This window comes from Jannaschia marina (assembly GCF_013404595.1).
Taxonomy (GTDB): domain Bacteria; phylum Pseudomonadota; class Alphaproteobacteria; order Rhodobacterales; family Rhodobacteraceae; genus Jannaschia; species Jannaschia marina.
Window position 1 is genome coordinate 1 of record NZ_JABVAX010000004.1, and the last position, 222675, is coordinate 222675.

At 67.8% G+C, this 222675-nt stretch carries 224 protein-coding genes, 4 tRNA genes and 1 other RNA gene (1 of these 229 only partly in view); 123 read left to right on the top strand and 106 right to left on the bottom strand.

Features of this window, described 5'->3' with window-relative positions:
* Positions 1-119: 119 nt before the first annotated feature.
* Entirely contained in the window at positions 120-344 is a 225-nt protein-coding gene (locus tag HSX43_RS08695) for a methylated-DNA--[protein]-cysteine S-methyltransferase (RefSeq protein ID WP_179379738.1), read from the bottom strand.
* Positions 345-635: 291 nt separating this feature from the next.
* Here HSX43_RS08695 and HSX43_RS08700 point away from each other — a divergent pair, with 291 nt between their 5' ends.
* The gene (locus HSX43_RS08700; RefSeq protein WP_179380027.1) at positions 636-3167 is read left to right on the top strand and encodes a penicillin-binding protein 1A; all 2532 of its coding nucleotides are present in this window, start codon (positions 636-638) and stop codon (positions 3165-3167) included.
* 126 nt (positions 3168-3293) lie between these two features.
* A complete protein-coding gene (prfB, locus tag HSX43_RS08705; protein ID WP_179379739.1) occupies positions 3294-4418 on the top strand; it encodes a peptide chain release factor 2 in 1125 nt (374 codons plus the stop codon).
* Positions 4419-4514: 96 nt separating this feature from the next.
* Here prfB and ccmB read toward each other — a convergent pair whose 3' ends face one another.
* The 3 genes from ccmB to HSX43_RS08720 form a co-directional block, all read right to left on the bottom strand.
* Positions 4515-5171 (bottom strand): heme exporter protein CcmB, encoded by a 657-nt coding sequence (gene ccmB, locus HSX43_RS08710; RefSeq protein ID WP_179379740.1) that lies wholly within the window; start codon positions 5169-5171, stop codon positions 4515-4517.
* Between the two features lie 148 nt (positions 5172-5319).
* Positions 5320-5943, bottom strand: a complete 624-nt coding sequence (gene ccmA / locus HSX43_RS08715; protein ID WP_179379741.1) for a heme ABC exporter ATP-binding protein CcmA — start codon at positions 5941-5943, stop codon at positions 5320-5322.
* 64 nt (positions 5944-6007) lie between these two features.
* A complete protein-coding gene (locus HSX43_RS08720) occupies positions 6008-7039 on the bottom strand; it encodes a DMP19 family protein (RefSeq protein ID WP_179379742.1) in 1032 nt (343 codons plus the stop codon).
* A gap of 170 nt (positions 7040-7209) precedes the next feature.
* Between HSX43_RS08720 and acnA the strand changes: the two genes are divergently transcribed.
* From acnA to HSX43_RS19635, 6 genes are all read left to right on the top strand, one after another.
* On the top strand, positions 7210-10002 hold the full coding sequence (gene acnA, locus HSX43_RS08725) for an aconitate hydratase AcnA (protein WP_179379743.1): 2793 nt from the start codon (positions 7210-7212) through the stop codon (positions 10000-10002).
* Between the two features lie 222 nt (positions 10003-10224).
* Positions 10225-10674, top strand: coding sequence for a methyltransferase family protein (locus HSX43_RS08730; RefSeq protein WP_179379744.1), 450 nt, complete (start codon positions 10225-10227; stop codon positions 10672-10674).
* Between the two features lie 82 nt (positions 10675-10756).
* The gene (locus HSX43_RS08735; protein ID WP_179379745.1) at positions 10757-11443 is read left to right on the top strand and encodes a DUF1223 domain-containing protein; all 687 of its coding nucleotides are present in this window, start codon (positions 10757-10759) and stop codon (positions 11441-11443) included.
* A 49-nt stretch (positions 11444-11492) separates the two neighbouring features.
* Positions 11493-12185 (top strand): HAD family hydrolase, encoded by a 693-nt coding sequence (locus HSX43_RS08740; protein WP_179379746.1) that lies wholly within the window; start codon positions 11493-11495, stop codon positions 12183-12185.
* Between the two features lie 82 nt (positions 12186-12267).
* Positions 12268-12855: a heme NO-binding domain-containing protein gene (locus HSX43_RS08745; protein WP_179379747.1), complete on the top strand. Its 588-nt coding sequence runs from the start codon at positions 12268-12270 to the stop codon at positions 12853-12855.
* Positions 12852-13853 (top strand): GGDEF domain-containing protein, encoded by a 1002-nt coding sequence (locus HSX43_RS19635; RefSeq protein ID WP_179379748.1) that lies wholly within the window; start codon positions 12852-12854, stop codon positions 13851-13853. The genes HSX43_RS08745 and HSX43_RS19635 overlap by 4 nt, the downstream gene beginning before the upstream one ends.
* 123 nt (positions 13854-13976) lie before the next feature.
* On the opposite strand, the gene HSX43_RS08755 is transcribed toward HSX43_RS19635, so the two are convergent.
* The 6 genes from HSX43_RS08755 to HSX43_RS08780 form a co-directional block, all read right to left on the bottom strand.
* Positions 13977-14051: transfer RNA gene (locus HSX43_RS08755), tRNA-Glu, on the bottom strand.
* A gap of 216 nt (positions 14052-14267) precedes the next feature.
* Entirely contained in the window at positions 14268-16028 is a 1761-nt protein-coding gene (gene recJ / locus HSX43_RS08760; RefSeq protein WP_179379749.1) for a single-stranded-DNA-specific exonuclease RecJ, read from the bottom strand.
* A 51-nt stretch (positions 16029-16079) separates the two neighbouring features.
* Positions 16080-17039, bottom strand: coding sequence for a class II fructose-bisphosphatase (gene glpX / locus HSX43_RS08765; protein ID WP_179379750.1), 960 nt, complete (start codon positions 17037-17039; stop codon positions 16080-16082).
* 75 nt (positions 17040-17114) lie between these two features.
* Entirely contained in the window at positions 17115-18170 is a 1056-nt protein-coding gene (gene mgrA / locus HSX43_RS08770; RefSeq protein WP_179379751.1) for an L-glyceraldehyde 3-phosphate reductase, read from the bottom strand.
* Between the two features lie 22 nt (positions 18171-18192).
* On the bottom strand, positions 18193-19485 hold the full coding sequence (locus HSX43_RS08775; RefSeq protein ID WP_179379752.1) for a homoserine dehydrogenase: 1293 nt from the start codon (positions 19483-19485) through the stop codon (positions 18193-18195).
* Between the two features lie 67 nt (positions 19486-19552).
* The gene (locus tag HSX43_RS08780) at positions 19553-19852 is read right to left on the bottom strand and encodes a hypothetical protein (protein WP_179379753.1); all 300 of its coding nucleotides are present in this window, start codon (positions 19850-19852) and stop codon (positions 19553-19555) included.
* 95 nt (positions 19853-19947) lie between these two features.
* Here HSX43_RS08780 and HSX43_RS08785 point away from each other — a divergent pair, with 95 nt between their 5' ends.
* A complete protein-coding gene (locus HSX43_RS08785; protein ID WP_179379754.1) occupies positions 19948-20550 on the top strand; it encodes a TetR/AcrR family transcriptional regulator in 603 nt (200 codons plus the stop codon).
* Positions 20551-20554: 4 nt separating this feature from the next.
* Here HSX43_RS08785 and efp read toward each other — a convergent pair whose 3' ends face one another.
* Entirely contained in the window at positions 20555-21118 is a 564-nt protein-coding gene (gene efp, locus HSX43_RS08790; RefSeq protein ID WP_179379755.1) for an elongation factor P, read from the bottom strand.
* 334 nt (positions 21119-21452) lie between these two features.
* Between efp and HSX43_RS08795 the strand changes: the two genes are divergently transcribed.
* The gene (locus HSX43_RS08795) at positions 21453-21782 is read left to right on the top strand and encodes a DUF6280 family protein (protein WP_179379756.1); all 330 of its coding nucleotides are present in this window, start codon (positions 21453-21455) and stop codon (positions 21780-21782) included.
* Positions 21783-21858: 76 nt separating this feature from the next.
* Here the strand turns inward: HSX43_RS08795 and HSX43_RS08800 are convergent, their stop codons facing one another.
* The 3 genes from HSX43_RS08800 to HSX43_RS08810 all read right to left on the bottom strand — a co-directional run bounded on the left by HSX43_RS08800 (position 21859) and on the right by HSX43_RS08810 (position 24713).
* The gene (locus HSX43_RS08800; protein WP_179379757.1) at positions 21859-22548 is read right to left on the bottom strand and encodes a hypothetical protein; all 690 of its coding nucleotides are present in this window, start codon (positions 22546-22548) and stop codon (positions 21859-21861) included.
* Positions 22549-22665: 117 nt separating this feature from the next.
* Positions 22666-24063 (bottom strand): TolC family outer membrane protein, encoded by a 1398-nt coding sequence (locus HSX43_RS08805; RefSeq protein WP_328795224.1) that lies wholly within the window; start codon positions 24061-24063, stop codon positions 22666-22668.
* Entirely contained in the window at positions 24060-24713 is a 654-nt protein-coding gene (locus HSX43_RS08810) for a protein-L-isoaspartate O-methyltransferase family protein (RefSeq protein ID WP_179379758.1), read from the bottom strand. The genes HSX43_RS08805 and HSX43_RS08810 overlap by 4 nt, the downstream gene beginning before the upstream one ends.
* A 139-nt stretch (positions 24714-24852) precedes the next feature.
* Between HSX43_RS08810 and HSX43_RS08815 the strand changes: the two genes are divergently transcribed.
* Positions 24853-24926 (top strand) — tRNA-Cys (locus tag HSX43_RS08815).
* 74 nt (positions 24927-25000) lie between these two features.
* On the opposite strand, the gene HSX43_RS08820 is transcribed toward HSX43_RS08815, so the two are convergent.
* The 11 genes from HSX43_RS08820 to HSX43_RS08870 form a co-directional block, all read right to left on the bottom strand.
* Complete coding sequence (locus HSX43_RS08820) at positions 25001-26050, bottom strand: tyrosine-type recombinase/integrase (RefSeq protein ID WP_235962593.1); 1050 nt, start codon at positions 26048-26050, stop codon at positions 25001-25003.
* Between the two features lie 177 nt (positions 26051-26227).
* Positions 26228-26980, bottom strand: coding sequence for a hypothetical protein (locus HSX43_RS08825; protein ID WP_179379759.1), 753 nt, complete (start codon positions 26978-26980; stop codon positions 26228-26230).
* An 87-nt stretch (positions 26981-27067) separates the two neighbouring features.
* A complete protein-coding gene (locus HSX43_RS08830; protein ID WP_179379760.1) occupies positions 27068-27523 on the bottom strand; it encodes a hypothetical protein in 456 nt (151 codons plus the stop codon).
* 538 nt (positions 27524-28061) lie between these two features.
* A complete protein-coding gene (locus HSX43_RS08835) occupies positions 28062-29120 on the bottom strand; it encodes a phage portal protein (protein WP_179379761.1) in 1059 nt (352 codons plus the stop codon).
* Between the two features lie 2 nt (positions 29121-29122).
* Complete coding sequence (locus HSX43_RS08840) at positions 29123-29680, bottom strand: hypothetical protein (protein WP_179379762.1); 558 nt, start codon at positions 29678-29680, stop codon at positions 29123-29125.
* On the bottom strand, positions 29671-30294 hold the full coding sequence (locus HSX43_RS08845) for an HK97 family phage prohead protease (RefSeq protein WP_179379763.1): 624 nt from the start codon (positions 30292-30294) through the stop codon (positions 29671-29673). Before HSX43_RS08845 ends, HSX43_RS08840 begins: the two co-directional genes overlap by 10 nt.
* Positions 30294-31547: a phage major capsid protein gene (locus HSX43_RS08850; protein WP_179379764.1), complete on the bottom strand. Its 1254-nt coding sequence runs from the start codon at positions 31545-31547 to the stop codon at positions 30294-30296. The genes HSX43_RS08845 and HSX43_RS08850 overlap by 1 nt, the downstream gene beginning before the upstream one ends.
* Before the next feature lie 11 nt (positions 31548-31558).
* Complete coding sequence (locus HSX43_RS08855) at positions 31559-31879, bottom strand: HNH endonuclease (protein WP_179379765.1); 321 nt, start codon at positions 31877-31879, stop codon at positions 31559-31561.
* Positions 31870-33402, bottom strand: a complete 1533-nt coding sequence (locus tag HSX43_RS08860) for a terminase large subunit domain-containing protein (RefSeq protein ID WP_179379766.1) — start codon at positions 33400-33402, stop codon at positions 31870-31872. Before HSX43_RS08860 ends, HSX43_RS08855 begins: the two co-directional genes overlap by 10 nt.
* A gap of 216 nt (positions 33403-33618) precedes the next feature.
* A complete protein-coding gene (locus HSX43_RS08865; RefSeq protein ID WP_179379767.1) occupies positions 33619-34689 on the bottom strand; it encodes a helicase RepA family protein in 1071 nt (356 codons plus the stop codon).
* Positions 34686-35486, bottom strand: a complete 801-nt coding sequence (locus HSX43_RS08870) for a bifunctional DNA primase/polymerase (RefSeq protein ID WP_179379768.1) — start codon at positions 35484-35486, stop codon at positions 34686-34688. Before HSX43_RS08870 ends, HSX43_RS08865 begins: the two co-directional genes overlap by 4 nt.
* A 377-nt stretch (positions 35487-35863) precedes the next feature.
* On the opposite strand from HSX43_RS08870, the gene HSX43_RS08875 reads away from it, so the two are divergent.
* On the top strand, positions 35864-37540 hold the full coding sequence (locus HSX43_RS08875; RefSeq protein ID WP_179379769.1) for a DUF6538 domain-containing protein: 1677 nt from the start codon (positions 35864-35866) through the stop codon (positions 37538-37540).
* 81 nt (positions 37541-37621) lie between these two features.
* On the opposite strand, the gene HSX43_RS08880 is transcribed toward HSX43_RS08875, so the two are convergent.
* From HSX43_RS08880 to HSX43_RS08895, 4 genes are all read right to left on the bottom strand, one after another.
* Entirely contained in the window at positions 37622-40618 is a 2997-nt protein-coding gene (locus tag HSX43_RS08880; RefSeq protein WP_208454544.1) for a type I restriction endonuclease subunit R, read from the bottom strand.
* Positions 40615-41574, bottom strand: coding sequence for a restriction endonuclease subunit S (locus HSX43_RS08885; RefSeq protein ID WP_179379770.1), 960 nt, complete (start codon positions 41572-41574; stop codon positions 40615-40617). The genes HSX43_RS08880 and HSX43_RS08885 overlap by 4 nt, the downstream gene beginning before the upstream one ends.
* A gap of 326 nt (positions 41575-41900) precedes the next feature.
* A complete protein-coding gene (locus HSX43_RS08890; protein ID WP_179379771.1) occupies positions 41901-43919 on the bottom strand; it encodes a type I restriction-modification system subunit M in 2019 nt (672 codons plus the stop codon).
* A gap of 58 nt (positions 43920-43977) precedes the next feature.
* Entirely contained in the window at positions 43978-44397 is a 420-nt protein-coding gene (locus HSX43_RS08895) for a helix-turn-helix domain-containing protein (RefSeq protein ID WP_179379772.1), read from the bottom strand.
* Positions 44398-44512: 115 nt separating this feature from the next.
* Here HSX43_RS08895 and HSX43_RS08900 point away from each other — a divergent pair, with 115 nt between their 5' ends.
* The 3 genes from HSX43_RS08900 to HSX43_RS08910 all read left to right on the top strand — a co-directional run bounded on the left by HSX43_RS08900 (position 44513) and on the right by HSX43_RS08910 (position 46071).
* On the top strand, positions 44513-44752 hold the full coding sequence (locus tag HSX43_RS08900; protein WP_179379773.1) for a hypothetical protein: 240 nt from the start codon (positions 44513-44515) through the stop codon (positions 44750-44752).
* Entirely contained in the window at positions 44749-45069 is a 321-nt protein-coding gene (locus HSX43_RS08905; RefSeq protein ID WP_179379774.1) for a hypothetical protein, read from the top strand. Before HSX43_RS08900 ends, HSX43_RS08905 begins: the two co-directional genes overlap by 4 nt.
* A 630-nt stretch (positions 45070-45699) precedes the next feature.
* Complete coding sequence (locus HSX43_RS08910) at positions 45700-46071, top strand: hypothetical protein (protein ID WP_179379775.1); 372 nt, start codon at positions 45700-45702, stop codon at positions 46069-46071.
* A 6-nt stretch (positions 46072-46077) separates the two neighbouring features.
* Here HSX43_RS08910 and HSX43_RS08915 read toward each other — a convergent pair whose 3' ends face one another.
* On the bottom strand, positions 46078-46242 hold the full coding sequence (locus HSX43_RS08915; RefSeq protein WP_179379776.1) for a hypothetical protein: 165 nt from the start codon (positions 46240-46242) through the stop codon (positions 46078-46080).
* Between the two features lie 273 nt (positions 46243-46515).
* Here HSX43_RS08915 and HSX43_RS20015 point away from each other — a divergent pair, with 273 nt between their 5' ends.
* Positions 46516-47517 carry a recombinase family protein gene (locus HSX43_RS20015; RefSeq protein WP_407929368.1) on the top strand — a complete coding sequence of 334 codons (1002 nt, stop codon included), beginning with the start codon at positions 46516-46518 and terminating at the stop codon, positions 47515-47517.
* A gap of 8 nt (positions 47518-47525) precedes the next feature.
* Here the strand turns inward: HSX43_RS20015 and HSX43_RS08925 are convergent, their stop codons facing one another.
* Both HSX43_RS08925 and HSX43_RS08930 read right to left on the bottom strand, forming a co-directional pair.
* A complete protein-coding gene (locus tag HSX43_RS08925; RefSeq protein WP_179379778.1) occupies positions 47526-48086 on the bottom strand; it encodes a recombinase family protein in 561 nt (186 codons plus the stop codon).
* A 161-nt stretch (positions 48087-48247) separates the two neighbouring features.
* Positions 48248-49954, bottom strand: a complete 1707-nt coding sequence (locus HSX43_RS08930; protein ID WP_179379779.1) for a retron Ec67 family RNA-directed DNA polymerase/endonuclease — start codon at positions 49952-49954, stop codon at positions 48248-48250.
* Positions 49955-50614: 660 nt separating this feature from the next.
* Between HSX43_RS08930 and fabF the strand changes: the two genes are divergently transcribed.
* Together fabF and mltG are read left to right on the top strand one after the other, a co-directional pair.
* Positions 50615-51871: a beta-ketoacyl-ACP synthase II gene (gene fabF, locus HSX43_RS08935; RefSeq protein WP_179380031.1), complete on the top strand. Its 1257-nt coding sequence runs from the start codon at positions 50615-50617 to the stop codon at positions 51869-51871.
* 20 nt (positions 51872-51891) lie between these two features.
* Complete coding sequence (gene mltG, locus HSX43_RS08940; RefSeq protein WP_179379780.1) at positions 51892-53064, top strand: endolytic transglycosylase MltG; 1173 nt, start codon at positions 51892-51894, stop codon at positions 53062-53064.
* Between the two features lie 67 nt (positions 53065-53131).
* Here mltG and HSX43_RS08945 read toward each other — a convergent pair whose 3' ends face one another.
* Positions 53132-53833 (bottom strand): DUF1236 domain-containing protein, encoded by a 702-nt coding sequence (locus tag HSX43_RS08945; RefSeq protein WP_179379781.1) that lies wholly within the window; start codon positions 53831-53833, stop codon positions 53132-53134.
* 225 nt (positions 53834-54058) lie between these two features.
* Between HSX43_RS08945 and HSX43_RS19645 the strand changes: the two genes are divergently transcribed.
* From HSX43_RS19645 to cysE, 18 genes are all read left to right on the top strand, one after another.
* Positions 54059-54526, top strand: a complete 468-nt coding sequence (locus HSX43_RS19645; protein WP_235962595.1) for a hypothetical protein — start codon at positions 54059-54061, stop codon at positions 54524-54526.
* Positions 54471-55793 (top strand): DNA-packaging protein, encoded by a 1323-nt coding sequence (locus tag HSX43_RS08950; RefSeq protein WP_235962596.1) that lies wholly within the window; start codon positions 54471-54473, stop codon positions 55791-55793. Before HSX43_RS19645 ends, HSX43_RS08950 begins: the two co-directional genes overlap by 56 nt.
* 73 nt (positions 55794-55866) lie before the next feature.
* Positions 55867-57018 (top strand): phage portal protein, encoded by a 1152-nt coding sequence (locus HSX43_RS08955; RefSeq protein ID WP_179379783.1) that lies wholly within the window; start codon positions 55867-55869, stop codon positions 57016-57018.
* Positions 57015-57248 (top strand): GTA head formation protein, RCAP_rcc01685 family, encoded by a 234-nt coding sequence (locus HSX43_RS08960; RefSeq protein WP_179379784.1) that lies wholly within the window; start codon positions 57015-57017, stop codon positions 57246-57248. Before HSX43_RS08955 ends, HSX43_RS08960 begins: the two co-directional genes overlap by 4 nt.
* An 11-nt stretch (positions 57249-57259) precedes the next feature.
* Complete coding sequence (locus HSX43_RS08965; RefSeq protein WP_179379785.1) at positions 57260-57787, top strand: HK97 family phage prohead protease; 528 nt, start codon at positions 57260-57262, stop codon at positions 57785-57787.
* Positions 57788-57816: 29 nt separating this feature from the next.
* Positions 57817-58962 (top strand): phage major capsid protein, encoded by a 1146-nt coding sequence (locus tag HSX43_RS08970; protein ID WP_179379786.1) that lies wholly within the window; start codon positions 57817-57819, stop codon positions 58960-58962.
* Between the two features lie 151 nt (positions 58963-59113).
* A complete protein-coding gene (locus HSX43_RS08975; RefSeq protein ID WP_179379787.1) occupies positions 59114-59692 on the top strand; it encodes a head-tail connector protein in 579 nt (192 codons plus the stop codon).
* Positions 59692-60033, top strand: a complete 342-nt coding sequence (locus HSX43_RS08980; RefSeq protein ID WP_179379788.1) for a phage head completion protein — start codon at positions 59692-59694, stop codon at positions 60031-60033. The genes HSX43_RS08975 and HSX43_RS08980 overlap by 1 nt, the downstream gene beginning before the upstream one ends.
* Positions 60030-60443 (top strand): DUF3168 domain-containing protein, encoded by a 414-nt coding sequence (locus HSX43_RS08985; protein ID WP_179379789.1) that lies wholly within the window; start codon positions 60030-60032, stop codon positions 60441-60443. Before HSX43_RS08980 ends, HSX43_RS08985 begins: the two co-directional genes overlap by 4 nt.
* A gap of 24 nt (positions 60444-60467) precedes the next feature.
* The gene (locus HSX43_RS08990) at positions 60468-60881 is read left to right on the top strand and encodes a phage major tail protein, TP901-1 family (protein WP_179379790.1); all 414 of its coding nucleotides are present in this window, start codon (positions 60468-60470) and stop codon (positions 60879-60881) included.
* Positions 60881-61204, top strand: a complete 324-nt coding sequence (locus HSX43_RS08995; RefSeq protein ID WP_179379791.1) for a gene transfer agent family protein — start codon at positions 60881-60883, stop codon at positions 61202-61204. Before HSX43_RS08990 ends, HSX43_RS08995 begins: the two co-directional genes overlap by 1 nt.
* Positions 61201-61416, top strand: coding sequence for a rcc01693 family protein (locus HSX43_RS09000; RefSeq protein WP_179379792.1), 216 nt, complete (start codon positions 61201-61203; stop codon positions 61414-61416). Before HSX43_RS08995 ends, HSX43_RS09000 begins: the two co-directional genes overlap by 4 nt.
* Positions 61409-62059, top strand: coding sequence for a phage tail tape measure protein (locus HSX43_RS09005; protein WP_179379793.1), 651 nt, complete (start codon positions 61409-61411; stop codon positions 62057-62059). The genes HSX43_RS09000 and HSX43_RS09005 overlap by 8 nt, the downstream gene beginning before the upstream one ends.
* A 10-nt stretch (positions 62060-62069) precedes the next feature.
* A complete protein-coding gene (locus HSX43_RS09010) occupies positions 62070-62702 on the top strand; it encodes a DUF2460 domain-containing protein (protein ID WP_179379794.1) in 633 nt (210 codons plus the stop codon).
* Positions 62699-63568 carry a DUF2163 domain-containing protein gene (locus HSX43_RS09015; protein ID WP_179379795.1) on the top strand — a complete coding sequence of 290 codons (870 nt, stop codon included), beginning with the start codon at positions 62699-62701 and terminating at the stop codon, positions 63566-63568. The genes HSX43_RS09010 and HSX43_RS09015 overlap by 4 nt, the downstream gene beginning before the upstream one ends.
* A complete protein-coding gene (locus HSX43_RS09020; RefSeq protein ID WP_179379796.1) occupies positions 63565-64011 on the top strand; it encodes a C40 family peptidase in 447 nt (148 codons plus the stop codon). Before HSX43_RS09015 ends, HSX43_RS09020 begins: the two co-directional genes overlap by 4 nt.
* A gap of 3 nt (positions 64012-64014) precedes the next feature.
* On the top strand, positions 64015-67929 hold the full coding sequence (locus tag HSX43_RS09025; protein ID WP_179379797.1) for a baseplate multidomain protein megatron: 3915 nt from the start codon (positions 64015-64017) through the stop codon (positions 67927-67929).
* A gap of 64 nt (positions 67930-67993) precedes the next feature.
* Positions 67994-68812 (top strand): serine O-acetyltransferase, encoded by an 819-nt coding sequence (gene cysE, locus HSX43_RS09030; protein ID WP_179379798.1) that lies wholly within the window; start codon positions 67994-67996, stop codon positions 68810-68812.
* 70 nt (positions 68813-68882) lie between these two features.
* Here the strand turns inward: cysE and HSX43_RS09035 are convergent, their stop codons facing one another.
* The 10 genes from HSX43_RS09035 to HSX43_RS09080 form a co-directional block, all read right to left on the bottom strand.
* Positions 68883-70226, bottom strand: coding sequence for a pyruvate dehydrogenase complex dihydrolipoamide acetyltransferase (locus HSX43_RS09035; RefSeq protein ID WP_179379799.1), 1344 nt, complete (start codon positions 70224-70226; stop codon positions 68883-68885).
* Between the two features lie 11 nt (positions 70227-70237).
* Positions 70238-71632 carry a pyruvate dehydrogenase complex E1 component subunit beta gene (locus HSX43_RS09040; RefSeq protein WP_179379800.1) on the bottom strand — a complete coding sequence of 465 codons (1395 nt, stop codon included), beginning with the start codon at positions 71630-71632 and terminating at the stop codon, positions 70238-70240.
* The gene (gene pdhA, locus HSX43_RS09045; RefSeq protein WP_179379801.1) at positions 71632-72651 is read right to left on the bottom strand and encodes a pyruvate dehydrogenase (acetyl-transferring) E1 component subunit alpha; all 1020 of its coding nucleotides are present in this window, start codon (positions 72649-72651) and stop codon (positions 71632-71634) included. Before pdhA ends, HSX43_RS09040 begins: the two co-directional genes overlap by 1 nt.
* Before the next feature lie 143 nt (positions 72652-72794).
* The gene (locus tag HSX43_RS09050) at positions 72795-73097 is read right to left on the bottom strand and encodes a septum formation initiator family protein (protein ID WP_179379802.1); all 303 of its coding nucleotides are present in this window, start codon (positions 73095-73097) and stop codon (positions 72795-72797) included.
* Between the two features lie 105 nt (positions 73098-73202).
* The gene (locus tag HSX43_RS09055) at positions 73203-74096 is read right to left on the bottom strand and encodes a fructose bisphosphate aldolase (protein ID WP_179379803.1); all 894 of its coding nucleotides are present in this window, start codon (positions 74094-74096) and stop codon (positions 73203-73205) included.
* 83 nt (positions 74097-74179) lie between these two features.
* On the bottom strand, positions 74180-75727 hold the full coding sequence (locus HSX43_RS09060) for a hypothetical protein (protein ID WP_179379804.1): 1548 nt from the start codon (positions 75725-75727) through the stop codon (positions 74180-74182).
* 353 nt (positions 75728-76080) lie between these two features.
* Positions 76081-77262, bottom strand: a complete 1182-nt coding sequence (locus HSX43_RS09065) for a phosphoglycerate kinase (protein ID WP_179379805.1) — start codon at positions 77260-77262, stop codon at positions 76081-76083.
* 138 nt (positions 77263-77400) lie between these two features.
* Entirely contained in the window at positions 77401-78399 is a 999-nt protein-coding gene (gap, locus tag HSX43_RS09070) for a type I glyceraldehyde-3-phosphate dehydrogenase (RefSeq protein WP_179379806.1), read from the bottom strand.
* A 170-nt stretch (positions 78400-78569) separates the two neighbouring features.
* Positions 78570-78713: a hypothetical protein gene (locus HSX43_RS09075; protein WP_179379807.1), complete on the bottom strand. Its 144-nt coding sequence runs from the start codon at positions 78711-78713 to the stop codon at positions 78570-78572.
* Positions 78714-78803: 90 nt separating this feature from the next.
* Positions 78804-79436: a TetR/AcrR family transcriptional regulator gene (locus HSX43_RS09080; protein WP_179379808.1), complete on the bottom strand. Its 633-nt coding sequence runs from the start codon at positions 79434-79436 to the stop codon at positions 78804-78806.
* A 78-nt stretch (positions 79437-79514) separates the two neighbouring features.
* Here HSX43_RS09080 and HSX43_RS09085 point away from each other — a divergent pair, with 78 nt between their 5' ends.
* From HSX43_RS09085 to HSX43_RS09095, 3 genes are read left to right on the top strand one after another with little or no spacing between them, the layout of a single operon-like run.
* Positions 79515-79799, top strand: coding sequence for a DUF3817 domain-containing protein (locus tag HSX43_RS09085; RefSeq protein WP_179379809.1), 285 nt, complete (start codon positions 79515-79517; stop codon positions 79797-79799).
* Positions 79799-80194 (top strand): CopD family protein, encoded by a 396-nt coding sequence (locus HSX43_RS09090; RefSeq protein WP_179379810.1) that lies wholly within the window; start codon positions 79799-79801, stop codon positions 80192-80194. Before HSX43_RS09085 ends, HSX43_RS09090 begins: the two co-directional genes overlap by 1 nt.
* A gap of 46 nt (positions 80195-80240) precedes the next feature.
* Positions 80241-81149 carry an acyl-CoA desaturase gene (locus HSX43_RS09095; RefSeq protein WP_179379811.1) on the top strand — a complete coding sequence of 303 codons (909 nt, stop codon included), beginning with the start codon at positions 80241-80243 and terminating at the stop codon, positions 81147-81149.
* A gap of 112 nt (positions 81150-81261) precedes the next feature.
* Here the strand turns inward: HSX43_RS09095 and gap (HSX43_RS09100) are convergent, their stop codons facing one another.
* Positions 81262-82260 (bottom strand): type I glyceraldehyde-3-phosphate dehydrogenase, encoded by a 999-nt coding sequence (gene gap / locus HSX43_RS09100; protein WP_179379812.1) that lies wholly within the window; start codon positions 82258-82260, stop codon positions 81262-81264.
* Positions 82261-82463: 203 nt separating this feature from the next.
* Between gap (HSX43_RS09100) and HSX43_RS09105 the strand changes: the two genes are divergently transcribed.
* A complete protein-coding gene (locus HSX43_RS09105; protein ID WP_179379813.1) occupies positions 82464-83417 on the top strand; it encodes a DUF808 domain-containing protein in 954 nt (317 codons plus the stop codon).
* A 114-nt stretch (positions 83418-83531) separates the two neighbouring features.
* Positions 83532-84074 (top strand): superoxide dismutase family protein, encoded by a 543-nt coding sequence (locus tag HSX43_RS09110; protein ID WP_179379814.1) that lies wholly within the window; start codon positions 83532-83534, stop codon positions 84072-84074.
* Between the two features lie 7 nt (positions 84075-84081).
* Here the strand turns inward: HSX43_RS09110 and HSX43_RS09115 are convergent, their stop codons facing one another.
* Positions 84082-85272, bottom strand: a complete 1191-nt coding sequence (locus HSX43_RS09115; protein WP_179379815.1) for an oxidoreductase — start codon at positions 85270-85272, stop codon at positions 84082-84084.
* Between the two features lies 1 nt (position 85273).
* Positions 85274-87304, bottom strand: a complete 2031-nt coding sequence (gene tkt / locus HSX43_RS09120) for a transketolase (protein WP_179379816.1) — start codon at positions 87302-87304, stop codon at positions 85274-85276.
* 133 nt (positions 87305-87437) lie between these two features.
* On the opposite strand from tkt, the gene HSX43_RS09125 reads away from it, so the two are divergent.
* The gene (locus tag HSX43_RS09125; RefSeq protein WP_179379817.1) at positions 87438-87830 is read left to right on the top strand and encodes a hypothetical protein; all 393 of its coding nucleotides are present in this window, start codon (positions 87438-87440) and stop codon (positions 87828-87830) included.
* Positions 87823-88236: a cell division protein ZapA gene (locus HSX43_RS09130; protein WP_179379818.1), complete on the top strand. Its 414-nt coding sequence runs from the start codon at positions 87823-87825 to the stop codon at positions 88234-88236. The genes HSX43_RS09125 and HSX43_RS09130 overlap by 8 nt, the downstream gene beginning before the upstream one ends.
* 179 nt (positions 88237-88415) lie before the next feature.
* Here HSX43_RS09130 and HSX43_RS09135 read toward each other — a convergent pair whose 3' ends face one another.
* Positions 88416-89075: an SDR family NAD(P)-dependent oxidoreductase gene (locus tag HSX43_RS09135; protein ID WP_179379819.1), complete on the bottom strand. Its 660-nt coding sequence runs from the start codon at positions 89073-89075 to the stop codon at positions 88416-88418.
* 98 nt (positions 89076-89173) lie between these two features.
* Here HSX43_RS09135 and HSX43_RS09140 point away from each other — a divergent pair, with 98 nt between their 5' ends.
* Positions 89174-89749: a biotin transporter BioY gene (locus HSX43_RS09140; RefSeq protein ID WP_179379820.1), complete on the top strand. Its 576-nt coding sequence runs from the start codon at positions 89174-89176 to the stop codon at positions 89747-89749.
* A gap of 17 nt (positions 89750-89766) precedes the next feature.
* Here the strand turns inward: HSX43_RS09140 and HSX43_RS09145 are convergent, their stop codons facing one another.
* From HSX43_RS09145 to pyrC, 11 genes are all read right to left on the bottom strand, one after another.
* Positions 89767-90222, bottom strand: a complete 456-nt coding sequence (locus HSX43_RS09145; protein WP_179379821.1) for a DUF1284 domain-containing protein — start codon at positions 90220-90222, stop codon at positions 89767-89769.
* A gap of 54 nt (positions 90223-90276) precedes the next feature.
* Positions 90277-91752, bottom strand: coding sequence for an amidophosphoribosyltransferase (gene purF / locus HSX43_RS09150; RefSeq protein WP_179379822.1), 1476 nt, complete (start codon positions 91750-91752; stop codon positions 90277-90279).
* Between the two features lie 88 nt (positions 91753-91840).
* Positions 91841-92431: a CvpA family protein gene (locus HSX43_RS09155; protein WP_179379823.1), complete on the bottom strand. Its 591-nt coding sequence runs from the start codon at positions 92429-92431 to the stop codon at positions 91841-91843.
* 27 nt (positions 92432-92458) lie between these two features.
* A complete protein-coding gene (radA, locus tag HSX43_RS09160; protein WP_179379824.1) occupies positions 92459-93826 on the bottom strand; it encodes a DNA repair protein RadA in 1368 nt (455 codons plus the stop codon).
* A 688-nt stretch (positions 93827-94514) separates the two neighbouring features.
* Complete coding sequence (locus HSX43_RS09165; RefSeq protein ID WP_179379825.1) at positions 94515-95267, bottom strand: DNA repair protein; 753 nt, start codon at positions 95265-95267, stop codon at positions 94515-94517.
* A 213-nt stretch (positions 95268-95480) separates the two neighbouring features.
* The gene (gene alr / locus HSX43_RS09170; RefSeq protein WP_179379826.1) at positions 95481-96530 is read right to left on the bottom strand and encodes an alanine racemase; all 1050 of its coding nucleotides are present in this window, start codon (positions 96528-96530) and stop codon (positions 95481-95483) included.
* Between the two features lie 34 nt (positions 96531-96564).
* On the bottom strand, positions 96565-96963 hold the full coding sequence (locus HSX43_RS09175; RefSeq protein WP_179379827.1) for a RidA family protein: 399 nt from the start codon (positions 96961-96963) through the stop codon (positions 96565-96567).
* Positions 96953-98428: a replicative DNA helicase gene (locus HSX43_RS09180; protein WP_407929373.1), complete on the bottom strand. Its 1476-nt coding sequence runs from the start codon at positions 98426-98428 to the stop codon at positions 96953-96955. The genes HSX43_RS09175 and HSX43_RS09180 overlap by 11 nt, the downstream gene beginning before the upstream one ends.
* A gap of 184 nt (positions 98429-98612) precedes the next feature.
* On the bottom strand, positions 98613-99062 hold the full coding sequence (locus HSX43_RS09185; RefSeq protein ID WP_179379829.1) for a hypothetical protein: 450 nt from the start codon (positions 99060-99062) through the stop codon (positions 98613-98615).
* Between the two features lie 51 nt (positions 99063-99113).
* Positions 99114-99791, bottom strand: coding sequence for an orotate phosphoribosyltransferase (locus tag HSX43_RS09190; RefSeq protein WP_179379830.1), 678 nt, complete (start codon positions 99789-99791; stop codon positions 99114-99116).
* A gap of 75 nt (positions 99792-99866) precedes the next feature.
* Complete coding sequence (gene pyrC, locus HSX43_RS09195) at positions 99867-100883, bottom strand: dihydroorotase (RefSeq protein ID WP_179379831.1); 1017 nt, start codon at positions 100881-100883, stop codon at positions 99867-99869.
* A gap of 54 nt (positions 100884-100937) precedes the next feature.
* On the opposite strand from pyrC, the gene HSX43_RS09200 reads away from it, so the two are divergent.
* From HSX43_RS09200 to HSX43_RS09275, 16 genes are all read left to right on the top strand, one after another.
* Positions 100938-101738 (top strand): urease accessory protein UreD, encoded by an 801-nt coding sequence (locus tag HSX43_RS09200; protein WP_179379832.1) that lies wholly within the window; start codon positions 100938-100940, stop codon positions 101736-101738.
* 8 nt (positions 101739-101746) lie between these two features.
* Positions 101747-102067 (top strand): urease subunit gamma, encoded by a 321-nt coding sequence (locus tag HSX43_RS09205; RefSeq protein WP_179379833.1) that lies wholly within the window; start codon positions 101747-101749, stop codon positions 102065-102067.
* Positions 102064-102369: an urease subunit beta gene (locus HSX43_RS09210; protein WP_179379834.1), complete on the top strand. Its 306-nt coding sequence runs from the start codon at positions 102064-102066 to the stop codon at positions 102367-102369. Before HSX43_RS09205 ends, HSX43_RS09210 begins: the two co-directional genes overlap by 4 nt.
* 4 nt (positions 102370-102373) lie before the next feature.
* A complete protein-coding gene (locus HSX43_RS09215) occupies positions 102374-102652 on the top strand; it encodes an antifreeze protein (protein WP_179379835.1) in 279 nt (92 codons plus the stop codon).
* Positions 102653-102785: 133 nt separating this feature from the next.
* Positions 102786-103601, top strand: a complete 816-nt coding sequence (locus HSX43_RS09220) for a cyclase family protein (RefSeq protein WP_179379836.1) — start codon at positions 102786-102788, stop codon at positions 103599-103601.
* A 218-nt stretch (positions 103602-103819) separates the two neighbouring features.
* Positions 103820-104140 carry a hypothetical protein gene (locus HSX43_RS09225; RefSeq protein ID WP_179379837.1) on the top strand — a complete coding sequence of 107 codons (321 nt, stop codon included), beginning with the start codon at positions 103820-103822 and terminating at the stop codon, positions 104138-104140.
* Positions 104141-104383: 243 nt separating this feature from the next.
* Positions 104384-104881: a ClbS/DfsB family four-helix bundle protein gene (locus HSX43_RS09230; protein WP_179379838.1), complete on the top strand. Its 498-nt coding sequence runs from the start codon at positions 104384-104386 to the stop codon at positions 104879-104881.
* Between the two features lie 96 nt (positions 104882-104977).
* Positions 104978-106687 (top strand): urease subunit alpha, encoded by a 1710-nt coding sequence (gene ureC / locus HSX43_RS09235; protein ID WP_179379839.1) that lies wholly within the window; start codon positions 104978-104980, stop codon positions 106685-106687.
* A 20-nt stretch (positions 106688-106707) separates the two neighbouring features.
* On the top strand, positions 106708-107298 hold the full coding sequence (locus HSX43_RS09240) for a hypothetical protein (RefSeq protein ID WP_179379840.1): 591 nt from the start codon (positions 106708-106710) through the stop codon (positions 107296-107298).
* Positions 107295-107729, top strand: a complete 435-nt coding sequence (locus HSX43_RS09245) for an urease accessory protein UreE (RefSeq protein WP_179379841.1) — start codon at positions 107295-107297, stop codon at positions 107727-107729. Before HSX43_RS09240 ends, HSX43_RS09245 begins: the two co-directional genes overlap by 4 nt.
* Positions 107719-108336 carry an urease accessory protein UreF gene (locus tag HSX43_RS09250; RefSeq protein ID WP_179379842.1) on the top strand — a complete coding sequence of 206 codons (618 nt, stop codon included), beginning with the start codon at positions 107719-107721 and terminating at the stop codon, positions 108334-108336. Before HSX43_RS09245 ends, HSX43_RS09250 begins: the two co-directional genes overlap by 11 nt.
* Positions 108333-108707 (top strand): carboxymuconolactone decarboxylase family protein, encoded by a 375-nt coding sequence (locus tag HSX43_RS09255; protein ID WP_179379843.1) that lies wholly within the window; start codon positions 108333-108335, stop codon positions 108705-108707. Before HSX43_RS09250 ends, HSX43_RS09255 begins: the two co-directional genes overlap by 4 nt.
* Positions 108704-109333 (top strand): urease accessory protein UreG, encoded by a 630-nt coding sequence (gene ureG / locus HSX43_RS09260; RefSeq protein WP_179379844.1) that lies wholly within the window; start codon positions 108704-108706, stop codon positions 109331-109333. Before HSX43_RS09255 ends, ureG begins: the two co-directional genes overlap by 4 nt.
* An 84-nt stretch (positions 109334-109417) precedes the next feature.
* On the top strand, positions 109418-109816 hold the full coding sequence (locus tag HSX43_RS09265; RefSeq protein WP_179379845.1) for a VOC family protein: 399 nt from the start codon (positions 109418-109420) through the stop codon (positions 109814-109816).
* Positions 109817-109819: 3 nt separating this feature from the next.
* Positions 109820-110533 carry a helix-turn-helix transcriptional regulator gene (locus tag HSX43_RS09270; protein ID WP_179379846.1) on the top strand — a complete coding sequence of 238 codons (714 nt, stop codon included), beginning with the start codon at positions 109820-109822 and terminating at the stop codon, positions 110531-110533.
* Positions 110534-110633: 100 nt separating this feature from the next.
* The gene (locus HSX43_RS09275) at positions 110634-110813 is read left to right on the top strand and encodes a hypothetical protein (RefSeq protein WP_179379847.1); all 180 of its coding nucleotides are present in this window, start codon (positions 110634-110636) and stop codon (positions 110811-110813) included.
* A 127-nt stretch (positions 110814-110940) separates the two neighbouring features.
* Here the strand turns inward: HSX43_RS09275 and HSX43_RS09280 are convergent, their stop codons facing one another.
* From HSX43_RS09280 to HSX43_RS09320, 9 genes are all read right to left on the bottom strand, one after another.
* A complete protein-coding gene (locus HSX43_RS09280) occupies positions 110941-111726 on the bottom strand; it encodes a TatD family hydrolase (RefSeq protein WP_179379848.1) in 786 nt (261 codons plus the stop codon).
* Between the two features lie 37 nt (positions 111727-111763).
* Positions 111764-112825, bottom strand: coding sequence for a DNA polymerase III subunit delta' (locus tag HSX43_RS09285; protein ID WP_179379849.1), 1062 nt, complete (start codon positions 112823-112825; stop codon positions 111764-111766).
* Entirely contained in the window at positions 112822-113418 is a 597-nt protein-coding gene (gene tmk / locus HSX43_RS09290; protein ID WP_179379850.1) for a dTMP kinase, read from the bottom strand. The genes HSX43_RS09285 and tmk overlap by 4 nt, the downstream gene beginning before the upstream one ends.
* 50 nt (positions 113419-113468) lie before the next feature.
* Complete coding sequence (locus HSX43_RS09295) at positions 113469-114638, bottom strand: D-alanyl-D-alanine carboxypeptidase family protein (protein ID WP_179379851.1); 1170 nt, start codon at positions 114636-114638, stop codon at positions 113469-113471.
* Positions 114639-114681: 43 nt separating this feature from the next.
* Positions 114682-115809 carry an SPOR domain-containing protein gene (locus HSX43_RS09300; protein WP_328795241.1) on the bottom strand — a complete coding sequence of 376 codons (1128 nt, stop codon included), beginning with the start codon at positions 115807-115809 and terminating at the stop codon, positions 114682-114684.
* Positions 115810-115911: 102 nt separating this feature from the next.
* On the bottom strand, positions 115912-117132 hold the full coding sequence (locus HSX43_RS09305; RefSeq protein WP_179379852.1) for an FAD-binding domain-containing protein: 1221 nt from the start codon (positions 117130-117132) through the stop codon (positions 115912-115914).
* Between the two features lie 173 nt (positions 117133-117305).
* The gene (locus tag HSX43_RS09310; RefSeq protein ID WP_179379853.1) at positions 117306-118094 is read right to left on the bottom strand and encodes a helix-turn-helix transcriptional regulator; all 789 of its coding nucleotides are present in this window, start codon (positions 118092-118094) and stop codon (positions 117306-117308) included.
* Positions 118095-118277: 183 nt separating this feature from the next.
* Positions 118278-119549 (bottom strand): ATP-dependent Clp protease ATP-binding subunit ClpX, encoded by a 1272-nt coding sequence (gene clpX / locus HSX43_RS09315; RefSeq protein ID WP_179379854.1) that lies wholly within the window; start codon positions 119547-119549, stop codon positions 118278-118280.
* Positions 119550-119784: 235 nt separating this feature from the next.
* Positions 119785-120420 (bottom strand): ATP-dependent Clp protease proteolytic subunit, encoded by a 636-nt coding sequence (locus HSX43_RS09320; RefSeq protein WP_179379855.1) that lies wholly within the window; start codon positions 120418-120420, stop codon positions 119785-119787.
* Between the two features lie 186 nt (positions 120421-120606).
* Here HSX43_RS09320 and HSX43_RS09325 point away from each other — a divergent pair, with 186 nt between their 5' ends.
* Positions 120607-121326 (top strand): ArsR/SmtB family transcription factor, encoded by a 720-nt coding sequence (locus HSX43_RS09325; RefSeq protein ID WP_179379856.1) that lies wholly within the window; start codon positions 120607-120609, stop codon positions 121324-121326.
* 32 nt (positions 121327-121358) lie between these two features.
* On the opposite strand, the gene HSX43_RS09330 is transcribed toward HSX43_RS09325, so the two are convergent.
* The 3 genes from HSX43_RS09330 to HSX43_RS09340 form a co-directional block, all read right to left on the bottom strand.
* A complete protein-coding gene (locus HSX43_RS09330) occupies positions 121359-122348 on the bottom strand; it encodes a hypothetical protein (RefSeq protein ID WP_179379857.1) in 990 nt (329 codons plus the stop codon).
* On the bottom strand, positions 122345-125548 hold the full coding sequence (locus tag HSX43_RS09335; protein WP_179379858.1) for a valine--tRNA ligase: 3204 nt from the start codon (positions 125546-125548) through the stop codon (positions 122345-122347). The genes HSX43_RS09330 and HSX43_RS09335 overlap by 4 nt, the downstream gene beginning before the upstream one ends.
* A 76-nt stretch (positions 125549-125624) precedes the next feature.
* Positions 125625-126047 (bottom strand): abscisic acid-deficient protein Aba4 family protein, encoded by a 423-nt coding sequence (locus HSX43_RS09340; RefSeq protein ID WP_179379859.1) that lies wholly within the window; start codon positions 126045-126047, stop codon positions 125625-125627.
* A 156-nt stretch (positions 126048-126203) separates the two neighbouring features.
* Between HSX43_RS09340 and HSX43_RS09345 the strand changes: the two genes are divergently transcribed.
* The 3 genes from HSX43_RS09345 to HSX43_RS09355 all read left to right on the top strand — a co-directional run bounded on the left by HSX43_RS09345 (position 126204) and on the right by HSX43_RS09355 (position 130530).
* Positions 126204-128522, top strand: a complete 2319-nt coding sequence (locus HSX43_RS09345; RefSeq protein WP_179379860.1) for a xanthine dehydrogenase family protein molybdopterin-binding subunit — start codon at positions 126204-126206, stop codon at positions 128520-128522.
* The gene (locus HSX43_RS09350) at positions 128522-129613 is read left to right on the top strand and encodes a DUF2235 domain-containing protein (RefSeq protein WP_179379861.1); all 1092 of its coding nucleotides are present in this window, start codon (positions 128522-128524) and stop codon (positions 129611-129613) included. Before HSX43_RS09345 ends, HSX43_RS09350 begins: the two co-directional genes overlap by 1 nt.
* Before the next feature lie 167 nt (positions 129614-129780).
* A complete protein-coding gene (locus HSX43_RS09355; protein WP_179379862.1) occupies positions 129781-130530 on the top strand; it encodes an HAD-IA family hydrolase in 750 nt (249 codons plus the stop codon).
* Between the two features lie 10 nt (positions 130531-130540).
* Here HSX43_RS09355 and HSX43_RS09360 read toward each other — a convergent pair whose 3' ends face one another.
* The 7 genes from HSX43_RS09360 to HSX43_RS09390 all read right to left on the bottom strand — a co-directional run bounded on the left by HSX43_RS09360 (position 130541) and on the right by HSX43_RS09390 (position 136320).
* Positions 130541-131122, bottom strand: a complete 582-nt coding sequence (locus HSX43_RS09360; RefSeq protein WP_179379863.1) for a hypothetical protein — start codon at positions 131120-131122, stop codon at positions 130541-130543.
* Complete coding sequence (locus HSX43_RS09365) at positions 131115-131798, bottom strand: lysozyme inhibitor LprI family protein (RefSeq protein ID WP_179379864.1); 684 nt, start codon at positions 131796-131798, stop codon at positions 131115-131117. Before HSX43_RS09365 ends, HSX43_RS09360 begins: the two co-directional genes overlap by 8 nt.
* Before the next feature lie 91 nt (positions 131799-131889).
* Positions 131890-133203 carry an HlyC/CorC family transporter gene (locus tag HSX43_RS09370; RefSeq protein WP_179379865.1) on the bottom strand — a complete coding sequence of 438 codons (1314 nt, stop codon included), beginning with the start codon at positions 133201-133203 and terminating at the stop codon, positions 131890-131892.
* Positions 133204-133245: 42 nt separating this feature from the next.
* A complete protein-coding gene (locus tag HSX43_RS09375) occupies positions 133246-133695 on the bottom strand; it encodes a YtoQ family protein (RefSeq protein ID WP_179379866.1) in 450 nt (149 codons plus the stop codon).
* 39 nt (positions 133696-133734) lie between these two features.
* On the bottom strand, positions 133735-134658 hold the full coding sequence (locus HSX43_RS09380) for a site-specific tyrosine recombinase XerD (protein ID WP_179379867.1): 924 nt from the start codon (positions 134656-134658) through the stop codon (positions 133735-133737).
* Positions 134655-136163 carry a hypothetical protein gene (locus HSX43_RS09385; RefSeq protein ID WP_179379868.1) on the bottom strand — a complete coding sequence of 503 codons (1509 nt, stop codon included), beginning with the start codon at positions 136161-136163 and terminating at the stop codon, positions 134655-134657. Before HSX43_RS09385 ends, HSX43_RS09380 begins: the two co-directional genes overlap by 4 nt.
* Entirely contained in the window at positions 136150-136320 is a 171-nt protein-coding gene (locus HSX43_RS09390) for a hypothetical protein (RefSeq protein ID WP_179379869.1), read from the bottom strand. The genes HSX43_RS09385 and HSX43_RS09390 overlap by 14 nt, the downstream gene beginning before the upstream one ends.
* A 56-nt stretch (positions 136321-136376) precedes the next feature.
* Here HSX43_RS09390 and HSX43_RS09395 point away from each other — a divergent pair, with 56 nt between their 5' ends.
* Together HSX43_RS09395 and aroB are read left to right on the top strand one after the other, a co-directional pair.
* A complete protein-coding gene (locus HSX43_RS09395) occupies positions 136377-136967 on the top strand; it encodes a shikimate kinase (protein WP_407929369.1) in 591 nt (196 codons plus the stop codon).
* A 7-nt stretch (positions 136968-136974) separates the two neighbouring features.
* Positions 136975-138069: a 3-dehydroquinate synthase gene (aroB, locus tag HSX43_RS09400; protein WP_179379870.1), complete on the top strand. Its 1095-nt coding sequence runs from the start codon at positions 136975-136977 to the stop codon at positions 138067-138069.
* A 99-nt stretch (positions 138070-138168) separates the two neighbouring features.
* Here aroB and HSX43_RS09405 read toward each other — a convergent pair whose 3' ends face one another.
* The 5 genes from HSX43_RS09405 to HSX43_RS09425 all read right to left on the bottom strand — a co-directional run bounded on the left by HSX43_RS09405 (position 138169) and on the right by HSX43_RS09425 (position 140789).
* Positions 138169-138396 carry an N-(5'-phosphoribosyl)anthranilate isomerase gene (locus HSX43_RS09405; RefSeq protein ID WP_179379871.1) on the bottom strand — a complete coding sequence of 76 codons (228 nt, stop codon included), beginning with the start codon at positions 138394-138396 and terminating at the stop codon, positions 138169-138171.
* 22 nt (positions 138397-138418) lie between these two features.
* Positions 138419-138649, bottom strand: coding sequence for a ribbon-helix-helix domain-containing protein (locus HSX43_RS09410; RefSeq protein WP_179379872.1), 231 nt, complete (start codon positions 138647-138649; stop codon positions 138419-138421).
* Positions 138646-138822 carry a DUF4169 family protein gene (locus HSX43_RS09415; protein WP_179379873.1) on the bottom strand — a complete coding sequence of 59 codons (177 nt, stop codon included), beginning with the start codon at positions 138820-138822 and terminating at the stop codon, positions 138646-138648. The genes HSX43_RS09410 and HSX43_RS09415 overlap by 4 nt, the downstream gene beginning before the upstream one ends.
* Positions 138819-140210, bottom strand: coding sequence for a class II fumarate hydratase (gene fumC, locus HSX43_RS09420; RefSeq protein WP_179379874.1), 1392 nt, complete (start codon positions 140208-140210; stop codon positions 138819-138821). The genes HSX43_RS09415 and fumC overlap by 4 nt, the downstream gene beginning before the upstream one ends.
* A 90-nt stretch (positions 140211-140300) precedes the next feature.
* Positions 140301-140789: an SspB family protein gene (locus tag HSX43_RS09425; protein ID WP_179379875.1), complete on the bottom strand. Its 489-nt coding sequence runs from the start codon at positions 140787-140789 to the stop codon at positions 140301-140303.
* Positions 140790-140897: 108 nt separating this feature from the next.
* Between HSX43_RS09425 and HSX43_RS09430 the strand changes: the two genes are divergently transcribed.
* Together HSX43_RS09430 and HSX43_RS09435 are read left to right on the top strand one after the other, a co-directional pair.
* Complete coding sequence (locus tag HSX43_RS09430; protein ID WP_179379876.1) at positions 140898-142247, top strand: DUF4910 domain-containing protein; 1350 nt, start codon at positions 140898-140900, stop codon at positions 142245-142247.
* Positions 142244-143062, top strand: coding sequence for a formyltransferase family protein (locus HSX43_RS09435; protein ID WP_179379877.1), 819 nt, complete (start codon positions 142244-142246; stop codon positions 143060-143062). Before HSX43_RS09430 ends, HSX43_RS09435 begins: the two co-directional genes overlap by 4 nt.
* A 54-nt stretch (positions 143063-143116) precedes the next feature.
* On the opposite strand, the gene ssrA is transcribed toward HSX43_RS09435, so the two are convergent.
* The 3 genes from ssrA to HSX43_RS09450 form a co-directional block, all read right to left on the bottom strand.
* Positions 143117-143465: a transfer-messenger RNA gene (gene ssrA / locus HSX43_RS09440) on the bottom strand.
* Between the two features lie 169 nt (positions 143466-143634).
* Positions 143635-144672, bottom strand: coding sequence for an ABC transporter substrate-binding protein (locus tag HSX43_RS09445; RefSeq protein WP_179379878.1), 1038 nt, complete (start codon positions 144670-144672; stop codon positions 143635-143637).
* A 55-nt stretch (positions 144673-144727) separates the two neighbouring features.
* Entirely contained in the window at positions 144728-145453 is a 726-nt protein-coding gene (locus HSX43_RS09450; protein ID WP_407929370.1) for a FadR/GntR family transcriptional regulator, read from the bottom strand.
* A 75-nt stretch (positions 145454-145528) separates the two neighbouring features.
* On the opposite strand from HSX43_RS09450, the gene HSX43_RS09455 reads away from it, so the two are divergent.
* From HSX43_RS09455 to HSX43_RS09555, 21 genes are all read left to right on the top strand, one after another.
* A complete protein-coding gene (locus HSX43_RS09455) occupies positions 145529-146239 on the top strand; it encodes a DUF2182 domain-containing protein (RefSeq protein WP_235962598.1) in 711 nt (236 codons plus the stop codon).
* Positions 146236-146922 (top strand): DUF1326 domain-containing protein, encoded by a 687-nt coding sequence (locus HSX43_RS09460; RefSeq protein WP_179379879.1) that lies wholly within the window; start codon positions 146236-146238, stop codon positions 146920-146922. The genes HSX43_RS09455 and HSX43_RS09460 overlap by 4 nt, the downstream gene beginning before the upstream one ends.
* Positions 146919-147422, top strand: coding sequence for a DinB family protein (locus HSX43_RS09465; protein WP_179379880.1), 504 nt, complete (start codon positions 146919-146921; stop codon positions 147420-147422). The genes HSX43_RS09460 and HSX43_RS09465 overlap by 4 nt, the downstream gene beginning before the upstream one ends.
* Complete coding sequence (locus HSX43_RS09470; RefSeq protein ID WP_179379881.1) at positions 147419-148498, top strand: dimethylsulfoniopropionate demethylase; 1080 nt, start codon at positions 147419-147421, stop codon at positions 148496-148498. Before HSX43_RS09465 ends, HSX43_RS09470 begins: the two co-directional genes overlap by 4 nt.
* Positions 148499-148512: 14 nt before the next feature.
* Positions 148513-149496, top strand: a complete 984-nt coding sequence (gene acuI / locus HSX43_RS09475; RefSeq protein WP_179379882.1) for an acryloyl-CoA reductase — start codon at positions 148513-148515, stop codon at positions 149494-149496.
* 66 nt (positions 149497-149562) lie between these two features.
* Positions 149563-151680: a hydantoinase/oxoprolinase family protein gene (locus HSX43_RS09480; protein ID WP_179379883.1), complete on the top strand. Its 2118-nt coding sequence runs from the start codon at positions 149563-149565 to the stop codon at positions 151678-151680.
* Positions 151677-153362, top strand: a complete 1686-nt coding sequence (locus HSX43_RS09485; RefSeq protein ID WP_179379884.1) for a hydantoinase B/oxoprolinase family protein — start codon at positions 151677-151679, stop codon at positions 153360-153362. Before HSX43_RS09480 ends, HSX43_RS09485 begins: the two co-directional genes overlap by 4 nt.
* Before the next feature lie 57 nt (positions 153363-153419).
* On the top strand, positions 153420-154805 hold the full coding sequence (locus HSX43_RS09490; protein WP_179379885.1) for a cryptochrome/photolyase family protein: 1386 nt from the start codon (positions 153420-153422) through the stop codon (positions 154803-154805).
* A gap of 67 nt (positions 154806-154872) precedes the next feature.
* On the top strand, positions 154873-156084 hold the full coding sequence (locus HSX43_RS09495) for an SAM-dependent methyltransferase (RefSeq protein WP_179379886.1): 1212 nt from the start codon (positions 154873-154875) through the stop codon (positions 156082-156084).
* The gene (locus HSX43_RS09500; RefSeq protein WP_179379887.1) at positions 156084-156545 is read left to right on the top strand and encodes a TrgA family protein; all 462 of its coding nucleotides are present in this window, start codon (positions 156084-156086) and stop codon (positions 156543-156545) included. The genes HSX43_RS09495 and HSX43_RS09500 overlap by 1 nt, the downstream gene beginning before the upstream one ends.
* 16 nt (positions 156546-156561) lie before the next feature.
* Positions 156562-157677, top strand: a complete 1116-nt coding sequence (locus HSX43_RS09505) for an NUDIX domain-containing protein (RefSeq protein ID WP_179379888.1) — start codon at positions 156562-156564, stop codon at positions 157675-157677.
* A gap of 53 nt (positions 157678-157730) precedes the next feature.
* Positions 157731-158756, top strand: a complete 1026-nt coding sequence (locus HSX43_RS09510) for a cysteine synthase A (RefSeq protein ID WP_179379889.1) — start codon at positions 157731-157733, stop codon at positions 158754-158756.
* Positions 158753-161104, top strand: a complete 2352-nt coding sequence (locus HSX43_RS09515; RefSeq protein WP_179379890.1) for a mechanosensitive ion channel family protein — start codon at positions 158753-158755, stop codon at positions 161102-161104. The genes HSX43_RS09510 and HSX43_RS09515 overlap by 4 nt, the downstream gene beginning before the upstream one ends.
* Positions 161101-161817 carry an alanyl-tRNA editing protein gene (locus tag HSX43_RS09520; protein WP_179379891.1) on the top strand — a complete coding sequence of 239 codons (717 nt, stop codon included), beginning with the start codon at positions 161101-161103 and terminating at the stop codon, positions 161815-161817. The genes HSX43_RS09515 and HSX43_RS09520 overlap by 4 nt, the downstream gene beginning before the upstream one ends.
* 159 nt (positions 161818-161976) lie before the next feature.
* Entirely contained in the window at positions 161977-162918 is a 942-nt protein-coding gene (locus tag HSX43_RS09525; RefSeq protein ID WP_407929374.1) for a LacI family DNA-binding transcriptional regulator, read from the top strand.
* Complete coding sequence (locus HSX43_RS09530) at positions 162915-163934, top strand: extracellular solute-binding protein (RefSeq protein WP_179379893.1); 1020 nt, start codon at positions 162915-162917, stop codon at positions 163932-163934. The genes HSX43_RS09525 and HSX43_RS09530 overlap by 4 nt, the downstream gene beginning before the upstream one ends.
* Before the next feature lie 42 nt (positions 163935-163976).
* A complete protein-coding gene (locus HSX43_RS09535; protein WP_179379894.1) occupies positions 163977-164801 on the top strand; it encodes an ABC transporter permease in 825 nt (274 codons plus the stop codon).
* Positions 164802-164808: 7 nt separating this feature from the next.
* Entirely contained in the window at positions 164809-165585 is a 777-nt protein-coding gene (locus HSX43_RS09540; RefSeq protein ID WP_179379895.1) for an ABC transporter permease, read from the top strand.
* A complete protein-coding gene (locus HSX43_RS09545) occupies positions 165578-166591 on the top strand; it encodes an ABC transporter ATP-binding protein (RefSeq protein ID WP_179379896.1) in 1014 nt (337 codons plus the stop codon). The genes HSX43_RS09540 and HSX43_RS09545 overlap by 8 nt, the downstream gene beginning before the upstream one ends.
* Positions 166588-167493: a nucleoside hydrolase gene (locus tag HSX43_RS09550; RefSeq protein ID WP_179379897.1), complete on the top strand. Its 906-nt coding sequence runs from the start codon at positions 166588-166590 to the stop codon at positions 167491-167493. Before HSX43_RS09545 ends, HSX43_RS09550 begins: the two co-directional genes overlap by 4 nt.
* Positions 167483-169249, top strand: a complete 1767-nt coding sequence (locus HSX43_RS09555; protein WP_179379898.1) for an adenine deaminase — start codon at positions 167483-167485, stop codon at positions 169247-169249. The genes HSX43_RS09550 and HSX43_RS09555 overlap by 11 nt, the downstream gene beginning before the upstream one ends.
* 45 nt (positions 169250-169294) lie before the next feature.
* On the opposite strand, the gene HSX43_RS09560 is transcribed toward HSX43_RS09555, so the two are convergent.
* Positions 169295-169384, bottom strand: a tRNA-Ser gene (locus HSX43_RS09560).
* A 97-nt stretch (positions 169385-169481) separates the two neighbouring features.
* Here HSX43_RS09560 and HSX43_RS09565 point away from each other — a divergent pair.
* The 6 genes from HSX43_RS09565 to HSX43_RS09590 all read left to right on the top strand — a co-directional run bounded on the left by HSX43_RS09565 (position 169482) and on the right by HSX43_RS09590 (position 175879).
* A complete protein-coding gene (locus HSX43_RS09565; protein WP_179379899.1) occupies positions 169482-170474 on the top strand; it encodes an ArsJ-associated glyceraldehyde-3-phosphate dehydrogenase in 993 nt (330 codons plus the stop codon).
* Positions 170471-171673: an organoarsenical effux MFS transporter ArsJ gene (gene arsJ / locus HSX43_RS09570; protein ID WP_328795248.1), complete on the top strand. Its 1203-nt coding sequence runs from the start codon at positions 170471-170473 to the stop codon at positions 171671-171673. Before HSX43_RS09565 ends, arsJ begins: the two co-directional genes overlap by 4 nt.
* Positions 171674-171767: 94 nt before the next feature.
* Positions 171768-172370 carry a CDP-alcohol phosphatidyltransferase family protein gene (locus tag HSX43_RS09575; RefSeq protein ID WP_179379900.1) on the top strand — a complete coding sequence of 201 codons (603 nt, stop codon included), beginning with the start codon at positions 171768-171770 and terminating at the stop codon, positions 172368-172370.
* Positions 172371-172380: 10 nt separating this feature from the next.
* Positions 172381-173583, top strand: a complete 1203-nt coding sequence (locus tag HSX43_RS09580; RefSeq protein WP_179379901.1) for an ABC transporter substrate-binding protein — start codon at positions 172381-172383, stop codon at positions 173581-173583.
* A gap of 9 nt (positions 173584-173592) precedes the next feature.
* Positions 173593-175251, top strand: a complete 1659-nt coding sequence (locus HSX43_RS09585) for an ABC transporter permease (RefSeq protein ID WP_179379902.1) — start codon at positions 173593-173595, stop codon at positions 175249-175251.
* Entirely contained in the window at positions 175244-175879 is a 636-nt protein-coding gene (locus HSX43_RS09590) for an ATP-binding cassette domain-containing protein (RefSeq protein WP_179379903.1), read from the top strand. The genes HSX43_RS09585 and HSX43_RS09590 overlap by 8 nt, the downstream gene beginning before the upstream one ends.
* 74 nt (positions 175880-175953) lie before the next feature.
* On the opposite strand, the gene HSX43_RS09595 is transcribed toward HSX43_RS09590, so the two are convergent.
* The 5 genes from HSX43_RS09595 to HSX43_RS09615 all read right to left on the bottom strand — a co-directional run bounded on the left by HSX43_RS09595 (position 175954) and on the right by HSX43_RS09615 (position 180471).
* Positions 175954-177960 (bottom strand): ASKHA domain-containing protein, encoded by a 2007-nt coding sequence (locus HSX43_RS09595; RefSeq protein WP_179379904.1) that lies wholly within the window; start codon positions 177958-177960, stop codon positions 175954-175956.
* A gap of 70 nt (positions 177961-178030) precedes the next feature.
* Positions 178031-178261 (bottom strand): N-(5'-phosphoribosyl)anthranilate isomerase, encoded by a 231-nt coding sequence (locus tag HSX43_RS09600; protein ID WP_179379905.1) that lies wholly within the window; start codon positions 178259-178261, stop codon positions 178031-178033.
* Between the two features lie 34 nt (positions 178262-178295).
* Positions 178296-179282: a methyltetrahydrofolate cobalamin methyltransferase gene (locus HSX43_RS09605; protein ID WP_179379906.1), complete on the bottom strand. Its 987-nt coding sequence runs from the start codon at positions 179280-179282 to the stop codon at positions 178296-178298.
* Positions 179279-180178: a methylenetetrahydrofolate reductase gene (locus tag HSX43_RS09610; protein WP_179379907.1), complete on the bottom strand. Its 900-nt coding sequence runs from the start codon at positions 180176-180178 to the stop codon at positions 179279-179281. Before HSX43_RS09610 ends, HSX43_RS09605 begins: the two co-directional genes overlap by 4 nt.
* A complete protein-coding gene (locus tag HSX43_RS09615) occupies positions 180175-180471 on the bottom strand; it encodes a virulence factor (RefSeq protein WP_179379908.1) in 297 nt (98 codons plus the stop codon). The genes HSX43_RS09610 and HSX43_RS09615 overlap by 4 nt, the downstream gene beginning before the upstream one ends.
* 223 nt (positions 180472-180694) lie before the next feature.
* On the opposite strand from HSX43_RS09615, the gene HSX43_RS09620 reads away from it, so the two are divergent.
* Positions 180695-181861: a Ppx/GppA phosphatase family protein gene (locus HSX43_RS09620; RefSeq protein ID WP_407929371.1), complete on the top strand. Its 1167-nt coding sequence runs from the start codon at positions 180695-180697 to the stop codon at positions 181859-181861.
* A 103-nt stretch (positions 181862-181964) separates the two neighbouring features.
* Positions 181965-182705 (top strand): RlmE family RNA methyltransferase, encoded by a 741-nt coding sequence (locus tag HSX43_RS09625; RefSeq protein ID WP_179379909.1) that lies wholly within the window; start codon positions 181965-181967, stop codon positions 182703-182705.
* 110 nt (positions 182706-182815) lie between these two features.
* Here the strand turns inward: HSX43_RS09625 and HSX43_RS09630 are convergent, their stop codons facing one another.
* Genes HSX43_RS09630 through HSX43_RS09640 form a run of 3 tightly spaced genes read right to left on the bottom strand, consistent with a single transcriptional unit; the run spans position 182816 to position 184288 of the window.
* A complete protein-coding gene (locus HSX43_RS09630) occupies positions 182816-183064 on the bottom strand; it encodes a hypothetical protein (RefSeq protein ID WP_179379910.1) in 249 nt (82 codons plus the stop codon).
* A gap of 55 nt (positions 183065-183119) precedes the next feature.
* Complete coding sequence (locus tag HSX43_RS09635; protein ID WP_179379911.1) at positions 183120-183536, bottom strand: MAPEG family protein; 417 nt, start codon at positions 183534-183536, stop codon at positions 183120-183122.
* Complete coding sequence (locus tag HSX43_RS09640) at positions 183533-184288, bottom strand: ArsR/SmtB family transcription factor (protein WP_179379912.1); 756 nt, start codon at positions 184286-184288, stop codon at positions 183533-183535. The genes HSX43_RS09635 and HSX43_RS09640 overlap by 4 nt, the downstream gene beginning before the upstream one ends.
* A 144-nt stretch (positions 184289-184432) precedes the next feature.
* Between HSX43_RS09640 and HSX43_RS09645 the strand changes: the two genes are divergently transcribed.
* Positions 184433-185176: an alpha/beta hydrolase gene (locus HSX43_RS09645; protein WP_179379913.1), complete on the top strand. Its 744-nt coding sequence runs from the start codon at positions 184433-184435 to the stop codon at positions 185174-185176.
* A 45-nt stretch (positions 185177-185221) separates the two neighbouring features.
* Entirely contained in the window at positions 185222-186211 is a 990-nt protein-coding gene (locus tag HSX43_RS09650) for an alpha/beta hydrolase (RefSeq protein ID WP_179379914.1), read from the top strand.
* 3 nt (positions 186212-186214) lie between these two features.
* On the opposite strand, the gene HSX43_RS09655 is transcribed toward HSX43_RS09650, so the two are convergent.
* On the bottom strand, positions 186215-186787 hold the full coding sequence (locus HSX43_RS09655; RefSeq protein WP_179379915.1) for an exopolysaccharide biosynthesis protein: 573 nt from the start codon (positions 186785-186787) through the stop codon (positions 186215-186217).
* Positions 186788-186904: 117 nt separating this feature from the next.
* Here HSX43_RS09655 and HSX43_RS09660 point away from each other — a divergent pair, with 117 nt between their 5' ends.
* From HSX43_RS09660 to HSX43_RS09695, 8 genes are all read left to right on the top strand, one after another.
* Positions 186905-187660 carry an SDR family NAD(P)-dependent oxidoreductase gene (locus HSX43_RS09660; protein WP_179379916.1) on the top strand — a complete coding sequence of 252 codons (756 nt, stop codon included), beginning with the start codon at positions 186905-186907 and terminating at the stop codon, positions 187658-187660.
* The gene (locus HSX43_RS09665) at positions 187645-188679 is read left to right on the top strand and encodes a LacI family DNA-binding transcriptional regulator (protein ID WP_235962599.1); all 1035 of its coding nucleotides are present in this window, start codon (positions 187645-187647) and stop codon (positions 188677-188679) included. Before HSX43_RS09660 ends, HSX43_RS09665 begins: the two co-directional genes overlap by 16 nt.
* Complete coding sequence (locus HSX43_RS09670) at positions 188676-189659, top strand: nuclear transport factor 2 family protein (protein ID WP_179379917.1); 984 nt, start codon at positions 188676-188678, stop codon at positions 189657-189659. Before HSX43_RS09665 ends, HSX43_RS09670 begins: the two co-directional genes overlap by 4 nt.
* 32 nt (positions 189660-189691) lie before the next feature.
* The gene (locus tag HSX43_RS09675) at positions 189692-190186 is read left to right on the top strand and encodes a hypothetical protein (protein ID WP_179379918.1); all 495 of its coding nucleotides are present in this window, start codon (positions 189692-189694) and stop codon (positions 190184-190186) included.
* Positions 190187-190206: 20 nt separating this feature from the next.
* On the top strand, positions 190207-191163 hold the full coding sequence (locus HSX43_RS09680; protein WP_179379919.1) for a cupin domain-containing protein: 957 nt from the start codon (positions 190207-190209) through the stop codon (positions 191161-191163).
* A 105-nt stretch (positions 191164-191268) separates the two neighbouring features.
* Positions 191269-192474: a hypothetical protein gene (locus HSX43_RS09685; protein WP_179379920.1), complete on the top strand. Its 1206-nt coding sequence runs from the start codon at positions 191269-191271 to the stop codon at positions 192472-192474.
* 87 nt (positions 192475-192561) lie between these two features.
* Positions 192562-193395, top strand: coding sequence for an AraC family transcriptional regulator (locus HSX43_RS09690; protein WP_179379921.1), 834 nt, complete (start codon positions 192562-192564; stop codon positions 193393-193395).
* A gap of 80 nt (positions 193396-193475) precedes the next feature.
* Positions 193476-194606: a cobalamin-independent methionine synthase II family protein gene (locus tag HSX43_RS09695; RefSeq protein ID WP_179379922.1), complete on the top strand. Its 1131-nt coding sequence runs from the start codon at positions 193476-193478 to the stop codon at positions 194604-194606.
* A 15-nt stretch (positions 194607-194621) separates the two neighbouring features.
* On the opposite strand, the gene HSX43_RS09700 is transcribed toward HSX43_RS09695, so the two are convergent.
* Positions 194622-195068 (bottom strand): hypothetical protein, encoded by a 447-nt coding sequence (locus tag HSX43_RS09700; RefSeq protein ID WP_179379923.1) that lies wholly within the window; start codon positions 195066-195068, stop codon positions 194622-194624.
* Positions 195069-195185: 117 nt separating this feature from the next.
* Here HSX43_RS09700 and HSX43_RS09705 point away from each other — a divergent pair, with 117 nt between their 5' ends.
* Positions 195186-195611, top strand: a complete 426-nt coding sequence (locus HSX43_RS09705) for a SufE family protein (protein WP_179379924.1) — start codon at positions 195186-195188, stop codon at positions 195609-195611.
* Positions 195612-195680: 69 nt separating this feature from the next.
* Here the strand turns inward: HSX43_RS09705 and HSX43_RS09710 are convergent, their stop codons facing one another.
* Entirely contained in the window at positions 195681-196694 is a 1014-nt protein-coding gene (locus HSX43_RS09710) for an alpha/beta hydrolase family protein (protein ID WP_179379925.1), read from the bottom strand.
* A gap of 140 nt (positions 196695-196834) precedes the next feature.
* Between HSX43_RS09710 and HSX43_RS09715 the strand changes: the two genes are divergently transcribed.
* Positions 196835-197839, top strand: coding sequence for an AraC family transcriptional regulator (locus HSX43_RS09715; protein ID WP_179379926.1), 1005 nt, complete (start codon positions 196835-196837; stop codon positions 197837-197839).
* Positions 197840-198158: 319 nt separating this feature from the next.
* On the opposite strand, the gene HSX43_RS09720 is transcribed toward HSX43_RS09715, so the two are convergent.
* Positions 198159-199058 (bottom strand): LysR family transcriptional regulator, encoded by a 900-nt coding sequence (locus HSX43_RS09720; RefSeq protein ID WP_179379927.1) that lies wholly within the window; start codon positions 199056-199058, stop codon positions 198159-198161.
* 130 nt (positions 199059-199188) lie between these two features.
* On the opposite strand from HSX43_RS09720, the gene HSX43_RS09725 reads away from it, so the two are divergent.
* Complete coding sequence (locus HSX43_RS09725; protein WP_235962600.1) at positions 199189-202590, top strand: indolepyruvate ferredoxin oxidoreductase family protein; 3402 nt, start codon at positions 199189-199191, stop codon at positions 202588-202590.
* 3 nt (positions 202591-202593) lie between these two features.
* Here the strand turns inward: HSX43_RS09725 and HSX43_RS09730 are convergent, their stop codons facing one another.
* Complete coding sequence (locus HSX43_RS09730) at positions 202594-202809, bottom strand: sulfurtransferase TusA family protein (RefSeq protein ID WP_179379929.1); 216 nt, start codon at positions 202807-202809, stop codon at positions 202594-202596.
* A gap of 87 nt (positions 202810-202896) precedes the next feature.
* Between HSX43_RS09730 and HSX43_RS09735 the strand changes: the two genes are divergently transcribed.
* Both HSX43_RS09735 and HSX43_RS09740 read left to right on the top strand, forming a co-directional pair.
* Positions 202897-204129, top strand: coding sequence for a hypothetical protein (locus tag HSX43_RS09735; protein WP_179379930.1), 1233 nt, complete (start codon positions 202897-202899; stop codon positions 204127-204129).
* Entirely contained in the window at positions 204126-205466 is a 1341-nt protein-coding gene (locus tag HSX43_RS09740) for a cytochrome P450 (RefSeq protein WP_179379931.1), read from the top strand. The genes HSX43_RS09735 and HSX43_RS09740 overlap by 4 nt, the downstream gene beginning before the upstream one ends.
* Before the next feature lie 39 nt (positions 205467-205505).
* On the opposite strand, the gene gpt is transcribed toward HSX43_RS09740, so the two are convergent.
* From gpt to fabI, 4 genes are all read right to left on the bottom strand, one after another.
* A complete protein-coding gene (gene gpt / locus HSX43_RS09745) occupies positions 205506-206012 on the bottom strand; it encodes a xanthine phosphoribosyltransferase (RefSeq protein ID WP_179379932.1) in 507 nt (168 codons plus the stop codon).
* A 66-nt stretch (positions 206013-206078) separates the two neighbouring features.
* Positions 206079-206693 carry a LysE family translocator gene (locus HSX43_RS09750; protein WP_328795253.1) on the bottom strand — a complete coding sequence of 205 codons (615 nt, stop codon included), beginning with the start codon at positions 206691-206693 and terminating at the stop codon, positions 206079-206081.
* Entirely contained in the window at positions 206690-207232 is a 543-nt protein-coding gene (locus HSX43_RS09755; protein WP_179379933.1) for a hypothetical protein, read from the bottom strand. Before HSX43_RS09755 ends, HSX43_RS09750 begins: the two co-directional genes overlap by 4 nt.
* Positions 207229-208044, bottom strand: a complete 816-nt coding sequence (gene fabI / locus HSX43_RS09760; protein WP_179379934.1) for an enoyl-ACP reductase FabI — start codon at positions 208042-208044, stop codon at positions 207229-207231. The genes HSX43_RS09755 and fabI overlap by 4 nt, the downstream gene beginning before the upstream one ends.
* An 81-nt stretch (positions 208045-208125) precedes the next feature.
* Between fabI and pdxH the strand changes: the two genes are divergently transcribed.
* From pdxH to HSX43_RS09785, 5 genes are all read left to right on the top strand, one after another.
* The gene (pdxH, locus tag HSX43_RS09765) at positions 208126-208743 is read left to right on the top strand and encodes a pyridoxamine 5'-phosphate oxidase (protein WP_179379935.1); all 618 of its coding nucleotides are present in this window, start codon (positions 208126-208128) and stop codon (positions 208741-208743) included.
* Between the two features lie 205 nt (positions 208744-208948).
* Positions 208949-209470, top strand: a complete 522-nt coding sequence (locus tag HSX43_RS09770; RefSeq protein WP_179379936.1) for a cold-shock protein — start codon at positions 208949-208951, stop codon at positions 209468-209470.
* Positions 209467-209955: a DUF192 domain-containing protein gene (locus HSX43_RS09775; RefSeq protein ID WP_208454546.1), complete on the top strand. Its 489-nt coding sequence runs from the start codon at positions 209467-209469 to the stop codon at positions 209953-209955. Before HSX43_RS09770 ends, HSX43_RS09775 begins: the two co-directional genes overlap by 4 nt.
* A gap of 255 nt (positions 209956-210210) precedes the next feature.
* Positions 210211-210287, top strand: a tRNA-Pro gene (locus HSX43_RS09780).
* A gap of 915 nt (positions 210288-211202) precedes the next feature.
* The gene (locus HSX43_RS09785) at positions 211203-214874 is read left to right on the top strand and encodes a vitamin B12-dependent ribonucleotide reductase (protein WP_179379937.1); all 3672 of its coding nucleotides are present in this window, start codon (positions 211203-211205) and stop codon (positions 214872-214874) included.
* Positions 214875-215219: 345 nt separating this feature from the next.
* On the opposite strand, the gene HSX43_RS09790 is transcribed toward HSX43_RS09785, so the two are convergent.
* From HSX43_RS09790 to miaA, 3 genes are read right to left on the bottom strand one after another with little or no spacing between them, the layout of a single operon-like run.
* Positions 215220-216065 (bottom strand): DUF1206 domain-containing protein, encoded by an 846-nt coding sequence (locus HSX43_RS09790; protein WP_235962601.1) that lies wholly within the window; start codon positions 216063-216065, stop codon positions 215220-215222.
* Between the two features lie 57 nt (positions 216066-216122).
* On the bottom strand, positions 216123-216965 hold the full coding sequence (locus HSX43_RS09795; protein ID WP_179379938.1) for a helix-turn-helix domain-containing protein: 843 nt from the start codon (positions 216963-216965) through the stop codon (positions 216123-216125).
* A gap of 32 nt (positions 216966-216997) precedes the next feature.
* Positions 216998-217888, bottom strand: coding sequence for a tRNA (adenosine(37)-N6)-dimethylallyltransferase MiaA (gene miaA, locus HSX43_RS09800; protein ID WP_179379939.1), 891 nt, complete (start codon positions 217886-217888; stop codon positions 216998-217000).
* Positions 217889-217998: 110 nt separating this feature from the next.
* Here miaA and pyrH point away from each other — a divergent pair, with 110 nt between their 5' ends.
* The 6 genes from pyrH to dxr all read left to right on the top strand — a co-directional run.
* The gene (pyrH, locus tag HSX43_RS09805) at positions 217999-218733 is read left to right on the top strand and encodes a UMP kinase (RefSeq protein ID WP_179379940.1); all 735 of its coding nucleotides are present in this window, start codon (positions 217999-218001) and stop codon (positions 218731-218733) included.
* Positions 218730-219548, top strand: coding sequence for a hypothetical protein (locus HSX43_RS09810; protein WP_179379941.1), 819 nt, complete (start codon positions 218730-218732; stop codon positions 219546-219548). The genes pyrH and HSX43_RS09810 overlap by 4 nt, the downstream gene beginning before the upstream one ends.
* Before the next feature lie 95 nt (positions 219549-219643).
* Complete coding sequence (frr, locus tag HSX43_RS09815; protein WP_179379942.1) at positions 219644-220201, top strand: ribosome recycling factor; 558 nt, start codon at positions 219644-219646, stop codon at positions 220199-220201.
* A gap of 59 nt (positions 220202-220260) precedes the next feature.
* Complete coding sequence (gene uppS, locus HSX43_RS09820) at positions 220261-220992, top strand: polyprenyl diphosphate synthase (RefSeq protein ID WP_179379943.1); 732 nt, start codon at positions 220261-220263, stop codon at positions 220990-220992.
* Entirely contained in the window at positions 220989-221861 is an 873-nt protein-coding gene (locus HSX43_RS09825; RefSeq protein WP_328795256.1) for a phosphatidate cytidylyltransferase, read from the top strand. The genes uppS and HSX43_RS09825 overlap by 4 nt, the downstream gene beginning before the upstream one ends.
* Positions 221861-222675, top strand: partial view of a 1-deoxy-D-xylulose-5-phosphate reductoisomerase gene (gene dxr / locus HSX43_RS09830; protein WP_179379944.1) — the 5' portion only. The gene runs 349 nt beyond the window's last position; the window shows 815 of its 1164 coding nt (coding positions 1-815); it begins with the start codon at positions 221861-221863; its stop codon lies beyond the right edge, outside the window. The genes HSX43_RS09825 and dxr overlap by 1 nt, the downstream gene beginning before the upstream one ends.

Consider the following 222675-nt stretch of genomic DNA (forward strand, 5'->3'; position numbering starts at 1 on the left):
TCGACGGACAACCACCGGACGTGGTCTACCGCGCCGGCACGACGATCATGCAACCCGACCAGGAGGCCCAGAGAGTAGCTTAGAAAACGCCAGATCCTGTCCAAGGATCGGGGAGCACCTCAGAGTGCCAGGTCGAACGATTGCAGGCGCCCCTCGAAATAGGCGTCGAGCTGAGTGCGAACGGCGTCGAACAGGCCCTCGTCGTGGACCCATTCGGTCCGCGGCCCGAAGGCCTTGTGCCCGCCGGGGAAGCTGAGGAAGTGCAGCGCCATGCCGTCGCCCGCAAGCAGGAGACGACCCACGGGGCTGTCGTGATAGCCATAGGCGAGCGGAGTATCGGTCATGTCGATTGGTCGCACGTTCCGCAGCGGCGGCAAAGGGCCGATCGGCGCGCGGCGGCCTTTACGTTCCACGCCGGCTCGGCCATGTGCTGCACCGGGATTGCACGAAGCGTGTTTTGACGGGCTTCGGTCGAAGACGTATATATCGAGGCAGTAGAAGGGGTGCAGGCCCCGTCGGGCGCGCACCTTCCGGGCGAGCCCCGAGGACGACATGAGGCAGGTCCGACCATGACCATCAGGACGACCCTAAAGGCGGCCGCGGCCGCGCTCGGCAAGACCTTCCACGGGACGGGGATGTTCATCCTCTCCACGATCGGGGGGCTGTTCTCGGCGGTGACGCTGGGCGTGATCGCGGCGGCGATCTGTATCGGCGGTGTGCTCTGGATGTATGGCCGCGACCTGCCCAACCATGAGCAGCTGGCCCAGTACACCCCGCCCACGATCAGCCGGATCTACTCGGGCGAGGGGCGGCTGATGGACGAATTCGCGCGCGAGCGCCGGCTCTTCGCCCCGGCCGAGGAAATCCCCGATCTCGTCAAGCAGGCCTTCATCTCGGCCGAAGACAAGAACTTCTACCAGCATGCCGGCTACGATCCGATCGGCATGGTCTCGGCCGCCGTCGATGCGGCGCGGGGCGGGCGTCTGCGCGGGGCCTCGACGATCACGCAGCAGGTGATGAAGAACTTCCTTCTGTCCTCCGATCGCAGCGCCGAGCGGAAGGTGAAGGAGATCATCCTCGCCTCCCGCGTGGAGGAGGCGCTCTCGAAGGAGGATATCCTCGAACTCTATCTCAACGAGATCTTCCTCGGGCAAAATTCCTATGGCGTGGCCGCCGCGGCCCAGACCTATTTCAACAAGACCCTGCCGGAGCTCACGCTCGAAGAGGCGGCGTATCTCGCGATCCTGCCGAAAGCGCCGTCGCGCTATCATCCCGTCCACCAGGCGGAGCGCGCGATCGAGCGCCGCAACTTCGTCCTGCGCGAGATGTGGGAGAACGGCTACATCACCCGCGCCGAGATGCAGGAGTCGCAGCAGAAGCCGCTCCTGACCGTGCAATCGGGCCACTACCAGCCCTTCCGCGCGGCGCTGCCGGACCGTGATTACTTCACCGACGAGATCCGCCGCCAGCTGACCCGCGACTTCGGCGAGGAGGAGTTCTTCACGCAAGGCTTCACCGTGCGGGCGACGGTCGACGCCAACATGCAGGACATCGCCGCCCGCGCCCTGCGCCGTGCGCTGGAGCAATACGATCGCGGCGCGGGCGTCTGGCGCGGCACGGGCGAGACGATCCCGGTGGAGACGCTCGACGACGAGGTCGCCTGGCGCGACGCGCTGCGCGGCGTCAGCGTCTCGCGCGACATCGACCTCGGCAACCGCTGGTTCCCGGCGGTCGTGATGGAGGTCGCGGATCAGTCGCTGACCCTCGGCGTCGAGGACGTGGACGACCGCGTGAGCGTACCGCGCGAGGACATCCAGTGGATGCGCGGCGACTTTTTCGACAACTTCGAGCCGGGTGACGTCGTGCACGTCCGCCGGATGACGAACGACGACGACAATTCGCTCATCCGCTGGTCCCTGCGGCAGGTGCCCGAGGTGCAGGGCGGCTTCATGGCGATGGACGTCAACACCGGCCGCGTCATCGCGATGCAGGGTGGCTTCAGCTATCAGCATTCGGTCTTCAACCGCGCCACGCAGGCGACGCGCCAGCCGGGGTCGAGCTTCAAGCCTTTCGTCTACGCCGCGGCGCTCGACTCGGGCTATCTGCCGAACACCATCGTCGTCGACGCCCCGATCGAGATCCGCGCGGGCGACGGTACGATCTGGCGACCGAAGAATGCCTCCAACCGCTTCTACGGCCCGTCGCCCCTGCGCACGGGGATCGAACGGTCGCGCAACCTGATGACGATCCGCCTCGCGCAGGACGTGGGCATGGGCACCGTGGCGAGCTACGCCGAGCGTTTCGGCGTCTACGACAGCATGGACGAGCTTCTCGCCAATTCGCTCGGCTCTCAGGAATCCACGCTCTACAAGATGGTCGCCGCCTACGCGATGTTCGCCAACGGCGGCGAGCGGGTGGAGCCGACCCTCGTGGACCGCATCCAGGACCGCTACGGCCGCACCGTCTACAAGCACGACCAGCGCAGCTGCGCCGACTGCGAGCAGTTCGCCACGCTCTCCGACGGCTACGGCCCCCGGATCGTCTCCAACCGCGAGCGGGTGATGGACCCGATCACCGCCTACCAGCTGACCAGCATGATGACCGGCGTCGTCGACCGTGGCACGGCTTCGCGGACGGTCAACCTGCCGGTGCCGATCGCCGGCAAGACGGGCACGACCAACGACGCGAAGGACGTGTGGTTCGTCGGCTTCTCCTCGACGATCGTGGCGGGCTGCTACATCGGCTACGACCGCCCGCGCAGCCTGGGCCGGGGGGCCTCGGGCGGCGGCATGTGCGGTCCGGTCTTCAACGAGTTCATGACCGAGGCGATCAAGGAGTACGGCGGCGGGCCCTTCGAGGTGCCGCCGGGCGGTTATTTCGTCAAGATCGACCGCTTCACCGGCGCGCGCCTGCCCGACAACGCCACCGGCGACCACGTCGTTGCCGAGTACTTCCGTGAGGGCGAGGACGGCTTCGGCGGCATCGGCGGGGGCACGGTCATCGACGGCGGCTTCGCTATGGCCGGCGACCTGCCGCTCTTCGGGCGGGGCGAAAGCGACGACGCGCCCGGCTCCACGTCGACCGAGGTGCAGACCTCGACGGGCCGCAAGGTGGTCGTGCCGGGCCGGGCGAGCTTCGGCTCGCTTTCCTCGGGCGGACTCTACTAGGCCCCTCCCGGGGCCTCTTCCTGCCGAAAATACTCAGGGGTGCGGCGCGGCTGCGGCCGCGCCCGTGGCTTGCCGCCTCCGGGGCCAGGGTTTAGGTGAGGCGCAACGCAGTCCCCGGAGCCCTCGATGCGCGCAGAAGTCCAGAACAACGTCGAAGCCATCCAGAAGTCGGTCGCGCTCCTGAAGCGGCGCGTCGACTGGGAGACGGCTTCGCATCGCCTCGAGGAATTCAACGCGATGATCGAGGACCCGACCCTCTGGGACGACCCGGCCCGCGCGCAGAAGCTGATGCGCGACCGTCAGGCCCTGATGGATGCCGTTGAGGGGATCGAAACGCTGGAGCGGGAGACCTCCGACAACGTCGAGATGATCGAACTGGGCGAGATGGAAGAGGATGCCGACGTCGTCTCCGAGGCCGAGGCCGCCATCGCCAAGCTGGTGGAGACCGCTGCGGAGAAGGAGCTGGAGGCGCTTCTGGATGGGGAGGCGGACGGCAACGACACCTTCCTCGAGATCAATTCGGGCGCCGGCGGCACCGAAAGCTGCGACTGGGCTTCGATGCTGGCGCGGATGTACGTCCGCTGGGCCGAGAAGCGCGGCTACGAGGTGGAGTTGCAGTCACGCTCGGCGGGCGAGGAAGCGGGCATCAAGTCGGCCGCCTACAAGATCAGCGGCAAGAATGCCTATGGCTGGCTCAAGTCGGAATCGGGCGTGCACCGTCTGGTGCGCATCTCGCCCTACGACTCGAGCGCGCGGCGGCACACCTCCTTCAGCTCGGTCTGGGTCTACCCGGTGGTGGACGACAACATCGAAATCGAGGTGAACCCCTCGGACATCCGCATCGACACCTATCGCTCCTCCGGCGCGGGCGGGCAGCACGTCAACACCACCGACTCGGCCGTGCGCATCACCCACGAGCCGACGGGCATCGTCGTGACGTCGTCGGAGAAGTCGCAGCACCAGAACCGCGACATCGCCATGAAGGCGCTGAAGTCGCGGCTCTACCAGATGGAGCTCGACCGCCGGAACGCCGCGATCAACGAGGCGCACGAGGCCAAGGGCGACGCGGGCTGGGGTAACCAGATCCGCTCCTACGTGCTGCAGCCCTACCAGATGGTGAAGGATCTGCGCACGGGCTTCGAGACGTCGGACACCGGCGGCATCCTCGACGGCGACCTCGACGGGATCATGGCGAGCGTGCTGGCCTCCGACGCCTCGGGCAAGAGCCGCGCGGACATGGGCGAGGACTGACCGGGGGGAGAGACGGTCATGGTCGGGCCTGACCCGACCATCTCGCTGAGAAGGAGATCCTCGGGGCGCGTCCAAGGATGACAGGACCACAGGTTCCTAGCGAAGATTGATCCTCAGTGCCGCCGCGCTCGCGAACGGGAGCAGCGCGAAGCATCCGAGCGTGATCGCGGCCAACACGGCGAGCGGCGTCCCCACCGGGAGCCCCTCGGCTCCGCGTCGCACGACCTCCGCGCCGAAGACGAGCGTCGGAATGTAGAGCGGCAGCACCAGCAGCGACAAGAGGAGCGAGCCGCGCTTCAGCCCGACCGTCAACGCCGCGCCGAAGGTGCCGAGCCAGGAGAGCGCGGGCGTCCCGATCAGGAGCGACAGGACGAGCCAGGGCAGCGCGGTCGTCGGCAGGAAGAACAGCAGCGACAGCGCGGGCGCGACCACCGTGAGCGGCAGGCCCGTCGTCAGCCAATGCGCGAGCGCCTTCACCGTCGCCACGCCCTCGAGCGGAATAGGGGCCGTGGCGAGCAGGTCGAGCGATCCGTCCTCGAGGTCGAGCGCGAAGATGCGGTCGAGCGAGAGGAGGCAGGCGAGCAGCGCGCCGAGCCAGAGGATGCCGGGGCCGATGGGGGCGAGGCGGTCGGTCTCCGGCCCCACGCCCAAGGGCACGAGCGTGGCGAGGATCAGGAAGAAGGCGAGGCCGAGACCGAAGCCGCCGCCCGCCCGCGTGGCAAGCCTGAGGTCGCGCAGAAGAAGGGCGATCATCGGGTGCCTCCGCCGGCGGCGCGCGCGGCCAGCGGCGTGCCCGCGTGATCCGTTGCGCCCGCAGACGCGCGCTCCGCTCTTTGCCGCCCCGCGCGTCGGGCGTGTGCCGCCGCGTCTCGGGCCTCCGGGGCCACCGCCCGCCGGTCCCTCATTCGACGGCCTCCGCGAAGGGGTCCGATGTCGCGGCGGGTTCCTGCCGCGCGGCTGCGAAACGCGAGACGTCGAGCGCGCGGGTCTCGGGCAGGCCGAGGTCGATATGGGTGGCGAGCACGGCCATTCCGCCCGCCGCGAGATGCCCGGCGACGACCTGCCCGAAGCGCGCGACGGTCTCCGTGTCGAGCGAGACCGTCGGTTCGTCGAGTAGCCAGACGGGCCGCCCGGTGAGCGGGAGGCGCGCCAGCGAGGTGCGCCGTTTCTGCCCGGCCGAGAGATCTGCGGCGCGGCGGTGGAGGAGCGGGCCGAGGTCGAAGGCGCCGACCGCCGGGCCGATGTCTGCCGTGCCGAAGATGCGCGCCCAGAAGGCCAGGTTCTCGGCCACGGTAAGCTGCCCCTTCAGCCCGTCGGCGTGCGCCACGTAGGCGCAGGTCTCGGGGTCGACCGCGCCCTCGACCGGGGGCGTGAGCCCAGCGAGCGTGCGCAGGAGCGTCGTCTTGCCGGAGCCGTTCGGGCCGCGCAGAACCAGGGCTTCGCCGGGCGCGAGCGCGAAGGAGACACCGCGCAGGACGGTGACTTGGCCGCGGCGGCAGGCGAGATCAGTGACGGCGTAGGTCATGGAGCCGGGTTTAGACGCCCCGAAAGGGAAAGGGGAGACCGGATCGGCCGGGGCCCTCCGCCGCTCACTCGGGCCAGTAGCCGTCCCGTCGAAGCGCGTCGAAGACGGCATCGTAGAGCGCGGCGTCGTCCATGATCCAGGTCGGCTGCGCCAGCGCTTCGTCCCGTGACGCGGACAGGCCTGCGATCGCCTCCCGGCGCGCCTCGGTCTCTTCGGGGTAGGGCGCGCCGATGATCGCCATCGCGGCGGCGAGGTCATCGGCCTGCGCATGAAGGCCGAGGGCGCGCAAGGCCGCTTCGAAGAGGCGCGCGTCATCGCCCGTGCTGTTGAAGAAGTACTGATGGGAAGAGCCGTTGCCCGCTTCGAGGATGAACCGCCCGGCCAGAACCGCGTGCCGGACCATCGCAGGCTGGGCGAGAAGGGCGCGTCTTGGATCGTCGGTCGCGTGGAGGCAGGTTTCTACCAGTGCCGTCACATGGAGGAAGCGGTCCATGTCCGGCGTGGCGGCGCGCAGGCTCTCGATCTCGGCGCGGAACTGCGGGTCTTTTCGAACGAGCGCCTCCGTCCGCGCCTCGATCGCGGGCAGGGCGCGCATGAAGCGCTCCGAGGCGGCGCGCAGCGGGCGATCGACCGCTGGATAGACCGTTCCGCGGCCGTCGCTCCATTGAGCGTAGCGTTCGGCGGGCGACACGTTCCACACCGGAAAGGCGGCCCGCGCGGCGCGGAACGCGTGGGCGGCCTCGGTCAGGGTCTGACGCTCCAGCACCTCGAGGTAGGTGTCGAAGAGGGGGGCGGCATCCGACATGGTGACGCGGAAGAGGGGCAACGTTCCGATCGTCTGCCACCGCAGCAGCGCCAGCAGGGAGGCGTCGCGACGCGCCGGCGTCATCTCGCGCAGCTGTGGCAGGATGCGCTCGTCCAGCGGTGTCTCAAAATCTGCGTCTCCGTTCCCGTCGAAGGCGTATTCGATCCGGATCGCCATGGTCTGAAGGGCCCCGGACATCGGCAGGCGCAGCGTGCCGGGCGCGATGCAATCGGCGGCGTGCGCGGGCAGGGGGGCGAGGAGCGCGGTGGCGACGATCAGCGGCTTGAACATGACCGTCAAGCTATTGGGCATGGTGCGCGGCTGTCCATCCCGGTCCGGACCGGAGTGACACGTCCTGCGACAACGTCCCGTACACGGTATGCGACGGTATACCCTTGATCCCGTCGGGCGCATGGGGCATGACGCGGGCAATTCCCAGCCACATGCCCGGAGGCCCTCCCATGACCGTCGTCGTCGGAACCGATACCGCAAAGACCCGCCGCACCCTCAGCGTCGGAAGCCAGTCCGTCAGCTATTACTCGATCGCCGCCGCGACCGACGCGGGCCTCGGCGATTTCTCGAAGCTGCCGGCGGCGCTCAAGGTCGTGCTCGAGAACATGCTGCGCTTCGAAGACGATGGCCGCACGGTCTCGACCGACGACATCAAGGCCTTCGCCGAATGGGCCGAGAAGGGCGGCAAGAACCCGCGCGAGATCGCCTATCGCCCGGCCCGCGTGCTGATGCAGGACTTCACCGGCGTTCCGGCCGTCGTCGACCTGGCCGCCATGCGCGACGGGATCAAGGCGCTCGGCGGTGACGCGCAGAAGATCAACCCGCTCAACCCCGTGGACCTCGTGATCGACCACTCGGTCATGATCGACGAATTCGGCAACCCCCGCGCGTTCCAGATGAACGTGGATCGCGAATACGAGCGCAACATGGAACGCTACCAGTTCCTGAAGTGGGGTCAGACCGCGTTCGACAACTTCCGCGTGGTGCCGCCGGGCACCGGCATCTGCCACCAGGTCAACCTCGAATACCTCGCGCAGACCGTCTGGACCGACGAGGACCAGAACGGCGATACCGTGGCCTATCCCGACACGCTCGTGGGCACCGACAGCCACACCACCATGGTCAACGGCGCGGCCGTCCTCGGCTGGGGTGTGGGCGGGATCGAGGCCGAGGCTGCGATGCTGGGCCAGCCGATCTCCATGCTGATCCCCGAGGTCGTGGGTTTCGAGCTGACGGGTGCCATGGTCGAGGGCACGACGGGTACCGACCTCGTGCTCAAGGTCGTGGAGATGCTGCGCGAGAAGGGCGTCGTCGGCAAGTTCGTGGAATTCTATGGGCCCGGCCTCGACAACCTGCCGCTGGCCGACCGGGCGACGATCGCCAACATGGCTCCGGAATACGGCGCGACTTGCGGCTTCTTCCCGATCGACGACGAGACGCTGCGCTACCTGCGCAACACCGGCCGTGCCGAGGACCGCGTGGCGCTGGTCGAGGCCTATGCCAAGGAGAACGGCTTCTGGCGCGATGCCGACTACGCGCCGGTCTATACCGATACGCTCTCGCTCGACATGGGTACGATCGTCCCCGCGATTTCGGGGCCGAAGCGGCCGCAGGACTACATCGCGCTCGATCAGGCGGCCTCGGCCTTCGGCGACTACGTGAAGGGCGTGCGCGCGGGCGAGGATGCCTCCGACACGGCGGAGGTCCGCTGGGAGGGCGAGGGCGGCGCGCCCGAGCCGATGGACATCCCCGGAGACGAAGGCAGCCACAAGCGCGGCTTCGTCGCCGGCGGCGAGGCCGACCGCGCGCAGATGCACGACGGCTCCATCGTGATCGCCTCGATCACCTCCTGCACCAATACGTCGAACCCCTACGTGATGATCGGCGCGGGCCTCGTGGCGCGCAAGGCGCGCGAACTCGGCCTGAACCGCAAGCCTTGGGTCAAGACCTCGCTCGCTCCCGGATCGCAGGTCGTCAGCGCCTATCTGGAGGCCGCGGGCCTGCAGGACGACCTGGATGCGATCGGCTTCAACCTCGTGGGCTACGGCTGCACGACCTGCATCGGCAACTCCGGCCCGCTCGCACCCGAAATCTCGAAGTGCATCAACGACAACGACCTGATCGCCACGTCGGTCCTTTCGGGCAACCGCAACTTCGAGGGCCGCATCAGCCCCGACGTGCGCGCCAACTATCTCGCCTCGCCGCCCCTCGTCGTGGCCTACGCGCTCGTCGGCGACATGAACGTGGACATCGCCACAGCCCCGCTCGGGCAGGACAAGGACGGCAACGACGTCTTCCTGAAGGACGTCTGGCCCACGGCCAAGGAAGTCGCGGAGCTGGTCGAGAAGACCGTGACGCGCGAGGCCTTCCAGGAGAAATACGCCGACGTCTTCAAGGGCGACGAGAAGTGGCAGGCGGTCGAGACCGTCGAGGCCGAGACCTACGACTGGCCCGCCGCCTCGACCTACGTGCAGAACCCGCCCTACTTCCAGGACATGGACCCAAAGCCGGGTCAGATCGAGGACATCAAGGGGGCCCGCGTCCTGGCCGTTCTCGGCGACATGATCACCACCGACCACATCTCCCCCGCCGGCTCGTTCAAGGAAAGCTCGCCCGCGGGGCAGTATCTCAAGGAGCGGCAGGTGCCGGTGCGGGAGTTCAACTCCTACGGCTCGCGCCGCGGCAACCATGAGGTGATGATGCGCGGCACCTTCGCCAACATCCGCATCCGCAACGAGATGCTCGACGGTGTCGAGGGCGGCTACACCAAGGGGCCCGACGGCGAGAAGACCTCGATCTTCGAGGCCGCCATGGCCTGGCAGGAGAAGGGCGTCCCGCTCGTCGTCTTCGGCGGCGAGCAGTACGGGGCCGGATCGAGCCGTGACTGGGCGGCCAAGGGAACAGCGCTTCTGGGCGTCCGTGCCGTGATTGCCGAGAACTTCGAGCGTATCCACCGCTCCAACCTCGTCGGCATGGGCGTCATCCCCTTCGAGTTCACCGGCGGCGACACGCGCACGAGCCTGGGACTCACGGGCGAGGAAGAGGTGACGATCGAGGGCCTCGGCGACGTGAAGCCGCTGCAGGAGTTGCCGGCGACGATCAAGATGGCCGACGGCACCGAGCAGACGGTGACGCTGAAGTGCCGGATCGATACGGAAGTCGAGATCGACTACATCAAGAATGGCGGCGTGCTGCACTACGTCCTGCGCAACCTCGCCGCCGGCCCCGTCGCCGCCGAGTGATCGGCGCGGACTTTGGACCAGACCCTTTGTCGCGGGGCCCTTCGGGGCCCCGCATCGCGTTCGGGGAACGTCGGACCGCTGCAACCGGCGATTTGACGCAAGGCATCCGCATCTCCCGGCCGCCGCGCGCCGGGACCGGATTGCGCGGCCAGAGTTTTCCGTGAAAACTCTGGTGAAAGACTTTTCGGCGAAAAGTCTTTCACCCCAGCGGAGGCGTAGACGATGCTCAAGGGCTTTCCGGACCTCCCGCCGATTTGGCTCCTGGCGACAATGGCCGTCTCCTGGGCGATCGGGCGCGCCGTTCCGCATCTGGATCCCGGCGCGCCGGGGCGCTGGATCGGTGCCGCGCTCGTGGCGGCCGGGCTGGGGCTCATCCTCTGGTCCGCGCTCTTCTTCCTGCGCCACCGCACCCCGATCGAGCCGCATCATACGCCGACCGCGCTCATCACCGGGGGCCCCTACCGGCTGACGCGCAACCCGATCTACCTCGCGCTCGTCCTGATCGCCGCCGGATTCGCCCTGCGGCAGGGCAGCGCCCTGGCGCTCCTGCCGGTTCCGGCGCTCTTCCTCGTCCTCGACCGGCGTTTCGCGGCCGTCGAGGAGGCCGGGCTGCGGGCGGCCTTCGGTGCGGCGGGGGAGGCTTATATCGCGCGGAGCCGGCGCTGGCTGTGACCGAATGCTTCACCCAAGGGTGATTGGAATGCACCGGAGACCGGCGTTAGGTAGGTGCGACCCAATCCCGGAGCGGCCGACCATGCCCAAGACGCCCGTCAAGATCCCCTGTCTCGCCCTCTGCGCGCTTGCCGTCGCCGGCCCGGCCGCCGCGGACCCCGTGGTCGTCGAGCTCTATACGTCGCAGGGCTGCTCGTCCTGCCCGCCGGCCGATGCCATGCTGGGCGAGCTGGCCGCGCGGGACGACGTGATCGCCCTGTCGCTGCATGTGGACTACTGGGACTGGATCGGCTGGAAGGACACGTTCGCCGACCCGGCCCACAGCGAACGGCAGCTGCGCTACGCCGAGGCCGCGGGGTCGAACGTGCGCTACACGCCGCAGTTCGTCATCGGTGGAACGGACCGGGTGGCCGGCCCCTCGGCGATGGACCTCCTCGAAATGATCCAGGCCCACGAGGGCGCGACCGGCGACGTGCTCTCGGTCTCCGGCGAGGTCGTCACGGTGGGCGAGACCAGGACCGAGGGACAGTTGATCGTCGTCGACTACATGCCCGAGGCGACCGTCACCGTCCTCCATGGCGAGAACGCCGGCCGCTCGATCACCTACCACAACGTCGTCCAAGGCTGGACGATGCTCCAGACGCTCGACGGCGCGGCGACGGAGGTAACGGTGGCCGGGCCCGAGGAGGGCTACCGCCGCGTCGTCCTCGCCCAGAGCGTCGTCGGCGGCAAGCCCGGGCCGATGCTCGGTGCCGTCCGCCTCGACTGACGCGCGACCGGCTGGACGCGCGCCGGCGATCGCGCCACGGTGCGCCCGGATGGTACGCGCGATTCTCTTCGACAAGGACGGCACGCTTACGGACTTCCGCGCCACGTGGGAGGCCTGGATGGCCGGCTTCATCCACGAACTCGCCGATGCCAGCGGCACCGCGCCAGCCGAGATCGCCGACGTCTACGGCTTCGACCTCGCCACCAACACGATCCCGCCCCATGCGCCCTTCGTCACCGCTCCGGGCGAGGCGATCACCGCTTCGGTCGCTCGCGCGATCGGGTGGACGGCCGGAGGGCTCGACCGCTGGATCGCGCCGCGCGTCCGGCGGGTCGAGCAGGTGCCCGTCGTCGGCGGGGTCGAGACCCTGGCGCGCCTGTCCGCGGCCGGGCTGACGCTCGGCGTGCTCACCAACGCCGACGTCGCCGAGGCGGAGCGGCACCTGAGCCATATGGGAGCGCTTCCCCATGTGGCGCGGATCATCGGCTGCGACAGCGGCTTCGGCGCCAAGCCGGATCCCCGCGGTGCGGCCGATTTCGCCGCCGGGATCGGGCTCGACCCCGGCGATGTGCTGCTCGTCGGCGATGGCATGACCGACATGGCGGCCGCCAAGGGGGCGGGTCTGAGGTCTATCGGCGTGTTGACCGGCACTCTGGGTCACGCCGATCTCGCACCCCATGCCGAGGCCGTTCTGCCGGATCTGACGCATCTGCCGGACTATCTCGGTCTCGCGCGCGGCTAGCGCTGGCGCATTTACCGCCTGTTCAGACATTTCTGCTTCAACGCGGGGGATAGTGTCCTCCGCGGGGTATCCGGTGCACGGAATGATCTGCAAGTCTCTCGAAGGGTTCGTCATCGACCAGTGCGGCTCCGACGCCTGGGCGGAGGTCCGTCACGACCTCCCGGTGCCGGAGACCGGGTTCGAGGCGCTGCGCAGCTACGACGACGCGCTCTCGCAGGATGTGTTCGCCCGCGCCTGCGCCGCCACCGACCGCAGCCACGACGCGCTGCTCGAGGATCTGGGTCACTGGATCTGCGTGCACCCCCCGCTCGAGCCCGTCCGCCGGCTCATGCGGTTCTCGGGCACGGGTTTCGTGGATTTTCTCTACGCGCTCGACGAGGTTCCCAGCCGGATCCGTATCGCGCTGCCGGGGCTCGAGGTGCCAGACTTCCACCTGCTGCAGCTCGATCCGGGCGTCTTCCGCATCCGCCTGCACTGGCACGTCCCGGGGGGGGGCGCCTTCCTGACCGGAGTACTCCGGGCCATGGCGGACGACTACGGCACCCTCGCGCTGATCGAGCGGGCGGATTGCACGCGGGAGGATGGCGGCTGGCACGAGACGCTGCATGTCTCGATCTTCGATCAGGCCCATCAGGAGCCGCGGGAATTCCGGCTGGGGGCGAGCGGGTGAGCGCGGTGGCGATGTCGCCGGTCGAGATCGGACGGCTTCTCCCGATGATGCTGGTCTTCGACGGGACGGGTCTGATCGACGCGGTCGGGCCGACGATCGAGAAGATCGCACCCGGGCTCGTCGGCCGGTCCCTCGGCGACGCGGTGCGCTGCATCCACCCCGCCATCGAGGGCCGTGCGGGGGCTTTCCGGGCAGAGGCGGGGCGACGATTGCGCGTCGAACTGCCGGGGGAGATGCGGGTGGCCGACGGCGCGGTGCGGACGGTTTTTCGCGGCGTCGTGACGTCGCTGCCGAACGGAGGCGGGCTGCTCGATCTCGCGCTCGGAGCCGATCCGATGCCGGCACTCCGGCGGCACGGGCTCACGGCCCGCGACTTCGGGGTGATCGACCCGATCGTCGACTATCTCTATCTGATCGAGGCGCATGGCCTGCTTCTGTCGGAGTTCGAGCGCCTCAGCCAGCGGCTGGACCAGGCGCGTGCGGCGGCGGAGGCGGCGGCGGTCACCGACAAGCTCACGGGCCTGCACAACCGGCGCGCGATGGACGCCTACCTTCTGCGCCTGTCCCGGCAACGCGGCAGATCCTTCGGACTGATGCAGCTCGATCTCGACTACTTCAAATCGGTCAACGACACGCTGGGCCATGCTGCCGGCGATCGCGTCCTCGAGGAGGTCGCCGTCATCCTGCGCGAGGAGGTGCGGGCGGGCGACATGGTCGCGCGGATGGGGGGCGACGAATTCATGCTCGTCTTCGAGGATTGCACCGATGCCGACCTGCTTCTCGCCATCGCCGAGCGGATGATCGCACGCCTCGAACGGCCGATCGACTGGGAGGGGCACGATTGCCGGATTTCGGGCAGCTTCGGCATCACGCTCTCGGACTACTACGATGTCCCCGACCCCGCCCGCCTCCTGTCGGACGTCGATGCGGCACTCTACGAGGCCAAGCGCAGCGGCCGCGCGCGTGCCACATTGGTGCGGCCCGACAAGGCGGCGTGAGCGGAGCGGATCCCGGAACTTGTGAGCGGTGTCGCCGCAATGGTCGCAGGGTCGAGAGCGCCCTGCGCCGGAGCGGAGAACCGTCTGATTTTCTTGAAATTGTCCGAAAAAGAAACGCCAGCGTGGCAGCCCGTAGGGGAATCGAACCCCTCTTTCCAGGTTGAAAACCTGGCGTCCTAACCGATAGACGAACGGGCCACTGCGCTGGCGTGAGCGGTGTTTAGGCGAGGCGTTCTGGGCCCGCAAGCGGAATCTTGTCGCAAGCGGTGCCGTTTTTCGCTTTCACGAGCCGTAGCCGTTTTCGCGCTGCGGTCGCTCTCTTGCACGGGTCATCGTCGGGCCCGACCCGACGATCTCCTGCCGCGGATGCTCACGGCACCTGGCGTCGGGAGACCGAGACAGCCGCGTCCGGCTTCAGTCGTCCGACTCGGAAACCACGGCGACATCCTCCAGTTTCAGCTGGACGTCCTCGCGCCCCTGCCAGCGGTTGAGCTCCAGCCGTCCGGCGACATGCAGCGGGCCACCGGCGGCGCGCGTGACGGCATCTGCGATACCCGAGCTCGTGGCACGGAACGCGATGGCGTCGAGCCGGCCCGGACCGCCGCCCGTGAGCGTCACCTTGAGGTGTCCGTCGCCGACCGGGCGGGCGTGGGCGACGCGCAGGTCGGGAAAGGCGAAGCGGGGGGCGGAGGCCCCCTGGCCGAAGGGGCCGGCCTGCTCCAGCTGCGCGATCAGCTCCCGCGTCGCGGCGCGCGGCATCAGCGTCGCGTCGAGGCGCAGGTCGCGTGGTCCGGCTTCCGCCGCCCCCTGCCGCTCCAGGAGTTCCGAGAGGCGGACCATGGCAGGCTCGATCCGGTCGGCCGCGACCGTCAGCCCCGCGGCCATCCTGTGCCCGCCGCCCTTGACGATGAGGCCCTCCGCCGCCAGCCGCTGGACCGATGCGCCGATGTCGACGCCCGAGATCGACCGCGCCGAGCCCTGCGCCAGCCCGTCCTCGCGGATGCCGAGCACCACCGAAGGGCGGTTCGTCGCCTCCTTCAGGCGCGAGGCGACGATGCCCACGACGCCCGGATGCCAACCGTCGCCCGCCGCCCAGGCGAGGGCGGATCCGCCAGCGATGCGCGCCTCCGCGGCCTCGCGCGCGACCTCCGTCACCCGCGCTTCGATCGCGCGGCGTTCGGTGTTGAGCGTGTCGAGCCGTTCGGCCAGGGCCGCCGCCTCGGCCGGGTCGTCGGTCGAGAGAAGCCGCGCGCCGAGGTCGGCCGCGCCGATCCGACCGCCTGCGTTGATGCGGGGGCCGAGCAGATAGCCGAGGTGATAGGCCGTCGGCGGCCCGTCCATCCGCGCCACGTCGGCAAGCGCGCGCAGCCCCGGTCGGTTCCGCTCGCGCAGCACCTTCAGGCCCTGCTGCACCAGCGCGCGGTTGACCCCGAGGAGCGGCGCGACGTCGGCCACGGTGGCAAGGCCCACGAGGTCGAGAAGCGCCATCAGGTCGGGTCCGGCCTGCCCGGCGGCGCGCATCAGCCGGTTCGCCTCCACGAGACAGAGGAAGACGACGGCGGCGGCACAGAGATGGGCGAGGCTGCCGTCCTCGTCCTGCCGGTTCGGATTCACCACGGCGAGGGCGGGCGGCAGCGTCTCGCCGCCGAGGTGGTGGTCGAGCACCACGACATCGGCCTGACCCTCGGCGGCGGCGAGGGCCTCGTGGCTGAGCGTGCCGCAGTCGACGCAGAGGATCAGGTCGTGCTCCCGCGCGAGCGCGGCGATGGCCGGGGCGTTGGGGCCATAGCCCTCGTCGATCCGGTCGGGAACGTAGGTGGTCGCCTGCCGTCCGAGCGCGCGCAGCCACCAGACGAGGAGCGCGGCCGAGGTGCCGCCATCGACGTCGTAGTCGGCGAAGATCGCGATCCGCTGCCGCCCCTCGACCGCCGCGATGAGCCGGGCGGCGGCGGTGCCCATGTCGCGCAGCGTCAGCGGATCGGGCAGGAGATCGCGCAGGCGCGGGGCGAGGAAGCCGGCGGCGTCTTCGGGCAGGACGCCGCGCCGCGCCAGGTGCCGGGCCAGGGGCAGGGGCTGGCCGGTCTGGGCGATGGCCTCGGCCAGCCGCTCCTCGGCCGGGTCGAGGCCGATCCAGCGGCGGTTCGTGGCGGATTGGCTGACACCGAGGTACGACATGGGGTCGGTGTCGCGCGGCGGCGCGCGGGGCGCAAGGCCCCGCCTGCCGGCTCAGGTCGGGTTGCGGTAGGTCATGCGGCGGACGGAGCCCGTCTTGGACCGCATCAGGATCGTCTCGGCCGTCAGATGGCCGACCTCGCGCTTGATGCCGGGCAGGATCGAGCCATCGGTGACGCCCGTGGCCGCGAAGATCACGTCGCCGGTCACCATGTCGTCGCGGGTATAGACCCGGTCGAAGTTGGTGATGCCGGCCTTCGTGGCCCGACCCCGCTCGTCGTCGTCGCGGAAGGTGAGGCGGCCGAACATCTGCCCGCCCATGCACTTGAGAGCGGCCGCGGCCAGCACGCCCTCGGGCGCACCGCCCGAGCCCATGTACATGTCGATGCCGGTCTTGGCGGCTTCGGCGCAATGGATGACGCCGGCGACGTCGCCGTCGGTGATGAGGCGGATGGCGCAGCCCGTGGAGCGCAATTCCGCGATCAGCTCCTGGTGGCGCGGGCGTTCCAGCACGCAGACGGTGATGTCATCTGTCGAGCATCCCTTGGCCGCAGCGAGCGCGTTCACCCGCTCCGCCGGGGCCATGTCCATGGTCACGACGCCGGGGCGGAAGCCCGGCCCGATGGCGAGCTTGTCCATGTAGACGTCCGGCGCATGCAGCATGGAGCCCCGCGGCCCCATGGCGATCACCGTAAGCGCGTTCGGCATGTCCTTGGCCGTCAGCGTCGTCCCTTCGAGCGGATCGAGGGCGATGTCGACCTCGGGGCCTTTGCCGGTGCCGACTTCCTCGCCGATGTAGAGCATCGGGGCCTCGTCGCGCTCACCCTCGCCGATGACGACCGTGCCGGCGATGTCGAGCTTGTTGAGCTGATCGCGCATGGCGTTGACCGCGGCCTGGTCGGCGGCCTTCTCGTCGCCGCGCCCGATCAGGCGCGCGGAAGCGAGCGCCGCGGCCTCGGACACGCGGGCGAGGCCGAGGGAGAGCATGCGGTCGTTGAAATCGGTCTTGGTCATCGAGACGTTCCTTGAATGGGTCGCCGCCCTGTTAGCGGGCGGCGGGGGCGGTGACAAACCCGGTAGCGCTCACGGTCAGACCTCCTCGGAGGAGGCCGCCCAGAGGTTGAGCCCTTTCTCGCCAGTCAGAGCATCGATCCGGGCGAGTTCACCGTCCGTGAACTCGAGGTTCGCGGCGGCCCCGGCGCAATCGACCACCTGTTCCGGCTTCGAGGCCCCGATGAGCGCCGTCGTGACGCCCGCCCGCAGAACCCAGGCGATCGCCATCTGCGCGAGCGTCTGGCCGCGGGCGGAGGCGATGGCGTCGAGGCCGCGCAGCGCCTCGATCATCTCGGACGTGATGACGCCGGCGTCGAGCGACTTGTCCTGCGTCGCGCGGCTGCCCTCGGGGATGCCGTCGAGGTATTTCTTGGTCAGAAGGCCCTGCGCCAGCGGCGTGAAGGCGATCGAGCCGATCCCCTCCTCGTCGAGCGTGTCGAGCAGCCCGTCGCGCTCCACCCAGCGGTTGAGCATGTTGTAGCTCGGCTGATGGATGAGGCAGGGGGTGCCCATCTCCCGCAGGATCGCCGCGGCCTCGCGCGTGCGCTGCGTGTTGTAGCTCGAAATGCCGACGTAGAGCGCCCGGCCCGAGCGGACGATATGATCGAGCGCGCCCATCGTCTCCTCGAGCGGCGTGTCGGGGTCGAAGCGGTGCGAGTAGAAGATGTCGACGTAGTCGAGCCCCATGCGCTTGAGCGACTGGTCGCAGGAGGCGACGAGGTACTTGCGGCTCCCCATCTCGCCGTAGGGGCCGGGCCACATGTCGTAGCCCGCCTTGGACGAGATGATGAGCTCGTCGCGGTAGCCGGCGAATTCCTCGCGCAGGATCTGACCGAAGGCCAGTTCGGCGGATCCGGGCTTGGGCCCGTAGTTGTTCGCCAGGTCGAAATGCGTGATGCCGTGGTCGAAGGCGGTGGTGCAGATGTCGCGCTTCACCTGATGGGGCGTGTCGTCGCCGAAGTTGTGCCACAGGCCCAGCGAGACGGCCGGGAGCTTCAGCCCCGAGCGGCCGCAGCGGCGGTAGGGCATCGTCTCGTAGCGGTCGGAGGCGGCGCGGTAGGGGCCGGTGAAGACTTTGGGTTTGCGGGCCATGGAGCCTCCGTCGGGTTGGGGATCAGGGCGTCTGGATCTGCAGCGCGACCGGCTCGCCGTGAACGACCCCCGTCGCCGTCACCTGGTCGAGCGCGCCGGCCATGTCGCTCGGTGCGCAGGGGTGCGTGACGATGAGGACGGGCGCGTCGTCGCCCGCGTGGTCGTACTGACGCATCCGGTCGATGGAGATGCCGGCAAGGCCGAGCGCGGTCGCCACCTTGGCCATCGCGCCCGGCTCGTCGCGCAGGTTCAGCCTGATGTAATGCGCGCAATGCGTCGCCGCGTTGGCCCGGCGGGGTGGGGCAAGCGTGGCGGCGGGCTGGCCGAAGGGCGGGATGCGCAGGCCCCGCGCGATGTCGGCGACGTCGGCCATCACGGCGCTGGCCGTCGGGCCTTCGCCGGCCCCGGCCCCGCGCATCACGATCTGGCCCACGGCGTCGCCCTCGAAGACGACCATGTTGGTCCCGCCTTCGAGTTGCCCGAGCGGGCTCTCGGCCGGCACGAGGGTCGGGCGCATGGACTGCTCGACGCCGGCGGGCGTGCGGCGCGCCTCGCCCAAGAGCTTGATGCGGTAGCCCATGTCGCGCGCGCGGTGGATGTCGTCGATCGAGACGCGCTCGATCCCCTGCAGCTGCACGCCCTCGAAATCGACCTGCGTGCCGAAGGCGATGGCGGCAAGGAGGGCGAGCTTGTGTCCCGCGTCGATGCCGCCCACGTCGAGCGTCGGGTCGGCCTCGAGGTAGCCCAGCGCATCGGCCTCCTTGAAGACCTCCGCATAGGGCAGGCCCGAGGCCTCCATGCGCGTCAGGATGTAGTTGCACGTCCCGTTCATCACCCCCGAGACGCGGGTGATCGCGTTCCCGGCCAGGCCCTCGGTCAGCGCCTTCACGCAGGGGATGCCCCCCGCGACCGCCGCCTCGAAGCGCAGCGGCGCGTCGTTGGCCTCGGCCAGTTCGGCCAGCGCCTGACCGTGCAGCGCGAGCATCGCCTTGTTCGCCGTCACGACCGGCTTGCCCGCGGCGAGCGCGGCTTCGGTCGCGGCCTTCGCCGGGCCGTCGGATCCGCCCATGAGTTCGACGAAGAGATCAACGTCGTTGCGCCGGGCGAGCGCGACCGGGTCGTCCTCCCAGGCATAGGGGGTAAGGTCGATGCCCCGGTCCTTGCCGCGCGACCGGGCCGAGACCGCCGAGACCTCGATGGCCCGTCCGGTGCGCAGGGCGAGCGTCTCGGCCTGTGCCGCCACGATCCGCAGGACGCCGACGCCCACAGTGCCGAGACCGGCGATACCGAGGCGCAGGGGGGCGGGGGCTTTCATGGGCGGGCTCCGAAATGGGATGGGTCGGGGGACGGGTTAGCCCCTGGCGCAGGGGGGTGCAACGGCGTCAGATCTCGACGGCCCGCAGCGCCGCGGCCCGCTCGCGCAGGCGACGGCCCCGCGCCTCGAGGTCGCCGGTCCCCGGAGCGGGGATGCGCGCGCCCGTGAGCCGCCCTGCGCGTCCCTGCAACTCCAGCTGTGCGGCGGCTGCGCGCGAGGGGCGGTTGCCCTCGGCCAGGATCGGGTCGAGCGGGACGAGCACGGGAAACCCCTGCGCCCGCGCCTTGGCCGAGACGGCCGCATCGGCGGGCGGCAGGTTCGGATTGCAGGCGGCCAGGCCACCGAGCAGGAGGAGCGCGCGGATCATGGCGCGACCCTAGGCGGCGGCGCGCGGGGCGACAAGCCGGCACGGCGGTGACGGGAGAGACTTGGAATTGAACGGGTGTTCGGTTTTAAGGAGGCATGGCCCGACCCAGCGGATCAGACGCCGGCGTGACCGGCCCGCGCGTGCGCGCGGCGGCGGAGCGCCTCTTCGCGCGCCACGGCTACGCCGCCGTCTCCATGCGCCAGATCGCGGCGGAGGTCGGGATCGGGGCCGGGGCCCTCTATCACTACACGCCCGACAAGCAGACGCTCCTGCGCGACATGATGCGCGAGCACCTCGAGGCCCTTCTGACGGCCTGGCAGGCGGCGGACCCGGGCGGGGACGCGCTTGCGCGCCTCGATGCCTTCGCGCGCTTTCACATCCGTTTCCACCTCGACCGGCCCGACGCCGTCTTCATCGCCTACATGGAGTTGCGTGCGCTCGAGCCCGCGGCCTTCGCTGAGATCGAGGCGTTGCGCCGCCGCTACGAGGCCGTGCCCGAGGCGATCCTGCGCGCGGGCGCGGCCGCGGAGGTGATGGAGGTCGCGGACGTGAAGCTCGCCGGGATGGCCCTCATCGCCATGCTGACCGGGGTGAACACATGGTACCGCGATGGCGGACGCCTTGACCGGGCGGCGGTCGAGGCGATCTACGCGCGGATGGCGATGGGCATGGTCGGGGCGGCGCGCGCCCCGGCCTGACGGGTCACGCGCGTTCGGCGTATTCCATCGTCTCGGTGTTCACGACGATATCCTCGTCCTGTCCGACGAAGGGTGGCACCATCACGCGCACGCCGTTGTCGAGCACAGCGGGCTTGAAGCTGTTGGCGGCGGTCTGGCCCTTCACGACCGGCTCGGTCTCGACGATCTTGCAGGTTACCTTCTGCGGCAGCTGCGCGTTCAGCGCCTCGTCCTCGTAGTACTCGATCTGCACCATCATCCCGTCCTGCAGGAAGGGGCGGCGATCGCCCAGGATCTCGGCGTCGAGCTCGACCTGATCGTAGGTCGTCGTGTCCATGAAGACGAGGCGGCCGTCGGTCTCGTAGAGGAACTGCTGGTCCTTCTGCTCCAGGCGAACACGCTCGACCTTGTCGGCGCTGCGGAACCTCTCGTTGAGCTTCGAGCCGTTGCGCAGGTTGCGCAGCTCCACCTGGGCGAAGGCCCCACCCTTGCCGGGCTTCACGTGGTCGACCTTCACCGCGCTCCAGAGATGGCCGTCATGCTCCAGCACGTTGCCGGGGCGGATTTCGTTGCCGTTGATCTTGGGCATGGCGTTGGCTCTCGGTTCACAAGTCTGTCGCGCGTCCTTATCGCGCGCCTCGGGGGCAGACAAGCGAGCGCGGCTGCCGCAGATCGGGAGGGAGAGCAAGAGCCGGCCCTGCGGCGAAATGGGGCAAAACCTTGACGAAACCTTGATCTGCGCGCGGCACCCTCCATATGTTGTAGCTAGCTGCGGGTTTGAGCGACCAAATCTGGCAAAGTTGACGTAAAGGTATGCGCGTTTTGCAGGAAGGGTATTCCGAAAACGCATACCCCGAATCACGTTGTCGTGTTAGGTCGACCCATCCGGGGACGTGCAAGAGCAATTGAGTGGAGAGAGCGGAATGACTGATTTCGTCGATGCAACGGCGTTCAACTTCGAGCAGGGGCAGCGCGCGCGCAAGCTCTTTGCCGCAGTGGTGCTCGCCGCGCTGGACGATGCCATCTCCGACGACAAGAAATTCGGCAACGGCCCCGAGCAGATCGCCCGCTGGGCACGGTCGCGCGACGGGCGCGAGGTGCTGTCCTGCGCCGGGATCGACCCGAACGAGCGGGTCGTCGCGGGTCTGATGGAATTCGTGAGCCGGGGCGTACGCACCTCCGTCGCGCTGTCGCGCGAAGAGAGCGAGCGTCGCCAGGCCGCCGAACTGGCCGAGGCTGCCGAAGCCGCCTGATCGTCGGGCCATCGCAGAGAAAGGGCGTCCCTCGGGGCGCTCTTTTCTTTTTTGTCAGTAAGTTATGGGGCGACGTTCAGTCGAAATCCTCGGAGGCGAGCATTTGCCGGATCTCCCGGCGCACCAGCTTGCGCACGTTCCGCGTGATCCGTTCCCCAAGTTCGCCCGCAAGTTCCTGCCGCACGATCTCGGCGATGAGGTCGCGCAGGGCTTCGTCGTCCCCGACCGTGGCCGAGAGATCGGCAACGCCGGCCTCAGTTGCGGGCATGTCCGACACCGGAGCCGCGGGAGCGTCATGTCCCTCGGAGGCTTCGGCGACCTCGAAATCGGTGTCCTCGGCGTAGTCCGATGCCGGGAAGGGGGCTGTGACGTCTTCCGCCGTGGCGGACATGTCCGCTTCGCCGTGCGCCGGCACTTCCTCCGCCTCGACCGGGAGCGGGACGTCCGGGGCAAGATCCCCGCTGTCCCAGACCTCTGCCGGTGCACTCGTATCCCGAAGGTCGGTCGTGATCGCCGCGATCTCTTCGGGCAGGGCGGTCGTGACGTGTTCCGCGTCCCGGCCATCCCGCTCGTCCTGGGCGAGCGACCGGATCATCTGGAACGGATCCTCGGGCTCCGTCACCCGATGGCTGTCGTCGAGAACGAGCGTCGGCCCCTCGGTTTTCGCCGTGTCGGCCGCCTTGGCGGCGGCCGCAGGCCCGGCCTCGTTCGCCACGAGCCGACGGATGGACGACAGAACGTCCTCGATATCATGTGGTTGTGCCATTGCCCGACCCCATCTCTGCCTAGCGTCAAGGCGATCTTGCGCCGCCTTGTTCTCAGCCTAGCACATCTGCCCCCCCGCCCGTCCAGCGGGGAGCGTCGAAAGCGTTAACTTCCGCGCTCAGTTGCGACCGAACCGCTGCAACACGGAATCGAGTCGGTTGCCGCGCTCGGAGCGCGTCTCGATCGGCGTGCGGGGCGCGTTCGACACGGCATTGTAATAGTCCGTCGGATCGTACCGCTCGACCGTCAGGCCGAGGTGGTCCGTCGTCAGCAGCCCGATGGAGGCCAGCACGCTGTAGACGGCGATCTGCGCGTCGGTCTCGGCCTGGAGCTGATCGACGCGGGCCAGCAGCAGCTCCTGCTCGGCGTCGAGCACGTCGAGCGTCGTCCGCGCTCCGAGCTGCGCCTCCTCGCGGAAGCCCTCGAAGGCCAGCTGTGCCGAACGCACCCCCTGGCGCGTAGCCGTGATCTGGGCCCGCGCGACCTCGAGCCCGGCCCAGGCCCGGCCGACGCCCTCCACGATCTCGCGGCTGGTCTGCCCCAGGGCCGAGCGAGAGGCCTGGGCCTGGGCGATGGCACGCCGTTGCAGCGCCGGCAGGCGGCCGCCGGTGTAGATCGGTATGTTGCCGGTGACCCCGAGGGAGAGGGTGTCGTTGTCGGGCCGCGTCCGCTGCGCCGTGCCGCGAAGTTCGACGCTCGGCAGCCGGTCGGCGGCGGCCGCGTCGGCGAGCTGGGTGAGCGACGCGATGTCGTGCTGTCCGGCGGAGATGAGCGGATGGATCTGCAATGCCAGCTGCTGCGCGCGATCGACGGACGGCGGCAGTTCGGGCAGCGAGGGCGGGGCCTGCAGCCCGCCCTGCGGCAGGCGGCCGATCGTGAGGCGGTAGACCTCGGACTGAACGTCGACCTCTCCGCGCGCCGCCGCCAGTGCGGACCGCGCCGCCGCCAGGCGGGACTCGGCCAATGCGACGTCGGTGCGCGTGACCTCGCCCACCTCGAACCGGTCGCGCGCCGCCGTGAGCTGCTGGTTGATGAGGCGCACGTTGCTCTCGCGCACGTCCACCGTTCGCGCCGCCAGCCGCAGGTTCAGATAGGCATTCACGGCGTCGAGGAGGACGCCCTGCTCGAACTGGATCAGGCGATAGCGCGCGGCCAGCACGGCCTCCTTGGCCGCCGACAGCCGCATGTGCCGCTGACCGCCGTCGGCCAGCGTATAGTCGAGGATGAGGGAAAGCGTGCCGGTCGTCGTGGTCGTGCGGGTGCTGAACTGGTCGAAGATCACGGACTTGGTGTAGTTCGCCTGGAAGTTCAGCGTCGGGCGCAGGGCCGCGACGGCGACCGCGACGTCCTCGTCGGTGACCCGCAGCAGCAACTCCTGCTGTTCGAGCGACGGAGAGCTGCGATAGGCGTGGACGAGTGCGTCGCTGAGCGACTCCGCCCAGGCGGGCAGGGCACCGAGCAGCGACAAGGCCCCCGCGGCGACCCCGCCGCGCAGCCACGACCGCCGGCGGCTCACAGCACGAACCCCTCGGCCTTGGCGAACCCCGGCAGCACGGGACCGGTCGCGTTGAAGGCGAACCGCCAGCCCAGGCGCCCCTCGACCCGTTGGCCGACCCTGACCTCGCCGTTCGCGCCGTCGGCGAAGATCGCGGCGATCCGCCCGCCTTCGCCCAGCTGCTCCAGAAGCGCGTCGGGCAGTTTCTCCACCGCGCCTTCGACCACGATCACGTCGAAAGGCGCGGCCTTCGCCGCCCCCTCGGCGAGCGCGCTTTCGAGGACGGCCACCGTGTCGATCCCGGTCTGGGCGAGGTTGGCTTCTGCGTCGCGGGCAAGCTCCGCGTCCTCCTCGACCATGACGACGGAGTCGGCCATATGGGCAAGCACCGCGGTCGAATAGCCGAGCCCGCCGCCGATCACGAGCACCTGGTCCTCACGCTGGATGTCGAGCGCGTCGAGCAGCTTCGCCAGCGTCCGCGCGTCCATCATCTCGCGCCCCGGGGCCAGCGTCACCGGCGCGTCCATATAGGCGACGGAAGCCGCGGCGGCGGGCACGAAGGCCTCGCGCGGGACGTCCAGCATCGCCGCTATGATCGGGAACTTCGTCACATCGGAGGGGCGGACCTGGGTGTCCACCATGATCGTGCGGAGCGTCTCGGGCGCGGTCATTGTCTGAACTCATCGGTTTATTTCTGCCTGGTTTCAGAAAGCACGTCTCGCGCATCGCCGCAACGACGAAGGCCCTCCGGCCGGCCAAGATGCGCTTGCGGCCCCCGAACCGAGGCGCTAGAGCAACCCTCACCACGGCGGCGAGTTGGCGGAGTGGTGACGCAGCGGATTGCAAATCCGTGTACACCGGTTCGATTCCGGTACTCGCCTCCATTTATTTTCAAGCACTTGGCTCACCTCATAGATTGCGCGGAGTGCGCGGTTTACAGGGGCGTTTACAGTTTTGTTCACTGTCCACCCCCTTTTGCTTGTGCCAGCTTGACCAGCACAGCATCCGTTTCGCCCGGTGAAACGCGGGCGTAATGCTCGATGACGTTGGCGGCATGGCGGATGGACCAGCCCATGTGATTGGCAATTTCAGACAGGCTCAGGCCCGCATTGAGCAACCGTGTCGCGGCGGTGCCCCGGCAATCCTGCAAGCGCAGATCGCGGCTCAGGCCCGCTTTGTCCCGCCACTGGCGCAGGCCCTCAGAGGCCCGGTGTTCGGTCAGTTGATTCCCGCTGGCATTGGTCAGGATCAACAGGCGGTCGCGCGGCGTAGTGTCGATCATCTTGGCCAGTTCGGGCGTGATGGGGATATGCGCCAGACGGCCCCGCTTATTCGTGCGGACCCTCAGACGCCGCCCCGCCGGGGTTTGCTCCACCGCGCCGGTGGTCAGCCTAATCAGGTCGCCAGGGCGCAGGCCGGTTTCACACGCAACGCAGAGAATGCGGCGCACCCATTCCGGGGCCTTGGCGTCGATTGCCTCACGATCCGCTGGGGTCCAGACGATCTCCGAACGGTCCACCTCATAGAGCCGGGGCAGTCTGTGGCAGTGATGCTCAGACAGCTTGCCCTCTTCCACCGCCCAATTCAGGACGCGGACGGCATGGGTGCCCGCCATATCGTGTTGCTTGGGCGAGTGCTTCCACTGCGCCCGCCATGCGTTCACCTCGCCCCGTGACCCGCGTTCCTCGAAGATCACCGCCGGGGCGTCGTGGAAATGCTTAGCGAAGCGCAGCGCCCACTTGCGCAGGTCAGCCTTGGACCGCTCGACCTTGGGCATGGCGGCACTGTCCAGAAATTCGTCTACCAGCTTGGGGATCATAAACATGGCCGGGGCTGGACGCTCCACACACTCAGCGAAAGCAATGAAAAAGTCCGGGTCGGTCGGGTTGCGCTTGTCGTCCTCCCAAAACTTGGGGGCACCGCGCCCGCGCCATGCGTAGAAGTGAAACCGGCTCTTGCCGCTGGCCAGCTTGCGCCGGACCCGATGGACACCCTTAGGAAGCTGCATTGCGTTTCGCCTTCCACCTGTCCAGTTCGGTCATGGTCGGATCGTCAGGCCCGCCCTGGCCCCACTGAATCTCGGTGCCATCGGCGCACTTGATTGTGCCCGAGGTGATGCCCTCAGCCTTGAGGCCCTTGGCAATCGCAATCACGTCTTTGGGGAGAGGAACGCTAGGACGCGGCATCAGTCGGTGACCCCCGCAAGGAAACGGCCCACCTCGCCCAGCGTGTGAATGGAGAACCGGCGTTCGGTTTCCATGTCACCGCGCCGCACCGGGTGGCCGTCCGCCTCGATCCGGTCAATCGCATAGTCTGTCAGGTTGCGGCCATCGTAATGGTAGCCCCCGGAAGGGGCGTAGAATTGTTCCTCGAAATACTCTTGGTCGTCGGCGTCGATAACCGAGAATTGGAACCGGGTGATTTCGGCGGGGCTTTCAAAGCTGACAGCGATAGTGAAGTGCTTCACCATCAATTTGGGCGGCTCGGGCTTATCCTCAGGTGGGTCAATGTTGTAGCGGGCGCTACCCATCCAAAGGAAAAGGCCCTCTAACACGTCGATGGCAGAATGGGCCGTGGGGAGGTCGGTGACGGTCGTGATGTTCAGGCGCTGCAATTCCCAAGCGGGCGACAGTGGGTTTTTGCCCGATCCAATTTTGCCTTCCCCAGTGGGTGCCCAGTCAGCAACGCGGTGCCCGTGACCCCGCGACGTGTCCGCCCTGGCGATAAACTCCCCGGCGTCTTTGATCGTGTTCGATCCGCAGATTGCAAAGATCAGCTTGGCCGCGTCGCGGGCCGTCACCTGCGCCGCGCTACGGCCCCGCCCGCCTTTGGTCACTTCCCCAGCCTCACGCAGAACGCGCCACGCAGTTGCCGCAGTGGTTTCATCAACCCCGAGGGTCGCAGCTACTTTCTTCGTGAGTTGGCCGGGTGTGGGCATGATGGGGTCTCGCCTGCTTTCATTGGAAACCTATACCAATGGGGAGAGTCATGCAACCCCATTGGTTCTCGGTTCCGATGAAAAGTCTCAGGCCGATTGGGTCGCCCGGTATGCCTCAATCTCAACCGTGACGCCCTGCATCACGTCATCAATGTCTGCGCCAGTTTGTGTCACCAGCTTCAGGCCAGCCGTCAGCAGGGTCTTTTCGTGGTCGTCAAATTTGCCCAGCAGTTCGGACCACTCGTCCATCTCAGGCGTGATCCGATGCTTTTCGCGGTAGACGGCCAGAGGCCCGCGAACGTGGCCGGAAAAGAACCAATCAAGGTTCAGGCCCTCGCGTCCGCAGAACCCGATTAGTTCATCGGTCAACAGCAGCGCGTCGGGCTCGTCTTTGTCATATGCCAGCGGCGGGGGCGTCAGTTCAAAGTTTGCGCAGAACCATGCCAAGCGCCCCTCAGGCGTGGTCATGTCCGCGTCATTCTCGTTGTAAAACGTGTAGCTGAGGCTGGGTGTTTCAACGTGTGTAGGTTTGGGATTTGTCATTTCGTTTCTCACTGGTTTCGGCTTTCTAAGGTCGTTGCCCGGTGCGTCCGGGTGCCGGGGTGTTAGCAACTTGCCAGTGAGACAAGCGTGACGATTTTCCCGTGAAGGTCTTGTATGACGCCACCACCCCGGCCTACGTTGGTCGGGTGAGTGATCGCCGCCAAGCGTTCACTAGTTCTGCCGTTCCACGCGCCAACGTGGAAACCTTGCCAAAGGTTGTGCGGTATATCACTGGTCCGGGTTGCTACGCCCACGGAGACGATGCCCTAAAAGCCTATGCGATGGAAGCCCCCTTACGGGGATGTCATCTCTTGACCTCGATATGCTTCACGTATTGCAGACCGCACTGCCCGGTAAGCCAAGTTGTTGATCGTGACGGGTGGCGGCATCTTCACGACGCGCCCTTTTGGGGTTGATCTCAGTTCACAGCTGTAGACGCGCACCGGTCCAACTTGGCATGTGAACCGGGCCAGAATGCGCGCACCGTCGTCCGCGTCCTCATCTGTCTTGATGATTTCAAGAATCGCTACCGGGACTGTCATTCCTCCCAATCCACCAGCTTAAGCGCCATGTCCGGATCAACGCCCGCTTCTTTCGCCGCCGCCAATGCCGCGACCACTGCCGTCATCGCCCTTGCCCGTCCACCAGCATCGAAGGCTTGCAGGGGGCGCATCACGTCCATCGTCACCGTCTGGCCCAGCTTGTCGGATGCCTCCTGCGCCATCAGCTCCACGACAGGTTGCAATGCCCATTGCGCCAGGTGTCGCTGCGCCTCCCGCACCATCGGTCCCGTGGTCGCGGGATTCGCCAGACCGGGCAGAACGCCGAACGCCATGCAGATCCCAGCTTGCGCCGATGCCAGAGTCTCCCGCGTCATGGCCTTGGACAGATCGGGCGTCAGGTCGTGAGGCTTCCAATCCTGCACTGGCGACGGCCCACCAGCGGCGGTAACGTTCACCGACTCACGCACCAGAACCTTCCCGCGCATCGCACGGAACCCCCGTGCAATCGTCGTAAGGTCCGTCTCAGGAGCCTCAGGAAATGGTAGGACCGCCGACCCCAGAGGGGCCGTGTCAAAGACTTCCGACAGCGCGGTTTCGACCGCATTCAACAGCCCGGCCGTCAGGGATGCACGACGCAGAGGCGCGGTTCCAAGCCAGGGTGCAGCAGGGTCAGCACCGATCCTGACGTGAAGGACTTCCCCGGCAAGTGCCGTGCGGGTCCGTCCTCCGCCCGCCTCAGACACCGATAGGCGATAGGCAGTCGGGCGGCCGTCGCGGGTGCGCACGTCCCAGTCGGTGGCCGGCGTCAGGCGTTCGTCGCCGATCAGGAATAGCGCTTCACCTCGCAGTGCCAGTGACCGGCCTGCCATCGCAAGCGATACGCGATCCAGAACGTCGGTTCCGGTCACGTCCGCCATGCCGATCCCACCTTCCCAGAGGCTAACGCAGGATTGTGCGGTCGCCGTCAGCTCGGCAATGCCCGTGCGCCCAGACAGGTAGGACTCCCGCGCCGCCATGATCTCGGCGGTGAAGCCGGCCCCAGAGGACCGGGTTTCGATATTCGGGTCTTCCGCCCGTCTCTTGAATGGCCACATGGTTAGGCCCTCCTGTAGGGGCGCAGCAGGTCAGCAGCGCCAGACCACGCCAAGGCGCGGGCGAGCCACGCCGGGTTTCGTTCGATGGACTCTGACAGATCGCCGCCAATCTGGCCGGTGTGTGACGATGCGCCCGGCCGTCCGGTCAGCATGTTCGACGTCTGCCCGTCCGCCGAATACTCGGCCAACCGGCGATATGCTTCCTGAACGGCGGCGGGCACTTCGCCGGCCCCGACCGTCGCGGTAATCCGATAAGGACCGTGATCGGGTAGGATGTAACCGCCGAGGGGCGAGGCCGACAACGCCACAGGAACGAACGCGCCGCCCCGCCAGACCTCCGCTGCCGCCTCGATCACCGGTGCCAGCGGTGGCGTCCAATCGCCATCGCCCTCAACCGTCCAGACGACTTCGCGGGGTGTCCAGCGATACGCGACCCATTGTTCGATCCGGGACCAGACTGCGCCAGGGTCAAGCGCATCCGCTTTAGGTGAGAGGCCGTCCGCCTTGGGGGGATACCCTGCCACCCCAACCGTCTCGACCTGTTTCAGCATTACCGCCATGTGTAGGCCCTCCCTTGGTGGCGCAGCGGCACCCCGAACGCCGGGGGCGTATCCCAGGACCGTGCTTCGATTTGGGTCTCGTCATAGGCCGGACGGGTCACAACACTCAGTTCGTAGAGCAGCGCGGCCATCACCGTGCGGATCACCGCGTTATGTGCCCCGTTCTCCGGGTCGTGGCCTTCGTCCTCGACCTTCTCGGCCTCCGCGACCGCGCGCTTCGGCGGGATGCGAAACCCCGGCGATATGCCCACGATCAACCCGGCAGACATCGCGGCGAGGAAGTCGCGAACATAGGAGACGTCTTGCATTTCTGGGGTGATCGTTGCCTCGAACGTCAGCGCGTCGTCGGTGTCCTCGATCTTGAGAGTTCCCGCCTTCCTCGATGCCAAGGGGCGGTCATAGGAATGGCCGACCAGCAGGTGAATGTCCTCCTCTGGCCGGTCAACGCGATACGCGAACGCGCGCGGCGCGATGACTTCCTTGCGGGGGCGACCGGATCGCCCCCCATCGGACAGGACTGCCCGTTTTCCATAGGGGAAGCGGCCCGCCAGTGCCATCGCGCCGGATGCCCGCTTGCGCAGCTCAAGGCCGCCGTCGTGACCGCCCCAGAGCATCAGCGCAGACCCGTCAGGATTTCGAGTTGAACGCCGCGCGCGACGGTCACGTCCATCGTGGTCAGCGCCGTGATCCGCAACTGCCCCGACTTGGCATCGGAATACGGATCGCGGATCAGGTCCACCGCGCCCCACATCCCGCAGAAGATCGGGGAAACACCATCGGTCGAAGTCGTCAGCAGCGCTAGAGATTCCAGAGGATCACCAACCGGGGCCGACAAGCCGTTCGTCGTCAGGACGGTGTTCCCCATCTTGGCAACCAGCCGGTCCCACTCCGACACTGCCGTGCCCGTCAGCAAGGTGTCGTCCATGCTGTCGAAGACCTCAGGCCGGAGCATCAGGTTCACGCCTGACAGCCCGTCCGCCGCATTTGCCGACATGAAACGCACAGCAGCCGCGCGGAACGCCGCATAGGTCGCCGCCGCGTCGATTGGGGTTTCCGTGATGCCGTAGGTGCTAGCACCGGGGATGACGCCCAGCGGCTCGCCGCCCGACCCGGACCCCAAGAAAATCGCTCGACCTGTCTCTTGCTGGATCGCCGCCGACATGTCGCGCCGGATCGCTTGTTCCAGACCGGCCCCGGCCTGTTTCAGCGCCTTGCGCGTGACCTTCATCTGGACGCCCAGGGTTTGATCCGGCTTCATCGGACGGTCGGTCGTCGTAAACGCCTGAGGCCCCGGCACGTCGCCGGTCTCAGACCCGGCCCACCCCGGCACAGCACCACCCGTCGCGACGGGGTATTCGACCTCACCGACGCCCACGTTGATCATCCGGCACCCCATGCGGGTTGCGGCCGATTTGGAGAAGATGCGGTCGATGATCGGCGCAGTTCGGATCGGGTCTGGCACACCGCCCGCCAATGTCTCACCCGCGCGGGTTTCCAGCGCGTCCAACGGAACCGGAATGCCCTGGTATCCACCGGCATGGCGCAGCTCTTGCACCATCTCGGCAGTTGCGCCGTCCAGCGCCCGGCCTTCGTCCAGCGCCAGTGCAACCTGACGCATCTCGAATTGCGCCGCCATTTCAGCCCATTCGGTGCTGGAACGGGTTTCCAGTTCTTCACCGGCTTCTCGGCGCTCGTCGTCCTCGGACACCAGCGCGGCCCGGAACCGGGTTTCGTTGTTCCGGTATTCCTTGTCGAGAGCGTCCATCGAGCGCACCTCGTCGTCGGTCGGCTCGGGCTTGTTTGCCAGTTCCGCAAGGGATTGCCGGATTTCCGACTGACGCCGGGTGATTTTCATTGATTCGAGCATGGTATTTCCTTTCATGCTTCGGGGTTACGGTGCGTCTCGCGCACCAGCGTTTTCCACGCCTCGCGGGCGGGGTTCGGTTTCCCCAGGCCCACCTCGATCCGCGTCTTGCGCGAATGGCAGGGGCCACAGAGGCATTGGAGATTGGACAGGTCGAACGCCAATTCGGGGTGCGTCTTGACGGGCAAAATGTGATCCACTTCCAGCCGCCGCCGTTCGGGGCACCGAACGCAACACCAGCCGTCCCGGCGCAGGGCTTCCTGCCGCAGAGCCTTCCAGCGTTTGGTGCGGGTGACGCGGGCGGAGTGCCGCTTGTATTCCTTCATCAGCCCCATGCGACACGCCCCGCAGCCTTTGCCGGTGCGCGGGTCATCCGAACGCCTTGAGCGACGGCCACGACAGTCGCGGCAACAGGGTCGATCCGCCCGGTGGAGCGGCCTGCCGCCAGCTTGTGATTGCCCGCCGGGTCCACCAGCGTGATCGCATCGCCAAACGCGGAGCGCAGCAGCAGCGAAGGAGTTGTCTTCACCTGCCCCTCGAAAACCGCGCGGCGCAGACGTTCGCAGTCCTCCGACCCATCTTTCCATCCGAACCCGCGCCAGATGAACGGGACCCGGTCCAGCCCCGCGTCCCGCAGGGCTTCGACAAACTCCGCGTGACGGAAACGGTCGCCCACGATTGCCGCCGGTGCTTGCCCTTCCAGACACTCCACCACGCTCGCCAAGAACCGACCGACCGGCACCGTTGTGTCGCCCATCGTTACCAGCTCGCCCCGGTCGCGCATTTCGACATAGCGCGCCGATACGCCGTCAGATTGCCCACGATCCGCAAGGTTTGGGGCGCAGGGAAACGCGCCAAGACATTCAAGCCGCCCCGTCTCGGGCCAGTAGAGCGCCGCCGCAGACATAGACCGTGACCCGCCCAGATCGACGCCCAGGACGACAGGACCGGAACGCGGGGGCAGATCGACCGGCGACACCTCACAGGCCAGCCATTCGTCCACCGTCAGCAGAACCGACCGATCATCCGCCGCGACCCGCTCATTCCGATTGAGGTTGCGGAACGACGACAGGGCAGAGCCGCCCCGCGCAATTGCCCGTCGCGCCTGCGCCACCAGCCATTCCGCAGACGGCCCAATGCCCTCGGACGCGCCGGGATTCGCCACCAGCAAGCTTTCCAGATCGTCGGGGGGCAGGGCCGCGTGGGGCCGATGTTCTTGGACGTAGCAACCGGGGGGCGGTTCATCCAACCACCGACTGAACGTGTTGGTATCATCCGGGGCGGACGTGCTGATAATCAGCGCCCGGCCGTCGCGTTTACCCAGACCGGAGAGGATGGCGTTTTCCAGAGCGTCGCCCTTGTCGCGTTCCCACGCCGCCCGTTCGTCCAGGATTGCCAGCGTCGGCGCGCCGCCCAGGATCGACTTGCCGTCCGCCGCGATGACCCGCGCCAAACCGCCACCGGCCTCGCCTGTCTCGACTTCCAGCTTGGACCCGCGCCGGATCGTGAATTGCTCGCGCAGTTCTTCGTCCAGCCCTTCGATGAACCCGACAAGAAACCCGAACGCGGTTTTGGCTTGGTCCCGGTTGCGGGCCGCAAAGATGATCTCGCGCTTCGGCTGGGGGGCGATTTCGCCCATCAAGTGCCCCAGGGCGATGCCAGCCGACAGCGCCGTCTTGGCATTGCCGCGACCGATGGACAGCACCCCGGCCTCGATACCTTTGCCGAACGCGCCCCGCACAAAGTCTTTCTGGTAGGTCGCCAGCTTCACCCGCTTTCCGGCCAGCCGCCCCTCAGGGACCACCAGTCGGGGCAGGAAGCGCAGAGCCGCCGCAGCCTCTTTCGATGCCCTAGCCATCAGCTACCCTCCCCAGATTTTTTTGGGAGAGAGAAAGGAAGACCCCGCCCCGCGACGCACCCCCCTCCCAGAAATAGGGGCATTGGGACCAGATCAGCGGCGACCCTCGCCAGCGGGACAACCGGGACACCTCCTAGAGGTGTGTCCCGTCCGTCCCGGCAATACTGGCCCGGACATGTCCCGGACTGTCCCCAGTTGTCACGTTTGTCCCGGTGCTCAGTCATCATCCTGCACCCTCCAAACGTGGTCGCCCCACTCACGCACCTCGTCCAATTCCATGAGCTTCTTCTTATTGCGAATGAACGCCTTGCGGGCCGCACTCTCACTGTCGCCCTTCGTCAGCCCGTGGACGCCACATGCCTCGCGCCAGTGATCCACATGGACCACCTTCCGATTGCTCGGGTATGTGTTGCCGATCTTCGCTTCGCCATGATCGCGCAGGGCATCATGAAGCGCCTGCATGGCGATCTCATTCGTGCCGGATAGCGGCTTGCGCTTTGCCTTGGGCGGCTCCGCCACCTCGACCACTGCGGATGTGACGGCCTCGCCATCCTCATCCATTCCAAGCATCACAGACCGCAGGCTGAAATGCAGCGTGTCAGCAATCGCCATGTCACGCTGTTTCTTGCAGATAATCTCCCCCTCAGAGGACACATGGATTTCGGTATCCACCGCCGCCCTGAGGGCTGAGGAACCCCGTGCGCCCCGGTCCTCATCCTTGCCAGTGTGGTGGACCACCAGCACATGCGCGCCCGTGGCCTCGCGGATCAGATCGCAATTCTTGACGAATGCAGCCGCATCCTTGGCCGTATTCTCATCCCCGCCGCCCATAGACCGGGCCAGCGTGTCCACCACCACCAGCGCCGGGTCAGCATCGGGCATGATCTCGCACACCGCCACCGCGTCCCCCTGGCCGTGCAGGTCCAGCCCCACGGGCAACAGGGTGAATGGCGCACCGGCCATATCGGGGCGCTCACGCTTGAAGGCGGCAAGGCGGTTTTTGACACCCGCCCCACCCTCAGCCGCGATGTAGAGGACCGGCCCGCCGTTGACCTTGCACCCGCGCCACGGCTTTCCCGCTGCGATGTGCATGGCGATGTCCAAGGCCACGAATGTCTTGCCCGCGTTGGACGGGCCGTAGAGCATGGACAGGCCGCGTTTCGTCAGCCAGCCCTTGACCATGTGATTGAGGCGCAGGACCGGCTGAATATCAGTCAGCCGGATCAAGCGGCCCTCGATTTCGTTTGTGCGCGACCGGCGGCGCTCATCCAGATTGATAATCGTCATGCCGCCCACCTCCGCGCGATGTCAGAGAGGTCAGCCCCGTTCTGGCGGGCCAGCGCCGGGATGGTCGCCCAGGATACGCCGCTGCGCTTGAAGCTGCGCCACTTGGCGGCAACCTCGCCCTGTTTGTAGGTCTTGCCCGCCGCGCTCCACCGATCCGCAAGCGCCAGCCCTTCCTCAGAGCCGCCGTAGCGGTCGTGCAGGGCCATCAGGACAGACACCCATTCCTGATAGGACAGGTCCGGCGAAATGTGCCCCAGCAGTTCCTCCACCTCGCCCGTGGGGGTCAGGCGGTCAAAGGTCCGCTGGGGCGAAGGCGGCGTGTGCAGCAGCATCGCCCGCAAGCCCATCGGGACAGAGGGCAAGACTTCGGGGACGCTGCCGACATAGAAGCCGCCCGCAACCTGAGAGCCGGGGGCGACCACGTAGCCGCCTTCCCCGCGCGTGTCGATCTTGGGGCCGATCTTGGACGTGCTGTTGCGCGCCCCGTCGAAGTGCTGGCAGTAGATGTGCCGCCCACCTGAGGGCGTGGCGACAAAGGCGTGGTCATACAGGTCCGCATAGCGCGGCATGGCCAGCACGCTATCGCGCCCGATCCGCTCGCCCGTGTCCTTGTCCACGTCCAGGTCGATCACGAACAGGCCGTTGCGCGCTCCGGTCGGGATGCCCCATGCCCGGACGCCTTGCGCCTGCCACTCTGAGATGGTCGCAGGATCACGGGTCGCGGCCTTCTGCCAGCCCTTGATGAGAGGGGCCTTGTCAGGCCCCACCGGGAAGATGTTGAAGGGGATGCAGATCATACCAGCGCCCCCCAGTGCCGTTGCAGAATTGGGTAGAGCGTGGTAACACTCGCAGAAGAATTGACGCCTTCCACAACGTCTTTTTCAGCGCCGCTTGGGATGCCAGTCCCGGCGGCGTTTTCGTTTACATCGGTCCCGTAAGTGTTTGATTGTTCGTCGTGAACAAACAGGGGGCGTTTACGATTTTCGCCCGTGGTTTCAGTGTGCTGCGAGGGATTGCAAATCCGTGTACACCGGTTCGATTCCGGTACTCGCCTCCAATCATTCTTCTTGACCAAAATCCGTCAATGTTTTCAATATAGCCCATGTTTTACAGGGGCTTGCGACCACCGTTGTGAGTCGCACTGTGCTACAAATTGTGAGTCAGAGTGTGAGTCATGACTGTCAAATACTTAGCTAAGCGCGGGAATACCTACCAATTCGCCAGACGTGTGCCTAACGACATTCGCGCAACCCTAAACATCAATCACTGGCGATGGTCGCTCAAGACGGACAGTAGAACCGAAGCTGAAATCGTTTGTCGAAGACACGCGGTGGAAACGGATCAGATCATTGATCAGGTCCGGAACGGAACCTATCGACAATTCACAGACGAGGAAATCGACAACCTTGCGGTGCAGTGGGGTCTGGAATTTCAGTTGGTCAATAGCGACAACATCGCGACAACTGTCTTCCCGAACGCTTTTCAGCCTTTAGAGCCCATGGGTGAAGAAGAAAAGAATCCGGTCTTCGCCTCACGCGATGCCTTGCAATCCGCAGTTGAGCGTTGGCTTCAAGAGCATAACAAAGCTCCCAACAAAGGAACTGCCGATTGGGATAAACTAATTGACGCATGCCTTGACGAATATCTTGTTGGCAACCCGGAAATTTCTGACGAGTGGTTAGCGATCCTAGCCGAACGCGGCCTCGACTTTTCCGGCAACTATCTTCCAGTAGTAGAGCGTCCAAGAAGGGTTGATCAGCGCAGCAAGCTCTCATCTGTTTTCGGTGACTTCAAAGCGGGGGACCACGACCTCGATACAGGAACGATCAGCGAGTATCAGTTGTCAGTGGATCGCTTCATCTCGGTTTTTGGTGATCTGGACATCAACGACATAACCAGAGAGAGAGTAAAGGAGTATCGAGATTTGCTACGAAACTTGCCCGCACGACCACCAAACGAGATTAGGCGTCTTCCAATCGAACAGCAGGTTCAATGGGCGGAGGGGAAGGAAACGAAACGCATTGGCCAGAACGCTATTAATAAGAATTTTCTCGGTGTTAAGGCTGCTCTTAACCACGCGGACAAAGAGACTAGCATTCTTTCTGATCCTCATTGGCGGAACCCATTTGATGGATTTTCGAAGAGACCAAAGAAGGCAGACAATCCAAGACGACGGTTCACCGATGATCAGATCAAAATTGTATTCTCAAGCGACATAAAGGCTCCAACGACAGTTGCTAAGTTCTGGATTCCGATTGTTCTTTTCTACACGGGTGCCCGCCTGACGGAGATAAGCCAACTGCACGTCTCCGACGTAATTCTTGACCCAATTCCCCATTTGCACCTAGAGAATCTCGATGATGAGGACCCTATCGCTGCAAAGAAGCTGAAAACGGAATCCTCTCACCGAACCGTTCCCCTGCATCAAGACCTCATAGAGGTTGGCTTCCTAGAATACGTCGCTTCGGTGCGTAAGTCGGGTCATAAACACCTGTTCCCTGAACTTCCCCACCACAAACGTGAAGGGGTTGGTGACCTCGTGTCGCGAGATTTTATCAATCGTTTTCGTGCTCTGGGACGGTCTCGTCCGGAAAGTGGATTAAACACGAAATCGTTAGTCACGCATAGCTTGAGGCATACGTTCCGGGTCGCGGCACTAAGTGCTGGAGATCAGAAGTTCGTAGAGATCATTATGGGACATTATGTGTCAGGAGTATCAATTCAGGTGTATGGCAGCGAAGCATACATCATGCCGGAGCTCCTTGCGGGCAAAGTATTACGTAAAATGGAGCTTCCGCCAGTCGATAAAGACTTTTTGCATAGCGAAGCTCGAAGGTGGATTGCGCTATAGTGCTGAGCGGAGCGTGATCAACCAAACCTCACCCTCTGGTCAGTCACTGTGTTTCTTTGTTCTAAAAGAACTGTATGGTTTTCAATGCCGTCGCTGTGCACTGTCATATACAGCTTTCAGCACCGCATCCCTTACCATTGACCAGGCTTCGGCGTTGCCGAGCAGTTTAGCCAAAACCTCAGGATTCCTTTCATTCCTGGCGAACGCTTTTTCCATGACCGCATCTGCATTTGCCATGGTGAAGTTTTCGTAGCTGTTGGTTCGTGCCTGAGCGACGACGGATGCATCAGCCATCATATCTGCGGCCCACTGATCAACGGCGAGTTTATCTGCGTCAGTGAAGTCGAAGTTGAAGCGTTCATTCACTTGACCCAGGATTTCTGACAAATGCGCGACATCTGGATCACCTGCGGCGCTGGTCCCGACACTTGTGGTCCCGGACAATGGCACCGCTTCACCCTGAGCAAGTGAAGCATCTCCCTCGCTGATTTTTTTTAGGCGATAGTATTCCAGTCCAACGTCACCATCGATGGCCAACGTGCCACCGCCTTCACGTTTCGGCAGACGAGCCCGTAGGAGACGACCGAATGTGTAGAGCTTCTCCAGGTCGATATCTTCGATCCGCACCATCTGTGTGATGGCCGCATAGAGCCTCAGGAACTGCGTCAGGGTCTTCCTGAAAGTCTCTTGCTCATCTTCATCGAGCTTGTCACTGAAACGCCCCACTGCGGGGTCTGTGGCCGCGTAGAGCTTGCCCTGGTCCTGTGGCTTACGTTTTGGATCATAGAAGGCAGCGGCGAACGTATCGACTTCCTGTGCCCAGAACACTTGGGTGGCAACCAGATCAGAATGCAGCCGATAGATCATGTTGGGATCGGTCGGTTCGTCGATCTCTGCTGTTTCGAAGTATGGCTTGAATGCCTCTTTGATCTCATCGGCCTCATTCACGAAGTCGAGGACGAAGGTATCATCCTTGCCGGATGTTGTGCGGTTAAGGCGTGACAGTGTTTGCACCGCCGCTAAATCCTGCAATCTCTTGTCCACATACATCGTATGCAACAGCGGCTGATCGAAGCCTGTCTGGTATTTCTCGGCTACGATTAGGAAGTGCTGATCGTCCTTACCGAACTTCTCTGGCAATTCAGTCTCCTTGAAGCCATTCATGCCAGGTTCAGTATATTCTTCGCCAGTAATTTCGGGATCAGGCACCGATCCTGAGAAGGCGACCAACACACCAAGGTCATACCCTTTGCCTTCGATGTATTTCTTGAACGCCTGATGGTAGCGAACGGCGTGAAGTCGGCTCGATGTCACGACCATCGCCTTGGCCTTGCCGCCCAGTCTATGCCGCACATGCGTGCGGTAGTGCTCAACCATGACCTCAGTCTTTTGTGCGAGGTTGTGCGGGTGCAGCGACATGAACCGTGCGATGGCCTTCTGGGCTTTCTTCTTCTCCAGTTCTGGGTCGTCTTCGATAGTCTTTTCAAGACGATAGAAAGCCTTGTAGGTCGTGTATCCCTTCAAGACATCATGAATGAAACCTTCTTCGATGGCCTGTCGCATCGAATAGATGTGGAACGGCGTGGGTTCGTTCGACCCAGCTAGGAAATGACCGAATGTCTCGACAGTCCGCTTTTTTGGTGTTGCCGTGAAGGCGAAGAAGCTCAGGTTCGGTTGCTTTCCTTTTTGGCGGATCGCGTTGACGATCAACGGGTCCACATCGCCATCCGCAACTTGCACGGCTTCCTTGCCTTCAGAACCCAGCACCTTGCGCACATCCTCGGCTGCGGTGCCGTGTTGGCTGCCATGGGCCTCGTCCACGATCACCGCAAAGCGTTTGCCGGACTGATCCAGAACATCATGGGCGTCACTGCCATACACGGCAGAAAAGCTCTGAAGGGTGCAAACGATGATTTGCTTACCTTCGTTGAGAGCTTTGGCAAGCTGCGGCGACTTGGAGCCCTTGGACGGATCAATCCGTTCCACCAGGCCCGACTTGTGGTCGATCCCGAAGACCGTCTCCTGCAACTGGGCGTCCAGCACACGGCGGTCGGTGATGACAATCACACTGTCGAACACCCGCTTGTCCTGATCGTCGTGCAGGCCCGCCAGGCGGTGCGACAGCCACGCGATGGAGTTCGACTTACCCGACCCTGCCGAATGCTGGATGAGGTAGTTCTGGCCCGCTCCCTGCGTCCGTGCGTCGGCAATCAGCGCCGTCACCGCATCAAGCTGGTGGTAACGGGGGAAGATCATCGTCTCTTTGATCTTCAACTTGCCCTTGGCGTCCTTCTCCTCCTTCCGGTCGAGGAACATAAACCGTTGGATGATGTCGAGCCACCGATCCTTGGTCCAGACATCCTCCCACAGATAGGCCGTGCGGTGACCGGAGGGGTGATCAAGGTTGCCTGCCCCACCATCGCGACCACGGTTGAAGGGCAGAAAGTAGGTGGCTTTTCCCGCCAGCTTGGTGGCCATGTAGACCTCGGACCCATCGACGGCGAAATGGACCAGGGCACCGGACTTGAAGGCCAGCACCGCATCTTTCGGGGATCGGTCGAACTTGTATTGCTTCACCGCGTTCTCAACGGTCTGCCCAGTGAAACTGTTCTTCAACTCTGCTGTGGCGACAGGGATACCGTTCAGCGACAGCACTACGTCGAGACGGTCGGCAGGTTTAGTCGTAGAGTGGTGCACCTCATCCGTCACTTCGAGGATGTTGGCAGCATAGCGGGCGGCTGTGTCGGGGTTCAGGCCCGTGTTGGGTCGGAAATAGGCCAGCTTCACTTGGCCCACGGTGATATCGCGGAAACCCTGGCGGAGCAGGTGCAGCGTCCCGTCCTTGGCCTTCGTCTCCATGATCCGTTCAAGGACACGGGCCTCGACCTTGGGGCCATAGGCACGTTGCAAGGCGTCCCAGGTATCAGGCTGGGTGGTCTGGATGAACCGGAAGATCGACGGCGGGAAGAGACCGCGCTCGGCGTCGAAGGTGGTGCGGTCGCCTTCGCTGTAGCCACCCCGAGCGCAGAGGTTGGCCTTGATGATGTCCTGGAAGGTGCGTTCGGTGTGGATGTTCATGCCGCGTCCTCCGGCTGTGTGTCGGGTGTCATCTCGGCGATGGAGATTTGGCCTGTGACGGCGGCGGAGATCAGGGCGGAGCGGCGTTCTTTGAGTTGTGCAACCAATGCTCGACTATTTTGAACAAGCCCGTCGATCTTGCCCAATTCTTTATCCAGATACCTTGCGATCTTGGCCTGATGCGACGGTGTAGGTTTGGGGAGTCGGATGGTCCTTACATGACCAAAGTTGAAGTCTTGTCCGTCTCTCAGGAAGTTGACCGATGATCTCAATGCTTGAATGAACTGGTCCGATTTCAGCAGATAGCCGAAGTATTCAACGTCAGCATCTGATGCCCGTTTCAGAACTGTGTATGAAGACCGAACACTGCCGTTGGATCGAGCCCGTTCCAGGCCACCATCCGCGCTTCTCATACTGATAACAAAATCGTCAATCTCAACGTGCTTTCTCTTCTCTAGATGTGAGAACGCCTTGGTGACACTTCGGCCTTCAAGTTCTTCGAACTGGTCTAGCGGGATCACGCCATACTTCTGCGTGGCTGACAGCATCACGTCCCCAGGTAGGGCACGTTGTTTGCTTTCAGTGAACATCCATGTGAATGGAACTACCTGCCAGTCCGCAGGAACCTCGCCGAGCCAATCGATGCCGCTGTCTTTCATCGGGGCGTCTGGGTTGAGGCCCTTGGTGACGGCGTGGGAGATGACGGCCTGACGCTTCTCGGTCAAAAGCGCGATGAGCCGCACCAGCCGCTCCACCAAAGCATCAATCCGACCCGTCTCCTGGTCCAGATAGGCCGCGATGATCTGCTGATCGTGCAACGGCACCATCGGGAAAGGGGTTTCTTGGAACTTCTCCCACGTAAAGTGCGCCAACGTAGATTTTGAACATACCAACTCAAAGTAACCGCTGCTTTTCAGATGCTCCAACCACCAACGGGCAAACAGAATGGTGCCCATGTTTGTTGACCGGACTCGGTGAAGCGAGTTCTGAAACCCCACGTCAGTGCTCGTAGGGAGGTTTGGGACGAACCCGCATCTCCCTACGTCGCCGCCTTCAAGGACGAGAAGGTCGTTTGGTGCCAGAAGGAACTTTGCTCTTTCCGTCGGCGAGAACCACATCTCGTTAACGTCCTCTAGGGAGACCCCTGACTTAGTTACGTTAGCTGCACGGAGATAGGAGAGTTTGACGTCTTGGTCGGACCTCATCTCAGGTTGCAGCATCTTGCCAAGCACGATGTCGAGGTGACGCTTGCACTTCGACGAAGGATACGACCCTGTTAGGTTCACGATAGCACCTCGCCCAGAAGCGCCTGAATCTCCCGACCCAGCACCTGCAAATCTGCGTCGATCTTTTCCAGAGGTCGAGGCGGTTCATACCGATAGAAGTGGCGGTTGAACGGGATTTCGTAGCCGACCTTGGTCTTTGAGTGATCGATCCAGGCGTCCGGCACGTGGGGCAGCACTTCACGTTCGAAGTAGTCCGAGATGTTCTCCTTCAACGGCACGTTCTCGTTGTCCCGCAGATCGGCATCTGGCTCTGCGTTGCCCTTCCGGTCGCGGCAGATGTCGGCTTCTGGGTCCCGCTCACTCAGGCCCATTAGAACAGCCTTGAACGTGGCGGCGGGCAGACTGACCCCTGTGGCCTTGAAGGCGGCCTTCAGGTGGGCTGAGAACGCCTCTCTGTTGGTCCAGACCGCATCACCCTCCATCCCCCGCAAGGTGGACAGGATATCAGCCTGGAGGCGCTCTCCGTCCGCGATCTCCTGCTCCTTCGCTGCGCCCTTTTTCTTGGACGTGGCGAGGTTCTGGAATGGCTTGGTAGCTTCGACCTGAGCGATACGATCAGGGGAAACAGCGAAGTTGAGCCGCAGGGGGCGCTCTACGGTGATCCGGTGGTAGCCGAAGTCTGTGTTGTCAAAGGTCTTCGAGATATCGTCATCGCTGTAGCCATCCATCTGGAACTCGCCGAACAGGCGGGCAATGCGGTGGATGTCCGCCTCGGCGATCTCTTTGCGCTTCTCCCCGAGGGACCGACGCATCTTGGTCCACATCGCCGAACCGTCAATCAGTTGAACCTTGCCCTTGCGGCGGGCGGGTTTCCGGTTGGTGACGATCCAGACATAGGTCGAGATACCTGTGTTGTAGAACAGGTTGTCCGGCATCGCGACGATGGCTTCCAACCAGTCCTGCTCGATCACCCACCGCCGGATTTCAGACTCGCCAGACCCTGCACCCCCTGTGAACAGCGGAGACCCATTGAGCACAATGGCCAGCTTCGATGGCGCATCATCGTGGAACTTGTCGATCATGTGCTGGAGGAACAGAAGCGACCCGTCGCTGACCCTGGGCAGCCCTGCCCCGAAGCGACCAGAGAAGCCGCGATCTGCTTCTTCACGAATGGACTTCTCAACCTTCTTCCACTCTACACCGAATGGCGGATTGGACAGCATGTAGTCGAAGGTGCGACCTGCATGTGCATCCGTGGTGAAGGTGTTGCCCTGCGCGATGTTCTCAGCCCGCTGCCCTTTAATCAGCATGTCGGATTTGCACGTCGCGTAGGACTCACCGTTGAGTTCCTGACCAAAGACGATGAGTTTCGCGTCTGGGGCCATGTCGCGCAGATAGTCCTCGGCGACCGACAGCATACCTCCGGTGCCGCAGGCCGGATCGTATAGTGTCTTGATGACCCCAGGTTGGGTCAGGGCATCCCCATCTTCGGTGAACAGCAGGTCCACCATCAGGCGAATGACCTCGCGGGGTGTGAAGTGTTCACCTGCCGTCTCGTTCGACTGTTCAGAGAACCGCCGGATCAGTTCCTCGAACACGTAGCCCATCTGCATGTTGCTGACGCGATCAGGCGATAGATCGATGTTGGCGAACCGTTCCACAACGCGGAACAAAAGGTCAGCATCTTCCAGGCGTTGCACCTGGTCGAAGAATTTGAAGTGGACACCGACTGTTTCACGAATGTCGGATGAGAATGCGTTCACGTATGCCTTTAGGTTGTCCGCGAGGTCATCTGCGTCCTGGAGGAGCTTTGGGAAGTCAAAAGGGGATGTGTTGTAGAACCCATGACCAGAGGCAGATTTGAGAGCCTGTTCGCGCATCTCTGGGTCAGCCGTCTCAGGCAGCCCTTTCGCCCGTGCCAGCACTTGGTCTTTCGTAGTCGATTGGATGCAGTCGAGACGGCGGAGAACGGTGAAAGGTAGGACCACACGGCCATACTCAGACTGCTTGTAGTCGCCCCTTAGTAAGTCTGCGATTGACCAAATGAACGCTGTTTTTTCCTGATGATTTACCATGAACGATGATCTTCCCTTCCGTCCGTTTTACCGAACGTGTCTTTCGTGATGTTTGTATTCATTTGCTGAACATCGCCTCAATGATGCCGATATGACGGTTCGGATCGAACTCGGCCTTCGGATCGCTGACGATGTGATCGATTTCCAGTCGGTATAATTCCGAGACCGCCATCGCCATCTTCTCTGGCGACGGCTTGACCCGTTTGCGGTTAATGACGCTCTGCACGACCTGCACGACCGCTTTCAACCGTTCGAGGTCCACGGTGGACGGTCGCATCACAATGCTCCCTTCCATGAGTGCAGAAGCCGAAACGCCATACAACTGAGCAAGCATTTCCAGCCGTTCCGTAGTGACCTTAGACTGTCCGGTCTCCATCCGGCTGAATGACGCGCCAGAGATGCCGATACGGTCGGCGGCTTGTTCAAGCGTGAGCCCAGCTTGTTCGCGAGATTGCCGAAGGATGATGTGGATCGCCAACGAACCAGTCCCATGTGCTTTATGCCTTTCAGTTTACATTAATCGTAACGATCAGATTCTCCCACCCGCTAATCTACGGTGGCGAATCACTTGCGTTTATCGTAAATCGAAAGACATGACGCTCAATGACTTCCTCTCCTCACGTGGCATTTCGATGGCTGTGTTCGCCAAGTCGGTCAACACGACGACTGCTACTGTAAGCCGCATCGCCGATGGGATTGTCACCCCACGCAAGGGCTTGATGAAACGCATCTATGACGCGACAGACGGGGCGGTCACGCCGAATGACCTTGTTGGTCTTCACTGCGTTCAACCTTGCCCAAAATCTGGAAGGCTGGAGGGTCAAGCCGAATGATCGAAGTCTTACTGACCTCCTTCACAGGGTTGCAGATCATCATCCTCGTAATGATCACTGTGATCGGCGGGTTCCTGGCTGGGGCTTTGGCGTTCTTCCTGTCAGAGATCATCATCTGCTGCGGCGTTATTCTGTTCATTCAGTTTATGCTGTTCTGGACTTCCGCCCACCTGGACATGGTGCTCTACGGGTTTGAGTCCGGCATTCTTCGCTTCTCTCCTGGCGGATACATCGCTCTCCACCATAGCGTTCAAATCGCTTTCCTGTGGGCCAGTTTTGCAGCCGGACGGGCTGTGGTCTTGGCTGACAACAAGTGACGATTGCGTCCGATGAAGCCCCACTCTCAATACCAACATGAATCGAAGGAACCTTGCACATGTTCAGAACTGTATCAGTTGGCGCGACTGCCATGATCGTCACCGTTTCTGCCTGCACCGAGACACAACCCGTTGATCCCATCACTCAGGCCGTTTCAGGTCGCACTCTGGTGGCAGGCGACACTCGGCTGACTGCGGGTGCAAACGGGGCTTTGGTCGGCACCCTAGCAGGTGGTGACACACTGTCGGGCACTTGGCGTATCTCGAACGGCAAATGGTGCCGAACACTGACACAACCCGCACGGTTCGCAGGGCCAGAAGTGTGCCAGGATGCCGCCCTGACGGACGGTCAGTTGGTAATTATTGGATCGAATGGCAATCCAACGACCTACACAATCGAATGACCATCAGGCACCCACAGTCGCGTCAGGCCATTCTTGAGCGGCTGTGGGAGCGCAATGCGATAAGGGAGCAGCTTGGGCTGCCGCCCCTATGCATACCCAAGCTCTATCATCGGAAGGTGAGGGCAATGGCCATTGGCCAGTTAAGACCTGGTTCCAGTTCTGATCCGGCAACGACGCAACTCCGATAAATATGGGAGTGGATGCAATAGCAGGGAAGGAAGAGCCGATGGCAGCTACTGAGGACATGGAGCTGGCAACCGACACAGTGACGGACGTAATCTCTTTCTTCGATCAGTTGGCGGACGAAGACCTGCTGCGGTTCCTTCGCAGTCTGCCTGTAATCGGTGCCAACGATGATGAATTTTTTTCCATTGAGGATTTGACATACGAGGCATTGCTACAGCCCTACGTCCTTCATGCTTGGAAATCGATCAAGGGTAACCCAGGCATTAGCGGGCGTATTCAACAGCTATCGAAGGTGTATAAGGCCGCAGAGGCCGCCCTGGAGCGCGAAACAGGTCGTAAACGCCGAGTGCCACGGGTGATCAACCTACCTGCCTTCATAGACGCCTACACGACTCGTGGATTGCCACTGTAGGCTTGGCTACGCGGCTTCTAGCAGGTCGTCAGCATCTTCGAACAATTCGTGCCAGTAGGCGTGGATACAGTCTTCCAGGATCGCCCCCAGTTCACGGCGCTCTTCAGCCTTGATGTCAGACAACATATCGATGGCTGCCTCATCCAGATTACGAACAGAAAATCGTTTCATCATTGGGTCTCCTCCTACCTTTATTTAGGAAGAGCGACCAGGATCACGCTCAAGTCGGACATGCTTGAAATTCACTCGGGCGGAAAGGTCTCAGGTCCGACTATTGTCAGACTAAATACTGCCGTAGGGAACCCAGTTTGGCTGCGTCACCGTTCCTGGGCTTGAAATGAACGTGTCATCAACCGAATTTCAAATTGCTAGGCGACCACTGGAGCGCATCCTTAGTCTTAAGCGTGGGGGTCTTCTAGACAAGGTTTTACATATTTTAGGTCCATGGTGTCATCGTTCATTTCAAGCAAGATTTCTGCTAACCAAGTCATTGCCTACAGGCGTGTTAGCAGCAAGTCACAAGAAGCGAGTGGCTATCAATCTCAACTGAGAAGCATCAAACACAAGTATCCTAACTTCAGCCTTGCACGGTCTACTATTGGTGACATCAAGGAGGTCATATCAGGTCGAGTTGATCCAGAGGTCAGATTTTGCCGTGGGCTTGGCAAGGCATTGAAACTGCTGATCAGACATCCTCATGCAATCATTCTCGTATCCAATCTGGATCGTATCGGCAGATGCACTGAGGTCTTCGAATTGATCCAAGCTCAGGGTGTGGGTCACCGGATTCTGGATGCCGAGACGGGGAAGAGTCTGGACGACCTCATGGCAGCGAAGCAGCACATCGAGGTCGCCAAAAGGACTAAAGATCAGCAGCGGGCACGAAGGGATGGACTGGAACGATACCGAGCCTCTGGTGGTGTGCATGGGTCGACAAGGATCAAGCAGCATTCTCATCAAGGCGCGAAGAAGAAGAAAGCACTGGCAAAAGAGCGGCTAGATGCAGTTCTAGAGGTCATCACTGTCATGGTGCGTCGCAGCCGTGGCCGACGACCAAAGCTGGCAGAAGTTGCTGACGAGTTGGATCGACACGACATCCGAACTGGTCAAGGAAGGCTGTTCGATGCTGAGAGGCTCAGCCAGCTGCGTAAGTCGCACCCTGGTGCATTCAAAAAGGCGTTCAACAGATACAAGGCGGATCGTCAGCGCATTCGGGCTCACGTGAGGACCACAAGCCTTGTGAATGTCAAACGACGCCAGAGCCATTGTCTTATCCGGATGCTGGCACCTAGGCCCAGACCATGGACCTTCAGGACAACAGTTGGGCACTGTGCGATCTACGGTGACCCAGGAACAGCCTTAGTAAGGAAAAGAAGGTTTGATCGATGTCGAAGTCCGCCGCCCTCTCCTGCGCGGGTCGGAGACGCGGCCACGTGCCATTGGTAGACGGACGTTCATCGCTGCCTTCCAGGAAGCCATCGATACAGAGTCGGGACCGAGACACCCACGGCAGCAGCTGCGTCCTTGACGGGCGTCCCATTGGCCAACAGTTCACGGACGGCAGCCATCTTGTCTTCGGTCATCTTTTTGGGCCTTCCACCTACGCGGCCTTTCTCTCTAGCAGCTTTCAAGCCCGCCTGGGTCCGTTCAATGATCAAGTCACGTTCAAAGGCGGATATTGCGCCCATCACATGGAACAGCAGCCTGCCCCCTGGGGTCTTGGTGTCGATGGCCTCAGACAGGCTCTGGAACTCGATACCGTGCTTGTTCAGGTGGTCCATGATTTCGATGAGATGCGGTAGGCTACGGGCCACCCGATCCAGCTTGTAGACCACGAGCTTGTCATTACCATTGGGCCGCAGATAGTCCAACACCTCGGCCAGGACGGGTCTGTCCTTCTTTGCGCCGGACGCGACCTCGGTGAATATCTTCTCGCACCCTGCTGCCTTCAACGCTGCTAACTGGGCGTCCATGATTTGGGTGTCAGTGCTGATCCGTGCGTATCCTATGTTCATGCGTTCTCCTTCTCGAAACTCATCAACATCATAGCGAAGCAGGCAGCTTATTTCGATATGGGTTTATGAGAATAATCCGAAGTGCGTTTCGCAAGGAACACCCAGCTGGCGTCAAGCAGGTATCGAGAACCTTGGAAACGACCGTTTATGAGACAGGAAGCTTAAGCCTTAAATGCGCTCTTGTCGAAATGATCAAGTGCCTTCGATACACGCATCAATAGGGGAAGGAATGCGTCGAAGTTAATCTTGTCCTGCTGACGCTTCACGATGGTTTCCGCCAGTGGCACCTTGCCATAGTTCTTCTTTGGATCAAACTTGCTTTCATCCAATTCCAAGGTCTTGCCACCCAGCGTTTGGCCTTTAACGGCGGCTGGCAGGAAGTCTTCGATCATGGTGTCGCCACCTGTGGCGGACTTAGGTGTGTGAACGAGGTAAAGGTTTTGGCCGACATGGTAGAAGTCACTTGAACCATCGATGGCGACAGCCGATTTGGTTTTTGATTTAACCAAAGAGTTCAATCCACCTTTCTTCACACCGGAGTCATTGTCCACTACCAAAACAACCGGAGATATAAATTTCGTGGCTGAAAGCACTCTCATGCGTTCTGCATACCATTCGATGAAATTCTTGATGTCTCCGGTCCCACCATTCAGTCTTTGGACCCATGAGGTAGTTCTGGTGAACTGGAACAACCGAACGGCAAGTCCGGTAGGATTGGCTTTGTCGGTCAAGTTCGCAGGGGCTCCGGCTATTCGATTTATCGAGCACCTAAAATAAGTGTTGTCAGTCTTGCCTTCGCAGATGATCACAGGTTGTGGGCTTGCGACAAAGGTCTGATGGTCAAGAAACTTTCGATACGTCTGCACGTAAGCTGGTTCCCGCTTCCAGTGCCCATCTGACCTAGAGTGATCAACATACCTGCCTTTCACCCATGCTATGTGGGCTAAGTGACCCTGTAGGCTCACCGAGCCAACGGGTTGCATTGGGTTCCCTCTAGCGTGGCAAACCCCATTGCGCACCAGATTATCGACCTGTGCGCGAGTATTCTTCAATCGCTCCCTCTTGATGCCAACTTCGGTATTCACAGTGAGCCCCGTTACCTCTTGACGGGACCGTCTAAATTGCATTCGTGTCTTCTTGGAGTTGATTGCATAACCTGATTGCTTGATGCGCTTATGTAGACGGTTTCCTAATGTCCACACGCCATCCTGATCGATCTTTGCAAGACTCTGAGGGAAATCACGAGTGTTCGTGGAAAAGGTAATGTCGTCTGCATAACGTGTGTAGGAACATCGGTTTTGCGTCGCCATTTTATTGAGGCGTATGTCTAGCAATCCCGCGATGAGATTGGACACAACAGGTGAGGTTGGTGCGCCCTGTGGAAGCTGGTTGTCGTGGCAGATGATCTGAGCCAGCACTGTTGCAGCGTCAGGTTGCAGACAGAAGTGTTTGTTCTTGATGAAAAACCCTCGAACCCGACCAAAGTTGATACTTGGAAAGAAGTCTTTCAAGTCGAGGTTCAGGACCCATCGACGACCGACGTGGATACTGGCGTTCGTTACAATGGATAGGTCTCGCTTAAAGCCATGGGCAAGAATGCAATCTGATTTGACAGTCAGTTGAGCTTCGATGTCATGCAAACAATTCTGGAGATGTTCACACAGCCTCCTTTGTGCCAACTTCAACTGAGGAACTGGTGCGAGAATATCCCGCGTTCCACCACTGGACTTAGGAATCGAAAACTGCGCATAGCGCGAAGCTGGGGGCAAAACATAAAGCACGTAGGCAAGAGATTTGGGTTTGAACCCAATGATATGGGCGATGTCGCTCAGTCCCGCTGCCGCCTTGAGTTGTTCTATCGATTTCATATGCCGCCCACCTTGAAGTGAGCCTGCGGGCACTCCTATGCAAACGTAAGTGTCTCATAAGATATGCAAAGATGACGGAAGGAGCATATCCACCCGACGATGGTTTCATCCACTGCGAAACACAGCGGTAAAATCTGCCCGCAGGCTCATAGCCAAGGCTATTGTGGCGGGATCGATAATACAACTGACAAGCAGATGGTTGGATCAAATAGACCTGATGGACAGCGTAGCACCCCAATGATGCGCAGTTGTGAGTCATTGCGTGTTACCAACGGCAACAAGAATGACACTAAGCTATTGAAATAAAACATTATTTGGTATGCTGAACTTCTTCCGGTACTCGCCTCCATTTAATTTCGAACATTTCTGTACGTGCCTTGCTACCGTGACGGGTTTTGGCGACGCGATATTGCTTTTCGCGCCACCGGATCGCGACGACTCCGTCTTTCCTTTCTGACGCCAGGGCGAAGTTGGTGACGATCGGTGTGGTCGCGCGAGGCGATCTTTCGTGGGTTGTGCGACTTGGGTAGTCTCGCAGACCCTGTCGCGGAGTCGAGGGGGCGAACGCTCTGGCGGACGTGCGGACCCCGGTCGCGCTTGAGGGCGCGGGGGCGCGCGTGTATCAGGCCGGAAACGAGGCTGGAGATTGGGCAGATGCAGATGCGCCGTGTCGTGGTGACAGGACTGGGAATGGTGACGCCGCTGGCCTGCGGCGTCGAGGAGACCTGGAAACGGCTTCTGGCCGGGCAATCGGGTGCGGGGACGATCACGCGGTTCGACGCGGGCCATTTGGCCACGACCTACGCCTGCGAGATCCCGCGCGGCGACGGCAGCGACGGCACGTTCAACCCCGACGACTGGATGGACCCGAAGGCGCGGCGCAAGGTCGACGACTTCATCCTCTACGGTATGGCGGCGGCCGTGCAGGCGGTCGAGGATGCCGGCTGGACGCCCGAGGACGACGAGGGGCAGCATCGCACCGGCGTTATGATCGGATCCGGTATCGGAGGCCTGAGCACCATCGCCGAGACAGCCGTCCTCCTGAAGGAGCGGGGGCCGCGGCGGGTGTCGCCGTTCTTCATTCCCTCGGCGCTCATCAACCTCGTCTCCGGGCAGGTCTCGATCCGCTACGGCTTCAAGGGGCCGAACCATGCCGTCGTGACGGCCTGTTCGACCGGGGCCCACGCCATAGGCGACGCGAGCCGGCTGATCGCGCTCGGCGATGCGGACGTGATGGTCGCGGGCGGGGCGGAGAGCCCGATCTCGGAGATCGGGATCGCGGGGTTCAATGCGTGCAAGGCGCTCTCGACCAAGTGGGGCGACGACCCGACCAAGGCGTCGCGGCCCTATTCGGAGGACCGTGACGGCTTCGTCATGGGCGAGGGCGCGGGCGTCGTCGTGCTGGAGGAATACGAGCATGCGAAGGCGCGGGGGGCCAAGATCTATGCCGAGGTGACGGGTTACGGCCTCTCGGGCGACGCCTATCACATCACGGCACCGTCGGAGGACGGCGACGGGGCGGAGCGGTCGATGCGCGCGGCGCTGCGCTCTGCGGGCCTGACGCCGGCGGATGTGGACTACATCAACGCCCATGGCACCTCGACCATGGCCGATACGATCGAGCTCGGTGCGGTTGAGCGGATGATGGGCGATGCCGCGTCGGGGGCGACGATGTCGTCGACGAAATCGGCCATCGGGCATCTTCTGGGGGCCGCGGGCGCGGTGGAGGCGATCTTCTGCATCCTCGCGCTGCGCGACCAGATCGCGCCGCCGACGCTTAATCTCGAGACGCCGGCGGTGGAGACGAAGCTGTCGCTTGCGCCGAAAGTAGCCGAGAAGCGAGAGATCGACACCGTGCTGTCGAATTCCTTCGGCTTCGGTGGCACAAACGCATCGCTCGTCATGAGCAAGGTTTAACGTCGGGGTGCAACCATCTGATGTGGAAGCATATTGCAGCCAATGCACTGACGCTGGGCGTGGTGCTGATCGCGTGCCTTGCCGGCATCATCCAGATCGGCAAGTCGAAGTGGGATGAGCCCGGTCCGCTGGCGGAGGCGGTATTCTTCGAGGTGCCGCGCGGGGCGTCGATGCGGCAGGTCTCGGACCGGCTGGCCGAGGAAGGGATCGTGTCGTCGGGGAGCATCTTCCGGATCGGGACGAATTATGCCGAACGCGGCAGCGACCTGAAGTTCGGCACCTACGAGATCCCCGCCGGTGCGTCGATGCCGGAGGTGCTCGACATCGTGACGGCGGGCGGCCAGTCGGTCTTCCCCTATACGGTGACCTACCTGATCCGGCAGCGTGGCCCCGAGGTCCGGGTGCGCGAGCGCGTGCCCGGGCAGGAGGAGGTGGTGGAGATCGCCACCTATCAGCCCGGTGTCGACGAGGTGCCGGCGGAATACACCGAGCTCCTCGACCGCGGCGTGCCGATCACCTGGCGCGTGTCGGTCGCGCCCGGCGTGACGTCTTGGGACGTGGTCAATGCATTGAAATCGGTGGACTTCCTGGAGGGTGCGGAGGAGATCGCCCTGCCGCCGGAAGGCTCGCTCGCGCCGGACACCTACGATGTGGCGCGCGGCTCGGCGGCGGAGGATCTGGTGAACCGGATGCGGCTCTCGCAGGAGCGGATCCTGGCGGAGGCCTGGGCGGCCCGCGCGCCGGACCTGCCGATCGAGACGCCGGAGGAGGCGTTGATCCTCGCGTCCATCGTGGAGAAGGAAACCGGGGTGCCCGAGGAGCGGCGCACCGTCTCTGCGGTCTTCGTCAACCGGTTGAACCAGGGAATGCGTCTGCAGACGGACCCAACCGTCATCTATGGCATCACGAACGGGCAGGGCGGGCCGCTGGGCCGGGGCATCCGGGCCTCGGAGCTGCGGGCGGAGACACCCTACAACACCTATGTCATCGACGGTCTGCCGCCGACGCCCATCGCCAATCCGGGCGCCGCGTCGATCCGGGCGGCGCTCGACCCCGAGGAGACCGAGTTCCTGTTCTTCGTGGCCGACGGCACCGGGGGGCACGCCTTCGCCGAAACGCTCGCGGAGCACAACGAGAACGTGGCCGCCTGGCGCGCGATCGAGGCGGCGCGGGGGGCGACCGAAGGGAACTGACGTCCGTCTTGTCCGTAAAAAGGGGCGGCTCCGGGAGCCGCCCCTTTCGTCTTGGCGTCTGCGTCGTTTAGCGGACGATGTAGACGATCGCGCGGTCTTCGGCGTTCACGAGAACCGGCTGGCCGTTGAGGTTGGTGTAGAGGTAGTCGGACTCCGGCACTTCGGCGAGCACGACTTCCTGCGGGATGACCGCGCCGACGATCGGTTCGCCCTCGATGATGACGGGCTCGACCGGGTTGCTCTCCACGTAGGTCAGTGTCTCCACCTCGGGGTTGACCGTGGCCCCGGCGAGCGAGCCGACGAGGGCACCGCCGACGATGGCGGCCGGGCCACCGATCAGGGCCGAGGCGACGCCTGCACCGACGCCGCCGCCGATGAGAGCGGTCGCGCCGTTGTCTTCGTTGGCCTCGACCGACTCGATCGTGGTGACGGTGGTGACGTCGCTCACGACAGCGAGCTGATCGTCTTCCTCGACCACGAGGTAGGGGGCGTAGGCGTAGCCGCTCTGGCCCTCGAAGTTGATCTCGCACCAGGCACCGCTTTCGATGCAGCCCTTCAGCTCGACGGTCGACTCGGCGGGCATGGTGCCCTCGATCGCGAAGTTGGGGCCGGGGCCGGCGCGCAGGTTCAGGTCGGTGGCAACCTGCGCGGTGCGCGTCTGCTCGGTCGTCACGGTTGTGGTGGTCGCCGTGTCGGCCGTCTGGGCGACGGCGGGCGCGGCGACCATCAGGGTGGCGATGCTGGCGGCGGTCAGGATGCGAAAGGTCATAGGTCTCTCTTCAACTTGGTTATGGTCTGTCCCATCGGCAAAGCGTCGCCGACGGGACGATGCCGACAGAACCACGCAGCCGCGGTCTCGTTCCCCCAAATCGACGTCACAAGGGTTTTCAGCCCTGAAACGGTTCACGTAAGTAACTGAACAATAATTACTATCGAGTTTTTTCGTGCCGGCGATGACTTTTTCGTTGACCGTGCGAACGCTCGAAAACATCTTTTGTGCAAGCTGGAAGAAATGGGCGCGGAGGGCCGGGGCAACCCCCGGTTTGGCCCATCGATCGTCGTGCGGACCAAGGTGAAAACCTGCACGGAGCTTACGGGAATGGAAGAACACATCATCGGGCCCGGAGGTGGCGACACCTCGGACGGGCTCTTTTCGCGTGTCGAGGCGGCGCTTTCCGGAATGGAGGGGCTGAGACAGGCGGTGGAACGAAAACTGGCGGAGCTGAACACGCTGAGCGTGGAGGAGTTGAAGGCGGCCGATCTGACGGCGCTTCAGCGCGACCTCGCGAAGGCCGTGACGCTCGTCATCGCCGAAGAAGGGAAGGTGGCCGATGTCCTACGACGGGAGCGGGGCGGAGACGGGATCGACTTCGACGCGGCACGCACTTCGATCCGGCGCCGCCTTGATGGCATCCGCCGCAACGGAGGTGAGGGAGGCGTTCATCGAGGCGCTGACGGATGAAGAGGCCGCGGCGTTGCCGTATCTGTTCGACTTCTGGGCGCTGGAGCATCAGCTGCCGCCCGAGGGCAACTGGCGGACCTGGGTGATCCTCGGTGGTCGGGGCGCGGGCAAGACCCGCGCCGGAGCCGAATGGGTCCGCTCGATGGTGGAGGGATCGCGCCCGCTGATGGCGGGAGAGGCGCGGCGCGTGGCCCTTCTGGGGGAAACCTACGATCAGGTCCGGGACGTGATGATCGAGGGGGACAGCGGCATCCTTGCGTGTTCGCCGCCCGATCGGCGGCCGGTCTGGAAGGCGGGTCAGCGCAAGCTGGTCTGGCCGAACGGGGCGGAGGCGCAGGCCTTCTCGGCCCATGACTACGAGGCCCTGCGGGGGCCACAGTTCGACGCGGCCTGGGCGGATGAGCTGGCCAAGTGGAAACAGCCGGAGGCGGCCTGGGACATGCTGCAGTTCGGCCTGCGGCTGGGGGAGGCCCCGCGGGCGGTCGTCACGACGACCCCGAAGAACATCGCGATCCTGAAGGACCTGATCGACCGGCCGTCGTCGGTGACGACCCATGCGACCACAGAGGCGAACCGCGCGAACCTGGCGGCGTCGTTCCTGGAGGAGGTGAAGGCGCGCTACGGCGGCACGCGGCTCGGGCGTCAGGAGCTGGAGGGCGTGCTCCTCGACGATATCGAGGGGGCCTTCTGGACGACGCCGCTTCTGGATGCGCTGCGTGTCGACGAGGTTCCCGAGTTCGACCGGGTGATCGTGGGCGTCGACCCGGCGGTGACGTCGAAGGACGGAGCGGACGAGACCGGAATTGTGGTTGTCGGCGCGGTGACGCGCGGGCCGGCGAAGGACTGGAAGGCCTGGGTGCTGGAGGATGCGTCCGTGTCGGCCGCCTCCCCCACGGAGTGGGCAGAGGCGGTCGCCGGAGCTTACGCGCGCTGGGGTGCCGACCGTGTGGTCGCAGAGGGCAACCAGGGCGGCGACATGATCGAGGCGGTGCTGCGGCAGGTGGCCCCGACGGTGAGCTACCGCAAGGTGACGGCCCGGCGCGGCAAGGGCCTGCGCGCGGAGCCGGTGGCGGCGCTCTATGAGCAGGGGCGGGTGCGGCACCGCCGCGGGCTCGGCGGGCTCGAAGACCAGATGTGCCGGATGTCGGTGACGGGTTATCGCGGCGTCGGGTCGCCGGATCGCGTCGATGCTCTGGTCTGGGCGCTTTGGGCCGCGATGCTGGACCCGGCGGTGGCGCGGTCGGGGCCGCGGATGCGACAGCTCTGAACGGCGACACGGATGGACATGCGCGAGGGGCCCGGGCGGCCCCTTTCTTTTTGGGCAGACGGAAGGACGGACGATGTTCGGATTCAAACGGAAGGCGGCCGCAGTGGCCCCGGAGACGAAGGCGTCGGTCACGGGGCGGCTGGCGGCCATGGGCGCGGTCGGGCGCGCCGTCTGGTCACCGCGGGACACGGGCAGCCTGATGCGGATGGGCTTCGCCGGGAACCCGGTCGGCTTTCGCGCGGTCAAGCTGATCTCGGAGGCGGCGGCGGCGATGCCGCTGTACTGCTCCGAGGACGGCACGCGGATGGAAGCGCATCCAATGCTCGCGCTGCTCGACCGGCCAAACGCGGCGCAAGGGCGGGCGGAGTTCATCGAGACGCTGTGCGGTCAGTTCCTGCTCTCGGGCAACGCGTATGTCGAGGCGGTCGGGAGCGGCGGGATGCCGGCCGAGCTGCATGTGCTGCGCTCGGACCGCATGTCGGTCGTGCCTGGGGGCGACGGGTGGCCGGTAGCCTACGACTACACGGTCGGCGGGCGGTCGCACCGCTTCAAGGTCGGCGAGGTCAGCCCGATCTGTCACATCCGCGCGTTCCATCCGCAGGATGATCACTACGGCCTGTCGCCACTGGCCCCGGCGGCCGGTGCGCTCGATGTGCACGATGCGGCCTCGCGCTGGTCGAAGGGGCTCCTCGACAATGCGGCGCGGCCCTCGGGGGCGATCGTCAACTCGGGCGAGGGGCTCACGCAGGAACAGTTCGACATGCTCTCGGCCGAGATGGAGGCGCAGCACCAGGGCGCGCGCAACGCGGGGCGTCCGATGCTGCTCGACGGTGGGCTCGACTGGAAGCCGATGGGGTTCAGCCCCTCGGACATGGAGTTCCAGAAGACGAAGGAGGCGGCGGCGCGCGAGATCGCGATGGCCTTCGGTGTGCCGCCGATGATGCTGGGTATTCCGGGCGACGCGACCTACGCCAACTATGCGGAGGCGAACCGGGCCTTCTACCGGCTGACGGTCGTGCCGCTTCTGATGAAGCTCTGCGACGGGCTTGCACATTGGATCGGGCGGCACGGCGGGTTCGACGCGCGGCTCGACGTGGACCGCGACCGGGTGCCGGCGCTGCAGGCGGAGCGGGATGCCGAATGGGCGCGCATCACCGGGGCGGATTTCCTGAGCGAGGCGGAGAAGCGGCGGATGCTGGGCCTGCCGCCGAAGGACGACGCATGACGCTCGCGCGCGGCGGCGGGTCGCGGTTTCTCTACGATCCCTTCGACGCGGCGAACGCCCGGATCGACGCCAACGAACGCGTGCTGGAGGAGCGCTGGGACGCGCTCTCGTTCCGGCTGCGGCAGATCGAGGGGACGCTGGAGCGGCTCGAGAAGCGGCTCTGGCTCGCCGTGATGGGCGTGGCGGGGACGGTGCTGGCCCAGGGCGTCAACTATCTGATTTCACTGTGAAGGAGAGGCCCATGGGTCTGGAGCGGAAGTTCATGCAGGGGGAGACCCCGGTGCGGCTGGAGGACGGCTCGGTGATCGCGGGCTACGCCTCGTGGTTCGGGGTCGAGGACAAGGGGCGCGACGTCGTGGAGGCGGGGGCCTATTGCGACAGCCTGGCGCGGATGTCGGCCGAGGGTCGGCGCGTCAAGATGCTCTGGCAGCACGATCCGGCGCAGGTGATCGGCGTCTGGGACGAGGTCCGCGAGGACGCGCGGGGCCTCTACGTCAAGGGCCGGCTTCTGCCGGGTGTCGAGAAAGCCCGGGAAGCGGCCGAGCTGATCGACGCAGGTGCGCTCGACGGGCTGTCGATCGGCTACACGGTCAAGCGGGCCGGCAAGGACGGGCAGGGGCGCAGGCTTCTGAAGGAACTGGAGCTCTGGGAGGTGTCGCTCGTCACCTTCCCGATGCTGCCCAGTGCGCGGGTGGGGGCCAAGGCGGACCCCCTGCGCGACGTGGCGCGGGCGATCGAGGCCGCGCGTCTGGAACTGGCGCGCGACTGAGCCGCCGATCAACAGCAAAGGAAGACCCCATGAGCCACGACGGCGTGGGCGAAGTCACCGAGGCGCTGGCCGGACTGGTCAGTGACTTCAAGGGCTTCCGCCAGGAAATCAACCGCAAGATGCAACAGCAGGAAGAGCGTCTGAACATGACCTACACGACCCAACGGCCCCAGCTGGCCGGCACCGATATGGCCGAAGCCCCGCACCAGAAGGCGATGGATGCCTACCTTCGGTCGGGCGATGACGATGCGCTGCGGGCGCTGTCGCTGGACGCCAAGGGCATGAATACGGCCGTTTCGGCCGAGGGCGGCTATCTCGTCGATCCGCAGACGGCCGAGACCGTCAAGTCGGTGCTGATGGGCGCATCCTCGATCCGGTCGATCGCGAATGTGGTCAACGTCGAGGCCACGTCCTACGATGTGCTGGTCGATCACACCGACCTCGGCGCGGGCTGGGCCACGGAAGCCGGCGGCATCGCCGAGACCGACAGCCCGCAGTTCGACCGCGTGTCGATCCCGCTCCATGAGCTTTCGGCCATGCCCAAGGCATCGCAGCGTCTGCTGGACGATGCGGCTTTCGACATCGAGGCCTGGCTTGCCGGGCGCATCGCGGACAAGTTCGCCACCTCCGAAGCGGCGGCCTTCGTCGCGGGTGACGGCATCGACAAGCCCACCGGTTTCCTGACCTATCCGAACGTGGACGAGGCCAGCTGGTCGTGGGGCGGGCTGGGCTATGTCGCGACCGGGGCGACGGATGACTTCCACGACGAGCGTCCGTCGGATGCGATCGTCGATCTGGTCTATGCGCTGGGAGCGAAGTACCGCGCCAATGCGACCTTCGTGATGAATTCGAAGACTGCCGGTGCCGTGCGCAAGATGAAGGATGCCGACGGCCGGTTCCTGTGGAGCGACAGCCTGGCCGCAGGGCAGCCGGCGCAACTGATGGGCTATCCGGTGCTGATCGCCGAGGACATGCCCGACATCGGAGCCGATGCGACGGCGATCGCCTTCGGCGATTTCGGTGCGGGTTACACCGTTGCCGAGCGTCCGGACCTGCGCGTCCTGCGCGACCCGTTCAGCGCCAAGCCGCATGTCCTCTTTTATGCGACGAAGCGTGTGGGCGGTGACGTCACCGACTTCGCGGCGATCAAGCTGCTGAAGTTCACGACGGCCTGACGACGCGGCCCCGCGCCGAGGGGGCGCGGGGCCTTCGATCGCCCCATACACCGGCGATTTCGATCCTTCGGTCGGGGCGCGGCCGGAGGAGGTGGAGCCTCGTGCCTCCGGCTTGGTCCGCACGCGGCATCTGGCTCCACCACCACTCCAGATGATGACGACGCCCGCGGAGGTGCAGATGGCGATGATGGTGCAAGGATCCGAGCGGATCGCGGACGCAGACCTGCCGGTCGCGGAGCTGGCGGCGCTGATGCGGCTGCCGGATGGCTACGGCGACATTCCCGGTCAGACCGGACGGTTGCAGGCAGGCCTGCGGGCCGCGATCGAGACGATCGAGGCGCGGACGGGCCGCATCCTCGTGGCGCGCGACGTCACGCTCGTCGGCGGGGCAGAGGGGGGCGCACGCGTCACGCTGGGCCTTGTTCCCGTGCAAAGCGTGCGGAGTATCGTCGCGCGCGGTGTCGGCGGTTCGATTGATCTGGGGCCGGCGACGGTCGAGGCAGGGGCGCATACGACGACGCTCGCGCTGTCGCGGTCGGTCGGGGCGGGGACGGACCTGATCCTGACAGTCGCAGCCGGCTACAGCAGCTGGCAGCAGCTTCCGTCTCCGCTGCGCGAGGCGGTGCTCCTTTCGGCGCGCGACATCGAGGAGGGTGTTCGCGACGGGGCGGCGCAGATCTCCTGTCTGATCTCGCCCTATCGGCCCCGGCGGATCGGAGGGTCGATCTGATGGGGCAGACCTTCACGCGACGCCTGACGCTCGAGGTGCCGGTTCGACTGGCCGACGGCGGTGGCGGGCAGGAATTGACATGGGCGACGCGCGGCGGCTTCTGGGCCGAAGTGCGGATGCGCTCGGGCGCGCTGCGCGACGAGACGTTCGGGCGCCGGTCCAGGCTTTCGGTCCGGGTGCGGATGCCGGCCGTGCCCGAGGGGCACGCGATGCGGCCGCGACCGGGGGACCGGCTGCGCAACGGTGGCCAGGTCTATGAGGTGGAAGCGGTCCACAGCGACGACGGCCGGGTCCTGACGGCTCTCGCGCGGGTGCTGACGGGCGCGGGAGGTGCGGCATGAGCTATGCGACCGGACGGAGCCTGCAGGCCGCGATCTACGCACATCTGTCGATGGACACGGGAGTGACCTCTGCCGTGGCGGACGCGATCTATGACGACGTGCCCGAGCACGCACCCGATCTCTTCGTGGCTCTCGGCCCCGAGACGACGCGGGGCGTGAGCGACAGCGCCGGATCCGGCGCGATCCACCAGTTGCGGATCAGCGTGGTGACGCGGCGAGAGGGATACATGGCGGCCAAGACCGCGGCGGTCGCCGTCTCCGACGCGCTGCAGGGCGCGGATCTCACGCTCGACCGGGGGCGACTCGTTTCGCTGCGGTTCGTGCGGGCGGAGGCGAAGCGCGACAAGGCGGAAGGCACGCGGAGGATCGACCTGACCTTCCGCGCGCGCACGGATGACACGGGCCTCTGAGCCCTTCCAAGGAGAGATGGATCAATGACGGTACAAGCGGGCAAAGACTTTCTGCTGAAGGTCGATCAGGACGGCACCGGTGTCTTCGTGACGGTCGCCGGCCTGCGGGCGACGCGGCTCACGTTCAACGCGGGCAGCATCGACGTGACCTCGACCGAGAGTGCGGGCGGCTGGCGCGAACTTCTGGGGGGCGGCGGCGTGAAGTCGGCCGCGGTTTCCGGCTCCGGCATCTTCCGGGATGCGGATACGGACGCAAGGGTGCGGCAGCTCTTCTTCGATGGAGAGGTGCCGGCGTTCCAGGTCATCATCCCCGACTTCGGGATCGTGGAGGGTGCCTTCCAGATCACCTCGCTTGAATACGGCGGCACCCATGACGGCGAGGCGACTTATGAGATCGCGCTCGCCTCGGCGGGTGAACTGACCTTCACGCCACTCTGATGGGCGAGGGCAACCCCTTCGCGGGCGAGGTGGCGCTGACACTCGACGGGGAGCGTCACCTTCTCAAGCTGACGCTCGGGGCGCTGGCCGAACTGGAAGCGACGCTCGAGGCGAACAGTCTCGTGGCGCTCGTCGATCGGTTCGAGACGGGAGGCTTCAGCGCGCGCGATGTCGCCGCCGTGCTGTTGGCCGGGCTGCGCGGCGGCGGCTGGCGCGGGCAGGCGGCGACCTTGCTCGGAGCCGAGATCGAGGGCGGGCCGATGGAGGCGACGCGGGTTGCCGCGCTCCTGCTCGGGCGGGCCTTCGCCTTGCCGGGCCGATGAGCGCCGTGGAGACGGGGCCCTTCGACTGGCCCGCGCTGATGGCGGCCGGCCTGCGCGGGCTGGGATTGAAACCGGTGGATTTCTGGGCGCTGACCCCGGCGGAACTGGCGTTCCTGCTGGGCAATGGCGACGGGCGGCTGCCGATGGATCGGGCGGGCCTCGACGCGCTTGCGGCGCGGTTCCCCGATACGGAGGACAGGACGGATGGATGACAGTTTTGGCGAAAGCCTCGACGACAAGCTCGACGCGCTCGAGGCGCGGCTCGGCGGCTCGGAGGCCGTGGTGGCGCGGTTTACGGATTCGCTGAGTACGCTGGAAGGACAGATGCTCTTCACGCAGCGGGAGGTGCAGGGCCTCTCGCGGTCCTTCGGCGGATCTCTCAAGCGGGCGTTCGACGGTGTGGTGTTCGACGGCGCGAAGCTGTCGGACGCGTTGCAGGGGCTGGCGCAGTCGATGCTCAACGCGAGCTACAACGCCGCCGTGCGCCCAGTGTCGCAGGCGCTGGGCGGCGTGCTGGCCCGCGGGGTCAATGCGGTCTTGCCGTTCGCGGAGGGAGGCAGCTTTGCCCAGGGTCGTGTAATGCCCTTCGCGAAGGGCGGCGTCGTCGCCGGGCCCACGACGTTTCCGATGCGGGGTGCGACCGGCCTCATGGGCGAAGCGGGGCCAGAGGCGATCATGCCGCTGCGCCGTGGGCCGGATGGCAGCCTTGGCGTCGCCGCAACGGGTGGGGCGCGTAGTCCCGTGAGCGTAACCATGAACATCACCACGCCCGACGTTCAGGGCTTCCGCAAGTCGCGCAGCCAAGTCGCCGCAGAAATGTCCCGCGCGCTGTCGCGCGGGGCGCGCAACCGTTGAGGAGACGCAGATGTCCTTCCATGAAATCCGGTTTCCGCCGCGTCTGTCGCTCGGCTCCATCGGCGGGCCGGAGCGGCTGACCGAGATCGTCACGCTGGCCAACGGGCACGAGGAGCGGAACACACCCTGGGCCCACTCGCGGCGGCGCTACGATGCGGGCGTGGGCATGCGGTCTCTCGATGATATCGCGGAGCTCATCGCTTTCTTCGAGGCGCGGCGGGGACAGCTGCACGGGTTTCGGTGGAAGGACTGGGCCGACTATCGCTCGGGGCGCGCGTCGGCCGAGGTCGACTTCCGCGATCAGCGCATCGGCACCGGTGACGGAATCACGACGGTGTTCCGGCTTTCGAAGACCTATCGCTCGGGCGAGCAGATCTATGCGCGGCCGATCACGAAGCCGGTGCCGGGCACGGTGCTTGCCGGTGTGCAAGACGACGAGTTGGAATTGGGTGTCCACTACACCGTCGAGGATGAAACGGGTCTCGTGACCTTCTCCGAGCCTCCCGACGTGGGAACAGAAATCACTGCGGGCTTCGAATTCGATGTGCCCGTGCGTTTCGATACCGATGCGATCCTGACGTCGGTCGCGACGTTCCAGGCCGGTGAAGTGCCGGACGTTCCGGTGGTGGAGGTGCGGGTATGAGCGCGCTTGCGGACCATATGGCGGATGGCTGCGCGACGGTCTGCCGTGCCTGGGTCGTGCGTCGCCGCGATGGTTTGATCCTCGGGTTCACGGACCACGATCTGGATCTCGATGTCGATGGTGTCTCCTGCCTCGCCGCCTCCGGCATGACCGCCAGTGCCCTGCAGGCGTCGACCGGGTTGTCCGTGGACAACAGCGAGGCACGGGGCATCCTGAGCCATGACGCGGTCTCGGCGGAGGACATCCGCGCGGGTCTGTGGGATGCCGCGCAGGTGACGGCCTATCTGGTCAACTGGGCGCGCCCGTCGGATTTCGAGATCCTGTTCCGTGGATCTCTGGGCGAGATCAGCTGGGGCGAAGGAGCATTCAGCGCGGAGCTGCGCGGCCTCGCCGAGACACTGAACACGGCCCGGGGGCGGGTGTTTCAGGCGCGCTGCGACGCGGTTTTGGGCGACGGGTGCTGCCGTCAGGAGCTTGGACCGCTCTTTCGCGTCGATGTGGAGGTCATGGCCGTCGAGGACGATCAGATCCTGACCCTTCCGCTCCTGCGGGACTATGCGCCGAAGTGGTTCGAGAGCGGACACCTTCTGGTGCTCGATGGTCCGGCGGACGGTGCCGAAGCCCGGGTGAAGACCGATCGCAGCGGCGACGAGACGCGCGAGATCGTTCTCTGGGGAGCGTTGCGCCGCAGCCTGCGCGCAGGCGACCGCGTGCGGCTCGAGGCCGGATGCGACAAGCGCGCGGAGACCTGCCGGTTCAAGTTCGACAACTTTCTGAATTTCAGGGGCTTTCCGCAGATCCCCGGTGAGGATTGGGTCATGTCCTATCCGGTCCGGACCGGTCGGAACGATGGAGGCCGGCTGTGAGTCCGGTCGTCGTGGAGGCGCGGCGCTGGCTCGGAACGCCCTACGTTCACCAGGCATCGGTATGCGGTGCCGGCACCGATTGCCTGGGACTCGTTCGCGGGATCTGGCGGGCGATCTACGGAGGCGAACCGGAGAGCGTCCCGGCCTACTCCCGGGATTGGGCGGAGCCGCAGCGCGACGAGGTGCTCTGGGCGGCAGCGCGCCGACATCTCGTGCCGGTCTCTCCGACCCGGTCTTTCGTTGCCGGGGAGCTTCTCCTCTTTCGTATGCGCGACGCGGGGATCGCCAAGCATCTCGGCGTCGTCGGAACGGCGGCCCCGATGCCGACGCTCATCCATGCCTATTCCGGCCACGGCGTCGTCGAGACGTCGCTCTCGGCTCCTTGGGTGCGGCGCATCGCGGCGCGCTTCGACTTTCCTGAACTGCACGACGCGGGGATCTGACTCATGGCGACACTGGTACTTGGTGCGGTCGGCGCGGCCGTCGGTGGCAGTCTTGGCGGCTCGATCCTGGGCCTGAGTGGTGCCGTCGTCGGCCGTGCGGTAGGTGCGACACTAGGGCGGGCGATCGACCAGTCGATCCTCGGGGGCGGGGCCGAGGCCGTCGAGATCGGCAAGCTGGACCGGCTGCGCCTGACGGGGGCGTCGGAAGGTGCCCCGATCCCCCGGATCGTGGGGCGCGTTCGCGTGTCGGGGCAGGTGATCTGGGCGAGCCGCTTCAAGGAAAGCCGCCAAACGTCCCGCAGCGGCGGGAAGGGAGGCCCGAAACCGCCCAAGCAGACGCAATACAGCTACTCCGTCTCGTTGGCCGTGGCCCTCTGCGAGGGCGAGATCAGCCGCGTGGGTCGCGTTTGGGCCGATGGGACGGAGATCGCGAAGTCCTCCGTGCAGATGCGGGTCTATCGCGGCGACGAGGAGCAGATGCCGGACGCTCTGATCGAGGCCATCGAGGGCGTGGATCGCGCACCTGCGTTCCGGGGCACCGCATATGTCGTGATCGAGGATCTTGAGCTGACGCCGTTCGGCAATCGCGTTCCGCAGCTGTCTTTCGAGGTGGTGCGAACGGTCGAGGCAGAGGATGGCCTGCCCGACCTGTCGCGAATGGTCGAGGGGGTCGCGCTCGTCCCCGGGACCGGTGAATACGCGCTCGCGACGACGGAGGTGCATTACAACCGGCGCGGTGTTCGCGACTCGGCGAACGTCAATACCCCCCAGGGCGTCTCCGATTTTCGGATCGCGATGGATGACCTTACGGAGGAGCTGCCGAACCTGAAGTCCGCTTCGCTCATCGTTTCCTGGTTCGGTGATGATTTGCGCTGTGGCCATTGCTCCATCCGGCCTCGTGCCGAGCAGACCGAAGTGGATGGGGCTGGACAGACATGGGTTGTCTCCGGTGCGGACCGGCAGGATGCCGGCGCGGTGTCGTTCCTGGACGATCGACCCGTCTACGGCGGCACGCCCGGCGATCTCTCGGTGATCGAGGCGATCCGGGATCTGAAGTCGCGCGGTATCGCGGTGACGTTCTATCCGTTCATCCTGATGGATCAGCTTGCCGGAAACGGCCTGCCGGACCCCTATGGCGGCGCGGAGCAGGCGGTTCTGCCGTGGCGGGGCCGGATCACGACGGCTTTGGCTTCGGATCAGCCGGGCACATCCGACAGGACGGCGCTGGCCGCTACGGAAGTCGCGCAGTTCATGGGCACGACGGTTGTCGATGATTTTTCCCATGATGGGGTGAAGAGCGGGATCGAAGGGGTCGGGAGGACCGTCACAGGTCCGGACGGCGACTGGTCCTACAGACGCTTCATTCTTCACTATGCGCTGCTCTGTGCGCAGGCTGGTGGAGTGGATTCCTTCTGCATCGGATCGGAGATGCGGGGCATCACACGCATCCGGGGTGCGGATGACAGCTTTCCGGCCGTGGAGGCTCTGCGTCAGCTGGCGGCCGACGTGCGGGCGATCCTGCCCGATGCGAAGATTTCCTACGCCGCGGACTGGTCGGAGTATTTCGGCTACCATCCGAAGGATACGGGGAACGTCCATTTCCATCTGGACCCGCTTTGGGCCGATCCTGCGATCGACTTCGTCGCGATCGACAATTATGTCCCGCTCGCCGACTGGCGCGACGGCGATGACCATCTGGATGCCGGTTTCAAGACGATCCGCTCCGTCGACTACCTGCAATCGAATATCGAGGGCGGCGAAGGCTACGACTGGTACTATCCGACGCCGGAGTCGCGGTTGGCGCAGCGTCGCGTGCCGATTGAGGACGGGGCACATGGCGAGGACTGGATCTACCGCTACAAGGATTTCCGGAATTGGTGGACCAATGCGCACCACGACCGGGTCAATGGTGTCCGGCTGGAGCAACCGACGGCATGGGTGCCTCAGTCGAAGCCCATCCGGTTCACCGAGTTCGGATGTGCCGCGATCGACAAGGGGGCGAACCAGCCCAACAAGTTCGTCGACCTGAAGTCGTCTGAATCGAGCCTGCCGCGTTTCTCGGACGGGCGACGGGACGATGCGATGCAGATGCAGTATCTGCGCGCGATGCTGGATCACTGGTCGCGGCCGGAGGCGAATCCGGTTTCCGCGGTCTACGGCGGACCGATGCTCGATCTGGGCGGCAGCCTGGTCTGGGCCTGGGACACGCGGCCCTGGCCGTACTTCCCCGAATTGTCGGACTATTGGACCGATGCCGAGAACCACGCACGCGGACATTGGCTGTCGGGTCGGGTCGGTCTTCAGCCGCTCGATAGCGTGATCGCCGAGATCTGCCGCTCGGTCGGTTTGAAGGACTTCGACGTGAGTGGGGTCGACGGCATGGTGCGGGGCTACGTGATGCCGGATGTGCAGTCGGCACGAGCCGATCTGCAGCCGCTTTTGATCGCCCATGCCGTAGAGGCCAGCGAAAGGGGCGGGCGTATCGTCTTTGGAATGCGTGCCCGCGCGGAGGAGACGGCGGTCGTGTCGAATGGTCTCGTTCGTTCGGACGGGCCGGTCGTGGCGCGGCAACGCGCGCCGGAAATCGAGGAGCCGCGGCGAATTCTCCTCAGCCACATGGACGCCGAAGGCGACTTCGAGGTGCGCATGGCCGATGCGACCCTTCCGGGCGAGCGGCCCCTTCCGGTCGGGCAATCTGAGCTGCCGCTCAGCCTGACGCGGAGCGAGGCGCATGGGATCGCGGAGCGGTTCCTGACCGAGACCCAGATCGCGCGGGACACGATCGAGCTGGAGCTACCGCCCTCGGCACGGTTGCACAAACCGGGCGATCTGATCCGGGTCGACGGGGCGACGGATCTCTGGCGGATCGACCGCATCGAGGATGCCGGCGGCCGCAAGGTGCAGGCCGTGCGGACGGAGCGGGCGCAATATGAACCGAGCGATCGGGTCGAGGACGGCACAGGCCGGCAACGGCCGCTGGCACCTCTGCCTGTGGACGCGACATTCCTCGATCTGCCGCTGCTGACCGGTGAGGAAATCCCGCACGCACCGCATATTGCGGTGTCCGGTCGGCCGTGGCCGGGGACGGTCGCCGTACAGAGCGGGATGCAGGACGCGAACTATCGTCTGGACACGTTTATCGATGCGCCGAACGTCGTCGGGATTACCGAGAGCGAATTGGCCCCGGCCGCGCCGTCGCTCATAGACAGTGGCCCGGATCTTCTTGTCCGCCTGATCGGAGACGACGATCTGGAGTCTGTGGAAATGCAGTCGCTCCTGGCCGGTGCGAATACCGTCGCGATCAACGATGGCGGACTGACAGGTTGGGAGATTTTTCAGTTCCAGACGGCGCGTCTGGTCGCGCCCGGGCTCTGGGCGCTGTCCCGACGGTTGCGCGGGCAGCGCGGGACCGAGTGGGCCATTCGGAATCCGTGGCCCGTCGGAAGTACGGTCGTGTTCCTGGACCGCACGCTGGCGCAGCTCGATGTGCCGCGTGAGGCACTCTGGATCGAACGGCATTATCGCGTCGGGCCGGCGGATCAACCGATCGACAGCGCGGCCTACACGTACTACCCCATCGTCGCGGAGGGTATGGGGCTGCGTCCCTATGCGCCTGCCCATCTGCGGATTTCCGTGGAGGAGGGCACACGGATGGCGCGCTGGGTCCGGCGCTCGAGGCTCGCCGCCGATGGATGGGACGGATACGATGTGCCGCTCGGAGAGGCGCGCGAGAGCTATCGCCTTCGGGTTTTGCGCGGGGACGGGAGTGTCGCGCACGAACAGAGCGTGGTGCGAACGGAAGCCACTATCCCCGAAACGGCGATCGATCCACAGGGGCACGGAGCCCTGACACTGGAGGTGAGTCAGGTCTCGGATGAGGTTGGACCGGGGACGCCGGCGACGATCACGATCGCTTGAAAGGAGGTTTGCGCGCTCGGCCTTCTGCGGCTACGTAAGAAGCCCGAACGTTGGAGGCACTCCCATGTCGATACCTCAGTCACAGGTTCATCCGGTCGACCCGGTCTGGGACCGGGTTCGGGCCGAAGCGCGGCAGGCCGTCAAGGACGAGCCCGTCCTGGGCGGGATGGTCCATGCCGCCGTGCTCCATCACAGGACGCTCGATGCGGCGCTGGCCTATCGCTTCGCGCAGAAGCTCGCGTCAGGTGAAATGAGCGAGCAGATCCTTCGCGAAGTCGCGGAAACCGCGCTTGCCGACGACCCGGAGATCGTGACGGCGGCGCGGGCGGATATCGTCGCGACCTTTGAACGTGATCCCGCCTGCGACCGTTTTCTGCAGCCCTTGATGTATTTCAAAGGGTTCCAGGCCGTGCAGGCGAGCCGGATCGCCCACTGGCTCTGGATGCAGGGGCGTACCGACATGGCTTATTTCGCCCAGATGCGCATCTCGGAGCTCTTCGGAGTCGACATCCATCCCGGTGCGCGCATCGGGCGAGGCATCATGATCGATCATGCGCATTCTATCGTGATCGGCGAGACCGCCGTCGTGGGCGACAACGTGTCGATGCTGCATTCCGTCACTTTGGGCGGAACGGGGAAGGAAGACGACGACCGTCATCCGAAGATCGGGGACGGCGTCCTGATCGGAGCCGGTGCGAAGGTGCTCGGCAACATCAAGATCGGTCATTGTTCGCGGATCGCGGCAGGGTCGGTCGTTCTGGGCGATGTGCCTCCAAAGTCGACCGTGGCCGGCGTTCCCGCGAAGATCGTCGGCGAGGCCGGCTGCGCACAGCCGTCCGTGATGATGGATCAGCTTGTCGGGATCCGCGCGTCCGAAGACTGAAGATATCCTGCGAATTCAAACGAAAAGGCCGGGGCATTCGCCCCGGCCTTTTCCGCGTTTCGATAGAGGCTCAGGCGAGCATCATCATCGGGTTCTCGAGATTGGTCGCGATCGCCTTGAGGAAATCCGCCCCGAGCGCGCCGTCGATGACCCGGTGATCGACCGAGAGCGTCACCGACATGACTGTGGCCGCCGTGATCTCGCCGTCCGCCCCGATGACCGGCTTCTTCACGCCCGCGCCGACGGCGAGGATGGAGCCGTGCGGCGGGTTGATGACGGCGTCGAAGTTGTCGATGCCGAACATGCCGAGATTGGAGATCGCGAAGCTGCCGCCCTGATACTCGTGCGGTGCGAGCTTGCGGTCGCGGGCGCGGGCGGCGAGGTCCTTCATCTCCGAGGAGAGCGCCGAGAGCGACTTCAGGTGCGCGTCCTTCAGGACGGGCGTGAAGAGGCCGCCCTCGATGGCGACGGCGACGGCCACGTCCGACGGCTTCAGCTGCAGCATCCGGTCACCGGCCCAGACGGCATTGGCCGCCGGCACCTCCTGCAGCGCGAGGGCGCAGGCCTTGATGATGAAATCGTTGACCGAGAGCTTCACGCCCTTCGCGTCGAGCTGCTTGTTGAGCTGGCTGCGGAACTTCAGAAGCGCATCGAGCTGGATGTCACGCCGCAGGTAGAAATGCGGGATCGTCTGCTTCGCCTCGGTCAGGCGCGCGGCGACCGTCTTGCGCATCCCGTCGAGCTTGACCTCTTCGAACTCCCGGCCCTCGAACATCTTGATGACCTGCTCGGCCCCCATTCCGGCGGGCATCCCGGCCTTCGGGCTGTCGCCCGCGGCCTTCGGGGCCTCCGTCGCGGCGGCCTCCGCCGGTTTCGCGCCGGGCTTCGCGTTCTCCACGTCGGCCTTGACGATGCGACCGCGGGGGCCGGAGCCCTTGATCGCGCCAAGGTCGAGACCCTTGTCCTTGGCGATGCGGCGGGCGAGGGGGGTCGCGAAAATGCGCTCCCCGCTCTTGGCGGGCGATGGTGCGGGGGATGCGGCGGCATCGCCGTCGCGACCGTAGCCCTTGGCCGGCTCGGTCTCCTTCGAGGTCTCCGCCGGGGCGGCGTTCGACGCGCTCTCCGCCGGCTTGGCATCGCCGCCCACATTCTCGGCGGCCGAGGCATCCTCGCCCTCCTCCAGAAGCACGGCGATGGGCGAATTAACCTTCACGCCCTCGGTACCCTCGGCCACGATGATCTTGCCGATCGTGCCCTCGTCGACGGCCTCGAACTCCATCGTGGCCTTGTCGGTCTCGATCTCGGCCAGAAGGTCGCCGGAGGAGACGGTATCCCCCTCCTTGACAAGCCATTTCGCCAGCGTGCCCTCCTCCATCGTGGGGGAGAGGGCGGGCATCAGGATCTCGGTTGCCATTCTCTATCCCCTTACTTGTAGGTGACTTGCTTGACGGCTTCGACCACCTCGTCGGTCGTCACCAGCGCCAGCTTCTCGAGGTTGGCGGCATAGGGCATGGGCACGTCCTTGCCGGTGCAGGTCACGACGGGCGCGTCGAGATAGTCGAAGGCGCGCTGCATGATGACGCTCGCCATGTGGTCGCTGAAGGACGCCACCGGGAAGCCCTCCTCGATCAGGACGCAGCGGTTCGTCTTCATCACCGAGGCGAGCACCGTGTCGTAGTCGACCGGGCGCAGCGTGCGCAGGTCGATCACCTCGGCTTCGATCCCGTCGCCGGCCAGCCGCTCGGCGGCTTCGAGCGCGTAGGTCATGCCGATGCCCCAGCTCACCAGTGTCACGTCCGCCCCCTCGCGCCAGATCTTCGCCTTGCCGAAGGGCACGATGAAATCGTCGAGCTTCGGGACGTCGAAGGACTTGCCGTAGAGGATCTCGTTTTCGAGGAAGATCACCGGGTTCGGATCGCGGATCGCCGTCTTCATCAGGCCCTTCGCGTCCGCCGCGGAGTAGGGCATCACCACCTTCAGGCCGGGCACCGAGGCATACCAGGCGGCATAGTCCTGCGAGTGCTGCGCGGCCACGCGCGCCGCCGCCCCGTTCGGGCCGCGGAAGACCATCGGGCAACCCATCTGACCGCCCGACATATAGAGCGTCTTCGCGGCCGAATTGATAATCTGGTCAATGGCCTGCATGGCGAAGTTGAAGGTCATGAACTCCACGATCGGCTTCAGCCCGCCAAAGGCCGCGCCGACGCCGATGCCGGTGAAGCCATGCTCGGTGATCGGCGTGTCGATCACGCGCTTCGATCCGAATTCGTCCAGCATCCCCTGGCTGATCTTGTAGGCCCCCTGGTACTCGGCGACCTCCTCACCCATGAGGAAGACGTCCTCGTCGCGGCGCATCTCCTCGGCCATGGCGTCGCGCAACGCCTCGCGGACCGTCTGGCTCACCATCTCGGTGCCCTCGGGCCAGTCGGGGCTCGCGTTCGACTTCGGCGCATCCGTCTCGGCTTCGAGGCGCGACTGGTCCTTCGGCGCGGCCGGAACCTCGGCGGCCTTCGCGGCTTCCTCGGCGGCCCCCGAGCTGCCCGACGACGATACCTCCTCGGCGGCCGAGGCATCCTCGCCCTCCTCAAGTAGCACGGCGATGGGCGAATTGACCTTCACGCCCTCGGTGCCCTCGGCCACGATGATCTTGCCGATCGTGCCCTCGTCGACGGCCTCGAACTCCATCGTGGCCTTGTCGGTCTCGATCTCGGCCAGGATGTCGCCGGACGACACGTTGTCCCCCTCCTTCACGAGCCACTTCGCAAGCGTGCCCTCCTCCATCGTGGGGGAGAGGGCGGGCATCAGGATCTCGGTCGCCATTACACGGCCTCCTGCGGAATTTCGTCGGCGTAGATATCGGTCCAGAGCTCTTCGAGCGCGGGCTCGGGGCTCTCCTTCGCGAAGTCGGCGGAGGCGTTCACGATGTCCTTGATCTCCTTGTCGACGGCCTTCAGGTCGTCCTCGCTCGCGTGCTTTCCGGTCAGCAGCATCTGGCGCACCTGTTCGATGCAGTCGCGCTCCTCGCGCATCTTCTGCACCTCGTCGCGGGTGCGGTACTTGGCCGGGTCGGACATGGAGTGGCCGCGGTAGCGGTAGGTCTTGATCTCGAGGATGTAGGGCCCCTTGCCCGCGCGGCAGTGGGCCACGGCCTTCTCGCCGGCGGCCTTCACGGCCAGCACGTCCATGCCGTCCACTTCCTCGCCCTCGATGCCGTAGGCCGCGCCACGCTCCCAGTAGGAGGGCGACTTGGTGGACCGCTTGGTCGAGGTGCCCATGGCATACTGGTTGTTCTCGATCACGAAGACGACCGGCAGGTCCCAGAGTTCGGCCATGTTGTAGGTCTCGTAGACCTGGCCCTGGTTCGCGGCCCCGTCGCCGAAATAGGTGAAGGTGACGTTGTCGTTGCCCCTGTACTTGTCGGCGAAGGCGAGGCCCGCACCGATGGGCACCTGGGCGCCGACGATGCCGTGGCCGCCGTAGAAATGCTTCTCCTTGGAGAACATGTGCATCGAGCCGCCCTTGCCCTTGGAGTAGCCCCCCTCGCGGCCCGTCAGCTCTGCCATCACGCCGTTCGGGTCCATCCCGCAGGCCAGCATGTGGCCATGGTCGCGATAGGAGGTGACGCGCTTGTCGCCCTCCTTCGCCGCCGCTTCCAGGCCGACGACGACCGCCTCCTGGCCGATATAGAGGTGACAGAACCCGCCGATGAGACCCATGCCGTAGAGCTGACCCGCCTTTTCCTCGAACCGCCTGATGAGGAGCATGTCCCGGTAGTATTGAAGCAACTCCTCCTTCGAGACATTCGGTTTCGCCTTGGCGGCGGTCTTGCGGGTGGCCATGGGGCGCGTCTCCTCCGGTCGGCAGATCGTTCAACGTTAAACAATCCCCTAGCGCAAAGGTTCCTGTGGGGAAAGGGGCACGCGCGCATGGCCGGCCTGCCCCGGAGGCAAGGCGGTTTTGTGTTTTCGCGGGGGAGGAGGGATCAGTACTCGACGATGATCTCGTCTGCCCGGGCCACGCCCAGCACGTGCCGCGCGCGCTCGTCCAGCAGGTCGAGGTCGAGGTAGTCGTCCGAGAGCCGGCGCGTACGGTCGCGCATCACCTCGGCCTCCGCGTCGAGAAGCGCAAGCTCCGCCATCAGGAGCTCGCGCTCGGCGTCGAGTTCGACCCGGCGCAGCACGCCGTATTCGCCCTGCACGGCGGCAAAGACGAAATAGCCCGCGAACCCCAGGAGGATCGTGGGCAGGATCAGGGTATAGCCGGAACGGCGGCGTTTCTGGGCCATGGCTCTGCTCGGTTTCGCGCGGCCTCTTGTCGGGCCGCTCAGGGGACTATGGCACAGGCCGATTCGCCTGTGAATCCCCTTCGTCGCAAAAGGCTTCCGGTGGCGCTATCCGGCGACGGAGGCCGCGTGGATGCTGTCGATCGTGCGCCCGATCTCGGTCTCGAAGGTCGCGTCGTCCTGCCCGTCCGAGAGCCCTTCGGTCAGTGCGCGGCTGAAGCTTGCGATGACACCACGGTTCCGGGCGAGACGGGCGTTCGCCTCTTCCCGCGTGTATCCGCCCGAGAGCGCGACGACGCGCATGACCTTCGGGTGATCCACGAGCGGCGCGTAGAAATCGGCGGCCTCGGGCAGGGTGAGCTTCAGCATGATTTCCTGCCCCTCGGGGAGCGTGTCGAGATGCGCGAGGATCGCGTCGCGCAGCATCGCCTCGGCCTCGGCCTTGTCGGCGATGTCGATGGTCACCTCCGGCTCCAGGATCGGGGCCATGCCATGGGCCAGCACCTGCCGTCCGACCTCGAATTGCTGCGCCACGATGGCCTCGATGCCGTCGGCGTTCGCCGCGTCGATGACCGAGCGTTCCTTGGTGCCGAAGACGCCCGCCGCCTTCGCCCGCTCCAGCGTCGCGTCGAGCCCCGGGATGGGTTTCATCCGCTTCACGCCGTCGGCCGCGTCTTCCAGTCCCTTGTCGATCTTGAGGAAGGGCACCACGCCCCGCGCCTCCCAGAGATAGGTCGCGGCGGGGCGGCCGTGGAACTCGCGGTCCATCGTCTGCTCGAAGAGGATCGCGCCGATCACCTTGTCGCCGGTGAAGGCCGGGGCCTTCACGATCCGCGCGCGCATCCCGTGGATCAGGTCGAACATCTCGTCCTCGGAGCCCCAGCGGTCCTCGCCCACGCCATAGAGACGCAGGGCCTTCGGAGTGGAGCCGCCCGATTGGTCGAGCGCGGCGATGAAGCCCTGACCGGCGCGGATCTTGGCGGCTTTGTCTTGATCGAACATGGGGCTCTCCGGGGCTGAAATCTCTTGCCCACAGCCCTAGGGCGCGGCCCTCCTCACCGCAAGCCGATGGTTGCGCTAACGCCTCAGCCGCCCTGCCGGTCGAGCCAGGCCGCCGTCGCCGCCGCCTCCGCTTCCGCCCGCAGATCCGCCCAGGCGGCCTGGTCCGCGATCGGCACCCCCCGGTCGATCTGCCCCAACAGGGCCCGGGCCTCCGCGTCGCCTTCGGCCGCCGCGATCGTGCCGTAATAGGTCGCGTGCCAGAGCGAGCGCGCCGCGCCGACGCCCCGCAGATGCGCCTCGGCGCGCGCGCGGAGTTCCGCCGCCGGCCCGGCCGCATCCGCCGGCGTGGGCAGGGGCGTGACCGATTGCAGCCGGAGGCGCGTGGCGAACGGCAGATTCCCCTCCAGCCGGTCGAGGAGCGGCCGGAGCCGCGCCATCCCGCCCGGCCCGGCGGCGAGCGCCATGGCATAGGCCGCCTCCGCATCCGTCGTCGCCAGCGCCTCGGCCAGGGCCATCGCGACCTCCGTGTCTCCGGCCTCGACGAGCGGCCCGAGCAACACCAGGGCCTGCCCGGTGAACCGCGGCGCGCGGTCGCCACGCAGATGCGCGAGCCCAAGGCTCCGCGCTTCCTCACCGGTCAGCGCCCCCGGTGCTTCCAGCCCACGCGCCACCAGCGCGGGATCGAGCCGCGCGCGCTCGGCGGCGCTCGTGGTGCCGACGGTCGGCTCCAGAAGCTCGATCACGGGCAGGGGCCCGCTCTGCAGGCGCGCGACGAACGCGGCATCGACGGTGCGCGGGTCGGCGGGGTCGAAGCCGCTCTCGATCACGAGGCGCTTCGGGTCGGTCACGAAGGCGGCCCAGCCCTCGGCCAGCGCCGCCATGAAGGTCTTCGCCGACTTCGGGAGAGGTCCGCCGTCGCCCATGTCCGCGAAGGCCGGCTGCATCCCCTGCATCAGGAAGGCCGCCGCGGTCTCGGGGTCGGTCGCGGCTGGCGGGAGGAAAGCCTGTGCCATCTCGAAGCCACCGAGGTTGTCGAGCGCCAGCGTGACCCGCGAGACATCCGCATCGACCACCGGCTCCCCGGTCTCGTCGCTGCGCACCCAGAAATACGGCATCTCCGCCGCAAGTGAAAGCGCTGCGAGCCCCTCGATCCGCGCGTCCGTCCGCAGGTCGAGCGACGACTGCCGCGGGTCGTAGTCGTACTCCACCGTCATCGCCGGCACGCGCGCCCCGTCGCCCGGCAGCATCGCGGCGAGCGGGGCCGCGTCCATCGCCGCGAGGCAGCCGTCGCTCAGGTCGAGCCCGCGCAGGTCGACCCGCCCCGACACCTGCACGAGCGAGAGCGGATCGTCGGACGTGAGGTCGAGCGAGCGCACGGCCACGTCGCAGCTTCCGCCGCCCGCGCCGAGCGGGACGGAGACCGCGAGGTCCGCGACCGAGAGCCGCCCCTGCACGATCGACAGGCTCAGGTCGCCATAGGTGATCCGCGCCTGCGTGCGCGCCGCGCCGACGATGCTCTGCAGGATCTGCGTCAGGATGCGGTCGGGATGCAGCGCGTCCCAGAGGCTCGCCTCCTGCGCCGTCGCGGGTAGGGGCAGGGCAAGGGCGGTGCAGAGAAGCAGACGGCGCATGGGGCACTCCGGAGATAGGGGGTGAAATCGAGGTTAGCCTAGCCGGGGTGCGTTGTCCGCGTCCAATGGTGAGCGAGCGCGTCGCAGGGCCGCGGCGCGGCGATCCGCCGATCTTGCTAAGCACTTTATGGTCGCAGTGTCCGCGATACGCCAATGCGGAGGGCCAACGGCAGATCAATCGCCGTGCCGGGGGGCGGCCTCTCGCGTATTGCAGAGCAATTCGCTGTCGGCAGCGCATCGCCGATGCGCGATAGACCGGCGATGCGCGGGCCGCTGACGCGGCCGTATCGCGCAAGGTCCTCCAGCGGATCTTGAGGTGCCGCGCCCCGGCCCGACGATGCGCTCCCGGCGTCCTACGACGCCGACAGCGCCGCCACCCCCGGCAACTCCTTGCCCTCCATCCATTCGAGGAAGGCGCCGCCCGCCGTGGAGATATAGGTGAAGTCCCCGGCGACCCCGGCATGGTTCAGCGCCGCCACCGTGTCCCCGCCGCCCGCGACCGAGATCAGCTTGCCCGCCTTGGTCAGTTTCGCCGCATGGCGCGCGGCGGCGACGGTGGCCGCGTCGAAGGGCGTCATCTCGAAGGCCCCGAGCGGCCCGTTCCAGACGAGCGTCGCGCAGCCGTCGAGGACCGTCTCGATATGGGCGACCGAATCCGGCCCGGCATCGAGGATCATCTGCCCCGCGGGCACGTCCTCTGCCTTCACCACCTGCGTCGGCGGGTCGGTGCGGAACTCCCCGGCCACCACCACGTCGCGGGGCAACAGGATCGTGCAGCCCGCCGCCTCGGCCTTGGCCGCGATCTCGCGCGCGGTGTCGAGGAGGTCGTGCTCGCAGAGCGATTTCGCCACGTCGATCCCCTGCGCGGCGAGGAAGGTATTGGCCATGCCGCCGCCGATGATGAGGTGCTGCACCTTGGTCACGAGGTTGCCGAGGAGGTCGAGTTTCGTCGACACCTTCGCCCCACCGACGACGGCCGCGACCGGCGGTTTCGGCGTGCCGAGCGCGGCGTCGAGCGCGGTCAGTTCCGCTTCCATCGACCGCCCCGCGCAGGCCGGCAGCAGCTTGGCCAGCGCATGGGTCGAGGCATGGGCCCGGTGGGCGGCGGAGAAGGCGTCGTTGCAATAGACGTCCCCGACCGAGGCGAGACGCTTGGCGAAGCCCGCGTCGTCCGTCTCCTCGCCCGGGTTGAAGCGCAGGTTCTCGAAGAGAAGCACGTCACCCACCGTCAGGCCCGCGACCGCATCGCCGTAGTTTCCGTCGACGAAGCTCACCTCCGTCCCGAAGGCGCGCGAGAGGGCGGGGACCACCTGCCGGAGCGACATCTCCGGCACGACCTTGCCCTTCGGACGCCCGAAATGCGCCAGCAGGACGACCTTGGCCCCCTTGGCGCGCAAATCCGCGACGGTCGGCACGATCCGGTCGATCCGCGTGGTGTCGGTGACGCGGCCGTCCTCGACGGGCACGTTGATGTCCACGCGGGTCAGCACCACCTTGCCGGCAAGGTCCATGTCGTCGAGCGTCTTGAAGGGCATCCGATTAACCTTCTGTTAATAAACGGTTTTGGTTTCGCACGCGAAACTGCGCCGGTGCCGTCACCCTCGGGCTCGACCCGAGGGTCTCTATCCGTCGGAGATCCTCGGGTCGAGCCCGAGAATGACGGTCGAGGCCCGTCAGATCAACTTGCCCATGGCGACGGCGGTATCGGCCATCCGGTTCGAGAAGCCCCATTCGTTGTCGTACCACGACAGGATCCGCACCATGTTGCTGTCCATCACCTTGGTTTGGTCGGTGTGGAAGATCGACGAATGTGGGTCGTGGTTGAAGTCGGTCGAGACGAGCTTCTTGTCGGTATAGCCGAGGATCCCCTTGAGCGGCCCGTCGGCGGCCTTGCGGACCGCGTCGTTGATCTCCTCGGGGGTCGTGTCGCGCGACGCGGTGAACGTCAGGTCGACGACCGAGACGTTGGGCGTCGGCACCCGGATCGCCACGCCGTCAAGCTTGCCGTTGAGGTCGGGCAGCACGAGGCCCACGGCCTTCGCGGCCCCTGTCGACGTCGGGATCATCGAGAGCGCGGCGGCGCGGGCGCGGTAGAGATCCTTGTGCATCGTGTCGAGCGTCGGCTGGTCGCCGGTGTAGCTGTGGATCGTCGTCATGAACCCGCGCGCAATACCCACCGCTTCGTGCAGCACGTGGGCCACGGGGGCGAGGCAGTTCGTCGTGCAGCTCGCGTTCGACACGATCAGGTCGTCCGCCGTCAGGCTGTCGTGGTTGACGCCGTAGACGATAGTCTTGTCGGCGTCCGCGCCGGGCGCCGAGATGAGAACGCGGGAGGAGCCGTTGTCGAGATGCGCCTGGCACTTCTCCTTGGACGTGAAGATGCCGGTGCATTCCATCACGACGTCCACGTCCGACCAGGGCAGGTCGGCGGGGTTGCGGATGGCGGTCACGCGCATCTGGCCGCGGCCCACGTCGATCCAGTCGTCGCCGGTCGTCACCGGGGCGGGGAAGCGGCCGTGGACGCTGTCGTATTGCAGCAGGTGGGCGTTCGTCTCGACCGGGCCCAGGTCGTTGATGGCGATCACCTCGATATCGGTGCGGCCCGATTCGATGATGCCGCGCAGGACGTTGCGCCCGATGCGGCCGAAACCGTTGATTGCCACTTTGACCATGTCGTCACCTCCGGGGGATGCGCTTGCGGAGCGCGGGAATTTTCTGCGGTACGCCGCTGTCGATACATGTCGTTACCGCTAACGGTTCCGGCGCTAGCATGGCCGCTGCCGCAGAGGCAACCGGCGAGCGATGAAACCCGCCCCCGCTCGGGCCGGAAACCGCGGGCACGTCACCGCCAGAACGCGATGTACTCGATCAGGTCGATCAGCCGCCGCCCGAGAAACGTGAGGATCCGCGCGTCGTTGAAGAACCAGTCCGCCCCGAAGAAGGCGACGAGCAGGAAGGCGAGCACGGCGGCGGTGGCGTTGTTCATGGCGCGCAGCTTTGCCGGGGCGGAGCGAGCGTCGCAAGGGGGGAGGTCGTCCCGGTCAGCGGTGCGGCGTGCCGCAGCTCCGCCCGGGCCTCACGTCGGCGATGGGGCGGGCAGGCCCCGCGCGAGCGCCGCCGCGAACCCCCGGAACAGCGCGTCGACCTCGGAGGCCGGGCGATTTCCGATCATCGCGCCGAAGAAGTTCACCGAGAAGGAGACATGCATGACCGCCGCGAAGAGCAGGTCGATATCGACGTCGCCGGCGACGCGGCCGGCGGCCTGCAGGCGCTGGACGCGCTCCCGGAAGTTGCGGTCCGCCTTGCCGTCCATGTGTGCCGCGCCCTGTTGGCGGAACGCGGCGTCGATGGCGGCGCGGCTGACGATCAGGCGGACGATCTCCTCGTCCTTCAGGTCATCGCGCAGCTTCGCGTGGAGATAGTGATAGATCTCCTTTTCGAGTGTCTCCTGCGGGGGGTAGGAGAGCCCGCCGTCCCGGCGGGACGACACGAACTGATCGGTCACCGCCGTCAGCAGCCCGTCCTTGCCGCCGAAGTACCGGCTGATGAGAGACAGATTCGCTTCGGCCAGGTCCGCGATCTCGCGCAGGCCGGCCGCGTCGTAGCCGCGCCGGGCGAAGACGGTGCGGGCGGCCTCGAGGATCCGGGCCTCGGTTGCGGCGCGGTTGCGGACGGGTGCCTCGCGCTTGTCGGTCTCTGTCGTCGGCATGTGAACGAGTGTTTACATGATCCGCGCCGTCCCGTAAAGAAAACGAGTGTTTACATTCACCGACTCGAAAGACGTGCCATGATCGGACTGATGCGCGCCGCCCGTCTGGAGGCCCTGACCCTGCTCGCGCTCTTCTGTGTCGCGATGCCGCTCAAGTACGCGGCGGGCATCCCGCAGGCGGTATCGCTCATGGGGCCGCTCCACGGGCTCGCCTTCATGGTCTTCCTGTGGTTCGTGGTCCGCTCCTGGGCCGAGGGTCTGATCGACGGGATCGGAACCCTGCGTCTGTGTGCCGGTGCCTTCCTCCCCTTCGGCGGCTTCGTCAACGAACGCTGGCTGCGCCGTCAACTGCAGGACACGTGATGCTCTACGATCTGACGCGGGCCGCCCATCTGATTTCCCTGTTCGTCTGGATCGGGGGCATGGTCGCGGTGGCCCTCGCACTCCGCTTTCCGGCGCGGGTCGATCTGACGCCGCTCAGGGCCTACGACCGGGCCGTGACGACGCCGGCAATGATCCTGGCCCTCTCGTTCGGGATCCTTCTGGGGGTGCAGGGCGGTTGGTTCAGCTCCGGATGGCTCGGCCTGAAGATCCTGCTGGCGCTCGGTCTGTCGGGCCTGCATGGCGCGCTCGTCGGCAAGCTGCGTCGTGCCAGTTGGGAAAGTCGGGCCGCGGCCGGGCCGGGCGACCGCTGGTTCCTGCCGGTCGGGCTCCTGCTTGTGACGCTGATCGTGCTCTTGGTGACGATCAAGCCCTGAGATCACCGGCTCTGGCGCGCCGCCCCGAAACCGGTAGTCTGCGTCCATGTCCCACTGGATCGCCACCGACCGCGTGCGCCCGGAGCCGGAGACCTGCGCGCTCTCGGGGCGGATCGTCTGGGACGGGCCGCAGTCGCTCTGGACGCTCGCCCACGGCGTCGGCGGAATACTGGCTCTGGCGGTGTTTCCGTCGCTCCCGGGGTTCGCCGTCTTCCTCGCGCTCACGGCGGTCACTATCTGCGCGGGCCATTCCGTCGGAATGCACCGCCTTCTGATCCACAGGGCTTTCCGGGTGCCGAAGGGGCTCGAATACCTGCTCGTCTGGCTCGGCGTGCTCGTCGGGATGGCCGGGCCGATCGGCATGATCCGCGCCCATGACATGCGCGACTGGCACCAGCGGCAGACCCGTTGCCCACCGCATCCCTCGCACGCCGCGCGACCTCTGCGGGACATGTGGTGGCAGATGCATTGCCGGTTCCGGCTCGACCGCCCGCCCGCCTTCGTCGTGGAGCCCGAGGTGGCGGAGGATCGGGTCTATCGCTGGATGGAGCGGACCTGGCGGTGGCAGCAACTGCCGCTTGCCGTCGCGCTCTACCTGGCGGGCGGATGGGGCTGGGTGCTCTGGGGTGTCTGCCTGCGGGTCTTCGTGTCGCTCACCGGACATTGGGCGGTGGGGCATTTCGCCCACCGGGGCCGCGTGACGGGCTGGCGGATCGAAGGGTTGCCGGTGCAGGGGAGCAACCTGCCGGGCCTCGGCCTCCTCACGTTCGGAGAGAACTGGCACGGCAACCACCACGCCTTTCCCCATTCCGCAAGGCTCGGCGTGGAGCCGGGGCAGATGGATCCGGGCTGGTGGTTCATCCTGGCACTGGAGCGGGCGGGGCTGGCCCGGGAGGTAAGGGGGCCGCGGGACGCGCCGCCGCGGGAGGGGCTGGTGCGGGTCGGAGAGGCCTGAGAGCCTCTGGCTTTCGTGCGCTGTGCGCTCGTTTCTGCACCGTGAGGCTGTGACGTCTCCTTTTGAGGCATCACCTTGCCGCCGAAAGCGTTCTGTCTTCGCAGAACGCTTCCTAGATCAATCGCCCCATATGCCCGGCGACGTCGGCCATGCGGCAGGAGAAGCCCCATTCGTTGTCGTACCAGGCCAGCACGCGGACGGTGCGGCCGACGACCTTGGTCTGGTCGGGGGCGAAGATGGAGCTGTGGGTGGTGTGGTTGAAGTCGATGGAGACCTTGGGTTCCGGGTCGTAGGCCAGAACGGCTCCCATGTGCCCGGCGGCGGCTTCGGCCATGACCTCGTTCACGTCGGCCACCGTCACGTCGCGCGCGGCCTGGAACGTGAGATCCACGGCCGAGACGTTGGGCGTGGGGACGCGGAGCGCCGTGCCGTCGAGCTTGCCGGCGAGGTCGGGCACGACCTCGCCGATGGCCTTGGCCGCGCCGGTCGAGGTGGGGATCATCGCCATGGCGGCGGCTCGGGCGCGGTAGAGATCGGAGTGGCGGCGATCGAGCGTAGGCTGGTCGCCGGTGTAGCTGTGGATGGTGGTCATCACGCCGCTCTCGATGCCGATGGCGTCGTTCAGCACCTTGGCCATGGGGGCGAGGCAGTTGGTGGTGCAGCTCGCGTTCGAGGCGACGTGGTGGTCGGGCGTGAGCGCGCGGTGGTTCACGCCGTAGACGACGGTGAGGTCGGCGTTCCTGGCCGGCGCGGAGACGAGGACGCGCTTCGCCCCGCGCGACAGGTGGACGGCGGCGGCCTCGCGGTCGTTGAACTTGCCCGTGCATTCGAGGACGACGTCGACGCCTTCCCAGTCGAGCTCCGTCGGATCGTAGGTGGATTGCACCGTGATCGGCCCGTGGCCGAGGTCGAGCGTGTCGCCCGCCACGCGGACCTCGCCGCCGTAGCGGCCGTGGACGCTGTCGTAGCGCAGCAGGTGCGCGTTGGTCTCGATCGGGCCGGTCGCGTTCATCTTGACGACGCTCACGTCGTTGCGCGCCGCACTTGCGATATGGGCCAGCGTGCAGCGACCGATGCGCCCGAACCCGTTGATGCCGATGGTGACCGTCATGTCCGAAACTCCTGCTCTGCCCGCCTTGGCGGTAGGCCAGCGGTCACCCGGGGGCAACCGGGAAAGGCAAGAGGGGCCAGAGTGTTAGCGTTAAACGTGACTGCTTGCGCTAACGGTTAGCGCAAGCGGGCGGAAAGGCGCGCGTTGACCCGGGCGATGGCGGCCTAGATCGTGAGCCGGACTTAACGAGGGATTCGGATGCCATGAGCGGACTACTTGCGCTTCTCGACGACGTGGCGGCGATCGCCAAGGTTGCTTCCGCCTCGATCGACGACGTGGCCGCGCAGGCGACGAAGGCGGGGGCGAAGGCGGCCGGCGCGGTGATCGACGACGCGGCGGTGACGCCGAAGTATGTCCACGGCTTCCAGGCGGCGCGGGAGTTGCCGATCGTCTGGAAGATCGCGCGCGCCTCGATCTTCAACAAGCTCGTCATCCTCCTGCCGATCGCGATGCTGCTGTCGCAGTTCGCGCCCTGGCTGATCCCCTATTTCCTGCTCCTCGGCGGTCTCTACCTCTGCTACGAGGGGGCCGAGAAGGTCTATCATTGGCTCGTCCCCCACGACGACCTGAGCGAGATCGACCCCGAGACGACCCAGCTCGACGAGACCCACCTCGAGGAAAAGCGGGTGAAGGGCGCGATCAAGACCGATTTCATCCTCTCGGCCGAGATCATGACGATCATCCTCGCCAACATCGACCCGGGTAGCAGCTGGGTCTTCGAGGCGGCCGTGCTGGGCCTTGCCGGGCTCGTCATCACCATCGCGGTCTACGGCGCGGTGGCGCTCATCGTGAAGGCCGACGACGTGGGCCTCGCCATGGTCGAGCGCGGGCGCTTCGCCTTCACGCGCGCGGTCGGCGCGGCGGTGGTGAAGGGAATGCCGGGGTTCATGCTCCTGCTGACGATCATCGGCACGGCGGCGATGATCTGGGTCGGCGGCAACATCGTCGTCCATGCCGTGGGCGAGATCGTCTGGCACTGGCCCTACGACACGATCAAGGCGGCGGGGAAGGCGGTGTCGGAGGCCATCGGCACGGCCAAGGGCTTCGTCAACTGGTTCACGGTGGCCTTCCTCGACGGGATCCTGGGGCTGGCCGTCGGCTTCGTGCTGATACCGCTGGTGGGGATGGTGTCGAAGAAGGAGGACACCGCCCACTGAGCCCGGGTGCGGGGCAGGGTGTCGCAGGGCAGGCCAAGGGCCGAATAGACGGGCCCGCCGCGTGTTGTCGGTGCGGACGCGAAAGACGCGTTCGTCGAGCAACAGGATACGACAATGTCTAGACTTCTTCTTCTGGGTACCGTCACCGGTGCCGTCATCGCCGGTGTCTACGCGGCCCCCGTGCGGGCGGAGGGTGACGCGCCCGCGACGGCCCGGGCCGACATCATCGACCTTGCCGGCGACACGATCGGTGAGGCGCGGCTGACGCAGGGCGCGACCGGCGTGCTGCTTTACTTGCGGGTCGAGGGGCTGACGCCCGGCGCGCATGGCCTGCATCTGCACAGCCGGGGCATCTGCGAGACGCAGGAGAGCTTTTCGACCGCCATGGGCCACGTCGACATGGTCGAGGGCGGGCACGGGCTTCTGAACCCCGCGGGGCCGGAGGCGGGCGACATCCCCAACATCTTCGTCGCGGCCGACGGCATCGGGGAGATGGAGGCCTATCTGACCATGGTCTCGCTGGAGGAGGGCGCGCAGAACCTGCTCGACGCCGACGGCTCCACGATCATGATCCACGAGAATGCCGACGACCACGTGAGCCAGCCCATCGGCGGGTCCGGCGCGCGGGTGGCCTGCGGCGTGATCGAGGCGGGCTGAGCCGGGGTCAGCCCCCGAACCGGATGCGCCAGAGCGCTTCCCGCGCCCGGTCGCGCGCCGCGTAGGCGGTGACGGCTGCCGGCAGGTCGTCCGGGGAGACCCCCGGGCGGCCCTCGGCCAGCGCGGTCATCTCCATGGTGTACCAGGCGGTGATGCCGCCCTCGGGCGGGGCGGTGAAGCGGGGGAAGGCCGCGTCGCGGCCGTCCCTGCGCCAGGTCTCGGGCAGGTCGGGGGCGAGGATGAGCGCGCGGGCGAGGCCCACGACGTCGACGGCCCCCGTCTCGAGCGCGGCGATGGCGTCGGCGCGGGTCTTGACCCCGCCGTTCAGCATCAGCGGCACAGTGGTCCGCGCGCGGGCGCGGCGGGCGAAATCGAGGAAGTAGGGCCCGGAGGAGACGCGGTCGGAGGCGGACGCCGCTCCGGGGAAATAGGTGCCGCCGGAGATGTCGATGAGGTCGAGGCCCGCGCCGTCGAGCGCGGCGATGACATCGAGCGCCTCGGCCTCTGCGAAGCCGCCGTCGAGCTGATCGGTGGCGTTGAGCTTGAGGGCCACGGGGAAGGCGGGGCCGACGGCGGCGCGCACGGCGGCGATCACGGCGCGGAGGAGGCGCATCCGGTTGTCGAGCGACCCGCCCCAGGCGTCGGTGCGGCGGTTGAAGAGGGGGGAGAGGAACTGGCTCAGGAGGAAGCCGTGCGCCGCGTGGATCTGGACGCCGGTGAAGCCCGCGTCGCGGGCGCGGATGGCGGTGGCGGCGAGGGTGGCGGGCAGGGCCTCGATCTCCGCGACGGTCATTTCGGCGCAGGTGAGGCCCGGCAGGTCGAGGGCCGAGGGCCCGCGCGGGCGGGAGATCGGCGGATGCGCCATGGCGCCGGCGTGGCCGAGTTGCGCCCAGAGGTGGGTGTCCTGCGCCGTGCCCGCCGCCGTCAGTGCGCGGAGGGCGGCGGTGTTGGACCGCGCGGAGAGGACGAGGTTGCCCGGCTTCTCGGCCGTACTCGGATCGCCCTGCACCTCGCCCACGATGGCGGCCGCCACGCCGCCCGTCGCCCAGCGGGCGTAGAGCGCGGTTTGGCCGGGCCCCGGATCGCCGCGCCCGTCGCCCAGCGAATCCGACATCGCGGATTTGACGAGCCGGTTTTTCAGGACCGCCCCGCAGGGCAGGGTCAGGGGGCGGAAGAGGATGTCGCCCGCCCCCGTCACGTCAGAGAAGCTCGCGCGTTGCCTTGGCGACGGCCTCGGGGGTGATCCCGAAATGCTCGAAGAGGGTGCCTGCGGGGGCGGAGGCCCCGAAGTCGTCCATGCCGACGAAGGCCCCCTTGTCGCGCTTGCCGCGCTCGCCCGTGAGCCAGCGGTCCCAGCCCATGCGCGCGCCGGCCTCGACGGCCACGCGGACGGGGCCGGCGGGCAGGACCTTCTTGCGGTACTTCTCGTCCTGCGCTTCGAAGAGCTCCCAGCAGGGCATGGAGACGACGCGGGTGCCGATGCCCTCGGCCTGCAGGATGTCGCGGGCCTTCATGGCGATCTCGACCTCGGAGCCGGTGGCCATGAGGATCGCCATGCGCTTGCCCTCGGCCTCGGCCAGCACGTAGGCCCCCTGCGCGACGAGGTTCTTGTTGGTGAACTCGGTGCGCAGCGTCGGCAGCCCCTGCCGCGTGAGCGACAGGACCGAGGGCGTGCGCTCGGCGGTGAGCGCCAGCTCCCACGCCTCGGCCGTCTCGACGGTGTCGCAGGGGCGGAAGACGTTGGTGTTGGGCGTCGCGCGGCAGATGGCGAGATGTTCGACCGGCTGGTGCGTCGGGCCGTCCTCGCCGAGGCCGATGCTGTCGTGGGTCATCACGTAGGTGACGGGGATGCCCATCAGGGCCGAGAGCCGCATGGCGGGGCGCGCGTAGTCGGTGAAGCAGAAGAAGGTGCCGCCGTAGGGCCGCGCGCCGCCGTGCAGCGCCATGCCATTCATCGCCGCGGCCATGCCGTGCTCGCGGATGCCGTAGTAGACGTAGCGGCCCTTGCGGTCCTCGGGCGAGAAGATGCCGAGATCGGGGGTCAGCGTGTTGTTGGAGCCGGTGAGGTCGGCGGAGCCGCCGATCGTCTCGGCCATGATCGGGTTCACGACCTCGAGCACGGTCTCCGACGACTTGCGCGTGGCCATCTTGGGCTTCGCTTCGGCGATCTGGCGTTTGAGCGCCTTGATCGTGGCCGAGAGCTTGCGCGGGGCCTCGCCGGCGAGCGCGCGGTCGAACTCCTTGCGCTTGCCCTGGCCCATCTCGGCGAAGCGCACTTCCCAGGCGGCGCGCTCCTCGGCTCCGCGGGCGCCGATGGCCTCCCACTCGGACTTGAGGTCGGCGGGGATCTCGAAGGCCGGCTGCTCCCAGCCGTAGGCGCGTTTGGTGTCGGCGATCAGCGTCGCGTCGGTCAGCGCGCCGTGGCCCTTGGAGGTGTCCTGCGCCGAGGAGCCGATGGCGATATGCGTCTTGCAGGCGACCATCGTGGGCTTCTTGCCCTTCTTGGCGTCGGTGAGGGCCGCGTCGATGGCCGCCGGGTCGTGGCCGTCGACCTCGATCACGTCCCAGCCCGAGGCCTTGAAGCGCTGCTTCTGGTCGGTCGAGTCGGCCAGCGAGACCTTGCCGTCGATGGTGATGCCGTTGTCGTCCCAGAGGACGATCAGGTGGCTGAGCTGCAGGTGCCCGGCGAGCGCGATGGCCTCCTGGCTCACGCCCTCCATCAGGCAGCCGTCGCCGGCGACGACCCAGGTGTAGTGGTCGACGATCTTGCGGCCGAAGCGGGCGCGCTGGATCTCCTCGGCGATGGCCATGCCGACCGAGGTGGCGATGCCCTGGCCGAGCGGGCCGGTCGTCGTCTCGATACCGGGGGCGTGGCCGTATTCCGGGTGGCCGGCGGTGATGGAGCCGAGCTGCCGGAAGGCGCGGATCTGCTCGATCGTCATCTCGGGGTAGCCGGTGAGATGGAGCAGCGAGTAGAGCAGCATCGAGCCGTGTCCGGCCGAAAGGACGAAGCGGTCGCGGTCGGGCCAGTCGGGGCGCGAGGCGTCGAACTTCAGGTGCTTCTCGAAGAGGACGGTGGCGACGTCCGCCATGCCCATGGGCATCCCCGAGTGGCCCGAATTGGCGGCGGCGACCGCGTCGAGCGTCAGCGTGCGGATGGCCGCGGCACGCCGCCAGTGGTCGGGGTTCGCGCTGCGCAGGGCGTCGAGGTCGGGGGCGTGCTCGCTCATGTCGGTCTCTCCGTGACTGTCGGCCTTCTCCTAGCAGGCCCACGCCGGGGTGCAAGGATGGGGCGCGGGCCCTTTGACACCGGGCGCCATTTGCGGTGACTTGGGGCAAAGACCCAAGGGAAGGGACATGCAAATGGCGGAACAGGCGGAGCTCGACAGCCGCATCGCCCGGCTGGAGGCGGCGCTCGCGGCGACGGCCGAGGCCCTCGAGGAGAGCCTGGCGGCGCAGACGGCGGCCCCGGAGACGGGTGCCGAGCTGGAAGCGGCGCAGGCCGAGCTTTCCACCGCGCGGCAGACGATCGAGACGCTCGAAAGCCACGTGAAGGACCGCGAGACGGCGCTCGACCGGGCGCTCAAGCGGGCCGAAGCGGCTGAAGCGGCCCCGGCGGAGGCCGCGGTCGGCGGTGACACCGCCGCGCTCGAGGCGCAGATCGCGGAGCTGAAGGCGGCGCGGGCGCAGGACCTCGCCGAGATGAAGGCGCTTTTGGCCGAGTTGGAACCGATGCTGGAGACCGCGGATGCCTGACATGACCATCGAGATCGGCGGCAAGTCATTCACCGTCGCCTGCCAGGACGGCGAGGAAGGCTACCTGACCGCCGCCGCCGAGCTTCTGAACCGGGAGGCGCAGACGCTTCTGCAGTCGGGCGCGCGGCTCACGCAGGACCGGATGCTGCTGATGGCGGGGCTGATGCTTGCCGACAAGTCGATCTCGGCCGACGAGGAGCTGCGGGCCCTCGACCGCCGGCTCGCCCAGCAGACGAAGCAGATCGACGAGTTGCGCGCCCGCCCCGCGCCAGACCCCGAGACGCGGGAGGTGGTGAAGGAGGTCGAGGTCGTGAAGGAGGTCGTGCCGGACGCCGCGGTCGAGCGCCTCGACGCGCTGGCCGCCCGGGCCGAGGCGCTCGCCGCGAAGGTGCGCGAGGCGGGGTAGGGGCGTCGTGATCGTCGGGACCGCACGTCATCGTCGGGCTTGACCCGGCGATCTCTCACCGTCGGCGGGAAGGTTTTCCGGGAGATGCTCGGGTCGAGCCCGGGCATGAGGGCTGCTGATAGACGGGTGGCGAGAGATGCCCGGGTCGAGCCCGGGCAGGGCCGTGGCCGGTGTCGGCGTCAGAGGCCGATGTCACCCATCAATCGTGCGGCCTCCTCGGCCGGCGCGGCGAGGGCGGCGCGGTCTTCGCCGGGGTGGAAGCGGCCGCGGAGCGCGGTGGGCATTGGCCGGGGCGTGAGCCGGTGGATGCGCGGGGCCGTGGCCGTCGTCGCCTCGGCCTGCCAGGCGGTCAGGATCGCGCGCTGCGCGGCCTTGGTCGCGAGGTAGGCGGAGGCGAACTTCGGCGCTCGGTCGTCGTCGAAGAAGACGGCCTGCGCATCCCCGGCGGCGTGCAGGAGCGGCGAGACGTAGGGAATGAGCCGCTGGAGCGCGGTGACGTTGGTGGCGAGCGCCTTGGCGAAATCCTTCTCGTCGGCCATGTCGGCAGGCGCGAGCGGCGGGGCGTGGACGGCCGTATGCACCCAGAGCGGCAGCGTGCCCCAGCGGTCGTGGATGCCCTTGCAGAGATGCTGCATCGCGCCCGCGTCGGTCACGTCCATCGGCGCGAGCGTGGCCGCGCCGCCGGCGGCCTGGATGCGGTCGTCGAGCTCCTCGAGGCCACCCTGCGTGCGCGCCACGGCGACGACATGGGTGCCCTTCGCGGCCAGATATTCGGCGATGGCGGCCCCGAGACCGCGCGAGGCGCCGGTGACGAGCGCGAGCGTGGGATAATCTGTCATGGCCGCTCCCGTGCCACGCGCCGTTAGCGGGATCAAGTTGACAGCCCTCGCGGCAGTGCGGAAAAGGCAATCAGACACGTCATTCACGGGAGAGCGAGATGACCCTGACCGAAACGGCCTTTGGCCGGTTGACCCTGATGAAGCAGGCCGCGCTGGTGCTGGGCGGCACCGGCGTTCTGGCGATCGCCAGTCAGGTGAGCGTGCCCTTCCTGCCTGTGCCGATGACGCTGCAGACGCTGGCCGTCCTGTCGGTCGGTTTCGCCTTCGGGTCGCGGCTGGGCGCGATCACCGTCGCCGCGTGGCTGATGCAGGCGGTCCTGGGCGCGCCGGTGCTGGCGAATTTCAACAACGGCGCGGCCTTCTTCGGTCCGACCGCCGGTTTCCTCGTGGGTTTCGTCGGCATGGCCTGGATCGCCGGTCTCGCCGCCGAGCGGGGCGTCGTCGCCAAGATGGGGATGGGGCTTCTGGCCTCCGCGCTCCTCTATGTGCCGGGCCTCGCCTGGCCGCTCGGCGTGGGCGAGCTCTTCGGCCTGAAGGTCTGGGGCCACGACCTTGCTTTCGGCGCGCTGCTCGACGCCTTCGCGCTGCCGTTCCTGCTGGGCGATGCGGTCAAGGCCGTGCTTGCTGCGCTTCTGGTCACCGGGGGGCTGTCGCTCCTGTCGAAGCGCGCCTGAGACCAGATCGAGCGCTTTCAGCCGCTGCGCCGCTCCTCCCGGGGCGGCGCATTTTCGTTTTCGCTTTCTCCGGAGAGCGCGGCGACGGCAGCCTTGCACATGCCATCCTCGAGCCAACGGCACCCCTTGCAAAGCGTATCGAGATCGTTGGGACGCACCCGCGCGCGCACCCGGTCGAGACAGTCGCCCCAGCTGAGCCGGTCGCCCGGTTTGATCCCGAGGGTCGAGCCGTGCCGCGCGTCGAGAGCGTCGATCTGAAGCTGCGCCTCGCAGCCGTTGCCGACGCGGCGGGGGCAGGGGGCGCAGATGGAATCGGCGATGCCGGTGATCAGGATCGGCGTGCGCTCCCCCCCGGGCGCGCGGAGCTGCCCCCGCACGATACCGGCCATGTTCGCGGTGAAGGCGTCGTCATAGCCCATCCCTTCGAAGCCGATGGAACAGAGAACGTGGTGCGGGCGTAAGCGGACTGACATTGCGGTTGTCTAGACGGTATGTCCGATGACACAACCGGGACGGGTGCAAACCCGCTATTCCGCGGCCTTGAGGCGGAACCCCTTTTCCACCTGATCCGCGGGCTCGACAGGATAGTCGCCCGAGAAGCAGGCGTCGCAGTATTGCGGGGCGTCGACGTCGCGTCCCTTTGCCTCGCCCACGGCGCGATAGAGGCCGTCGAGCGAGATGAACTTGAGGCTGTCGACTCCGAGATGCCTGCGCATTTCCTCCTCGGTCATCGTCGCGGCCAGCAGCTTCTCGCGCTGCGGCGTGTCGACGCCGTAGAAGCAGGGCCAGGCCGTCGGCGGGGAGGCGATGCGGAAGTGGACCTCGGCCGCGCCGGCGTCGAGGATCATCTCCTTGATCTTGCGGCTCGTGGTGCCGCGCACGACGCTGTCATCGACGAGGATCACGCGCTTGCCGCGGATGAGGGCGCGGTTGACGTTGAGCTTGAGGCGCACGCCCATGTTGCGGATCGATTCCGACGGCTCGATGAAGGTGCGGCCCATGTACTGGTTGCGAATGATCCCCATGGCGTAGGGGATGCCCGACGCGAGGCTGTAGCCGATGGCCGCGGGCGTGCCGCTGTCGGGCACGGGGCAGACGAGATCGGCGTCGACCGGAGCCTCCCTGGCCAGCTCGCGGCCGATGTTTTCGCGCGTGGAATAGACGGAGCGGCCGCCGAGGATACTGTCGGGTCGGCTGAAGTAGACGTGCTCGAAGATGCAGAAGCGGGAGCGTTTGGGCTCGAAGGGTCGGTGGGAGGTGACGCCGTCCTTCTCGGAGATGACGACCATCTCGCCCGGCTCGATCTCGCGGATGAACTCGGCCCCGATGATGTCGAGCGCGCAGGTCTCGGAAGCCAGGACCCAGCCGTCGCCCACCTGGCCCAGGACGAGCGGCCGCACGCCCAGCGGATCGCGCACGCCGATGAGCTTGGTGCGTGTCATGGCGACGACGCTGAACGCGCCCTCGACCCGGCGCAGAGCGTCCTTCATCCGCTCGGGGATGTTGCGCTGGAGCGAGCGGGCCATGAGGTGGATGATGCACTCGCTGTCCGAGGACGACTGGAAGATCGAGCCGCGCTCGATGAGTTCGCGGCGCAGGCTGTCGGCGTTGGTGATGTTGCCGTTGTGGGCGATCGCCGCGCCGCCCATGGCGAACTCGCCGAAGAATGGCTGCACGTCGCGGATGGCGGTCGCGCCCTTCGAGCCGGCGGTGGAATAGCGGACGTGCCCGATGCCGATGGGCCCCGGCAGCACGTCCATCACGTCGGCCTGCGTGAAGGTGTCGCGCACGTAGCCGAAGCGGCGGACGGAGTTGAACCCCTGCTCGGCGTCGTGGACGACGATGCCGCCCGCCTCCTGCCCGCGATGTTGCAGCGCGTGGAGACCCAGGGCGGTGAAGTTCGCGGCGGAGCTGACGCCGATCACGCCGAAGACCCCGCATTCCTCCTTCAGCTTGTCGCCCTCGGTGACGGGATCGAAGGGGGTGCTGCGCCAGTCGGTCATCCGCGATGATTCCTGCTTGGATCGGGGCTTGGCCCGTCAGATAGGGCCATTGCCTGCCCCTGTCACCCGCCTGTCACGAAAGGTGAGATCATTCCTCGGGGACTGTGCCCTCGACGGCTTCCACCGGGGCGCCGCATTCGCCGACGAGCCCCTCGTAGCGGGTCAGGATCCAGCCGGGTGCGTCCTCGGGGATCTGTTCCTCGATGTTGCTCTGCGCGCGGCTGAAGATCGTGGCGGAGCGGCTCTGCTCGACCACCGGGATCCCCTCGCTGACGGTGACGCGGTCGTAGACGACGAAGCCCACAGCGACGAGAAGGATGCCGCGCAGCACGCCGAAGAGGAAGCCGAGCCCCTGATCGAAGGGGCCGAGCACCGAATGGCGGATCGCGCCCGACAGGAGCGGTGTGAAGAAACTCGTGAGCACGAGGGCGAGGGCGAAGACGACGGCGAAGGCGGCGATGATGGCCAGCTCGCAGCTGTCGCCGAGGATGTCGCCCAGGAAGGGGATCTCGCGCACGAGCGGCTCGGCCGCGCCGGCAAAGGTGTAGGCCAGGATCGCCGCGGCGATCCATCCGACGATCGCCATGGCCTCGCGGACGATGCCGCGCGAGTAGGCCAGAATGGCGGAGATGAGAATCACGGCCGCGACCGCGCCGTCCACGATGGTGAAACCGTCCATGCGTTCCTCGTCGTCCCGGGTCTGCGGTCAGCCCGCGCCGAACACCTCGCCCACCAGGGTCGTCAGGTCCGGCAACAGGCGCAGGGCGATGCCGCCCGCGTCCCCCGTCTTGCAGCCCCGCGGGGCCATTCCGGCGGTAAAACCAAGTTTGGCGGCCTCTTTCAACCGGTTTTCCGCCTGTGCCACGGGCCGTAGCGCCCCGGAGAGCGACAACTCGCCAAAGACGACCGTATCGGGCGGGATCGCGGCGTCCTCGCGCGCCGACAGAAGGGCGCAGGCGACGGCGAGGTCGGCGGCGGGTTCGGTGACGCGGATGCCGCCGGCGACGTTGAGGTAGACGTCGAGGCCCTGGAAGCTGATGCCGGTGCGGGCTTCGAGGACGGCGAGGATCATCGAGAGGCGCGATCCGTCCCAGCCGACGACGGCGCGGCGCGGCTGCGACAGCTGAGAGGGCGCGACGAGCGCCTGGATCTCCACGAGGACGGGCCGCGTGCCCTCGATGCCGGCGAAGACGACGGAGCCGGGGGCGGGCGCGTCGCGGTCGCCGAGAAAGAGGGCCGAGGGGTTCACCACCTCCGAAAGGCCCGCGCCCGTCATCTCGAAGACGCCGATCTCGTCGGCGGGGCCGAAGCGGTTCTTGACCGCGCGCAGGATGCGGAACTGGTGCCCGCGCTCGCCCTCGAAATAGAGGACGGTATCGACCATGTGTTCGACGACGCGGGGGCCGGCGATCTGACCCTCCTTGGTGACGTGGCCCACGAGGATGACGGAGGTGCCGAAGCGCTTGGCGAAGCTCGTCAGCTCATGGGCGCTCGCGCGCACCTGACTGACGGAGCCAGGGGCCGAATCCACCGTGTCGGCCCACATGGTCTGGATCGAATCGATAATGCAGAGATCGGGTTTCTCCGCCTCGAGCGTGGTCAACACGTCGCGCAGGTTGGTCTCGGAGGCGAGTTTGACGCTGCTGTCGCCGAGGCCGAGCCGTTGCGCTCGCATCCGCACCTGTGCCGTCGCCTCCTCGCCCGAGACGTAGACGACGCGGCACCCGGCGGCGGCGAAGGCGGCGGCGGCCTGCAGCAGGAGCGTCGACTTGCCGATGCCCGGATCGCCGCCGACGAGCGTGGCCGAGGCCGGGACGAGGCCGCCGCCCAGCACCCGGTCGAGCTCCGAGAGGCCCGAGAGCGTGCGCGGCGGCGGCACCTCCTCGGTCGCGAGGTCGGTGAGCGCCATGCGCTTGCCCTTCATCGTGCCGAGCGATTTCTTCGAGGGCCCCTGGCTAAGCGGGACTTCCTCCTGAATGGAGTTCCACGCCCCGCAAACGTCGCACCGCCCGCTCCACTTCTTATGGATCGCACCGCATTCGGTACAGGCGAACTGGGTCACGGGCTTGGCCATGTTCGCGTTTTGGTCTCTTTGGGGGCGCGGCGCAAGGGGGCTTCTGGCGCGGTGACGACGACACTCATTGCCAGGAGGACACACGCGGGATGGTCGGCAAACGTGGTGAAGGTCGGGTTTGAGCCCAACTTGAATGATGCTGCGCTGTGCACCAATGTCGGCTTGAAGTTTCTTGGCCCGTTTTCCGACAACTAGCCGCGATCAGCGTAGGACAAGAAATGAGAATAGTATTTATGATTGTTGGCTTGGTTTGTGGTGCTGGGGTCTATGCAGTGTTCGACCTACGAGATGACTATTTTCGGTCAATAGAACTGGCAGAAGCAAACTGTATGATCTTGGTGCTTTCTGATCCTAACGTCGAGCTCGCGCCTGCCGAGATTTACTGTAACTTAGTTGTTGACGATGACTTCCTACTGACGTTCGAAGTGAACGAGGCCGAAGGAATTTACGTTGACTGCCTTCCTGGTGCGGCGCTCTTCAGGCGTCAAATTACTTTTGGAGAATGCGGCTTGTATGAGCGTTAGCTTGCCGGCAGCCCTCGGAGAAATCTTCATGACCGGAACGGCAGAGGTTTTCGTTCAACACGGAAAGCATCCATAAGAACTGCCAATGCGAATGTCCGCTTCGTCCCGCTTACCTGAACTTGACTAGCGTATGGGGCTCATAACCCATAGCCTCTCCGCCCCCCTCACTCCGCCGGCAGCGTCTCCGAGTTGCCCGCGGAGTTCGCCTTGCGGCGCATCTGGAGGCCGACGACGTTCTCGCTGGCGGCGTGCCCGGTGAGCTTGATGGCGTCGGTGACCTCGGCGAGGTCCTTCTGCAGGCGTTCGAGCTGTTTCTCGGCCAGGCCCTCCTCGACGCTGACGGCCTGCATCCAGCGTTTGATCTCCTGCACGGTCGCCTGGGCCATGGAGATGCGCTGGCGGTAGTCCTCCACCTCCTGCTGGCGCTGGCGCAGGAAGCTGCGGGCGCGCTCGACCTTCTCGGTCGTATAGACCTCGGCTATGTCGCGGCTTTCGACCGACATCTGGGCGGCGACCTGCAGCACGTCATGCTCGAGCTCGGCGAGATCGGGGTGCGCGCGCATCCAGTCGATGCGTTCGCGCATGGCGTCGAACTCGCGGCTGAGCTGGAACGCCCCGTCGCGGTCGGCTGCGTGGACGAGGGCGTAGGCCTGCGTCACGTCGGCCATCGAGAGCTGGAAATCGCGGTTCGTGAGCTCGAGCCGCCGGACGCGGGCGTTCGAGGGCAGGAAGCCGACGAGAAGAAGGAGGAGCAGCGTGACACCGATCTGAGCGATCATGCCTGCCCCCTCGATCGTCGTGCCGCCGACGGCGAGCGGAAGGTCGGGCCAGGGGAGGATACCGAGAAATGCGGCACCGGTGGCCGCGGTCAGGCCAAGGGCAGAAACAACCAGAAGGAATGTGCATACCAGTTGCAACAGACTGGTCGCAACGGCGACCGGACGATACGTTTCGTTCATTATAGCCAGACCCTGTGCGTTGGCGGTGTTACGGGTTTCTTGGCTGCTCAACGCCAGTATAGGCGAAAAGTTGCCGTGCAAGGCAACGATTATTAAGAAATTAATGTGATTGGGCGCGATTGCTACGTGATCCGGCAGTCTTCGTGCGTTGGCGCACGGCGAAATGCCCGATTACGCGACGCTTCCCCGGTAGTGGCGCTGGTATCGGCGGCCGAGCGCGGTGAGCACCTCGTAGCCGATCGTGTTCGCCTTCGAGGCGAGTGCGTCGATCCCGTGGTGCGGATCGAGGAAGCGAAGCGTCTCCGGATCGCGGTCGAGATGGGAGATGTCGATGGTCAGCAGATCCATCGAGACGCGCCCGACGACGGGGCAGGGCACCGGCCCCGCCATCGCGTCGACACCGGGAGAGAGCGCGCGGAAGAGCCCGTCGGCATAGCCCCCCGCCACGGTGGCGAGGCGCGCGGGCGCGGGGGCCGTCCAGGTGGCGTTGTAGCCGACGGTCTCGCCCGCGGCGACGTCGAAGCAGGCGATGACCGGCAGGTCGAGCGCGACGACGGGCTCGGCCCGGTCGAAGGGGGCCCCGCCATAGAGGCCGACGCCGGGGCGCGTCATGTCGAAATGGTAGTCGGGCCCGAGGATGGTGCCGCCGGTCGCCGCGAGGCTGCGCGGGACGGCGATGCCGTCGGTGATCTCGTGGAAGCGGGCCAGCTGGGCTGCGTTCTCGCTGGAGTCCGGCTCGTCGGCCGACGACAGATGCGACATCACGAGCACGGGCTCGGCGCGCAGGGCGAGCTCGGCGACGGCGGCCCATTCGTCGAGCTTGAGCCCGAGGCGGTTCATGCCGGTATCGAGCTGCAGGCCGAAGGGATGGCGAGGCAGGGTTTCGAGGTGGCGCGTCAGCTGATCGAGCGAGCAGAGCAGCGGCACGACGTCGGCGCGTTTGAGCGTGAGCGTGTCGCCCGGCATGTGGCCGTAGAAGGCGTAGATGCGCGGCTCGGGGCCGAGGGCGCGGCGCAGTTCCAGCCCCTCGTCGGCGCTCGCGACGAAGAAGGCCCGGCAGCCCTCCGCGAAGAGCCGCGGCGCGACCTGCGTGACGCCGAGGCCGTAGGCGTCGGCCTTGACGGTCGCCGCCGTCTCGCAGTCGGGGGCGGACAGGTGGTCGAGCGCCCGCCAGTTGGCGGCGACGGCCTCGAGGTCGATATGGAGCGTTCCGGTGGGCATGGTGGCGGGGTGATGCGGAGAAGGGCGCGCGGCGTCAAGATGCGGCGGTTGCGTCGCGTGCGACGATACGGATCTCCACGAGGGCCCCGGGGCGGCGCAGACCGGCGACCTCCACCGCCGTCCAGGCGGGGAAGGGGGCGTCGAGGCGGGCGCGGACGCAGGTTTCGAACCTGTCGAAATGGCGGGCCATGTCGATGTGGTAGCTCGTCATCTCGACCACGTCGCCGAGCGTCAGCCCGGCCGCGGCCAGCACATGGGCGATCTTGTCGAAGGCCGCGTCGAACTGTCGGGCGGGGTCGGCGGGCATCGCGCCGTCCGGCCCGCTGCCGGTCATGCCGGTCAGGAAGACGAGGCCTCCGGCGCGCACGGCCGGCGAGAGCGGCAGGTCGGGCGCGGCCCCCGCCGCGATGGCGTCGCGCTGGCTAGCGCCCATCCTGCCAGGGCTTCACGAGGTTGCCGAAGCGGGTGAAGCGGCCCTCGAAGGCCAACTCGACCGTGCCGATGGGGCCGTGGCGCTGCTTGCCGATGATGACCTCGGCCTTGCCGTGGACGGCCTCCATCGCGGCCTGCCACTCGGCCATCTTGTCGAGCTGGTGGTCGCCCGGCTTCTCGCGTTCCTTGTAGTACTCCTCGCGGTAGACGAACATCACGACGTCCGCGTCCTGCTCGATCGAGCCGGATTCCCGCAGGTCGGAAAGCTGGGGCCGCTTGTCCTCCCGGCTCTCGACCTGGCGGGAGAGCTGCGAGAGGGCGATCACCGGGATGTCGAGCTCCTTGGCGATGGCCTTCAGGCCCTGCGTGATCGCCGAGACCTCGTTGACGCGGCTGTCGCCGTGGCCCGGGGCCTTCACGAGTTGCAGGTAGTCCACGATCAGCAGGTCGAGGCCGTGGGTGCGCTTCTGCCGCCGGGCGCGGGCGGCGAGCTGTGCGATGGGCAGGGCGGGCGTGTCGTCGATGTAGAGCGGACAGGCTTCCAGTGCCTTGGCGGCTTCCACGAAGCGGCGGAACTCGGCCTCGGTCATGTCGCCCTTGCGGATCTGCTCCGAGGGCACCTCGGAGGCCTCCGAGAGGACGCGGGCGGCGAGTTGCTCGGCCGACATCTCGAGCGAGTAGAAGCCCACGACCCCGCCCTCGACCGCGCCTTCGCGCCCGTCGTGGGTGATGCCGCGCTTGTAGGCCTTGGCGACGTTGAAGGCGATGTTGGTGGCGAGCGAAGTCTTCCCCATCGAGGGGCGGCCGGCGAGGATCAGGAGGTCGGAGCGGTGGAGGCCACCGAGCTTCTTGTCCATGTCGATGAGGCCGGTGGAGGTGCCGGCGAGGCCGCCGTCGCGCTGATAGGCGGCGTTGGCGACGTCGACCGCCTGCTTGATGGCCGACAGGAAGGACTGGAAGCCGCTCTCGGCGCGGCCCTGTTCGGCGAGCTTGTAGAGCTTCGATTCGGCGTCGACGATCTGGTCCGCCGGCTCGCGCTCGACGTTGATGTCGGTGGCCTGCGCCTCGATGTCCCGGCCGAGCGCGATGAGCTCACGCCGGATGGCGAGGTCGTAGATGAGCTGCGCGTAGTCCCGCACGGCGTACGCGGCGATGGCGGAGGCGGCGAGGGTGACGAGGTACTTCGGCCCGCCGAGCGCCTTGAGGCCCTCGTCCTCCTCGAGGAAGGGCTTGAGCGTGACGGGCGAGGCGAGAGCGTTCTTCTGGATGCGCGCGGCGCAGATCTCGAAGACGCGGGCGTGGACCGGGTCGTAGAAATGCTCGCCCGAGATGACGCTCGCCGCCCGGTCGTAGAGGTCGTTGTCGGTGAGGAGCGCGCCCAGAAGCTGCTGCTCCGCCTCGATGTTGTGCGGCAGCGTCTCCGCCGTGCCCTCGTCCTGCGTGGCGGGGAGATAGCCCTCGTCCATGCGCGTGATCTCGTTCATTTGACTGCCCCCGCCGGGCGTGGACCGCCCGGTCACCGATTTGCCTCGGAACCTTTCACAGTGGGATACAGAATGGCGCGGCCTGCGGCAACTTGGATAAGATGTGCATAGCCTGTGAGTGACGGGATTCGACGCGGCGACAGGGGGTTACGGCGCGAAGTTTTTCTCAGCTGGCGGAGCCGCCCGCCGCGATGCGCTCAAGCTCCTCGCGCCAGTCGCAGGCAAGACCGTCGCCGTCCTCGTCGAGCCTGTGACGATCGTTGCGAGGGCCGCCGGAGCCCATGAGCTCCGCTTGCGCGGCGGCGGGCAGGACGAAGTCCGAGCAATTGATCCCGTCGAGGTCGGGGTCGTCCTGTCGCGGCCGTCGCCAGCGGCCGGGGCGTGCCTCGGCGAGACTGCGTTGCCCGAGGAAAGACGCGCCGCTGCGGACTTCCCCGCGACTGCCGAGTTCCGCCTCGACCTGGCTCAACTCCAGCCGGTCCTCCGTGGTCGCCTGCATCTGCCAGAGCGTCGCGGTGTCGAGCCCGTTGATCCGCCGCGCCTCTTGGCGCGCCGCCTCCGGCGAGACGCCGCCGCAGCCGGCGAGACCGATCAGCAGAAGCAATTCGAGGCGCATGGCGACCTCCGATGTATCCGTTCGCCCGACCCGGCTCTGCGCATCCGGGTTTCAGCTCCGGTTGCGCTCCTGCCAGGCACGCGGATCGTTCAGGAACGCCTCCACGCCGGCAAGTGTCTCGGCGTCGAAGTGGCCCTGTGCGCGGGCCTCTGCCAGAACGTCCCACCAGGTGCACAGGCTGTGCAGCGTGACGCCGTGGTCGCCGAGCGTCCTGGTGATCTCGGGGAAGATGCCGTAGCTGAAGAGGACGGAGGTATGGGCGCAGGTGGCCCCGGTGTCGCGGATCGCGTCGACGAAGGAGAGTTTCGAGCCGCCGTCGGTCGTCATGTCCTCGACCAGCAGCACGCGGTCGCCCTCGGCCATCACGCCCTCGATCCGCGCGTTGCGGCCGTAGCCCTTGGGCTTCTTGCGCACGTAGGCCATCGGCAGGGCCAGCCGCTCGGCCATCCAGGCCCCGAAGGGAATGCCCGCCGTCTCGCCGCCCGCGACGACGTCGAAGGCCTCGAACCCCGCGTCGCGCATGGTGGTCACGGCGAGGAAATCCATCAGCGTCGCGCGGATGCGGGGATAGGAGATGAGCTTGCGGCAGTCGATGTAGGTCGGGCTCGGCAGGCCGGAGGCGAGCGTGAAGGGCTCGCGCGAATTGAAGTGCACCGCGCCGACCTCCAGCAGGGTGCGGGCCGTCAGCCGGGCGATCTCGTCTTTCGCGGGGAAGCTCGTGGGGATCATCTGTCGCGTTCCTTCTGGCGGCCTTTCCTTCGCGAAGGAAAGGCGGGTGGCAGGTTCTTCGGGAAGACCCTGCGTCTAGCGGACATGCCAATGCACGGGGTGGCCCGGGTCGAAGAGCGTGACCGACTGGCCATGGGCCTCGATCCGCTCGGGGAAGGTCCGGGCCGCGCCCTTTTCCAGCGTCAGCGTGTCGTCGTTGACGGGCAGCCTGTAGTGCGCGGGCCCGTTCAGGGAGGTGAAGGCCTCGAGCCGGTCGAGCGCGCCTTCCTCCTCGAAGATATGGGCCAGGAGGGGCAGGGCGTGGGGTGCGGTGAAGCAGCCGGCGGAGCAGCAGGCGCTTTCCTTGGCGTGGGTCGGATGCGGCGCGCTGTCGGTGCCGAGGAAGAAAGGGCCGTCGCCCGAGGTGGCGGCGGCGCGCAGCGATTCCTGATGCGTCGCGCGCTTGAGGATCGGCAGGCAGTAGAAATGCGGCCGCATCCCGCCCGCGAGCATGTCGTTGCGGTTCGCCATCAGGTGCTGGACGGTGATCGTGGCTCCCACGCCCGGGTTGGCGCGGACCCAGTCGACGGCCTCGGTCGTGGTGACATGTTCGAGCGTCAGTTTCAGGCCGGGGTGGGCCGCGCGCAGGGGCGTCAGCACCCGGTCGAGGAAGCGCGCCTCTCGGTCGAAGATGTCGACCTCGCGGTCCGTCACCTCGCCGTGGAGGCAAAGCGGCACGCGGGCTTCTTCCATCGCGGCGAGGACGGGGCGCACGGCCTCGATGTCGCGCACCCCCGAGGCGGAGTTCGTCGTGGCCCCGGCGGGATAGAGCTTCACGGCGGTGACGATCCCGGCCGCATGGGCGGCGACGACGTCGGCCGGATCGGTGCCTTCGGTCAGGTAGAGCGTCATCAGGGGTTCGGCGAAACCCGCGGCGATCACCCGGTCGCGGTAGGCGGCGGCCTCGGCCCCGGTGACGACGGGCGGCACGAGGTTCGGCATGATGATGGCGCGGCGGAAATCCCGGCTCTCGGGGGCGACGGCGCGCAGCATGTCGTCGTCGCGCAGGTGCAGGTGCCAGTCGTCGGGCCGGCGGATCGTGAGGCTCTCCATGGCTCACCCGGTAACGCCCTTGCGGCCCGATGGCCAGAGGGTCACTCTGCGCCGATGCTCGATCGTCCCCATCTCCAGCGCGTCAAGGGCGAGGCCCGCGTGGCGCTCGGCCGCGCCGGTCTGCGCGACCTGCGGCAGGCCGGGTCGGCCAAGGCGATGCTGCCGCGCGTCGACGGGGCCGAGCCGGAGGTCGTGTTCCTGAACACCGCCGGGGGCGTGACGGCGGGCGACCGGCTCGACTATGCGCTGGCCCTCGGGCCGGGGGCGCGGGCGGTCGGGGCAACGCAGACGGCGGAACGGGCCTATCGCGCGCCGGACGGCCGCGGACGGATCGAGACCCTGCTGACGGTGGGCGCGGGCGCGCATCTCGACTGGCTGCCGCAGGAGACGATTCTCTTCGAGGGGGCGGGTCTCGACCGGGTGACGGAGGTGGAGCTGGCCGAGGGCGCGACGTTCCTCGGGGTCGATACCCTGGTCCTGGGGCGCGCGGCCCACGGTGAGACGCTGCGGGACGTGCGGCTGGAGGATCGGCGGCGGGTGACCCGTGGCGGCGTGCCCCTGCACGAGGAGCACCTGTCGCTCGACGCGGGCGCGCTGGCCGATCCGGCGGCACTCGGGGGCGCCCGGGCGCTGGCGACGCTCGTGCTGATCGCGCCCGATGCGGCGGACCGGCTGGCCGGACTGCGGGCCGCGCTCCCCGCGCCTTCGGTGCGCGCCGCCGTCTCCGCCTGGGAGGGGCGGCTCGTCGCGCGGCTCGCCGCCCCCGATCCGGCCCCGTTGCGCCGGGCGCTCATCTCGGCCATCGTGGCGCTGCGCGGCACCCCGATGCCGCGCGTCTGGCAAACCGACGACTGAGGCCGCAGATGAACCTGACCCCGCGCGAAAAGGACAAGCTCCTCGTGAGCGTCGCGGCCATGGTGGCGCGCGGGCGGCTGGAGCGGGGGTGCAAGCTCAACCATCCCGAGGCGATCGCGCTCATCACCGATTTCGTGGTCGAGGGCGCGCGCGACGGGCGGTCGGTCGCCGACCTGATGCAGGCCGGTGCCCACGTCATCACCGCCGATCAGTGCATGGCGGGCATTCCCGAGATGATCCATGACGTGCAAGTCGAGGCGACGTTCCCCGACGGCACGAAGCTCGTGACCGTCCACCACCCGATCCGGGTGACGGAGGCGGCGGAATGATCCCCGGCGAGATCCTGACGGCGGCGGGCGAGATCACGCTCAACGCCGGGGCGGAGGCCGTGACGGTCGAGGTGGCGAACACCGGCGACCGGCCGGTGCAGGTGGGCAGCCACTATCACTTCGCGGAGACGAACGCCGCGCTCGATTTCGATCGCGACGCGGCGCGGGGCCGGCGGCTCGACATCGCGGCCGGAACGGCGATCCGGTTCGAACCGGGGCAGACGCGGCGCGTGGCGCTGGTGCTGCTCTCGGGGGACCGGGTTGTTCAGGGCTTCAACGGCCAGGTCCAGGGCCCACTCTAGCAGGATGTACCAGCTCTTCGATCTCCAGCTGCGCACGGCGCAGATGCTCGTCGAGGCGCAAGGCGTGGTGAACCTGCGGCTGATGGGGCTGGCGGGTCTCGTGCCGTCGCGCTCGGACGAGGTGCTGCGGATGGTTTTGGAGAAACAGAGTGCCTTCGCCGAGGCGGGCCTCGCGGCGACGGGCGCGCTCATGGCCGGCAAGACGCCGGCGCAGGCCTATGACCTCGCGCTTGCGCCCATCGGACGGCGAACACGAGACAACGCGCGCCGCCTCGCGCGGTAGGCGCGCGGGCAGGTCCGTCCGCTCAAGGAACAGGTGCCGGTGCCCGAACGGGGGTGCCCGTGGACCTCACGCTTGACAGGCCCCCGCGGGATTTGGGCTACTGGCGCCAAAGACCGAAGCCGGAGGAAGACCCATGTGTGATGTCTGCGTGATGAATGCCGTCAAGGACCGGATGCTGTCGCGGCGCGACCTGTTGCGCGGCGGGGCGGCGGCCGGCGTGGCCGGGGCGGCGGGCCTCGCCGCGGTGCCCGCCGTGGCCGACGCCCATGGCTCGGTCTTCGACATGACCCATACCTATGGCCCCGATTTCCCGACGTTCTTCGGCGAGCCGGGCATCGCGCTCGAACAGGCGTTCAACTTCGAGGAAAACGGCTTCAACCTCTTCAACCTGACGATCAACGAGCATACCGGCACGCATATCGACGCGCCGCTCCATTTCTCGGAGGACGGCAAGTCGGTGGACGAGATCGAGGTCGGCAACCTCGTGGTGCCGCTCTGCGTGATCGACATCCGCGAGAAGGCCGATGCCGATCCGGACGCGCAGGTGACGCCCGACGACCTGGCGGCCTGGATCGAGGTGAACGGCGATATTCCCGACCGGTCCTGCGTGGCGATGCTCTCGGGCTGGGGCGACAAGGTCGCGGAGCCGGCCTATCGCGGCGCGGACGACGCGGGCGGGCTGCATTTCCCCGGCTTCCACCCCGAGGCCACGGCCATGCTGCTGGAACAGACGTCGGCGGCGGCGATGGCGGTCGACACGCTCTCGCTCGATCACGGGCCCTCGCAGGATTTCGCGACCCACTACGCCTGGCTCCCGGCCGGCCGCTACGGGATCGAGAACCTCGCCGGGCTCGAGCAGATGCCTCCCGCCGGGGCCACGCTCATCGTCGGCGCGCCGAAGCACGCGGGCGGCACCGGCGGTCCGGCCCGGATCCTGGCGATGGCCTGAAGCGTCCCACCCAAGGCCCGATTCGAACTGCGTGACCCGTCGGCGCACCGCTCTGACGGGATCGAGGTTTTCGCCAAACGAATGCCGCGGGTCCAGTGCAGCAGGAATTGCCTCGGCGTCTTTTCGCTGGATTTGCGATGCGGAGATGTGGCGCTTGCCGCCCGCTCCGTACGGTCGCCCCCTGATGACGGGAGAGATCAGCGAAAAGGGAGCGCGACATGCCCGACACCATCGAAGACGTCACTGCCGTCACCCCGGAGGACGGCGGTCACGGAGAGGAGATCGTCGTCACCGCGACGCCGGAGCCCGACAGCTTCTTCAACGTCGACTCGTTCGACTTCTGGGATTTCGGTCCCGGCGAGAGCGTCCTGAGACAATACGACCACGATCTGGGCGTGGGACGGCAGATCGTGATCGCACCGGACGGGACGCGGATGTTCCAGTACTTCGAGCATTCGGAGACGGAACCGCATGTCCACGACGTACCACGCGACGTCATTTTCATGGGCGAGCCGGACAACGTCTACGACCTCTACTGATTTGACGCTTCCGCGCGTCTTCTCGGCTGAGGGGCCAGTGCGGCACCCCTACGTGTCCGACGTCGATGCCGTGGCGCGGGTTCTGCAGCGAGCCGGGGTCGCCGTGTTCGCGAGTTCGGGTGGGGCCGCGGAAACCTGCGCAACTGAGCGAAACCAGGCTATCTCGACTGCTCCGGTTGCGCTGGATCAAGGCCCGACCTGCGCGGGGTAGACAGGCTGGTGGCAGAGATCGGAGGAGAGCCCATGCCCGCCACCACCAAGGATGAATTACTCGCGCTCTTCGACCGCGACTACGCCAAGCTGCGGGCGCTGATCGACGGGATCCCGGAGGCGGCTGCGCTGCGCAAGGGCGATGACGATGTCTCGATCAAGGACATCGTCGGGCACCGGGCGCATTGGATCGCGCTCTTTCTCGGCTGGCAGGCAGAGGCCGCGGCGGGCGGACCCGTCCATATTCCCGCCGAAGGTTACAAGTGGTCCGAACTCAAGGCCTACAATGCCAAGGTCCGTGCCGATCAGGCGCACATGAGCTGGCCGGAGACGCGCGCCCTGCTGGCGGACGGTCACGCCCGGATCCTGCGGTTCGTGCAGGAGACGGAGGCCGGCGCGCTCTATGGGCCGCCGATGGTCGGACAGACCAAGTGGACGGTGGGCCGCTATGCCGAGGCCTCGGGGCCGAGCCACTATCGTTCGGCGGTGCGGGCGATCCGCGCCCTGCTTCGACAGATGCCCGATTCTTGAGCAGGCCGGCGGTGTGCGTGGCGGAGGGCGCGCGGCGGGTTTGACACCCCCCGGGCGGCCCCCCAGTGTGAGCGCGCAGACCACCCGAGAGGCCACATGCCGACCACGATCTCCCGCCGCGCCTATGCCGACATGTACGGCCCCACCACCGGCGACCGCGTCCGTCTCGCCGATACCGAGCTCTTCATCGAGGTCGAGCGCGACCTGACCACCTACGGCGAGGAGGTGAAGTTCGGCGGCGGCAAGGTCATCCGGGACGGGATGGGCCAGTCGCAGCGTACGCGGGCCGAGGGGACGGTCGACACCGTCATCACCAACGCGCTGATCGTCGATCATACCGGCATCGTGAAGGCAGACGTGGGCCTGCGGGACGGGCGCATCTTCGCCATCGGCAAGGCCGGCAACCCCGACACGCAGCCGGGCGTCGATATCGTGATCGGGCCGGGGACGGAGGCCATCGCGGGCGAGGGGCGCATCCTGACGGCGGGGGGCTTCGACGCGCATATCCACTTCATCTGCCCCCAGCAGATCGAGGATGCCCTGCACTCGGGCATGACGACCATGCTCGGCGGCGGCACGGGTCCCGCCCATGGCACGCTCGCCACGACCTGCACGCCGGGGCCCTGGCACATCGGGCGGATGATCCAGAGCTTCGACGCCTTCCCCGTGAACCTCGCGCTGTCGGGCAAGGGCAACGCGTCGCGCCCGGATGCGATCTACGAGATGGTGGATGCGGGGGCCTGCGCGCTCAAGCTCCACGAGGACTGGGGCACGACGCCCGCGGCCATCGACACCTGCCTGACCGTCGCCGACGACCTGGACGTGCAGGTGATGATCCACACCGATACGCTCAACGAAAGCGGCTTCGTCGAGAATACGATCGCCGCAATGAAGGGCCGGACGATCCACGCCTTCCACACCGAGGGCGCGGGCGGGGGCCATGCGCCCGACATCATCAAGGTCTGCGGGCTGGAGCATGTGATCCCGTCGTCCACCAACCCGACGCGGCCCTATACGGTGAACACGCTGGAAGAGCATCTCGACATGCTTATGGTCTGCCACCACCTCGACAAGGCGATCCCCGAGGACGTGGCCTTTGCCGAGAGCCGCATCCGCAAGGAGACCATCGCCGCCGAGGATATCCTGCACGACATGGGCGCGATGAGCATCATCGCCTCCGACAGCCAGGCCATGGGCCGGGTGGGCGAGGTCGCCATCCGGACCTGGCAGACGGCCGACAAGATGAAGCGCCAGCGCGGGCGCCTGCCCGAGGAGACGGGCGACAACGACAACCTGCGCGTGCGCCGCTACATCGCGAAGTACACGATCAACCCGGCCATCGCCCACGGGATCAGCCACGAGATCGGGTCGGTCGAGGTGGGCAAGCGCGCCGATCTCTGCCTATGGTCGCCCGCCTTCTTCGGGGTGAAGCCCGAGATGGTGCTGGTCGGCGGCACGATCGCCATGGCGCAGATGGGCGACCCCAATGCTTCCATCCCCACGCCGCAGCCGGTGCATTCGCGTCCGATGTGGGGGACGTTCGGGCGGTCGGTGGAGCGCGGATCGGTCGTCTTCGCGAGCGCCTCGGCGGTGGAGGCGGGCCTCTCGGAGCGGCTTGGCACGGCGAAGGAGATGATCGCGGTCCGGGGGACGCGGGGGATCGGGAAGAAAGACATGATCCTGAACGATGCGCTGCCGCAGATCGAGGTGGACCCGGAGACCTATGAAGTGCGCGCCGACGGGGAACTCCTGACCTGCGCGCCGGCGGAGGAGCTGCCGATGGCGCAGCGGTACTTCCTGTTTTGAGGGGCGCATCCCTTTCCGCGATGGCTCTGTCGGTGCTCCTGCCGATGGGGGCCGCACGTGCCGACTGCCCGCCCCCCGAGGCGATCGAGACGGGCATCGAGGTGACCTACGCGAAACCCGCCAACGACCCCAACACGGACGTCTTCCGCCGGCTTCCCGATGGCCGCATCGAACTCCTCTGGACCGATGCGGGCGACGTGAACCGGGACATCCTGGAGGGGGGTGTCTTCTGGAGCTTCTCGCAGCCGCTGACGAACGGGGTCCCCGACGGCCTGCCGCTCCTGCGCGAGGCTGATCCGCCCTTCGCGGCCGGCGATCGCCCCGTTCCCGGGGGCCGATGGGACAGCCGGGTGCGGATCCTCTGGGCCCCGGACGACATCGAGAAGGTGACGCTGACCTTCGAATGGAAGGCCATGGAGACGCGGGACATCGGCGGCTGCAACCTCAACGTGCTGCCCGGCACCGCGGTCGAGAGCGGGAGCCGCGACGGCACCTTCCGGCAGGATTTGCTCTACCTTCCGGACTATGGCGTGACGATCGTGACCGCCTATGCCTTCAACCAGAAGCCAATTACGCGGTTGACGCCGACGGACATCCGGGCGGTGCCATGAGTGTCACGCTCCTCGACCACCTGCACGCCCCCGCCGACGTGATCCGGCTCGACTACGACGCGCGGCTCCTGCGGCGGAAGCGGCTCGTCACCGAAGGCGGACGGGCCGTGCACCTGGACCTGCCCGAGCTGACGGACCTGAGCCACCACGCGGGGCTGCGCCTCGACGACGGGACGGAGATCGCGCTCGAAGCCGCACCGGAGCCCGTGCTCGTGGTGCGGGGCGACCTGCCGCGGCTCGCCTGGCACATCGGCAACCGGCACACTCCTTGCCAGATGGGACCGGATCACCTCGTCATCCGCGACGACCACGTGCTGCGCGGAATGCTCGAAGGGCTCGGGGCCGAGGTCAGCGCCGAGACGCGGCCCTTCCACCCCGAGGGCGGGGCCTATGGCCACGGACGCACGATGGGCCACGCCCATGAACACTGACCTGCTGCGTTTGACGCAGTGGCTCTCGCCCGCCTTTCCGGTCTCGGGCTACGCCTATTCCCACGGGCTGGAGACGGCGATGGCCGAGGGGCGGGTGCGCAACGGTGCGGAGGTGGCCCGATGGGTGCGCGCGGTGATCGAACGGGGGGCGGGGCCGCTCGACGCCTGGGCGATCCGGCATGTCATCGGCGGAGGCGACCCGGAGGAGGTGGCCGCGACGCTGCGGGCCCGGGCCGGATGCGCCGAACGCTGGCAGGAAATGCGCGACCAGGGCGCGGCCTTCTGCGCGACGACCAACGCGATGGGCGAGCCGCCGCTCGCGGATCTGCCGCTGCCGGTCGCGCTCGGGCTGCGCGCGCGGGGGATGGCGGCCGAGACGGTCGTCCTCCTCTACCTGCAGGCCTTCGCGGCACAGATGGTCTCGGCCGCGACGCGCTTCCTGCCGCTCGGGCAGGCCGAGGCGCAGACCCTCCTGCGCGATTTGCACCCCTTTCTCATGACAACGGCCGCCCGTGACGATCCGCTGCCGCCCGGCAGTGCGGCGATGGTCGCGGAGCTCGACGCGATGGCGCATGAAACCCTGCAACCGAGGATCTTCCGCACATGAGCAGCTACGACACCGGAAAGGCCCTCTCCGAAGAGCTGAACCCCGGAATGGAGGCGGCGCTCGACGCGCGCTATGGCCACCTTCTGCCGGGCATGGCCGAGGGGGTCGTCGACTTCGCCTACGGCCGCCAGTACGCGCGCCCCGGCCTGCCGCTGCGGGACCGCTACATCGCGACCATCGCCGCGCTCACGGCGCTCGGTGGGCAGACACGGCCGCAGCTGAAGGTGAACATCGCCGGTGGTCGCAAGGCGGGGCTCAGCCGCGAGGAGATCGCCGAGACGATCTGGCAAATGGCGCTCTACGGCGGATTTCCGGCGGCGATCAACGGGCTCAATGCCGCGCTCGAAGTCTTCGAGGAGGAAGACGCGTGACGTCTCCGAACGGCCCCCTGCGCGTCGGGATCGGCGGCCCCGTCGGCGCGGGCAAGACGACGCTGACCGAACAGCTGGCCCGCGCTCTGGCCCCCGACCTGTCGATCGCGGTCATCACGAACGACATCTACACCCGCGAGGATGCCGAGGCGCTGATGCGGGCGCAGGTGCTGCCGCTCGATCGCATCCGCGGTGTCGAGACGGGGGGCTGCCCGCATACGGCCATCCGGGAGGATGCCTCGATCAACCTTGCCGCCATCGCCGACCTGCGCGCGACGCACCCCGACCTCGACGTCGTCCTGATCGAGAGCGGGGGCGACAACCTCGCCGCGACCTTCTCGCCCGAACTGGCCGACCTGACGCTCTACGTGATCGACACGGCCGCCGGGCAGGACATTCCTCGCAAGCGGGGGCCGGGGGTGACGCGCTCGGACCTGCTGATCCTCAACAAGACCGACCTCGCGCCCCACGTGGGCGTCGACCTCGACCGCGCGCGCGCCGACCTCGACGTGGCACGGGGCGCGCGGCCCTACGTGATGGCCGCGCTGCGCCACGGTACCGGGGTCGCGGAGGTGGTGGACTTCATCCGGCGCGAGGGCGGGCTCGAAAAGGACGCCGCATCCTGACAGGCTCCTGACAGGATGCTGTCAGGAGGGCTGTGCGATCTCTCCCGCAGCCCCGATCCGGGGCCTCAGACAAGGAGAGTGACCATGACCGAGACCCATGATTTCAACCCCGGCACCGTCGACGGAGCCGCGCCCAATGCCGTCGTCTGGGCCGAGATCCCCGTCGGTGACCTCGCCCGGGCGCAGGGCTTCTACGAGACGGTGCTGGGCGTGACGATGACGGCCGAGCAGATGGGCCCCAACATGGCCGCGACCTTCCCCTATGGCGGCGGCGTGTCGGGCCACATCTACGAGGGCAAGCCGGCGGGCGACGGGCGCGGGCCGACCGTGAGCCTGGCCGTGACGGACCCGCTTCCGGCGGTGATGGAGCGGGTGCGCAAGGCGGGCGGCGAGGTCGTGAGCGAGACGATCACCATCCCCTTCGGCACGTTCTTCTACGCGACCGACCCCGACGGCAATTCGCTCAGCTTCTTCCGGTTCTGAGGGATGCGCCGGGCCGATCGTCTCTTCCGTCTCGTGCAGTTGATGCGCGGGGGTAAGCTCTGGACGGCGGCGCGGCTGTCGGAGGCGATGGAGGTGTCGGAACGCACCGTCTATCGCGACATCGCCGACCTTCAGGCCTCGGGCGTGCCGATCGAGGGGGCAGCGGGCGTGGGCTACATCATGCGGGCGGGGTTCGACATCCCGCCCCTGATGTTCACCCCCGAGGAGGTCACGGCGCTGGCGCTCGGGGCGCGGATGGTCTCGGCCTGGGGCGGGCCCGGGATGGAGGAGGGCGCGCGTGACGCGCTTGCCAAGATCGAGGCCGTGCTGCCGCGCGGGCAGGACGTGCAGGACGCGCTCGACCGCCATTTCGTGCTGCGTTCGGGCCTTGCCGAGTCGGACCGCGTGCGCCTCGACACCCTCGACCACCAGATCCGCGACCGCCGCTGGACGCGCCTTGTCTATGTCACCCCGGACGGCACCCACACCGACCGGCGCGTGCGACCGCTCGGCCTCTGGTTCTGGGGCAAGGTCTGGACGCTGGTGGCCTGGTGCGCGCTCCGGGAGGATTTCCGCATGTTCCGCGTGGATCGCATCGGCGTGCTTGACCCGCTCGACGAGCGGTTCCCCGACGACCCGAAGCGCAGCCTCGCCGCCTGCATGGCAGCGATCGAGGCACGGGAAGGGCGGCGGCTTCCGGGCGATCCGTTGCGCTAAGGCACTGTTGCGCAAGGCCGTATGCTCGCGCGTCGGTAGAGACGGAGCTCCGGGATCCCGTTAACAGAGATGAACGAACCGTTAACAAGGATCCTGTTCCATGAAGTATATCGTCCTCTGCGCCGCCCTCGCTCTGGCCACCCCCGCACTTGCCGCCGCGCCGGCCACGGGCACGCCGGGCCTCGGCGCGCAGGAAGTTTCGCACGACGGCGGGTGCCGCAAGAACTCGCCTCCGGGCCAGTGCTGCCACGCCGGGTCGCAACCGCTGCACTGCCACTGAACGGCGTGAGCCTCGTCGATTGTCATGGTCGGACTTGATCCGACCATCTCTCCCCACCGCGAGATCCTCGGGTTGAGCCCGAGGATGACGCGCGTGGAGGATGACGGGGGCGGTGGCCTTGAGCCGCTCAGGCCGCCGCCTTCGGGAAGAGCCGCTCGAAATTGGCCTCAGTTGCCGCCGCGAAATCGACGTAGTCCATCCCGCAGACCTCTGCCCCGACGCGGGCGGTGTGGTTCACGAAGGCCGGTTCGTTGCGTTTTCCGCGGTGGGGCGGGGGGGCGAGGTAGGGGCTGTCGGTTTCCACGAGGATGCGGTCGAGTGGGGCGGCCGCGAAGATTTCGCGCACCTCCCGGCTGCGGGGGAAGGCCGCGATCCCCGACATCGACAGGTAGAACCCGAGGTCGAGCGCGGCGCGCGCGAGCTCGGGCCCGCTCGAATAGCAGTGCATCTGGCAGTCGTAGGCGCCCGCGCGATGCTCCTCGGTCAGGATGCGCGCCATGTCGGCGTCGGCGTCGCGCGCGTGGATGATGAGCGGCAGGCCGGTCTGCCGCGCCGCCTCGATATGCAGGCGCAGGCTCTCCTGCTGCGCGTTCTTGCTCTCTGCGGTGTAGTGGTAGTCGAGCCCGGTCTCCCCGATGCCGACCATCTTGGGGTGGCGGGCCAGGTCGACCAGCTCCTCGACGGTGGCCATCGGCTCCTCGGCGGCGGACATCGGATGCGTGCCGGCGGCCCAGAAGACGGGGGCATGGGCCTCGGCGAGGGCGCGCACGGCGGGCGCGTTGCGCAGCTTCGTGCAGATCGTGACCATGCGGTGCACGCCCGCCTCGGCGGCGCGGGCCAGGAGGTCGGGCAGCTCGCCCTCGAACTGCGGGAAGTCGAGGTGGCAATGGGCGTCGGTGATCTTCGGTTCCATGGGGCGGGCGTAGACCGCGCGCCGGGCCGTCGCAACCTCAGATCCGGCGGGCCTGCGCGTCGACGCGGGCGAGCGCGTCCCAGACGATGGCGGCCGGGTCGACATTGACGGCGCGCGCGTGGGTCGCGCGGTCGCTCACCTCCTGCGCGACGTGGGCCCAGGTGCGGGCGGCGGCGTCGTGGGGGGCGAGGCGGGTCAGCGTGCGGACCTCGGCCTCGGGCGCGTCGACCGGGGTTCCAAGGAGACCGGCGCGCGCCGCCCGGTGCAGGAGCCGGGCCAGCGCACCGAGGGTCGCGTCGAGCCGGGGCTGCCCGGCCTTGCCGGAGCAGGCATCGGCCAGCTTGCGCGCGCGGGCGCGGTCCATCGACGGGCCGGCGAAGAGATCGAGAAGCGCCTCGTAGATCTCCGCGCCTCCCTCGGCCAGTTCCAGTGCGGCCCCCACGGACCCTTCGGCCAGCGCGGAGGCCGCCGCCGGGTGCCCGCCCGCCTGCTCGACCGCCGCTTCGAGTGCGGGTTGGGCGAGCGGTTGCAACCGCAGCACGCGGCAGCGCGAGCGGATCGTGGGCAGGAGTCGCGCGGGCTGGTGCGAGACGAGGAGGAGCGTCGCCTGCGCCGGGGGCTCCTCCAGCAGTTTCAGGATCGCGTTGGAGGCCGAGGGGTTCAGCTCGTCCACCGGATCGACGATGACCACGCGCCGGCCCCCGGCGGACATGCCGAAGAACCCGCCCAGCCGGCGTACCTCGTCGACGGTGATCTGGGTCTTGAGTTTCTTCGTCTTCTCATCCCAGGGGCGGCGGATGAGCATCACGCCCGGATCCGAGAGCGCGCGGATGCGGGGCAGGGCGGGGTGCCCTTCGGTCGCGTCGAGCGTCTCCGCCCGCGCCGGCGGATCGGTCAGCAGGAACCGCGCGATGCGCCACGCGAGGGTCGCCTTGCCGATCCCCTGCGGCCCGGTCAGGAGCCAGCCATGGTGGAGCCGGCCCGTGTTCCAGGCCTCGAGGAACGCGGCCTCGGCCGCCTCCTGCCCGAAGAGCCGGGGTGTCTCGCGCGGGTGCGGGTGCCCGTCGAGGCGGTCGGCTTCGGGCAGGTCGTCGGTCACGGCAGGGCGGCCCGGACGCGGGCGGCCACCTCTTCGGCGGTGCCGTCGCCGTCGATGAGGCGCACGCGGTCGGGGAAATCGCGGGCGAGCGCCGCATAGCCCGTGCGCACGGTCTCCTGGAACGTCAGGCCAAGCTGCTCGAACCGGTCTTCCTGACCCGGGCGGGCGAGGCCGCGGGCGAGCGCGGCCTGCGGGTCCATGTCTATCACGAGGGTCAGGTCGGGCTCCCGCCCGATCACCAGATCCTGCAGCGCATCCACCGTGGCCCGGTCGCCGCCGCGCGTGCTCTGGTAGACGCGGGTGCTGTCGGTCCAGCGGTCGGTGACGACCCATTCGCCGCGGGCGAGGGCCGGCTCGATCCGGCGTTCGAGGTTGTCGCGTCGCGCGGCGTTGTAGAGCAGAAGCTCCGTCATGGGCGACCAGCGGCCGGGGTCGCCCTCGACCAGAAGCGCGCGGATGGCCTCGGCCCCCGGGCTGCCGCCCGGCTCGCGCGTGCGCAGGACGGTGCGGCCCTGAGCCTCCAGGTGATCGGCCAGCATCCGGGCCTGGGTCGACTTGCCGGAGCCGTCGATGCCTTCGAGGGAAATGAACATGGGATCGCCCTAGCAGGGCCGGGGGCGGGGGAAAATCCCCCGCGCGCGCCCTATTGGAACCGTTCGAGCGCCGAGCCCAGCACCTCGCCCGCGACACGGGCCCCGGCGATCTGGATGCGGCGCACGGGGCCCGCGGCGGCGACGTCGGCGGCGGCGAGGAGCGGAACCTCGACCGGGGGGACACCCGGGTGCGACAGCGTGATGGTGCCGAGCTGCGCGCCGGCCGTCACGGGGGCTTCGATGGGGCCGTCGAAGGCGACTTCGCCCTGCACCGGCTCGCGCCCCGAAACGGGCAGCAGAACGCGCACGCTCTCGGCCGGGACGAGGCCGACGGTGGCTGCCTCGCCCATGAAGACGTCGGCCTGCAGGAGCGGCGCGCGCTCCGTCAGAAGGTCGACCTCGGCGAACTGGCGGAAGGCCCAGTTGACGATGCGCTCGCTCTCCTCGGCGCGCGAGGCTTCGGTATCGAGGCCCGAGATGACGAAGGTCACCCGCCGGTCGCCCTGCACGGCGCTGCCGACGAGGCCGTAGCCCGCCTCCTGCGTGTGCCCGGTCTTCAGCCCGTCTGCGCCGATGTTGAGCCGCAGGAGCGGGTTGCGGTTGAAGCGGTTCGAGGGCGAGCGGCCGTCGAAAGCGAACTCGGTCTCGGCGAAATAGGGATAGTACTGCGGAAACTCGGTGATGAGCCGTTCGGCCAGGATTGCCAGGTCCATCATCGACATCACGTGCCCGGGCGCGGGCCAGCCGTTGGAGTTGCGGAAGACCGAATTCTCCATCCCGAGCTCGCGTGCGCGCGTCGTCATCATCTGCGAGAAGCCGGTCTCGGTGCCGTCGGGCGAAAGGGCCTCGGCCAGCACCGCGGTCGCATCGTTGCCCGACAGGACGACCACGCCGCGGATCAGATCCTCGACCGAGACGCGGTCCCGGCTGTCGAGGAACATGGTCGAGCCGCCATAGCTTGCCGCGTGCTGCGAGACCGGCAGGGTCGTGTCGAGCGACAGCCGACCGTCCTCCAGAGCCTCGAACGTCATGTTGAGCGTCATCAGCTTCGACATGGACGCCGGCGGCAGCGGCACGTCGCCGTTCTTCGAGAGCAGCACCTGCTGCGTGTTGTGGTCGACCACGACGGCCGATCCGGCGCGGGTCTGGAACTCCTGCGCGAGGGCCGGAGAGGCGAGAAGCAGCGCCGCGATCAGCGGGCGAAGGGCAGGGCGGAGCATGGGCAGGATTCTCCGATGTGAATGTCGGGGCCCCGTATGGACCTCAGCCGCGGACGGCGAAAGCATCCGTGAAGCCGAGCGACTTGGCCTTGCGGATTACCGCCGCCCGGTCGGACGACGTCGTCGACGGGCCGACCACGACGCGCCAGAAGGTACGGCCGCGGGCCTCCTCCTCCAAAACGGTCGGCACGACGCCGGCGTTCGACAGGGCGGTTGCCGTGTTGCGGGCGTTATCCTCGACCGAGAAGATGCCGATCTGGACGTAGGCGCGCTCGAGTCCGGAGCTGCGCGCGGGCGCAGGCGTGGCGGAAGCGGTGCGTACGGGAGCCGCGTCGAGCGACGAGGAGGTCACGGCGGGGGCCGCACCGCTCGCGGCGACGGGCTCCGGCAGGACCGACTGATCCGGCAGGGCGGCGGGGGCTTCTGGCGTGCCGCCGCCGCGCCGCTTGAAGAGGCGGGTGAAGAAGTTGCCGCGGCGGGGTTCCGCGGCCGGCGCCGCGGCTTCGGCCGGAGCGGTGCCGCTCTCGGCATCCGCATCCCCGACCGTGTCGAGCGCCGCACCGGCCGCCGCGATCGCGTCGGGGCGAGGGGCTTCGGTCTCTTCGGCGGCGACGGGGGCCTCCGGCGTTTCGACGATTTCCTCGGCGAGCGGTGCCGTCTCGGCTCCGGCGCTGGCGTCCGGGGCGCTGGCGGCGGGGGCGGGTACCGGCGCGGCGCTTTCTTCCCGCCGGAGCGCCACGACATCGACCATCGTGGGCGAGCCGGCCAGGATCCCGAGCGCCGCCGCGGCGTCGGAGGAAATCTGGAGCGTCGGCCCCGGGTTCGACCGCTCGCGCTTGAAGAGCGCGCCGATGACGAACTTGCCATTCTCCTCGTTGCGGATGATGACGCGCTCGGGATCGCGCACGTCGGGTGCCGCGACCCAGACGCCGCCGAGCGACGGCCGCCCGTCCCAGAGGGCGCGATCCTTGGCGCTGAAGACCTCAGGGGCCTCGACGTCGCGTTCGATGAGCTGCACGCTGTCGCCGATCGGCGCGGCGCGCGTGGCGTCCTTGCCGCCCCCCGCACCGGGGAACGTGCCCTGACAGCCGGCGATCAGCGCGACGAGGGCGACGGACGAAATAATACGGATAGAGTGGGGTGCAAAGACCCCTCGTGTTGCCTGTCGCACTGTCACTGCCCCGTGCTTGCTACTGCCTTGGTGCGGCCCGTTTTCCGGACCTGCATTAAATTTAACCGTAGCCGAGGAATTCCGTTCTGTGAAGCCTGCGCATCAAATGTGTCCCAGATCCGATGGAATCGTGTCCAATATGTCGGGGATGACCTTCTTCACCTTGAAGAACCCCGCGGTCGCATGGGGCCAGGCGGCGAGATCCCAGTCGCGGACCGGGCGGAGGGTCTCGACCGGCAGCGCGTCGAGCGCCGTGCGCAGCCAGCCGGTGGGCGCATAGGGGGTGACGACGTGGTCGAAGCCGGCGGCCCAGCGGGCGATGTCCTCTCCCCGATCTGTGACGGGGCCCGGGTCCGGCAACCCGCCGAGCGCGTCCTCGGCCAGTTTGCGCGTGAAGGCGGCGACCTGCGGCGCGACGGTGAGGGGCGAACGTGCCGCCGGCGCGATCAGCACGGCGGTGCCTGCCGGATCGAGGCCGCGGGTGCGCAGGTAGTCGGGACGCAGATCGTCCTCGTGCAGGAGAAGGCCGATCCGCCCCGTCGGAAGAGCGACGTCCTGCGGTACGGTCTTCGGGTCGGGATGCGGCGGGCCGTCGAGCGCCTCGACCTCGCCCGACGGGGTCAACTGATGACCGAGCGTGCGCGCGTCGAAACGGTCGCCGGTGAACTTGGCGATGTTGCTGGCGCGCGCGGGGTAGGGGCGGCCCTTCGTATGCAGCCCCGCGACCCATCTCCACGACAGCGTGTTCGAGGCCGCGTCCCCGTCGAGGAGATGGCGCAGGAAGAAGTCCGCGCCAAGCTCCCACGGCAGGCGCAGCGTGTGCATCCAGATCGAGGCGAACCACATGCGCGCGTGGTTGTGCAGGTAGCCGGTCTCGACCAGCTCCCCGGCCCAGTGGTCGAACGGCGCGATCCCGGTGTTGCCCCCGCAGGCGTCTTCCCAGGCGCGCCGCAGGCCGCCAGAGGTGGCAAGCCGGTCCCGTGCCGCCTTGAGGCCCTGCCGGTAGTCGGTCCAGATGCCGGGCCGCCGCTCCAGCCAGCCTTTGAAGTAGGTGCGCCAGACGACCTCCGACAGCAGCTTCTCGGCGGTCGAGGCGGAGTATTTCGACAGCACCTTCGCGGCGACTTCGGCCTCGGTCACGGCGCGATGGCTGATCCAGGGCGAGAGGCGGGAAACGTTCTCGTGCCCCGGCAGATCGTGGTTACGCGTCTCGGCGTAGGCTCGTCCCGCGTATGGCAGGAACGTCTCCAGCCGGTCGAGGCCCGCGGCGCGCGTGGGGGTGAAGACGAGATCCGGGGCGGTGGCGGCAGAGGCATCTTTCATGACCCCGAGGTAGGGCGTTGCCCCCGCGCTTCGAGGGGTGGCGTCCGACGGGTCGCCATACGGTGGCGGCGCGCGAAAGAGCCGTCCGCCGGATCCGCATCGACCGCGTCGAGGGGGGGGCCAAACGGCTTGTCTGACGGCGCTTCGCGAAAGGCGCGGATCGGGAAGTCCGTTCACTCCGGCGTCGTTCGATCCGGGTCGATCCTGCCGTCTTCGATCGCCCGCGCGACCGCCTCCTCCCGGGTGCGGGCGCGGAGTTTGTGGTGCGCGTTGCGCAGGTGCTTGGCCACCGTCGCCTCCGAGATGCCCATGGTGTCCGCGATGCGGGCGTTCTGCAGGCCCGACGCGAGCAGGCGCAACGTCTCGCCCTCGCGACGGGTCAGCGTCTCGCGCCCGGTATCGAGGAAGTCGGGGCCGGTGCAGACCTCCGGCCAGTCGATCCAGGGCAGCAGGAGGCGCGCGGCGATCCCGAGGCGACGCAGGTTGCCGGGGGCCAGCACCTCCCGCGCCGGAAGGGTGGAGCAGAAGGTGAGCGACCGGCGATGCCGCCCGTCGGGCGCGCTGAAGCAGGCGATCGCGCGTTCGCCGGAATCGCGGACGAAGGCCCCGAATGGCCCTGCCAGCGGGTCGTCCGGGTCGAAGGGGCGCGCCGTCCGCCAGATCATCGCGTCCGCCCGGGTGGCGACATGACGGACGATCGTGTCGTGACGCCACATCTCCTCCCGCTCGTAGCTGCGCAGGACCGACGGGCGCAGGGTCGCGCGGAACCGCAGCGGGATCCGCCGGTGCCTGTCGACCCGCGCGCCGATGACCGCGGTCGCGCCCAGATCTTCGAGGCAGTCGACGGCGACCCGCCAGCGGGTGTCCGGGCACTCTGCCGCCAGCATCCCCCGGGCGACCTCCACGGCCAAGCCCGACAGATCCGCCGGAAGGCCTGGCGGTGGAACACTGGTCTGCGTCATGCGCGAAAACGTATGTGCGTCAAACCGATCCGGCTATCGGCGGATGTTAAAGGACGGGTTTGCGACGTTTGCTTCGCACGCGGGGATGGCCGCGATACCGCCCCTTCCGGCAGCGCCGGTGTGAGGTTCCCGATCATGGCGTGGAGAGTGCACGCGGCGGCCCCGGAGGAGCCGATCCGGCGGTCAACCGGCGGAGGCCGGCTCCTCGTTCTTGGCCTTCTCGGCGTGGATCAGGAGCGGCTTCACCTCGCGGCGCACGGCTTCCTCGTTCACCACGACTTCTTCCACCGTGTCCATGCCCGGCAGGTCGAACATCGTGTCGAGCAGGATGTCTTCCATGATCGAGCGCAGGCCGCGCGCGCCGGTCTTGCGCTCGATGGCCCGCTGCGCGATCGCGCGGAGCGCGTCGTCGGTGAAGGTGAGTTGCGCGTCTTCGAGCTCGAAGAGGCGCTGGTACTGCTTGACGAGCGCGTTCTTCGGCTGCGTCAGGATGGTGACGAGCGCGTCGAGGTCGAGGTCGGTGAGCGTGGCGATGACGGGCAGGCGGCCAACGAACTCGGGGATGAGGCCGAATTTCAGTAGGTCCTCCGGCTCGAGATCCTTGAAGTATTCGCCGGTCGACTTGTCGTCAGGGTCCTTCACGTCGGCCCCGAAGCCCATGGCACTGCCCTTGCCGCGTTGCGCGATGATCTTGTCGAGCCCGGCGAAGGCCCCGCCGCAGATGAAGAGGATGTTCGTCGTGTCGACCTGGAGGAACTCCTGCTGCGGATGTTTGCGCCCGCCTTGCGGCGGTACCGAGGCGACGGTGCCCTCCATGATCTTCAGGAGCGCCTGCTGCACGCCTTCGCCGCTCACGTCGCGGGTGATCGAGGGGTTGTCGGACTTGCGGGTGATCTTGTCGACCTCGTCGATGTAGACGATGCCGCGCTGCGCCCGTTCGACGTTGTACTCGCTGGCCTGAAGGAGCTTCAGGATGATGTTCTCGACGTCTTCGCCGACGTAGCCCGCCTCCGTGAGCGTCGTCGCGTCGGCCATGGTGAAGGGCACGTCGAGGATGCGCGCGAGCGTCTGCGCGAGCAGCGTCTTGCCGCAGCCCGTGGGCCCGATCAGCATGATGTTCGATTTCGCGAGTTCGATGTCGGACTTCGACGCGTTGTCGAGCCGCTTGTAGTGGTTGTGGACGGCGACGGCGAGCACGCGCTTGGCATGCTCCTGCCCGATCACGTAGTCATCGAGGACGTCGGCGATCTCGCGCGGGGTGGGCGTGCCGTCGGAGGACTTGAGGCCGGCGGCCTTCGTCTCCTCGCGGATGATGTCCATGCAGAGCTCGACGCATTCGTCGCAGATGAACACGGTCGGCCCCGCGATCAGCTTGCGGACCTCGTGCTGCGACTTACCGCAGAAGCTGCAATAGAGGGTGTTCTTCCCGTCGCCCGAACCGGAGTTGCTGGCCATCGTCGCCTCCTCGTGTCGCACGACCCTGCCTTCGGCCGCCGACAGCGGGGCCGTGCCCCGCCGATAAAAACCCGTGATTTGCTCGGGAGCCTAGGCCCAACCGGCGGGGGCCACAATGGCAAAATCCCGAGAGTTTCTCCGGCATCCTGTCACGTCAGCGCCAGCGGTTGCGAGCGCCGACGGCGTGCCCGCCGGGCGTGTGCCGGCGGGCCCCTTGTTCATCCTTGTTCGAGGATCACGTCTCGTCGTCCGGCTTCGCGTCGGCGCGGTTCTCGACGATCTCGTCGATGTGGCCCCAGTCCTTCGCTTCCTGCGGGGACATGAAGTTGTCCCGCTCGAGCGCGCGCTCGACCTCCTCGAAGTCCTGACCGGTGTGCTTGACGTATATGTCGTAGAGCTGCTTGCGGATCTTCTCGGTCTCGCGGGCGTGGATCATGATATCCGTCGCCTGGCCCTGGTAGCCGCCCGAGGGCTGGTGGACCATGATGCGCGAGTTCGGCAGCGAGAAGCGCAGCCCCTTCTCGCCGGCCGCCGACAGGACCGAGCCCATCGAGGCGGCCTGGCCGACGACGAGGGTCGAGACGGCGGGGCGGATGTACTGCATCGTGTCGTAGATCGACAGGCCAGAGGTCACGACGCCTCCGGGGCTGTTGATATACATGGAGATTTCCTTCGAGGGGTTCTCCGCCTCCAGGTGCAGGAGCTGCGCGACGATGAGTTGGCTCATGCCGTCGTGGACAGGCCCGTTGACGAAGATGATGCGCTCTTTCAGCAGCCGGCTGAAGATGTCGTAGGCGCGTTCGCCGCGGCTGGTCTGTTCGACCACCATCGGCACGAGGTTGTTCTGAAACTGGTCGACCGGATCGATCATGGCACTGCCCCTTCTGCCGCCCCGCCGCGCCTGTCGCGGTCGGGGTCGGGGTCGAACCTATGCCCGGGCGCAGGGGGCTTCAAGCCGATGCGGCGCGACAATGCCGAGCGTCTGCGGCGGATCGCCGCCACAGACGGCGCGCGACGCGGCAATTGACGCGGGAATGCTGTGGGTGAATATCGACACATGCGTGACGCCGCGAGTTTCGAAGCGATCCTGACGGCCCTGGCCGACCCGACACGGCGTGCGGTGCTCGACCGCCTACGCGAGGGGCCGTTGCCCGTAGGGCGCATCGCCGAGGCACTGCCGGTCTCGCGACCCGCGGTTTCGCAACATCTCAGGGTGCTTCTGGAGGCCGGTCTCGTCACCGTCCGGGGCGAGGGCACGCGCAACCTCTATGCGCTCGTGCCCGGCGGCGCGGGGCCGCTCGTCAGCTGGCTCGGAGCGCTCAAGGCCATGCCGGATGCGCCGGCCGTATCGGACCGGGTGGAACACGCACTGACCACGCGCCTCACGCCCTTGGAGGCCTGGACGCTTTTCTGCGACGACCTGTCGATCTGGTGGCCCGTGGCGCGGGTCTCGCTCTCGGCGCGGGCGGAGGGGGCCCTGCCGCAGGTCGTGCTGCTCGATCCGGTGGCGGGCGGGGCGCTCCGGGAAGTGCTCTACGACGGGAGCGAGGGCACCTGGGCCGAGGTCCGCACGGCGCAGAAGCCCCATGCGATCAGCTTCGCCTGGACGCTGGGCCTCTCCGCGCCGGCAGAGGTCACGGTGGGCTTCGCGCCGGATCCGGGCGGCTCGCGCCTCACCGTCTCGCACCATGCGGGGGCGGCGGAACTCTCGGATCTGTGGGACACCGTCATGGAACGGTTCGCGGCGGCGGCCAATTCGAGTCTGTCCAACTTCTAGATCATATATTTCAGCGTTTTACGGGTCGATCTTCACCTGATCCAGAGGCCTTCCCGCTTCAATCTGTTGCGGATCGCCTGCTCCTTGCGCGGCAGGTCGTCGCGATCGAAGAGCGCCCGCGCCTTGGCCCCCTTCGGCTGGTAGAGGAACCGTTTGAAGGGTTCGTAGTCCTTCAGCACCTTCTTGACCTTGTTCGGGGCCGTCGCGGCCTCGACAGCCGCGATCACGTGGTCGGGGGCCGTCGCATACATCAGCGGCAGGAAACGATAGTGAAAACTGTGGCTCCCGTCGAAGATGCCGTCCGCGATCCCGCCCCTGTCGCCGGGCCGGCCCCCGCCGAGTTCATGCACGGCCAGCGGCAGCGCGGCCTGATCGAGCCAGGGCTCCAACGTCTGGGTCGCGATCTCTTCGGGCGGATCGTCCCGGATCATCAGCGCGGCGTCGCGGAAAGCCCCGTGAAAGCGCTTCGGGTCGTCCCCGAAGAACCAGCCCGCGTTGAAATAGAGGTAGCGCCGCCAGTATTCGTCGGGCCAGCGCGTGTCGAGCGTGTCTTCCAGCCGTCCGCCCCGACGCGCATGAAGAGCGCCCCATATCTCGTTGTAACCCGGCCCGTAAATCTCGACCGTGGGCCAGGTCGCCTCCCGCTTCATGGACGCGGCGGGCCGGGCGAAGTCGATCTCGACGTCGGCCAGCTCGCCGGTGATGACGGTGTCGGTGTCGAAGAAGACGAACGGCCCGTCGGGGAGCGCGGTCAGCCCCTCGATCTTGTTACCGTTCGGGTAATAGGCCCCGAAGTGCCAGTTGCGGAAAGGCACGATCTCGGCCCCGAGGCGACCGAGCAAGTCGCGCTGCGGTCCCTCGGGGATGCGCGGGTCGTCGGGCCAGCGCTCGCCCGGCTCCGGCTCGCCCACGATCAGGCGGCCGGACCATTTGGGGCTTATCTCCCGGAGCGTCGCGGCAAAGAGGCAGGCCTCGTGGGCGAGGCGGCCTTTCTGACCGACGATCAGGATGTTGAAGTTCATGCCAGCTCGTTCAGGCTGTCGAGGGCGCGCTGCACCGCATCGCGTTCCGACTGTCGGGCGGCCAGGTTGGCGCGGGTTTCCTCCACGACCTCGGGTGGGGCGCTTTCGGCGAACTTCGGGTTGTTCGCGCGGCCCGACAAGCCCTTGATTTCCTTCTCGAGCTTGGTGACCTGCTTGTCGAGGCGGCTGCGTTCGGCGGCCACGTCGATGACGTCGCCCAAGGGCAGGGCGAAGCGGTCGGCCCCGGCGGTGACGGCGATGGAGCCCTTGGGCGCATCGCCCTCGGTCAGCGTCTCGACGCGGGCGAGCGCGGCGATCATCGCGGCGTTGGTCTCGTAGGCCGACCGGGCCTCGGCGCTCCAGCCGACGGCAATCACGGGGATCCGCGCGCTCGCCGGCACGTTCATCTGCGCGCGGGCGGAGCGGATGGCCTCGATGAAGGCGATGACCCAGCGGATCTCGGTTTCGGCGGCCGGGTCGATGGCGTCCTCGCCCAGGTCTTCGGGCCAGGTGCCGTGGACGAGCATTCCGTCGTGCCCCGTGGCGCCCCAGAGCTCCTCGGTGATGAAGGGCATAATCGGATGCATCATCGTCATGCACATCCCGAGCACCCAGCCCATGACGGCCTGGGTCTCCGCCTTCGCGGCGGCCTCCTCGCCCTGCAGGATCGGCTTCGAGAACTCCACGTACCAGTCGCAGACGACGTTCCAGACGAAGCGGTAGAGCGCCGCCGCGGCGTCGTCGAAGCGGTAGGCGTCGAGGGCGGCGTCGACCTCGGCGCGGGTGCGGGCGGTCTCGCCGATGATCCAGCGATTGACGGTGAGCCGCGCGTTAGGGGTCGCGTCCGCGCCGAAGGTGGCCCCGTTCATCTCGGCGAAGCGGACGGCGTTCCAGAGCTTCGTGCCGAAGTTGCGGTAGCCGGCGATACGCTGCGGGTCGAGCTTGAGCGCGCCGCCGAGGCTCGCCATCGCGGCATTGGCGAAGCGCAGGGCGTCGGCCCCGTATTCGTCGATCAGCTCCAGCGGGTCGACGACGTTGCCGACGGACTTGGACATCTTCTTGCCCTTGGCGTCGCGCACGAGGCCGTGGAGGTAGACCTTCTCGAAGGGGATGCGGTCCTTCAGCGGCGTCTCGTCCGGCAGGACGGCCAGCTGCATCATGATCATCCGCGCGACCCAGAAGAACAGGATGTCGGTGCCGGTGATGAGGGTCGAGGTGGGGAAATAGGTGTCGAGTTCCTCGCTCCGCTCGGGCCAGCCGAGCGTGCCCAGCGGCCAGAGGCCGGAGGAGAACCAGGTGTCGAGGACGTCGGGGTCGCGCCAAACGGGCACGCCGTTCTCATCCAAGTCCTCAAACTCAATTCTGACTTGTGTGATCCCGTTGTAACCTGAGTGAAAGTACTCCCAGTGAACACCCAGCGACTCGAGGTGGCGTGCGATAAGGAGCCTTGCTGCGTCTTCGTTTGCGGCACAAAACGCGACAGGATCGTCCCAGTCCAGAGCGGCGTCTCGCAGATCAGAGCTCTTTGGATTCGGCGTGATGCGCGGGACGTAGAACACCGGCACCTGATGACCCCACCACAATTGCCGCGAGATGCACCACGGCTCGATGTTCTCGAGCCAGTGGAAATAGACCTTGCGGTCGCTCTCGGGGACGATCTCGATGGTGCCGTCGCGGACGGCGTCGAGGGCGGGGCCGACGATCTTGTCGGTCTCGACGAACCACTGATCGGTCAGCATCGGCTCGATGACGACCTTCGAGCGGTCGCCATGGGGCTGCATGATCGGCTTCGGCTCGACGAGGGGGACGAGCTGGTCGTCCTCGGTGCGCATCTCGCCGCCCTCGGCGGCGTCGAGCGGAGGCGTTCCGGTTGTGCCGTCATGCCCGGGCTCGACCCGGGCGTCTCCGGCGGCTTGGGATCCTCGGGTCGAGCCCGAGGATGACGGTGACGCCGCGCCCGAGGGTGACGCCGAAGCGCCCAGCCGCGGGTCGGTCGCGGGAACCATGACGGCGAGGCCCTCGGCGGTGATCTCCTCGACCACCTTCGCCCGCGCGTCGAACCGGTCGAGCCCGCGCAGGTGGTCGGGGACGAGGTTGATGGCGTCGACCTCGGCCGCCGACAGCATGCGCTCGCCCTGCGCCACCGCCATCGCGATCGCAGCGGCCTCGGCATAGGGGGCCCCGTCGGCGCGCATCGCGGCCTTCGTGTCCATCAGGCGGTAGCAGGGGATGTTACCGCGCTTCGCCACCGCGTAGTCGTTGAAGTCGTGCGCGCCGGTGATCTTGACCGCGCCCGAGCCGAAATCCTTGTCCGGGTATTCGTCGGTGATGATCGGGATCAGGCGGCGGCTTTCCTTTGGGCCGACCGGGATCTCGCAGAGCTGCCCCACGATCGGCGCGTAGCGGGCGTCGGAGGGGTGCACGGCGACCGCCCCGTCGCCCAGCATCGTCTCGGGGCGGGTCGTGGCGATGGAGATGTAGTCGCGCGTCTCCGTAAAGAGGATTTCCCCCTCCGCGTCGCGCTCGACGTACTCGTAGGTGGCCCCGCCGGCGAGCGGATACTTGAAGTGCCACATGTGGCCCGGCGTCTCGATGTTCTCGACCTCGAGGTCCGAGATCGCCGTCTCGAAATGCGGATCCCAGTTGACGAGGCGCTTGCCGCGGTAGATCAGGCCCTTTTCGTACATCTCCACGAAGACCTTGATGACCGCGTCGTGGAAGTTGCCCTCTTCGCCCGCCGGGGCACCCGGGGCACCCGACATCGTGAAGGCGTTGCGCTCCCAGTCGCAGGAGGCCCCCAGGCGCTTGAGCTGATCGACGATGTTGTCGGCCGTGCGCTGCTTGTAGTCCCAGGCGTAGGCGAGGAAGTCGTCGCGGGTCATGTCCCGGCGTTGCCGCCCGTCCTTGGCGAGTTCCTTCTCGACCGCGAGTTGCAGCGCGATGCCGGCGTGATCCTGGCCGGGCTGCCAGAGCGTCCGGAAGCCGCGCATCCGGTGCCAGCGTGTCAGGATGTCCTGCAGCGTGTTGTTGAAGGCATGGCCGACATGGAGCGATCCGTTCACGTTCGGCGGCGGGATCATGACGGAAAACGTCTCCGGGCGCGACGCGTTCGCGCCCGCGCGGAAGTATCCGCCCTCGATCCATTCCCTGCTGATGCGCGCCTCGGCGGTCGCGGCGTCGAAGGTCTTGTCCATCGCCATCGTCTTGCTCCGTCTGATGCGGCCCGCGATAGCGAATGGGGCGGCCGAGGGGAACCCCGCAGCGCCCCGTATGGCCTCAGCCCGGCGCGTGACCGATCGCCCGGCGGAGGGCGAGATGCAGGAGGAAGCCGACCGGGCCGAGCAGGCAGGTCAACAGCAGCGCCGGCAGGATCGCCCAATGCGGCACCCCGCGCCGCCGCCCGTCGCGCAGGATCCAGCCGCCCACGAAGAGGTCGAAGGCGAGGTAGTGGATCCAGCCGGCGAGGACGGTGCCGGGCAGAGTAAAGAAGACCAGGGCGTTCGCGAGGCTGTCGAGCCCACCGGGCGCGCCGGGAAAGTAGACCGCCGCTGTGACGGCATAGGCAAGCGCGAGAAGCGCCGGGACGAAGATGCCGCCCACCGGAGCGAGGCGGGCCGGGGCCAGCGGGGCGAAGGCGAGGGCGAGCCAGCCCACGAGCGCCAGCAGGAACGAGAGGGTGAAGATCAGGTCGGGGGTCATTCGGGGCTCCGGTTGGTACGTGCGGGCGTTTGAGCAGCTCTTTGCAGGTCCTGCTTTGATCTGGAACAGGTCACGGTCGCCCGAGGGCCGCACTGGACAGAACGCCGCACGGGGCTAGGGTGCGGAGACGACCCCTGCCGCCCGGAGTTGCCCGCGATGAATGACCTGACGCCCGCCCCGCAAGACGCCCTCGGCCTGAGCAGATCCGTCCGCCGGGCCGAGGATCCGCGCCTGTTGACCGGGGGTGGAGCCTACGTCGACGACACGGCTCCGGCGGGGGCGCTCTTCGGCTATGTCCTGCGTTCGCCGGTGGCCCATGCCCGCGTGACGGTCGCGGCGGATGACGCGCGCGGGATGCCGGGCGTTCAGGCGGTGCTCACGGGCGCGGACCTCGAGGCCGCCGACATCGAGAACCACCTACCGACCGCCGTGGCCAAGAACCGCGACGGCTCGAAGGCGGCGGCCCCGCGCCGGCCGCTCCTGGCCGTCGAGCGGGTGCGCTTCGTCGGCGAGGCGGTGGCCTTCGTCGTGGCCGACAGCCTGGCCGAGGCGCGTGACGCGGCCGAGGCGATCGAGGTCGATTTCGACGAGCTGCCGGTGAAGCTCGACGTGGCCGTGGGCGGCGCGACGATCCACCCGGACGCCCCAGACAACGTGGTCTACGACTATGGCAAGGGCGACGAGGCGGCGACCGAGGCCGCGCTGGCCGCGGCGCACCGGGTGGTCGAATTGACGGTGGACGACAACCGGATCATCTGCGCCTCGCTCGAACCGCGCGGCGTCTGGGCCGAGATGGAGGGCGAACGGCTGCACGTCTGCTTCAACGGGCAGGGCGTCTGGGGGCCGATGGGCACGCTCGCCACCACGCTGCGGATGGACAAGGCGGCGATCCGGGTGACGAACCCCGACGTGGGCGGCGGGTTCGGGATGAAGGCGATGAGCTACCCCGAGATGGTGCTTGTGGCCCATGCGACGCGGATGCTCGGGCGGCCCGTGCGCTGGATGGCGGACCGCTCCGAGGCGATGCTTTCGGACAACGCGGGGCGCGACCTGATCTGCACGGCGAAACTGGGGTTCGATGCCGAGAACCGTCTCGTCGCCTACCGGATGGACAACGTGGCGAACCTCGGGGCCTACAACTCGGGCTACGCGCAGCATATCCAGTCGGAGCTCTTTTCCAAGGTGATGCCCGGCGTCTACGACGTGCAGGCCTGCTACATGACCTCGACGGGCGTCTTCACCAACACCACGCAGGTCGACGCCTATCGCGGGGCCGGGCGGCCCGAGGCGATCTACGTCCTGGAGCGGGCGATGGACTATGCGGCGCGGGAGCTCGGGGTCGACCCCTTCGATCTGCGACGCCGGAATTTCATCGCGCCCGACAGCTTCCCCTACGAGAGCGCGATGGGCGAGACCTACGACGTGGGCGATTTCCCCCGCGTCCTTGACCGTGCGATGGCCGAGGCCGACGTCGCGAGCTTCGCGGCCCGCCGGGCGGAGAGCGCGGCGGCGGGCAAGCTGCGCGGTCTGGGGCTCTGCTATTACATCGAGAGCATCCTGGGCGATCCGTCCGAGAGCGCGGAGATCGAGTTCACCGAAGACGGCCGTGTGACGCTCTATGTCGGCACGCAGTCGAACGGGCAGGGGCACGAGACGGTCTATCGCCAGTTCCTCGCCACCGACCTCGGCATCGCGCCCGAGATGATCGACGTGGTGCAGGGCGACAGCGACCGGATCGCCAAGGGCGGGGGCACCGGCGGCTCGCGCTCGGTCACGACGCAGGGCACCGCGAACAAGGCGGCGGCGGCGAAGGTGATCGAGAAGTTCGCGCCGTTCGTGGCCGGGCTTCTCGAGGTCGAGGCGGTCGACTTCGGCGAGGGGGCCTTCCGCGCGGAGGGCTCGAACCGGGTGATGACGGTGCTGGAAGCGGCTGAGGCCGCGCGCACGGCGGGCGAGACCGAGCTTCTGAAGACGCGCGAGACGACGACGTTGCCGGGGCGCAGCTATCCGAACGGCGCGCATATCTGCGAGGTGGAGATCGACCGGGAGACCGGACAGCTTGCGGTCGTGAAATACACCGTGGTCGACGATTTCGGGAACCTGATGAACCCGATGCTGGCGGAGGGCCAGGTCCATGGCGGCGTGGCGCAGGGCATCGGTCAGGCCGTCTCGGAACATGTGGTCTACGACGAGACGGGGCAGCTTCTGACGGCGTCCTTCATGGATTACGGGATGCCGCGCGCGGTACAAATGCCGATGATCGCCTTCCATTCCGAGCCCGTGCCCTCCACCGCCAACGTCCTCGGCATGAAGGGCTGCGGCGAGGCCGGGACGGTTGGGGCCATGGCCGCCGTGGGCAACGCGGCGCTCGACGCGCTCTGGGATCTGGGGCTGCGCCGGGTCGACATGCCCTTCACGCCGTCACGCGTCTGGGCGCTGCTGCAGCTGGCGGAAGGGGCGACCGACGCGGCGTGATGGGCCTGCGCGATTTCATCGACCGCCTGCTCGGGCGGGATGGCGGCGGGATCACGCGGCCGACGGCCGAGACGACCGAGGGCACCTGCCACGTGGTCCTGCTCGACGGGACGATGTCGTCGCTTTCACCCGGCTACGAAACCTCGATCGGGCTGACCTACCGGATGCTCGCCGCGGAGGCGCGGCATTGTCTCTACTACGAGCCCGGGCTCGAATGGCGGGGCTGGCGGCACGCGCCCGAGATCATGGCGGGCGTCGGCATCAACCATCAGATCCGCCGCGCCTATCTCTTTCTGGCCGAACGCTGGCGGCCGGGCGACCGCATCTACCTGATGGGCTATTCGCGCGGGGCCTACGGCGTGCGCGCGCTCGCGGGCATGATCGACCGCGTCGGCCTCCTGCGCCCCGAACACGCGAGCGAGGAGATGGTCCTGCGCGCCTACGGCCACTACCGCGACGCGCCGCTCCACCCCGAGGCCCGGCGGTTCGCGGCGCAGCATTGTCACCCGAAGGTGCGGATCGCGGCCGTGGGCGTGCTCGACACGGTGCAGGCGGTGGGCATCCGCTGGCCGGTGCTTTGGCGGCTCTTTCCGAAGGTCCATGCCTTCCGCTCGCACCGTCTGGGGCAATCCGTTGACCACGGATTTCACGCGATGGCGCTCGACGAGACGCGGATGGCCTATGCGCTCGACCGCTGGCGCACGCGCGGGCGGCGGACGGCCAGCGTCGAGCAGCTGTGGTTCCGCGGCACTCACGGCGACCTCGGCGGGCAGTTGAACGGACGCCACGCATCGCGGCCGCTCGCGAATGTGCCGCTCGTCTGGATGCTCTCGCGGATGGAGGACGTCGGCCTCGCGCTGCCCGAGGACTGGCGAGACCGCTTCCCCTGCGATGCCGATGCGCCCTCGGTCGGGAACTGGCGCGGTTTCGGCCCGGTCTTCCTCGCCCGGCGGCGGCGCGTGGTGGCCGAAGATCCGAGCGAATGGCTCCACCCGAGCGCGGCGGGCCATGCGGCGGCCGCGCACCTGCGAACCTGGGAGCCCGAAGAGACGAATGCGCCCAAAGCCGAGACGGCCGCCGGCGTGGCCTGACCTCGGCCGGCCCTGGACTCGAACCGGAAAGTACCAAACAGACGCTTTCGTTGACTTTCGGCGGAAAACAGCCGATACGCACGCCATTCAACTTGAGATTGTTTTGGTTTTCCAGGCCCCGTTCCGGGCCCTTGTCTCTCGCATTCGAAGACGCAGGAGGACCGCGGATGACGGGGTGTCATTGGTCTGGCCCAGTCACGACGAAAAAACCGGCGGTCGTCCCGGCATCCGACCGGTCGTATCTTGTTCTCTTCGATGCCGACGGAACGCTCGTCGACGGTGCCCCCGAGATCGTTAACACGATGACCGACGCTTTCGCGGCCGCGGGCGAGGCGCCGCCCGCGCCGGAGGCGATCCGCGATCTGATCGGCATGTCGCTGCCCGAGATGATCGCGGCCCTCGCGCCGCATCTGCCGGCGGACCGAGTCGAGGTGATCCTGGCCGGTTACCGCCTGCGGTACTTCGATGCGATCGAACGTCTCGACGAGGTGCCGGCCTTCGCGGGGGCCGAACCGGCGATCGTCGACCTGCGGCGACGGGGCCTCACGCTCGGGATCGTGACGGGCAAGGCGCGGCGCGGGGTGATGTACATGCTGCGCGCGATGGAATGTCCGCCGGTCTTCTCGACGGTGCAGACCGCGGACGAGAACCCGTCAAAGCCCCATCCCGGTATGGTCTTCCGCGCCATGGCCGAAACGGGCTTCGACGCCCGGCGCACGATCGTCGTGGGCGACTCGCGCCATGACATCCGCATGGCGCGTGCGGCGGGGGTGCGGGCGGTCGGCGTCTCCTGGGGGTACAATTCGCCCGGGGCGTTGCGGGCGGAGGGGGCACTCGACGTCGCGCGCGATTTCGACGATCTGACGGCGATCCTGCTCAGCCTCTGCCCGGCGGATACCGACCGAACCGTCATCTGAGCGGAGGCGGTCAAAGCTCGCTGATCGGGTAGACGTGGTTGAGGTAGAGATAGAAGAACCCCAGCGACAGCGCGAGGATGATGACGCCGAGGACCGGAGACGTGACCTCGATACCCGACTTTCCGGCCTTGAGCGTGGTCGACTTGGCCGGGGAACCGTCGCGCTCGGCCCGGAACTGGATCCACGAGAAGTAGAGTCCGATCCCGACGATCAGGATCACGATCACGAAGAGCACCTGCGACGACACATGCTGCCACGCGAAGACCGCGTGGCGATGATCGAGGGCGCGGGTGCGGTGTTCGTAGGTCGCCCGGTGGAGGGTGTCGAGTGCGGCCATCGTCTCGCCGCTCGGCACGTACCCCTGCACCGCGTCGGCCCCGGGCAGGTCCTCCCACCGTCCGGTCAGCGCATCCATCAGGTCGGCGGCGTCCGGGTCGGACGCGCCGGGGTCGAAATCGCCAGCCGTCGGCAGGGCCTGGACGATGATGGGCACCTCCGGCGGCATCGTCTCGACCCCGGCGTGACCATCGGCCAGAGCGGGACCGGCGAGCGCCAGCAGGAGGGCGGCGGCGGGCAGCAGAGGGTTACTCACTGCTCAGAAACCGGATCGAGTCGACGTGCCGGAACATCCGGTCGGGCAGGGCGACCCCGGCCTGCGCGGCGCGGTAGTCGTCGTGGAACTCGGCCGGAAGGAGGCTGTCGACCGTCTCGAGGAGCGGCGCTTCGAGCGCCGCGACCCAGGCGCTGGCGGAGGCCGGGAACTCCGGCAGCGTGTCCGGCTCGACCTGCGCGTGCATAGTGACGGATCGCGACCCGTCGGGAAGGATCGTGCCAACACGGCCCGTCGTCAGGTCTTTCCATTGGATCCGCCCGTCGGGGTAGACGCGCTCGGACCGCCCGTCGCGAATGCGGTAGGTCACCGCGGGCCCGTCCCCGAGGGGCGGTGCGGCCCCCGGTGGCGCGAGATCGAGGATGCGGGCCTCGTAGCGCCGCGCGAGGCAGGCCGCATCGCCGCCACAGATGTTGCGCCAGCGCTGCCAGAGCAGCTGATGCGCCCACAACCGGTCGGGATTGGCGCTTCCGGCGGCCGCACGACGGTAGAGCGCGGCCATCGTGACGTCGAGCTCGGAGAGGCGGGCGCTGTCGCAGATCGCGAATTCGGTCGAGGTCGCCGCGCGGGCGCAGTCGAAACTTGGACCTGCGGCGTCTGTGGGCAGGGGCAGGAGAGCGGCGGCCAGGGCAACGGCGGCCAAAAGGGGGCGCGACATGGGGCACCTCACATCCGGGTCGGCGCAGGTTGACCTTACGTTAACACAGGCCCGCAGCCCGGCGAAGACAGGTTTGCCTTACCTCGTGCCCTCAGCCGAGGGGCCGGATCCTGAGCTGCGTGATGCGGTTGGCCTCGCGCTCGGCCACCTCGAAGCGGAAGCCGTGGAAGGAGAACACCTGTCCCTTGGTCGGGATCGTCTGCGCCTCGTGGATGACGAGGCCCGCGACGGTATTCGCCTCCTCGTCCGGCAGGCTCCAGTCCGTCACGCGGTTGAGGTCGCGGATCGTCATGCCGCCCTCGATGAGATAGGTGCCGTCGGCCTCGGCCTCGAGCACGGGTTCGTCGGGCTGATCGAACTCGTCGGTGATCTCGCCCACGATCTCCTCGAGGATGTCCTCGAGCGTCAGCAGGCCCTGCAGCGCGCCGTATTCGTCGACCACCAGGGCGAAGTGGGTGTGCCGCTTCAGGAACTGGCGCATCTGGTCGTCGAGCGTCGTCGTCTCGGGCACGAAATAGGGCTCCATCATCACCTCGGTGACGTCGAGTTGCGAGACGGCCCCGATGCCGCCCGCGTCGGTGCGCACGAGCTTGTCGATCGCGCGCAGCAGATCCTTCGAGTGCAGCACGCCGATGATGTTTTCCGGCTCGTCGCGGTAGACGGGCAGGCGGGTATGGCGCGACTGCAGGCACTGGTCGACGATCTCGTTCGGGGCGGAGTCGACGTCGACCATCTCAATGCCGGAGCGATGGAGCATGATCTCCTCCACGAAGCGGTCGCCGAGGTCGAGCGCGCCCAGCAGGCGGTCGCGGTCTTCCTTCTCGACGCTGCCCTCCGTGTGGCCGAGGGCGATGGCCCCCGTGATCTCCTCGCGCGCGGACATGATGTTGCGCGTCGGGTCGGTGTCGACGCCCACGACCGAGAGCACCACGCGCACGAGCGCGCGGACCGCCGAGACGATGGGGCTGAAGACCCGAATGACGACCGCGATCACCGGGGCCACGCGCGACGAGGCGGTCTCGGGGTTGGTGATCGCGTAGGTCTTCGGCAGCACCTCGGCGAAGACGAGGACGAGGGCCGTCATCACCAGCGTCGCGATCGCTACGCCGCCCTCGCCGAAGAGGGTGGTGAAGAGCGCGGTGGCGAGCGAGGCCGAGAGGATGTTAACGATGTTGTTGCCCAGAAGGACCGAGCCGATCAGGCGTTCGTTGTCCTCGGTCACCCGGAGCGCGCGTTCGGCTCCGGCGTTGCCCTTGTCGGCCTGGCTGCGCAGCTTGGCCCGGCTCGCCGCCGTCAGCGCCGTCTCGGACCCCGAGAAGAAGGCAGAGAGGAACAGCAGGAAGACGATGGCCGCCGCCGTGCCCCAGGTCGCGCCCCAGTTGATCGTGTCGATGGTGTTTTCCATGGGCGGGTTATGGGGCCGGTCGGGGCCTCCGGCAAGGTGCCATCAGCCCGGCAGCCGCCCGTCGAGGACGTAGGTCAGAATCTGCGCCACCTGCGCGGGCGTCTCGACCACGGCGAGCGCGGCGGCATCGACCTCCTTCAGGGCGTGCTGATGGTCGGGCCCGTGCATCACGACGAGCGATTTGCCGAGGGCCGCCGCCATGCCGGCGTCGAAGGCCGCGTTCCATTGCTTGTACTTGTCGCCGAAGCGCACGACCACGATGTCGGCCTCCTCGATCCCACGGCGCGTGCGGATCGCGTTCAGCTTCGCGCCCTTGTGGTCATGCCAGAACTTGTCGGGCTCCTCGCCCATGATCGCGACCCCGCAATCGTCGGAGGCCGCGTGGTCGGTGACCGGCGCGGAGAACGTCACGTCGAGCCCGGCGCAGGCGTCGGCGATCTCGTCGCGCCAGTCGGTGTGGATCTCTCCGGAGAGATAGACGGACAGGGTCATGGGCTTCCTCTTGCTTCGACGTCGCCGCAGCGGACGGTCCTACTTCTCGGCCAGCGGGTGGTGTGTGAGCACCAGCTCCTTCAGCCGCGTTTCGAGGACGTGGGTGTAGATCTCGGTGGTGGAGATGTCGGCGTGGCCGAGCATCGCCTGGATCGCGCGCAGGTCGGCCCCGCCTGCCAGAAGGTGGGTGGCGAAGGCATGGCGCAGCACATGGGGGCTCACGTCGTCCGGGTCGAGCCCGGCGAAGGCGGCGAGGCTCTTGATGCGGCCGTGGAACCAGATGCGCGTCAGGTGGCCCGACTTGCCCCGTGACGGGAAGAGCTGCGGCGAGGGAGCGCTGCCCCTGTCGGCCCGCGCCTCCGCCTCGGCGGCGTCGCGGTGCGCCAGCCAGACGGCGAGCGCGTCGCGCGCGGCGGGCGAGAGCGGCACCATCCGCTCCTTGCCGCCCTTGCCGCGCACGAGGAGCATCCGGGGGTCGCCCCGCGCGGCCGCGACGGGGAGCGCGACGAGTTCGCTCACGCGCATCCCCGTCGCATAGAGCAGTTGCAGCAGGCAGGTGTCGCGCAGGCGCTCGGCCTCCGTGCGCCCCATGTCCTCGGCCGCCGTCAGAAGCGCGTCCACATCCCCCTGCGACAGGGTTTTCGGCAGGGTCTTCGGTTTCTGCGGGCCGGTGATCCGGATCGCCGGGTCGTCGGTCCTGAGCCCCTCCTCGTGTGCGAAACGATAGAGACCGCGGATGGCCGAGAGCCGGCGTGCGCGGGTCGAGGCGGCGAGCCCCTCGGCCTCGCAGGCGACGAGGAAGCCCTCGATCTCGCCCCGCGTCGCCGTGGCGATGGCCCCGCCACGATGCTCGATATGGCTGCGGAAGGCGTCGAGGTCGCGACGATAGGCTTGCAGCGAGTTGAGCGCGGCTCCGCGTTCCGCGGCCTGCGCCTCCAGAAACAGATCGACCCAGCCGCTCATGTCAGCAGAAGCTGCAGCGCCGTGCGCCGGGCCACGTCCAGAAGGCCGGCGGAGCGGAAGAAGGCGAGCGCATCGGCGATGTCCTGCGGGTCGCTCCGGGCCCCGGCCGACAGCAGGAGCGCGGCTTCGAGCAGGGCCTCGCCCAGCCGGTCCTTCGCTGCGAGGCGGGCCAGGCGCTCGGGGGGCTCCGCGGTCAGCCCGTCGGCGATGGCGCGGGCGAGCGCGTCCGGCGGCTCGGCCCTCGTCACCTCGCCCAGGGCGACGGATACGGCGAAGCGGTCGCGGGGCGTTTCGGGCGTCGCGCGCGCGGCGACGGCTTCGTAGGCGGGCGAGAGCAGCCCGACCCGCAGGGCCTCTTCGGCGGTCACGCCCTCGAGGTCGAGCGCGGCGAGGCGCGCGCCGTAGAGATCGGCGAAGGGTACGAGAAGATCGGCGTCGCGCATCCGCTCCACCGCCGTCGGCAGCGCGGAGGCGACGGCCTCGACATCCTCCTCCAGAAGGGCGGTGTCGAGCGCCTGCACCGCCTCCGCCCGCTCCCACACGCCGCCCGAGGCGGAGGGCCGTCCTTCGGTGTAGAGCGCGAGCAGCCGGTTGACGTCGAGCGCCCGCGCGCGCGTCAGCCGTTCCGCCGCCTCGAGCTGTCGCTTCCAGCCGATCGTCGGGCGCAGGTCCGAGACGGCGAAGGCGAGCGGCAGGCCGGTGGTCGAGGGGGTCTCCCCGATCCCGTCGAGCAGGCGGAAGGCGAGGGGCGTCATCGGGCGCGGCGGGATGGGCGGTGGCGCACCTTCGAACATCTCGGGGTCGAGGAAATGCGCCAGCATCCGGTCCTCGGCCTCCGAGATCACGCCGAGCGCCCGGCCCGTGTCGAGCGTGAGCGCGGCGGCGGCCCAGTCGCCGGTGCGCGTCAGGCAGAAGATGCGCGCCGGCAGGGTCGGTGCGACGCCGGGATTGTCGGTCATCGCCGCGCAGGCCTCGGTGTCGAAGCCGGTCAGCAGCGAGGTATCCCACCACCGGCGGAAGGCCCGCGGATCGGTCGCCCCGGCCCGCTCCATCAGTGCCTGTGCCTGTTCGAGCGCGCCCATCCGCAGCAGCCCGTCGAGCCGCGCGAAGAAGAGCTCGTCGGAATCGGCGGCCGCCCGCGGCGGGTCGAGTTCCGCCAGCATCAGCATCAGCGCGAGATCCTGCATCGCCGGCAGCGCATCCTGCGGCAGATCTGCGATGAGTTCCGCGAGCCGATCCGGATCGGAACCGGCGAAGGTGTCGCGCGGCAGCCCCGTGAGCGCGGTCGAGACGAGGCCGACCGCATCGCGCCGCGTCTGGCCGAGCGGCATGACGGTGATCTGGGTGCCCTCCAGCGGCGTGGCCGCGGGCTCATCCCGGGCGGGGCCCGTGCGCGGAGTGGTCAGGCTGTCGGAGAGCCAGGGAATCGCCGAATCGGGGGCCTGCTGCGCGGCGAGGGGCTGCGCCAGAAACGCGGCGAGGCAGAGCGCGCTACTCGCCCGCATCGTCCGCGTCGATCTCGATCGTGGTCGTCACCGGCGCCGTCTCCGGTTCCATCAGGTAGGAATAGCCGAACAGGCCCGCCGCACCGAGCACCAGGAGGATCAGGAGGTATTTCAGGAAGCGGAACATGCCTGCCTTGCGTGTTATCGTTGCAACCATTGTGGCGGGCGCAGATATAGATGGCAATCGGTCAAGCGACAGGGCAGGCAAGTCGAATGCGGGGGATTGGCGACAAGATGCCGGGCGGGACGACCGCAACGCGCCCGGGCGCGCGGCTCCGGCTCGCGCGCCCCGTCGTTCTCGTCGGCATGATGGGCTGCGGCAAGACGGCGGTGGGCACCGCGCTCGCCGCGCGCCTGCGGGTCCCCTTCCGCGACACCGACGAGGCGATCGTCGATGCCGCCCGCATGAGCATCGCCGAGATCTTCGAGCGCGACGGCGAAGCCTTCTTCCGCGCCCGCGAGACCGAGGTGCTGGCCCGCGTTCTGGCGCAGGGGCCGGGCATCGTCTCGACCGGGGGCGGGGCCTTCCTGCGGCCGGAGAACCGCGACGTGGTCTCGGCCGCCGGCGTCTCGGTCTGGCTGAAGGCGGACGCCGAGCTTCTCTGGTCGCGGGTGCGGCATCGCACGACGCGCCCGCTTCTTATGACCGACGATCCGAAGGCCACGCTGCTGGAGCTGCTGGCCGCGCGGACGCCGGCCTACGCGCAGGCCGACCTCGTGGTCGAAGGCGCGCCCGACCTGCCCATTCCGCAGATGGTGGACCGGGTCATCGCCCGGCTCCGGCGGGCCGAAATACTGACGTGAGGATACCATGATCGAGACGGTGCATGTGCCCCTGGGCGCGCGGGCCTACGACGTTCACGTGGGCCGCGGCCTGCTGGCGCGGGCAGGCGAGATGATCGGTCCTCTCCTGCGGCGGCCGCGGGTCTTCGTGGTGAGCGAGCGGCGCGTCGCCGGGCTGCAGCTCGATGCGCTGCGCGCCGGGCTGGGCGAGATCGAGGCTCCCGCGCTCCTCCTTGAGCCGGGGGAGGCGACGAAGGGCTGGGAGGGGCTCGCACAGACCGTCGAGTGGCTCCTCGACCAGAAATGCGAGCGGGGCGACGTGGTCGTGGCCCTCGGCGGCGGGGTGATCGGCGACCTCGTCGGCTTCGCCGCGGCCATCCTGCGGCGCGGGGTGCGCTTCGTGCAGGTACCGACCTCGCTCCTCGCGCAAGTCGACAGTTCCGTCGGCGGCAAAACGGCGATCAACACCCGCCACGGCAAGAACCTCGTCGGGGCCTTCCACCAGCCGTCACTCGTGCTGGCCGACGTCGATATCCTCGACACGCTGACGCCGCGCGACTTCCGCGCGGGCTACGGCGAGGTGATGAAATACGGGCTTCTGGGCGACGCGCAATTCTTCGGCTGGCTAGAGCGGAACGCACCGCGCCTCGCCGACGATCCGGCCCTCCGGATCGAGGCGGTGCGCCATTCGGTGCAGATGAAGGCCGACATCGTCGCCCGCGACGAGACCGAGCAGGGGGATCGTGCGCTCCTCAACCTCGGGCACACGTTCTGTCATGCGCTCGAGGCGGCGACGGGTTACTCCGACCGGTTGCTCCACGGCGAGGGCGTGGCGATCGGCTGTGCGTTGGCTTTCGAGCTGTCGGCACGGCTGGGGCTCTGTGCGCAGGAAGACCCGAGCCGGGTACGCGCGCATCTGCAGTCGATGGGGATGGCCCGCGACCTGCGCGACATTCCGGGCGACCTGCCGGACGCCGAGACGCTGCTTGCACTGATGGGGCAGGACAAGAAGGTGATCGAGGGGCGCTTGAGGTTCGTTCTGGCCCGCGGCATCGGGGAGGCCTTCGTCACGGCGGAGTTGCCTGCGGCGGAGGTGCTCGGCGTCTTGCGGGCGTCGGCCTGAAGAGCCTTCGATGAAGGCTCTTTCCGGAGTTTTCCGTGAAAACTCCAACATCCAAGTCTTCAGCGAAGACTTGGGGAAGAGCTTTCGTCGAAAGCTCTTCTAGACCACGCGGTAGAACGGTTCGCGATTGCAGAAGACGACGAACTGCCCGCCGTTCTCGACGGCCGTGAAGCCGCGTCGGCGGACCTCGGCCAGGAAGACATCACGATGGATCAGCGCTTCGACGTCGCGGACGGAGCGGCGGACGATGCCGCCCCTCTGGGCGGCCTTGGCGGCGAAGACGGAATTGAGCCAGGCGGCGGCGCGGTCGGACAGCAGATGCGGCATGACCCCTGATCGCACGTGCGGGTTAATCCTTCGTTGACCGCTGCAGATGCCGGAGCACGGCCACCCGGATCGCCGAGGCAAGCCCGGCGCTCACGCCGCGTTCCCGGTCGATCTCGGCGGCCAGGGCGTTGACCGAGAGGTCCCGGTCCCGCGCCATGGCGACGAAGGCGTCCCAGAAGGCATCCTCCAGCGACACCGACGTCCGGTGCCCGTGCAGCGTCAGGGAGCGTTTGCGGGGGCGGGCGTCGGTCACTCGCGTTCGTGGCCGTCGAGGTCGCGCCGGGCCTTCCCGGCGCGGGCCGCCTCCGCCTCGCGCTCGGATTTCGAGCGCCCGAAACGGACGGCATTCTCCGCCGCGCGCACCGCCTTCGCATCCCGCGCCCGCGCCTTGCGCGCGTGGTTCAGGTTGACGACCTTGCCGCTCACTTCGGCCCGATCATCAGTTTCGGATCGACGACGCGGTCGAAGGTCTCCTCGTCGACGAGCCCCATCGCCAGCGCCTCCTCCTTCAGGGTGGTGCCGTTCCGGTGGGCGGTCTTGGCGACCTTGGTGGCGTTGTCGTAGCCGATGGTGGGGGCCAGCGCGGTGACGAGCATCAGGCTCTCCTTCATCAGCGTGTCGATCCGCGCTTCGTTGGCCTTCGTGCCCTCGACCATGTTGTCGGTGAAGCTGCCGGCGGCATCGCCCAGAAGCTGCATCGACTGGAGGAGGTTGTAGCTCATCATCGGGTTGTAGACGTTGAGCTCGAAATGGCCCTGGCTGCCGGCGAAGCCGATGGCGGCGTCGTTGCCCATGACATGCGCGCAGACCATAGTGAGTGCCTCGGCCTGCGTCGGGTTCACCTTGCCCGGCATGATAGAGGAGCCGGGCTCGTTCTCGGGCAGGATCAGCTCGCCCAGGCCCGAGCGGGGGCCGGAACCCAGGAGGCGCATGTCGTTGGCGATCTTGAAGAGGCTGGCGGCCACGGTCTTGAGCGCGCCCGAGAACATCACCATCGCGTCGTGGGCGGCGAGCGCCTCGAACTTGTTCGGGGCCGTGACGAAGGGCAGGTCGGTGATCGCCGCGATTTCGGCGGCGACCTTCTCGGCGAAGCCCTTGCGCGTGTTGAGCCCGGTGCCGACGGCCGTGCCACCCTGGGCCAGCTCGTAGATGTCGGGCAGGCAGGCCTCGACCCGCTCGATCCCCTTGGCGACCTGGTGAGCGTAGCCGCCGAATTCCTGACCGAGCGTCAGCGGGGTCGCGTCCTGCGTATGGGTGCGCCCGATCTTGATGATGTCGGCGAACTCCTCCGACTTCGCCACCAGCGCCGCGTGCAACTTGCGCAGACCCGGCAGCAGCGTGTCGCGGGCCATCATGGCGGTCGCCACGTGCATCGCTGTCGGGAAGGTGTCGTTCGAGGACTGGCCCATGTTGCAATGGTCGTTCGGATGCACCGGCTCCTTCGAGCCGATGGTGCCGCCCATGATCTCGATCGCGCGGTTCGCGATGACCTCGTTGGCGTTCATGTTCGACTGCGTGCCCGAACCCGTCTGCCAGACGACGAGGGGGAAGTTGTCGTCGAACTTGCCCTCGATCACCTCGCCCGCCGCTGTCTGGATCGCCTGGGCCCGGTCCGTGTCAAGGTCGCCGAAGCCGGCGTTCACGCTCGCCGCCGCCTTCTTGATGACGCCGAGGGCGCGGACGATGGCGACCGGCTGCCGCTCCCAGCCGATCGGGAAGTTCAGGATCGAGCGTTGGGTCTGCGCGCCCCAGTACTTGTCGGCGGGAACCTCGAGCGGGCCGAAGCTGTCGGTTTCTGTGCGGGTCTCGGTCATGCTGGGCTCCCTCGGCAGTGATCGCCGGGAGGTCTAGCGAAGGTGTGCCGGGGCGTCCATCGCGTCCGCGCCACCTGCTTGCGCAAACATCTACTTGCGGAATTTGTCGAGGCTGACGACCTCGGCCTCGTGGCGGGGCTCCTCCGCGTCCTCCTCGGGGGCGGTGTCGAGCTCGGCGAAGGGCGCTTCCTCGACCGCCTCCGCGGCTTCCTCCTGCTGCTCGAAGCGGAAGCCGAACTCGACGGAGGGGTCGACGAAGGTCTTCATCGCGGCCCAGGGCACGACGAGCGGCTCCTGGCTTTCGCCGAAGTTGAGCGTCACGGAGAAGCCGTCCTCCCGCACCTCGAGGCCGTCAAACCAATGTTGCAGCACGATCGTCATGTCCTCGGGGTAGCGATCGTGGAGCCAGTCGGCGATCGCGACGCCCGGGTGGTTCGTGTCGAAGGAGATGAAGAAGTGGTGATCGCCGGGAAGACCGTTCCGCGCGACATCGTCCAGGACCTGGCGGATCAGGCCGCGCATGGCGTCATGCATGAGCGCGCCGTAATCGATCACCGGGGTGCCGTCGCTGTCGGTCATGATCCCTCCACGGGCTCGGTCTTTGGGAAAATAGACCAGAGGGTGGCAGGGGCGGCAACCCCCGTTCGCACGCTTGTCGCGGACGGCCGCCCGTGTTCTACCGGTTTCGTGACCTGCAATGCCGAGTTTAACAGCCGCGACCCGGAGGCATATAGCCGGGTTTTCGATGACCTCTGGCCGATCTGCCGCTCGATCTCCGGGCCGGGGCTGCGCGACAGCCTCGCGATCCTGACGGCGCTCATGGACCTCGGGATCGAGGGAGTCGCCTCCGGGACGCAGGTCTTCGATTGGGTCGTGCCGCCCGAATGGTCGATTCGAAGCGCCCGCCTGACCGGACCGGACGGGCAGGTCGTGGCCGACATGGCCGTCACCAACCTCTCGGTCGTCAATTATTCCGAGCCGGTGGATCGCGTGCTCTCGCGCGCCGAGCTGGAGCCGCATCTCCACTCTATCCCGCATCAGCCGACGCTCACCCCCTATGTGACGAGCTACTACCGGCGCGACTGGGGGTTCTGTCTGCCGCACGCGCAGCGGGTGGCGCTGCCCGACGGGGACTACCACGCCCGGATCGACAGCACGCTCGCCCCCGGCGACGTCAGTTTCGCGACCGGCCTGCTGCCCGGTGACAGCGGACGCGAGATACTGCTGTCGTCCTACCTTTGCCACCCGAGCATGGCGAACAACGAGTTGAGCGGGCCGCTCGTCCTGCTGGGGCTCTATCACCGGCTGCGGGACTGGCCGCGCCGGCGGTACAGCTATCGCTTCCTTCTGAACCCCGAAACGATCGGCAGCCTCTGCTTCCTGCACCGCTACCATGAACATCTGTCCGAGACGCTGGAGGACGGACTTGTGCTGACCTGCCTCGGCGGGCCGACGGAGGCGCTCTCCTACAAGGCGTCGCGTCGGGGGGACACCGGGTTCGACCGTCTGGCCGCGCATCTGGCGGGGCCGGATCTGGCATTGCGGCCCTTCGATCCGACGGGCGGCTCGGACGAGCGGCAGTTCTGCGCGCCGGGTTTCGACCTGCCGGTCGGTCAGATCGGCCGCACGCTCTACGGCCGCTACCCGGAGTACCATACCTCGGGCGACACGAAGGCGTTGATGGGGCTCGACCGGATCGTCGATGCCGTGGACCGCATCGAGGAGATGCTGCGACTGAACGAGGCACGGGGCCCCTGGATCGGCACCGCGCAGCACGGGGAGCCGCAACTCGGCCGGCGCGGGCTCTACCCGTCGGTCAACTCGCCGACGAACTGGCACCTGTCGAACGACGAGGTCATGGATTCCCGCAGGCTGCTGGACATGGTTCTCTGGATCCTGAGCGATGCCGACGGCCGGCGCGACATAATCGAAACGGCTACGAAGGCCGGTGTCGGTCTGCGCGATCTGCTGCCGGTGATCCGCACTCTGGAGGACAAGGATCTGATCCGTCACCACCTGAGGGAGGACACGCCATGACGATGCCGAAGATCGTCTTCATCTCGGGCGACCACCCGCGCCACGCCCAGATCGCGGTGACACTGGCCGGGGCCGGCTGCCTGGCCGGCTGGATCCGGGAGACGCGGGAAGCATTCGTCCCGGAGCCCGACGGCGCGTTGCCGGCGGATCTGGCGCGGCTCTTCCGGTTGCACTTCGAGCGGCGGGCCGCGGCGGAGGAACGGGCCTTCGGCCACGCACCCACCCGGGCCGACGGGATCGGACCGCGCCTCGACGTGCCTCTAGAGGATCTCAACGGCCCGCGCGTTCACCGGTTTCTGGACGACTGCCGCCCGGAGCTGATCCTCTCCTACGGGTGCCACAAGCTGACGCCCGAGACACTGGCCCACGCCCCGCGGGCCTGGAATACCCACGGCGGGCTCTCGCCCTGGTACCGGGGCGTCATCACCCATTTCTGGCCGTCCTATCTGCTGGAGCCGCAGATGACGGGAATCACCCTGCACGAGACGACGGAAGCCATCGACGGGGGCGGGATCCTGCTGCAGACGGGGGTTGAGATGGTCGCGGGCGACGGTCTGCACGACCTCGCGGCGCGTGCCGTGGATACCTATGCGCGCGCGCTGCCGGGCTTCCTGGCACGCTGCGGACGCGATCTGCCGTCCGGCCTCCGCCAGCGGACGACCGGCCGGATCTGGACGAGCGCGCAGTGGCGGCCCGAGCACCTGCGCCCGATCTACGAAACCTGGGACGACGCAATCGTCGATCGCGTGCTCGACGGCACGCTCACGGGGCGCGTGCCCCGTCTGCTCGACGCGCTGGCACCGACCGCGGATTGACTGGGGTGCCGGGCCGATCCGTGCGACGACGGCGGTCGGGAGCGGATAGGTGAAAGTGCAGGCTTCTGTTGCCAGGTGCCTGCGAACCCCGCCTGACGCGGCTAGGCGTCAGGACTTAGATTTCGGTGTTCGGCACTGCTTACGCAGCGACGGCGACCGGAGCACTGTTGGTATTGGCAACTATGCTTTGTGAACCGATAACGGCGGTATCACACCGGGCAAAAGCTAACCCCTTTAGACGTCCGTCGATCCTGTTTCGACCCCATGATCCCCCAAACGGGATGTTGGTGGAGTCGCCGGGTACCGCCCCCGGGTCCGATCCGCTTATTACGAGCGCGTTTATTGCCATAGCCCCCGAGGGAACGTTCGTGAAATAGGCAGTTACGGGTCGGATTTCAACCCGCTTCCGGAGCGGTACAGGGCAAGATCCGTTCCGGTGGTGCCACGCTTTCGCTCCGGCTTTCGACACAATGACCCTCTAGCCCGCGGCCGCTCCCTCCGCCGCAGCGACCACGGGGGAGCGGCCCGCCGGACCGGACTACGGCCGGCGGGTGCCGCGCTGCGGATCGCGCTCAGAACCCGGCCTTGATCCGCTCGAAGGTCTCGGCCTGCTTCTGACGCAGGGCTCCGTCCATCGGCAGCTGCGCGAGGACCGGTGCGTCGATCTGGCCGAGGCCCGAGGGAACGAGCGCCTCTTCGCCCTGGCCCTCCATCGCGGCTTGGTTCGACTGTCCGTAGCCTGCCTCAAGGAGGGGGACGGTCGCGCTCTCGTCGAGGATCGCGTTCAGGTAGTCGTAGGCCAGATCCTCGTCCGAGGTGCTGTCCTTCATGTTGACGTAGCCGCAGAGCCAGAGCGAGGAACCTTCGGCCGCCTCGCGCTGGAAGCCGATCGGGAAGCCCTCGTCCACCATCGTCGGCAGCGTCTCGTTCCAGGCCCAGCTCACCAGGACTTCGCCCGAGGACAGAAGCTGCGACAGCTCGGCCGGATCGGTCCAGTAGGTGCGCAGGTTCTGATGCGCCTGGCGCAGCCAGTCGTTCGCCGCCTCGAACTCCGCGTCCGTCGCGGCGGACCAATCGGTCGTCCCGGTGGCTAGATAGGCTAGGGCATAGGCGTCGTCGACGTTGTCGGGCAGCGACATGCGACCCTGGTACTCGGGGTTCAGGAAGACGTCGAGCGAGGCCACGGCCTCCGCAGGCACCTCGTCGGCGTTGTAGGCGATCGCGGTCGAGCCGTAGTCGACCGGCACGAAGTAGATGTCCTCCGCCCCGCTGTCGGCCACGTCCTGGCCGGTCAGGTCGGTGCTGAGGCTCTCCCAGTTCTCGATGCGCGTCAGGTCCCAGGGCTCGATCAGCCCGGACTCGACGAACTTGGTGACCGACCCGGCGCAGATGTGGGTGACTCCCGGCTCGTTGTAGCCCGAGGAGAGCTTCTGGAAGGCTTCCTCCTCGTCGCCGAAGAAGGCGAAGTCGGGGCTCGTGCCATGGGTCTCGACATAGGCCGCATGGAAGGCGGGATCCTCGAAGCCGGAGTAGTCGAAGACGGTCAGGCTCTGGGCACCGGCGGGCAGGGCGAGCGCGGTGCTGGCAAGCAGGGTCAGGCGGAACGTCATGTTGGTCATCTCCCGTTGGTTTTGCCCCGACGTTGCGGCGTCCGTGCGGGATTGTCTAGCGCGACCGGCGCCTGTCGCGCGCCGTCTGGAAGAGGGCGATCATCAACCGCTCCAGATCCTGCAGCGTCTGACGGATTTCACCCGCATCCTGCGCGCGCAGCGCATTCGCGATCCGGCGGTAGTGCGCGAGGATCGTGGCGCGGTCGCGCTCGGCGTAGGTGAGCATGTTCATCAACGGCTGCATCGCCTCGACCGCGCCGGCGAGCTGATATGACAGGACGGGGTTGCGTGCCGTGTCGACGAGCGCACGGTGAAACGCCACGTCGGCCGCGCAGAAGGCTTCGTCGTCGATCGGTTCGGCGAGCCGGTCGATGGCGCGGCCGAGCGCGGCGAAATCATCGGGGGCCTGGTTCGCCACGGCGAGGTCGGCGCAGGCCCGCTCGAGCGCGAAGCGGGCTTCGGCGGCCGTCTCGAAGTCGATGGCGTTCATCGACAGCAGCAGCGTCGAGGTCGCGACATGGGCGTCGAGCGCGGCGGCATAGGTCAGGTCATTGACGAAGGCTCCGCCCGACGCGCCGCGGGCCGTGCGGATGAGATTACGCGCGGCGAGCCGTTTCAGCGCTTCGCGCACAGTCGCGCGCGAGCAGTCGAACTGCTCGGCGAGGTCCGTCTCAGAGGGCAGCCTGTCACCCGCCATGAGGTCGCCGGCCGCGATCCGCGCGGCAAGCCGGTCGGAGATGGCGGTGGAGAGCGGCGCGCGGGCGGGCATGGTGAATTCCAATTGTCTGACATTTAATTGTCTGACATTTGTAGTCGCAAGAATCACCTTTCATCAAGCGGCGGGGAGGGTCGACTGATGAAGCACCTCTCCCGTATGGCCGCGCCGCACTGGTTGGCACTCTACGGCGCGCTCGTCGCGGCCTGGCTCGGCGTCTATGCGATGGGGGCCGAGACCAGCTTCGCCACCGCGCTGCGTGACATCTGCCGCCTGCCCGTTGCTACGGTCGGACCGGGCGGGGCGCTGGCGATGTGGGTCATCATGTCGGCGGCGATGATGCTGCCCACGGCCCTGCCGGCCTTCGCCACCCACGACGAAATCGCCGACAGTCAGGGCACGGGCGGCGGCGCATGGCTCGTCGCGGGCTACGTCACGGTCTGGCTCGGCTTCTCGGGCATCGCGGCCGCGGTGCAGCTCGGCGCGGCGCGGCTTGGCGTGATCGAGGGCGCGGGCTTCGGTGCGGCGCTCCTGGTTCTGGCCGGGGCCTATCAGTTCAGCGCCCTGAAGGACGCCTGCCTGTCGAAATGCCGCCAGCCGCTCACCTTCTTTATGCAGCACTGGACCGAGGGGCCATGGCGCATGGGGCTGCGCCTCGGGGCGACCTGCCTCGGCTGCTGCTGGGCGCTGATGGCGCTCGGGCTCATCGGCGGAACGATGAGCCTCGGCTTCATGGCGCTCGCCACGCTTCTGATGATGCTTGAAAAACTCACGCGCGGGGCCCTCGTGCCCGGCACCATCGGCCTCGGCTGCCTCGTCGGCGCGGGCTATCTGATCGGAGGAACGATATGACCAAGATTGCCGCGCCCGCCGTGTCGAGCCGCCATCCCGACGCGCGCCCGCAGGGGGCCGCGCAGACGCCCTGGGCCATCAAGGGCGAGCTCATTCTCAACTGCAACTGCACGGTCTTCTGCCCCTGCGTTGTCTCGCTTGGCAAGCATGCGCCGACCGAGGGCTACTGCCAGGCCTGGTCGGGCATCCGCATCGACAGCGGCCACTACGGCGACGAGGATCTGTCAGGCCTCAACGTCGGTCTCCTCCTGGAGATTCCGGGGCTTATGGCGCGCGGCAACTGGAAGGCCGCCGCCTTCATCGACGACCGCGCGAACCAGGCGGCCTATCTGGGCCTGATCGAGATCTTCTCGGGGCGGGCGAAGGGAACCACGGGGCTCTTCAAGCTGCTCGTGAGCGAGTTTCTGGGCGCGGAGCGGGCCAAGATCACCTACGAGAACGAGGGCAAGACCCGCCGCCTGATGGTCGGCAAGAAGATCCAGGGCGAGGTCGTGCCCGTGAAGGGAAAGGACCCCGAGCAGGACATCGTGGCGACCAACACCGAGTACTGGATGGGGGCCGACATCACCGTCGCGACCGCAACCAAGGGCCGCGTGCGCGCCTTCGGCCGCGTCTGGGACTTCGACGGCCGCAGCGCCGAAATCTGCCAGATCGACTGGTCCGGCCCGGAGATCGCGAAGTGATCACGGCCGAATGGGTGCGCCTGATGGCGCGGCACAATGCCTGGCAGAACGGCTGGATGATCGACGCGATCACCGGGCTGCCGGCGGCGGAGGCCATGGCGGACCGGGGCCTCTTCTTCGGCTCCATCTTCGCCACCGCCAATCATCTCCTCTGGGGCGACATGATGTGGATGCACCGGCTCGGCGCGGGCGAGGCTCCGGCCGCCGGCGCGGCGGATCACATGCGTCTCACCGCCGATGCGGCCGAATGGGCGACGCTGCGGCGCAGGACCGACGCCGGCATCATGGCCTGGGCCGGGACGCTTGACGGTTTGATCGAGGGCGACGTGGTCTGGCATTCGGCGTTTTCGCCTGGCGAGATCCGCACGCCGCTGGCGATCGCGATCTCGCATCTCTTCCTCCATGGCGTGCACCACCGCGGCCAGATCCATGCGGGCCTGACCCAGGCCGGGGTGACGACGCCCGACACCGATCTCCCGAAGCTGCCGGAGACGATATGACCGCGCTCGCCCGTTCGAACCGCGTGCGGCGAACCTGGTGGACGGATGCCGTCGACCGCGCGGGCTGCACCGCCTACACCGTCTACAACCGGATGATGCTGCCGGCGACCTTTGCCGGCACCGACGTGGATGCCGCCCACCTGAAACGCGCGGTGCAGGTCTGGGACGTCGCCGCCGAACGGCAGGTGGAGATCACCGGACCGGACGCCGACACTTTGATGCAGCGGCTCACGCCCCGCGACCTCTCGCAACTCCAGCCGAACCAATGCGCCTATGTCCCGATCTGCAACCACGATGGCGGAATGCTGAACGATCCCGTGGCGCTGAAACCGCGGCCCGAGACCTGGTGGGTCAGCCTCGCCGACGGGGAGCTGCGGCTCTGGATCGAGGGGATGGCCGAGGCGGGCGGCTACGGCGTGCGCGTCTTCGAGGCCGACGTGCAGCCGCTGGCGATCCAGGGGCCGCTCTCGGATGAGCTCGCCGCGCGTGTCTTCGGCGAGGAGGTGCGCGCGCTCAGGTTCTTCCGCCACGGCCGCTTCCCCTTCAACGGGACGGAGATGATCGTGAGCCGCACCGGCTATTCGAAGCAGGGCGGCTTCGAGATCTATGTGGAGCGCGAGGCCGATGCGATGCCGCTTTGGGAGGCTCTGATGGAGAAGGGCCGCGACCTCGACGTGCGGGCGGGCTGTCCGAACCTCGTGGAGCGGATCGAGGGCGGGATGCTCAGCTACGGCAACGACATGACCGACCTCGACACGCCCTTTGAGGTCGGTCTCGACAAATACGTGCAGGTCTACGACTGCATCGGTGGTCCGGCGCTGAAGGATCACGTCTCCGACAGGCGGCTGATCGCGGTGGAGATGGAGGGGCCGGTGCCCCCCTGCGACCGGCGCTGGCCGATCCTCGAGGGCGACACGCGCATCGGGGTCGTCACCTCGGCGGCCTGGTCGCTGGAGTTCTGCTGCGGCGTGGCCATCGGCATGGTCGACCGCCGCTGGGACTCGGGCACGGCCGTGTCAGTTATCACGCAGGACGGGCCGAAGCGCGCCGTTCTGAAAGAGAAATTCTGGAAATAGCAGAGGGTTATGACATGACGTTCAAGGCACTTATGGTGGAGAAGACCGATGACGGGACGCAGGCGGCAGTCACGGACCTGACGCTCGAAGATCTGCCCGAGGGCGAGGTGACGGTCGCCGTCGAGTATTCGACGGTCAACTACAAGGACGGGCTCTGCATCGGACCGGGCGGCGGCCTCGTGCGCACCTACCCCCACGTGCCGGGCATCGATTTCGCCGGAACAGTCGAGACCTCCTCGGATGACCGCTACACCCCCGGCGACAAGGTGGTGCTGACCGGATGGCGCGTGGGTGAGGCGCATTGGGGCGGCTACGCGCAGAAGGCGCGGGTCAAGGCCGACTGGCTCGTCCCGCTGCCCGAGGGGCTGACAACGCGGCAGGCGATGGCCGTTGGCACCGCGGGCTTCACGGCCATGCTGGCCGTGCAGGCGCTGGAAGATCAGGGGCTGACGGCCGGCCCGGTGCTGGTGACAGGCGCCGCGGGCGGCGTGGGCTCGGTCGCCGTGGCACTCCTGTCGGCCATGGGGCGCGAGGTGGCGGCCGTCACCGGGCGACCCGAGCAGGCCGACTACCTGACCGGGCTCGGCGCATCGCGGATCGTCCCGCGGGAGGATTTGAACGAGACGTTGAAACGCCCGCTCGAAAGCGAAACCTGGGGTGGCTGCGTCGACGCGGTGGGCGGGCCAATGCTGGCCCGCGTCCTCGGGCAGATGGAATACGGCGCGAGTGTAGCAGCCGTGGGTCTCGCCGGCGGCGCGGCGCTGCCGGCGACGGTCATTCCCTTCCTGCTGCGGGGCGTGAACCTTCTGGGCATCGACAGCGTGATGCAGCCCTACGAGAACCGCGTGCGGGCCTGGGCGAAGCTGGCCGAGGTGCTGCCGATGGAGAAGCTCGAGGCGATGGTCGTGCCCGCCACGCTGGGCGACCTGCCGGGGCTCGGGGTCGACATCCTAAAGGGGCAGGTGCGGGGCCGCGTCGTCGTCGACGTGAACGGCTGATCGCGGCAGGCGAGCGGGCCGGATTATCGGTTTGATTTCTCCGGGCCGTTCCGGCTCACTCCGGCCATGACGAACGACCATGCGCCCGGCCCCGACCCTTCCATCCGCCTCGGCGTCGACATTGGTGGCACCTTCACCGATGTCGTGCTGGAGGTCGGGGGCAGGCCTTATTTGACCAAGGTGCTCACGACCTACGCCGCGCCGGAAGACGCGATCGTCGAGGGGATGCGGCAGGTCTGCGCCAAGGCGCGGATCGCGCCGGACGAGATCGGGCAGATCATCCACGGCACCACGCTCGCCACGAACGCCCTGATCGAGCGGCGGGGCGCGAAGACCGCGCTCATCACGACCGAGGGCTTTCGCGACGTGATCGAGATGCGGACCGAGAGCCGCTTCGAGCAATACGACCTGAACCTCGAACTGCCCGAACCGCTCCTGCCGCGACAGCGCCGCTTCACGGTGCCGGGCCGCGTCGATGCGACGGGGGCGGTGCTCGTGCCGCTTGACCGGAGCGCGGTGGAGGCCGTGGTGGACCGCATCGCCGAGGGCGGCTTCGAGAGCGTCGCCGTGGGCCTCATCCATTCCTACCTGAACCCTGCCCAAGAGGACCTCGTGCGTGAAGTCCTGGCGGCGCGGCTGCCCGATGTGTCGGTCTCGATCTCCTCCGAGGTTTCACCGCAGATGCGCGAATACGAGCGCTTCAACACCGTCGTCGCCAATGCCTACATCAAGCCGCTGATGGCCTCCTACCTCGGCCGGCTGGAGGCGCGGCTCGCGGAGGAGGGGGTGACCTGCCGCATCTTCCTGATGCACTCGGGCGGCGGCATCATCTCGATCGCGGATGCGGCGGCCTTCCCCGTGCGGCTGGTGGAGTCCGGCCCGGCGGGCGGGGCGGTCTTCGCGGCGCATGTGGCCGCGCGCCACGGCCTCGACCGGGTGCTGAGCTTCGACATGGGCGGGACGACGGCCAAGATCTGCCTCATCAAGGACCGGACGCCCAAGACGAGCCGGGTCTTCGAGGTGGCGCGCAGCTATCGCTTCAAGAAGGGGTCGGGGATGCCGATCTCGATCCCGGTGATCGACATGGTGGAGATCGGGGCGGGCGGCGGCTCGCTCGCCCACGTGGATGCCCTCCGGCAGATCCGCGTCGGCCCCGAGAGCGCGGGATCGGAGCCCGGGCCGGCCGCCTATGGCCGCGGCGGGGCGCGGCCGGCGGTGACGGACGCGGACCTCGTGCTGGGCAAGCTCGACCCGGACGGCTTCGCAGGAGGCTCGATCACGCTCGACCCGGGCGCCGCCGAGGCGGCACTCCGCGCGGAGGTGGGCGAGACGCTCGGGATGGGCGCGCGGGAAGCTGCCTTCGGGGTGGCCGAGGTCGTGGACGAGAACATGGCCAATGCCGCCCGCGTCCACGCGGTCGAGAACGGCGAGGACCTGAGCGACTACACGATGATCGCCTTCGGCGGCGCGGCACCGCTCCACGCAGGGCGGCTTTGCGAGAAGCTCGGTATCGCCCGCTGCCTCGTGCCGCCGGGCGCGGGGGTGGGCTCCGCCATCGGGTTCCTGCGCGCGCCCTTCAGCTTCGAGGCGACGCGGTCGGTCTACATGACGCTCTCGGCCTTCGACGCAGGCCTGATCGGCACGCTCCTCGAAGACCTGACGGCGGAGGCGACGGATTTCGTGCGCGGCTGCGATGCCGACAGCCCGATCGCGACCGAGGTGAAGGTCTACATGCGCTACGCGGGGCAGGGGTGGGAGATCCCAATCGCGCTCTCCCCCTCGGAGGTCGCGGCCCCCAAGGCGGAGACGTTCAAGACCCGTTTCGAGGCCGACTACGCCAGGCTGTTCGGACGCACGGTCGCGGGCCTCGACATCGAGATCACTGTCTGGGCCGTCAACGCGACGACCCCGCCGGAGCCGGTTGCGCCGGTCACCGCCATTGACCCGGACGCGGCAGTTGCCGCCGAGATCGCGACGGCGCGCCCGATCTTCGACCCCGCCGTGGCCCGAACCGTCGACGCGGCGGTCCTCGCCCGCGACACCCTAACCGAGGGCACGTCTGTCGCCGGGCCCGCGGCGATCACCGAAGCAGAGACGACCATCATCGTCCCGGCAAGTCGCACCGCGATCCGGCAGCCCGATGGCTGCATCGACCTCGTGGAGACCGAGGGAGGGACGTCATGAGCGAGGTCGCCCATCAGGTCATGTGGAACCGCCTGATCTCGGTCGTCGAGGAACAGGCGCAGGCGCTCGTCCGCACCGCCTTCTCCACCTCCGTGCGCGAGGCGGGCGATCTCTCGGCCGGAGTCTATGACACCGGGGGCCGGATGCTGGCGCAGGCGGTGACCGGCACGCCGGGCCACGTCAACGCGATGGCCGACGCGGTCGCCCATTTCATCCGGCGCATCGGACGCGAGAACATCCACGACGGCGACGTCTACATCACCAACGACCCGTGGGAGGGGACGGGCCACCTGCATGACATCACCATGGTCACGCCGTCCTTTCACCGGGGCCGCCTCGTCGGGTTCTTCGCCTGCACGGCCCACGTGGTCGACATCGGCGGGCGCGGCTTCGGGGCCGACGCGCACAGCGTCTACGAGGAGGGGCTCTACATCCCGATCATGAAGTTCGCCGACCGGGGCCGGGTGGACGAGACGCTCCTGCGGATCGTCCGGGGCAACGTGCGCGAGCCTGATCAGATCGTGGGCGATATCCACGCGCTGGCAAGCTGCAACGAGATCGGGCACCGGCGGCTCGTGGCGATGATGGAGGAGTTCGGTCTCGCGGACCTGGAGGGGATCGCGGCGTTCATCCTCGAGAACTCCCGCCGGGCGACGCTCGAACGCATCGCCGCCCTGCCGCAGAGCGCGGCGACGGGGGAGATGACGGTAGATGGCTTCGACACGCCCATCACCCTGCGCGTCCGGGTGAGCGTTGAGGGCGACCGGATCGTCACCGACTTCGCGGGCACCTCGGGGGTGGACCCGAAAGGCATCAACTGCCCATTGGTCTATGCAAAGGCCTATGCCTGCTACGCGCTCAAGGTCGCCATCGCGCCCGAGATCCCGAACAACGCGGCCTCGCTCGCCCCCTTCGAGGTGACGGCCCCCGAGGACACGATCGTCAACGCGCGGCACCCGGCCCCCGTCGCGCTGCGCCACATCGTCGGGCATTTCGTGCCGGACGCGGTCTACGATGCCTTCGACAAGATCCTGCCCGGCGTCGTTCCAGCCGAGGGGGCGGGGTGCCTCTGCAACTTCCAGGTCAGCCTGCGCCCCGTCACGGGCGGCACGGGCCGGCGGGCAGAGGTCCTGACGTTCAACTCGGGCGGCTCGGGTGCGCGGCCCGAACACGATGGCCTCAACGCGACGGCCTTTCCCTCCGGCGTGATGACCATGCCGATCGAGGCGACGGAACATGCCGGGCCGGTCATCATCTGGCGCAAGGAGCTGCGCCCGGATTCGGGTGGCGCGGGCCGACGGCGCGGCGGGCTGGGGCAATACATGGAGGTCGGCGCGCGGACGGGGCACGAGTTCGACCTGCAGGCGATGTTCGACCGCGCCGACCACCCCGCCCGGGGGCGGCAGGGCGGCGCGAGCGGAGCCCCCACGACGATCGCGCGCGACGACGGGGCGGCGATGCGTCCGAAGGGCAAGCAGTTCGTGCCCGAGGGCCGCCGGGTGCGGATGGCCTTCCCGGGCGGCGCCGGCTACGGCGACCCCACCGAGCGGCCGCGCACCCTCGTCCTGCGCGATCTGGCGCGGGGGTATATCTCGGAGGCGGCCGCGGCCCGCGACTACGGGCTGAGGCCGGAGGAGATCGCCGCCGTCGCGGCCGCGGTGGCCCGCGGCGAGGAACCCTGACCCCTTGCCCCCGCCGCGCGGGGCCTATGTGTCGGGGCAACACGGCGGGAGGGCGCGATGAAACCGATCATACTCTGGCTGCGGCGGGACCTGCGGCTCAGCGACAATCCCGCGCTCGACTGGGCCGTGGGGCAGGGGCGGCCGGTCATCCCCGTCTACGTCCTCGATGAAGTGGTCGAGACCTGGGGCGCGGCCCCCGCCTGGCGGCTGGGCCTCGGCCTCGAGGTCTTTGCCGACGCGCTTGCCGAGGCCGGCTCGCGCCTCACCCTGCGGCGGGGCAAGGCGCTCGACGTGCTGCGCGCGCTGGTGGAGGAGACCGGGGCCGACACCGTCGTCTGGAACCGGCTCTACGTCGCTGACGAGCGCGCCCGCGACACCGAGGTGAAGGAAAAGCTGCGCGACGACGGGCTGACCGCGCGGTCCTTCCACGCCCATGTCCTCTTCGAGCCCTGGACGGTCGAGACCGGGTCGGGCGGCTTCTACAAGGTCTATACGCCGTTCTGGAAATCCGTTCGCGACCGGGAGGTGCCGGCGGCGCTCACGGCGCCGTCGAAGATCGAGGCCCCGGAGCATTGGCCCGAGAGCGACGCGCTGGACGACTGGGCGCTTGGCCGCGCGATGCGGCGGGGCGCGGCGGTCGTCGCAGACCACCTGCACGTCGGCGAGGCCGCGGCCCAGACCCGGCTCGGCACCTTCATCGCCCATCGCATCGACGCCTACGACGATGCCCGCGACATGCTGGCCGAGGATGGGACGAGCGGCCTGAGCGAAAACCTCACCTACGGCGAGATCAGCGCGCGCTCCTGCTGGCACGCCGGGCAGCGCGCCATGGCCGATGGCAAGAAGGGGGCCGAGACCTTCCTGAAGGAGATCGTCTGGCGGGATTTCGCCCATCATCTCGCCTACCACACGCCGGAGCTTCTGACCGAGAACTGGAAATCGGAATGGGATGCCTTCCCCTGGCGCGGCGACGGGGAGCGGGCGGAGGCCTGGCGGCGGGGCATGACCGGGCTCGACGTGGTCGATGCGGCCATGCGCGAGGTCTACGTGACGGGGCGGATGCACAACCGCGCGCGGATGCTCGTGGGCAGCTACCTGACGAAGCACCTGATGACCGACTGGCAAGTCGGGCGCGACTGGTTTGCCGATGTTCTCGTGGATTGGGACCCGGCGTCGAACGCGATGGGCTGGCAATGGGTGGCGGGCTCCGGCCCCGATGCGAGCCCCTTCTTCCGCATCTTCAACCCCGAGACCCAGGCCGGGAAGTTCGACCCCGAGGGGGCCTACCGCGACCGCTGGCTGGGCGACGAGAGCTTCTTCGCGGCCATCCCGAAGAGCTGGGACATGGACGCCGAAACCACCCGCCCCGAAGAGCCCATCGTCGGCCTCTCGGAAGGGCGGGAGCGCGCGCTTGCGGCCTACAAACAACGCGACGTAGGGTAAAGCAGGCGTAAGGTCTTGCCTTGCGGCGCTTTCGGGTGATCTTCTCCCCCACAAGACCGGGGGGCCCATGGACGCGATAACGACGACGGACGGACAGCCGAACCTGCCGCGCTACTTCAAGCGGTGTTTCGCCATGGCGCAGGGCGCGCTCTCGGGCCGGCTCGATGTGGTGCTGGCCGACGGGCGCCGCTTCCGGCACGAGGGCAAGCTGCCCGGGCCGGTGGCCGAGATCCATTGCACCCGCGACGACGTCTTCACCCGCCTCGTGCGCGAGGGCGACATCGGTTTCATGGAGTCCTACATGGACGGCGACTGGACGACGCCCGACCTGCAGGCCGTCTTCGACTACATCAACAAGGAAGGCGACGTCCTGATCCAGAAATTCCCGGGCCTCGCCTGGGTGCAGGCCTACGAGAAGCTGCGCTTCTGGCTCCAGCGGAACACCAAGGCGCAGGCGAAGAAGAACATCTCGGCCCACTACGACCTCGGCAATGCGTTCTACGGGCTCTGGCTCGACGACACGATGACCTATTCCTCGGGGATCTTCGAGCCCGGGCAGCAAAGCCTCGAAGCCGCGCAGCACGCCAAGTACAAGTCCATTGTCGACCGCATGGGTGTCGCGGCCGGGGACCACGTGCTGGAGATCGGCTGCGGCTGGGGCGGCTTCGCGGAATATGCCGCGGGCGAGCGAGGGTTGCGCGTCACCTGCCTGACGCTCAGCCGAGAGCAGTTGAGCTACGCCGTGGAACGCATCGAAAAGGCAGGACTGTCCGATCTGGTCGAATTCAAGCTGCAGGATTATCGCGACGAGCGCGGCACCTATGACGGCATCGCCTCGATCGAGATGTTCGAGGCCGTGGGTCAGAAATACTGGCCGACCTACTTCGAGACGCTGCGCGACCGGTTGCGCCCCGGGCGTCAGGCGTCGCTGCAGATCATCACCGTTCCGAACGAGCGGTGGGAGACCTATTCCAACCAGGTCGATTTCATCCAGAAGTACATCTTCCCCGGCGGGATGCTGCCCGCGCCGAAGAAGCTCGACGAGCAACTGGCGCGCGCCGGGCTGGAGGATCGCGGCTCGATCACGCTCGCGAAGGACTACTCGATCACGCTGCGCCGCTGGTTCGACACCTTCAACGACCGCTGGAGCGAAGTGGCCGCACTCGGCTTCGACGAACGCTTCCGCAAGATGTGGAACCTCTATCTGACGGGCTGTGCCGGGGCCTTCGAATATGGCATGTGTGACGTGATTCAGATGACCGTCCGGAAGCCCGCCTGATGCCCACCCCCGCGAAACTCGTTTCCGCCGTGCTCTTCGCCGCGCTGTGCTGGTTCGTCGCCGACTCCATCGTCCGCTACACGCTCGAGGAGGGTGTCGTCGTCGGCCCCTTCCGCGAGGTGCTGGCGGCGGGGGGGCTCGTCGTCGGCTGGCGCACGATCGGCACGGCCGCGACCGGGCCTGTGGGCCGGGGCAACACGATCCCGAACGTGATCACCGCGGGCGTCGCGGCGGCCTTCATCCTGATGGTTCTGGCGCTTCTGATCCATTCGTTCGGCGTGATGATCGTCGAGTCGCTCAACGGCTCCTACAATTCGGTGGGCAAGGGAGCGTCGGCCTGGATGGGCTTTCTCATGAACGATGCCCGTACCATCGCGCATCCGGTGGTCCTGGGCCTGCTCTTCGGGGGCGGCGCGCTGATCGGCCTCGTCGCCGGCGTCGTCGGCCAGCGCACGACCTGAGCATCCCAGCAACCCGATGGCGCGGTATTTCCTCTTCGGCACCCTCATGTGGGACGACCTGCTGCTCGACGTCGCGGGCGAGGACGTCGGCTGCCTGCGTGCGCGGCTCGACGGCTGGTCGGTGGAGCGGGCGGCGGCGGGCGACTGGCCCGTGCTGGTGCCGGGGGGCGCGGCCCGGGGCTACCTGACGGCCGACCTGTCCGAGGCCGCCCGGGCTCGGCTCGACTGGTACGAGGAGGCCTTCGGCTACGTTCCCGCAGACGTGACGGTCGAGGGACCCGAGGGCCCCGTCGCGGCCCGTGTCTACCGCGAGAGAGACGGGGCCGGCGGCAGCGGAACACCCTGGTCGCTGACCGACTGGATCGCCCGTCACGGCGCGCGGACGCGCCTTGCCGCGGCGGAGATCATGCGGGGAAGGGGCCGTGTCTCGACCGATGACATCCGGGCGCGGCGCAAGATCATACAGTCCCGCGCGCAGGCGGTCGTCGATGCACGGGCCTACCGCCGCCCGGCGACCAAGGGGGGCGAGCTCGGAGCGGCGGATGTGACCGTGGAGGCGCTGCGCCACCCCTATGACGGCTTCCACCGGGTCGAGGAATGGGTGATCGACCATCCGCGTTTCGACGGCGGCCGCTCCGGCCCGATCGACCGGGCGATCAGCCATGTCGCCGATGCCGCGACCGTATTGCCCTACGATGCCGTTCGCGACCGCGTGCTGGTGGTCGAGCAGATCCGCGTCGGCGCACTGGCGAAGGGCGATCCGCAACCCTGGCTTCTGGAACCCATCGCCGGGCTCATCGACGCCGGCGAGAGCGCCGAGACGACGGCGCTGCGCGAGACGGAGGAGGAGGCCGGCGTGAAGATCGCCGCGCAAGACCTTCATTTCGTTGCGCGTTATTACCCGAGTCCCGGAGGTCTGGCGCAGGTGCTCCATTCCTATGTAGCGCTCTGCGATCTGCCGGACGATCTGGCCCGCCTGCACGGCCTTGCCGAGGAGGGCGAGGACATCCGCGCGCATCTGCTGCGGCTCGACGACCTGCTGGCGATGATCCCAACAGGCGAGGCCGCGAACGCGCCGCTGATCCTCTCCGCGCAATGGCTTGCGCTGCACCGCGGCGGGTTGCGCGGTTGAAGCGGCAAACCGGGCCGTCTAGGCAGGAGCGAGACTTGCGCCCGGAGGCCCCGATGACCCATCAGAACCTTGTAGACGCGATCGGCAATACCCCCCTCATCCGCCTCAACCGCGTGAGCGAGGAGACGGGCTGCGAGATCCTGGGGAAGGCCGAATTCCTGAACCCCGGCCAGTCGGTCAAGGACCGGGCCGCGCTCTACATCATCCGCGCCGCCGTCGCGTCGGGCGAGCTGAAGCCGGGCGGAACCATCGTCGAGGGCACAGCGGGCAACACCGGTATCGGCCTCGCGCTCGTCGGCGCGTCGATGGGCTTCAAGACCGTCATCGTCATCCCCGACAGCCAGAGCCAGGAAAAGAAGGACATGCTGCGCCTCGCCGGGGCCACGCTGGTCGAGGTGCCGCCGAAGCCCTACCGCGATGACAACAATTACGTGCACTACGCCCGCCGCCTCGCCGCCGAACTTGCCGAGACGGAGCCCAACGGCGCGATCTTCGCCAACCAGTTCGACAACGTCGCCAATCGACAGGCCCATATCGAGACGACGGGGCCGGAAATCTGGAAGCAGACGGGCGGCAAGGTCGACGGGTTCATCTGTGCCGCCGGTTCGGGCGGGACGGTCGCGGGCGTGGGCAGCGCACTGCAGCCCAAGGGCGTGAAGGTCGGGATCGCCGACCCGATGGGGGCCGCGCTCTACAATTTCTACACCGAGGGCGAATTGAAGTCCGAGGGGTCCAGCATCTCCGAAGGGATCGGGCAGGGGCGGATCACGGCGAACCTCGAGGGCTTCACCCCGGATTTCTCCTGTCAGGTCAGCGATGCGGAGGCCCTGCCGATCGTCTTCGACCTTCTGGAGTACGAGGGGCTCTGCATGGGCGGCTCGACCGGCGTCAACATCGGCGGCGCGGTCAAGATGGCGCGCCACATGGGGCCGGGGCATACCATCGTGACCATTCTCTGCGACTACGGCTCGCGCTATCAGTCTAAGCTGTGGAACCCCGCGTTCCTGCGCGAGAAGGGCCTGCCGGTGCCCCATTGGCTCGACGGCCCGGCGCGCGAGGTGCCGACGGTCTTCGCATGATCCGCAGCGCGCCCATGACCTGGCTGATGCGCGGGCTTTCGGCGCTCGTCCTGGTGGCGACGTTCGCCTTGGCCGCGCTGGCGCAGGAGGCCGACCCGGAGGGGCAGGGCGACTGGCCGGCCCTGCGCGATCGGGCCGAGACGGCGCTCGCCTCGGAGGAGGTGTCGGTCGATGCCCTCTCGACGCTGCGCGCCGCGCTCGTCGAGCAGCGATCGGTCTTCGAGGAGCGGATGAACGAGGGCTCGGGCCGGATCGCGAGCGTGCGCGCGCAGATCGACGCCCTGGGGGCTCCTCCGGCCGAGGGCGAGGAGGAACCACCGGAGATCGCGGAGGAGCGCGCCGTCCTCGACGCCCGGCTCGAAGAACTGCTGGCTCCCGTGCGCGTGTCGCAGGTCGCCTTCGCCGAGGTCGACGGCCTCATCAGCGAAACTGATCGGCGGATCGAGGCGGCCTCGGCCGAGCGGACGCTGCGCAAGGCACCGGTGCCGATCAATCCGATCCACTGGGGGCCGGCGGCGTCGGAACTGACGGGATGGCTTGCGGCTCTCGGCCGCGACCTGTGGCAGCCCTTCTCCAGCCCGACGGCCCGGGCGGCCTGGATGTCGCGTGGCATCGAGCTCGGCGTTCTCGTTTTACTGTCCATCGTGCTCATCTGGCGCTCGGGTGTCTGGCTCGGACGGCTGCGTGACCGGGTCGCTCCGCGCGAGGGCGAGAGCCCCGGGGTGCGTGTCGTCCTGATGGCGATCTCGCTCGCGCGGCTTGTCCTGCCGATCGTCGGGCTCGGCGTGGTGGCGCGGATCGTCGACCTGATGGGAACCGAGGGGCTGCGAATCGACGTCTTCACCGACCTGCTGCCGGCGGTCGGCGTGATCGTCTTCTCGACCCGCTGGCTGGCGTTGCAGGCGCTCCCGCGGCGCGAAACGGCGCCGGCCTTCCTCGACATCGGGTTTCAGGGGCGGGCCGAGGCGCGCTGGCACGCCCTCATACTCGGCGTACTCCTCGCCGCGGCCCTCGTGATCGAGGAGATCGCGCCGCAGACCTCGCGCCCCGAGGTGCTGCGCAGCGTGGCGCTCTTCGTGCTGCTGGTGCTGGGGGGGCTCAATGTCGTGCGCCTCGGCCAGATCTTCCTCGCCGAAGGCCGGACGGACGGTGAGAGCGAGAGCGAGGGCTTCTGGCCGCAGGTCCTGCGCCTTCTCGGCCGCGCGCTGATGGTGGTCGGCATCATCTCGCCCCTCGTCGCGGCGCTCGGCTACGTGAACCTCGGCAACGCGGTCCTCTGGCCGGCGGTGCTGTCGCTCGGGCTCGTGATGCTGATCGGGATCGCGCAGTCGCTGGTCTTCGACCTCTATGCCGTCGCCAGCCGACGGACGGATACGGGCCGCGACGCGCTGCTGCCGACGCTCATCGGCTTCATGCTGGCGCTGGCCGCTGCCCCGTTTCTCGCGCTCATCTGGGGCGTGCGGCCCTCGACGCTGGCCGAATGGTGGGCCAGCTTCATGCGCGGCTTCTCCGTCGGCGGAACCGAGATCTCGCCGGCGAACTTCCTGACCTTCGCCATCGTCTTCGTGATCGGGTTCCTGGTCGTGCGCCTCATCAAGGGCGTTCTGCGCACCAACATCCTGCCGAAGACGCGGATGGATTCGGGGGCTTCGAACGCCGTCCTGTCGGGCACGGGCTACGTCGGCATCACCCTGGCCGCCCTCATCGCGATCACCGCGGCCGGCATCGACCTGAGCGGCCTCGCCATCGTCGCCGGTGCCCTCTCGGTCGGGATCGGCTTCGGACTGCAGACGATCGTGCAGAACTTCGTCTCGGGCATCATCCTGCTGGTCGAGCGGCCGATCAAGATCGGCGACTGGGTCAAGGTCGGCGCGATCGAGGGCTTCGTGCAGCAGATTTCCGTGCGCTCCACCCGCATCGAGACCTTCGACCGGCAGGACGTGATCCTGCCGAATGCCGATCTCATATCGGGCGTGGTGACGAACTACACGCTGCGCAACAACTCGGGCCGCGTGGTCGTCACCGTCGGCGTGGCCTACGGGTCCGACACGCGGCGGGTGCAGAAGATCCTCGAGGAGGTGGCCGAGGCGCATCCGATGGTCATCCTGAACCCCGCACCGCTCGTCACCTTCGACGGCTTCGGAGCCGACAGCCTCGATTTCACCGTGCGCGTCGTGGTCCGCGACATCCTCTTCAAGGTCATCGTCGCCTCGGAACTCAACCACGCCATCGCCGAGCGGTTCGCCGAAGAAGGGCTCGAGATCCCCTTCGCGCAGCGCGACCTCTGGCTGCGCAACCCCGAAACCCTGCGCGAGGCCACGCACGCGCCCGACCCGGAGTCCCCATGACCGAAGCTCTGTTCCGCGCCGACGCCTATCTGAAGTCGGCCAGCGCCCGCGTCGCCCGGCTCACGCCCGAGGGCGGCATCGTGCCCGACCGCTCGATCTTCTACGCCAAGGGCGGCGGTCAGCCCGGCGACAGCGGTGCGATCACCTGGGACGGCGGGCGCTGCGAGATCGCGGGGGCGGTGAAGGGCGAGGGCGAGGAGCTGATCCTGGTCCCGGCCGAGGAGGCCGCGCTGCCGCCCCCGGGAGCCGAGATCGAGATGTCGCTCGATTGGGAGCGCCGCCACCGGTTCATGCGGATGCACACGGCGCTGCATCTTCTATCGGTCGTCGTGCCGCTGCCGGTGACGGGCGGTCAGATCGGGGCCGAGAAGTCGCGGCTCGACTTCGGCATGCCCGAGGTGATCCACGAGCGCGATTTCATCCAGGCCCGCCTCGGTACGCTCATCGCCGAGGATCATCCCGTGACCGAAGAGTGGATCACCGAGGCCGAGCTCGACGCGAACCCCGGTCTCGTCAAGACGCTCTCGGTCCAGCCTCCGCGCGGGGCAGGGCGTATCCGTCTCGTGCGCATCGGCGCGGGCGACAGCCCGGTGGATCTGCAACCCTGCGGCGGCACCCACGTGCGATCGACGGCAGAGATCGGCGCGATCCAGGTCGGCAAGATCGAGAACAAGGGCAGGTCGAACCGCCGTATTTCGCTGACTTTCGGATGAGGCGTACGCGGGCGCAGCAAGCGGCGCGTCCGCTTGACGATATTTATTCGAGGGTTGGTTAATCATTTAACCTAAACGTTGACTTCACGGACCCTCTGATTAATCGTTCAATCAGAGGGTCCGATGGTCAGTATCAAGAAGATCGCGCAGGATATCGGTGTGTCGACGGCGACCGTCTCGAACGCCCTGACGGGCAAGGGGCGCGTCTCCGAGCAGATGGTCGCGCGGATCCGCTCCCGGGCCGAAGAGCTCGGCTACCGCCCCAGCACGGTCGCACGCGCGCTCAAGACCGGCCAGACCGGGATCCTCGGGCTCGTCATGCCGGACCTGACGAATCCGCTCTTCCCCCGCATCGCGCAAATGCTCTCCATCGCCGCCGACACGCGCAAATTCGGCATCCTGATCGCCGACTCGCGCGGCAGCCCGCAGGAGCAGACCGAGGCGCTCCGGCGGCTGCTCGACCGGGGCGTCGACGGGCTTCTGATCGTCCCGCAGAAGGGCACCACGCCCGAGCCGATGCCCGTCCCGGTCGCCGTCATCAACACGGCCTCCGATCCCGCCAATTCCGTCTCGGCCGATCATGCCGGCGGCGGGGCGCTCGTCGCCCGGCACATCGCCGACATCGGGCATCGCCGGGTCGTCATCCTCGGCGGAGACGCCGTCTCCGAGGTCCAGCAGGATCGTATCGCCGGAATGACGCGGGCGCTGCCGCCGACGGTCGACGCCCGCATCATGTGGGGCGACGCCGGCATCGAACGCGCCGTCGCGGAGGTCCAGGCCGGCGCGACCGCGATCCTGACGACCTCCGACCTGATCGCCCTGCGGGTCCGCTCCGAACTCATGCGCGCGCAGATCCCGGCCCCGGATCAGGTCAGCCTGACCGGGTTCGACGACATGAGCTTCGCGCCAATCATGCACCCCGCGCTCACCACCGTCGCGCAGAACGTCGACGAGATCGCCGCCCGCGCCATCGACATCATCTCGACCAAGATCCGGGGCGGCACGCACCCCCGGGAGGGCGAGACCGTGCCGATGCGGCTCGTCGTCCGGCAATCCACCTCCATCCCGAACCACCCCGCCCAAAGGAGACCTTCCCGATGACCAAGAGCCTCGCCGCCCTGACCTTCTCCGCCGCGCTCGTCGCAACCGCTGCCGCCGCGCAGGAGACGCTGACGATCTCCGTCTATTCCTTCGCCCAGGACGCCTACAAGGAGGCGCTCTACGACCCCTTCGAGGAGATCTGCGGCTGCGAGCTCGTGATCGAGACGGGCAATTCCGTGGAGCGCATGGCCAAGGTCGAGGCCAATGCCGCCGATCCGGTGATCGACCTCGCGGTCATCTCCGCCCACGACGCCCTCAGCCTCGCGGAGAAGGGCCTGCTGCAGCCGATCGACCCGTCGCGGCTGTCGAACTTCGACAAGCTCTATCCCGCGGCCCGGGATCCGCTCGGCGACAACATGGCCGTCGGCTACACGTTCTACGCAAGCTCCATCGTCTACCGCGAGGATCTGATCGACATCGACAGCTGGGCCGACCTCCTGGGCGACGATCTGGCCGGCAACGTGGCGCTGCCCAACATCACCGGCACCCAGGGGCCGCTCACGCTGATGATGCTCGACAAGGCCGCCGGCGGGGACGGCAGCGATTTCTCCGGCACGATCACGGCCGTCGGGGAGGAGGCGGACGACATCGTCACCTTCTACTCCCGCTCCTCCGAGCTCGCGCAGCTGATGAACCAGGAGGAGGTCATCGCCGCACCCGTCGGCCGCTTCGCCTGGAGCCGGTTCAAGAGCTCCCCGCTGCCCTTCGCCTGGGCGGAGCCCGCCGAGGGCCAGGCCGGCGGCATGAACGTGATGATCCTGACGGCCGACAACGGCAACGAGGAGCTGGCCTACCAGCTGATGGACTACTGGCTTTCGACCGAGGTGCAGACCCGCATCGCCGAGGCGCTGATCGACAGCCCCGCCAACGCGGAGGTCGTGGTCAGCGACGAGGTCGCCGAGAACCTCACCTACGGGGCCGATCTCATCAATTCGCTCAACATCCTCGCACCGGACGCCATCATCGCGAACCGCAACGCCTGGGTCGAGCAATGGAACGCCGAGGTCATCCGCTGAAGCGGGCCACGGGCACGGGCGCCGGCACGAGAGGACAACCGGATGTTTCTCAACCGCTCCGAAGGTCTGGCGCTCGCGCTGCCCGCGGCCCTCTTCACCTTCCTCGTCTTCCTCGTGCCCGTGGGCATCCTGCTGTCGGTCGCCTTCCAGAACGAGGACGGCGCGCTCAGCCTGCGGGGCTACCTCGACTTCTTCGCCCAGCCCCTGAACCGCGCGGTGTTCCTGCGGACGCTGAAACTCGGCGTCCTCGTCGCGCTGACCTCGGCGGTGATCGGGTATCTGGCCGCCTTCTGCATCGTGAACCTGCCGCCCGCCTCGCGCGGGCGCATCTTCGGGCTCGTCGTCCTGCCGCTGATGATCTCGCCGGTGGCACGCACCTACGCCTGGATCGTGATCCTCGGGCGCACCGGGATCGTGAACGACGTCGTCGTCGGTCTCGGCCTGTCCGACACGCCCCTCCGGCTGCTCTTCACCGAAACCGCGGTCTTCATCGGGCTGCTTCAGCTCTTTCTGCCGCTGATGATCATTTCGCTCGTCTCCTCGATGGAAAACATCCCGAAGGACGTCGTCCCCGCCGCCCGCGTGCTCGGTGCAAGCTGGCTTCAGGTCTTCGTCCGCATCATCCTGCCGCTGACGAAGGAGGGGCTGGTGATCGGCGGAACCCTGGTCTTCACCGGGGCGCTCACCGCCTATATCACACCGGCGATCCTCGGCGGCTCCAAGGTCCTGATGCTGGAGACCCTGCTTTACCAGAAGGTCAACGTCTCCAACGACTTCGTCTCCGCCAGCGTCATCGCGATGATCCTGATCGTGATGTGCTTCTCCGCCAACCTCGCGCTCAAGCGCGTCGCCTCGGTCCGGAGGTAGCCCGCCCATGTCACGCCTCGCGACCTGGCTCATCCTCGCCGCCACGCTCACCTTCCTGATCGGGCCGTTCCTGATCGTCATCTTCGCGGGCCTGTCCGCAGGCGAAGCCCTCGCCTTCCCGCCGCAGGGGCTGTCGCTCAAGTGGTACGCCAAGGTCTTCACCGTCGAGAGCTTCCGGGCGAGCTTCGCGCTGTCGATGTTCCTCGCCGTCTTCGGCACCCTCGCCGCGCTCCTGATCGGGATCCCGGCGGCCTATGCGCTGAACCGCTACGACCTGCCGGGCGCCGAGACCATCCGCACGATCGTCGCCGCGCCCATCATCGTGCCGGGCATCATCGTCGGCCTCGCCCTGCTGCGCTATTTCGTCGTGCCGTTGAACGTGACGATCACCCTCGCGCTCTTCGTCACCCATACCGCGCTGGTCCTGCCCTACGCGGTGCGTGTCGTCTCCTCGAGCCTCAACAACCTGCGCGCCGACATGGAGGAGGCGGCGGTGATCCTCGGCTGCACGCGGCTGCAGGCCTTCACCAAGGTCGTGCTGCCCAACATCCGGGGCGGCATCCTCGCCGCCTTCATCCTGGGCTTCGTGGCGAGTTTCAACGAGGTGCCCGCCTCGCTCTTCCTGTCGGGGCCGGGCGTGCGCACGCTGCCCATCGACATGCTGTCCTACATGGAGATCACCTTCGATCCCTCCGTGGCCGCGCTCTCGGCCCTTCTCGCCTTCATGTCCGTCGCCATCGTCTTTCTCGCCGAAAGGCTTCTGGGGTTCTCTCGCTATGTCTGACGCTTTCGTCTCCCTCGCCGGCCTGACGCTCTCCTACGGAGAGACGGTGGCCGTCCCCGATCTCGATCTCGACATCGCCGAGGGCGAGCTGATCGCGCTGCTTGGGCCGTCGGGCTGCGGCAAGACGACCACGATGCGCGCGATCGCCGGGCTGCTGACGCCCGCGCGCGGCCGCATCGTCATCGACGGGGAGGACGTGACGCGGACGCCGGCCAACAAACGCGGGATCGGGCTCGTCTTCCAGTCCTATGCGCTCTTTCCCCACCTCAGTGCCTTCGAGAACGTCGCCTTCGGCCTGCGCCTGCGCAAACGGCCCGAGGCCGAGATCCGGGCGAGGGCCGAGGCCGGGATGGCCACCGTCGGACTGACCGGCTTCGAGGGCCGCCGGCCGGCCGAGATGTCGGGCGGTCAGCAACAGCGCCTCGCCCTGGCCCGGTCGCTCGTGATGGAGCCCAAGGTTCTCCTGCTCGACGAGCCGCTCTCGAACCTCGACGCGCGCCTCCGGCTCGACATGCGCAACGAATTGCAGCGCGTGCAGAAGGACACCGGGATCACGATGGTCTTCGTGACCCACGATCAGTCCGAGGCGCTCGCGCTCGCCGATCGCATCGTCCTGATGAAGGACGGCCGGATCGAACAGTCGGGGCCGCCCGCCGAGCTCTATGCCGAACCCGCGACCCGGTTCGCGGCCGATTTCATGGGCTTCGAGAACATCTTCGGCGTCGAGGGCCCCGACCTCGTCTCGGAGACGGGTCGCCTTCCGCTCGGGTATCCGACCGACAGCCCCATCCTCGCGTGGCGCCCGGACGGCGTCGCCGTCGGCGCGGGGCCGCATTCGGGGCGCGTCACCGCCAGCAGCTTCGCCGGCGGCCATCGGGAATACGTGATCGACTGCCCCCTCGGCCGGATCAAGGCGAACGCGCCGATCGACACCGCCGAGGTACCCCTGGGACGCGACATCGCCTTCGACCTTCCGCAGGCCACAGCCCGCCCGTTGGCCGCGTGAGCGGGGTCTGGGTCGATACGGACTTCGGTTTCGACGACCTCTGGGCGCTCCTGCTGCTGCGCCACCTGGGTCGGCCCGTCGCCGGCGTCTCGCTCGTGGCGGGCAACGCGGCGATGGCGCAGGTCGCGGCGAACGCCCTCGGCGCGAAACAGGCCTACGGATTCGACTGGCCGGTCTGGGCGGGCGCGGCACGGCCCCTGGCACGATCGCAGGAGACCGCCGAACGGATCCTCGGACCACGCGGAATGCGCAGCCGCGGCCGGCACCTGCCGCGGGTCGACACCGCGGGCCTGAGGGACGGGGCCGTCGGGGCCCTGCGCGACTGGCTCTGCGCCGACGGGGACGACGCGCGGCCGGTCCTGGCGCTCGGCCCCCTGACCAACATCGCACGGCTGGTGCAACGGCACCCCGAGGCGCTCCCCCGCATCTCGCGGCTCGTCTGGATGGGCGGCAGCGCCGGCGCGGGCAACCACACCCCCCGCGCGGAGTTCAACGCCGTCGCGGACGCGGAGGCCCTCGCCTGCGTCCTCGGGGCCGGCCTCGCCCTCGACGTGGTCGACCTCACCTTCTGCCGCGGGGTCGCCTTCGGCGCGGGCGATCTCCCCGAAACCGACCCGCTGACGCGCGACCTGCTCGGCGGGTATCTCGACATCGCGCTCGCGCGCGGGCGCACCGGCATGGCGATCTACGACCCGCTGGCGGCGCTCGCGCTCGCGGCCCCCGACCGGATCGGGTTCACGCCCTGCAAGATCGAGGTCTCGACCGGACGCGGACCGGACTACGGCGCCACGTCGATCTCCCCCGCGCCCGGCACCGGCACGCGGCTGGCGACCCGCGCGGCGGGCGATCTCGCCCGCATCTGTCTCGACGCTCTGAAACGGGAGGCCCTCCATGGCCCGTGAGACCGACCTGAATGCACCTGCCCTGCGTGCCCGCGCGGTGAGCGCCGCACAGGGTCTCGACCCCTTCGACACGCTCGTCGCCGGAGCCCGGCTTCTCGACATGGTCACCGGGCGGGAAAGGACGGTCGACATCGGCCTCGTCGGCGGCCTCGTGGCAAGCGTTCACGCGCACGGGGCGCACCGCGACTGCCGCCTGCGCATCGACGCCGGCGGCCGCCATGCCGTGCCGGGCCTGATCGACACCCACATGCACGTCGAAAGCTCGATGGTGACGCCCGCGGAATACGCCCGGGCCGTGGTGCCGCGCGGCGTCACGACCGCCGTCTGGGATCCCCACGAATTCGCCAATGCCTGCGGCCTGCCGGGCGTCGACCACGCCATCGCCGCCGGCCGCGACCTGCCGCTCCGGCTCCTCACGCTCGCGCCGACCTGCGTGCCCTCCGCCCCCGGATACGAGACCTCCGGCGGCGATTTCGGCCCCGACGTCCTCTCCGACCTTCTCGCCCGCCCCGAAATCCACGGCGCGGCCGAGCTGATGACGATGCAGCCCCTGCTCGCCGGCGACCCGCGGGTGACCGGCATCGTCAACGCCGGCCTCGCCAGCGGCAAGCGCGTCTGCGGCCACGCCCGCGGCCTGACGGACGGTGCCCTGGCCGCCTATGCGTCCGCCGGCGTCGAGACGGACCACGAGCTGTCCTCGGGCGACGACCTGCTGGCCCGGCTCGAAGCGGGCCTCACCGTCGAACTGCGCGGATCCCACGGGCATCTTCTGCCGGAGTTCGCCGCCGTCCTCCTCGACCTCGGCCACCTGCCGCAGACGGTGACCTTCTGCACCGACGACGTCTTCCCCGACGACCTGCTGCATCAGGGCGGGCTCGACCACATGGTCCGCACGATGATCGGGCACGGCCTGCCGCCCGCCTGGGCCTACCGGGCCGCCACGCTGAACGCAGCCACCTGCATCGGGCGACGCGACCTCGGCCTCGTGGCCCCCGGCCGGCGCGCGGACATCGTCCTCCTCGACGATCTCGAAGAGGCAAGGGCGGCCCATGTCATCGCGGACGGGCGGCTCGTCGCTGAGGCGGGCCACCTGACCGTGCCGGCCCCCGACGTCGCGCCGCCCCCCGCCCTTCGCGCCTCGGTTGTCGTCGCGCGGCTGACCGCGGACGACTTCGAAGTCCCGGCCGCACCCCCGAAGGCCCGGATCGCGACCCTGTCGAAACCCCGCTTCCCGGTCTGGGGCGAGCGGGAGGTCGACGTGGCGGACGGCCGGCTCGTCCTGCCCGACGACATGATCCGCATGGCGATCGTCAACCGCTACGGCCGCCGCACCCCCCCGCGCGTCGCCTTCCTGGAGAACTGGGGCACCTGGCGCGGCGCCTTCGCCACGACGGTCTCGCACGACAGCCACAACCTGACGGTCTTCGGCCGCGACCCTGCCGACATGGCGCTCGCCGCCAACACCGTCCGGGCCACGCAGGGCGGTCTCTGCGTCGCGGGCGGCGGGCGGGTGCTGGCGCATCTGGCGTTGCCGCTGGCGGGTCTCGTGGGCGAGGCGCCGCTCGAGGAGGTGGCGGCGCGCTTCGCCGATGTCCGCGCGGCGCTCGACGAACGGGTCGACTGGGTGCCGCCCTACCTCGTCTTCAAGGCTCTCTTCGGCGCGTCGCTCGTCTGCAACGCCGGCCCGCGCCTCAGCGATGTGGGCCTCGTCGATGTCTTCGAAGGGCGCATCCTCGCGTCGCCCGTCCCGGGGTAGGGTATATCAGACGTCAGCCGCTCCCACCGAGAGGTGGGCAGTTCCTGGCAGAAGCGGTGGGATTCGAACCCACGAGACGCTTTCACGCCTGCCGGTTTTCAAGACCGGTGCCTTCGACCACTCGGCCACGCTTCCGCACGCAGGCTCGCTACACCGCGGCGGGCGGGTTGGAAAGTGTCATGGAAGTGTTACGCAACCTTCCTATGGGCGGCGCAGTAAGACAGGGGGTGACATGAAGGTTTTCGTGAACGGTCTCGGGCGCATCGGCAAACTGGCGCTGCGCGATCTGCTGGAGCGGCCGGGCGGCGTCGAGATCGTCGGCGTGAACGACGCGATGGGCGACGCGGCGCAGCACGCGCTCCTGATGGAATTCGACAGCGTCCACGGCCGCTGGGACCGCGCGTGCCGGGCCGAGGGCGACAGGCTGCATCTGGGCGATATGTCTTTGCCCTTCACCGCGCATCGGCGGATCGAGGATCTGCCGCTCGACGGCGTCGACATGGTTCTCGACTGCACCGGGGTCTTCAAGACGCCCGCGAAGATCGAACCCTACTGGGGGGCGGGCGTCGAGAAGGTGCTCGTTTCCGCCCCGGTCAAGTCGGAGGAGGCGCTGAACCTCGTCTACGGCGTCAACCACGACCGCTACGACGGCTCCCAGCGGCTGGTGACCGCGGCGAGTTGCACGACGAACTGCCTCGCCCCCGTCATCGCCGTGCTGCGCGAGGCCTTCGGCATCCGCCACGGCAGCTTCACCACGATCCATGACGTCACCAACACCCAGACCATGGTCGACCGGCCCCACAAGGATCCGCGCCGCGCGCGGTCGGCGCTCACGAACCTCGTGCCGACGACCACCGGATCGGCCAAGGCGATCATGGACATCTTCCCCGACCTCGAAGGCCGGCTCATGGGCCACGCGGTGCGCGTCCCGCTCCTCAATGCGTCGCTCACCGACTGCGCCTTCGAGATGGCGGTGCCCGTCACGGCGGAGGCGGTGAACGACGCCTTCCGCGCCGCCGAAGCCGGGACGATGGCCGGGATCCTCGGTCTAGAGGACCGGCCGCTCGTCAGCTCGGACTTCTTGAACGAGCGCCGCTCGACCGTCGTCGACGGCCCTTCGACGGTGGTGGTGCAGGACACGCACCTGAAGCTCTACGCCTGGTACGACAACGAGTTCGGCTATGCCGTGCGCCTCGCCGACATCGCGCGGATGATCGCGGCGTGACATCGCTGCGCGGCTACGCGGCGGTCACGGCGGCCTACTGGGCCTTCATGCTGACCGACGGGGCGCTCAGGATGCTGGTACTCCTGCACTTCCATTCGCTCGGTTTCTCGCCGCTCACGCTCGCCTGGCTCTTCCTGCTCTACGAGGTGGCGGGCATCGTCACCAACCTCGTCGCCGGATGGCTCGCCGCGCGCTTCGGCCTCGCCTCGACGCTCATCGTCGGGCTCGCGCTCCAGATCGCCGCGCTCGTCGCGCTCACGCAACTCGATCCGGCATGGAGCCTCGTCGCCTCTGTCGTCTTCGTCATGGCGGTGCAGGGCGCCTCGGGCGTCGCGAAAGACCTGACGAAGACCGCCTCGAAATCCGCGGTGAAGCTTCTCCTGCCGGCGGGGCAGGGGGCGCGGCTCTATACCTGGGTCGCTGCGCTGACCGGCTCGAAGAACGCGGTCAAGGGCGCGGGTTTCTTCCTCGGCGCGGCGCTTCTGGGCACCATCGGCTTCGCTTCGTCGCTCTGGGCCATGGCGACGGGTCTCGGTGTGATCCTCGCCGCCATCCTGCTCTTCCTGCCCACGGGGCTCACGGCGCGGGTGAAGGACACGAAATTCGCGCAGGTCTTCAGCAAGGACGCCCGCATCAACGCGCTGTCGCTCGCCCGGCTCTTCCTCTTCGCGGCGCGCGACGTGTGGTTCGTGGTCGCGCTGCCGATCTGGCTCGCGGGCTACCTGACGCAAGGCCTCGACGAGGATCGCGCCTTCTTCCTGACGGGCGGTTTCATGGCCGCCTGGATCATCTTCTACGGCGCGGTGCAGGCCACCGCCCCCCGCCTCGGGGCGGGCACGGCGGCGCGGGCGCGCGGCTGGGTCTTTGCCCTGGCGGGGGTCTCGGTCGTCCTGACCGCCGCCGCGCTTCTCGCGCCGCAGGCCGGCTGGCCCGTCCTCGCGGGTCTCATGGTGTTCGGGGCCGTCTTCGCGGTGAACTCCGCGCTCCATTCGTTCCTCATTCTCGACTTCGCGGGCGCGGGGCGGGTGACGATGGACGTCGGCTTCTACTACATGGCCAACGCGGCTGGCCGCCTTCTCGGCACGGCGCTCTCGGGGCTCACCTATCAGATCGGCGGCTTGCCACTGGCGCTGGCCACGGCGGCCCTGCTGGCCGGGGCCTCGGGCATCGTCATGGGGCGGTTGCACTTGCAGCCCTGAGGCGAGTCGCGTTTAACCTCACGGGCTTGTGCCTTGCGCGCACCCGTGCCGCGCAGGCAGAGCGCAGAAAACCGCGCCACGGCCCAGGGACCCCATGCTCGACCGCTTCGCCCGCCCGCTCATCGACCCGCCGCTGAACCGTCTCGGCGCTGTGCTGGCGCGGGCCGGCTGGACGGCCAATGGCGTGACGATGGCGGGTTTCGCACTCGGGCTGCTGGCGGCTGCGATCATCGCGCTCGGGGCCCCGGGCTGGGCGCTCCTGCCGCTTTTGGCCTCTCGCCTCCTCGACGGGCTCGACGGGGCGGTGGCCCGGGCCACGCGCACGACCGACTTCGGCGGCTATCTCGACATCTGGTGCGACTTCGCCTTCTACGGCGCGGTCCCCTTCGCCTTCGCGCTCCTCGACCCGGCGAACGCGCTTCCGGCGGCCTTCCTGCTGCTGTCGTTCTACGTCAACGGGGCGAGCTTTCTCGGCTATTCGATCATGGCCGAGAAACGGGGGCTCGAAACCTCGGCGCAGGGCGTCAAATCATTCTACTATTCCGCCGGCCTGCTCGAAGGGACGGAGACGATCTTCTTCTTCGTCCTCCTCTGCCTCCTCCCGGCCTGGTTCGCGCCGCTGGCCTGGGCATTCGGAGCCCTCTGCCTCTTCACCGCCGTCGCCCGCGTCGCCAATGCCCGCCATATCCTGACCTGAAAGTAGCTCCATGCGTCTCGCCCTCTCCCTCCTCGCCGCACTGGCACTCTCCGCCCCGGCCACGGCCCAGACCGCACCCGACCCGACCGACTGGGCGGCAGTAAGCACGGCTGCACGGGGGCAGACCGTCTACTGGCACGCCTGGGGCGGCTCGACCGCGACGAACGACTTCATCGCCTGGATTGGTGAGCAGGCGGCGGAAGAGGGCGTCGACCTGCGCCACGTGAAGCTCACCGACACGGCCGATGCGGTCGGCGTCGTGCTGAACGAATTGCAGAGCGGGATCGAGAGCGGCGGCTCGGTCGATCTCATCTGGATCAACGGGGCCAATTTCGCCTCGATGAAGGAGGCCGGGCTGCTCTTCGGGCCCTTCGCGCAGCACCTGCCGAACTGGCGCTACGTCGACACCGAGGACAAGACCGTCGAGACGGATTTCACCGTGCCCACCCAGGGCTACGAGAGCCCCTGGGCCATGGCGCAGCTCGTCTTCGTCTACGACAGCGCCGACGTCGAGACGCCGCCCGCCTCGGCGGCGAAACTCCTGCAATGGGCGCATGAAAACCCGGGCCGCTTCACCTTTCCGCAGCCACCCGACTTTCTCGGGACGACCTTCCTCAAGCAGATGCTCATCGAGCTGACCGACGACACCGCGCGCCTGCAGGACCCGGTCGGCGACGACTACGAGGAGGTCACCGGCATCCTCTGGGACTACCTCGACCAGCTCGAACCGCTCCTCTGGCGGCAGGGGCGGGCCTACCCCGAGACCGGGCCGCGCCAGTTCCAGCTCATCAACGACGGCGAGGTCGACATCGCGCTGAGCTTCTCGCCCGGCGAGGCGACGACTGCGATCGAGAACTTCGAACTGCCCGAGAGCGTGCGGACCTACGTGCTCGAAGGCGGCACCCTCGGCAACGCGAGCTTCGTCGCCATCCCCGTCAACGCCAATGCCCATGCCGGCGCCATGGTCGTCGCCGACATCCTCCTGTCGCCCGCGGCGCAACTGCGCGCGCAGACGCCCGACATCCTGGGCTATGGCACCGTGCTCGACATGGAGAAGCTCTCCGAGGAGGACCGCGCCGCCTTCGCGGAGCTGGATCTCGGCATCGCCACCCTCTCGCCAGAGGAACTCGGGACCGTCCTGCCCGAGCCGCATCCGACCTGGGCCACGCGCCTCGCCGCCGATTGGGTCGCGCGCTATGGCGTGGCCGACTGACGCCACGCCTTGCTGCGCCCGCTTCCCCTCCTGACCACGCTGGTCCTCGCCGGGCCGGTGCTGGTCGGGCTGATCGGCGCGGTGTTGCCCGCCTTCGGCTATCTCGTGCCCGGCGCGGACATGCCGTTCAGCCGCGCGCTCGACTGGCCCGGTCTGACCCGCGCGCTCGGTGTCTCGGTCTTCTCCGGCGTGCTCTCGACGCTGGGAGCCCTCGGCCTCGCCACGCTGATCCTCGCCGGCTGGCACGGCACGCGGCCTTTCGCCTGGCTCGAACGCGCCCTCTCGCCGCTCCTCGCCGTGCCCCATGCCGCGGCCGCGCTCGGCCTCGCCTTCGTCGTCGCCCCCTCGGGCTGGCTGATGCGCGCGCCGGCCACGCTCCTCGGGTGGGAGCGGCCGCCGGACCTGCTGATCCTGGGGGACCCGTTCGGCCTGTCGCTCGCCGCCGGCCTCGTCGCGAAGGAGCTACCGTTCCTCCTTCTGATGATGCTCGCCGCGCTCGGGCAGGTGCAGGCCGGCAGCCGCCTCGCCGTCGCGCGCAGCCTCGGGCAGGGGCGCGTCGCGGGCTGGCTCAAGACGATCTTCCCCGGAGTCTATGCGCAGGTGCGCCTGCCGGTGCTCGTCGTCCTCGTCTTCGGGGTCACCAATGTCGACGTGGCCGTCATCCTCGGGCCGACGACCCCCAGCACGCTCTCGGTGCAGATCACCCGCTGGATGACCGACCCGGATCTCTCGACCCGCGCCGTCGCCGCCGCCGGGGGGCTGATCCTCTTCGCGGCGACGCTCGCCGTCCTCGCCGCCTGGATCGCGGGAGAGCATGTCTTGGCCCGCCTCGGCCGCGCCTGGGTCTGGTCGGGCCACGGCCTGCCGGAGCGCGCGGCCCGCGGCACGGGGCTGGGCCTTGCCACCGTGTCGGCGGTGATGGTCCTCCTCGGGCTCGCCGCGCTCGCCGTCTGGTCCGTCGCCGCGCGCTGGACGTTCCCCGACCTCCTGCCGGAGGGGCTGACCCTGCGCAGCTGGAACCGCTTCGGCCCCGAGATGCTCGCCACCGCGGGCGATACGATGCTCCTCGCCGTTGCCGCCACGCTCGTCTCGCTCGTCCTCGTCATCGGTTGTCTCGAAGCCGAGGTGCGACACGGCCTCACCGCCGGGCAGCGCGCGCTCTGGCTTCTCTACCTGCCGCTCCTCATCCCGCAGGTGACGTTCCTGCCGGGGCTGCAACTCCTGCCGCTCTCCCTCGGGATCGGGCCATCCCTCTGGCTCGTCCTCCTCGGACATGTCGTCTTCGTGCTCCCCTACGTCTTCCTGTCGCTCTCGGGGCCTTTCCACGCCTGGGACCCGCGCTTCGCCCAGGTCGCCACGGGCCTCGGGGCCTCGCGCAACCGGGTCCTCTGGCGACTGCGACTACCGATGCTGATCGGCCCCATCCTGACGGCGGTGGCCGTCGGCATGGCGGTCTCGGTGGGGCAGTATCTCACAACGCTCCTCCTCGGCGGCGGGCGGGTGACGACCATGGTGACCGAGGCCGTGGCGCTTGCCTCGGGCGGCAACCGGAGGGCGATCGGCGTCTGGGGGCTGGGGCAGGCGCTCGCCGCGCTCCTGCCGTTTGCGCTGGCGCTCCTGCTGCCCGCAATCCTGTACCGCAACCGCCGGGGGATGCGCCATGGATAGGGGCCTTCGGATCGAGGGCCTGCGCATCACGCGCGGGGGCGAGACCCTGCTCGCGATCGACGCCCATGTCGCCCCGGGGGCGGTGCTCACGCTCATGGGGCCGTCGGGGTCGGGCAAGTCCACGCTGCTGAGCGTCGTGATGGGCGACCTCGCGCCGGCCTTCCGCGCGACGGGGCGCGTCCTCCTTGACGGGCGCGACCTGACCGGCCTCGCGCCCGAGGCGCGGCACGTCGGCATCCTCTATCAGGATCCGCTCCTCTTTCCCCATCTCGACGTCGCCACCAACCTCGCCTTCGGCCTGCCGCGCGGCGGCACGCGGGCCGAGCGGCGCGCGGCCGTGGAGGCCGCGCTCGCCGAGATCGGGCTCGACGGCTACGGCCCGCGCGATCCGGCCACGCTCTCGGGCGGGCAGGCGGCGCGCGTGGCGCTCATGCGCACGCTCCTGTCGAAGCCCTGCGCGCTTCTGCTCGACGAGCCCTTCTCCAAGCTCGATACCGACCGCCGCGACCAGATCCGCCAGCTTGTCTTCGCGCGTGCCCGGGCGGCGGAGATCCCGGTGCTGATGGTCACCCACGACGCCGCCGACGCGGAGGCCGCGGGCGGGGAGATAATCCGGCTCGGGGTCTGACATGTCATGGTCGGGCCCGACCCGACCATCTCTCCGACCGGCAGATCCTCGGGTCTCGCCCGAGGAGGGTAGCACTAGCTTGAGCGCCGCCGCCGCCGTCCCGTCGTCGCTACATTCCAGCTCACGTCCGGCAGCGTCACCTCGCCCGCCAGATGCGGGAAGGAGGCCGTCGCGTGCGGGATGGCGTTCGCCGCGACGAAATGCTCCTGAAAGCGGGGGGCGACGGCCGTCTCGACCTTCTCGATCCGCCGCACAAGCCCCTCGATATGCGCCCGCGCGCCCCGGTCGCAGAGCGCCATGCGCGCGCCGTGCCCCGCGGCGTTGCCCGCGCTCGTCACGCGGTCGAGCGGCGCATCGGGGATCATGCCGAGCACTATCGCGTGGCGGGGCGAGATATGCGCGCCGAAGGCCCCGGCGAGCGTCACCTGGTCGAGCGTCTCGACCCCCGCCTCGTCCATCAGGAGCCGTGCGCCCGCGTAGAGCGCCGATTTCGCCAGCTGGATCGCGCGGATGTCGCCCTGCGTGACGCGGATGTCCCGGTCGCCGTCGGACCAGAGCCGGTAGGCGTGCGTCCGCCCATCTGCCGCGCAGCGGTCCGTGCCGACCTGCGCCGCCGAGCCGATGAGGCCGGTCGCATCGAGGATGCCGGCCAGCCGCATCTCGGCCACCGCCTCGATGATGCCCGAGCCGCAGATGCCGGTCACGCCCGTCGCAGCCGTCGCCTCGGCGAAGCCCGGATCGTCGGACCAGAGCTCGGACCCGATCACGCGAAAGCGCGGCTCTTTCGTGTCGGGGTCGATGCGCACCCGCTCGATCGCGCCCGGGGCCGCGCGCTGCCCCGCGCTGATCTGCGCCCCCTCGAAGGCCGGGCCGGTGGGTGAGGAACAGGCCAGCAGACGCGCCCGGTTGCCGAGCAGGATTTCCGCGTTCGTGCCCACGTCGACGATGAGCGTCATCGGCGTGTCGCGGTCGGGCCCCTGTGCCAGAGCGACCGCCGCCGCATCCGCGCCGACATGCCCCGCGATGCACGGCAGCACGTAGACCCGCGCCCCCGCCGCCATGGCCTCGAGCCCGATCTCCGCCGCGCCGAGCCGCAGCGCGTCGGAGGTGGCGAGGGCGAAGGGCGATTGGCCGAGCTCCACCGGGTCCACGCCCAGGAGGAGATGATGCATCACCGGGTTGCAGACGATGACCGCCTCGAGGATGTCGTCCGCCGCGACGCCGGCCTCCGCCGCCAGCTCCCTCGTCAGGGCGTCGAGCGCCTCGCGCACGGCCCGCGTCATCTCGGCGTCGCCGCCGGGGTTCATCATCGCGTAGGAGACGCGGCTCATCAGGTCCTCGCCAAAGCGGATCTGCGGGTTCATCACCCCGCCCGAGGCGCGCACTTCGCCGGTCGAGAGGTCGCAGAGATGCGCGGCAATGGTCGTGGAGCCGAGGTCGATTGCGAGGCCGACGACGGGATCCTCGCGAAGACCGGGCCAGAGACCGGCGATCCGGTTTTCCTCGTGGTTCACGGCGACCGTGATCTGCCATTTTCCGGCACGAAGAACCTTCTGCAACCGCCCGAGGAGGGGCAGGGGCAGGGTCGGCGCGTCGACGTTCCATTCCGTCTTCAACGCTGCCTGCAGGCGCTCCAGGTCGCCGGATGGCGCATCCATGTCTGGCTCCTCGACCGTGACCACATGCAGCCGCGTGGCCGGGTCCATCCGGATCGGCGCCCCCCGCGCCTCCTTGCGCACGACCTGCCGGTGCACCTGGCTTTCGGGCGGCACGTCGATCACCACGTCGCCCTGCACCGTCGCTTGGCAGCCGAGCCGCCGCCCCGGCGCGAGCCCGCGCTTCTCGTCGTAGCGCCTCTCGACCGCGTTCACCTCTGAGAGCGCATCCGCACGCACGCTGATACCGAGTTTCGGGAAGTCGCCACGCCCCGGCGCGACCTGGCATTTCGAGCAGATCCCCCGCCCGCCGCAGACCGAATCGAGATCCACGCCGAGCTGCCGCGCTGCCGTCAGCACGGGCGTGCCGGTCGCGAAACGCCCGCGCTTGCCCGAGGGCATGAAGATGACGTGATGATCGCTCATCGCGCCCCGCCCGGCGGAATATTCCCGAATATTCCGCGGCCCGCAGATCCTTCCCGAAGGATCTGCTGTGTCAGACGATGACCTGCATGGGCGCCCGGGTGCAGATGACGATGAACTGGTCGCCGGCCTCGATCAGGCGAAAGCCGCGTTGGCGCACTTCCAGCTCCAGCCGCGTCCGGCCGATCTTGCGCTCCACGTCGCGTACCTTTCGGCGCACCACGCCCCCCGTCGACGCGGCTTTCGCGCCGAAGAGTTGCGCAACCCATTCGTCGTTCGTGTGGACGGGTCCGAGAAAGCTCATCTCGCATCATTCGCATCCGATGCTTGCCAAATCGTTACGCGCGGCGGCGGCCCCCGCGACGCCCGCCGGTGCGCGACCCCGCCGAGGCGGCGGCCCGCGCGGCCTCCGCGAAGCTCGCGCCCTCCTTCACGGCGTCGAGGACGCGGGTGAAGCCGATCCATTTGCCGCCGTTCGGATCGTGGTTCATCAGGAGGTTCGCGGCGTTCACCGCCTCCATCTCCTGCGCCCGCACCGGGTTCATGATCGCGCTCGTCATGCCCGCCCCGATCGCCATGGGCAGGAAGGCGGCGTTGACGCCGTGGCGGTTCGGCAGGCCGAAGCTGACGTTCGAGGCACCGCAGGTCGTGTTCACGCCCAGTTCGTCGCGCAGCCGGCGGACGAGGGTGAAGACCTGCTGCCCGGCGGTCGCCATGGCACCGATGGGCATCACCAGCGGGTCGACGACGATGTCGTGGGCCGGGATGCCGTGGTCCGCGGCGCGTTCCACGATCTTCTTCGCCACGGCGAAGCGCACGTCCGGATCCTCGGAAATGCCGGTGTCGTCGTTCGAGATCGCGACGACCGGCACGTTGTACTTCTTGACGAGTGGCAGGACGAGCTCCAGCCGCTCCTCCTCGCCGGTGACGGAGTTCAGGAGCGGGCGCCCCTCGGCCGCCTGCAACCCGTTCTCGAGCGCGCCGGACACCGAGCTGTCGATGCAGAGCGGCACGTCGACGAGGGCCTGCACCCGCTCGACGAGGGATTTCATCAGGGCGGGCTCGACGAAGTTGTTGTCGGCGTAGCGCGGGTCTTCCGCCATCTTGTTGGTGAAGACTGCCCCGGAATTGACGTCCAGCACCATCGCCCCGCAGGCGACCTGCTCCAGCGCGTCCCGCTCGACGGTCGAGAAATCGTCCATCTCCAGCTCGGCGGCCAGCTTCTTGCGCCCGGTCGGGTTGATCCGCTCGCCGATGACGCAGAACGGTTCGTCAAAGCCGATGACGACGGTCTTCGTCTTCGATTCCAGTACGGTGCGGGTCATTCTTCATCCTTCGAATGGGCTTTGAGCCAGGTCGCCGAGGTCTTGATCCCGCCGAGCGGGAAAACATGGACGGAGGCGATGTTGAAGTCAGGCGTGACCGCCTTGTGCGCCGCAAGCTCCGAGAGGAACTCGGTCGGCTCGTAGGGCAGCAGCAGTTTGGTGACGTCCATCGCGCGCTTCTGCAGGACGCGGAGCGAGGGCCCGACGCCGCAGGCGATGGCGAATTTGATGAGCGTCTGCAGTTTCGCCGGGCCCGCGACGCCGATGTGCACCGGCAGGTTAACGCCCGCCGCCTTGATCGCTTTGGCCCAGTCGATCACCGGGCCCGCCTCGAAGCAGAACTGCGTCGCGATGGCCATCTCGGCATCGGTGCGTTCGGAGAATTTCTGTTTCCACAGAAGGGCCTCCGAGACGTTCTTCACGCTCCCGTCCGGGTCGATATCGCGGTTGCCCTCGGGGTGGCCGGCCACGTGGAGCCGGCTGAAGCCGTCGAAGGCTTCGCTCTCCAAAAGCTGCATCGAATGGGCGAACTCGCCTGCGGGTTCGGGAACACCCCCAGCAAGCAGAAGCGCCTGCGTTACGTCCGCTTCGTCCCGGTAACGCGCGATCCATTCGGCCAGCGTTGCGCGGTCCAGGATGATGCGCGCCGGGAAATGAGGCATCGGCTCCATGCCCTCCGCCCGCAGGCGCGCGGCGGTGGCCACCATCTCGTCGATCGGCGTGCCGTCGATATGGGCGATGTAGACCCGCGTGCCGCGCGGCAGGATGGTGGCGAAATCCTCGACCTTCTCGGCGGTGCGCGGCATCACCTCGATCGAGAATCCCTGCAGGAATTCGGCGAGCGCGGCATCCTTCGGGGCAGGTGCAGCGGACTTGCGGAACCCGAGGATGCTCATGCTTCCCGCCCTCCGGCCAGCGCGACCGTCTTCAGCCGGTCCTGCGTCCACTCGGCCTCCAGTTCAGCGGCCCGGGCCGTTGCGATCTCGGCGTCCGCGCCCTCGATCTCCTCGGGCACCTTGCGCCAGTCGGCGAGATAGGCATCGGTCTCGGCCGCGCCCGAGCGCATCGCCGCGCGGTCGATGGCCTGCTCGAAGCGTTCGGACAATTGCACCTTGGCCGCGCGCCGGCCCTTGCCGGCGATGACCTGCGCGGGAATGTCCCGCCAGTAGACGACCGTAACCTGACCCATGTGACCCTCCTCGCACTCTGCCAGACATATAGGAGCGCGGATGCGGCCCTGACGTCCCGATGGCGACTTCGTGCCTTCTGATGGCGACACCTGTGGAATACGCGAGACGGTGGCGGCGGGCGAGGGGGCGAAGCCGTCGAATCCCTCATGTCGGACATGAGGTGGCTTGTGCGGCGGGGTTCCGAATTGTAGCCTGCCCCCAACCCAAAACACGGAGGCGGCGATGCCACCGGAAGACCCGGCCCGGGGGCCGAGGTCCGACGCCGGTGCCCCGCGCATCGCCGGACCCGCCCCCGTGATGCGACCGAAGCCCGATGCCCGGGCGCGTGACGACCGGCCCGACCCGGCCGAACTCTACGCGGCGCTCGACCTCGGCACGAACTCCTGCCGGATGCTCATCGCCCAGCCCAAGGGCAGCCAGCTTCACGTCGTCGACAGTTTCTCGAAATCGGTCCAGCTCGGCAACGGGCTCGAGCAGTCGGGCCGGCTCTCGCGCTCCTCGATGGCGCGCACCATCGGCGCGCTCAAGATCTGCCGGCGCAAGCTCGAGACGCATGACGTCCGCCGGATGCGCCTCGTCGCGACCGAGGCCTGCCGCCGGGCCACGAACGCGACCGAGTTCATCGACCTCGTTCACCGCGAGACCGAGCTGCCGCTCGAGATCATCCAGCCCGAGGAGGAGGCGCGTCTGGCCGTCGTCTCCTGCGCGCCCCTCGTGTCCGCGAAGACCGAGCAACTCCTCGTGGTCGACATCGGTGGCGGCTCGACCGAGCTCGTCTGGATCGACCTGACGCGCGTGCCTCGCCACGACCGCGCGCGCGCGATCATGCGCCTGCACGCCGGTTTCCAGGGCACGGGCGACGATCCGTTTCCCCGCGCGAAGGTGGTCGACTGGATCTCGATCCCCCTCGGCGTCGCCACGCTCAAAGACCAGTTCCGCGACGTGACCGACGACGCCGCGCGCTTCGCGCTCATGTCGTGGCACTTCGAGGAATGCCTGTCGGAGTTCTCGCCCTATGCCGATGCCGAGGGCGACGCCGACCCCGGCTTCCAGATCATCGGCACCTCGGGCACGGTGACGACCGTGGCGGCCACGCACCTCAACCTGCGCCGCTACGACCGCAACAAGGTCGACGGGCTGCGCATGACGACGCAGCAGATCGACAAGGTGATCCGCGGCTATCTCGCGCAGGGGCCCGACGGGCGGCGCAACGATCCACGGATCGGCCGCGACCGCCACGCGCTCATCATGTCGGGCGCCGCGATCCTGCAGGCGCTCCTGCGGGTCTGGCCGACGGATCGTCTCTCGGTCGCGGACCGGGGCCTGCGCGAGGGGCTGCTCTATGCGCAGATGTCCGGGGACGGGGTTCTCGACGACGGACCGTTCTGAAGGCTCTTCGCGGAAGAGCCTTCCGGGAGTTTTCGACGAAAACTCCGGCAAAAGGCTTTGACGAAGGCTTTTGATCGGCGCGCGGGGGCTTTAGATCGCGGATATGGTCAAGAAACCCACCAAGGGCATCAAGTCCGGCAAGGCCTCGGGCCGCGGCTACCGCGATCTCACCGTCAAGGTGAAGACGGCGCGGGGGCGGAAGCTGTCGTCGAAGCTCTGGCTCGAACGGCAGCTCAACGACCCCTACGTCGCCCGCGCCCGTGCCGAGGGCTATCGCGGCCGCGCGGCCTTCAAGATCATGGAACTCGACGACAAATACGGCTTCCTCGTTCCGGGCGCACGGGTGGTCGACCTCGGCTGCGCGCCGGGCGGCTGGATCCAGGTCGCCGCGCCCCGGATCAACGCGCTCGGCGAGGCGGAGAAGAAGCCGCAGGGACGCATCATCGGCGTCGATCTGCAGGAGGTGGAGCCGATCGCGGGGGCGGAGATCCACGTGCTCGACTTCCTCTCCGAAGGGGCGGACGACCGCATCAAGGCGTGGCTCGACGGCGAGGCGGACGTGGTCATGTCGGACATGGCGGCCGCGTCCTCGGGCCACAAGCAGACCGATCACCTCCGGATCATCGCGCTCTGCGAGGCCGCGGCGGAGCTCGCCTTCGATGTGCTGGCCCCCGGCGGCACCTTCGTGGCGAAGGTTCTGGCGGGCGGGGCCGAGGGCACGTTGCAGAAACAGCTCAAGACACATTTCACCAAGGTCGCCAACGTGAAGCCCGGGGCCAGCCGGTCGGACAGCTCCGAGAAGTTCGTCGTCGCGCAGGGGTTCCGGGGGCGGGGTGACGACTGACGCCGGGCAGTCGTCATGGTCGGGCGTGACCCGACCATCTCCCGCCGTTCTGCTGCGCCAGGGGGCGGGATCCTCGGGGCGAGCCCGAGGATGAAGATGGCAACCGGCACTCAGGTCTCCGGATCGGCAACGTCCTTCGGGGCCTCGTTTCCCCGGATCCGCTTGTCGCGCGCCTCGTCGATGGCGAAATCGTCGGCCGCGCGGGCCGGTTTGTCGTAGCGCGTCTGGCCGCCGTCCGGCTGCCGCTTGGCCCGGCTCTCTCCGAAGGCGTTGTCCTTCGGGTCGCCGGGCGCGTGCGGCCGGTCGGGGATCGGCTGGACCGGGGCGTCGCGGTCGGAGTGGGGTGGGGTCTTCGGCATATCGGGCCTCCGGGATCTGTCGGAGGCCCAACGCCCGGGGCGCGCTCCGGGTCCGTCAGCCGGCGATCAGGATGCTCGCCCCGACCGCCAGCACGCAGGCCCAGCCCGCCGTGAAGACGAGCGGCCGCGCCGGGAAGCGCAGGGTGCCGATGATCATTCCGACCGCGTGGAGAACGCGCAGGCCGAAGAAGAGCCCCGTCGCCCAGACCGTCACCGCCGTGGAGACGCCGGCGACATGGGCGATCAGCACGAGCGCGAGCATCGGCAGGAACTGCTCCAGCAGGTTCAGATGCGCGCGGAAGGCGCGCGCGACCCACGGGCGCTGCAGGTTCGGGTCCATCGGCGTGACGAAGGGGTCGGCCCCGTCCGGCCAGGTGCCCGCCGGCGCGGTGTTCACACCCACGATGAACGGGATCCAGAGAGAGGCCGCGAGCAGCGCGGTGCAGGTCATCCACCAGAGTTCGGGGGTCATTGGCCGGCCTCCATCTGGGGCGCGGAGATGCGCGTGGGCGTCCCCGTCTCGAGCCAGGTCTTGAGCCCGGCGACGAGCCGCTCCCACCCCTCGGCATAGCCTTCGCCACCCGGCGGAATGTCATAGTGCTCGAGCGTGAGCTGGCAGGCGTTCTCCTGCGGCTCGATCGTCCAGACGAAGCGCGAAACGGGAATATCGGGGGCCCACTTCGGCGCAAACTCCGATTCGATGCGCGTCTTGGGCGTCTTCGCCGTCTCGCGGCAGATCAGCATGTCCGACCCGTCGGGCAGCTTGTAGACGAGCGCGTCGCCGTCGCGGACGGCCTCGGGGGTGAAGGGGTGATAGTTCGCGGCGGCATCCGCCTCGGTCAGCGCGTCCCAGAGCGCATCCTGGGTGCAGCGGATGTAGGTCCGCAGAACGTAGTCGGGTTTCGCAATCATCGTGGTGCCCTCCAATCGAGCCTTGAGGTCGAGGACCCCCAGGATCGCGGGGGCCATGTTGTAGGGTTCGATCCAACGCGCCAACGCTTCGGTCAGCGGCACGGCGTTCAGGTAGTGATGGGTGAAACGTCCGCGTTTCACCCGTGTCACCAGCCCGGCGTCCTCCAGCACCCTCAGGTGCTTGGCCACCCCGAACCGCGTCAGCGGCAGCATCGCCTCGAGCTCGGACAACGTCTGTCCGTCGTCCCGACGCAGGGCATCGAGAAGGTCGCGCCGATGGGGGTCGGCAAGGGCCTTGAAGACCGAATCCATGCAACTTTTATAGGTGACTCGATAGTCACCTGTCAAGACATGTGACTAGGTGGTCACGTATTGCGGGGACCCCGCGCCCGGAACCGCGTTGCATCTCCGGTCGAAGGACGATGTTCTGCCGTCCGACAGATCGAGGAGAGCCCCATGTCCACCATCGCCCGCGCCGGAAACGACCTCGCCTATCGCCACACCGCGGGGCAGGGGCCGGGGGTCGTCTTCCTCGGCGGTTTCAAGTCGGACATGGAGGGGACGAAGGCGCTCGACCTCGAGACCTGGGCGCGGGCCGAGGGGCGCAGCTTCCTCAGGCTCGATTATTCTGGCCACGGGCAATCGAGCGGTGCCTTCACCGAGGGCTGCATCGGCGACTGGTACGAGGACGCGCTTGCCGTCATCTCGGCGGTGACCGAGGGGCCGCAGGTGATCGTCGGCTCCTCGATGGGCGGCTGGATCGCGCTCCTGATCGCCCGGCACCACCCCGAGCGGGTCGCCGGCCTCGTCACCATCGCCGCCGCGCCCGATTTCACCGAAGACGGCTACTGGGCGGGCTTCTCCGAGGCGCAGCGGACGGAGGTGATGGAGGCGGGGCAGACCGCCGTGCCCTCGGACTATGGCGAACCCTACATCATCACCCGTCGCCTCATCGAGGAGGGGCGCGACCGGCTCGTCCTGCGCGATCCGCTGCCGCTGCCGTTTCCCGTGCGGATGGTGCAGGGGACCGAGGACGCGGCCGTCAGCACTGCTACCGCGCTCCGGCTTCTCAACCACGTGACCTGCGACGACATCCGCCTGACGCTGGTGCGCGGGGCGGACCACCGGTTTTCGTCGGACGACGACCTCGCGCTCATCCGCCGCAGCGTCACGGAGGTGCTGGCGCGTCTGCCGGCTTGACGCGCGGGCCCCGGCGGGCGTCACTTCGGTTGGGGAGGACGCGACATGCGACGGCTGCTCAAGGGCTTCGGTTGGCTGATCGGCGGGCTGGCGGTTCTGGCCGTCGGGCTCTGGATCTTCGGCCCATACGAAGAGGTCGACACCGGGGTCGATTTCGATGCCGCAACAGTGCCCGACGACGTGGACGGCTGGCTCGCCGACCGCGAGGGCCGGGTGCCGGACGTTTCGCCCGACCACACGAAGCGCGTCCTCTGGGCCGGTGCACCGGGCACCCGCAGCGATCTCGTCCTCGTCTATCTCCACGGCTTCTCCGCCACCCTCTGGGAGACACGGCCGCTTGCCGACCGGCTCGGGGAGGAGCTCGGGGCCAACGTCTTCTACACGCGCCTTGCCGGGCACGGGCGCGACGGGGCCGCGATGGCCGAGCCGCAGGCCGGCGACTGGGTCGAGGATCTGGCCGAGGCGATGGCCGTGGCCGAGAAGCTGGGCGACCGGGTGGTCGTCATCGGCACGTCGACGGGCGGCACGCTGGCCGCGCTTCTCGCCGCCGAGCCCGCGCTCGAGGCGCTCCGGGACGATCTTGCCGGCGTCATCTTCATCTCGCCGAACTTCCGGGTCGTGAACCCCGCGGCCCGGCTCCTCTCGATGCCGGCGGCGCGGCACTGGGCCCCGCTCGTCGCGGGCGAGACGCGGTCGTTCGAGGCGCTCAACGCGCGCCACGCCCGGCACTGGACGACCGAGTATCCGACCCGCGCGCTCCTGCCCATGCAGGCCCTCATCGACCATGCGGCGGCGCTCGACTACGCCGTGGCCGAGGTGCCCGCGCTCTTCTGGTACGCGCCCGCCGATCAGGTCGTCGACGCGGCGGCGACCCGGGCCGTCACGTCTGAATGGGGCGGGACGGCGACCACCCGGGAAATCGACGTCCATCCCGACGACGACCCCTATTCCCACGTCATCGCGGGCGACATCCTGAGCCCGGCTGGCACGCCGGGCGCGATTGCGGCCATGACCGACTGGCTGCGCGGGCTCTGAGCGTCAGGGCCAGAGCGCCCAGGCCCCCCAGAGCGCGGCGGCGAAGCCCGCCCAGGCCAGCGCCATGAGCCGCCCGTCCCGCACCGTCAGCGCCACGCCGAAAAGCGCCACGGTCGCCATCGGGATCGAGGAGGCGAAGGGCACGAGTTCGAGCCCCGGCACCGTCGCGCAGAGCCCGAGGATCGCCACTGCCGCCACGCGCGGAGCCGGCGGGTCGACGAGGAGCGGCAGATGGCGCCCGAGCCGCCGGTCGGCCCAGCGGGCGAGGGGGCGCAACCGGCCGATCGCGCGGCAGAAGGTATCCTGGTCGATGCTGCGGCGGGCGAGAACATCAGGCAGCCAGAATCGGTCGCGGCCTATGAGGATCTGCACGGCGATGAGCGCCACGATCGACGCCAGAAGGGTGGGCACGCCCGGGATGCCGCCGATCGGCGTGATTTCGAGCACCGCCGGCACCGTAAGCGACGCGCCGATGCCGCGATGGCCCAGCTCCTCGTTCACGTCACCGACGTTGACGCGATCGTCGTCGCCCACGCTGTCTTCGAGGGCCTCTACGATTTCGGTCGGTTTCGCCACGTTGCCCTCCGTCTCGGGGCTAAATGCGCGGGGGCCTCCGCCGGTTCAACGGAAAGCCCTTGATTCATGCCTCGACGAATGCTTGCATACCTATGCAAGCCGAGTCCGGAGCGCCCCATGACCCTTCCACGCACCCCGAGCTTCCGTCTCGACGGACGCCGCGCCCTCGTGCCCGGCGGATCCCGCGGGATCGGGCTCGCCTGCGCCGCCGCGCTGGCCGAGGCGGGGGCCCATGTCGTCCTCTGCGCGCGCACGGAGAGCGAGGTCGAGGCCGCCGTCGCCGCACTCCGCAACGCGGGCCACGGGGCTGATGGCGGCACGCTCGACGTCTCCGATCTCGACGCGCTCGATGCTTTCCTCGACGCGCACGGGCCCTTCGACATCCTCTGCAATTCCGCCGGCCTCGCCCGCCACGCCCCGGCGCTCGACACGACGCCCGAGGACTTCGACGCCGTCGTCGGCCTCAACCTGCGCGCGGCCTACTTCCTCGCCCAAAGGGTCGCCCGCCGGATGGAGGCGGGCGGCGTCATCCTCCAGATCTCCAGCCAGATGGGCCATGTCGGCGGCATCGACCGCGCGGTCTATGCGGCGACGAAACACGGGGTCGAGGGGATGACCAAGTCCATGGCGATCGAGTGGGGCCCGCGCAATATCCGCGTCAACACGATCTGTCCCACGTTCATACGCACCCCGCTCACCGCCGCGACCTTCGCCGACCCCGAGCGCCGCGCCTGGATCGACCGGATGATCAAGCTGCCCCGCGTCGCCGAGGTGGAGGATCTGATGGGGGCCGTTGCCTTCCTCGCCTCCGATGCCGCGGCGATGATCACTGGCACGGCGCTCCTCGTCGACGGCGGATGGACGGCGGACTGATGGCGAAGAAGGTCACCTCCCTCGACGTCGCCCGCCTCGCCGGGGTGAGCCAGTCGGCCGTCAGCCGCGTCTTCACCCAAGGGGCCTCGGTCAGCCCCGACATGTCGAAGCGCGTGCGCGCCGCTGCCGAGACGCTGGGCTACCGTCCGAATGCGCTCGCCCGCGGCCTCATCACCGGGCGCACGAAGATCATCGGGCTCGTCGTCGCCTATCTCGACAATCCGTTTTATCCCGACGCCCTCGAGAAGCTCTCGACCGCGCTGCAGGCCGAGGGCTATCACCTGCTCGTCTTCACGACCGGCAAGCACGGCGTCGATACCGACCGCGTGATCTCCGAGCTGCTCGACTATCAGGTCGACGGCATCATCACCGCCTCGATCACGCTCTCGGGCGAGCTGACGCGCCGCTGCGCCGCCGCCGGCATTCCCGTCATCCTCTTCAACCGGGGCATCCCCGGCTCGGGCCTCGCTGCCGTGACCTCCGACAACCGCGCCGGCGGGCGCAAGGCGGCGGAGTTCCTGCTGGCCGGTGGGCACGCCCGCATCGCTCACATCACGGGCTTCGCGGGGGCCTCCACAAGCCGGGATCGCCGTGCGGGCTTCGAGGCGGCGCTCGATGCGGCGGGGCAGGGGCTCCACGCGGTCGAGGACGGCCGCTACGACCGTGCCACCGCGGCCGAGGCCACGCGCCGCCTGATGGACCGGCCCGATCCGCCCGACGCGATCTTCGTGGCCAACGACCACATGGCGCTTGCCGTGATGGACGTGCTGCGCTTCGACCTCGGCCTGAAGGTGCCCGAGGACGTCAGCATCCTCGGCTACGACGACGTGCCCATGGCCGCCTGGCCCGCCTACGACCTCACCACGGTGCGCCAGCCGACGCGGCGCATGGTGCAGGCCACCGTGGAGGAGCTGATGGCCCTCCTCGAAACCCCGACCCGCACAGCCCGCAGCATCGAGATCGACGGTCCCCTCGTCGTGCGCGGGTCGGCCCGATTGCCCGAAGGACAGGACAGATGACGTTCAACAACCGCTGGTCGGACTTCCCCGACTACATCATCGGCATCACCAAGGAGATCTGGGAGGATCGCGGCATCGCGACGCTCCACGACTACTACGCCCCCGACATCGTCGTGCGCTCCCCGGCCTCGGTCGTGACCGGCAACCAGAACGTCATCGGCGCGACCATGGCGACGCTGGCCGAGTTCCCCGACCGTACCCTCCTCGGGGAGGACGTCATCTGGTCGGGCGAGAGCAGCGAGACGGGCCTTTTGTCGTCCCACCGCCTGCTGTCGACGGCCACCCACGCGGGCGACGGCGTCTATGGCCGCGCGACGGGCAAGCAGCTGACCTACCGCATCATCGCCGACTGCCACGCGACCGGCATCGCCATCGACGACGAATGGCTCATCCGTGACCAGGGCGCAATCGTCCGCCAGCTCGGCTGGACACCCGAAGACTACGCCGCCGACCTGATCGAACGCGAGGGCGGCGCGGCCAACGCGGCGAAACCGCTGACGCCCGAGACCGACCGCGCCGGCCCCTACGCGGGCCGTGGCAACGACAACGAATGGGGCGCACGCCTGGCCGAGGTCCTGACCCGGATCATGGGGGCGGACATGCGCGCCATCCCCGAGCGCTACGACCGGGCCTGTCACCTCGAACACCCCGGCGGCGTGACCGCTCACAGCCACGGGGCGGCAGATCGCTTCTGGATGCAGCTGCGCGCGGCCTTTCCGGACGCCGAGTTCAAGGTCGAGCACGTCATCGGCCGCGACGACCCGATGATGCCGCCCCGCGCCGCCGTCCGCTGGTCCCTCTGGGGCCGGCACAAGGGCTGGGGCGGTTTCGGCACGCCCTCGGGCGCGATGGTCTACATCCTCGGGATCACCCACGCCGAATTCGGCCCCTGGGGCCCCGACGGCTGGTCGATCCGCCGCGAATGGACCGTCTACGACGAAACCGCGATCTGGAAGCAGATCCACCTCGGGGCGGCCTGAACCGCCCGGCATCCCCTGGAAGGAGACCTCTCATGTCCCGCCTCGCGCCCCTCCTGCTGATCCTCGCCCCGCTTGCGGCCACGGCCGAGGGTTTCGCCCTCGATGACCTGCGCCGCCTCGACGCGGACGGGGCCCTGCTCGGCGCGGAGTGGCAGGCCGAGGCGACCGGGGCTCAGCGGCTCACCTACGCCTGCGTGGGCTGCGACCCGCTCGCCGCTGTCGACGTCGTTCTCGGGCGGCAGGACGACGGCACCGAAGATCGCGTGCGCAGCGGCGAGACCACGATGGAGAGCCTCGAGGCGCTCTGCCAGAGCCGCGATCCGTCCTGCACGCTCGAACGGGTGGACGTCGGCCCGGCCGCCGGCTGGGTCACGACCTACCGCGGCACCTTCGCCGGCAGCACGACCGTCCTGCTGCGCGACGGCGACATGCTCACCATCCGCGCCATCGCCGGTGACCCGGCGACCGCGCGCGGCTACGGCGACCGCGTGCGCGACGCGATCGCCGCCGAGATCATCGGCGACTGACGCCCAACCGGAGAAATCGAATGACCGCTCCCACCACCGTCCGCTACGGCGAACTCATCCCCTGCAAGACGGCCTTCATCGACGCCCACACGCCCGGCAGCGACCAGAAGGAGAACTTCACCATCATCGGCGGCGGCGTCTCCGAATCCGCAGATCAGCACGTCCACATCGCCACGCCCCACGGCTTCAACATCGGCGCGGCGGGGCAGCCGCCCAAGTGCCGCAACTCGCTCCATTCGCACCGCACGGCGGAGGTCTTCTTCGTCCTCTCCGGGCGCTGGCGCTTCTTCTGGGGCCGCTGGGGCACGGCGGGCGAAGTCGTGCTGGAGGAAGGGGACATCATCAACATCCCCACCGGCATCTTCCGCGGCTTCGAGAACATCGGCACGGACTACGGGATGATCATGGCGATCCTCGGTGGCGACGACGCCGGCGGTGGCGTCATCTGGGCCCCGCAGGTGATCGAGGATGCCGCCGATCACGGGCTCGTCCTGGCCGAGACGGGCAAGCTCTACGACACCAAAACGGGGCAGTCGCTACCGGAGGGCGTCGCGCCCATGGCCACGCTCACGGACGACGCGCTGAAGGACTACCCCGAGATGACGCCGATGCAGGTCGTCGGCTGGGGCGTGCGCCGCTACTGGGACATGGTCGCGCTGGCCTCCTCCGGGACGCCCTGCAAGGTGATCGGGGAGACCGGGATCATCCGCGACAAGCCCGGCTTCGAGGTCGACCTCGTTACCCGCGCCTCCGCCAGCGACGCGGCCCACAGCCACGACAAGCCCTCGGTCCTGATGCCGATGCGCGGGCACTGGCGGGTCGAGTGGGACGGCGGCAGCGATGTCCTCGCCCCGGGCGACACGATGTCGGTGCCCGCCGGACTTGCCCACAGCGCCGTGCCCTCGATGACCGGCGAGGCAAGCCTCTACCACATCGTCGGCACCGACGACGCCCCGGGGGCCAGCTGGCTCGGGTAACGGGAATGTCCTGGCAGGGCAAAAAATGAACGGAGTTTAAATTTTCTCTTGAGCGATCCGATTTGATCGGTCATGAATTGAACATCGTTCAATTCGGAGGCTGACATGTACTACGTCGCTGATACCACGCGCCTCGCGGCCGAAGGCGTCCTGACCGAACCGCAGATCGCCGTCCTCCGCGCGCAGGCGCGGGAGACCATGATGAAGCTCGCCGTCCACACGCTGCTGATCGGCGGGATCATCGCCACCACCTGCGGATTGATCCTCTGGCTCGCCGCACCGCTGCCCATCGCGTTCTGCGGCGGGCTGGCGCTTCTCGCCGGCTTCGCCGCGCTTGCCCGGGGCGGGGAGGCGTTGCGCTTCTTCGGCAATGCGGCGGCTCTCGTGGGCGCGGGGCTTCTGCTGGGCGGGGCCGGGGTCGAACTGATGGACAGATACGAGCACTTCGCCGGCCCGGCCATGCTCGGCATCGGAGGCGTCGTGGCCGTCGTCTTCGGCCGGGCGCTGCGCCGCCCGCATCTGACAGCGCGCTTCGTCTGCGGGGCAATCGCGCTGATGGGGGTTGCCCTGCACCTCACCGGCCTGGCCTTTCTCGCCGATTTCGCGGGGTGGACGGGCTGGCCCCTCGCGCTCTGGTCGCTCTATGCCGCCGGGCTCGTCGCCGCCGCCGGCATCGTCACGGACGTCCGTTTCGTCACCGCCCTCGCCATCGTGCCCTTTGCGCAGGCCCTCTCGACGGGCACGAGCTACTGGCACGCCGTCTACGTGTTCTACTCGCCCGAACCGACGCTCTCGATTTTGCAGATGTCGCTGCTCTGTCTGGCGGGTCTCTGGGCCGCGAAGCGGCTGGCCCCGCGGTGGGGCCGCCACGGCGGTATCCTCGCGATCATGGCGGCCATCGTCGCCAATCTCTGCGCGCTCGTCGGCTCTCTCTGGGGAGACGTCGTCGGGCAGACGGTCTGGGGTCCGGGCTGGTCCTACTGGTCGGCGCACGAGGCCTGGACCGACCGGGAGGCCTACGCGGCCGCGCTCGACGCCTTCCGCGAGACGGCGATCCATATTCCCGCGGGACTCTTTTCCATCCTCTGGGCGGTCGCGCTCGCCGCCGTGATCCTCTGGTCCGCCCATCGCGCCCGCCGCGGGCTCTTCAACACCGGTGTCGTCTTCGCGGGCCTGCACGCCTACACCCAGTTGTTCGAGAGCTTCGCGGACACGCCGCTGGCCTACGTGATCGGCGGGCTGACGGCGATCCCCGCGGCTTGGGCGCTTTGGCAGATCGACCGGCGCTGGATGGCCCCGCGCGCGGCATGAGCCGTGGCCGCACCATTGCGCAACCGCGATCAAGCGCCGGTCGCCCGCCACGGCGCAGAGTGCTAGCGTGAACCGACGGAGACCGGCATGGCCCTGATTGACCGCATCCTCTGGCAGATCGAGGTCCATCTCGACCGCGATCTCGACCTTGCCGAATTGTCGGACCGCTGCGCGGTCAGCCCCTATCACATGAGCCGGGCCTTCCGGCAGTCGACGGGGCTCTCGATCATGGCCTATGTCCGCGCCCGCCGCCTGTCGGTGGCCGCCCGGACGCTGGCCGGGGGCGCGGAGGGTGTGATCGGGGTGGCGCTCGACGCGGGCTATGCCTCGCACGAGGCCTTCACCCGTGCCTTCGCCGCCCGGTTCGGCGTCCTGCCGAGCACCGTGCGCTCCGCCGGTTCCATCACCGACCTCAACCTGATGGAGCCCCTGAAAATGGACAAGAAACTGATCGTCGACGTCGCCCCGCCCGAGATCCGCACACGCCCCGCGTTCCGTGTGGTCGGCCCGAGCCTGCGCTGCACCTTCGAGGACAACGCCGGCATCCTAGGCCTCTGGCAATCCTTCGAGACGACGACCGCCAACGTCGAGAGCTCCGCGCCTGACGTCGCCTATGGCGTCTGCGCCGATGCCGACGGGGCCGGGTCGTTCCGCTATCTCGCGGGGCTGGCGGCGGAGGCGCGCGTCGACGGCCTCGACGCGGTCGACCTGCCGGCCGCCCGTTACGCCGTCTTTACCCACGACGGGCATATCTCCGACCTCCCGAGGACCGTCTACACGATCTGGAACCGCAGCCTGCCCGATCATGGCCTCGACCCCGCTGGCACCCCCGACTTCGAGGTCTACGACCGGCGCTTCGATCCGCGCACGGGCCGCGGCCCGGTCGAGATCTGGATCCCCGTGATGGCCGACGCCGCCTGAGATCCGGCGGGCGGCGGCCCGGCCCGGTTGCCCTCCGCCGCCCGCCGTGGCACCTCCTCACGAAATCGAGAGGATAGCCCATGACCATCCGCGTCACCCATGTCGGAAGCCTGCCGCGCACGCAGGAAACCGTCGATTTCATCTTCGCCCGCGAGCGCGAGGAGCCCTACGACGCCGATGCCTTCGCCGCCCAGATGACGGCGGCGGTGGACGAGGTCGTGCGCCGGCAGGTGGCGGCGGGGGTGGAGGTCGTCTCCGACGGCGAGACCTCCAAGATCAGCTACGCCACCTACGTCAAGGACCGCTACACCGGCTTCTCGGGCGACAGCCCCCGCAACGCGCCCGCCGACCTGAAGCGGTTCCCCAGCTTCCTCAAGCGCCTGGCCGAGGCGGGCGGCACGCCGCAATACGCGCGGCCCATGTGCACAGGGCCGGTCAAGTCCAAGGGACAGGGCGAGCTTCAGACCGACATCGCCAACCTCAAGGCGGCAATGGAGACGCACGGGGCGAAAGAGGGCTTCATGAACGCGGCCAGCCCCGGCGTCATCAGCCTCTTCCTCCAGAACCAGCACTACGCAACCCGCGAGGAATACCTCGCCGCCCTCTCGGACGCGATGGCGGAGGAATATCGCACCATCATAGACGCGGGTCTCTACCTGCAACTCGACTGCCCCGACCTCGCGCTCTCGCGGCATATGCTCTTCGCCGACCTGAGCGACGCGGAGTTCCTCAGGATCGCGCAAACCCACGTCGAGGCTCTGAACAACGCCCTGCAAGGCATTGATCCGTCACGAGTCCGCGTCCACATCTGCTGGGGCAACTACGAGGGGCCGCATGTCTGCGACATCCCGATGGATACGGTCTTCTCGACCTTCCTCGGCGTGAACGCCGACCAGCTTCTCTTTGAGACGTCGAACCCCCGGCATGCCCACGAGTGGCAGGTCTTCCGCGACCGCAAGGGCGAGATCCCCGACAGCAAGATCCTCGTTCCGGGCGTCGTCGACACCACGTCGAATTTCGTCGAACACCCCGAGGTCGTGGCCGAGCGGCTGGCGCGGTTCGCGGGTATCGTCGGCCCGGACCGCGTCATCGCGTCGAGCGACTGCGGCTTCGGCACCTTCGCGGGCTTCGGCGCGGTCGATCCCGAGATCGCCTACGCCAAGCTCGGCGCGCTCGCAGAGGGCGCGGCGCTCGCGAACGCGCGGGGGTAGGGCAGCGGCGCGCCCCTACTGCCGGCTGACGGAGCGGCGGTTCGTCTGACCCTGCACGGCGATCGTGCGCACGCCGGCCAGCTCCTGCGTGGTGAAGAACGCCCCGGCCAGCACCTCGCGCGAGGGCTGCGTGCCTACGGGTTCCGGCGTCAGCGGCGGCGAGATGTTGAACTGCAGGAGCATCACGCCCGCGTCCTCGGTCGGGATGCGCGCAAGCTCCGCCTCCCAGAACCCCTGCGTCGGCGGCAGGCCCACGGCCGAGACGATCACGCCGCCGGGCGTCGGCTCCGCCTTGAGAGAGACGACCTGCTGCACGACGGGGCGGCCGGGGTCGGTACGCGCGGCCTCGATGCGCTCCTCGCGGTCGGAGCCGAACCAGTTGAGCGGGTTGACCCGCGACTCGCCCAGGCCGCATCCGGCGAGTGCCGTGAGCGCCATAACCGCGGTGATCCGTGCGAACATTCCGTCGTGTCCCCTGAAGTCCATTGCCACGGGGCTAGCCCATCGGCGCGGCTTTGGGAAGCGGGCTGGACCTTCGGGGGCCCAGAGCCTAGCTCTGGCGCGACAGGAGAGGTGCAGATGGCACAGAAGAGCTTCGAGGATCTGGTCGAGACGTTCGAGTTCCTCGACGACTGGGAAGACCGCTACCGCCACGTGATCGAGCTGGGCAAGGCGTTCCCGCCGCTCGACGACGCGCTCAAGGTGCCCGCGACCAAGGTCGACGGCTGCGCGAGCCAGGTCTGGCTCCACCCCCGGATCGACGGGCAGGGGCCGGAGGCGACCTTCGACTTCGCCGGTGAATCCGACGCGATGATCGTGCGCGGCCTGATCGCCATCCTGCACGAGCTCTATGCCGGGCTGAGCGTGTCGGAGGTCGGCCGCGTGGACGCCGCGGCGGAACTCGGCCGCCTCGGCCTCGACGACCACCTCTCCTCCCAACGCTCCAACGGCCTGCGCGCCATGGTCGCGCGCATCCGGGCGACGGCGGCGGAGGCGGCGGGGTGATCGGAGGCGTGAGGTCGGCTATCCGGACAAACCTGCCGTTCACCAGCAAATGGCGAACGGCAGGTTCGGCTAAAGTCCCAGTTTCTCCGAGATGGCATCGATGATCGCCGAATGCACAACCGCACGATCCGTGCCGGGCGGATCAGTGCAGACCGGGTCGTCTTCCTCTGCCTCCAGTATGGCCGGTGCGTCCGGCTTGCAGAGCGGCATGGCAGTGAAATGGAAGGCCGGGGAAAGCTGCACGATACGCGCGTCGGGCAGAAGGGCGTCAAGCCCGCTGTCGTCGAAATTCGTCGCGGACAGGCGCGTCTGGTTATCGCCGAGGCCGATCAGGAGGGCACCGGGCACAAGCGCCGCCGTGTCCGAGCCGTCGAGCCCCCAGACGAAACCGGGATCAATGGCCGCCACCTGCGTGACGCGGGAGTCGGCGTAGCTCGCGTTCCAGGTCGGCGGGTCTTGCGTCTGCATGCTGACGGCGTCGGACAGCAGCATGTCGCAGGCCTCCATCGTCTCGATCTGGGCGGTGCAGACCCCGACGATCCCCTCAAGGTTGCCGGTCACACCCCCCAACGACAGTGCCGTCCAGCCGCCGTAGGAAAACCCGGCCGCCATGATGCGCGAGGCATCTATATGGCCCCCCAGCGCCGGGTCATCGGTCAGCATGTCCAGCGCGGTCGACAGGTCTTGCGCGCGGGTCCAGTGCCGAACGCCTTTGGACATGTCGAAGTCGCCCCAGGTCGAGTTCGGATGGTTCACCATCACGACGATGGCGCCCCGGTTCGCCAGTTCCGAGGCCAGCCAGGCCTGAGCCCGGTCGGTGCCTCCCATGCCGTGACTGAACAGAACGACGGGGAAGTCGCCGGGCGCGACATCCGCATCCAGCGTGGCGTCGACACCCAGGAAGACGGGATTGTCCGCATAGAGCGTCGGTGTGCCGCCTGCACCGCGGGGATACCAGATCGCCGCGCGCGCCTTCGCATCATGATAAGGCATGTAGATGTCGGTCAGCCTGAGGCCGGCGCCGTCGGCTGCCGCGCCGGAAGCCATGGACGTGAGGACAAGGGCGATTGCTGTGGTCTTCATAATTGGTCTCCAACAAGAGGTGTGATGACCAAAGGATTGCCCGCCACTTAGGGAGGCCGCGTCCTGTTTCCGGATTCAGGTCGCCTTGGATCGCGTTTTCGGTCTAGCAGGAAGTCGGCCCTGACCGAAAAGACGCACCCATGCCTACACTTCCCATCCCGGTTTTCGTGGCCCTTGTTCTCGGCTTCGCCTGTCTGCGCCTGTGGATGGAGCAACGACGGCTCGGCGCACTCGGGCTGCTTCTGGGGATCTGCGCGGTGCAGTCTCTCATCATCGCAATGGCTCAGCATTACATGGTTCCGGGGATGCGCTGGATGCAGCCGATCGGCGCCTCTCTCATCCCGCCGGCGGCGTGGTTCGCTTACACCGTCACGGCGGTCCGGCCCGCCGGCAGGGTCGATGTGCTTCACGGGCTCGTCCCTCTCGCGGCGGTCGCAGCGATCCTGGTGGCGCCTAGGTTTCTCGATGTTCTGCTGCCCGGGGCTTTCGTCGGCTACGGCATCGCCATCCTGGTGCAAGCGCTTCGCGGGGCCGATGCGCAGCCTCGCGCGCTTCTGGCATATGGCAACATCCCGGCGCGGATTTGGCTGATCATCGGCGCGGCGCTTATCGCATCGGCGTTGAGCGATGTCCTGATCGTGCTCGCGCAGATAGCCGGCCGAGGAGAGTTGCGGGTCTGGTTCATCACCGTGTTTTCCGTCGGCAATCTGCTGCTGATAGGGCTGTTCAGTCTTTCGCCCTATCTCAGGAACGACGAGACGGAGAAACCCGAGCCTGTAGGAGAGAGGCCTGAACCGGATGCCGAACTCTGGGAGCGCGTGACGGCCTACATGGCGCGGGAGAAGCCCTACCTCGATCCCAACCTGACACTCTCGCGGCTTGCACGGAAACTGCGTGTACCGGCCAAGACACTGTCAGTGACGATCAACCGCGCGACCGGCGAAAACGTGTCGCGTTTCGTAAACGAGGCGCGTATCGGGAACGCGAAAGCTACGCTCATGCGCGGAGAAACCGTCACTGAAGCGATGCTGTCATCGGGGTTCAATACGAAGTCGAACTTCAATCGCGAATTCCTACGCGTGGCCGGATCCAGTCCGAGCGACTGGCTTCAGGCTGAGGGCAGGGCAATATGCAAAAGCACGTAGCGAGACGATTTGCCAGTTACCTAGCCGACATTCGGTTAACTTGCAGCAACAGTCCACTTGGGCTCCAAGCCGACATTCCCGACCGTCAGCGACACCACAGCACCCACTCGCCCTCGCTGCCGCCACCCCGACCGTACAAAAAAAGGCCGAGCTCAAGGCTCGGCCGAAGTCCAACAGGGAGGTGAAGGGACATGAAACTGTCATCCTTCAAGAGCCTAGATATTGCGCAGACCGCCTTCCGACAAGGCGGGAACTGAACCGGTCGGTGCAATCCCGCTATGCGTCGGGCGCATAGCTGAAGGCGCAACCCATTGCCGTGTCACGTTTTCTCCCGCTGCGCCTTCCGGTAGGCGACGACCTCGTCCACCACGAAGTCGCGGAAGGCCTCGATCCGCTTCGACCCGCGCAACTCCTCGGGGAAGGCGAGGAAGACCGGAACCTCGTTCGATTCCACCGTCGGCAGCACCCGCACCAACTGCGGAAAGTCCTGCACGAGGTAGTCGGGCAGCACGCCGATGCCAAGGTCGCTCAGCACGCCCTGCAAGACGCCGAAGTAGTTGTTGACCTTGAGCGTCCGCCCCACGTCGTAGGTCATCAGTTCGCGCACGAGCGTCGCCCCCGCGCTCACCTGCGTCACGTCGAGCGACTGGCAGAGCAGGCGGTGGTCCGACAGGTCGTGGAGCGAGCCGGGCGTGCCGTTCTCCTCGAGGTAGGCGGGCGAGGCGAAGAGCTGCATCCGGATGTCCATCAGGCGCTTGCGCACGAGATCGGCCTGGCTCGGCTCCTTCATGCGGATGGCGACATCCGCCTCGCGCATGGGCAGGTCCAGGACCCGCTCCTCCAGCATCAGGTCGAGGCTCAGGTCGGGGTACTTGTCGTAGAGTTTCGACAGGCGCGGGGCGAGCCAGATCGAGCCGAAGCCGATCGTCGTCGTCACCCGCAGGTTGCCGAACACCTCCTCCTCCGAGTCGCGGATCCGCGCGCTCGCCGTGTCGAGGCGCTTGGTCATCGCTTGTGTCGCGTCGAAGAGAAGCTCGCCCTGCTCGGTCAGGATCAGGCCGCGCGCGTGGCGGTGGAACAGCGTCGTGCCGAGCGCGTCTTCCAGCGCGCGCACCTGACGGCTCACCGCCGACTGCGAAAGATGGAGCACGTCGCCCGCGTGGGTCAGCGACCCCGCATCGGCAACGGCGTGAAAAATCCGTAGCTTATCCCAATCCACGACTCACCCGCGTCAAAAAATCCATCCGCCCCGGAGCCGTCTATACGGTAGGGTGGAGAGGAAGTGTGAAGAAGATTCCCCTTTATAGGTCACAAAAGCTGACCTATATATGTGGCAGGAGGAGACATTCATGCGCCATGACGTATCCCTGACCGACCGCTACGACCTGGAAAAGGACGAGGTGCTGCTGAACGGCACGCAGGCGCTCGTCCGCCTGATGCTGATGCAGAAGGAGCGCGACCGCCGCGCGGGCCTCGACACCGCCGGCTACTGCACGGGCTACCGCGGCTCGCCCCTTGGCGGCGTCGACCTCAACATGGCCAAGGCGTCGAAGGTACTGAAGGCCAACGACATCACCTTCCAGCCGGGCCTGAACGAGGATCTGGCCGTCACCGCGCTCTGGGGCGCGCAGCAGGCGGAACTGAGGGGCGAGGGTACGCATGACGGCGTCTTCGGGCTCTGGTACGGCAAGGGGCCGGGAGTCGACCGCTCGGGCGACGCGATGCGCCACGTCAACATGGCCGGCACCTCGCGCCACGGCGGCGTCCTCATGGCCATGGGCGACGACCACACCGGCGAATCCTCCACCACCTGCCATCAGTCCGACTGGGCGCTCATCGACGTGCACATGCCCGTCCTGTCTCCCGCGGGCGTGCAGGAGATCCTGGACTACGGCCTCTACGGCTGGGCGCTCAGCCGCTACGCGGGCGTCTGGGTCGGCATCAAGACGATGAAGGACACGGTTGAGGTCACCTCCGTCGTCGACGGCCGCCCCGACCGGCTCTCCTTCGTGACGCCCGACTACCCGATCCCCGAGGACGGGCTGAACATCCGCCTCAACGACCACTGGATCCCGCAGGAGGAGCGGCTTCTGGGTCACAAGCGATGGGCCGCCGAGGCCTTCAGCCACGCCAACCGCATCGACAAGCGCGTCCATGGGCGGCCCGGGGCCAAGATCGGCTTCGTCAGCCACGGCAAGAACTGGCTCGATCTCGTCCACGCGATGAACCTGCTCGGCCTCGACGACGCCGAATGCGCGCGGCTCGGCATCACCACCTACAAGGTCGGCCAGACCTGGCCCATGGACATGAAGGGCCTGCACGACTGGGCCGAGGGGCTCGACCTGATCGTCTGCGTCGAGGAGAAGCGCAAGCTGCTCGAAGTGCAGGTGAAGGAGGCCATCTTCGACGACCGGCAGGGCCGGCGCGTCTACGGCTACACCGACGGCGAGGGCAAACGGCTCTTCAAGCAGGCCTTCGCCCTCGACCCGACCGACATTGCCGAGAAGCTGGGCCGCGTGCTGACCGAGGAGGGGCGCTGCACCGACCGGATGCAGTCCGGGCTCGACCGCATCGCCGAGGCCAAGCGCGACGACAACGCCCCCGACATCGCCAAGCGCACGCCCTGGTTCTGCTCGGGCTGCCCGCACAACACCTCGACCAAGGTGCCCGAGGGCTCCCGCGCGGGGGCGGGCATCGGCTGCCACGTCATGGCGCTCTGGATGGACCGCTCGACCGAGGGCTACACCCACATGGGGGCCGAGGGCGTCAACTGGGTGGGCGAGAGCCAGTTCTCGAAGCGCAAGCACGTGTTCCAGAACCTGGGCGAGGGCACCTACAACCACTCGGGCATCCTGGCGATCCGCGCCGCGCTCGCCGCCAAGACGAACATCACCTACAAGATCCTCTACAACGACGCGGTCGCCATGACCGGCGGGCAGCACAACGAGGGCGACCTCGCCCCCGAGCAGATCGCCCGCGAGCTGCAGGCGATGGGCGTCAAGGAGATCGCCGTCGTCTACGACGAGAAGGAGGACGTGCAGAAGTCGCGCTTCCCCGCGGGCCTCAGCTGGCACGAGCGCGACGAGATGATGAACGTCCAGACCCGCATGAAGGAGGTCGAGGGCGTCAGCGCGATCCTCTACATCCAGACCTGCGCCGCCGAGAAGCGCCGCCGCCGCAAGCGCGGTCTCTTCCCCGACCCGGACCGCCGCATCTTCATCAACACCGACGTCTGCGAGGGCTGCGGCGATTGCGGGGTGCAGTCGAACTGCGTCTCGCTCGTGCCCGTGGAGACGGAATTCGGCACCAAACGCGCCATCGACCAATCGTCCTGCAACAAGGATTTCAGCTGCGTCAAAGGCTTCTGCCCCAGCTTCGTCTCCGTCGAGGGGGCCGAGCTGAAGAAGAAGGCGACCCGCGATGTCGACATCGGCACGTTGCCCGCGCCGGAGGTTCCCGCGATCGAGGGCACCTGGAACGGCGTCATCACCGGCGTCGGCGGCACCGGGGTCGTCACCATCGGGGCCGTCCTCGCCATGGCGGCCCATCTCGACGGCAAGGGCGCGGGCCTGATGGAGATGGCCGGCCTCGCGCAGAAGGGCGGGGCCGTCGCGCTCCATTGCCGGCTGGCGAACACGCCAGGCGAGATCAGCGCGATCCGCGTGGCCCTGGGCGAGGCCGACGCGCTCATCGGCGGCGACCTCGTCGTCTCGGCCGATACGAAGACGCTCTCGCTCACCTCGACGGGCCGCACCGGCGCCGTCGTCAACAGCCACGAGATCGTCACCGGCGATTTCACCCGCGACGCCGATTTCAAGCTGCCCGCCGACCGGCTCGCACTCTCGCTCGAGGCCCGTCTGCGCGACGGGCTGATGCTCTTCGACGCCTCGAAACTGGCCGAGACTCTGCTGGGCGACACGATCTTCTCGAACATGATGATCCTCGGGGCCGCCTGGCAGCGGGGTCTCGTGCCGCTCAGCCACGAGGCCATCGTCAAGGCGGTGGAGCTGAACGGGGCCGCGGTCGAGAATAACCAGCGCGCCTTCGAACTCGGCCGCTGGGCCGTGGTTGAGCCCGAGGCCGCCGCCGCCATGACCGAGGAGAAGGTCACGTCCCTGCCCAAGTCGCCCGAGCAGCGCATCGCCGCCCGGGTGGAGCATCTGACGGCCTATCAATCCGCCCGCTACGCCAAGCGCTACACCCGCCGCCTCGACGCGATCGAGGATGCGGCGGTGCGCGAGGCGGTCGCCAGGGGCTATCACAAGTTGCTGGCCTACAAGGACGAATACGAGGTCGCGCGCCTGTTGCAATCGACGCGGGAGAAGGCCCGCGCCGCCTTCGATGGGGACCTGAAGCTGACCTATCACCTCGCGCCGCCGATGCTCTCGAAGCAGGGGCCGGACGGCCGCCCCGCCAAGCGCGCCTTCGGGGAGTGGATCGAGCGCGCCTACCCGATGCTCGCCCGCTTCAAGCGCCTGCGCGGCACGCCCTTCGACCCCTTCGGCTACACCGCCGAGCGCCGGATGGAGCGGGCCCTCATCAAGCAGTACGAGGCCGACCTCGACGCCGTGCTCCCCAAGCTCGACGCGCGGACCCGGGAGGCCATCGTGGCCCTCGCCGAACTGCCGCTGACGATCCGGGGTTTCGGTCCGGTCAAGGCCAAGAACGAACAGGCGGCGGCCAAGCGGCGGGAGGAGCTTCTGGCGGTGATCCGCGCGGGCGGCCCCGACCTCGCGCAGGCCGCCGAGTAACGCTCAGCCCTTGCGCAGGGTGAACGCCGTGCCGTCGACGCCGAGGAACGCGTGCCCCGCTTCCGCGCAGAAGTGGGGCACGTCCACATGCGCCGCAGGGTCGTCGGCCAGAAGGCGCACGACGGCCCCCGAGGGCAGCGGCTGCATCCGCTTCTTCACCCGCAGGACGGGCAGGGGGCAGAGAAGCCCCAGTGCATCCACTTCCAGGTCGATCTTCATCGGCTCCCCCATCCTCGCCCTTTCCTTAATCTTGCCCAAGGGTCCTGTCATCCTCGCGCCACCCGTCCGAGAGCCACGAGCGACCAGATGACACAGGAAGTCCACCGCCGGCGCGTGCTCTACATCCCCGGCTACGATCCGTTCCACCCCCGCCGCTACCGCGAACTCTACCGCAAGGAGGGCGCGGCGCAGGCGGCGCTCTCGGGCTATTCCATCGCGCAGGAGAAGGGCGACGGCCCCTATTCCTGGCGCGTGACCGCCGAGATCGAGGGCGCACGTGTCGAGAGCGAGGTCGAGGTGCTCGTCTGGTCCGACATCGTCTCGGGCTCGATGGAGGCGTCGATCCCCGCGACCTACGCCCAGCTCGCCCGCACCGCCTGGACGTATATCGGCTCGGGCGCGCTCTTCCGCCTCATGCGCCTGCGGCAGGGCCCGGTGATCGCCGCGCTCTACCCCATCGTCTTTCTCCTCCTCCAGCTCCTTGCGGCGCTCCTCCTCGGCTGGGCGGCCTATGCGCTCACCGGCTGGGCCGTCTCGGCGCTCTGGCCGCAGGGGCAGGTGACCGGCGCGATCCTCGGGCTTCTCGCCGGCGCGGGCGTCGCCTGGGCCGTCTTGCGGTGGTTCAAGGCGAAGGACGCCAAGGTCTTCGCCCACTACCTGATGCACGACTACGCCTTCTCCGCACGCTGGAAGGGCGCGAACCCGCCCGAGCTGGAGGCCCGCATGGCCGCCTTCGGTGACCGCATCGCCGAGGCGCTCGCCTCCGAGGCCGAAGAAGTCCTGATCGTCGGCCATTCCTCCGGCGCGCATCTCGCCGTCTCCGTCCTGGCCGACATGCTCCGCGCCGGGCGCATCCCCGCGGGGCGCTGCAGTTTCCTGAGCCTCGGCCATGTCGTCCCGATGGTGAGTTTTCTACCGCATGCCAGTCGGTTGCGGGGTGATCTTCATCTGATGGGCGGGCAGGGGACCATCCCCTGGGTCGACGTCACCGCCCCCGGCGACGGCTGTGCCTTCGCCCTCTGCGATCCCGTCGCGGTGACCGGCGTCGCGCCCGAACCGCAGACCGGGCCGCTCGTCCTCTCCGCCGCCTTCACCAAGACGCTGCGCGCTGAGACCTGGGCCGCGCTCAAGCGCCGCTACTTCCGCCTGCATTTTCAGTACCTTTGCGCCTTCGACGACCTGCCCGGGCAGCCGGGCGACTACGACTACTTCCGCGTCACCGCCGGGCCGCTGCGCCTCGCCACGCGCTTCGCGGGCCGCAGGCCCAGCCCCTCCACCAAGCGCGCGCCCGTCAACCGCTTCACGGACAGGACGCCGTGATCCCGCCCAAGCCCCCGTCGCGGCCCGATCACGTGGGCCTCCTCGGCTACGCCCGCCGGTTTCGCGCCGACATCCTGAGCGCGCAGCCCGCGCGGCTCTACCGCGCCTGGATGGCCGAGTTCCGCACGCCCTTCTTCCGCAGCTACATGATGAACGACCCGGAGCTGCTCGACCTCGTGCTCAAGACCCGTCCCGACGACTTCCCCAAGTCCGACCGAGTGCGCGAGGGGCTGGCCCCGCTCCTCGGGCGCTCGGTCTTCGTCACGAACGGCGACGAGTGGAAGCGCCAACGCCGCATCATCGACCCGGCCTTCGCCGGCGGGCGCCTGCGCGACGCCTTCCCGGGGATGCGCGACGCGGCCGAGGCGATGGTCGCGCGGCTCGATCCGGGCGAGCACGAGATCGAGGAGGTGGCGAGCTACGCCGCCGCCGACGTCATCTTCCGCACGCTCTTCTCGGTGCCGATCACCGATGCGCTGGCGAGCCAGGTCTTCCGCGAGTTCCGCGCCTACCAGCGCACGCAGCCGCTCCTGAACCTCGCCGCCCTGATCCCGCTGCCCCGCTGGATCCCGCGTCCCCACCGGCGCGCGACGCGGCAGGCCGCCCGGTCCATCCGCGACGCCCTCTCCGCCCTCGTCGACCGGCGCGCGGAGGAGATCGCGGCGGGCACCGCGCCCGACGACCTCGCTACCAAGATCATGACCTATCCCGACCCCGAGACGGGCCACCGCTTCTCGCCCGCGGAAATGGTCGATCAGGTCGCCATCTTCTTCCTCGCGGGCCACGAGACCAGCGCCTCGGCGCTCGCCTGGGGGCTCTACCTGCTGGCCACGCACCCGGGTGCACAGGCCCGCGTCGCCGCCGAGGCGCCGGCGGACTGGCCGGGCCTCGCCTTCTCCGACCTGTCGAAACTGCCCTTCACCCGCGACGTCTTCCGCGAGACGCTGCGCCTCTATCCCCCCGTCCCGATGATGGTGCGCGAGACGACCGGCCCAGAGACGTTCCGCGGCCGCGCCGCGCCCCTCGGGGCGCAGCTCGTCCTCAGCCCCTGGCACCTGCACCGGCACGAACGCCTCTGGGAGCGGCCCGATCACTTCGACCCCGACCGCTGGCAAGGGGAGGCCGCGAAGGAAAGCGCGCGCCGGGCCTACATGCCCTTCAGCGCCGGCCCCCGCGTCTGTACCGGCGCGGGCTTCGCCATGGCCGAGGGCGTGCTGCTGCTCGCGCGCCTGATCGCCGCCTTCGAGGTCGCGCCCGTCGGCCCGCCGCCGGTGCCCGTCGCCCACCTCACCGTGCGCGCGAAAGACGGCATCCGCCTGCGCCTCACACGCCGCTGAGGCCCGTGCCCCTGACCCGAAATACGCAGGCCAGACGCTTCAATCCTTGCCGCGGTAGGGCTCCACGTACTGCAGCGCCATGTCCCAGGGGAAGAAGATCCAGGTGTCCTGGCTCACCCCGGTGATGAAGGTGTCGACCATCGGCTCGCCCTTGGGCTTGGCGTAGACCGTCGCGAAATGCGCCTTCGGATAGAGCGCGCGCACGACCTCCAGCGTCTTGCCCGAGTCGACCAGATCGTCGAGCACGAGGATGCCGGTTCCATCGCCCACCATCTCCGGGTCGGGCTTCGAGAGCACCTGTGCGTCCCCCTGGGTCTGGTGGTCGTAGGACTTGATCGAGATCGTGTCGACGAGGCGCACGCCCAGCTCCCGCGCCACGATCATCGCCGGGGCCATGCCGCCCCGCGTGATCGCCACGATGGCCTTCCACGCGCCGCCCTCGCCGGGGCCGCGTCCGTCGAGCCGCCAGGCCAGCGCGCGGCTGTCGCGGTGGATCTGGTCCCAGCTGATGTGGAAGCCTTTTTCGTGGGGCAGTTGGGTCGACATGGGGGCGGTCTCCGGCGCTGTTTGGCGCAGGCTAGACCATGGCCCGCGCCCCCGGGTCAAGGAGCCTCACCCCCAGATCAGAAGGCGCAGCCCGAGGATCGCCAGCACGACGGCCATGGCTCGCATGATCCGCGGCTTCATCGCCAGATAGCGCGCCCGCACCGACGGCCGGTTCAGCAGGACCGCGAGCGTGCCGTAGACCAGCACCTCCAGCAGGATGTGGTTCACCGTGATTACGGCCATCGCGGCCGCCGACAGCCCCGGCGGAAAGATCACGAGGAGGACGCCCGCGGCGAAGAGGATGCTCTTCGGGTTGGCGAGGTTCAGTGCCGCGCCCTGCAGGAAGGCGCGACGCCCCGAGGGCAGGGGCACCTCGGTCACCGGCGTCTCCGCGTCTCGCCAGGTCAGCACCGCGAAGAGGAGGACGAGCGCCGCGCCCCCGAGCCGCATCGCCGTGTAGGCCCCGGGCACCGCGGCAAAGAGCGCGTCGAGCCCCAGAAGCGCCGCCAGCGTCCAGAGCCCCGCCACCACGGCGAGCCCCGCCCCCGTCAGCACGCCCGCGCGCACGCCGCCCTGCAGGCTCGCGCGGGTGCAGATCAGGAAGGCGGGGCCGGGGGCCGCGACGGCGAAGAAGAGGGCGAGGTTGAAGGCGAGCAGGTGGCCGGGCTCAAGCACGCTCACCGCGTCAGGTCGAAGCGCGAGACGAGCCGCGCTGCTCCGCGCTCCGGGTCGTAGAGCGTGATGACCTGCAGGGCGGTCGCCGATCCCGGCCCCGTCAGCAGGAGACGCCCGTCGATCGTCCCGCTGCGCCCGTCGGGGAAGTCGCGCGTGAAGTCGAGGTCGAAGGCCGGCACGTCCGCCGCGGCGCAGCCGGAGATGTCGGCGATCCGCGTGTCTGCCAGCGTGTCGGTCAGGACCGGGGGCAGGGGGCCGAGCATGGCCGTGCCGGTTGCCGGCGTGAGCCGGACTTCCGCCGTTCCGCCGGGAAACGGGATGCGCAGGGCCGCGCCCCGCTCGCCGTCCCGCGCGATGGTCGCCAGCGCCGTGCCGCCGTCCCCGAGCTCTTCCACGACCGCGCCGTCGCGCATCGCGAACTCCGGTGTCAGCCGCGCCGCCCAGTCGCCCGAAAGCGTCTCGAGCGCCGCGTCGGGCGTCATTCCGCAGACCTCCGCCGCGGCCGGCGCAGCGAACGCCAGCAGCAGGAGCGTCGCGCGGATCACCCGTCCTTCTTCTCGAGCGTCATGTCGGGCGCGTCCACATTCTTCATGCCGACGACGTGATAGCCCGCGTCGACGTGGTGGATCGTACCCGTGACCGCCGAGGACAGATCCGACAGCAGATACATCGCCGACTGGCCCACTTCGTCGGTCGTGACCGTGCGGCGGAGCGGCGAGTTGTATTCGTTCCACTTCAGGATGTAGCGGAAATCGCCGATGCCGGAGGCGGCGAGCGTCTTGATCGTGCCCGCGCTGATCGCGTTCACCCGGATGCCGTCGCGGCCCAGATCCTCGGCGAGGTACTGCACCGAGGATTCCAGCGCCGCCTTGGCGAGCCCCATGACGTTGTAATGCGGCATGACCTTCTCGGCCCCGTAGTAGGACAGCGTGAGCGCCGAGCCGCCCTCGGTCATCATCTTCTCCGCCCTCTGCATCACGGCGGTGAAGGAATAGACCGAGATGTTCATCGTCATCAGGAAATTGTCGAGCGAGGTGTCGAGGTAGCGCCCGCGCAGCTCGTTCTTGTCGGAGAAGCCGATCGCGTGGACCACGAAGTCGAGCCGGTCCCACCGCTCGCGCAGGGCCTCGAACATCGCGTCGATCGACGCCCCCTCGGAGACGTCGCAGGGGATCACGATGTCCGAGCCGAGGCTCTCGGCGAGCGGTCCGACCCGCTTCTTGAGCGCCTCGCCCTGATAGCTGAAGGCGAGCTCCGCGCCCTGTGCGGCGCAGGCCTTGGCGATGCCCCAGGCGATGGATTTATCGTTGGCCAGCCCCATGATGAGCCCGCGCTTGCCTGCCATGAGATCGGTCATGGGTTCCTCCGACTTGCCTTGGCAACGGCTTTAGGCGAAAGGCGAATAGGCGGCAAGCATTGCACTCGGAAGGGGTGGGGCATGGGCGAAAGAGGCGACGGGATCTTCGCGGGCGACGACCCGGTGGCCATCGCCGCGCGCTGGCTCGAGGACGCGACCGCGACCGAACCCGAGGATCCGAACGCCATCGCGCTTGCCACGGTCGATGCCGACGGCCTGCCGAACGTGCGTATGGTTCTCCTCAAGGAGATCGAGGTCGGGACCGGGGGCTTCGTCTTCTACACGAATTTCGACGGCAAGAAGGGGCAGGAGCTGGCGGCGAACCCGCAGGCCGCCTTCGTGATGCACTGGAAGAGCCTGCGCCGGCAGGTCCGCGTGCGCGGCCCGGTGGAGCGCGTTGAGGCGGCGCAGGCCGATGCCTACTACGCCTCGCGTTCGCTGCAGTCGCGCCTCGGGGCCTGGGCGTCGGAGCAGTCGCGTCCGCTCGAGAGCCGGGCCGTGCTCATGGCGAAGGTCGCGAAGATGACAGCGACCAAGGGGCCGAACCCGCCGCGCCCGCCGCATTGGGGCGGCTTCCGCATCCGCCCCGTCGAGATCGAGCTCTGGGCCGACGGCGCGTTCCGGTTGCACGACCGTTTCCGATTCACCCGGGCGGTCGACGGAGACGAAGGCTGGCACAGGGTCAGGCTCAATCCGTAGAACATCGGCGGAAATCCGCCGATGACGATTTTCGCCGCTCCGCAGAATTGGCTGTCAGGAGGCCATGACATCAAAGGTTTACATTGGAAATTGATGGTTCGTCAGGACGTCGCGACCGCAAGGCCCCCCTTGTCACGCGATCGCGGTGCTTGAACCCTAGGGCCGAGGGTCGGTATCGGCCTAATCTCGACCTAAAGACTATGAAATGAGACGGCGCGTGTTGCCAGAGGCTCAACAAAGAATCACAGGCACGGTGAAATGGTTCGATGCGACCCGCGGGTTCGGGTTTGTCGTCGCCGAAGGACTGGACCGTGACATTCTTCTCCACGCGAACGTGCTGCGCGCGTTCGGACAAAGCTCGGTCGCCGACGGCAGCCGCGTCGTCGTGAATTTCCAGACCAGCGAGCGCGGTCTTCAGGCCGTGGAGGTCCTCGAGATCGAGGCTCCCGAGCTCGCGACCGACGGCGTCCTTCCCGAATACCTGCAGCCCGCGCCCGAAGGGGCACCCTATCTGCCGGCGCGGGTGAAGTGGTTCGACAAGGGCAAGGGCTTCGGCTTCGTCAACATCTTCGGCAAATCCGAGGACGTCTTCGTTCACATCGAGGTGTTGCGCCGCTTCGGCCTTGCCGACCTCATGCCGGGCGAGGCAGTCTGCATCCGCGTGCTCGAGGGCGGGCGGGGACTGTTGGCGGTCGAGGTGCGGCGTTGGGAATATCACATCGATTGATCGGGGCCGCAGCGGCCGCCGTTACCGCGCTCCTTCTGGTCGCGCCGACCGCCTCGGCCCGCACGCTCGCTTCCGGCTGCAGCGCCGATGCGGTGGACGTGCGCGGTGATTTCGGCACGGTCCGCTTCTCCGTCGAGCTCGCCCGCACCCCGCAGGAGCAGGCGCGCGGACTGATGTTCCGCGAGAACCTGCCGCGCATGGCGGGGATGCTCTTCGTCTATCCGCGCGAGTCGGGCAACGTGGCCTTCTGGATGCGCAATACGCTCATTCCGCTCGATATGATCTTCGTCGACGGGACGGGGACGATCGTACGCATCCACGAAAACGCCGTCCCGCTCGACGAGACGCCCATTCCGGCGGGCGCGCCGACCCTTGCCGTGCTGGAGATCAACGGCGGCCTCTCCGCGACCCTCGGCCTCGACCCCGGCGACGAGCTGCGCAGCCCCGCGCTCCCCCAGGACACCGCCGCCTGGCCCTGCTCCTGAAGGGCGGCGCACCAGCCTACACGCCGTCCCCCTAGATCCCGCGCACCGTCCTCCGCCCCCGCAAACCGTCATCCTCGGGCTTGACCCGAGGATCTAAAGCCGCACGGCGCGACGGAGGGAGATGTTAGGGTCGAGCCCGACCATGACAGAGCCCAGAGGGCATCCCTCCGCCTCCGCACACCGTCATCCTCGACCATGACCCGACCCGCGGGTGTCTTCCCTCCCCTGCGCGGGCCTGCTATGCGCGCGTCAGGTCGGGGTGTGGCGCAGTCTGGTAGCGCACCTGTTTTGGGTACAGGGGGTCGTGAGTTCGAATCTCGCCGCCCCGACCAAGCGATTGTTTCGGCCAAGCCGAAATCAATCGCCCCCTCCACTGTCACGACATATCGACATCGCACCGGCGATGTCGGGCGACGCGGTACGGTCGCACCCGTGGAAGATGCGGCTCGTTTCGGCCAAGCCGAAATCAATCGCCCCCTCCACTGTCACGACATATCGACATCGCACCGGCGATGTCGGGCGACGCGGTACGGTCGCACCCGTGGAAGATGCGGCTCGTTTCGGCCAAGCCGAAATCAATCGCCCCCTCCACACGCGACACACACCGACATCGCGCCCCGCCATGTCGGGCTATGCGATCCGGCCGCACCCGCGGGCCATCCGGCCTGTTTCGGCCAGGCCGAACTCAATCGTTCCCTTTCCGCTGCCGGAGCGCATCGCGCGGCAGAATACCCCCCGACTCGCGCCGGACCGATTCCCCTCCAGGCCCCTACATGTGGTGTGCGGCGAGCGGTCACTCCCCTACCACGGGTGGGGAGACCGGGTGAAGAACCTGTGGAGAAGCCTGTATGAGCGGTGCCGTTGCGCGCGGGCCACGCCGCGCTCCACGGGCCCTACGGGAGGCCGCAAACCGGGCAAACCGCATCAAAACAGGGCTCCGGCGAAGGTGACGTACGCCCCCCGAATCTGGCCCGTCGTCGGCAGCTGCGGGTCAAGCGAAGAGTTTGCGACAAAACCCGGTTATCAACATTGACCGGACCGGATCGGCGCAGCTATTGGTATGGGCGGCGACAACGAACACCACATCTAGTGGCGTCATCGCCGGTCGGGCAGCAGCCGTCAGCCGTTTTCCTCGCCTCGCGCAAGCGGGTGCGACGCCGGGAGACATGTGCGGCGCGTGCAGGTGCCGACGGGACATCGAACAGGGGCCTCGAGGGAGCGCCCGAACACAGCAGGGGGAAGACATCATGCGGCTCGAGCGGAAATTCACCGAGGCCGGGCAGGACGCCTACGCGGCGCTCGCCTTCACCACCACCACGTCGGAGATCCGCAATCCGGACGGCACGGTGGTCTTCAAGCTCGACGCCGTCGAGGTGCCCGAGGGCTGGAGCCAGGTCGCCTCGGACGTCATCGCCCAGAAGTACTTCCGCAAGGCCGGCGTTCCCGCGGCCCTGAAGCGCGTCAAGGAGAAGGGCGTGCCCGAGTTCCTCTGGCGCTCGGTGCCCGACGAGGCCGCGCTCGCCAAGCTGCCCGAGGACGCGCGCTTCGGCGGCGAGACCTCCTCGCGTCAGGTCTTCGACCGTCTGGCCGGGGCCTGGGCCTACTGGGGCTGGAAGGGCGGCTACTTCACGACCGAGGCGGATGCTCGCACCTACTTCGACGAGATGCGCGTGATGCTCGCCCGCCAGATGGCCGCGCCGAACTCGCCGCAGTGGTTCAACACCGGCCTGCACTGGGCCTACGGCATCGACGGCCCCGCGCAGGGCCACCACTACGTCGACCCGGCGACCGGCAAGCTGACCCGCTCCAAATCTTCCTACGAGCACCCGCAGCCCCATGCCTGCTTCATCCAGTCCGTCCAGGACGACCTGGTGAACGACGGCGGCATCATGGACCTCTGGGTCCGCGAGGCGCGGCTCTTCAAGTACGGCTCGGGCACCGGCACGAACTTCAGCCACCTGCGCGGCGAGGGCGAGGCCCTGTCCGGCGGCGGCAAGTCGTCGGGCCTGATGGGCTTCCTCAAGATCGGTGACCGCGCCGCGGGTGCCATCAAGTCGGGCGGCACCACGCGCCGCGCGGCCAAGATGGTCATCGTCGACATGGACCACCCGGACATCGAGCAATTCATCGACTGGAAGGTCATCGAGGAGCAGAAGGTTGCGGCCCTCGTCGCCGGCTCCAAGACGCACGAGGCCGAGCTCAACAAGGTCATGGCCGCGATCACGGCCTGGGACGGCACGCTCGACGACGCGACTGACCCGGCCAAGAACGACGCGCTCAAGTCCGCGATCCGCGCCGCCAAGAAGCAGATGATCCCCGAGGCCTACATCATGCGCGTGCTGCAATACGCACGACAGGGCTACGAGAGCATCGAGTTTCCGACCTACGACACCGACTGGGACAGCGAGGCCTACAACTCCGTCTCGGGCCAGAACTCCAACAACTCCGTGCGTGTGACCAACGCCTTCCTGCACGCCGTCGAGAAGGACGCCGATTGGGAGCTGATCAACCGCACGAACGGCAAGGTCGCGAGCACCGTCAAGGCCCGCGCGCTCTGGGAGAAGGTCGGCCACGCCGCCTGGGCCTGCGCCGATCCGGGCATCCAGTTCCACGACACCGTCAACGACTGGCACACCTGCCCCGAAGACGGGCAGATCCGCGGCTCGAACCCCTGCTCGGAGTACATGTTCCTCGACGACACCGCCTGCAACCTCGCGTCGATGAACCTGCTGAAGTTCCTGCGGGACGACGGCACCTTCGACCACGAGGGCTACATCCACGCCGCGCGCTTCTGGACGGTGACGCTCGAAATCTCGGTCGCCATGGCGCAGTTCCCCTCGAAGGAGATCGCGCGGCGCTCCTACGACTTCCGGACGCTGGGCCTCGGCTATGCCAACATCGGCGGCCTGCTGATGAACCTCGGCCACAGCTACGACTCGCGCGAGGGCCGGGCCCTCTGCGGGGCGCTGACGGCGGTGATGACGGGCGTGTCCTATGCCACCTCGGCCGAGATGGCGGGTGAGCTCGGGGCCTTCCCGGGCTACGCGAAGAACGCCGAGCACATGCTCCGCGTGATGCGCAACCACCGCACGGCGGCGCTCGGCAAGACCGACGGCTACGAGAAGCTCGCCGTGAAGCCCGTCGCGCTCGACATCGCGGGCTGCCCCGACGCGCGGCTCACCGACCTCGCCGCCCAGATCTGGGACGAGGCCGTCACCCTCGGCGAGAAGCACGGCTACCGCAACGCACAGTCGACCGTCATCGCGCCCACGGGCACGATCGGCCTCGTCATGGATTGCGACACCACCGGCATCGAGCCCGACTTCGCGCTCGTGAAGTTCAAGAAGCTCGCCGGCGGCGGCTACTTCAAGATCATCAACCAGTCGGTGCCCGCCGCCCTGCGCACGCTGGGCTACGGCGAGGCGCAGATCGGCGAGATCGTGAGCTACGCCGTGGGCCACGGCTCCCTCGGGAACGCGCCGGGCATCAACCACACCTCGCTCATCGGGCACGGCTTCGGCCAGGCGGAGATCGACAAGATCGAGGCCGCGCTGCCCTCGGCCTTTGACATCCGCTTCGTCTTCAACCAGTGGACGCTGGGCGAGGAGTTCTGCACCCAGACCCTCGGCATCCCGGCGGAGAAGCTGAACGACCCGACGTTCGACCTCCTGCGTCACCTGGGCTTCGCCAAGGCCGACATCGACGCCGCGAACGACCACGTCTGCGGCACGATGACCCTCGAAGGGGCGCCCGCGCTCAAGGACGAGCATCTGCCCGTCTTCGATTGCGCCAACCCCTGCGGCAAGAAGGGCAAGCGCTTCCTCTCGGTCGAGAGCCACATCCACATGATGGCGGCCGCGCAGAGCTTCATCTCGGGCGCGATCTCCAAGACGATCAACATGCCGAACTCGGCCACGATCGAGGATTGCCAGAAGGCCTACGAGTTGTCGTGGTCCCTCGGGGTGAAGGCGAACGCCCTCTACCGCGACGGCTCCAAGCTCAGCCAGCCGCTCGCCGCCGCCCTCGTGGAGGACGACGACGAGGCCGCCGAGGTGCTCGAGAGCGGGGCCCCCGCCGCCAAGGCGCAGGTCCTGGCCGAGAAGGTGATCGAGAAGGTCGTCGTCAAGGAGCTGATCCGCTCGCACCGCGAGAAGATGCCCGAGCGCCGCAAGGGCTACACCCAGAAGGCGGTCGTCGGTGGCCACAAGGTCTACCTGCGGACGGGCGAATACGCCGACGGCAACCTGGGTGAAATCTTCATCGACATGCACAAGGAAGGCGCGGGCTTCCGGGCGATGATGAACAACTTCGCCATCGCGGTCTCCGTCGGCCTGCAGTACGGCGTGCCGCTCGAGGAATTCGTCGACGCCTTCACCTTCACCAAGTTCGAGCCCGCGGGCATGGTGCAGGGCAACGACTCGATCAAGAACGCCACCTCGGTGCTCGACTACATCTTCCGGGAGCTGGCGGTGAGCTACCTCGACCGGGAGGATCTGGCCCACGTCAAGCCGCAGGGTGCCACCTTCGACAGCATCGGTGAGGCCGAGACGGGCGAGGGCGAGGACGGCAACCTCGGCGCGGTCGGTGCTTCGGCGGCCACCAAGTCGCTGGAGGTCATCAAGTCGGTCACCTCCTCGGGCTACCTGCGCAAGCGCCTGCCCGAAGACCTCGTGGCGCTCCGCGGCGGCATGGATCAGGTCGCCGCCGAACTCGCCGCGACGGGCACGGCCACGCTGACGGCCACGGTCACCGAGACGACCACGGCGACGACCACCTCCACGGGGATGGACGCGCGCACGAAGGCCAAGATGCAGGGCTACGAGGGCGAGGCCTGCGGCGAATGCGGCAACTACACGCTGGTGCGCAACGGCACCTGCATGAAGTGCAACACCTGCGGGGGAACCTCGGGCTGTAGCTGAGCGAAGGGGTACGGCGCGGAACCGGCGGCGCGCGCGAGCGGGCCACCCGGTCAGAACCGTCGGGCAGGGGAGGGGTCGCGGCTTGCCGCGGCCCTTTTCTCGTTGTCCGGGGAACCGGAGGGTCGGGCCACACGCCCGATGGGAGGAGAACCGGCGCCGCACCGTGCCATCGGTGGACGGGTCCGCAACGGGGGTGAAGACCCCCGCGATCCTGGGCCCGGATGCCATCCCGGGCCGATGCCGGCGGGTCGGATCTGACCCGTCGTTTCCGTCTTGTCGCGACGGGAGGGGTTTTCGGGCGGAGCGGTTAACGAAGTCTTTGCGCGGGCGCGCTGCGGGCGGTGGTCACATCTCTTGCCGCAGGCGGTCATGCCCGCGGCGCACCGCCGCCGCCAGCGTCTCGAAGCCGTCGCCCGCGACGCGCGGCACGATGCGGTAGGCGGCGTTGACGAAGCAGAAGAAGGCGAAGCCGAGAAGCCCGAGGCAGACGACCACGACGAGCGCCTTGCCGAAGGGCTGCTCGTCGAGGAACTCGAAGGCGCGCTCGACGCCGCCCGTCCCGCCGGCGTGCCCGCTCAGGCCCGCGCCGATCAGAAACCCGCCGATCAGCCCGATGACGATGGCCTGCGCAACGACCCCGCCGCGCAGGGCCCAGTCCCAGTTCCGGGTGAAGACGTTCGACATCAGGTGTTCGCGATAGGTGGCCCGCGCCCCCTTCGCCACGTAGTATAGCCCGGCCCCGAGGGTCAGCGCCCCGGCACCGAGCACCACGATCCAGCCCATCGGCAGCGCGAGGACGCGGGCCACGAAGGCCGGGATCCCGCCGCCCTGACCGCCGCTGCCGAACATCACGAGCGCCGCCACGCCCGCGACGACGCCGTGGATTGCGCCCGTCACGACCATTCCGCAGCGCGCGATCATCCCCTTGAGGTCGGAGCCGTAGCATTCGAGGTCGTTCCAGGCGTCGACCCATCGCCAGAGGCCATAGGCCGCCATGCCGACGACGATCAGCCCGAGCGCGATCAGGCCCGCCGCGCTCTCCGAGAGGACTTCCATCGTTGCGGTCGTCCCCTGCGCCGCGCCGCCGTTCCAGATCGCGAAGAGCGAGATGCCGGCCACGGCAAGATAGGTCAGGCCCCGTCCCGCATATCCCATCCGCATGACGGGCACCGTCCATCCGAGTTCCGCCAAAATCGCGCCTTTCCAGTAGGATCGAAGTCAAACCCGCGCGGCGTGGCCGGGGTTCCCTCAGGCGCGCGCGACCCGACGGGCCTCGGCGCGGAAGGCGCTCGGCGTCTGCCCGGTCTCGCGCCCGAAGGCGCGCGTGAAATAGGCGGCGGAGGAGAAGCCGAGCGCGCCCGCGATCGTCGCCGCGCTGTCGTCGGTATCGGCCAGCCGCCGCCGCGCCTCGTGCATCAGCCGGGCCTGCATGTAGGCCGCCGCCGTCAGGCCCGCGGTCTCCTTGAGCGTGCGCGTCAGGTGGGTCGGGGTGACGCCGATCTCCGCCCCGATCTCCTCGAGCGTGGCTCCGGTGCCGAGCCGCTCCTCCACCGCCCGGGCGAAGCGCGCGGCGACCTGCGCGGGGCGCGGCAGACGGGTCGCGGGCTGCGTCGCGACGAGACGTTCGATCAGGGCCGACAGCAGGATGACGCGCCCGAGCGCCGCCCGCCCGAGCGCCGGCTCGCTCAGGTCGCCGTGACGGCTCAGCCGGTCGATCAGGCCCGCGAGTTCCCCCTGCGCGGCGACGTCCGACACCTTCAGGAGGCGCGGCCGGTCGGGCAGGGGCGCCTCGAAGAGCGGCGGCAGGCGGACGAGCGTGCCTTCGGTCATCGCGCCGGGGTCGAGGGCGAAAGGTGTCTCGGGCGGCAGGCAGATCGCCGTTGCCGGCCCGAAGCCGCGCGTGCGCCCGAGCACCGTGAGCCGGCCCTGGCCGCGCGGGATCCAGATGAGCACGGCGAGGCGCTCCGTATGGGGCATCCCGCGCCGCCATTTGCCGTGGCGGATCAGGGGCGTGACCATCTCGAAGGAGAGCCCGGCCAGGCGGTCGGCCTCCGACAGGTCCCGCGATTCGAAGAGGCGGATACGCGACATGGCCCGAGGGGACCACGGGCCGGGGCACGCTGTCAAAGCAGGCGTGCGATCTCCGCACCGGCGACCGGCGTCCAGCCCCGCATCCGGGCGCGAAACCACGTCCGCTGGCGCTTGGCGTAGCGGCGGGTGGCGACGATGGCGGCCGCGCGCGCCTCGGCAAGGGTGATCTCGCCGCGAAGATGGGCGATCAGCTCCGGCGCGCCGATCGCCTGCGCGGCGTTCAGGCTCGCGTCCCACTTCGGCAGCACCGCGCGCGCCTCCTCCAGCGCGCCCCCGGCCAGCATCCCGTCGAAGCGTCGCTCGATCCGGGGGGTGAGCCAGTCCTTCGGCGCGTCCACGACGAGCGGCGTGACCGTGTCGAGCGGCAGGAGGGGGGCGGGCGTCTCCGCCTGCCACGCGCGGATCGAGCGGCCAGTATGGCGCGCCACCTCCCAGGCGCGCAGCACGCGCATCGGGTTCCGCAGGTCGATGTCGGCGCGCACCTCCGCGTGGAGCTCCGCCCCGAGCGCATCGAGGCCGATGGCCGCGAGCCGCGCCTCGGCCTCGGCCCGGACCTCGGGCGGCGTCGCCGGGATCTCGGCCAGGCCCTCCGTCAGCGCGCGGAAGTAGAGGCCCGTTCCGCCCACGACGATGGGGCGGGGGCCCGACAGCAGCGGCGCGACGTCGCGCAGCCAGTCGCCCACCGAATAGGCCGTCGTCCAGCCGACGTGACCGTAGAGCGCGTGGGGCGTGCGCGCCTCTTCCCCGGGTGACGGCCGCGCGGTGAGGCTGCGCCAGTCGGCGAAGACCTGCAGCGCATCGGCGTTCAGGATGCGGCCACCCCCCGTCTCGGCGATCCTGAGCGCCAGCGCCGACTTGCCCGACGCGGTCGGCCCGGCGATCAGGACGGGGCGGTCTTCGGGTATCTTGTCAATTTCGATCAAGGGGTTGCGCGCCGTTCTTCAGGTATGGGTGCCCGCGGGTCAATGCGGTTGCCCGTTCCCGCCTAATCCGCCATACCCGGCATCGCAACGGACATGAGGGGATTTCGAGGATGCAGGATCAGGAGACCGGCGGCGCGATCCCCCTGAAGCGCGTGATGCTCAAGATTTCCGGCGAGGCGCTCATGGGGCCGCAGGGCTTCGGCCTGCACCCGCCGACCGTGGAGCGCATCGCCAAGGAGGTGAAGTCGGTCCACGACACCGGCGTCGAGATCTGCATGGTCATCGGCGGCGGCAACATCTTCCGCGGGCTGCAGGGCTCGGCGCAGGGGATGGAGCGGACCACGGCGGACTACATGGGGATGCTCGCCACGGTGATGAACGCGCTTGCCATGCAGGGCGCGCTCGAGGCGCAGGGCATCCACACGCGGGTCATCTCGGCCATTCCGATGGATCAGGTCTGCGAGCCCTACATCCGCCGCCGCGCGGTGCGCCACCTCGAAAAGAAGCGCGTGGTGATCTTCGCCGCCGGGACCGGCAATCCCTATTTCACCACCGACACCGCCGCCACGCTGCGCGCCTCCGAGATGTCCTGCGGGGCGATCTTCAAGGGCACGAAGGTCGACGGCGTCTACGACAAGGACCCGGCGCAGCATGACGACGCCGTGCGTTACGACACGATCACCTACGACGAGGTGCTGCAGAAGCACCTGAAGGTCATGGATGCCTCGGCCATCGCGCTCGCCCGCGAGAACGGGTTGCCGATCATCGTCTTCTCGCTCGATGCGGAGGGGGGCTTCCGTTCCATACTCGACGGCTCGGGCACCTGCACGCGCGTCGAGGGGTGATCCGGGCCGCCGCTCTCCTCTGCCTGTTGGCCGCGCCGGCCGCGGCTCAGGACGCGGGCGTCATGGCGGCGCTCGGGCCCCACGGGTGCACGCTCTCGGCGGACGCGGGCCGCGCGGCGGTCGCCACGGGGCTCAAGGCCGAGGCCGTGACCGACGCGGTCAAGGCTGGCCTCGACGCGGTCACGGCCACGCGGCAGGGCGATTGGGTCGTCTTCGACGCCGCGGTCTGCACGATCACCCTGCCGGAGATCGAAAGCGCCTACGACGTCACCTCGCCCGAGATCCTGGCGATCACGAGCGACATCGACGCCTATGCCGAGACCGGCGACCGCGGCTGCTTCCTGCAGGAGGCGGCGACGATGTTCGACACGCTGGCCGGCGGCGGGCGCGGGGACGGCTTCGACGCCTACATCCGCTTCATCGGCGCGGGCCTCATCCGGGGCGACCTGCGGTTCTACGGCCCGTCTCCGCTCCGCACGCCCCCGAGTTTTCAGGTCGTAAGCGGGGCCTGCGCGGAGGTCGGCAACATCAATGCAATCGCGCGGAGCCATGACGTGCTGGCCGAGGGGTTCGGCGGCTATGTTCGCAAACTCGGTGCGGAGACGGCGTGCGATGGCTCGTTCGGCAGCGCCACGCCGATGATGTTCGCGGGCGAGATGCAGGGGGCCGCGCCCGACGGCACCGTGCCGGACGACGCGGAGATCAACGCCTGGCTCTGGTTCGAGTTCGACCTGATCGCCATGGCGGCCGGGTGGCACGACGGCATGACCGGCACCGAGAAGGGCACGCCGCGCCCGCCGCTCTGCCACCACTGAGGGCCCGGTCCGCCTGCACGAGAGCTGCACCGCAACGGCTTTCCACCTTCGCGATCGCCCGCTATACCCCCGCCAAAGCCTGCGGGAGACAAGACATGGCCGACGATTTCGACCTCGACACCAACGACCTTGAGCGCCGGATGGAGGGCGCGATGTCGAACCTGCGCACGGAGTTCGGCAGCCTGCGCACCGGCCGTGCCTCGGCCTCGATGCTGGAGCCGGTCATGGTCGACGCCTACGGCAGCCCGACGCCGGTCAACCAGGTCGGCACCGTGAATGTGCCCGAGCCGCGGATGGTGACCGTCAACGTCTGGGACAAGAGCCTCGTCGGCAAGGTCGAGAAGGCGATCCGCGAGAGCGGCCTCGGCATCAATCCGCAACTCAACGGCACGATCATCATGCTGCCGATCCCCGAGCTCAACGAGGAGCGCCGCCGGGAACTCGGCAAGGTCGCCGGGCAATATGCCGAAGGGGCCCGCGTCGCCGTGCGCAACGTGCGCCGCGACGGCATGGACCAGATCAAGAAGGCCGACGGCCTGGCCGAGGACGAGGCCAAGATGTGGGAGCAGGAGGTCCAGGAGATGACCAACACCTACATCAAGAAGATCGACAAGGCACTGGAAGACAAACAGGCCGAAATCATGCAAGTCTAACCGTGTGGAGCGGTGAAGGACGGGTCGGCACAGGTCCGCCGGACGTGAGGAGAGCAGCCATGGCAGCAGAACTGAAACCGAAGGACGGGACGGGGCCGCGCCACGTCGCCTTCATCATGGACGGCAACGGCCGCTGGGCGCAGATGCGCGGACGGCCGCGCCTTCTGGGGCACCGCGCCGGCGCGCGGCGGGTGCGCGAGATCGTGGAGGCCTGCCCCGACCTCGGGGTCGAATACTGCACGGTCTTCGCCTTCTCGACGGAGAACTGGAAGCGCACGCAGGCCGAGGTCTCGGGCCTGATGTCGCTCTTCCGTCGCTACATCCAGACCGAGGCGCAGACGCTTCTCGAGCAGGGAACGCGCGTGCGCTTCATCGGCGACCGCGTGCGGCTCGACAAGAAGCTGCGCGGGCTGATGGACATGATCGAGGCGCTGACGGCGCACAACACCCGCTGCAACCTGACGATCGCGATCAACTACGGTGGCCGCGACGAGGTGGCACGCGCGACCAAGCGGCTGGCGTGGGACGTGGCCGAGGGCCGGCTCGACCCCGAGGCGATCACCGACGAGACGCTGCCGCGCTATCTCGACACCCATGTCCTGCCGGACCCCGACCTCGTCATCCGCACGTCGGGCGAGGCGCGGATCTCCAACTTCCTGCTCTGGCAGTCGGCCTATGCGGAATACGAGTTCGTCGACACGCTCTGGCCCGACTTCACCCGCGAGACGCTGGAGGAGATCCTCGGTCGCTTCGGCGGGCGCGAGCGCCGGTTCGGCGGGGTCAAGGCGTGAACGAACGGCCCGAGGCCGGAACCGGGGAGGAGGAGGAACCGCCTCTCTTCGATTTCGCCATCGAGCCGCCCATCGAGCCGCAAGTCGCGGGCCGTTTCCAGGATCTCGCGCCGCGCCTGGCCACCGCCGCCGTTCTCTTCGTCGTGGGCGGCGTCGCGATCTGGCTCGGCGGCGTCTGGTTCGTCGCGCTGATCGCGGTCATCACCGGCGTGATGATCTGGGAGCTCGTGACCATGGCGCAGGCCGGGGCGAAGCGGGCGAACTTCCTCGGCGGCGTGGGGGCGGCGGCGATCGTGCTGGCGAACCTTCTGCCGGTGGGCTTCGGCCTGCCGCTCCTGCTGATGGTGCCGATGGCGGCGGTCGCGGTGATCCGCAAGCGCCGGCGCATGATCGTGGGTTTCTCAGCGGCGATCGTGCTCGCCGGGCTCAGCCTGACGCAGCACCTGACGCAATTCGGCCTCGTCTGGATGCTCTGGCTCATCCTCGTCGTCGTCGCCTCTGATGTGGCGGGCTATTTCGCCGGGCGGACGCTCGGCGGGCCGAAGTTCTGGCCCCGGATCTCGCCCAAGAAGACCTGGTCCGGCACGATCGCGGGCTGGCTCGGAGCCGGTCTGATCGGCTGGATCTGGGTCGTCTGGCAGGACGCGGGCTGGGAAACGATCGGCATCTCGATCGCCCTCGCCATGATGGCGCAGATGGGCGACATCGCGGAATCGGCGGTGAAGCGGAAATGCGGCGTGAAGGACAGCTCGAACCTCCTGCCGGGGCACGGCGGGCTCTTCGACCGGTTCGACGCGATGCTGGGCGCGGCGCTGATGCTTCTGGTGATCGAGAGCCTGTCCGAGTTTCCGCCGATCCCGGGGGTCTGATGCGGCGGATTTCGGTCTTCGGCGCCACCGGGTCGGTCGGACAGAACACGCTCGACCTCGTGGAGCCCGGCGCGGTCGACGTCGTCGCGCTGACGGGCGGCGGCAACGTGGCGCAGCTCGCGCGTGATGCGATACGCTTCGGGGCGGAGGTGGCGGTGACGGCCCACGACGACCGGCTCGACGATCTGCGCGCGGCCCTCGCCGGCAGCGGCGTGGAGGCGGCGGCGGGGGAGGCGGCCCTCGCCGAGGCGGCGGATCGGCCCGCCGACTGGGTGATGAGCGCCATCGTGGGCGCGGCGGGCCTCGTGCCCGGCCTGCGGGCGCTGCGCCACGGCTCCACGCTCGCCCTCGCCAACAAGGAGAGCCTCGTCTGTGCGGGCCCGCTCCTCATGGCCGTGGCCGCGCGCCACGGGGCCCGCATCCTGCCGGTCGACAGCGAGCATTCGGCCGTCTTCCAGGCGCTTGCGGGCGAGGACCCGGCGAGCGTCGAGAAGGTCGTCATCACCGCGTCGGGGGGCGGCCTGCGGGACGTTCCGCTCGACGCGCTGCGCGACGCGACGCCCGAGCAGGCGGGCACCCATCCCAACTGGAACATGGGGCAGCGGATCACGATCGATTCCGCCTCGATGTTCAACAAGGCGATGGAGTTGATCGAGACGAAGGAGTTCTTCGGCTTCGCCCCCGACAAGATCGAGGCGATCATCCATCCCCAAAGCCTGATCCACGCGCTCGTGCAATTCAACGACGGGGCGCTCATGGCGCATCTGGGCGCGCCCGACATGCGCCATGCGATCGGCTACGCGCTCAACTGGCC

Excerpts from the sequence above, each read along its gene's own strand:
- HSX43_RS09770 (WP_179379936.1), top strand. The coding sequence starts at position 208,949 with ATGAGACGGCGCGTGTTGCCAGAGGCTCAACAAAGAATCACAGGCACG.
- HSX43_RS09025 (WP_179379797.1), top strand. The coding sequence starts at position 64,015 with ATGGCGACACTGGTACTTGGTGCGGTCGGCGCGGCCGTCGGTGGCAGT.
- HSX43_RS09545 (WP_179379896.1), top strand. The coding sequence starts at position 165,578 with ATGTCTGACGCTTTCGTCTCCCTCGCCGGCCTGACGCTCTCCTACGGA.
- HSX43_RS08990 (WP_179379790.1), top strand. The coding sequence starts at position 60,468 with ATGACGGTACAAGCGGGCAAAGACTTTCTGCTGAAGGTCGATCAGGAC.
- HSX43_RS09140 (WP_179379820.1), top strand. The coding sequence starts at position 89,174 with ATGACCCTGACCGAAACGGCCTTTGGCCGGTTGACCCTGATGAAGCAG.
- HSX43_RS08960 (WP_179379784.1), top strand. The coding sequence starts at position 57,015 with ATGACGCTCGCGCGCGGCGGCGGGTCGCGGTTTCTCTACGATCCCTTC.
- recJ (WP_179379749.1), bottom strand. The coding sequence starts at position 16,028 with ATGTCGTACCTCGGTGTCAGCCAATCCGCCACGAACCGCCGCTGGATC.
- HSX43_RS09370 (WP_179379865.1), bottom strand. The coding sequence starts at position 133,203 with ATGGAAAACACCATCGACACGATCAACTGGGGCGCGACCTGGGGCACG.
- HSX43_RS09350 (WP_179379861.1), top strand. The coding sequence starts at position 128,522 with ATGGGCCTGCGCGATTTCATCGACCGCCTGCTCGGGCGGGATGGCGGC.
- HSX43_RS08735 (WP_179379745.1), top strand. The coding sequence starts at position 10,757 with ATGCCCAAGACGCCCGTCAAGATCCCCTGTCTCGCCCTCTGCGCGCTT.
- HSX43_RS09580 (WP_179379901.1), top strand. The coding sequence starts at position 172,381 with ATGCGTCTCGCCCTCTCCCTCCTCGCCGCACTGGCACTCTCCGCCCCG.
- HSX43_RS09155 (WP_179379823.1), bottom strand. The coding sequence starts at position 92,431 with ATGGACGGTTTCACCATCGTGGACGGCGCGGTCGCGGCCGTGATTCTC.
- HSX43_RS09230 (WP_179379838.1), top strand. The coding sequence starts at position 104,384 with ATGCCCGCCACCACCAAGGATGAATTACTCGCGCTCTTCGACCGCGAC.
- HSX43_RS09015 (WP_179379795.1), top strand. The coding sequence starts at position 62,699 with ATGAGCGCGCTTGCGGACCATATGGCGGATGGCTGCGCGACGGTCTGC.
- HSX43_RS09510 (WP_179379889.1), top strand. The coding sequence starts at position 157,731 with ATGACCCATCAGAACCTTGTAGACGCGATCGGCAATACCCCCCTCATC.
- HSX43_RS08835 (WP_179379761.1), bottom strand. The coding sequence starts at position 29,120 with ATGTGGCCATTCAAGAGACGGGCGGAAGACCCGAATATCGAAACCCGG.
- HSX43_RS08905 (WP_179379774.1), top strand. The coding sequence starts at position 44,749 with ATGATCGAAGTCTTACTGACCTCCTTCACAGGGTTGCAGATCATCATC.
- acnA (WP_179379743.1), top strand. The coding sequence starts at position 7,210 with ATGACCGTCGTCGTCGGAACCGATACCGCAAAGACCCGCCGCACCCTC.
- HSX43_RS09110 (WP_179379814.1), top strand. The coding sequence starts at position 83,532 with ATGTCTAGACTTCTTCTTCTGGGTACCGTCACCGGTGCCGTCATCGCC.
- HSX43_RS09105 (WP_179379813.1), top strand. The coding sequence starts at position 82,464 with ATGAGCGGACTACTTGCGCTTCTCGACGACGTGGCGGCGATCGCCAAG.
- HSX43_RS09305 (WP_179379852.1), bottom strand. The coding sequence starts at position 117,132 with ATGAAAGATGCCTCTGCCGCCACCGCCCCGGATCTCGTCTTCACCCCC.
- HSX43_RS08720 (WP_179379742.1), bottom strand. The coding sequence starts at position 7,039 with ATGTTCAAGCCGCTGATCGTCGCCACCGCGCTCCTCGCCCCCCTGCCC.
- HSX43_RS08890 (WP_179379771.1), bottom strand. The coding sequence starts at position 43,919 with ATGGTAAATCATCAGGAAAAAACAGCGTTCATTTGGTCAATCGCAGAC.
- HSX43_RS08795 (WP_179379756.1), top strand. The coding sequence starts at position 21,453 with ATGACTGATTTCGTCGATGCAACGGCGTTCAACTTCGAGCAGGGGCAG.
- alr (WP_179379826.1), bottom strand. The coding sequence starts at position 96,530 with ATGCCCACCGGAACGCTCCATATCGACCTCGAGGCCGTCGCCGCCAAC.
- HSX43_RS09065 (WP_179379805.1), bottom strand. The coding sequence starts at position 77,262 with ATGCCCTTCAAGACGCTCGACGACATGGACCTTGCCGGCAAGGTGGTG.
- HSX43_RS09635 (WP_179379911.1), bottom strand. The coding sequence starts at position 183,536 with ATGACCCCCGAACTCTGGTGGATGACCTGCACCGCGCTGCTCGCGGCC.
- HSX43_RS08740 (WP_179379746.1), top strand. The coding sequence starts at position 11,493 with ATGGTACGCGCGATTCTCTTCGACAAGGACGGCACGCTTACGGACTTC.
- HSX43_RS09685 (WP_179379920.1), top strand. The coding sequence starts at position 191,269 with ATGTACTACGTCGCTGATACCACGCGCCTCGCGGCCGAAGGCGTCCTG.
- HSX43_RS09505 (WP_179379888.1), top strand. The coding sequence starts at position 156,562 with ATGGCGCGGTATTTCCTCTTCGGCACCCTCATGTGGGACGACCTGCTG.
- HSX43_RS08980 (WP_179379788.1), top strand. The coding sequence starts at position 59,692 with ATGGGGCAGACCTTCACGCGACGCCTGACGCTCGAGGTGCCGGTTCGA.
- HSX43_RS09515 (WP_179379890.1), top strand. The coding sequence starts at position 158,753 with ATGATCCGCAGCGCGCCCATGACCTGGCTGATGCGCGGGCTTTCGGCG.
- radA (WP_179379824.1), bottom strand. The coding sequence starts at position 93,826 with ATGGCCAAGCCCGTGACCCAGTTCGCCTGTACCGAATGCGGTGCGATC.
- HSX43_RS09630 (WP_179379910.1), bottom strand. The coding sequence starts at position 183,064 with ATGCCGAAGACCCCACCCCACTCCGACCGCGACGCCCCGGTCCAGCCG.
- HSX43_RS09640 (WP_179379912.1), bottom strand. The coding sequence starts at position 184,288 with ATGGATTCGGTCTTCAAGGCCCTTGCCGACCCCCATCGGCGCGACCTT.
- aroB (WP_179379870.1), top strand. The coding sequence starts at position 136,975 with ATGATCGAGACGGTGCATGTGCCCCTGGGCGCGCGGGCCTACGACGTT.
- HSX43_RS08880 (WP_208454544.1), bottom strand. The coding sequence starts at position 40,618 with ATGAACATCCACACCGAACGCACCTTCCAGGACATCATCAAGGCCAAC.
- HSX43_RS09530 (WP_179379893.1), top strand. The coding sequence starts at position 162,915 with ATGACCAAGAGCCTCGCCGCCCTGACCTTCTCCGCCGCGCTCGTCGCA.
- HSX43_RS09245 (WP_179379841.1), top strand. The coding sequence starts at position 107,295 with ATGAGTGTCACGCTCCTCGACCACCTGCACGCCCCCGCCGACGTGATC.
- HSX43_RS09265 (WP_179379845.1), top strand. The coding sequence starts at position 109,418 with ATGACCGAGACCCATGATTTCAACCCCGGCACCGTCGACGGAGCCGCG.
- HSX43_RS09250 (WP_179379842.1), top strand. The coding sequence starts at position 107,719 with ATGAACACTGACCTGCTGCGTTTGACGCAGTGGCTCTCGCCCGCCTTT.
- HSX43_RS09660 (WP_179379916.1), top strand. The coding sequence starts at position 186,905 with ATGACCCTTCCACGCACCCCGAGCTTCCGTCTCGACGGACGCCGCGCC.
- HSX43_RS09010 (WP_179379794.1), top strand. The coding sequence starts at position 62,070 with ATGTCCTTCCATGAAATCCGGTTTCCGCCGCGTCTGTCGCTCGGCTCC.
- HSX43_RS09210 (WP_179379834.1), top strand. The coding sequence starts at position 102,064 with ATGATCCCCGGCGAGATCCTGACGGCGGCGGGCGAGATCACGCTCAAC.
- prfB (WP_179379739.1), top strand. The coding sequence starts at position 3,294 with ATGCGCGCAGAAGTCCAGAACAACGTCGAAGCCATCCAGAAGTCGGTC.
- HSX43_RS09390 (WP_179379869.1), bottom strand. The coding sequence starts at position 136,320 with ATGGTTGCAACGATAACACGCAAGGCAGGCATGTTCCGCTTCCTGAAA.
- HSX43_RS09610 (WP_179379907.1), bottom strand. The coding sequence starts at position 180,178 with ATGAGCATCCTCGGGTTCCGCAAGTCCGCTGCACCTGCCCCGAAGGAT.
- HSX43_RS08845 (WP_179379763.1), bottom strand. The coding sequence starts at position 30,294 with ATGCTCTGGGGCGGTCACGACGGCGGCCTTGAGCTGCGCAAGCGGGCA.
- HSX43_RS09340 (WP_179379859.1), bottom strand. The coding sequence starts at position 126,047 with ATGACCCCCGACCTGATCTTCACCCTCTCGTTCCTGCTGGCGCTCGTG.
- fabI (WP_179379934.1), bottom strand. The coding sequence starts at position 208,044 with ATGACCGATCTCATGGCAGGCAAGCGCGGGCTCATCATGGGGCTGGCC.
- HSX43_RS09080 (WP_179379808.1), bottom strand. The coding sequence starts at position 79,436 with ATGCCGACGACAGAGACCGACAAGCGCGAGGCACCCGTCCGCAACCGC.
- HSX43_RS09310 (WP_179379853.1), bottom strand. The coding sequence starts at position 118,094 with ATGACGCAGACCAGTGTTCCACCGCCAGGCCTTCCGGCGGATCTGTCG.
- ccmB (WP_179379740.1), bottom strand. The coding sequence starts at position 5,171 with ATGATCGCCCTTCTTCTGCGCGACCTCAGGCTTGCCACGCGGGCGGGC.
- HSX43_RS09555 (WP_179379898.1), top strand. The coding sequence starts at position 167,483 with ATGGCCCGTGAGACCGACCTGAATGCACCTGCCCTGCGTGCCCGCGCG.
- HSX43_RS09180 (WP_407929373.1), bottom strand. The coding sequence starts at position 98,428 with ATGGACGAGGGCTATCTCCCCGCCACGCAGGACGAGGGCACGGCGGAG.
- HSX43_RS09670 (WP_179379917.1), top strand. The coding sequence starts at position 188,676 with ATGACGTTCAACAACCGCTGGTCGGACTTCCCCGACTACATCATCGGC.
- HSX43_RS08780 (WP_179379753.1), bottom strand. The coding sequence starts at position 19,852 with ATGATCCGCGCGCTCCTCCTGCTCGGTGGCCTGGCCGCCTGCAATCCG.
- HSX43_RS08930 (WP_179379779.1), bottom strand. The coding sequence starts at position 49,954 with ATGAAATCGATAGAACAACTCAAGGCGGCAGCGGGACTGAGCGACATC.
- HSX43_RS08945 (WP_179379781.1), bottom strand. The coding sequence starts at position 53,833 with ATGACCTTTCGCATCCTGACCGCCGCCAGCATCGCCACCCTGATGGTC.
- HSX43_RS08850 (WP_179379764.1), bottom strand. The coding sequence starts at position 31,547 with ATGCTCGAATCAATGAAAATCACCCGGCGTCAGTCGGAAATCCGGCAA.
- HSX43_RS08860 (WP_179379766.1), bottom strand. The coding sequence starts at position 33,402 with ATGGCTAGGGCATCGAAAGAGGCTGCGGCGGCTCTGCGCTTCCTGCCC.
- HSX43_RS08870 (WP_179379768.1), bottom strand. The coding sequence starts at position 35,486 with ATGATCTGCATCCCCTTCAACATCTTCCCGGTGGGGCCTGACAAGGCC.
- HSX43_RS09055 (WP_179379803.1), bottom strand. The coding sequence starts at position 74,096 with ATGTTCGATCAAGACAAAGCCGCCAAGATCCGCGCCGGTCAGGGCTTC.
- HSX43_RS08745 (WP_179379747.1), top strand. The coding sequence starts at position 12,268 with ATGATCTGCAAGTCTCTCGAAGGGTTCGTCATCGACCAGTGCGGCTCC.
- HSX43_RS08885 (WP_179379770.1), bottom strand. The coding sequence starts at position 41,574 with ATGGGCACCATTCTGTTTGCCCGTTGGTGGTTGGAGCATCTGAAAAGC.
- HSX43_RS09075 (WP_179379807.1), bottom strand. The coding sequence starts at position 78,713 with ATGAACAACGCCACCGCCGCCGTGCTCGCCTTCCTGCTCGTCGCCTTC.
- HSX43_RS08840 (WP_179379762.1), bottom strand. The coding sequence starts at position 29,680 with ATGGCGGTAATGCTGAAACAGGTCGAGACGGTTGGGGTGGCAGGGTAT.
- HSX43_RS08785 (WP_179379754.1), top strand. The coding sequence starts at position 19,948 with ATGGCCCGACCCAGCGGATCAGACGCCGGCGTGACCGGCCCGCGCGTG.
- HSX43_RS20015 (WP_407929368.1), top strand. The coding sequence starts at position 46,516 with ATGGTGTCATCGTTCATTTCAAGCAAGATTTCTGCTAACCAAGTCATT.
- ureC (WP_179379839.1), top strand. The coding sequence starts at position 104,978 with ATGCCGACCACGATCTCCCGCCGCGCCTATGCCGACATGTACGGCCCC.
- HSX43_RS09220 (WP_179379836.1), top strand. The coding sequence starts at position 102,786 with ATGTGTGATGTCTGCGTGATGAATGCCGTCAAGGACCGGATGCTGTCG.
- HSX43_RS09705 (WP_179379924.1), top strand. The coding sequence starts at position 195,186 with ATGGCACAGAAGAGCTTCGAGGATCTGGTCGAGACGTTCGAGTTCCTC.
- HSX43_RS09665 (WP_235962599.1), top strand. The coding sequence starts at position 187,645 with ATGGACGGCGGACTGATGGCGAAGAAGGTCACCTCCCTCGACGTCGCC.
- HSX43_RS08875 (WP_179379769.1), top strand. The coding sequence starts at position 35,864 with ATGACTGTCAAATACTTAGCTAAGCGCGGGAATACCTACCAATTCGCC.
- tkt (WP_179379816.1), bottom strand. The coding sequence starts at position 87,304 with ATGAGCGAGCACGCCCCCGACCTCGACGCCCTGCGCAGCGCGAACCCC.
- HSX43_RS09240 (WP_179379840.1), top strand. The coding sequence starts at position 106,708 with ATGGCTCTGTCGGTGCTCCTGCCGATGGGGGCCGCACGTGCCGACTGC.
- HSX43_RS09600 (WP_179379905.1), bottom strand. The coding sequence starts at position 178,261 with ATGAGCTTTCTCGGACCCGTCCACACGAACGACGAATGGGTTGCGCAA.
- efp (WP_179379755.1), bottom strand. The coding sequence starts at position 21,118 with ATGCCCAAGATCAACGGCAACGAAATCCGCCCCGGCAACGTGCTGGAG.
- HSX43_RS09535 (WP_179379894.1), top strand. The coding sequence starts at position 163,977 with ATGTTTCTCAACCGCTCCGAAGGTCTGGCGCTCGCGCTGCCCGCGGCC.
- HSX43_RS09485 (WP_179379884.1), top strand. The coding sequence starts at position 151,677 with ATGAGCGAGGTCGCCCATCAGGTCATGTGGAACCGCCTGATCTCGGTC.
- HSX43_RS09330 (WP_179379857.1), bottom strand. The coding sequence starts at position 122,348 with ATGAACTTCAACATCCTGATCGTCGGTCAGAAAGGCCGCCTCGCCCAC.
- HSX43_RS09345 (WP_179379860.1), top strand. The coding sequence starts at position 126,204 with ATGAATGACCTGACGCCCGCCCCGCAAGACGCCCTCGGCCTGAGCAGA.
- HSX43_RS08995 (WP_179379791.1), top strand. The coding sequence starts at position 60,881 with ATGGGCGAGGGCAACCCCTTCGCGGGCGAGGTGGCGCTGACACTCGAC.
- HSX43_RS09365 (WP_179379864.1), bottom strand. The coding sequence starts at position 131,798 with ATGTCGCGCCCCCTTTTGGCCGCCGTTGCCCTGGCCGCCGCTCTCCTG.
- HSX43_RS09520 (WP_179379891.1), top strand. The coding sequence starts at position 161,101 with ATGACCGAAGCTCTGTTCCGCGCCGACGCCTATCTGAAGTCGGCCAGC.
- HSX43_RS09615 (WP_179379908.1), bottom strand. The coding sequence starts at position 180,471 with ATGGGTCAGGTTACGGTCGTCTACTGGCGGGACATTCCCGCGCAGGTC.
- HSX43_RS09540 (WP_179379895.1), top strand. The coding sequence starts at position 164,809 with ATGTCACGCCTCGCGACCTGGCTCATCCTCGCCGCCACGCTCACCTTC.
- HSX43_RS09320 (WP_179379855.1), bottom strand. The coding sequence starts at position 120,420 with ATGATCGATCCGGTCGACCAGTTTCAGAACAACCTCGTGCCGATGGTG.
- HSX43_RS09425 (WP_179379875.1), bottom strand. The coding sequence starts at position 140,789 with ATGACCGACAGCGACGGCACCCCGGTGATCGATTACGGCGCGCTCATG.
- HSX43_RS09325 (WP_179379856.1), top strand. The coding sequence starts at position 120,607 with ATGCGTGACGCCGCGAGTTTCGAAGCGATCCTGACGGCCCTGGCCGAC.
- HSX43_RS09455 (WP_235962598.1), top strand. The coding sequence starts at position 145,529 with ATGAAGCACCTCTCCCGTATGGCCGCGCCGCACTGGTTGGCACTCTAC.
- HSX43_RS09710 (WP_179379925.1), bottom strand. The coding sequence starts at position 196,694 with ATGAAGACCACAGCAATCGCCCTTGTCCTCACGTCCATGGCTTCCGGC.
- HSX43_RS09280 (WP_179379848.1), bottom strand. The coding sequence starts at position 111,726 with ATGGAACCGAAGATCACCGACGCCCATTGCCACCTCGACTTCCCGCAG.
- HSX43_RS09040 (WP_179379800.1), bottom strand. The coding sequence starts at position 71,632 with ATGGCGACCGAGATCCTGATGCCCGCCCTCTCCCCCACGATGGAGGAG.
- HSX43_RS08950 (WP_235962596.1), top strand. The coding sequence starts at position 54,471 with ATGGCATCCGCCGCAACGGAGGTGAGGGAGGCGTTCATCGAGGCGCTG.
- HSX43_RS09255 (WP_179379843.1), top strand. The coding sequence starts at position 108,333 with ATGAGCAGCTACGACACCGGAAAGGCCCTCTCCGAAGAGCTGAACCCC.
- HSX43_RS09675 (WP_179379918.1), top strand. The coding sequence starts at position 189,692 with ATGTCCCGCCTCGCGCCCCTCCTGCTGATCCTCGCCCCGCTTGCGGCC.
- HSX43_RS08865 (WP_179379767.1), bottom strand. The coding sequence starts at position 34,689 with ATGACGATTATCAATCTGGATGAGCGCCGCCGGTCGCGCACAAACGAA.
- HSX43_RS08855 (WP_179379765.1), bottom strand. The coding sequence starts at position 31,879 with ATGGGGCTGATGAAGGAATACAAGCGGCACTCCGCCCGCGTCACCCGC.
- uppS (WP_179379943.1), top strand. The coding sequence starts at position 220,261 with ATGGCAGCAGAACTGAAACCGAAGGACGGGACGGGGCCGCGCCACGTC.
- HSX43_RS08775 (WP_179379752.1), bottom strand. The coding sequence starts at position 19,485 with ATGAAAGCCCCCGCCCCCCTGCGCCTCGGTATCGCCGGTCTCGGCACT.
- HSX43_RS09785 (WP_179379937.1), top strand. The coding sequence starts at position 211,203 with ATGCGGCTCGAGCGGAAATTCACCGAGGCCGGGCAGGACGCCTACGCG.
- HSX43_RS08830 (WP_179379760.1), bottom strand. The coding sequence starts at position 27,523 with ATGACAAATCCCAAACCTACACACGTTGAAACACCCAGCCTCAGCTAC.
- HSX43_RS09565 (WP_179379899.1), top strand. The coding sequence starts at position 169,482 with ATGAAGGTTTTCGTGAACGGTCTCGGGCGCATCGGCAAACTGGCGCTG.
- HSX43_RS09460 (WP_179379879.1), top strand. The coding sequence starts at position 146,236 with ATGACCAAGATTGCCGCGCCCGCCGTGTCGAGCCGCCATCCCGACGCG.
- HSX43_RS09435 (WP_179379877.1), top strand. The coding sequence starts at position 142,244 with ATGACGATGCCGAAGATCGTCTTCATCTCGGGCGACCACCCGCGCCAC.
- HSX43_RS09200 (WP_179379832.1), top strand. The coding sequence starts at position 100,938 with ATGCTCGATCGTCCCCATCTCCAGCGCGTCAAGGGCGAGGCCCGCGTG.
- gap (WP_179379806.1), bottom strand. The coding sequence starts at position 78,399 with ATGGTCAAAGTGGCAATCAACGGTTTCGGCCGCATCGGGCGCAACGTC.
- fabF (WP_179380031.1), top strand. The coding sequence starts at position 50,615 with ATGCGCCGTGTCGTGGTGACAGGACTGGGAATGGTGACGCCGCTGGCC.
- glpX (WP_179379750.1), bottom strand. The coding sequence starts at position 17,039 with ATGACCAAGACCGATTTCAACGACCGCATGCTCTCCCTCGGCCTCGCC.
- HSX43_RS08910 (WP_179379775.1), top strand. The coding sequence starts at position 45,700 with ATGGCAGCTACTGAGGACATGGAGCTGGCAACCGACACAGTGACGGAC.
- HSX43_RS09335 (WP_179379858.1), bottom strand. The coding sequence starts at position 125,548 with ATGGCGATGGACAAGACCTTCGACGCCGCGACCGCCGAGGCGCGCATC.
- HSX43_RS09625 (WP_179379909.1), top strand. The coding sequence starts at position 181,965 with ATGGTCAAGAAACCCACCAAGGGCATCAAGTCCGGCAAGGCCTCGGGC.
- HSX43_RS09095 (WP_179379811.1), top strand. The coding sequence starts at position 80,241 with ATGTCCCACTGGATCGCCACCGACCGCGTGCGCCCGGAGCCGGAGACC.
- HSX43_RS09000 (WP_179379792.1), top strand. The coding sequence starts at position 61,201 with ATGAGCGCCGTGGAGACGGGGCCCTTCGACTGGCCCGCGCTGATGGCG.
- HSX43_RS09480 (WP_179379883.1), top strand. The coding sequence starts at position 149,563 with ATGACGAACGACCATGCGCCCGGCCCCGACCCTTCCATCCGCCTCGGC.
- HSX43_RS09795 (WP_179379938.1), bottom strand. The coding sequence starts at position 216,965 with ATGTCGCGTATCCGCCTCTTCGAATCGCGGGACCTGTCGGAGGCCGAC.
- HSX43_RS08965 (WP_179379785.1), top strand. The coding sequence starts at position 57,260 with ATGGGTCTGGAGCGGAAGTTCATGCAGGGGGAGACCCCGGTGCGGCTG.
- HSX43_RS09275 (WP_179379847.1), top strand. The coding sequence starts at position 110,634 with ATGAAGTATATCGTCCTCTGCGCCGCCCTCGCTCTGGCCACCCCCGCA.
- HSX43_RS08900 (WP_179379773.1), top strand. The coding sequence starts at position 44,513 with ATGACGCTCAATGACTTCCTCTCCTCACGTGGCATTTCGATGGCTGTG.
- HSX43_RS09375 (WP_179379866.1), bottom strand. The coding sequence starts at position 133,695 with ATGACCCTGTCCGTCTATCTCTCCGGAGAGATCCACACCGACTGGCGC.
- HSX43_RS09385 (WP_179379868.1), bottom strand. The coding sequence starts at position 136,163 with ATGCGGGCGAGTAGCGCGCTCTGCCTCGCCGCGTTTCTGGCGCAGCCC.
- HSX43_RS09595 (WP_179379904.1), bottom strand. The coding sequence starts at position 177,960 with ATGAGCGATCATCACGTCATCTTCATGCCCTCGGGCAAGCGCGGGCGT.
- HSX43_RS09395 (WP_407929369.1), top strand. The coding sequence starts at position 136,377 with ATGCGGGGGATTGGCGACAAGATGCCGGGCGGGACGACCGCAACGCGC.
- HSX43_RS09715 (WP_179379926.1), top strand. The coding sequence starts at position 196,835 with ATGCCTACACTTCCCATCCCGGTTTTCGTGGCCCTTGTTCTCGGCTTC.
- HSX43_RS09690 (WP_179379921.1), top strand. The coding sequence starts at position 192,562 with ATGGCCCTGATTGACCGCATCCTCTGGCAGATCGAGGTCCATCTCGAC.
- HSX43_RS09605 (WP_179379906.1), bottom strand. The coding sequence starts at position 179,282 with ATGACCCGCACCGTACTGGAATCGAAGACGAAGACCGTCGTCATCGGC.
- HSX43_RS09445 (WP_179379878.1), bottom strand. The coding sequence starts at position 144,672 with ATGACGTTCCGCCTGACCCTGCTTGCCAGCACCGCGCTCGCCCTGCCC.
- HSX43_RS08810 (WP_179379758.1), bottom strand. The coding sequence starts at position 24,713 with ATGACCGCGCCCGAGACGCTCCGCACGATCATGGTGGACACCCAGGTC.
- HSX43_RS08915 (WP_179379776.1), bottom strand. The coding sequence starts at position 46,242 with ATGAAACGATTTTCTGTTCGTAATCTGGATGAGGCAGCCATCGATATG.
- HSX43_RS09680 (WP_179379919.1), top strand. The coding sequence starts at position 190,207 with ATGACCGCTCCCACCACCGTCCGCTACGGCGAACTCATCCCCTGCAAG.
- HSX43_RS09135 (WP_179379819.1), bottom strand. The coding sequence starts at position 89,075 with ATGACAGATTATCCCACGCTCGCGCTCGTCACCGGCGCCTCGCGCGGT.
- HSX43_RS09090 (WP_179379810.1), top strand. The coding sequence starts at position 79,799 with ATGCTCTACGATCTGACGCGGGCCGCCCATCTGATTTCCCTGTTCGTC.
- HSX43_RS09590 (WP_179379903.1), top strand. The coding sequence starts at position 175,244 with ATGGATAGGGGCCTTCGGATCGAGGGCCTGCGCATCACGCGCGGGGGC.
- HSX43_RS09005 (WP_179379793.1), top strand. The coding sequence starts at position 61,409 with ATGGATGACAGTTTTGGCGAAAGCCTCGACGACAAGCTCGACGCGCTC.
- purF (WP_179379822.1), bottom strand. The coding sequence starts at position 91,752 with ATGACCGACTGGCGCAGCACCCCCTTCGATCCCGTCACCGAGGGCGAC.
- HSX43_RS08695 (WP_179379738.1), bottom strand. The coding sequence starts at position 344 with ATGACCGATACTCCGCTCGCCTATGGCTATCACGACAGCCCCGTGGGT.
- ccmA (WP_179379741.1), bottom strand. The coding sequence starts at position 5,943 with ATGACCTACGCCGTCACTGATCTCGCCTGCCGCCGCGGCCAAGTCACC.
- gap (WP_179379812.1), bottom strand. The coding sequence starts at position 82,260 with ATGACGGTCACCATCGGCATCAACGGGTTCGGGCGCATCGGTCGCTGC.
- HSX43_RS09060 (WP_179379804.1), bottom strand. The coding sequence starts at position 75,727 with ATGCGCCGTCTGCTTCTCTGCACCGCCCTTGCCCTGCCCCTACCCGCG.
- pyrH (WP_179379940.1), top strand. The coding sequence starts at position 217,999 with ATGCAGGATCAGGAGACCGGCGGCGCGATCCCCCTGAAGCGCGTGATG.
- HSX43_RS09270 (WP_179379846.1), top strand. The coding sequence starts at position 109,820 with ATGCGCCGGGCCGATCGTCTCTTCCGTCTCGTGCAGTTGATGCGCGGG.
- HSX43_RS09205 (WP_179379833.1), top strand. The coding sequence starts at position 101,747 with ATGAACCTGACCCCGCGCGAAAAGGACAAGCTCCTCGTGAGCGTCGCG.
- gpt (WP_179379932.1), bottom strand. The coding sequence starts at position 206,012 with ATGTCGACCCAACTGCCCCACGAAAAAGGCTTCCACATCAGCTGGGAC.
- HSX43_RS08700 (WP_179380027.1), top strand. The coding sequence starts at position 636 with ATGTTCATCCTCTCCACGATCGGGGGGCTGTTCTCGGCGGTGACGCTG.
- HSX43_RS09085 (WP_179379809.1), top strand. The coding sequence starts at position 79,515 with ATGATCGGACTGATGCGCGCCGCCCGTCTGGAGGCCCTGACCCTGCTC.
- frr (WP_179379942.1), top strand. The coding sequence starts at position 219,644 with ATGGCCGACGATTTCGACCTCGACACCAACGACCTTGAGCGCCGGATG.
- HSX43_RS09295 (WP_179379851.1), bottom strand. The coding sequence starts at position 114,638 with ATGCTCCGCCCTGCCCTTCGCCCGCTGATCGCGGCGCTGCTTCTCGCC.
- acuI (WP_179379882.1), top strand. The coding sequence starts at position 148,513 with ATGACGTTCAAGGCACTTATGGTGGAGAAGACCGATGACGGGACGCAG.
- HSX43_RS09405 (WP_179379871.1), bottom strand. The coding sequence starts at position 138,396 with ATGCCGCATCTGCTGTCCGACCGCGCCGCCGCCTGGCTCAATTCCGTC.
- pdhA (WP_179379801.1), bottom strand. The coding sequence starts at position 72,651 with ATGGCCACCCGCAAGACCGCCGCCAAGGCGAAACCGAATGTCTCGAAG.
- HSX43_RS09575 (WP_179379900.1), top strand. The coding sequence starts at position 171,768 with ATGCTCGACCGCTTCGCCCGCCCGCTCATCGACCCGCCGCTGAACCGT.
- clpX (WP_179379854.1), bottom strand. The coding sequence starts at position 119,549 with ATGGCCAGCAACTCCGGTTCGGGCGACGGGAAGAACACCCTCTATTGC.
- HSX43_RS08970 (WP_179379786.1), top strand. The coding sequence starts at position 57,817 with ATGAGCCACGACGGCGTGGGCGAAGTCACCGAGGCGCTGGCCGGACTG.
- HSX43_RS08730 (WP_179379744.1), top strand. The coding sequence starts at position 10,225 with ATGCTCAAGGGCTTTCCGGACCTCCCGCCGATTTGGCTCCTGGCGACA.
- HSX43_RS09495 (WP_179379886.1), top strand. The coding sequence starts at position 154,873 with ATGGACGCGATAACGACGACGGACGGACAGCCGAACCTGCCGCGCTAC.
- HSX43_RS08820 (WP_235962593.1), bottom strand. The coding sequence starts at position 26,050 with ATGCAGCTTCCTAAGGGTGTCCATCGGGTCCGGCGCAAGCTGGCCAGC.
- HSX43_RS08925 (WP_179379778.1), bottom strand. The coding sequence starts at position 48,086 with ATGAACATAGGATACGCACGGATCAGCACTGACACCCAAATCATGGAC.
- HSX43_RS09695 (WP_179379922.1), top strand. The coding sequence starts at position 193,476 with ATGACCATCCGCGTCACCCATGTCGGAAGCCTGCCGCGCACGCAGGAA.
- mgrA (WP_179379751.1), bottom strand. The coding sequence starts at position 18,170 with ATGGCCCGCAAACCCAAAGTCTTCACCGGCCCCTACCGCGCCGCCTCC.
- tmk (WP_179379850.1), bottom strand. The coding sequence starts at position 113,418 with ATGTTCATTTCCCTCGAAGGCATCGACGGCTCCGGCAAGTCGACCCAG.
- HSX43_RS09035 (WP_179379799.1), bottom strand. The coding sequence starts at position 70,226 with ATGGCAACCGAGATCCTGATGCCCGCCCTCTCCCCCACGATGGAGGAG.
- HSX43_RS08985 (WP_179379789.1), top strand. The coding sequence starts at position 60,030 with ATGAGCTATGCGACCGGACGGAGCCTGCAGGCCGCGATCTACGCACAT.
- HSX43_RS09145 (WP_179379821.1), bottom strand. The coding sequence starts at position 90,222 with ATGTCAGTCCGCTTACGCCCGCACCACGTTCTCTGTTCCATCGGCTTC.
- fumC (WP_179379874.1), bottom strand. The coding sequence starts at position 140,210 with ATGACCGAGACCCGCACAGAAACCGACAGCTTCGGCCCGCTCGAGGTT.
- HSX43_RS09470 (WP_179379881.1), top strand. The coding sequence starts at position 147,419 with ATGACCGCGCTCGCCCGTTCGAACCGCGTGCGGCGAACCTGGTGGACG.
- pyrC (WP_179379831.1), bottom strand. The coding sequence starts at position 100,883 with ATGGAGAGCCTCACGATCCGCCGGCCCGACGACTGGCACCTGCACCTG.
- HSX43_RS09735 (WP_179379930.1), top strand. The coding sequence starts at position 202,897 with ATGACACAGGAAGTCCACCGCCGGCGCGTGCTCTACATCCCCGGCTAC.
- HSX43_RS09175 (WP_179379827.1), bottom strand. The coding sequence starts at position 96,963 with ATGGGCGCTAGCCAGCGCGACGCCATCGCGGCGGGGGCCGCGCCCGAC.
- pdxH (WP_179379935.1), top strand. The coding sequence starts at position 208,126 with ATGGGCGAAAGAGGCGACGGGATCTTCGCGGGCGACGACCCGGTGGCC.
- HSX43_RS09225 (WP_179379837.1), top strand. The coding sequence starts at position 103,820 with ATGCCCGACACCATCGAAGACGTCACTGCCGTCACCCCGGAGGACGGC.
- HSX43_RS09380 (WP_179379867.1), bottom strand. The coding sequence starts at position 134,658 with ATGAGCGGCTGGGTCGATCTGTTTCTGGAGGCGCAGGCCGCGGAACGC.
- HSX43_RS08825 (WP_179379759.1), bottom strand. The coding sequence starts at position 26,980 with ATGCCCACACCCGGCCAACTCACGAAGAAAGTAGCTGCGACCCTCGGG.
- HSX43_RS09490 (WP_179379885.1), top strand. The coding sequence starts at position 153,420 with ATGAAACCGATCATACTCTGGCTGCGGCGGGACCTGCGGCTCAGCGAC.
- HSX43_RS09125 (WP_179379817.1), top strand. The coding sequence starts at position 87,438 with ATGGCGGAACAGGCGGAGCTCGACAGCCGCATCGCCCGGCTGGAGGCG.
- HSX43_RS09215 (WP_179379835.1), top strand. The coding sequence starts at position 102,374 with ATGTACCAGCTCTTCGATCTCCAGCTGCGCACGGCGCAGATGCTCGTC.
- HSX43_RS09700 (WP_179379923.1), bottom strand. The coding sequence starts at position 195,068 with ATGTTCGCACGGATCACCGCGGTTATGGCGCTCACGGCACTCGCCGGA.
- HSX43_RS09190 (WP_179379830.1), bottom strand. The coding sequence starts at position 99,791 with ATGATCCCCACGAGCTTCCCCGCGAAAGACGAGATCGCCCGGCTGACG.
- HSX43_RS09645 (WP_179379913.1), top strand. The coding sequence starts at position 184,433 with ATGTCCACCATCGCCCGCGCCGGAAACGACCTCGCCTATCGCCACACC.
- mltG (WP_179379780.1), top strand. The coding sequence starts at position 51,892 with ATGTGGAAGCATATTGCAGCCAATGCACTGACGCTGGGCGTGGTGCTG.
- HSX43_RS08800 (WP_179379757.1), bottom strand. The coding sequence starts at position 22,548 with ATGGCACAACCACATGATATCGAGGACGTTCTGTCGTCCATCCGTCGG.
- HSX43_RS09650 (WP_179379914.1), top strand. The coding sequence starts at position 185,222 with ATGCGACGGCTGCTCAAGGGCTTCGGTTGGCTGATCGGCGGGCTGGCG.
- HSX43_RS09355 (WP_179379862.1), top strand. The coding sequence starts at position 129,781 with ATGACGGGGTGTCATTGGTCTGGCCCAGTCACGACGAAAAAACCGGCG.
- HSX43_RS09185 (WP_179379829.1), bottom strand. The coding sequence starts at position 99,062 with ATGCGCCTCGAATTGCTTCTGCTGATCGGTCTCGCCGGCTGCGGCGGC.
- HSX43_RS08975 (WP_179379787.1), top strand. The coding sequence starts at position 59,114 with ATGATGACGACGCCCGCGGAGGTGCAGATGGCGATGATGGTGCAAGGA.
- HSX43_RS09620 (WP_407929371.1), top strand. The coding sequence starts at position 180,695 with ATGCCACCGGAAGACCCGGCCCGGGGGCCGAGGTCCGACGCCGGTGCC.
- HSX43_RS09500 (WP_179379887.1), top strand. The coding sequence starts at position 156,084 with ATGCCCACCCCCGCGAAACTCGTTTCCGCCGTGCTCTTCGCCGCGCTG.
- HSX43_RS09130 (WP_179379818.1), top strand. The coding sequence starts at position 87,823 with ATGCCTGACATGACCATCGAGATCGGCGGCAAGTCATTCACCGTCGCC.
- HSX43_RS08955 (WP_179379783.1), top strand. The coding sequence starts at position 55,867 with ATGTTCGGATTCAAACGGAAGGCGGCCGCAGTGGCCCCGGAGACGAAG.
- cysE (WP_179379798.1), top strand. The coding sequence starts at position 67,994 with ATGTCGATACCTCAGTCACAGGTTCATCCGGTCGACCCGGTCTGGGAC.
- HSX43_RS09725 (WP_235962600.1), top strand. The coding sequence starts at position 199,189 with ATGCGCCATGACGTATCCCTGACCGACCGCTACGACCTGGAAAAGGAC.
- HSX43_RS09730 (WP_179379929.1), bottom strand. The coding sequence starts at position 202,809 with ATGAAGATCGACCTGGAAGTGGATGCACTGGGGCTTCTCTGCCCCCTG.
- HSX43_RS09050 (WP_179379802.1), bottom strand. The coding sequence starts at position 73,097 with ATGGCCCAGAAACGCCGCCGTTCCGGCTATACCCTGATCCTGCCCACG.